Origin of the sequence: Oceanimonas smirnovii ATCC BAA-899, assembly GCF_000381965.1 — a bacterium.
Classification (GTDB): Bacteria; Pseudomonadota; Gammaproteobacteria; order Enterobacterales; family Aeromonadaceae; genus Oceanimonas; species Oceanimonas smirnovii.
In genome coordinates, this window is sequence record NZ_KB908456.1 from 57,672 (window position 1) to 281,558 (window position 223,887).

The following is a 223,887-nucleotide window of genomic DNA, read 5'->3' on the forward strand; positions in this document are numbered from 1 at the left end:
ATGCCGCCTTTAATCCGGGACTTGGCCCCATGCAGCTGGCACTGAGCCAGTTACAACTGCAGGGCGGCCGGCCCGAACACATTACTCGCGCCGTATTGGTGGAAAGCGCCGCTGGCATCAGTCAGTACCCGGGCGCGGCTCAGCTGCTGGCCGCCAGCAGTGCCGTTACCCTGGAACACGTTTCATAGACCAATGGCTAATGGCCGGCGCCAGTATGGCCGGCCATACTCAGGCAACAACTCATTAACATCGGAGTGTAAAGGAATCATGCTCTGGCTGAAACTGGCTGAGCCGGCATTGCTGCTGGCAGGATTATTACTGGTATTGATTGGCACCTGGCGCTATGGCCGGCGCAAGAAAGACTGGCTGGCATTGCCGCGTATTGTATTTAACCGCGCCAAGGATCTGACGCTGCAGGAATATCGCTGGCTGCGCTATGGCGGCATGCTGCTGTTTGCCGGCGTGTTGGTGCGCATTGCCAGCCTGACGTTTTATCCGATATAACACCCCCACCCGGCCTTCAGTCACTAAACGCCTTACGGCCCATAAAGGAGTGGCTGAGGGTGTTGCCGTCCACCAGCTCCAGCTCGCCGCCGATGGGCACACCGTGAGCAATGCGACTGACCGACACCCCGCGGCTGCGGGCAATATCGGCAATAAAATAGGCGGTGGCTTCCCCTTCCACCGTGGGGTTGGTAGCAAGAATAAGCTCGCTGAACGGCTCGGTGTCCAGCCAGGTTTCCAGTATATTCAGGCCCAGCTCTTCCGGGCCTACTCCGTCGAGCGGCGATAAATGGCCCATCAGCACAAAATAACGCCCCTGATATTGACCGGTCTGCTCTATGGCCACCACGTCTGCCGGACTTTCTACCACGCATAACTGACCACTCACCGCCCGCTTGGGGCTGGCGCAGATGGCGCAGACGGCTTCTTCGGTAAAAGTGCGGCACTGACGGCAATGGCCGATATTATCCAGTGCCTGCTCCAGCACATGGGACAGCTTGCGGCCGCCGGCACGCTGACGCTCCAGCAGGGCAAAGGCCATGCGCTGTGCCGATTTGGGCCCCACACCGGGCAACACCTGCAGGCTTTTGATTAATTCATCCAGTAACGGGCTGAAACGCATGGAAGACTCTTGAAAGATATTTGGAAGGGGAAAGGAAAGCTAGAAGCTAGAAGCTAGAAGCTGAAAAAATAAAACAGCGTGTTGAGACATCAATGCTTTTCTTCCAGCTTCCGGCTTCAAACTTTGTTTTAGAACGGCATTTTAAAACCCGGGGGCAGCTGCATGCCGCCGGTGAGCTCGCCCATACGCGCTTTGTTCTGCTCTTCCACCCGGCGCACGGCGTCGTTTACCGCAGCTGCCAGCAGATCTTCCACCAGCTCCTTGTCGTCTTCCAGCAGGCTGTCGTCCAGCTCTACCCGGCGCACAGAGTGACTGCCGGTCATGGTGACTTTTACCAGGCCGGCACCGGCCTCACCCACCACTTCCATCTGGGCCAGCTCTTCCTGCAGCTTCTGCATTTTATCCTGCATCTGCTGCGCCTGTTTCATGATATTGCCAAGTCCGCCTTTACCAAACATAGGTTGTTACTCTTTATTGATGGTGAATACAGTCACGCTTACTGCGCCATGGGCTCAATGCTGTCTGCATCCAGCTCGGCGGCAAAGCGCGAGATAAGGAATTGTACCGCATCATCGGCTTCAATTTCATCTCTGGCGCGCGCCCGGGCCGCCTGATATAACTGCAGCTCCACATCAGACGGCGTTTGTCCTTCTCCTCCCAGACTCACGCGAACGCTGATGCTGCGATCAAGATGCTGACTGACCAGCGCTTCAAGCTCGGCGCGGGTTTTATCATTAAGCAGATGCTTATGTTCAGGTCTTAACCATAACTGCCACTGATCATCCTGCTGCTCCAGCGTGCTGTGCATGGCCAGCTGGCGTAGCAGGCCGCCCAAAGGCAGTTCAGACACCAGTCTGGCCCAGGGATCGGTTGCCTGAGAAAGCAGCTCGGAGGGCTTCAGTGGCTCAGCTGCTTCTTTCCAGCTGGCCCTGGGTACAGGTGGAGCCACCGCCTCGGGCTGAGCCGGAGCCGACGGTCTGGCGGCTGCGGGTACAGGTCTGGCCGCTGTTGCAGGCACCGGCCCTGAGACAGGCTCATGCTCATCGCTCCAGGGCGGTGCGTCGTTATCGTCCCAGCTTATGTCGTGATAGGCATCCAGCGGCGGCAGCTCATTCCGGGGCTCGGGTACCGCTTTTGCAGTCTGAGCCAGCACCGGCTTTTCTGTTGTTACCGGCGCTGGCCGCTCGGGTTTGGCCACCACTCGCGGGGCCGACTTTTGCTCCGCTGCCGCTTCGCTGCGTTCCTGGCTCAGCAGCCGGTTACGGGTTTGCAGCAGACGACGAATGCGCGCTGCCTGCTCGGCAGCTTCATCCACCAGCGGCTCGGGCTCTACTGCAGGCAGCGGTGCCGACGCTGGTATTGGAGCAGACTCAGGTTTGACCGGATCTGGCTGTGCTTGCGCAACCGGCTGGCGCTCTTGTGGTGCAGCAGGCTGTTCCACCACTGTCTCAGACTGAGTGTCGGGCTGAATGGCAACTGGGCTGGTCACCTGTCCCATTTGCTCGGCCTGTTGCCAGATTTGTGCCTGCTCCTGTTCCAGCCGGCGGCTGATGGCCTCATCTTCGCTTGCCGGCAAGGCCGCCGGCTCAGGCTTTTTTAGCGGGGCCGGCTCCGCCTGAATGCCGGCGGCATCCTTGGGCACAAAGGCAAGAGTGCGCAGCAGTGTCATTTCCAGCGCCGAACGGCCATCCGGCGCAAAGGGCAAGTCTTTGCGGCCCTGCAGGCAAATCTGATAATAGAGCTGTATTTGATCCGGACTTACCAGCGGGGCCAGCCGGTTCAGCTCATCAGCATAAGGCACCCCTTGCGCCGGCACCACCTGGGCCAGTGCCAGCTGATGCCAGAAAGCAATCAGCTCCTTGTGCACATGGTCATAATCCGGCCCCAGAGTGGCCAGCTCGGCTACTCTGGCCAGCAAAGCGGCACCGTCGCCGGCTAATAATGCCTCCACCAGCGCCAGCAGCTGCTCCCGGTTCAGGTTGCCGAGCATGCGCTCCACTTCTGCCAGCTGCAGCCGGCCGTTACTAAAGGCCAGAGCCTGATCGGTCAGGCTTAATGCATCCCGCAGGCTGCCGTCGGCGGCGCGCGCCAGCGCGGCGGTGGCTTCTGGCTCAAAGTTCAGTTGCTCCTGCTGCAGAATATGCTGCAGCTGGCCGTCTATCTGACCGGGCTCCAGACTTTTAAGATGAAACTGCAAACAGCGGGACAAAATGGTAATGGGCAGCTTTTGCGGATCCGTGGTGGCCAGCAAAAACTTCACATGAGGCGGTGGCTCTTCCAGGGTTTTCAGCAGGGCATTAAAGCTGTGCCGGGAGAGCATGTGCACCTCGTCAATCAGGTACACCTTGAACCGGCCCCGGGCAGGCTGATATTGCACATTGTCGAGCAGCTCGCGGGTGTCTTCCACCTTGGTGCGGCTGGCGGCGTCTATCTCAAGCAGGTCAACAAAGCGCCCTTCTTCTATCTCCCGGCAACTGTCACAGCGGCCACAAGGATCAGCAGACACGCCGGTTTCACAGTTAAGCGCCTTGGCCAGCAGGCGGGCAATGGAGGTTTTGCCCACGCCACGGGTGCCGCTGAACAGATAGGCATGATGCAACCGCCCCTGCTCCAGGGCATTGATCAGCGCTGTCAGCACATGCTGTTGTCCCACCACGTCGCCAAACCGGCGTGGCCGCCATTTGCGGGCCAGTACCTGATAGCTCATGGGCTTAATGACCGTCAAACTCAACCAGACTGGTCACCCGCACACCCAGCTTGTTCAGCCGCTGCATGCCGCCCAGTGCAGGCAGACCAATCACAAAGGCGGCTTCCTGTACCTCACCGCCGCAGCTGCGCACCAGCTTAACCGCCGCTTCCACTGTGCCACCGGTGGCCAACAGATCATCTATGATCAACACTTTTTCACCCGGCACAATAGAGTCAGCATGAATTTGCAGCGTGTCGGTGCCGTATTCCAGCTGATAAGACGCTTCTACGGTTTCCCGGGGCAGCTTGCCGGGCTTGCGGGCAGGAATAAAGCCCACACCCAGCGCCGCTGCCACCGGAGCGCCGAAAATAAAGCCACGGGCTTCGGTGCCCAGCACCTTGCGCACACCAGAGTGGCGGTAGTGCTCTACCAGGGTGTCTATGGTCAGGCGAAAAGCTTCGCCGTCTTCCAGCAAACCGGTTATATCACGAAATATAATGCCGGGCTTGGGGTAATCAGGAATGGAGACAATACTGTTCGCGATAAGCTTAAGGGTGTCTTGTTTCATGGCGTATGGCTGCCTCATTAAACCCGGCTAACGCGGGCATGGCATGGAATGAAGGAGTGAAATCTTAGGGCCTCGTCTGATCCATTGCAACCATGCCCGGCGCGGGCACTGCCGGCAATCGCCACATCCAGCAGGCCAGTATCAGAAAGGTGAGCACCAGCACACCCCGTACCCACCACAAGGGGACCATATACACAGAAAAGGCAAAACTGATTGCCATTAACAGCAAAGCGCGACGTTTCACCTGAGGCCGCAGCCCTCTGTGTGTCTGCCAGTCATGAATCAAGCTGCCAAACCAGGGGTGATTCACCAGCCAGGCATGCAGCCTGGGCGAAGACTTGCCAAAGCAACAGGCAGACAAAAGTACAAAAGGCGTGGTAGGCAACACCGGCAAAAAGGCACCTAATATTCCCAACCCCAGAGCAATGGTGCCAAGCAGGGCAAATAAAAATCGCATTGTGCTCTCCTGCCAGTTAAAACCCGTGTTTACTATAGCAAAAGTCGTTTTCAAACTCTCGCCTCACTGTCCGTCATGGCGCTTTTATCATGCCGGGGTTACACTGCCCGCTTTTGCCGGTAACTGAATAACATGCGTTTGATCCTGGCTCCGATGGAAGGGGTGCTCGACCATTTGATGCGGGACCTGCTCACCCGCCTTAACCCTTATGATTTATGCGTGACCGAGTTTGTGCGGGTAGTGGACATGTGTCTGCCGGCGCGGGTTTTTCATCGGTTATGCCCCGAGCTGCATCATGGCTGCAAAACACCGTCGGGCACGCCGGTGCGTATTCAGTTACTGGGCCAGGACGCCAACTGGCTGGCAGAAAACGCTGCTCAGGCGATAAATCTGGGAGCCGGCGGTATTGATCTTAACTTTGGCTGTCCCGCCAAAACCGTCAACAAGCACAGAGGCGGTGCTGCCCTGCTGGCCGACAGCGAACAGCTGTATCGCATTGGCCGGGCGGTGCGCGCCGCCGTGCCGGCCCATTTGCCGGTCAGTGCCAAAATTAGGCTGGGGCTGGAGCAGCGCGACCGTTATCTGGAAAACAGCCGGGCACTGGCAGAAGCCGGCATTACCGAGCTGGCAGTGCATGCCCGCAGCAAAAAAGACGGTTATCGCCCGCCGGCCTGGTGGCCGCTGGTGGCCCAAATAAAGCATCAGCTGACTATTCCGGTGATTGTAAACGGCGAAATCTGGAACGCTGCGCACGCTGTGCAGGCGCAGGCAGAAAGCCAATGCAGCGATATCATGCTGGGCCGGGGTGCCCTCGCCCTGCCCAACCTGGCAGACACCATTAAAACCGGCACCGTCCCCCTGCCCTGGGCTGCAGTGATTAACCTGCTGCTTGACTACTCGGCGCTGGAAGTGGAAGGCAACAAGGCCGTCTATTACCCCAACCGCATCAAACAATGGCTGAATTATCTTAAGTTACAGTACCCGGAAGCACAGGAATTATTTACCGCCATACGCACCCTCAAGCACACGGAAGAAATCCGAAGCTTGCTTCGCAAGCAGCCGTAAGCTGTCAGCTGTAAGTGGTGGTGCCTAGAGGCTTATAGTTGTGACTGATAACAAGACTCTGTTTGAAGTAAACAACCCAATTTGCAGGCACTATACAGTAACCTTCGTCTACGCCGAACTACTTACAGCTTAAAGCTGACAGCTGACAGCTCCCCGAAGGGGGTTATTGATTTGCATCATGATGTTAACAAGTAGGCAGCCATATACTGACCGGCATATTCCACTGAATGGAAATCATGATGAGCAGCAAAACACAAAACGAACTGGAGCACCGGCTGCTGGCGGTGGCGGAAGACTGCCGCCAGCGCTTTTTGCATTCGGTAAACACGCTGGATGCCACTCTGGCCGCCAGGCTGGCTACTTTGCCCCCTGATGAATGGGCCGACGACGCCGCGCTGAGCGCCTGGCCCCAGCTGCAACCTCAACTCAAAAATCTGCGCCGGGTTGATGCCGCCCTGTGCCAGTGGCAGCTGGGGCTTTATGGACTGTGCAGCGACTGCGAAGCGGAACTCACGCCGGCACAACTGATGGATGACCCCTGCCGGCAGCGCTGTGACAGCTGTGAACAGAAGTATCAGAAAGCCCAGCATACCAGCTGGACGCTGTAAACCGCTGGGGACTGGGGACTGGGGACTGGGGACTGGGGACTGGGGACTGGGGACTGGGGACTGGGGACTGGGGACTGGGGAAATGGTAGGCGCCGCTTTAGCTGGCGCAACCCCTGCAGGCCACTGTATTTCAGGCACGCTGCGCGGTCTTTTGCCGGCTAATGCGGCAGCTACAATTAGCGATCCAGCCTGGAAAACAGGCATTAAAAAAGCCGGCTTTCGCCGGCTTTTTGCTTCTTTATCAACTAGTTAGCTGATTAGAAGTTATACTGAATACCCATGCCGTAGCGATCATCACGGTTCAGATCGTCATCATTGATCTCGTATTCAGCATACAGCTTGGCCTTGGCAGTCAGGTCATACTGAACACCCAGAGTCCAGGCATCAATGCTGTCGAAGTCAGGTTTAGCGGTTTCTTCAACTTCTTCATAAGAGTACTGTGCCAGCAGGGTCCAGGCATCAACGTTATAGGTACCGGTCAGTTCGAAACCTTTGGTATCTATGTCTTTATATTCACGCTGAGTATACAGACCGGAGAAGAAGAAGCCGTCTACGGTGTAGCTGGCACCGGCAAACCAGGCATCGATAGAATCTTCATTTTTACCACGAACATCCTGCTGCTCATAAGCGGCATACACGCCCACACCTACCGGGAAAGTATAACCGGCAGACAGAGACCACTGGTTGTCCAGCTCAGAACCGTTACCTGCTTTTTCCAGCTTGTAACCGTCAGAGAAAGCATAAGCACCGCGCAGATCCAGACCGTTGGCAGCGTAAGAAACGCGAACCTGATCGTCTACCTTGTCGTTCAGCTCAAAACGGTCACCATAACCAGCACGACCACCAAAGATGTTAAAGATATCACTCAGATACAGTACCTGAGCAATCGGATCCTGGCTGCGACCAAAGGTCAGCTCGGTAGTGTCCTGAAAACGGTAACCAGCCCAGGCGTAGCGGGTAGAAAGATTGTCAGAGCCGGTAGCGTCATCACCTTCAGCAACAACCTGCCATTCCAGCTTACCAATCAGGTCGATATCGTTGTTCAGTGCATACTCAACGTTAACACCCAGGCGTGCTTCACCTTCGCCACCGAAGTTATTCGCGGTTGCATCATCTTTTTTGAAACCCATCTCACCGGCTTCATACTGAATGCGGCCGTAGATATCTACCTTGGCACCTTCGTCGGAGTAAACGGTTACAGCGCTGGCAGAGGTCGCGAACAGCGCAGGAATGGTCAGTGCAAGAATCGTTTTTTTCATGATTTTATATGCCTACTGTAATTAAACACTAAGTCCTTGTTATTCCCTGTGTTAGCAACGCTGGCGTTACTATGGGCAGCAGACTATCACTGGTATTTTGACCTTGCAACAAAATCGCGGGAACTTTTTATGACAATCACACTCTTGTGCACGTCTGAAAGTGTGATGCCAAGCACTTTTCAACAATTAACCACCATAGTCCGATATATCAGTGAAAACTGGTATATAAATACACACGCCATATAATTGCCGTTGTGTTTTATACCGGAACTTTTCATGTCCAGCGCCCAATACCGCTCTCTTGTGCGGGCTAATTACCGTCAGTTAAGCCAATCCATTCAGGGATTTAAACCAAGACGCGAGCAAAACTTTCTGGTGGCGGAAATAGGCAAGGTGCTGCTTGGCCATTACGACGCTGCCCGTCGTATTCTGGTGGCCGAGGCCGGCACCGGAATAGGCAAATCTCTTGCTTATTTACAGGCGGGCATTCCCTGGGCACGGCTCAATAATAAAACCCTGATCATTTCCACGGCGACCCTGGCCTTGCAGGAGCAACTGATCAACAAGGATCTGCCGCTTTTTCAGCCACACTGTGAGCCAGCATTTACCTTTACCCTGGCCAAGGGGCGTGCTCGTTATTGCTGCCGGCAGCGGCTGCAGGACCTGGTGCAGGGCAAAAGCCAAATCAGCATGTTTGAGGCCGCCTGCACTCTCACGCCTGCCCAGCAAACTCAGCTGGCCGGGCTGTGGCAGGCACTGCAGACGGGTGACTGGGCCGGTGACCGGGACAGCTGGCCCGAGCCCGTGGAGAGTGCGCTCTGGACCCAGATTCAGACCGAGCGCCACAGCTGCCAGCCTCAGCTGGGCCATAGCCAGTGTCCGTTTCACCTTGCGCGGGCCGAACTGGATAAAGCCGATGTCATTGTAGTGAACCATGCGCTGCTACTGGCAGACTTGTCCATGGGGGGCGGCATTATTCTGCCCGAGCCGGAAAACTGCCTTTATGTATTGGATGAAGCCCACCATATTGCTCACATTGCCCGGGAGCAGGGCTCGGCACGGCTGGGGCTGCGCAGCGCCCGGCGCAATCTGGAGCAGTTCAACAAGCAGGTGCCGCAACTGGCTGCCGCCCTTAACGACGACGGTCAGAACGCCGTTAACCGCACTCAGCAGGCGCTGCAGCAGCTTATTCCGTCGTTAACCGAGTTATATAAACAGCTGCAGTCGGCCCAGCGTGCCGGCGACTTAACCCCGGATGAACAGGGCTGCCTGCGTTTTGCCGCCGGCGAGCTGCCCGGGCTGCTGACACATGCCCTTACTGCCCTTAAGGATGAGCATAAACAACTGGCGCAGAGATTAAGCCGGCTGCAGAACGAGCTGGCCGAGGCACTTAAGCGGCAGCCCGGTAACAGTGCCGTATCTGCCGCCATGGCGGCGGTCAGCCTGCAGCAACTGCACACCGACGAGGCCGGCAGTCTGTGCGAGCTGATGCTGAAAGCCGTGGGCCCCAAACACACACCGCCGGCGCGCTGGCTGGAGCAAAGCAAGACCGACATTGTGCTGTGTGCCACCCCGCTGGCAGTGGGGCATCTGCTGGAGCAGTGGTGCTGGTCCCGGGCGGCAGCCGTGGTGATGGTCTCCGCTACCTTTACCGCACTGAACGATTTCAGCTATTTCCGCCGTTCTGTGGGCCTGCGTGCCGACGACGGCAGCCAGTATCTCAGGCTGAACTCCCCTTTTGACTACGCCGGCTCAAGGCTGATTATTCCTGCCCTTGGCTGCGAGCCGCAGGATGCAGGCTTTGATGCGTTGCTGAGTGAGGAAATTCCCCGCTGGATCAAAGGTGAAACCGCTACGCTGGTGTTGTTTTCTTCTTACCGGCAGATGAACGCGCTGGCAAAGACCCTGCGTGACAAGGGACACTCACTGCTGGTGCAGGGAGAAGCCGGCCGTCAGGCGCTGCTGGAGCTGCACCGCATGAAGTGCGATGGTGGTCAGCCCAGTGTGCTGTTTGGCACCGGCAGTTTTGCCGAAGGGCTGGACTTGCCCGGCCATTACCTGACCAATCTGATTATTACCAAGCTGCCCTTTGCGGTGCCCACCTCGCCGGTGGAAGAAGCCATGGCAGAATGGATAAGCTTAAGCGGCGGCAATGCCTTTATGCAACTCACCGTGCCCGAAGCATCCCGCAAGCTGATCCAGGCCTGCGGCCGGCTGCTGCGTACCGAAACCGACCAAGGCCGCATTATTATTCTGGACCGGCGCTTGCTTACCCGCCGTTACGGCCCGGCACTGCTGAATGCCCTGCCGCCCTTCAGCCGGGAAACGTGAAGCGGGCGGTGCTTGCCAATTGCGTCCGGTATGAATTGTTGTCACAATTTACCGGTTTACTTAAGTGAAGATTCATTGATGAAACGCCCTCGCGGGCAAAGGCTCAGGAGCCCTGATTTATGACACTGCGTATTACCCTTGCCGCCCTGGCAACCGCCAGTCTGTGTTTTGGTGCCAATGCGGCCACCTTCAAGGCTGAGCAGCCTTATCAGATTTATCTGATTAACGGTGAAAAAACCGCCAACACCATTACCAAAGATATTCATGAAGTCACTTTGGCTGAAGGTAAAAATCAGATAGCCATTGGTTATACCAATGATTATTCCAACCGCTCTGAAGTACGGGTGCTGAACGGCGATCCCGTAATTATCGAGCTGGATAATGTGGCTGCCGATGCCGAGCTGACCATCGATTTCAACAAACCGCTGAACTATCAGCTGGCCCGCCAGTTTCTGCGTGAGCAATCCGAGCAGCTGACCGTCATCGACCAGCGCACCGGCCAGCCAGTTGAAGCAGACATTTCTACTATCCCCATGCCTGCCGGCCTGGACACTGCCGGTGGCATTCAGGAGCACCTGCGCCAAACCCGCCAGGCTTTTAACGGCCGCACCGAAGCTGCCGTGGCTGCCGCTCAGCAAAAGTTCGGTGATGCCGTGGTGGATGCCGATGCCATGGAAATGCTGCAACACTGGTGGAACGCCGCCGACGCCGACACCCGTCGTGCCTTTCAAATCTGGATGATCCAGCAGCAGTAATCGTTACCCCCTCCCCGCCTTCCTCCTTGGTCTTGGCTCCCTCCCCTTTTCAAGGGGAGGGTCGGGGTGGGGTTTGCAGTTAAAACCCCGCTCTCAGCTGTTTGAGAAATTCCTGCTCTTCCGGCGTGGACTCACGCCCGAGAATGGCATTGCGGTGAGGGTATCGCCCAAAGCGCCGGGCAATTTCTTCATCCAGCATCTTGCTCTTTTGCCACCATTGGGCCGGTTTTAATTCATCGAACCAAAAATCCAGCACATTCTGATACATAAGCGCTCCTGTTCAGCCTGATGTCCGCCGGAGTATAGAGCGCTTTGTCTTCAGAATACCAAATGGGCGACCAATGCAATCACCGGCAGCGTCACCAGGGTGCGCATCAGAAAGATCACGAACAGCTCAACAATGTTGACCGGGATTTTGCTGCCCAACAGCAACGCACCCACTTCCGACATGTAGATAAGCTGAGTGACCGACAAGGCCGCAATCACAAAGCGGGTCATGTCACTTTCAATGGAGCTGGCCAGAATGGCGGGAATAAACATATCAGCAAAACCCACCACCATGGTCTGGGATGCCGCCACCGCCTCAGGAATACCCAGCAGCTCAAGCAGAGGAACAAAAGGCACACCCAGCCAGGTAAACAGCGGCGTGGTTTCGGCAATCACCAGTGCCAGGGTGCCAAATGCCATCACCACCGGCAGCACGCCCAGCAACATATCCAGCGCATTATGCACACCGGTACGGGCCACCTGGCCAAGGCTTTCTACCTTGCCGGCCCGCATCAGCGCCAGCGTGACACCATGGCCAAGGCGGGAATAGCCTTCAGGAGTGACTTCGGCATTAGCCGGACGGGGCTGGCCGTTAATAAAGGTATCTGCCTTCCAGCACAGAGGGGGCAGCCGGGGCACCACTATGGCCGCCACTATGCCGGCCAGGCACACGGCCCCGTAAAAGGGTAAAAACATATGCTCCAGCTTCACCTGGGCCAGCACCACCAGACTGAAAGTAATGGACACCGCCGAAAAAGTGGTACCAATCACGGCAGCCTCACGCTGGGTATAGTGATGGCCTTCATATTGCTTGCTGGTCAGCAAAATGCCCACACTGCCGTCACCCAGCCAGGAGGCCATGCAGTCTACTGCCGAACGGCCGGGCAGCCGGAACACAGGGCGCATAATGCCGGTCAGCAGGGTGCCCACCAGCTCCAGCAGACCAAAGTCCAGCAATAACGGCAGCAACAGGCCGGCAAAAATAAACACCGAAAACAGTACCGGCAGCAGATCGTTCAGCACCAGACCGCCGGTATCACCGCTGTAAAGCAGCTGCGGGCCCACCTGAAACTGCACCAGCAACACAAAAACAGCGCCCAGCAGCCGGCTTAGCAACCAGACCGGACGCACATTAAACAGGGTATTAAGAAAAGGACTGTTCAGCAGCCAGGCGGGCTTGGCCAGAGAGCCAAACAGGGTGACCAGTGCAGACAGCACAATCAGACCGGTGACCACAGCCGGCAACTGATCCGCCAGCGCGCCCTGCACGCTTTTGGCCAGCACCGCTATCATAATGGTGATGTCGCCCTGCCAGGCTACCGGCGTCATAAACAGCAAAATACCTGCCAGGGACGGCAGCAAAAACATCAGCCAGTTGCGCATGCCACCACTCTGGCCCGCCAGCGTTTTTTCCATGAATACTCCTTGCCATTTTGCTATGCAAACGGCAACCAATGCATAAAAAGACCAACATTTGCGCATAATACCGCACAGGATTAAGCGCGTAATGAATAGTTATTTTACAGATAAAGATTTCATGCTGAAAGCACACATCGGAATATTACACTAATAAAAACGCCAAAACGGGCTCTTAATCCCATTCTGTTAACCTGATCGCACACTGAATTAACAACTGCTTAGCGCCGAGTAAGCAAAAAACACAGTTCATCAAAATAGCTGCACTCACCTGAGGCCACCCGCCTGTGTTGCGCTCCGAGGCAGGTATGTTCCAGCAGGCTTATCTCAAAATAAGGTGCAAACAAGGCTCGCACATCCGCTTCCTTGACAGCAAACGGCGGTGTTTGATCTTCTTGAGCGTCGTGATCCACCGTTATCATCAATACACGCCCGTCACTTTCCAGCAATTCGGCCAGCTGTTTGGCATAAGCCGGGCGCATGGCCGGCGGCAGAGCAATCAGGGCGGCTCTGTCGTAGGCCAGTTTAAACTGCAGCCCAAGTTCACTGGCCTTGAAAAAATCGCCCTCATAAATGCTGAACGGCCCCTGCTGCCAGCATAAAAATGCTCCTTCTTCTTTGCAGGAAGGGGTTAAACCGGCATCGGTGAAAAAATCTTTCACCGCCAGCGGTGACAGCTCAAAACCGGCGACGGCCTGACCCTGCTCTGCCAGCCAGCACATGTCCAGGCTTTTACCGCACAGGGGCACCAATACTTCATTGCCGGCTTCGGCATCGGTATGCTCCCAGCATTGTTGCAAGTGAACATTAATGTCACTTTGATGAAAACCGATGCGGGCGGTTTGCCAGCGTTCATGCCAGAAATTTGCATCCATGGGTTTCTCCTGCAGACAAAAAACCGGACTATGTCAGTCCGGTGTCTCTAATTCAAGGCATGGTGTAACAGGTTACTTGCTCACGCCACGAAACTGGTTGCTGTGATTGTCATAACGGTAGCCGATCTGCGCCATACGCGCGGCCAGCCAGCCCCCGTCCAGCTCGTAACGCGCCAGCAGTGCATCCAGGCTGTCGCACTCTATGCGCAGCTTCTCATTGACAATGCTCAGTACCATATGAATGTCCATACGCTCCAGCTGGGTTTTATCCATAACGCCCCCTGACTGTAAATTTATACAGTTAAATATTGACCAGACCGCCCCGCCGGAATACTGTATATATAACCAGTTAAAAACAGGCAGGGGCGAACCATGATGAACCTTTCATTAATCCGTAAGCAGGCTCGGCACTCTCATACATCATCACCCAGTATCACTCACTCCACGGCTTCACAGGCTGGTGAGCTTGCTCGCCTGGCCAGCCTGAGCCGGGCCAATGCCGGCTGGATAGTCATTGCCAACACACCTGGCAGATTATGCCGCCACGCACTGGCTGCTGCTGGCCTGAATCCGGCTCGTATAATAGACGCTCACCAACTTAGCGCAGCTCAGTTACAACGCGCGCTGGCAAGCCCTGCCATTGCTGCTGTAGTGTGCTGGCAAGAGCAAGATGGCGCTTTTTTGCGCAACCGGCAAGCAAGCGGACGCCTTTTTGTGATCGGGCCGGCAGTGCCAGCCAGCCCGCTGCACTGAACCTTCGGCCCATAAAAAAACCGGCGTTGCTATTAAAGCAACGCCGGTTTTTCAGGTTTTGACCCCTGTCTGGCTTACACCAGCTCGCGGCGCACCAGATCCATCAGCATGCGAATATGGGCAGGATTGTCGTTCAGAGCGGGAATGTAGTGATATTGCTCTCCGCCCGCCTCGAGAAAGATTTCCTTATTTTCACCGGCAATCTCCTCCAGGGTTTCCAGACAGTCAGCAGAAAATGCCGGGCAGATCACATCCAGCTTTTTAATGCCTTCTTTCGGCAGCTTTTCCATGGTTTTGTCAGTGTAAGGCTGCAGCCATTCTTCCCGGCCAAAGCGGGACTGAAAGGTAGTACGCCACTGGTGGGGCTCCAGCCCCAGCTCTGCGGCCAGCAGCTCTGACGTGCGATGACACTGCTGCCCGTAAGGGTCACCTTCGTTTTCAAAGCGCTTGGGAATACCATGGTAAGACAACAGCAGCATGTCGCCGCGGCCATGTTGCTCCCAGTGACTGCGCACCGAATCAGCCAGCGCCGAGATATAACCACTGAAATCATGGTAGTCGTGCACAAAACGCAGCGCAGGCACCAGCCGCTCTTTTTTCATCAGTTTGGCCCAGCTGTCAAACACAGAGGCCGTGGTACTGACTGAATATTGCGGATACAGGGGCAAGACTATCACTTTGCCTACGCCCTGCTCTTTCAGCTGTTGCCAGGCCGACTCAATGGACGGCTCGCCGTAGCTCATGCCCAGCGCCACCGGCATGTCGATCCCTTCATCTTGCAGTGCCTGTTGCAAACCCGCCTGCTGACGCTTGCTCACCACCATCAGTGGTGAGCCTTCCGGCCACCAGATACCCTGATACAATTTGGCAACCTTGGGCGAGCGGAACGGCAGAATAATGCCATGCAATAACGGGCACCAGAGTGAACGGGGTAAATCCACTACCCGGTAATCGTGCAGAAACTCACTGAGAAAGGCCTTTACCGCCGCCGAGGTTGGCGCGGAAGGCGTGCCCAGATTCACCAGTAAAACGCCTGTTTTCACCTTGTTACCTGCCTTTTATCAACAACAAAAAGCCGGACCCTAACAGGTCCGGCTTACATCATAAAAGCGTTATGCCAGAATATCAGTCAGCTCGCGGCTTACCGCTTCAACAGACTGGGTACCGTCAACCTTGTGGTGTTGGGTACGGCCGGCGTCGGCTTCTTGTTTGTAATAATCAATCAGCGGTGCTGTTTGCTCATGGTAAACCGCCAGGCGCTTGCGTACTGTGGCTTCTTCGTCGTCGGCACGAATCACCAGCTCCTCACCGGTCACATCGTCTTTGCCTTCCACTTTGGGTGGGTTATATACCAGGTGGTAAACCCGGCCGGAGCCCGGATGCACACGACGGCCACTCATACGCTTGACGATTTCTTCATCAGGCACGGCAAATTCGAGTACGTGATCCACAGCAACACCGGCTTCCTTCATGGCATCGGCCTGAGGAATGGTACGAGGGAAACCATCCAGCAAAAAGCCCTTGGCACAATCGTCCTGGCTGATACGCTCTTTTACCAGGCCAATAATGATGTCATCAGACACCAGCTGACCATTATCCATGACTTCCTTGGCCTTCAGGCCCAGCGGGGTGCCGGCCTTGATAGCGGCACGCAGCATGTCGCCGGTCGAAATTTGCGGAATACCGAACTTTTCCATGATGAACTGAGCTTGCGTTCCCTTACCCGCGCCCGGAGCACCCAGCAAAACGATGCGCATAACAGCGTCCTCTTTTTGATTAGTCATTCATAAATTGCGCCTGATTGTGGCATGACACCGCCATGGGAACAAGTAACTGCCTGAACAGTTAGACCTATTGATTATATAAGCAGCAAAAAAAAGAGACCGGTATCGCATTGATGCGATACCGGTCTTTCGAAAAGGCTTGCTTTGTCGGTTAACCCAGCAGCAGGCGGTTTACCCGTGCCACAAAGGCGGCGGGGTCTTTCAGGCCGCCCTGCTCGGCAAGCTGAGCCTGCTCCAGCAGCAGCCGAGACCATTCGTTGAACTGCTCGCCCTGCTCCAGACCTTCCAGCTTTTTCACCAGGCTGTGCTCGGGGTTCAGCTCCAGAATGTATTTCTGCTCCGGCACCGGCTGGCCGGCGGCGCGCATCAGCTTGATCATCTGGGTGCTCATGTCATGCTCACCGGCCACCACACAAGACGGTGTGCTGGTCAGACGATGGGTCAGACGTACTTCCTTCACCTCATTACCAAGGGCGGTCTGCACCCGCTCCAGCAGCGGCTTCAGCGCCTCTTTGGCTTCTTCCTGCGCCTTCTTGGTTTCTTCGTCGTCCAGCTCACCCAGGTCCAGTTCACCCTTGGTGACAGACACAAACTGCTTGTCCTGGAAGTCGCTCAGGTGGTTCATCAGCCACTCGTCTACCCGCTCCCACATCAGCAGCACTTCGATGCCCTTCTTCTTGAAGATTTCAAGGTGCGGGCTGTTGCTGGCGGCGGCGTAGCTGTCGGCTGTGATGTAGTAGATCTTGTCCTGACCTTCTTTCATGCGCTCAATGTAGTCAGCCAGTGACACTGTCTGCGCATCGGAGTCGTTATGGGTGCTGGCAAAGCGCAGCAGGCCGGCAATCTGTTCGCGGTTGCCATAGTCTTCCGCCGGACCTTCTTTAAGGACATTGCCGAATTCTTTCCAGAAACCCTGGTATTTTTCAGCATCGTTCTTTGCCATCTGCTCCAGCATGCCCAGCACCCGTTTAGTGCAGGCCTTGCGCAACTGAGCGGTCACCTTGTTGTCCTGCAGAATTTCGCGGGACACGTTCAGGGGCAGATCGTTGGAATCGAGCACGCCCTTCACAAAGCGCAGGTAGGTGGGCATAAACTGCTCGGCATCGTCCATAATGAACACCCGCTGCACATACAGCTTGAGGCCGTGGCTCTGATCGCGGTTATACAGGTCGAACGGGGCCTTGGCGGGCACATACAGCAGGCTGGTGTATTCCTGATTGCCTTCTACCTTGTTATGGCTCCAGGCCAGGGCATCCTGCCAGTCGTGAGAAATATGCTTGTAGAACTCCTGATATTCCTCATCGCTGATGTCGCCTTTGGCACGGGTCCACAGGGCAGTAGCCTTGTTCACCTGCTCCCACTCGCCGTCAGTGGCGGCGGCAGTGATATTGCCGTCTTCGTCGGTCTGCTCGGGCTCGCCGTCCTTCCACATTTCCACGGCAATGCTGATGTGATCGGAATATTTACCCACTATGCTGCGCAGACGCCAGTCATCGAGGAACTCCAGCTCTTCTTCCCGCAGATGCAGGATCACGTCGGTACCACGGCCGGGCTTGTTGATATCGGCAACGGTAAAGCTGCCGTCACCGTCGGACTCCCAGCGCACACCACGATCGCTGCTGTCACCGGCGGCACGGGTTTCCACGGTGACCTTGTCGGCCACAATAAAGGCGGAGTAAAAGCCCACACCAAACTGACCGATCAGCTGAGAGTCCTTGGCCTGATCACCGGACAGCTGGCTGAAAAACGCCTTGGTGCCCGACTTGGCAATGGTGCCCAGGTGTTCAATCACCTCGTCCCGGCTCATGCCGATGCCGTTATCGGAAATGGTCAGAGTTTTGTTGTCTTTATCGATGACCAGACGCACCCGCAGGTTGCCGTCATTCTCGAATAAATCACTGTTGGACAGCGCCTTGAAACGCAGCTTGTCCGCAGCGTCAGCGGCGTTGGACACCAGCTCACGCAGAAAAACCTCTTTGTTGGAGTAGAGGCTGTGCGCCATCAGGCTGAGCAGCTGTTTAACTTCGGTTTGAAAACCATGAGTTTCGGTATGCACGGCTTCGGTCATGTTGATGTTCCTTGCTTGGTTTAACCTACAGCGAGAAAGATGGGGCCGGCAAAAAGGTTTTCAAGAGGGGAAACATAAAAACCCCCTCCCGACCTCCCCCTTAAACAAGGGGGAGGAGAAAAAGAGAAGGCAAAGTAATTAATTCCCTCCCCTTGTTAAGGGGAGAGTCAGGGTGGGGTTAGCTTATACCCCAAAGGCGAACTTGAGCGCAAACAGCATGGCCAGAGCCCATACCACCGGACTGACTTCACCGGCGCGGCCGGACAATACCTTCACACCCACATAGCTGATAAAGCCAAACGCAATGCCGTTGGCAATGGAAAAGGTAAAGGGCATCATCACCAGCACCACCACAGCGGGCACGGCTTCGGTAATGTCATCCCAGTGCAGAAGAGCCAGCTGGGCCATCATCAGTACGGCCACGTAGACAAGAGCGCCGGCAGTGGCATAAGCCGGCACCATTCCTGCCAGCGGCGAGAACAGCAGTGCAGCAATAAACAGCAGACCGGTCACCACGGCGGTAAGGCCGCTGCGTCCGCCCACGGCCACACCGGCTGTGCTTTCCACGTAGGAAGTCGTGGTAGAGGTACCCAGTACCGAGCCGGCAATGGAGGCGGTGCTGTCTGCCAGCAGAGCACGGCTCAGGCGCGGCAGCCGGCCTTGCTCATCCAGCAGTTTGGCCCGCTGGGCCACCGCAATCAGAGTGCCGGAGGTATCGAACAAGTCTACAAACAGAAAAGCAAAAATCACTGACAGCATGCCCACATTCAAGGCTCCGGCCAGATCCAGCTGCATAAAAGTGGGCATAATGGAAGGCGGTGCCGAAACGATGCCCTGATATTCCACATCGCCAAAGGCCAGCCCCAGACCAGTGATCACCAGAATGCCGATCATAACAGCGCCGCGCATGCCCCGCGCAGCCATGCCGATAATCAGAAAAAAGCCCAGCACCGCCAGGCCCGCCTGCAGTCCGGTAATATCACCCAGGCCCACCAGGGTAGCCGGGTTATCCACAATAATGCCGGCACTTTTCAGCCCCACCAGCGCCAGAAACAAGCCGATGCCCGCAGCAATACCCAGTTTGAGTGGCTGTGGAATGGCATTAATAATCCACTCCCGCACCTTAAATAAACTAAGCAGTACAAAAATACAGCCCGAAAAGAATACGGCGCCCAGGGCACTCTGCCAGCTGTAACCTTCCGTCAGCACCACCGTATAGGTAAAAAAGGCGTTCAGGCCCATGCCCGGTGCCAGTGCAATGGGGTAGTTGGCCGCCAGCCCCATAATAAAGCAGCCAATGGCCGCAGCCAGACAGGTCGCCACGAACACGGCCCCATAGTCCATTCCCGCTTCCGACAAAATGGCCGGATTAACAAAAATGATATAAGCCATGGTCAAAAAGGTAGTAATACCTGCCACCACTTCCTGGCGCACATTGGTATTCAGCTCTTTGAGCTTAAAATATTGTTCAAGCATGGGGGAGTAACTCTGAAAGGTGTTTAAACCGGAATTATCGGCTCAAACGGCACTTTTGGCAACGGCAGTGCCAACGTAAAGTACGCCTCATTGTGGCAGCGTTAAAGCATGATTCTCATACAGCGGCTTCAATTGAACTTGTCGTGAAAACACCAACAGACAACAGTTTTGACAGGGATCAACGCGGCTGACAGATGAGTGACTATAATCGGTAAAGGCATACAAACATGCATGCTCCCCGTCGCTCAGGCTTACGCAATTAGGGACCCACCATGACTAAAAATACTTTCGCTCAGGAGTCCACCAAAAAACGGGAATGGGTGTCTTTGCTCTTTATCACCCTGGTGTTCTTTCCCGTGCTCAGCATTATCTGTGTTGGCGGCTATGGTTTCGCCGTCTGGATGCTGCAGCTGATTTTTGGCCCCCCCGGCCACGGATAAACCTGCACTGATTTTGATTTCGACTCTGTCAAGCGAGCAGCACCATGAAAAAACTTATTTGCAAACTCTGGAATACCCTCAGGCGGCCCGCCGTGCATCTCAGCCTGGGCGCTGTCACCCTGGTCAGCTTTGTGGCCGGCATTATCTTCTGGGGTGGCTTTAACACCGCACTGGAAGCCACCAACACCGAAGAGTTCTGCATCAGCTGCCACGAAATGCAGAATAACGTCTATCAGGAGCTGCAGGGCACTGTGCACTGGTCCAATCGCTCCGGTGTGCGCGCCACCTGTCCCGATTGCCATGTACCTCACGACTGGACTGACAAAATTGCCCGCAAAATGCAGGCCAGTAAAGAGGTCTGGGGCAAGGTATTCGGCACCATAGACACTCGTGAAAAATTTCTGGAAAAACGCCTGGAGCTGGCTCAGCACGAATGGGCACGGTTTTCTGCCAATGGATCGCTGGAATGCCGCAACTGTCATGACTACAACAGCATGAACTGGGATGTTATGTCGGATAAAGCCAAACGCTTTATGAAACCGGCTGCAGAGCGTAATCAGAGCTGCATCGACTGTCACAAGGGTATTGCTCACCATCTGCCGGAGCAGATGGTATTCAAGGATCCGGCACTGGATCAACTGGAGCAGCGGGCGCAGGGCTTGGGTCTGAATAAGGGCGAGAGTTATTACACCGTCAAGGCCATTACGCTGTATCTCGACCAAGAGCGTACTAAACCTGCCGGTGAGCTGGAAGCGGCAAGTCCGGTAAGGCTACAGGAAGAAAGTGGCGACAGCGTACAGCTGCTGATTCCCGCCTGGCGCAAGACCCGGGGCTTTGGCCGCGTGCTGTATGAAGACTTTGGCATGAACATCACCAGTCTGGTACTGGAAAAAGAAGTGGCCCAGAACAATGAGCTGGTGAAAGTGCAGGCTGAGGCCAAAGTGGACGAGCTGACCGGCCTGCCCTGGGAGCCAGTGGAGATAGCACTGTGGGCAGAAAAAGGTGCGCTGCTGCCGGAGGCGGAAGATCTCTGGGGCTATGCCCGGGATACTTACCGCACCGCCTGCAGCGTCTGCCACTCCCAGCCGGCCGAAGCCCACTTTGATGCCAACACCTGGCCGGGCATGTTTGCCGGCATGGTGGGCTTTACCAATATGGACGCCGACACTCAGGCCCTGGTACTGAAATATCTGCAAAAGCATTCGTCCGACTACGCCGACGGCGCGCATTAAGGAGAGAGCAGTAATGGCAATTTCAAGAAGACGTTTTCTTCAGGGGCTGGCGGCGGGCTCGGCTGCTGCCCTGATTGGCCCGGGTTTGCTGGTACGCAGTGCAGAGGCTGCGGTCACCGCCGAGGGAAGCTGGAAAATGGCCGGCTCCCACTGGGGAGCCTTCAAGGCGCTGGTCAAAGGCGGTGTGGTGACCGAGGTCAAACCCTTTGAACTGGACCAGCACCCCACCGATATGCTCAACGGTATTAAAGGACTTATTTATAATCCGTCACGCATTCGCTACCCCATGGTCCGCCTGGACTGGCTTAAAAACCGCCATAACAGCGATACCAGCCAGCGGGGAGATAACCGTTTTGTGCGGGTAACCTGGGATGAAGCGCTCGATCTGTTTTATGAAGAGCTGGAGCGCATTCAAACCCAATATGGGCCCTGGGCGCTGTACGCCGGCGCTACCGGCTGGCGTCAGACCGGCCAGTTCCACAGCTGTGGCAGCCATATGCAGCGGGGCGTCAACCTGCACGGTAACTTTGTCAACAAGGTAGGTGACTACTCCACCGGTGCCGGTCAGGTTATCATGCCCTATGTCCTTGGCTCTACCGAGGTATACGATCAGGGTACTTCCTGGCCGCTTATTCTGGAGCACACCAACACCCTGGTGCTGTGGGCCAATGATCCCTTCAAAAACCTGCAGGTAGGCTGGAACTGTGAAACTCATCAGTCATACGGCTATCTGGCCCAGCTGAAAGAAAAAGTCACCAGCGGTGATATCAAGGTTATTTGTGTGGATCCGGTACGCTCCAAAACCCAGCAATATCTGGGTTGTGAGCATCAGTATATTCATCCGCAGACCGATGTGGCCTTTATGCTGGGACTGGCGCATACCCTCTACGCCGAAAAGCTGCATGACGAGCAATTCCTCGGCACCTATACGCTCGGCTTTGAGCCCTTTATGGATTATGTGCTGGGCAAAACCGAAGACAAAGTAGAAAAAACGCCGGAGTGGGCCGCTGACATCTGCGGTATAGAAGCAGACGCCATTCGCGACTTTGCCCGCCTGCTGGCATCCGGCCGAACTCAGCTGATGTTTGGCTGGGCCATTCAGCGTCAGCAGCATGGCGAGCAGCCCTATTGGGCCGGTGCCGTGCTGGCCGCCATGCTGGGCCAGATTGGCCTGCCCGGAGGCGGCATCAGCTACGCCCATCACTACAGCTCCATTGGCGTGCCCGGCACTAATGCCAGCGCACCGGGTGGTTTTCCGCGCAACCTGGATCCCGGCAAAAAGCCGGTGCACGATAACGAAGACTTTAACGGTGCCAGCCGCATTATTCCGGTAGCCCGCTGGATTGACTGCCTGCTGGAGCCGGGCGGCAAGATTCAGTACAACGGCAGCGAAGTCACCTATCCGGACATCAAAATGTGCGTATTCAGCGGCTGTAACCCCTGGCATCACCATCAGGATCACAACCGCATGAAGCAGGCGTTTCGCAAGCTGGAAACCGTGGTCACCATCGATTATTCCTGGAACGCCACCTGCCGTTTCTCGGATCTGGTGCTGCCTGCCTGCACCCAGTTTGAACGCAACGATATCGATATTTACGGCTCCTATGTCAAACGCGGCCTGCTGGCCATGCACAAGCTGGTGGATCCTTTATTTCATTCGCGCAGTGACTTCGATATTTTCACCGATTTGTGCCGCCGCTATGGCCGCCATGAGGAATATACCCAGGGCAAAGACGAGCGCCAGTGGCTGGAGCAGCTTTATAACGAGTGTAAGGATGCCAATAAAGACACTTATCCCATGCCGGAATTTAACGAGTTCTGGGAGAACGGCTATGTAGATTTTGGCGAAGGAGAAAACTGGGTGCGTCATGCTGACTTTCGCAAAGATCCGGAAGTCAACGCCGTGGGCACTCCTTCAGGCTTTATCGAGATAAGCAGCCGTAAAATTGGTAACTATGGCTATGACGACTGCAAGTCTCACCCGGTATGGATGGAAAAAGCCGAGCGCTCTCATGGTGGCCCCGGCTCCGATAAACACCCGCTGTGGCTGCAGTCGGTCCATCCTGATCAGCGTTTGCACTCACAAATGTGCGAATCCGACGAATACCGCACCACTTATGCGGTGCAGGGCCGGGAGCCTGTTTATATCAATCCTGATGACGCCGCCGCACGCGGCATTCAGGACGGCGACCTGGTGCGAGTATTCAACGATCGCGGCCAGCTGCTGGCCGGAGCCCGGATTTCTGACCTTTATCCCACAGGAGTGGTGCGTATTCATGAAGGTGCCTGGTATGGTCCTGTTGATGCCAGCATAGGGGCACTTGATACCTATGGCGATCCTAATACGCTGACCCTGGATGTGGGCTCTTCCAAGCTGGCTCAGGCACCCAGTGCCAACACCTGCCTGGTAGACATCGAGAAATTTACCGGTGACGTGCCCGCCGTCACTTCCTTTGGCGGCCCGCAAATGGTGGAGATTTAATGACACACTCTGTTGAGGCAGGCACTGTCCTGCCCTTTTTTTCCAGTGAACACTGGCAACGGCAGGCAGTGCTGTGCCAGTGGTTTTCAACTCTGATGTTCAAAGAGCCGGATGATGCCACACTGGCCGCCTATCAGGCCGGAGATGCCACTCCTCTGCTGAACTGGCTGAGTGAAGACGGCCTGCAGACAGAAACCGGAGCCCTGCGCTCGGCCATTGCCGGCCTGAGTGTGTTTGAACACCCCAGACTGGAGCTGGCAGCAGACTTTGCCACCCTGTTTTTAAGTGACGCCCGCCACAGTGCCGCGCCTTATGCCTCTTGCTATCTTACCGAACGCGGCGGCTTTATGGCTGAGCCAGCCCGGCGCATGGCCGCGCGCCTGGAAAATGCCGGTGTTATGCTGCCAGCGGAAGTCAAGGAGCCGGCAGATCACCTGGCGGTGATGCTGGACTACCTGGCTGGCGGCTATCGTCAGCTGGCAGAGCAGGACGCCAGTGCCGGGGGTGACACACTGAAAGGGATAGGTCAGTTTCTGGAACAGGAGCTGTGCAGCTGGCTGCCGGCATTTTATCAGCGTTGCCGGCAAGCCCGGGTTGCCAGTACCTTCTACCCTGCACTGGCCGGACTGATAACCGCATTTTGCCAAAACCGGCAACAGGAAACACGCACCTGAATTCAGCCGGCAGGAGTGTAGCGCTGCTGCCGGTTTTCCTGTAACCATACCGCCACTTTTTCTGCCGGCATGGGTCGTGCCAGCAAATAGCCCTGACCATGGGCACAGCCCAGCTGCTCAAGCCTGTCTCTTTGTCCTGCCAGTTCAATACCTTCGGCGGTGACCGCCATATTCAGGCTGTCGGCCAGCCGAATAATGGCATCCACCATATCCGCCGCACGCTGATCCGTGGTCACGTCTGCTACAAAAGACTTGTCTATTTTCAGCTTGTTTACCGGCAGCTGACGCAAATGGCTGAAAGAAGAATAACCGGTGCCAAAGTCGTCCATTGCAATTTCCACGCCCAGCTTGCGCAGTGCAGTCAGATTATCCACCGAGCTGGCGGTATCCCACAGGCTGGTGTCTTCGGTAATTTCCAGCACCAGTGCTGACGCCGGCAACCCTACCCGCTGCAAAATGATATTAACGGTACTGGCCAGCTCACCGCTCATAAAAATTTCCGGACTGATATTTACATTTACTTTCAGGTAAGTGTGTCCCTGGCGATGCCACTCCCGCAGCTGCTGACAGGCCGTTAACAGCACCCACTGGTTCAGCACATGGGCCAGACCATGATGTTCGGCAACTGCAATCACTTCCAGCGGACTGATTTGGCCATGTTCGGCAGAATGCCAGCGCAGCAGCGCCTCAAAAGACTCGATGCTGCCACCTTTCAGACAAAATATGGGCTGGTATAACAGTGTTAACTCGTCATTCTCAATGGCCAGCTGTAACGCCACTGCCAGCTTCTGACTACGCAGCCGCCGTTCATCCATGCCCTGCTCAAACAACTGAAACGATAATCGGGGGTTATGCTTGGCATAATACATGGCGGTATCGGCATGACTTAACAGGTCCGCCATGGAGACACCGTGCTCGGGATAAAGGCTGGAGCCAATACTGGCTCTGGGCGACAAACAACCGTCGGGCAGACGAATGTCTGCCGACAGTGCTTTCAGCATGGCCTGTGCAAAGCGCTCGGCTTGTTCTCGCCTGGTATAGGGCTGTATCACCACAAATTCGTCGCCACCAAGGCGGGCCACATGGCCCTGCCCTTTCAGCGCCAGCCTCAAACGAGATGCCACCACCTTAAGCACCCTATCGCCCACATCATGACCCAGGCTGTCATTAATGGCCTTGAACCCGTTCAAATCCACCATATGCACCGCCAGCGTAGTGCCTTTGCGCTCGGCCTGTGCCAGCGCGCGGTTCATCATCTGATAAAAGTTAATGCGGTTGGGCAGACCGGTCAGCATATCATGATAGGCCATGTAGCGATTGCGCCGGTTTTCCCGAATCACCAGCCACAGCAGCAGAGCACCACTGACCAGCAATCCTCCCAGATAAATGGTAGAACGCAGTCGGATATCGCCGATAATATCCAGCTGTTGCTGTACATTGGCCCCGGAAAAGCTGTCCACATTAATTTCCCTGACCAGGTGACGATATGGCTCCAGCTCCTGCCTTAGTGCCAAAGCAGTCTGACGGTCATTATCAGCAAGCTGATACACACCGGGTTCCCATTGCTTTAACTGCTCAAAAAGCGCCGTCAGCACTGCCATGACGCCCGGCTGCTCACGCATGGGCCGGCTTTCTTCTCCCTCAATAAGGGTGTTCAGGCGGCTCCACAGCAACTCGAAACGCAGTTGCACATGATCAGCGCCTTTGGTGCCTGCGGCTAATGCGGTTAATGCGTGATCGAACTTCAGCACTTCCATTTCCAGCTCGGAACTGGCCCAGCCCACCGCCTTGATAGTAGACGAAACATAACCGACTACATCCAGATCCCGGTTGTAGCTGTAAATGGAGCTGACGGTAAACAACAGTGCGGCAACTGTCAGTACCACCATTTTGATTGAGTTTGAAATCACTGAATATCCAGCTGCTTTACCTGCCACACGAGCATTTCGTGATAGCGCTTGGTGTCATATTCAGAATGCTCCGACAGGGGTAACATCACCCAGAGCGGACCTTTATCCCGGACTTTTATGATTTCTCCGTCAAGCCGGGTGCTCAGCAGAAAGGGATGCTTGCGCACCATATTCATGCTGAGATCATTATGATAGTCATTCAAGGCAATAACGCGGACATTTTCTCCTTCAGCCCCGAGATAATTCAGCAAATCGCTCAACAGCACACCACTGAAGTGATGTTTTTGCCCGGTCCAGGGAGTACCGGTAAAAAAACCATGCTGTGACAGCTGGTCCAGCATCTCGCGGTCGAATATTGCCTTTCCGTTGCTATTGGTGCGCTCAATATTACCGGTCACTGTCAGTATGACCGCCTGTTCAGGCCTGACCAATGGCTGTGCGGCCCACGCGGGCAATGCAGCGCAAAAAACCAGTAATAAAACACGGCTAAAACTGAAAAGCGGATTGGTTTGCATAGTGTCATCCCTGTCGACTGTGCTGATGTTGTTATTATATCAAAGACTCAAAAGACTATAGTGCAGCACTGAGGATTCGAACATAAACAACAAGCAGCTTGCGGCCAGTACCACGTCCGGATCAGGCCTGGAATAGGCACCTAGCGCATACTTTTATCGCTGTCTGCTGTGTCAGCACCTGACGCAGCAGAGCGCTGCCGGCGACAGCGCTCTGAACAATATTTAACCTGCTCCCAATCTCTGGCCCATTTTTTTCGCCAGCTGAACGGCCGGCCGCACACCAAACAGGTTTTTTGCGGTAAATAGGGTTTCTTGTGCATGATTACAGCCGGTTCAGTGTTACTCCGGTTTCACGCAGCGGTGTCAGCAGTGGCTGCTGATCACGCACATATTCTACAAAGGCGCTGGCATCAGTATTGCATTTTACGCCCTGAGCCCGGCAATTCAGGGGCTGATTAATATAGTGCACTTGAATTGCTCCTCCCGCGGCTTTATCCAGGCGGGCAACCGGAAAGGCGGTTAACTGGCCATTAACCCAGGCCAGATCCGTTCTGTCAGTCAGTACCCGCTGGGCTTCATAGAGTGTATTCCAGCCGTCATTACCCGACGCACTGTAGCCGTTCATCACCACAGTATAACTGGCATTGGGATCCAGCCGTTGCCAGCCCGCGTCGGTCTTTACTTCCAATGAACGCAAAAAACCGGCGTCTTTACGGGTTTCATTAAACTCGTAACGTAGACCCGCCACATAGGGGAAGCGGCCGGTATGAGCGCCTTGCGGCAAAGAGGCATTAATGGTTTCCAGCAGCAGCGCTGCTATTTGCCTGCCGGTGAGCGACACCACACTCAGCGGATTGGCAAAAGGCAGCAGCTCCAGAGAGACATTGCCTTCTTTCAGCTCACCGGGTTCAAGACTGGTGCGTACCGAGCCGGCATTGACCAGTGCAATATCCGCCTTGCGGCCGGTTACCGCCTGCACCTGAGGCGTGTTGATCCAGTACAGCTGGCTGGCTGCCACCAGAGGAGCAACCTGAGACTGAGTACCATCTCGGGCTGGCAAGCGGCGGTGAGTTAACGTGGCCGGCACATGACCAATGACCTTACCGTAAGCCGCCATCAATGCTGGCCGGTATTGAGCATCAATATGCTCACGCAGTGCTTTATCTTCCTGCACTACGGCCAGACGCGGATCGTTGGCAATCCGCCCGTTAAGCGCGGCTTGTTCGTCATCATTCAGCCGGCTGGCGTCAGTTCGACGAATATCCGTATAAAAAAGACCATCGGTAAGCAGGGTATTGTTACCTTCACAGCGGCTGACCCGGCCGTCTTTGGTAAAAGTGACCGTTACCCGGCCCATGGCCTGAGCATATTGGCCTGCCTGCACCACACAGGTTTTAGCGCGGCCATCGGGGTTGGTAACCAGCTGGGCATAGTCAGGTTGCTTGCCCATGCCCAGATCGGAAAAATCTCCCAGCAGACTGTGGGAATGACCACCTACAATCACATCGATGCCATTCACACCGGCAGCCAGACGCTGATCCCGCTCCAGTCCAAGATGGGTAACCGCAACAATGTGCTTAACCCCCTGAGCACGCAGCGCATTCACCGTGCTCTGTGCTGCCTTGAGCTCCTGTTCAAACACCAGCTTGCCCGTGTTTGGGGCAATGTCCGGCATGTTTTCAAGGGTCAGTCCGATAATGGCAACCACAGGATCCCGGCCTGCATCCTCCATACTCTCAAGGCGCTCTTTATCGTTACCATCAAGGGAGTAAAGCACATAGGGCAGCAGCCCGGCATCTTTCAGTGCCGGGTCTGTACTGGTATCTATATTGGTGGCCAGCACCGGAAAGTTAACGCTCTGAATAAACTGCGCCAGTCGCTGGTTGCTGATATCAAACTCATGATTACCCAGCACCATGGCATCCAGCCCCAGCCGGCTCAGAATATCCGCATTCATGGCCCCCTGGTTCAGTTTGAAATAGCCAGTACCCTGCCAGGCATCGCCGCCATGAACAAACAGCAGCGGCTGCTGTTGCTGTTTCGCCTGCTCCCGCAGCGTATTAGCCTGTGTCAACAGCCGCGGATGACCGCCCAGACGAGTATAAAGCGGACGGCCGTCCAGGGTGATGGGCGCATCACTGGCATCAAAGTGAGCATGAGTGTCGTTAATATGTGCCAGTGTCAGTGTAAATGGCAGATCCGGCTGCTGACTGGCACAGCCGGACACCAACAGCGCCAGCGCGCCGGTCAGCAACCGTTTGTTCATTAATAAGCTCCCTGAATAAATAATGAGCGCAAGCGCGATCAGCTGGTAAACACCACGGTTTTACCCTGATGCAGAAACACCCTTTGTTCTATGTGATATTGCACCGCCCGGGACAGGGTAATGCATTCTATGTCTTTACCCTTGGCAATCAGCTGCTCGGGATAATGGCTATGATCCACCACTTCCACGCCCTGAGTAATAATCGGGCCTTCATCCAGCTCATTATTGATATAATGGGCCGTGGCTCCCACCAGTTTAACACCCTTATCATAAGCCTGATGATAAGGGCTGGCCCCTTTAAAGCCCGGCAGCAGTGAATGGTGAATATTAATGGCACGGCCGGTCAGCTCGGCGCTCATGGCCGGGCTCAGCATTTGCATATAACGGGCCAGCACCACCAGATCTGCTTCGCATTCCCGTACTATGCTCATTACCTGGGCTTCCTGCTCGGTGCGGTTATCATCATTTACCGGCAGGTGATAATAGGGAATATGGTGCCAGTCGGCCAGCCGCTGTAAGTCGGAATGATTGGAGATAATGGCAGGAATTTCCATCGCCAGCTGCCCGGTGCGATAACGATACAGCAGATCATTCAGACAGTGATCCAGCCGTGACACCATCACCACCACATTGGGCCGGTATTGGCGGGCAGTAAGTTGCCATTGCATATCAAACCCTTCAGCCCGGGGCGCAAAGCCCGCCCTGAACGCGACTTCATCAAAAGCGTGCTCCGTGGGCGGACGAAATTCAACACGAATAAAAAAGTGGCGGCTCAGCACATCGTCAAAGGTCTGCATCTCCACCACATAGCAGCCCTGCTCGCGCAGATAGCGGGTGACTACATCCACGGTGCCCAGGTTGCCCGGGCAGTGAGCGGTAAGATAGTAGGTGTCTTTTGGCATGGCCACTGAAGGTTCTCCCGGTTTATAAATAACAAGCCGCCTGACGGCGGCGTTATTGTGCGGCAAAGCCGGGCGTTTCGCCAGCCGGGCAAGGGGCGTTCAGCCCAGCTTTTTTTCCATAATAAAGCGGGTAAAGGTCAGCCCGGCTTTGCACACTTGCTGCTGGTCTATCAACACAAATCCCCGCTGCTCAAACATGGGCCGCGACAATACGCTGGCATCCGTCGTGAGACAATCCACGCCGCGACGACGGGCTTCCTGCTCAATTTCGCCGCACAAACGGCTTGCAAGCCCCCTGCCCGAGTGCTGCTCAAGCACATAAACCAGTGCCAGATAGTTATCGGGATTCAGGGTAGCAAAGGCCACGGGAATATTATGCAGCGTCATCACTCGAGTATAGCCACTGCGAATAAGGCGGCTGAAGTTATCCCGATAGAGGTAAGGAAACGCCGCCCACACCTGTACCTGCTCATCGCTGTATCCGCGTCGCCCCTGCCCCATCACGGCATCGTGATAAATCAGCTCCAGGCTGCTGAAGTCGGTTTCCTGATAGTCTCTGCTTAAATACATGACAACTCCGAATACAAGCCCATTCACTCTTGGTGCGCAAATATCATAACAAAGCTGTGTCAGCGGATCTGCGCCTGACCACGGATTTGCGCTATTCTAGCCACTTTCAAATATTTATCGATTCGATAAGCTGTTGTTCATCAGTTTCACGGGAATAAATCATGCTAAAAACCACTCTTGCAGCCAGCCTGGTTGCCGCTGCTTTGCTGGGTGGCTGCGCCAGCCATGCCAGCCCTTCACCACAACCAGCGTCTGACTTGCCCAACACCGCCGCTGCCACTCCCGCCGAGCAGCAGAATTTTGTTGCCTGGCGCGACGACTTTCGCCGCCGGGCCCTGGCAAAGGGGATTGAGCCATCCCTGTTTGATGCCGCTTTTAACAATATCGACCTGAATCAGCAGGTAATTAAACTGGATCGGGGTCAGGCGGAGTTTACCCGCCAGATCTGGGAATATCTTGATACTGCCGTCTCTGATACCCGTATCAGTACCGGTAAAAGCAAACATCAGACGCTGGCCCCGGTGCTGGCACAAATAGAGCAACGCTATGGCGTAGAAGCTGAAGTGGTGCTGGCGATCTGGGGCATGGAAACCAACTATGGCAGCTATCGCGGCAATACGCCCACCATTGAAGGTCTGGCCACGCTCGCCTTTGAAGGTCGCCGCCGGGACTTTGCCGAAGCGCAGCTGATCGCCGCTCTGCAAATTCTGCAGGCCGGTGATGTGAGCGTAAAAGACATGCGCGGCTCCTGGGCCGGTGCCATGGGCCACACCCAGTTTATGCCCACCAGTTATCTGGAATACGCCCAGGACTTTGACGGTGACGGCAAGCGTAACATCTGGAGTGATGATCCTACTGACGCCCTGGCCTCTGCAGCCTATTATCTGTCCCGCTTCGGCTGGCAGGCAGGCATGCCCTGGGGACTGGAAGTCATACTGCCGGATAACTTTGACTATACCCGGGCAGATCAGCAAAACCGCCGGCCGGTATCCTACTGGCAACAGCAAGGCATTAAGCAGGCAAACGGCCAGGCCCTGCCAGACATTGGCAAGGCGGCAGTACTGGTACCCGCCGGTGCCAAAGGCCCCGCCTTTGTGGTATTTAACAACTTCTATGTGATCAAGCGTTACAACAATGCCACCTCTTACGCCATGGGCGTAGGACATCTTGCTGACAGAATTGCCGGCAGCAGTGGTTTTAAACAACACTGGCCCCGCCACGAACGTGCCCTCAGCCGTACCGAAAAGCGCGAGCTGCAGCAGCGCCTTACCGAGCAGGGATTTAATACCAAAGGGACTGACGGTGTCATTGGCCCCAACACCATGGCCGCGATTCGGGCCTGGCAACAAGCCAAAGGCATGACCGCCGATGGTTATGCCAGTGCCAGCCTGCTGGAGCGTTTGCGTTAACTGCTATTAGCGGAGTCTGACACCAGACCCCGCTTTACCAATGGTTATAAATTCTGCAAAAATACCCTTGTTACGCTATTTTTCATAAGCCATAACCAAACGGATTAACAGCACAGTGAATTGTGCTGTTAGCATTACTTGGTTCCCTATATTTTTCTGACATTTGGAGTCTTCATGCTGACCCTGCTCGTCAATCTGACGATCTTTGTGTTGCTGATGCTGGTTCTGGGCAAGCTGGCCCGCCGGGGTCAGTCCCTTTCCCGCCAGGTGCTTACCGGCCTGGTGTTTGGTGTGGCCGCCGGTTTTGCCATGCAGTTGCTGTACAGCGCCGATACCATCACCCGCACCCTGGAGTGGGTAAACGTGGTAGGTGCCGGCTATGTGCGACTGCTGCAGATGATCGTCATTCCGCTGGTGCTGGTGTCCATTCTGGGTGCCGTGGCCCGGCTGCATAATGCCACCTCGCTGGGCAAAATCAGTGTAATGACCCTGGGCATATTGCTGTTTACCACTGCCATTTCGGCGCTGGTGGGCGTGTTCGTCACCTATTCCTTTGGTTTGAGTGCCGCCGATCTGGTGCAGGGAGCCCGTGAACTGGCCCGTGCCGAGCATCTGGAAGCCACCGTGGCCAGTGTGGCGGATTTGTCTGTGCCGCAACTGCTGGTGTCTTTTATTCCGCGCAACCCCTTTGCCGACATGACAGGTGCCAGCCCCACTTCCATTATTGGCGTGGTGATTTTTGCGGTGTTCCTGGGACTGGCCGTACTGACCCTGCTGAAAGACGAGCCGGACTTGGGCAAACGTGTGGTGGGCGGCATTGAAGCCCTGCAAGCCTTGATTATGCGGCTGGTGCGGCTGGTGATGAAACTGACCCCCTTTGGCGTAATGGCGCTGATGACCAAGGTGATTGCCGGCTCCAACCTGCAGGATGTGGTCAGTCTGGCCGGCTTTTTGGTGGCGTCTTACCTGGCCATTGCCATTATGTTTGTGGTGCACGGTGTGTTGCTGAGCATCGCAGGTGTCAATGCCAAGCGCTTTTTTACCAAGGTATGGCCGGTACTGGCGTTTGCCTTTACCAGCCGCTCCAGTGCCGCCACCATTCCGCTGAACGTGCAGGCGCAAACCCAGAAACTGGGCGTGCCCGAGAGCATTGCCAACTTTTCAGCCTCTTTTGGTGCCACCATTGGTCAGAACGGCTGCGCCGGCATTTATCCGGCCATGCTGGCGGTGATGATAGCCCCCACCATGGGCATTGATGTGCTGGATCCCTTGTGGCTGGCCACCCTGGTGGGCGTGATCACCCTGGCGTCTTTCGGTGTGGCCGGTGTGGGCGGCGGTGCTACCTTTGCGGCCCTGATAGTGCTGCCCATTATGGGCATGCCGGTGGCGCTGGCGGCCCTGCTGATCTCCATTGAACCGCTGATCGACATGGCCCGCACCGCCCTCAATGTGAACGGCTCCATGACCGCCGGCACCATCAGCAGCAAGCTGCTGGGGCAAACCGACGAAGCCGTGTTTGCTGCCGATAACGACAGCGAGCGGGCACCGGCCACGGCCTGATAACAGGGTTAATAAAAAAGCGCCTGACGGCGCTTTTTTTAGGTCTGATGACGGGCACTTTGACGGAACGGATAGCGGCGAAAGGCCAGCATTTTGCGCACCCCTTCCAGGATCAGCAGCCCCACAGCAACCCAGATGGCAATAAAGGTCACCCACTCTTCATCGGCAATGGTTTCTCCCAGCACCAAAGACACCACCACCAACAGCACCGGCTCCACATAGCCTAACAGGCCAAACAGACTGAATGGCAGCTGACGGCTAGCAAGAATATAACAAGCCAGTGCCAGGGCGCTGATCATACCCAGACCCAGCACCAGAATATACAGCACCGGTCTGTCGGCAAAGGTGGCAAAAGGCGAGCCGGATGCCATCACAAACCAGGCCGCCACCGGCAACATCAGCAGCATATCGCACCAGAGGCCGCCCAGATTGTCGTTTCCGAGCCAGCGCCGCCAGACAAAATAGAGCGGATAACCAATAGCAACGACCATGGTTTCCCATGACACGCCGCCTGCATGCCAGAGCTCATTCCCAACCCCGAAGGCGGCACAGGCCACCGCCAGCCACTGCAGCCGGCTGGGCCGCTCCTGATATAAAAACCGGCCAACCAGTACCAGCACCAGTGGCATCATAAAATAGCCGAGCGACACTGCCAGCCCCCGGCCATTAATGGGTGCCCACATAAAAATCCACAGTTGTACTCCCACCAGCGCTGAGGAGAGCGGCAGGCCAACCCAGATTACCGGACGGGTTTTCAGCTGAGCAAGCAGCGCAGTTACCAGTCGCCAGTCTCCGCTGTACAGCAGAAACAGCCCCAGGCAGGGCATGGTCAGCAGCATGCGCCAGCCAAATACTACCTCTCCGCTCATGGGTGTCATCAGGCTGGCATAGTAATAAAGCAGCGCAAATAACACCGACGAAAACACCGATAATGCAACCCCTTTGGCCACTCACTCACCTCCTTTATTCATATAAGGATAAAAAATACGCGCGCAGCTTATCAGCTTTACGATGAAAGAATGACCTGATTTAAAAAATAAAAGCAGACATATTTATTGCTTATAATGCTTATTAACAGCAGGCCTTATTGATTAACAGTGCCTTTACAGAAACTTTGAAAGCCATCACTTTTTCAGGCAGGAGCCACATCATGCAGCGCATCATCATTACTATGTGTTTATTACTGCTGACCGCCTGTGCCGGAGCCGGTGACCGGCGCTTGATGCTGATGCCGGTAGCCGGCTTTCCGTCTGACCTGCAGGAAAGCTCCGGCCTGGTGGCCCTGAACGGCGGTTTTGTCAGCCATAACGACAGCGGCAATACGGCCGAGCTGTTTATGCTTGACGACAAGGGCCGGCTGCTCAGCCGTATGCCGGTGGCCGCCAGCAACCGTGACTGGGAAGACATTACTCAGAATAACAATATCCTTTATATTGCCGATACCGGCAACAATGGCGGCAAGCGCCGGGATCTGCGCGTGCTGGCGGTGCCGGTAAACGGCGGTGATCTCACAGAGCTGCCGGTACGCTACCAGGAGCAGCACAACTTTCAGCCCCCTTCCCATCAGCATAATTTTGATGCTGAAGCCCTGGCCATGGTCAATGGCGAGCTCTGGCTGCTGACCAAACGCTGGCTGGATCAGCACAGCGCCATTTATCGTCTGATACCAGATTCACGGGCCACCGAAATCACCGAATGGCAGCGGCTGAATACGCAAATGCTGGTTACCGGTGCCGACTTTGATACCGCCAGCCAAACTCTGCTGCTGGTGGGATACAGCCGCAACCTGTGGGACAGACGTGCCTTTGCCTGGGTCTATCCGGTGCGTGATAACAGAGTGGCTGAAGCAGAAGGAGTCCGTTTTCGGCTAAACGAAACCGGCCAGTTTGAAGCCATCGCCCTGGGCAAAGACGGTCATCTGTATTTCACCCGGGAAGGCACAGGGCCACAGCTTTATAAAAGCCGGCAACCTCTGCAGGCACTGATATCTTACTGACCCATAAACAGGGCACTGTCATATCAGAGTCATAACAGTGCCATAGAGTGTGCTTATCAACAGCCACACTTCCATTAACGTTATGCTCACTCTTTCCGCCCCTGGCAGTCCTATCAACGAGCTGATTGCTGAACAGCGCCTGCGCCCCGTGTTTCAGCCCATTATTGACGTGCGGGCCCGGCGTATTTTGGGTCATGAGGCCCTGATCCGCGGCCCCGAAGGCCACGCCCTGGAAATGCCGACGGCGCTGTTTGCCGAGGCACGTCAGTCTAATCTGCTGTCGGAGCTGGATCTGGCCTGCCGCCGGGCCGCATTACTGCAATATCACCGGCTGGGCATGAGCGGCAGCCTGTTTGTGAATGTGAACCCCAATGTGCTGCTTGATCATCGCCATCCCAAAGGCTCTACCCGCCGTCTGGCTGAGGCGCTGAAAATCGCGCCCGAGCACATTGTGATTGAGCTGTCCGAGCAGGATGCGGTGCATGACACCGACGGCCTGAAAGCCGCGCTGACACATTATCGTCAGCTGGGCTTTCGTGTGGCCATTGATGATCTGGGTGCCGGTTATTCCGGGCTGAAACTATGGTCCGAGCTGCAACCCGACTTTGTAAAAATTGACCGGCATTTTATTCAGCGGCTGGATCAGGATCCCGTGAAGCGGGAATTTGTACAGAGCATAGTGGCGCTGGCGCGCAGCATGGGCTCAAAAGTGATAGCCGAGGGCATTGAAACCCGGGCCGAGCTGGAGCAATTGCAGGCCATGGGCATATATTATTGCCAGGGGTTCTGGCTGGGCCGGCCCGCGGCCGAGCCCATCAGCGAGGTGCCCGGTTATGTGCCCAAAAGCACCGGTCAGTTGCTTTCGCATAGTCAGGAAACCATAGAGTGTCTGATCCGTGATGCCGTCGCCATGGATATTAATGACCCGCTGGAAAAGGCCTTTGAACGGCTGCGGGCTGATGACAGACTGCACTCCATTCCGGTACTGGCGCAGGGCATGCCGGCAGGCATGTTACACCGCGCCCGGGTAATGGAGCTGTATTCCACTCCTTTTGGCCGGGCACTGTATGCCAATAAACCGGTGGCGTGGGCCATGGACAAACACCCGATCATCGTTGACCGGCATACGCCTCTGGAGCAGGTGAGTTACCTTATTACTGACGATGACAACATGGGCACCCATCAGCATTTTATTGTGACCAGCAACGGCCATTACCATGGCCTGGGGTCGGTGCGCGGTCTGTTACGCACCATGACCGAACAGCGTTTAATGCAGGCCCGCTATGCCAATCCGCTTACCCAGCTGCCGGGTAACGTGCCCATCTACCGAAAGATTGATCAGGCATGATAGCCAGCGCCAGGGCGCAGTTTGCGGCCTCAATAAAAAAGCCGGGCCAACAGCCCGGCAAACAGTTTGCTAAACGCTTCTTCAGAACGCGGCTTTAAAAATACCCACCACTTCTTCATGAGTGGGCTGCACCGGATTGGTAAGACCACAGGCGTCTTTCATGGCATTGCTGGCAAGCTCGGCAAAATCTTCTTCTTTCACCTTGAGGTCACGCAGACCGGCAGGAATGCCCACCTGGCGGGCCAGACGCTCAATGGCTGCAATGCAGCGGTCTGCGCCCTGCTCCGGCGACAGCCCCTGCACTTCTTCGCCCAGGGCAGCGGCTACCTCGGTCAGGCGCACCGCGGCTACCCGGCTGTTAAAGCGTTGCACATGAGGCAACAGCACGGCATTGCACACGCCATGGGGCAGATCGTAGAAGCCGCCCAGCTGATGCGCCATGGCATGCACATAGCCCAGTGAGGCGTTGTTAAAGGCCATGCCCGCCAGCAACTGGGCGTAAGCCATGTTGTTGCGGGCTTCCATATTACTGCCGTTTTCTACGGCATTGGCCAGGTTGTCGCTGATCAGATTAATGGCCTTGATGGCGCAGGCATCGGTGATGGGGTTGGCTGCGGTAGACACATAGGCTTCCACCGCATGGGTGAGCGCGTCCATACCGGTGGCAGCGGTCAGCGAAGCCGGCATGTTTTTCATCAGGAAGGGATCATTTACCGACAGCACAGGGGTGACATGCTTATCAACAATGGCCATTTTAATATGAGTATTTTCATCGGTAATAATGCAGAAGCGGGTAATTTCCGAGGCAGTGCCGGCAGTGGTGTTAATGGACACCAGCGGCAGCTGGGGCCTGGCCGACTTGTCTACCCCTTCATAATCGCGAATATCACCACCGTTACTGGCCACCAGCGCAATGGCCTTGGCACAGTCGTGAGGCGAGCCGCCCCCCAGAGAAATAACAAAGTCGCACTGGTTCTTGTTCAGAATGGCCAGACCCGCTTCCACATTGCCGGTAGTAGGGTTGGCCTGTACGCCATCAAAAATACTGGCGTTAATATCTTTGGCAGCCAGCGCCTGCTGCAGCTGACCGGCATATCCCAGCTCAACCAGCGGTTTGTCGGTCACAATCAAGGCATGACTAAACCCCGACTCACTGACATGATTAACGGCCTGCCCCAGAGCGCCGTCACCAATCAGGTTGACCGAGGGCATAAAGAAAGTTGCTGTGCTCATATTATTGCTCCTTGCCTGAGGCCTAGGCCTCTATCATTGTTGCTGTTTAACAAACCATGGCGGCACCGGCCTTGCGGTGCCGCATCATGGTTTAGAAGAATCCCAGGGGGTTGCTGCTGTAGCTGACCAGCATGCACTTGGTGAGCTGATAGTGATCCAGCATCATTTTGTGGGTTTCCCGGCCGATGCCCGATTTCTTGTAGCCGCCAAAGGCGGCGTGGGCAGGATAGGCGTGATAACAGTTCATCCATACCCGCCCTGCCTGAATGCCCCGGGCCATACGATAGGCGCGGTTCACATCCCGGGTCCAGACACCGGCACCCAGGCCAAATTCGGTATCGTTGGCAATGGCCAGCGCGTCGGCTTCGTCTTTGAAGGTGGTAACTCCCACCGCCGGACCAAAGATTTCTTCCTGAAACACCCGCATGTTATTGCGGCCCTGGAAAATGGTGGGCTGAATATAAAAACCGTTTTCCAGCCCGCTGATGGAGTTGGCCTGTCCCCCCAGCAGCATTTGTGCCCCTTCCGAACGGCCAATTTCCATATAGCCAAGAATTTTGTCGAACTGCTCCCGTGAAGCCTGCGCCCCTACCTGCGTCTCGGTGTCGAGCGGGTTGCCCTGCTTGATTTCACGGCCCCGGGCCAGCACCCGCTCCATAAATTCGTCATAAATACTTTCCTGCACCAGCGCCCGGGACGGACAGGTACACACTTCCCCCTGGTTAAAGAAGGTAAGCAGCATGCCCTCAATGCATTTGTCCACAAACTCGGGCTCATGGCGCAGCACATCTTCAAAAAAGATGTTAGGAGACTTGCCGCCCAGTTCCACGGTGGACGGAATAAGCCGCTCGGCTGCCGCCTTGAGAATGTGCTGACCCACAGGGGTAGAACCGGTAAAGGCGAGCTTGGCAATGCCGGGGTGGCGCAAAATGGCTTCACCTGCTTCCGGCCCCAGACCGTTGACCACGTTGATCACGCCGGGGGGCAACAGGTCGCCAATCAGCTCCATTAATACCAGAATGGAGGCCGGGGTCTGCTCGGCGGGCTTGAGCACGGTGCAGCAACCTGCCGCCAGCACCGGGGCCAGCTTCCAGGCTGCCATCAGCAGCGGAAAGTTCCAGGGAATAATCTGCCCTACTACTCCCACCGGCTCACGAAAGTGATACACAGCCGTGGTGCCGTCCAGCTCGGCGGCGCTGCCTTCCTGTGCACGAATGGCGCCGGCAAAATAACGGAAATGATCCACCACAAGGGGAATATCAGCGGCCAGGGTTTCGCGCACCGCCTTGCCGTTATCCCAGGTCTCGGCCACGGCCAGCATCTCTTTGTTCTGCTCAATGCGATCGGCAATGCGCAGCATCAGGTTGGCCCGCTCCGCCGGCGGTGTGCTGCCCCAGCTGGCAAACGCCTGTGTGGCTGCCTTGACTGCCAGATCCACATCGGCCTCGTCAGAGCGGGGCACTTCACAAAATACGGCACCATTAACCGGTGAGGTATTTTCCATATAACGGCCTTTCACCGGGGCCGTCCATTCGCCACCGATAAAGTTCTGATAACGGGGCTTGAAATTAACAATGGCACCGGCTTGGCCAGGTTGCTGATAAATCATATTGCTCTCCTTGCTGATAGTGTTCAGTCGTTATTTGTATTGCAAAGCCAATGCCAAATTTACATTTTAATAACAAAAGCAACGGCAAGCCTTATCCTTGAAGGCATTGCGGGTTACACTGATTATCACTGCCAGCCGGTTTAATGCCGGCACACTGTGGTAAAAGTGTACGGGTGTTCAGTGCAAGTGTTCAGTTTCCGGACAGGCGAAAATCATGACCATGCAATATCTGACTTTTGGCGAGCAGCCCACGGCGCTGCTGACCCGCTCCTGGCAACGCAGTCAGGGCTTTGGCTTGCAGCCACACTTTCAGGCAGATCCTGACTGCCTTACTCCCGCAGATTTGCGCCAGCAACAGCAGCGCCACCGGCATCTGTTAAGTCTGGTACAAAAGGCCATGCCCTTATTTGAACAATGGCAACAGGGCCGCGACTGCCGGTTGCTGTTTGCCGATGCCGACGGCACCATTTTGCTGAGCACCGGTGACAACCGCTTTTCTGCCCGAGCCCGCCGGCTGGCGCTGGCTACCGGTGCCCGCTGGCACGAGCAGACCATGGGCACCAATGCCATTGGTACTGCACTCACGGAGCAGCAGGAAGTATCCATTCTGGGTGAGCAACACTATATGCAGGCCAACCACAGCATCAGCTGCAGTGCCAGTCCGGTGTTTTCACCTACCGGCGAGCTGCTGGGTGTGATTGATATTTCCAGTGAAGCAAGCAAACACAGCGGTGATATGCTGATGACCGCACGCCTGATGGCCCTGACCATGGAAAATGCCCTGGTCAGTGAGCAGCAGGATGCTTGCTGGCTGCTGAACCTGGCCAATGATGCCGCCGGCCTGCAGCAACCCTGGTCAGCACTGATTGCCCTGCGGGAAGACGGCCGCCTGCTGGGGGCCAATCGCCGCGCCCGCCAGTGGTTACCCCGCCTTGATCCTGCCGCCCTGCTCAGTCAGCTGCGCCAGGGTGAGCTTACCCCCTGGGGTGATGGCATGGCACTGCTCAGCAGACGCAGCAGCCCGGGCCGCCCCCGCCCGGTGACACCGCCTTCCGCCGACCATGCCGCTCTTAAGTTGCTGAACCATGGCGTGCCCTTGTTGCTACAAGGTGAAACCGGCACCGGCAAGGATCATCTGGTGCGCCGGCTGCACCAGCAAAGCCAGCGCGCCAAGGGCCCGCTGATTGCCGTTAACTGTGGTGCCCTGCCCACCGATTTGATTGAAGCCGAACTGTTCGGGCACACCGCCGGTGCTTTTACCGGCAGCCACAAAGAAGGCCGCCCGGGCTACATCAGAGCAGCACATCAGGGTATTTTATTTCTGGATGAAATTGGCGAGCTGCCGCTGCCGGCACAAACCCGGCTGTTACGGGTATTACAGGAAAAAACCGTGGTGCCGCTGGGCTGCCATCAGCCGGTGCCGGTAGACTTTTGCGTGATTGCCGCCAGCCATAAAAACCTTGAGGTCATGGTCGCCGACGGGAGTTTCAGGGAAGATTTGTACTTTAGGTTAAACGGCTACAAGCATACCCTAACGCCGCTGCGCGAGTATACCAGAGCCGATTTCGAGGCGCTGACCGCACAGCTGTTGCGAGAGCTGCACGGCCCTGACATCAGGCTGGCTGAGGGCATAATGGACAAGCTCCATGCCTGCCCCTGGCCGGGAAACATTCGCCAGCTCAGGCAGGTGCTGGAGGTAGCGGGGATCCTCGCTGATGGCAGGCAGATTGAAACATATCACCTGCCTGAGTTGCCGGTTGTCAACGTCACGGGCCAAACGGCCGGCCAGGATCTGAAAACCACCACCGAGCAGCGCATTCAGCAGGTGCTGAACGCCTGCAACGGCAACATCAGCGAGGCTGCCCGACAACTCAATATCAGCCGCACCACGCTTTACGCCCGGCTCAAAAAGCGCTGATCACTTCAGCACCCAGCGTTTCCAGTCTGCGGGTCACCAGCAGGCTGGCAGATTCCATTTCCTGCAGGCAAGCCAGACCCTCTTCAACATTGCCTGCGGCAAACGCCTGCAGGGCCTGCGCCCCCTGCTGATGCACCTGCTGATGGCTGCTTTCCAGGCTGCGGAAAGATGACAGGTGGCTGTAAAGGCGCGCTCCCCGTCCTTCGTAATACCATTTGCCCAGCCGGCATTCATGATGCGTGGACACCGGATCATCAAACTGATGTTGCTCAATACGCTGATAAATATCACTTTTCCAGACTGCATGATCGAGTTTAACCGCCTCCAGAAATGCCACTGCAGCATTGCGCTGAATGACCTGCCGCATGGCTTCGGCCTGAGTGACGACTTCCCGGGTAACATCATCAATTTGCTGTGCTGAAGAAGCAATTTCGTTTGTACTGGTAACAGATTCATTGACCGACACATGAATAGCCCGGCTTTGTTCCAGCACTTTTTGCACCAGTGTATTGATGTTGCCGCTTGCCTCATGAGCCTTACTGGCCAGGTTGCGCACTTCATCCGCGACTACCGCAAACCCCCGGCCCTGCTCGCCGGCCCGGGCCGCTTCAATGGCAGCATTCAGCGCCAGCAGATTGGTTTGTTCGGAAATTTCCTGAATGACGGAGACAAAGTTACTGATCTGACCAGCCGTATCGGTAAGAATGGCGGCACTTTCCGCACTGTGTGACACCTCACTGTGGATCACAGCTGAACGCTGTTTCAATACATCCGTTGCCTGATAAGTTTGTTCAAAGACGCCTTCCATGGCCGTCAGTTTTTCACGCTCCTCCAGCAGGCTTTCCGCATTGGTGACCATGCCGGCACGAATAGCCTGCAGCATATCACTGCCTTTCAGCGCCGCCTGTGTCAGACCACGGCAGCTGCGTTGCTCTCTCTGTACCTGAGCCAGCTCTTCACGCAGTCCGGCCAGCTCGCTTTCCCGTGCGGCAATACGGGTTTCATACTCTGCAACCTGGGCAGCCAGCTGCTGTTCCAGATCCTGCACCCGTTTTTTTATTTTTGATGCAAACATTCTGTCTCCTGAGTCCTTTTGCCCGCATATTAAGCAATAGCAGGCAGGTGCTTACCAGCATGCACATGCCATTAAGCAAATTATTTTAGTCACCTGTGTGATAGCCGAAAGCTTAGCACCTGAAATCAGATATCCTGATTACGCGGAAAACGGGCAAACTCTTTGGAAATATTCGCATACAGCTCCACCGCCCAGCGAGGCAGATTGGCCGCAAAGCCATTTAATGGCTCCCGGCGCGGATCGTGAGGCGCAATCACCACTGAGGTGTTTTCCACGCCAATCTGATTGACCAGCACAAACAGCTCTTCAATGGCAATATCACCCACAGCCAGACACCCCACCGACTCGGCTTTGCCGTGAATATAAATATCACCACCCGGATCGGTTCGCCCTTCCTTAGCGGCGCGCATTAGATCGTAAGAATTGGGATAATTAAGCCGCATCGACAGATGAAAACGGCTGTTGGGGTTAAGATGGGTAATACGATAAATACCCTCGGGCACCTGTTTGTCACCTTCACGCAGCTTGGGACCGGGGCCGCCACTGGCCTTGCGCACCGGGTAGCTGCGAATAAAAGTAAAATTTTCACCCTCATTGCGGGCCCACAGCTCCAGGGCTTTTTCTTCCTTGGTGGCCAGCAGAACTATGTCTTTGGGCGGATAGCTGACTTCGGCACGCATGAAGTAGGGCCTCATGCGAACCTCAGCCAGCGCCCCATATGACGCAACCACATTTTCTATTGATCCGTGGTTATAGCTGAAAGCGGTACCAGACATAAGTAAAGTGGTTAAAAAAAGGCTTGGCGCGACAAAAGCGGACATAAAGCGCATAAATAACAGTTAACTCTTGGTGACTTCCTGCTTCAATAATAGCCTGAGCCGCTGCCGCTTGTAACCATGTGAGCACAATTTTACAGCATAATTTGTTTCACTACGTCGCCGGGGCCACACTTATTCAGCAAACTTGGGTTATGGTGCCCGCTCACTCAGAGGTTAAACATGCAACCATTACTTCGGATCTGGCCCCTGCTGCTGCTTACCGGCTGCGCTCAAATGCCCTCTCTGCTGCAAGACGCCTCCGCACCGATAAACGAAAACAGCCCGGGTGTCAGCATTACTCAGAGCAAGCCACCCAGGCTGGCCGCCCTCACCTTTTATGCAAAAACGCCTTATAGCCAGGCTCAGGCAATGCAGTGTGCAGAGCAACTGATGCAACCTCAGCGTAGTGACGAGGCGGTAATTCGCTATGCTGGCCGCGACATGCTTAACGCCAGCGGCATGATAAGCAACAACACCCGGCTTTATGGCGTGCTGCCGGTGCAGGACTATATACGCTATGAGCTGACCTTACTGGAAAAGGTATCCGGCACCACCTACCATTTTCGCCGCTTTGCGCTGTCCCGCTTTGATCCCATGGGCATTAACAGCCAGCACTACGCCGCCCTGCCACCCAGCGGCAGCAAAACCGAGCTGGTGCATCAGCAGCTAGAGGCGCTGTTTAAGGAAATGGATGCGTGTATTGCCGGGAGTAATAAATCTCCACTCAGTTAACCGTTTTCTGCCAGCCATTCTTCAAATGCTTCCATTACATGGCTGCTCAAAAGATGGGAGAAGGCTTCTTTATCACCCAGATAAAGACAATGTCTGATCATTGTGTATGGGTTTAACGTTTCACCTGTGTTTTTATTTTCAAAGAACTCTTTGTACTTTTTGACTGTGGCTATGTTTTCCCTTAAGTAGAAATTAAACTTGCCACGGGTAATGCCTTTCTTTAGTGAAACAATTTCTTCAGTAAACCCGTCTACCTTGTGTGGTTCAAAGTAGAAATCCGGGAAAAAGTGGTTAGCAATTTTCAGGAAACTGAACGCATTCAGAATGTAGGTTTTGGTTTTAGAGTTTGATTCACCCACCTGAACAAGGTCAGTTTCTTTGGCAATTTGTTCTTGAGTTAAATCTTCAGCCTGCAGTATCGCTTCTGTTGCGTTACGAATTTCACGAAACTCCCGATCTGCCACTTCAAACAATGCTGCCAGCGAATTAATTCTTCTTTTCAGAGAGTTGGGAATGGATTTCTTATACTTAATCTTATGATCAAGCACGCTCCATGAATCCTGAATTATTGTCCTGATTTGGATCTCAAAACCAAAGTCAAAAAATTTGGAATACTCGGGGAGTGTTCTTCTCTGCTCGTTCAACTTCAGATCAAGGTGCAGACCTTTATACCCAAAGTAATTTTCAGTGCTTTCAATCTGGGCTATCTTGTCTGTAATATCAACTACTTCAAAGTGCGCGCACAGCAGATCTTTTATCTTCTCAATATCATCTTCATACAAGCAGACTACTCGAACTCCTATCAAGTCTGATATATGGTCAATGATTCTGTACTCATGATCTTTTTCTTCCAGTGCAGCTCTGTACTTACTGCTGAACTTCTTTATAGATTCATTTCTTTCTTTAACGCGACCTTCTATTTTAGATATCGTTATGTCGCTAGAGTTTCTTATCAGTGAATTAATCAAGGTAACAAATGAATTCATGGCTCCATCTAACAAATCATAGTTTTCGTTGTAGTAATCACGAAACTCTTGCTTTGCATTTTCAAAATTTAAAGATGGCATTTATTTACCTCGAACTGCTAACACACTAACACTACATATCCATTGTTTATTTGAACTTAAAAAAACAAATACTCCTTTTGTTGCTTCGTTATTCATACGAAGCGATAAAACATGTAAAAAAGCACGCTACCCGTTAATGACGGCATTCTTCTTCTGCCCTTACAGTCACACATAGTAATGAGTAACATCAAACAGGGTACTGCTCCAATTGCCACCTAGTATGACTCAAACAGATGAGGTTTTCGAGTGCAGGGAAGCTGTTTGCCCTGCTGAAGAGAAGATGCCGATTTTACAGGCTCTGCCGCTGAAGTGGTAACTGCAGGAGTGCTGAGTACGTATATCGCTGAAAGCGATAAAAAGAGGAAGAATGGTGCCCGGAGCCGGACTTGAACCGGCACGCCCTTACGAGCGAGGGATTTTAAATCCTTTCAGCCTCATTTTAAATCAAACACTTACAATAAAATCAACAACTTATAAATTCAACAAGGCACAAAAAATGGCAGTAAACTAAAAATTTGCTGCCATTTTGCTGCCACTTTTCAGAGCTGGTGCAGGGTAAGCGGATTGAGCTTTACCGCGTCTTCCAGGTGATTTGGCGCGAAATGGGCATAACGCATGGTCATGGTGATCGTCGAGTGCCCTAGTATGCGCTGCAGCACCAGAATATTGCCGCCGTTCATCATGAAGTGGCTGGCAAAGGTGTGCCGCAACACGTGGGAGCACTGCCCGTCCGGCAGCTCCAGTTTGGCACGGGTCACGGCATCCCGAAATGCCTCGTAGCAATCCTTGAACAACCGGCCCCGCCGCCGAGGCAGCGAGGCGAACAGCTCGGGGGAAATGGGAATGGTGCGGTTGCGCTTGCCCTTGGTCTTGATAAACGACACCCGGTAGGGCGAGAGCTGCGACTGGGTAAGCGTTTCCGCCTCCGACCAGCGGGCGCCGGTGGCCAGACAAATGCGCACCACATGGTAAAGGTCCGGGTTCTGGCTCTCCTTGCAGGCATCCAGCAGCCGGACAATCTCTTCCTGGTACAGGAACGCCAGCTCCGACTCGCTCACCTTGTAGGTGCGAATGCCGTCCAGCGGGTTGGCGCCGTCCCACTCCCCCAGCCGCTTCAGCTCATTGAATACCGCCCGCAGGTAAGCGTGCTCCCGGTTCACCGTGGTGGGCGTAACCGGCCGGGTGTTCTCGTCGCCGGCCAGCCGGCGCTCCCGGTAGCTGGCGAAGTCTTTCGCCGTGAATTCGGTGGCCACCGGATCACCCAGGGCATTCACCAGATGATTGAGCTTGGAGAGACGGCTGCTGCCATCGGTCAGGCTCTGGCCATGCAGGCCATACCAGCGGTCTACCAGGTCGCTCAGCCGCCGTTCTTCCTGCTCCTCGGCCTCGTTCTGCCAGGGCTTGTCTGCCGATAGCAGGTGCCGTTCAAAGGCCATGGCCTCGCCCTTGGTAGTGAACAGCCGGCGGATCCGCCGGCCGTCCCGCCCTTCCGGGAACACCTGGGCCTGCCACTTGCCTGAAGATAACTTTTTAACTGCCATATCATGTGCTGGCTATTGCAAATAACTGTAATTATATACAGCAAACTGGACAGATGGGTGTATAATTTATAGTCAAATAAAGAGGCGTGGTCCTTTCTATACTCTTACGACATCTTCCCGTCTTTGCAGACTAACGCCTGTGTAATTAAGTCGGCATAGCATATGCCGATATATATTAAATCCCAGCAAACACTAATAAATAATACAGGTACTTGTTATGACCACGTTTCACTGGGGGAGTTTAAACTTACAAAGAATACTTGGCATCAAATTGACAAAATCATTTATGACATCATTTAGTTTCACCTCCCCTTCATTAGGGAAATCTCTATATTGATGAAAAATAAAATTCCTTATTTTATAAAAATAACCTTCAAAATTTTCAGATGTATCCCTCCCTAACTCCTGCAACAAAATATTGCATGAATACTTAAGATCATTAAGTTCGCCTTGAATTCCTGCATATTGATTAACCAGCAAGGAAATACGATTTTTTTCCGACATGAACTTTTGCATTTTTTCTAAGACTTCTTTTGTTTTCCCTGTATCTCCCTTGGTACCCACCAATTCATCAATTAATTTATCTTGTTCATTTTGATAAACACTATCTATTAGAAGCTCAATGATTTGGTAAAGGAAAAAAAATTTAAAAACAGATTTCACTTCATATGAAAAAGAGTGGTTTAATAGCCCTCCTATTAAAGAGAAACTATCAATATCCTTAGAAACCTGTTCAAGATACAACCTACTATTCATACTGGAATTTACTTCGTGCTGTATTTCATCAGGACTTCTGACACTTAAGCTGACATATCCATTCCTTATTAAGCTTGGTATTGCACGATCAATATTGAAATCATAACCATCTTTATATGTAGCTCTACTTACAATTAAAAGAACAGTCTCTTCGTGGAATATATCAGAGTATAAAACTTCATTAACATCTTCTGGCAAACAGTTTGTAAAGATTTTTGAATCTATTTTCTTTAAAGACTCTCTTATTCCTATGTAAGCATATTTCAAGAAGTGTTCATTGTCTGCGTAATCATGGAGAGAAGAACTTAGTGAAATCGTAGGTATGATCCAACCTATGCGGAAATCTTTCTCCCGGCAATAGACTTGAAATATATCATTCTCTTTTATGTTCTTCTTAGCTAAGAAGTGAACTTCGAAATCTCCTTTTTCGAAGGATTTATCTAAGTTAATTGGTGTTTCAATAGTGATTGAACGACCTGAATTATGCTTTAAGATGAACTCGGAGTTTTCACCCTCAACCATCTTAAACCATGTTTCGCTGCCAAGGTGATTTACTTTAACAGGCACAATAGTTTACCTCACATATTCTGAGCCTGGTATTTTCTTAAAGCACTTTTGCTAGAAGCATAGGGATTCTGGTATGTATCACTTTCTTTGTTCATCAAGTCTCTAAAGAAGAAAGCAAAATAATTCCTCTGCGCATTACCTATTTTTTTACTGTTACTTTTCAGCCAAAACAATGAATTATTAACTTCTTCTAAAAACTCATTTACATCATCAACCTCTATCCCTGCTATAATTTCTGGAACGTCATCGATTGAATTTAACAATTCAAAATCTAACATTTTTCCTATTGCGGCACCAAACCCTGATATAGACTGAGGCTTTTTGATTATTTGAGTTACATTTTTCCCAAATGGCGTGCCGTTCTCTTCTATATATTCTTTCGCAACTTCTACATCACCACATAAATCATTTAGCTTATTTACTAGTAAGTTAAGGCAGGAAAGATAACTCTCGAACAATTCAGTATTCTGGTTTTCTTTTGATAACTTTTCAAGGCTACTAATATTCTCCAGAATGTTAGCCTTGTCGATAGGTAATTCGTCTCTATCTAAGTATGCATTAAAGCCTTCCACTACATCTTTAAAGTTATATTGATTAAGCTGATTCGCTACTCTCCTGTCTGACTCTCTAATAAGCTCGATTCCATCCAAATCTTTACTTAAATAATCAAGGTATAGCATTTCTATCTGCTGACGCAAAGACATTGGGGTCTGCCCTGTATTCAGCGTCAACATTCGATATAAGATACCAATACGGTTTAAACCAACGTATATTTCAATTCTCAACTTACCTTCAAGCACCGTCTCTAATGCTTGTCTATCATCTGACAATCTTAAATCTGCAAGGAGTTCGAGTATTGTATAAGTCCGCTGCAATCCATCAAGAATCACTAAATGATCTTTGTTTTCGAATATGCTTTTTTGGAACGTAGCATCATCGCCTTTTAAGTAATCGATTTCATTTGTAAGGGCGAGTACAATTGGAGGGATGATACATTGCTTGAGTAAATCCTCTCTCAACAAGGCATACACTGTTTTAGAGGATCTTACTTTTTTCCTTTGGAATTCATTTTTCTTAACAATATCAACCACTAATTCCTCATACTCAGCAACAGATATTTCAACCAGGACATTGCTAGCATTTATCCTCGAATCAAATAAGTCAGAAGCAATTTTCATTTTACTATTTCCTTATTTTTTATTTTAACATTTTTGTAATTATGCTGTCATAGCACTTTAAATACGGTGTATATCGTCGGGCTTATCACTATGACTCAGGAAGCGTTTTCGGTTTCTGGAATGCAGACAGACTTCACCCAATCTTGAAGGTGCAACCGCTTCATACCTTCAGATTTAAGCATGGTTTCAATCTTCTTCTCGAAGTACCGATAAGACTTTTGCTTGCCTTCTTGGGCGCCGGTAATGCAATAGATCCCGTCAATACGGTGTCGTTCAATCTTGCCGGGGATAATCTTCACTCGCTCTCGGTCATCAGCATGGCGGTAAGTAAACTCAGTAGACGGGCCTTCTCCTTCCCAGAGGGTTTCAAAGGTTGTTTTATCATAACCAACAGTGAGTGAATGCAGAATAGAGGTATCACATTTTAGCGCCCGTTCAGCCCAGGGCCAGAAGGTGTCGGCAGCATACCCTTTCGACTTGAGCTGAGAAGATATATCATCTTTGCAATAGATTTTTTCCACTTCATTTGGTAATTCAAGACCATAAATGTAACGCTTACCATCAAACCCAATCATCAGTTTAGTGGGGATGATAGTGACTCTGCTTTTTCTGTTAAGGGAAAACTCGGTTTCCGGCCCTCTACCTTGCCAGCCGATGAAAAAATTACGTCCGTCATCAGAAGTATAGATCTGCCTCTGTTCCCAAGGCATGGGCGGTACGTCATACCAATCGTCGGTTAGCTCCGCTCCATAAGTTGGAGCTTGTGGAGATGAAGTTTTCACTTCGATGGTGAATTCTGACTTCGATGCAGACTGGCTATGAAGCGGGATAACACCGCTACCGTACTTTCGCTGTATTTTATCTTGTTCTTCAGGCGTGGCTTTGGACTTAGTCACCCATTCTTGCCATAGCTTGGGGTCATTCGCTACCTTTGTCAGCGTATTGCGATAGTAACTTTTTAGCCAGACTATCAATGCTATGGCAAGCATTATCAGAAAGAAAGAAACGAATACTCCAACCATACTTTTATCCTTTTTATCTTCTGTACTTCCTGTGCTCAACAATAGTGCCAATGATCACCGCATCACACTTACTCAAGCGAGCTATCAAATTTTTTTCCCCGTCCACCTGGCGATGATGCGTATGTCGTCGGGTTTGTTGCTTTGGGTCAGGTGGATCTCCCGGTAGGCCGGGTTGTCGCTTTTGATGTAGAGGCCGCCCATCAGGTCGGACTGCAGGCGCTTGATCAACAGCTGGCCGTTAAGGCGGAGCACGTACACGCTGTCGGGCAGGTTTTCTACTGCGTCTTCGGGCAGCATTTCTACCAGCGGGGTGTCGCCGTCTTCCAGGGTCGGGCTCATGGAGTCGCCCTGCACTTTGAGCACAGCCAGGCGTTTGCCAGAAAGGCCCTGGTCTTCCAACCAGGCGGTGGAGAACGGTACCCGGGCTTCCAGATGATCCCATTCATTATGAGCACCATTGCCGGCAGAGACAAAAACGTCGTAGCTATCTACCCAGAGCACTTTTGTTTGTGACTCGGTATCACTGCTATCTGCAGAACGACTACCTTGACCAGTAGCCAGCCACTTAACATCTACACCTGCGGCATTTGCGATAGCAATCAGCCGCTCCACATTGGGAGTTGACGCTCCTGAACGATACTTTTTGATAGCTGTATCGCTCAAACCACACCTAGCTCCGAACGAACGAGCCGATTCATCCCCCAGGATCAGTTCCATTCGTTCTGTAAAACCCTTCAGATCGAATGTGTCCATGCCTGCAGCAGCCTCTTTTGAACCCTCAAAGTTTGACATAGATCACACTTAGCGCCTTTCTGGTGACTATTGCGGTTTAAATGGTCTTGATGATCAAACCAAATGATCTAATAATCACTTCAAGCAAACGAATGAACCGCCAATTCAGTTCAAACAAGACCAACAAAGCGCAATAACAAGCAATAGGTGTCAATTATGACTCAAATAGCTATCCATTTCGACACACCCGTGGTCAGTGTTGACCGCTTTTGTGAGCTTTCGGGCATGACCAAAGCCACGGTGCAACGCCGTATTGAAGAAGGCCGCATTCCGGTCATGCCCAAACAAGGCAAGCGGGAGGTGGTAATGGTCAACCTGATGGCTCTGGCCATGCTGGGTGCCGAGCACTTCAAAGAGCACGTAGCCCCGCGCAAGCCGGGCCCCAGGTCGCGCCGGCCACAACCTTAACCCCTCACGCTTATTCAACCACGCCAAGGATGCCAACGAATGTTTAAGCCTCATTTGGATAAATACGGCACCGAGTTCCCCCACTGGGAATCCGCCGTGGCCCGCTTCAAGGCAGCGCACAACCAGAGTGAAGTTGCCCGCAGCATCGGAACACAGCCGCAATTGTGGATTAACAAGCTCTCCCCTGAGCAGAACGGCGAGCCCACGATAAAAAACGTGATTGCCGCCGCGCGGGTAACCGGGGATCACACCCTGGTGCACGGCCTGCTGCTGGAGCTGGATATGGCCGGCATTGCTCTGCCCAAGAGCAACCACAAAGGCAACGAACAGCCACTTACCAGCCAGGCACTGGAGATCACCGCCACCGCCGGCGAACTGGCACGGGATGCCATCGGCGCCCAGCAAGCCGGCCGGGTGTGCCAGCAGCGCCGCGACAACGCCGTGAGCAAGGCCACCGCCATGATGGGTGCTCTTGCCCTGTTTGTGCACAACGTAGAGAGCCGCTTTCACGCCATTCCCGGCATGACGGTCGCCATGGACACACTCACCACCAGTGCCGTGCCCGGAATTTCTTGAGGAACCACGCCATGACCATGATTAACACCGCCCGCCTGCTGCGGGTACACGCCCCGCTTTGCACCCCGGCACTGCGCCCGGAGGTGATCACCCATCGCAGCCGCCCCGGCTTTATTGAATGCCAGGATGGCAGCTGGATTGTGTTGCCTGTTCAGCACAACAGAAAGCAGCGCATTAACCGCCGTCGCCGCCTGTGGGACTGGATAAAACAAGTGCTGGGTAACGAAGCCACTACCGGAGGTGCCGCATGACTGCTTTTCACCCTATCACTCAGCCAGCCGGTGAACTGGCCATTAACCATATGCGCCACTTGCTGAAGCGCTGCCGCATTGCCAGCTGGTGGAGCAAGCAACCCAGAGCCGTGCGTGAAGGGCTGTGCCGTGCCGCTGCGCTTAAGCCGGCAGCGTATTGGAGCAAGCCACTGGAATCTATGAACGATGCCGAGCGCGAAGCCATCCGCCGCGCCGTAGTTGAGCTGAAAAATGCCCTGGGCAGCTTTACCGCAACCAACAGAAGCGAATGGCTGCATGTGGCGGATTACAAACACCCGGAGAGCGACGAAGAAAAGATGGAAGCAAAACAGGAAGCCGAGCGGCGACATGCCCTGCAGCAGCAGGCGCTGATGATTCAGCAACGGGCAGAAATGGTAAAGGCCGCCCAGCGGTAACTGAAGCGGCCTTAAAGGTGTGTATCCACGCCAATGAATAACACGGAGTAACTATGACACAGCTTAATGCCATTAGCCAGGTAGCCAACGGCTACCTAAACGAATTCAACCGCTTGGCCCGTCAGAACCAGGCCGCCGGCATGGAACTTCAAACCGAATGTGCACTGGAAGCACTGGCCGAAGTGGCGCACCGCTGCGGATATGACGCCCTGTATGAAGAAATTGCAGAGCGCAAAAATTCCCTCTGGCTGCATGCCCCCATGGCCACTATCACCGCAGGAGGTGCCGCATGACCCGCCACATGACCCGCTCAGAAATGGACGGCCTGCTTATCTTGATGCTGTTTTATGAGGCCCAGCGTATAGCCGCCATTAAAGATGCCCAGTTCTGGCAGCGCCGTGCCGACGAAAGCCGCCGCGCCTGGCTGCTGGATCAGGCCTTTGTAGAGCGTGAGGAAGCCGGCCTGTGGATGCAGGACGCTGAAAAATGGCAGCAGCACATTAACGATATCAAAGCCCGTTTGCTGGAGACCTGCCATGACTGAGCGTGAATTGTTCCGCCGCTTTTATCGTGCTGCTCGCCTTGATGCTCAAACCGGCATTGCAGACATAGAGCTGCGCCACGTCATTACCGAAGACGCCATTGACAGCGGGTTCAGCCCCGCAACTGTTCTTCAGATCCGTGCCGCCGCCCTTAATGCCAGCATTAACGCCATGCTGCCCGTGCGTGAACCCAGTAAGCAGAGCGTGGCCATTCAGACCATGGTGTTCACCTTTGGCCGAGTGACCAAGGGGGTGAATGCATGAAAGTGAAAGACCGCAAGCTGAACGCCACCGACCACCTTCGCGCCCATTGGCGGCACTGGCGGGAGTGCTTTGAGAAGAAGGCCGACCGGGCCCGGCTGCTGCTGGACCTGGGCACCATTCGCTCCATTTACTGGCAGGCACTGGGCCAGGGCATTTTGCCGGTGGCACGTGCCATCAGCGCCTGGTGGCGCAAAACCGCCAAACTTCACCAACTGGGCAACACCGTAATCTGATGACCTTTGCTTTTGCTAACCATGCGGCCGATGTGGCCGCTCTTTTTGCGCCTACCTCAAACGCCCACCGGGTGGCCGGCATTGATGTAGACAGCCAGCTGTACCAGGAGCACTTCCAGCAAGAGAACCTGAAGTGGGTTGAAGGCTTTCTGAGCCAGGTGGAAGATTACGCCGCTGGTGCTCTGTTCGCGCATTACCAGTACCGCCTGAAAAAGGGGCACAAACCCTCGGGCGTGAACACCTGGCTGCGCCATGCCGTGACCAAAATTAACGAACACGCCGCCCGCTTTCCCCTGCCCCTGCGCATGATCGCCAACGAACTTAACCGGGCCAGCATTGCCCGGCAGTGGGCCAACAGTGTGGCCATGATCATTCAGGAACAAACCCTCAACTTTACTCAGCAGGTATCGGCCCGGGAGTTGCTGAAAGCCGCCATGGAGCCGGCCAACCGCTGGGGCATTTCTCCGGTGCTGCCGGTATTCAAAGGCGAAGCCACCGATGCCCAGCTGGACATGGCCGCCAGCGCCCTCGCCCGCCTGCAAGATCCGGAATGGTGGAAACGCCAGATCACCAAAGCCTGGCGGCGCTATACCGAACATGTGGCCATTCTGGTGGGCAAGGTGCGCCGGGGCGTGAGCGCCTATGTATCGCGCCGCGCCCTGCAGGATCACCAGGAGCGCAAACGCGCCGGTGCCGCCTGGCTGCAAACCATGTATGCCATTAACGAAGAGCTGGAGCTGGAAATCCCCCTGGCCGAGGCGGTGAAGTCCAGCGTGTCCAACCCCGAGATCCGGCGCGTGGAGCTGATGGTGCGCATGCGCGGCTTTGAAGATTTAGCCGAAGAACAAGGTCTGGTGGGTGAGTTTTACACCTGGACCGCGCCCAGCAAATACCACGCCTGGACGGTGGTGGATAACCGCAAAAAGGCCAAGAACGGCGAGAAGCTGGAGAACTGGGTAAAGACCATTTCCAACAGCAAATATCAGGGCTACACCCCGCGCGAAACGCAGGCCTATCTTTCCGCCCAGTGGAACAAAGCCCGCGCCAAGCTCGACCGGCTGGGCGTGCGCCGCTTTGGCTTTCGGGTGGTAGAACCGCACCACGACGGCACCCCGCACTGGCACCTGCTTATTTTTGTGCATCCCAGCCAGCGCCGGCTGTTGCGCTCGGTGCTGCGCCAATACGCCATTGAGCACGACCGTGAAGAGCTGGGCAAAAAGGGCTACCGCGCCCGCTTCGACTGGAAAGAAATCAAAAGCGAGCTGGGCAGCGCCACCGGCTACATTGCCAAGTACATCAGCAAGAACATAGACGGCTTCAAAATGGACTGGGACGAAGAATCCCAGGAAGACGCCGCCACTTCAGCCACCGCCGTGGGTGCCTGGGCCAGCCTGTGGAACATTCGCCAGTTTCAGCAAATTGGCGGCCCCAGCGTGGAAGTATGGCGGCAGCTGCGCCGGCTGCGCAGTGCTACCCAAAACCCCATTATGGAGCCGGCCCGCCAGGCCGCCGACCGGGCCCGCTGGGCCGAGTTCGTCACCGCCATGGGTGGCATTGATGCCCAGCGCAAAGACCACCTGATCAAGCTTGCCCACATTATTCAGCCTGCCGCCAGTAAATACGGCGAAGACGTAGCCCGGTTGTTTGGCCTGCGCACCGCCGACGTCACCATCAGCGTGAATGGTGTTACCACTGGGGTAATGGTGGGTGTGTCCGAGCTCCAAACACGGCACCAGGGCTGGACCTTGTCACGGACGGGTTTGGGCGAGCGCAGCGAGCTGCCCTCAAGCGGCGGCAGCCGCGCCCCTTGGAGTTCTGACAATAACTGTACGGAGGATCAAAAACCGGCAGGAAACGATCCGCTCAGCCGCGAGCTGGCCATGCTCGGCCTGGACGAGCGAGACAAAAAACTCCTGCTGACCGGTGCAGTTATCGAAATTGATGGTTTATTCATCAGCATTCGCAACGGCAGCCTGAACACCAGCCGCCAACGCCCAGGGCTTTGGCGACCGGAAGACCCCGTTGCCATAGCGGAGGCCAACGAGTTCGCCGAACTGGAGCACGAACGCACCCGGGAACTGGCCGCTCAATACCGGCTGCAGGTTGCTCAGCTACTGGATGACGGCGGCAGCCTTAAAGACTGGATGGCCGGCATTCCCGAGCAGCACCTGCCGCTTGCCCTGGAACAGGCCGACGCCCTGCTCGACAAGATTGAAAGAGAAGCCCGCCGCACGCAGCGCCCAGAGCCCATGTGCCACGAAGACGACTTTGAAGACTGGATGAACGAACTTTGCTAAAGCCCGTCACTACAACCCATCCGTACAATACCCGTACAAAGTCGTTGATCTTGAGTGCTCTCATAGCTATAGTTTGTGTACGGTTATCAGACGGACAGCTCACACCCCTGACTCAGTTAGTGGCAGTGGCTAGTCCCCTGAAAGCTGTGTTTACAATGGAGTAACTTTTTCTACATTGAGAAGTAACTACAACCAGCACAAAAAGTGCTTTTTTCAAGGAGCAAAACATGGAACTCAACTTTTCGTTTGCAAGGATAAAATTATTTTTAATCTTATTTGAACCCAACAAATGGATTCTAAATAGATCCTAAAAATAGAAGGAGATTATCAGACCAATATACGAGGTATTTATTATGGCAACTGTTGCACTGAGAAGAAGTAGTTCTACTCCTGCACTGCCTAAAGCTAAAGATAGCAGGATAGAGCTAAAAACCAACCAGATGGTCAAAGAGACTCTTAAAACTGCGGCTGCATTCAGTGGTGTTGATTTAACAGCTTTCATTATTCAAGCAGCGTCCGAGAAAGCCCGTCGATTGCTGCTGGAAAGTCAGATTACAATGCTTTCAGCTGAGGAATTTGAAAAAGTGAACGCTCTTAATCAAGCTAACGATGCTCCAACAGAAGGGTTGATTGACCTCATGTCCGGAGAACTTTTTAATGAGCGTAAAGAGTGATGTAAGTCAGGAAAAAGAAGTAAATTTCGAGATCAAGGCCTTCTCGAATGAAAAAAAGAAAGACCTTAATGGTTTTGACTGTGGTGATAAAATCCTTAATAACTGCCTGATCAATGGTAAGATTAAGGAATTGACAAATCAGAACATTATCACTTGCATGTTACTGATGGACCTTAGTAACTCCAAGGTTGTTGGTTTTTATACTCTTAAAAACCACTCATTAGCTCGCGGTGACTTTGAAATTACGGGTAAATATCAAAGTATTCCTGTGACTAAACTTGATATGCTTGCTGTAGATAAAATTTATCAAGGTCAGGGATTAGGCATCAAGCTACTGAGGCAGGCCATTTCCAATGCTTTGGAAGCATCAAAACATGTGGGCTCTAATGGCATTTATCTTGAAGCCGTAGAAGATAAAGTCGAGTTCTATAGCAGGTTGGGTTTTACTGTGATAGGCGAGGCAAAAACTCATAGTAGTGGTAATAGCCTCGTGCCTATGTATCTGTCTATGCTGAAAGTAAGGGCAGCTGTGAGCCACAACAAAAAAGAAAATGTGGCTTAATTGATGAGGGGCGCACCAGGCCCCCTTTTTACCATCGCCCAAGGGTATGAAATGGCCAAATCAATCAGACTGAGTGACGACCTGCTCGTTTCGATAGAACATACGGCATCATCAACTGGTCGTTCGCCATCAGAGCAGCTCAAATATTGGGTGGCCATAGGCAGGACTGCCGAAGATAACCCCGATCTCCCCTTCAGCTTTATCAAAGATGCCATTGCAGGCCAGCCAGGAAATGTAGGTCGGAATGATTAAAAATCACTCTAGACGTACATTAAAGCTGCAATAAACTTAAAGCCTGTCGATTTCAGAGAACGACTATAACCAAGAACTCAAGGTGAATTATATTTCGACAAAAATGGCGGGGGCCTTGCTGCCTTCCTTAACCTTTTTCATGGACTGCTCGGCAAGGGCGTCAAGGTCTTGCTCAGATACCCGGGAAACAAACACAGGGATACGCTTAGCCTTCCGCTGCTGCGGAGCTTTTAAGCATTTCACATGGGCTTTGTGGGTCTTAAGCATTATACACCTATAAAAATCATAAACTTAGGCTCACTAGAACCGATGTACTAATTTTATCACAAGCCCCTGTTCACTGCCAATAAGCGGCAATAATGACCAATAAGTCCAGCGGCCACACCATATGGAGAGAGCTGATCATGAGTAATAAATCACAAGATACAATGACGCCGGATCTCGACCTGCAATGGGAAACAGGAGCACTTGGGCAAGACGAGGAGTTCGCCAAGGTATCCAGCCAGTCAACAGACCAAAGCATCAACGAAGCACTGGGCCTGGAGCTGGTCTCAATCCGTCTCGAAAAGGAATTAACTGAAGACCTGAAGAAGATCGCTGAGCAGAACGGCATCAGCTATCAGCCGCTGATCCGGCAAGCCATCACCCGTTTCATAGAAGCAGAGAAAAAACGCCCAGAACAGGCTTAATTCCACCGTTATTTCACACCAATGATAAAGGGGCGCTTATCGCGCCCCTTCCAGTTCCCTTAATAAATCTTGTTGTGCCCCCGGTGGCAGTGCCCTAGCTAGGTGAAATGCCATCTGGCTGGTCGTTTTGGCGCTGGGGCTAAGCGAGTGCCGGTAGCCAAAGCTGGCCACCCAGGTGTGGCCGCATTCGGCATCATTGCACTGACAATACAGCTCGGTGTAATCACGGCTCAAGCGGTTGGTTTTGGTGATCCGCCCCTTGCTGTCACACTCTCTGCAGTAAACGCGCATGTGTAATTATCCCCTGATTAAACATGCACTTATTATACGTTATCTGGTATCGCCCGGCATCATACCACTGGCTGTTTATCCAGTTATTCCAGCACAAATTCCAAGGCCAGCCGGGCCGGAATATCCGGATCCGAGTTCACTTCATCAGCAATCAGCTCACACAGCGGCAGCACCTCGTTACGGGTGTAGACGGTATCGGTTTTTTCCGGGTCGCCCAGGCCGGCGGCGTTGCTGGGAATAATGCCCGCCTGCCCCGGCGGAAACCGGTGTGCGGTAAGCACGTCCTGAGCTGAAATGTTCTTGATGCGGTCAAAGTCGTCCTTGGTGGCAATGTCTCCCACCGGGATCAGCTTCACCCCGTCCGGGTTACCGTTGGGAATATTGATAAACAGGCTGCGGAAGTTGCCCACCCCTTTGGAGCTTTGAATTTTGCTTTTCAGATCTTCTTCCTGGCTTTCGCTCAGGTTCGGGTCGGTGGCGTAGAAAATAAAGCCCATGTGCGCCCCGTTCTGGTAATAGCGCCTCCGGAACAGGGTAGCGTCCCGGTTCAGCAGCGCCGACTGAATGCCACCCAGGTAATCCGGCAGGCCGTAAATCTGCTGCCGTGGATCATACTGCGACAGGTAAATCACATCTTCCTGCCGGTAATGCAGTTGCTCATTATTGGCCCGCAACAGCCGAAAGTCGCCGCTCTGGTGCCGGCGCAGATACATGGACGGCAGCGGATGCAGCCGCACCACCCGGCCCAGGCCGTTACGTATCTTCAAAAAGGCTGCGTCACCGAACTGGATCAGGTCATGCACAAAGGCCTGCATTTGCCGGCGCTTCAGCCCGGCTCCGCCCTTGAAGCGGCCGGCCACCATATTGCGGCGGGCGTAAATCAGCGCGCCGTGGTGGGCGTTGGTGTTGGCGATCTGGGCCAGTCCCTGCCGGCTGATGGGCGTGCTCCAGTAGTCGGCATAATGGTCATAAAACAGTTCGGTGTAATCGGTCAGCCAGCGGTTGGGCTCTATCGCTTCCGGCTCGCCAAAACTAAAGGCGATCAGATCTTTGGATTGGTTGGGTTCGCTCATTTTTGAATAGCCCAGGTTGAAGTGCGTTTGTTCGTATGGTCCAGCGGCTCATTGATCACCGCATGAGAAATGGCAAAGAAGTCGTCAGCGTGGCCGGTGGTGGCATCCCGCCCGGCCTTAAAGGTCATGGCATTGCCGCTGCCGGTGGTGGTGCGCTTGATGGCCATAAAGGCAAGCGGAATATCTTTCAGCAGCCGGTCCCAGCTGATGCGCCCCGCCTCCACCACGTCGATCATCTTCAGCACCAGGCGGTTTTTGCTCTCTACCGAGTAGTGAATGGCATGGGCCTCGCGGGGGAACTTGGTCTTAAGCAGGTCAAACACGCCGGCACCGATGCCGGTAATGTCCACGCCAATGTAAGTCACCCGATAGCGTTTAAAAATCTTGGCGATTTCCGCCACATGGTGCTGAAAGTTCAGGCCTCGCCAGCGGTGCCGCTCCAGCACCCGGAACGGCTCACCGCTAAGCAGCGGCGGAGCCACCACCACCAAAGTGGCGTTGTCGCGTGTGCGGCTGGGGTCATAGCCCAGCCACACTTCCCGGGTGCCGAACGGCCGGGCCGCCCGTGGGTCGAAGTCTTCCCACAGTTCGGTGTCAACGCCGCACCCTTCCAGCTGGCCAAACTTGAACACGCTGGCTTCGTCGTCCACGAACTCGCACATGAATAGGTTACGGAATACCTCGTCGGCGTATTCGTCCCGCAGCTCGTCCACATCAATCAGATTGCAACCACTGGCCACGGCATCCTCCACCGTAATGGCATAGCGCCATTGCCGGTCCGGACACACCCGGCCGCCGTCGCGGTAGTCATCCAGTGTGGGGAATTCCACGTCTTTGCGGCTGTCTTTGCCGTTCTTCCAGTCGTCCCCGGTCCAGAAGCCATAGCCCGGATGGGCCTTGGCCGAGGGCGTGGAGAAATAGGTTTTACGCCAGCGGGTTTGCGTGGCCATGGCCGACGCCACGTTGGAAAGTTTGGTAAAGCCCGGGATCCAGAAGTATTCGTCTATATAGACGTTGCCGCTGCGCGACTGGGCGCTGTTGGAGTTGGTGGAAAGAAAGTGCAGCTCAGCGCCGTTGCTCAGGATTATCGGGTTGCCCGACAGCTCTACGTTCAGGAACTCCCGGGCAATATTAATGATGTAGGAGCGGAACACCTCGGCTTGGGCACGGGTGGCCGACAGAAATATCTGGTTGCCGCCGGTCAGGGCAGCGTCTTCCAGCGCCTCGCCGGCAAAGTAATACGTCATGCCAATCTGGCGCGACTTCAGAATATTGCGGGTGCGCGGCACCTCCGGATCGTGCATGGCCTCGCGGCAGCGTAGCTGATAGCCAAACAGGGTATCCAGAAACGGCTGAAAGTCTTCCGGCAGCAGCTCGCCCACGTTGTTTTTGGGTGTTTTGCCTTTTTTACCCTTGCCGCCCTTGCTCTGGCCACCGCTCTTGCGGCCTCGCCGTGGCTCCGGTGGTTCATCGCCGGCAGCAATGGCCGCTTCCCGCTCTTTCAGCCCCACTTCCTTTTCGCGCAGCTGCAGCAGCTCTTTCTTCAGCCGCACATGCTGGCTGATCAGCCGGTCCAGTTCGTCCAGCTCGGCCTGGCTCTTTTTCTCCCGGTTCAGCAGCAGCTGCACCCGCAAGGCAATGGCATCCTCCAGCTGAATTTCCGACAGCAGCGAATCCCAGGCGTATTTTTCCACCCACTGATACACCACCCGCACCGAGTTCAGGCTGAGTTCCTGGGCAATTTCCCGGGGCAACCAGCGCTTTAAATACAGCCCTTTGGCGGCGTTGCGGATTTCTTCTGAGTAAGCCATTGCGTTCCGTGGTCATGATGAATGCGGCCATCATACCCACCCGGACACCCCTTCTATGCCCCTGAAATTCCTAGAAATTCCGATAATTCAAAAATCGGAATTGAGCGGAACCGCGGCAGATGAAATTGCCGCCGCAAGGCCCTAGCCTGTCGCCATTACAGAACACGAGCAGGCAAATGAAACCCGATTCACGGTTACGCACAGGCTGGATTTGTATTGCCACCGAAGGCAACAGCATTGACGGGCGTTATATCTCCCGCGAATGGCTCACCGATATGGCCGAGACCTACGATCCCGACCACTACACCGCCGTTATCTGGCCGGACCATTATCGCTGGTCAGCCATGGGCAGTGTTGAAAGCCTCAAGGCCGAGGAAGTAGACGGCAAGATGAAGCTGTTCGCCGTGCTGCGCCCGAACCGGGATCTCATCTATTACAACCAGATCGGCCAGTACCAGTTCTGCAGCATTGAACCCAAGGAGCAATTCGCCGGCGGCGATAAAACCTATCTGATAGGTATGGGCGTGACCAGCGAGCCGGCAAGCACCGGCACCACCCGCATGCAGTTCAGTGCCAATGGCAAAGAGCACAACAAGCTGATTGGCCAGAGCGAGCCGTTCAACCTGAAAGAGCTGGCCGACCGTGAGCAAGAAGTGGGTATGTTCAAAAAGTTTACCGCCTGGCTAAAAGGCCAGGAGCAAGAGCCCCCTGCCCCCACCGATAACACCCCTGAGGATCCAGAAATGGACAAAGAACAGTTCAACAAGATGCTGAGCGCAATTGAAGGCATCGCCACCAAACAGGGCGAGCTGGAGACCAAGATTGAAGCCTTCAGCAAAAAAGAAGATCCGGCTCCGGCCAATGAGCCTGAGCAAAAGCCTGAGCCCGAGCAACCCGCCACCAACGGCATCACCACCGAGCAGTTCACCAAACTGCTGAATGCCGTAGAAGGCGTGGCCAGCAAGCAGGGCGAGCTGGAAACCCAGTTCTCCAGCCTGCTGAAAGAGCAGCCCGGCCAAATCCCCGGCGGCGCCCCCGCTGGCGGCGACATTTATCACCTGGTTTAAGGAGCAAGCATGAGCCAGATCCTCACTGCCCAGGCCGCCGCCATGCTGAAGCAATATTGCTCCCGGCTGGCACAGGGCTATGGCATCGATCCCCAGAGCCTGAGCCAGCAGTTTTCTGTCACCGGCCCGCAGGAAACCCGGTTACGACAGGCGCTGCTGGAATCCGTCGACTTCTTGAACCGCATCACTATCGCCGACGTGGACCAGATCAAAGGTCAGGTGGTGGACATGGGCATCAGCAGCATCCACTCGGGCCGCAAGGCCTCAGGCCGCTTCTTCAAGGAAGTGGGCGTGGGTGGCCACAGCTATGAGCTGACCGAAACCGACTCCGGTGCCCTGTTGCCCTGGTCTACGCTGGCCGTCTGGGCCAACGCCGGCAATGAAGGCGAGTTTCTGCGCCTGGTTAACGAGTTCATTAACCGCACCTTTGCTCTGGATATGCTACGCGTCGGTTTCAACGGTAACTCCATTGCCGCCAATACCGACCCGGCCAAAAACCCGCTGGGCCAAGACGTAAACAAGGGCTGGCAGCAACTGGTGAAGGAGTGGAACGGTGGCTCCCAGATTATCGGCTCTGCCCAGGACAAGGTGTATTTCGACCCCGATGGCGGCGGCGACTACAAAACTCTGGACGCCATGGCCTCTGACCTGATTAACAGCACCCTTGATCCGGCGTTTCGCAGCGATCCGCGCCTGACCGTAATGGTAGGTGCCGACCTGGTGGCCGCCGCTCAGGGCCGGCTGTATCAACAGGCCGACAAGCCCAGCGAACAGGTGACCGCGCAACAACTGGCCACCAGCATCGCCGGCCGCCCGGCTATCACGCCGCCCTTCTTCCCGGGCTCCCGAATGGTAGTGACCATTCCGGCCAACCTGCACCTGTACACCCAGCGCGGCACCCGCCAACGCAGTGCGGCTCACAACCAGGATCGCAAGGGCTTTGAAAGCCAGTACTGGCGCATGGAAGGCTACGCCGTGGGCGAATACCGCGCTTATGCCTCTTTTGATGAGTCAGGTATGGAGATTGGCGCAGCTCCGGCCACAGATCCGGCACCGGCAGGCTAACTGAATGAGCACTCCGGCCCAGCGTCATCGTGACCGGCACCGCGCCCGGCAGGCGGCAGAAAAAGCCGCTACCACCGGCCAGGCCACCGGCGACATTGCTCATAGTCTGCACCTGCAGCTGCTGGCACTGGAGCAGGACGAAAAGCGACTGAAGACGCTGGATCGCATCAGCGACAAGGTGGCCCTGAAACGCGAGCTGCTGCCCAAGTACCGCCCCTATGTGGAGCAGTACCTGGCTGCGGAAAAGAGCCACCAGAACCCGCTGTTCGCCACGCTGATCGTCTGGCTGTTTGACCTGGAAGAGTTCGAGCAGGCACTGGACTGGGCCGAAGTGGCCATTGCACAAGGCCAGCACACGCCCACCCGTATGAAGCGCGACTTCCCCCACTTTGTGGCGGACACCGTGCTGGAGTGGGCCGAGCAGCAGGCCGCCGAGGGCCAGGCCGTAGAGCCCTATTTCAGCCGGGTGTTTGCTCATGTGGCCAAAGACTGGCGGCTGAACGAAAAGCTCACCGCCAAATACTTCAAGTTTGCCGGGCTGCTGCTGTTGCGCGACGCCACCGGCGAGCCCAGAGCCAGCGCCGTGAGTGACCCGGATGTGCTCGATAAAGCCGACGCCCTGCTGGCCAAGGCACACGAATGGGATCCGGTGGGTGCCCAGGTAAAAACCCACCGGGCCAGAATTGCCATGCGCCTGCGGGCGCTTGAGCAAGACTAGCTCCACGCCGCCGCGCCCCGGCGGTGCGGGAACAGCCAAGGCCATGCCTTAAACGCTGTTGCCCAACACCGTGGCCAGGGGCGCACCTATTAACCAAGAGGGCTGCCATGTTCAGCGGAAACAGCACCGATTATCAGCAGAGCACCATCACCAACGATGGCTTCTGGCCCGACATTGAAGTGGGCGACTTTGAGCGCGACCGCGCTATGCCCGCCGATCTGCAGCCTGCCACGGTGGCTGCTGCGGTGCTGTCTGCGGTGGCCCAGGTAAACCTTGAGCTGGTGTTTACCAAATCAAGGCTGCTGGCCGAGGGGCACGGCAATGCCGCCGCCGTGCCCGGCCCTTCCGTGGGCACACAGAACATGCTCACGGCGCTTTATCGCCAGGCGGTGTTTGCCCGTGCCAAGGCCGATTTGGTTACCGAGGCCGGCAGCCTGAGCCAACGCGACACTGGCAATAATCAGGCCACCCAGAGCGGTGATGTGCGTGCCGCCCTGCTGGCCGAAAGCCAGCAGCACATTCGGGCCATCAAGGGCACTCACCGCTGCGGGATTGAATTGCTATGAGCCGGGGCTACTACCTGCATCAGCTGAGCACCGCCATCAAGGACGTGCTGCCGGCCAAGTGCCGCAAGGGCTTTGATGCCTGGATGCAGAACGGCACCCTGCAGCTCACTCCCGACGATGGCGGCACCGGTGTGGAGCTGGCCCGGCTCAACTACCAGGCGGTATTTATGGTGGAAGACCTGCCGTTCCGCGAACTGGATCCGGCCGTGGTGCTGGCCACCGTGGCCGCATGGCTGCAGGACCACGACACAGATCGCGAACGGCTGGAGCTGCCCGACCCCGATTACGACGTGGAGCCCATAGACGAGCACAGCGCCGACCTCACCATCAGCGTGCTGTTTTCCGAGCCCCTGCTGATGGTGCCCGACGCTGCTGGCCCCATCCGCTACGGCGGCGAACGCTACCGCCTGGCCCCCTATGAGATCTGGGTGGCGGAGTACGGCAAGTTGTGGGTGAACGAAAACGGCCCCTGGCCGCTGGCAGGTGATGTGTGATCCGGTTCGACCTTGATGTGTTGCCCATTACCGACCGGCTCAAGCTGGCCACCATGCCCGCCAAAAAGCGCACCCGCTTTTTGTGGCGCTTGGGCAACGAGCTGAAAAAAGCCTCTGCCCGTAACGTGCGACAGCAACGCACCCCGGAAGGAAAGGTCTGGGCACCGCGCAAACGCAAGCCACGCAAGGGCGGCAAGAAAAAGATGCTCACCGGATTGCCGGGATTGCTGGCCATCGACAACACCGCCATCGACATGACCCTGCGTTTTCGTAAGGGAAAAATGCCGGTACATGCCGGTGTGGTAGGCAGAACGCACAACGACGGCATGAGCCAGCGCCGTACTGCCGAGCAGGCCTCACGCAACAAGCCGCGGCAAGAGCCGGATACTGCCACCAAGGCCCAGGCCAAGCGGCTGCGTCTCTTGGGCTACCAGCGTCGGGGCAAGCGCGGCAAGTACATCAATGCATCCAGCAAATGGATTCAGGAAAACCTCAGTTATCGCCAGGCCGGGATGCTGATTAAAAAGCTCAGGGATGAGCCGGTAAAACGCAGCTGGGACATTGAACTGCCTGCACGTCAGTTTATGGGAGCCAATGAAGCCGAGCGCGCCAAAATCATCCGCCGGGTAATGCAGGGCATTGGCTACGGCTGGAACGTGAAGAAACAACAAACCAAAGGGGCTAGTTCATGATCCCAACTATCCAGATTAACAACCTGAACCAGATGCAGGGCCCCACCGAAGAGGTGGAGCGACATTTCCTGTTTGTGGGCCAGGCCACCAAGAACAACGGCAAGTTGCTGTCCATTAACACCCAGTCAGACCTGGACGATCTGCTGGGCGTTAACGCCAGCCAGCTGAAAACCAACATCAAGGCCGCCATGCAGAACGCCGGCCAGAACTGGAGCGCCCATGCCCATGCGCTGGCTCTGGGGGAAGACTGGACCGACGCCGTGCTGGCCGCACAAAAGGTCGCATCCTTTGAGGCGGTAGTGCTGCTGGAGCCGGTGACCACCGCCGAGCAGATTAATGCCGCTCAGGCCTTGCGCAACCAGCTGATTGCCACCTGGGGCCGCTGGCAATTCATGATCCTGGCCACCAACGGCATTGTGACCGATGGTGTGGATGCCCAAGACTGGCCCGCCTATGAAGCGGCCATGGTGACGCTGGCCGATGGCATTGCCGCCGACGGCGTGATGCTGGTGCCCCAGTTGCACGGCAACAATGCCGGCGTAATGGCCGGACGCCTGTGCAACCGCGCGGTGACCGTGGCCGACACCCCCATGCGGGTGAAGACCGGGGCTGTGGTCGGTTTGGGCCCGGCACCGGTCGACAGCAACGGCACCGGGCTGTCTCTGGCTACCCTGCAGACCCTGGAAGCGGCCCGCTACTCCGTGCCCTGGTGGTTCCCGGATTATGACGGCGTGTACTGGGCCGACGGCAACATGCTGGACGTGTCCGGTGGTGACTACCAGGTGGTGGAAAACCGTCGGGTGGCCGACAAGGTAGCCCGCAAACTGCGCATTCGCGCCATTGGCCGCATTGGTGATCGCCAGCTCAACAGCACCCCGGGCAGCATTGCCGCCGCCAAGCTTTATTTCATGCGCGATCTGCGTGTTATGAGCAAGTCGGTCACCATTGCCGGTGTCACCTTCCCCGGCGAAGTCATGCCCCCCGACGATGGCGATATCGCCATTGAATGGCTGAGCAAGTACGAAGTGGCCATCTACGCCATGGTGCGCCCCTACGACTGCCCCAAGAAAATCACCATCAACATCATCCTTGATCTCAGCAACCCGGGAGACAACCAATGAGCCGCCGCATTTCCGGTATGAACTTTGACGTGGAAATCCTGGGCACCATGATCCACGTCGAGAAAGCCACCGTTACCATCAACGACAGCACCGCCGCTGCCCAGACCCGGGGCATTACCGACGGTTACGTGGATGGCGACGTCACCGCCGACGTGGAATATGAACTGGATACCAAGAACTTTAACCTGCTCAGCGACGCGGCCGCCGGCGCCGGTTCGTGGCGGGGCATTGATCCCCACGATGCGCTGTTCTACGCCAAGGCCGACAAAGAAGAATTCCGCATTGAAGCCTTCGGCATCAAGCTGCAGATCTCCGACCTGCTCGATATAGACGGCAAGGGCGGCAGCAAGCAGGTGCACAAGATTAAGGGCTTTGTCACCGATCCCGAGTTCGTGCGCATCAACGGCGTGCCCTACCTCTCCGCTGACGATACCCGTCACCTGATTGGATAACCGCCATGGATGCCATTGACCGCGCCAATGACATGAGCGACTGGCTGCTGGCCCAGCAGCTGGCCGCCCAGACCGGCCACCACTGTACCGCACCCAGCCGCCACCAGTGCGAAGAGTGCGACGACCCCATCCCCGAGGCCCGCCGGGCAGCCCTGCCCGGCGTGACCCTGTGCGTGGGCTGCCAGACCCTGCTGGAGAAAAGACGCTGAAGCGCCATGGAAATAAACCCTATGCCCTATAAAGACCCGACTATCTGGACCCTTCTGCTGGCCTGGCTGGCAGATAACTGGCCCACACTTTACGGCTTTATCCTGGCCGTGCTTACCGCCTGGCTGCGAGTGACCTACAACGGCGGAACTGGCCGGCGGCGCTGGCTGGAAGCGTCGCTGGTGGGCGCTATTACCCTGGCCTTTATCAGCGGTTTTGGCTGGTTCGGCATTCCCAGCGAAGCCGCCGGCTTTATCGGCGGCATGTTCGGCCTGTTCGGAGTAGAGAAAATCCGCGAACTGGCAGAACGCATGATGGGAGGAAAACTCAATGGCCCGCATTAACTGCAGTCGTAACCTGTCCGCTTTTCTGGATGTTCTCGCCTATGCCGAAGGCACCATTGGGCGGGGTGATGATGGCTACAACAAACTGGTAAACCCGGCCGGCTTCTTCGCCAGCTACGCCACCCATCCTAACCAACGGGTGCAAGTACGGCCCGGCCTGGTAAGTACCGCCGCCGGTCGCTACCAGCACCTGTCTCGCCACTGGCAGCACTATCGCCAGCTGTTACAACTGCCCGACTTCGGACCCGAATCCCAGGACCGCTGGGCCATCCAACTCATCCGTGAACGCCGTGCTCTGGAAGACATCGAAGCCGGTCGCATTGAGCTGGCCATTGCCAAATGCCGAAATATTTGGGCCAGTTTGCCGGGAGCCAATTATCCGGGCCAGCCCATGCGCCGATTGCCGGTGCTACTGGCCAAGTTCACCGAATTCGGTGGGGTGCCAGCATGAACAAGCTAACAAAGTTCCTGCTGATCATGGTTGCCGTATTGCTGTTCGTAGCATGGCAGCAACAAGCCATGGTGGAACGACTGACTGAACGATTGGGCAAGTCCGAAGCCCGGGCCGAACTGCAAACCAGCCTCACCCAAGAGCTGCAGCTGTCCCTGAACAAAGCACAGCAAGAGCGGCAGCAGGCACACCGCCTGCTGAAGGAACAACAGGGCCGGCTGCAGCAAGCAGATACCAGCACCAGGAGCAAACGAAATGCCGTGCAACAACACCTTGCCACTCTGCCGCCAAGCCGCCCGGACTGTAGTCGCGAGCCTTTGCCTGCTGCTGTTATCGGCCTGCTCAGCACCGCCGCCACAGGTGATCATCAAGCCGGTACCGGTACTGCCGCCACCGGGCCTGATGCCGGAGTGCCCTGAGCCCGTTTTTACCGGCACCACCTACGGCGAGGCGGTGGCCTTTATTCCCGATCTGCAGGGTGCTCTGCGCCGCTGCCAAATACAAATCGACACCCTGGAGCAATGGCTCCTTACCCAAGAAGGAATCGCACAATGAGCAAGCAAATCATCACCCTGACCGTTAACGGCACTGATCTGGCGTTTGAGCCCACCACTCAAGCGTACAACAAGTACATCAACGAACTGACCATGGATGACAAGGTCGCTCCGGCACACAACTACCTGAACCGGGTGGTCACCGCCGACAGCAAGGACGCCCTGGCCAAGCTGCTGAACCTCACCGGTGCCGGCCTCAAGATCGCCGCCAAGGTCAACGAGGCGTTCGTACCCGAGCTTGAGATCAGCATAAAAAACTGACCCGTCGGGTTAACGCGATAGAGGGCAACCAGCTGGAGCAGGTACTGGCACTGCGCCGCCACTACCTGCCCCACGAACCCGACGATGAAGAAGCCCTGGCCCGGGCCATCTGGCTCGACAAACAGCACTGGGACAACACCGGCAACGCCATCGCAACCGGCATAGCAAAGGCATTTAACGGCACATGAAGCACCTGGAACAATTAATGCTGACGGTGAGCCTGGTCGACAAGGTCACCCGGCCCATTCAGGGCATTAACCAGCAGATCAGGGAAACCGGAGAGCTGGGCCGCCAGAGCATGGACCGCATGATCAGCGGTGCTGCCGGTCTGGCGGCGTCTGGTGTGGCGCTGCATCAGGCGCTGATGCCCGCCATTGAAATGGACCGCGCCCTGGGAGAAGTGAAATCCCTGGGCGTGGCCGAGCAGGATCTTAATAAGCTCAGCCAAACCGCTACCGACTTTTCCATTGAGTTCGGCAAGTCGGCCACCGAGTTTATTGGCGCGGCGTATGACATTAAGTCTGCCATGGGGGATCTGTCCGGTGACGAGCTGGCCGGCATTACCAAGTCGTCGGCCGTGCTGGCCGCGGCTACCAAGGCCGACACCGCCACCGTTACTGCCTACATGGGCACCATGTATGGTCTGTTCAAGCAGCAGGCCGATGCCATGGGCCGGGATAACTTCGCCGCCATGGTGGCCGGACAGACCGCGCAGGCGGTGGAGTCTTTCAAGACCACCGGCGCTGAAATGAGTGCCGCCTTTACCAGCATCGGTGCCGCCGGTACCGCCGCCGGCATTGCCATGAACGAGCAGATGGCGGTGCTCGGCACCCTGCAGGCCACCATGTCCGGCTCGGAAGCCGGTACCAAATACAAGGCGTTTCTGGCCGGCATTGCCGGTGCCCAGGACAAGCTCAATATGAGTTTTGTCGACGGCAACGGCAACATGCTGGGCATGGTGCAGATACTGCAAAAGCTGAAAGACAAATTCGGCGACACCCTGACCGTGGCGGAATCGGATGCCCTGAAAAAGGCCTTCGGCTCTGATGAAGCCGTGGCCCTGATCAAACAGATGATCCCCGACGTGGACGGCCTGGCACACAGCATCGACAACGTGGGCAAACAGACCGGCATGGACAAGGCCACTCAAATGGCCGGCACCATGACTGACCAGTGGGAACGGCTGGAACAAGTCTGGTTTGCCCTGCGTGCCGGGGCCGGGGTCAGCGTGCTGCCCACCATCAATGCGGTGGTGGGCTCCATCGTGGATGGCATGGCCGTGCTGGTGGAATGGACCGACATGTTCCCCCATCTGACCGAAGTGGTGACCTGGGCCGCCATTGGCATTGCCAGCCTGACCGCCGTGGCCGCCAGCTGGACGCTGATCAGTGGCATTAGCAGCAGCATGTCACTGTTCTTTGGTCGCAGTATCAGCCTGTTGCTCAGCCCGCTCAAGCTGGTGCGTATGGCCATGGTGGCCATGCGTCCGGCACTGATTGGCCTTAACTTTTTGATGATGGCTAACCCTGCAGGCCTGATGATTGCCGGCATTGTGGGTGTGATTGCGGTGCTGGGAGCGGCAGCCATTGCGGTTTACAAGTTCTGGGAGCCCATCAAAGCCTTTATCAGCGGCTTTATTTCCGGCTTTACCCAAGCCGCCGGACTGAGCGAACTGTTTGCTCCCTTTGTGGGACTGTTCCGGTTGTTTTCTGCTGTACTCGGCTGGATTGGCGGCTTACTGGCCGATCTGTTTGGCTGGTTCACCGCCTTGATTGCACCGGTAGAAAGCACCACTGAGCAGCTGGATGGCGTGGCTGAAGCAGGGCAAACCATCGGCAACGTCTTTGGCACCATCTTTAATGCCATCCTGTTTCCGATCCGCATGGCCGGCAAGCTGGTGCAATGGCTGCTGGAAAAACTGAACATGATCCCGGGGGTCGACATTGACCTGAGCGGAACCAACATGGATCTGCCGGATACCCCGGACATGCCCGCCGTGATGCAGCAGGTTGAGCAAACAACGGGCGAGCTTCCCAAGGAGGCAGCCACCGTTCCCGCCCTTCCACCGGCCACTCAGCAGGTAGCCCGCACCCTGCAGCCGGTACCAACGGACGTTGCCCCGGCCAGCCAGCAGGTAAACAGGAACTGGCCCGACGCCGCCAATACCGCGGTGCCGCCGGCCACCCAACAGGTAGCCCGCACCCTGCAGCCGGTACCAATGGACGTTACCCCGGCCAACCAGCAGGTAAACAGAGACTGGCCCGACGCCGCCAATACCGCGGTGCCGCCGGCCACTCAGCAGGTGGCCCGTACTCTGCAGCCGGTGCCGATGGATATTCCCCCGATCAGCCAGCAGGTAAACAGGAACTGGCCCGACGCCGCTAATACCGCCGTGCCGGCTGCCAGCCAGATGGTGAACCAGCACTGGCCCGAGGCGGCCAATGCCGACCTGCCCGCTGCCACTCAGCAGGTGGCCCGCACGCTGCAGCCGGTGCCGATGGACGTTGCCCCGGCCAGCCAGCTGGTCAACCGACACTGGCCCGACGCCGCCAATACCGACCTGCCCGCTACCACTCAGCAGGTAGACCGCGATCTGCAGCCTGTGCAGGCAGAAATAGCGCCGTTGAAACAGGATGTATTCCGGGAATATTTCGACGATCTGGACTTTGAATTTTCGCCGGCCACTCAGGAGATAGAGCAGGTTTATACAGGCGGTACCCATATGGGCGGCTCTTTCATTCATAGCAATGAAGAGCTGTTTCTGCCGTCACTGGTGCCGGAGTCACCGCTGGCAAACACGCCACTCACTCAGCCGCGCTTTGATGATGCTCCGCAAGTGAACAGCGAACAGCTGATGGCCGGCATTAATGAGCGCCTGCGCACCACCCGCGCTCCGGAGTCGATGCAATCGCCGCCATCACCACTAATGCCGCAGCTGCTGAAAGTGGCCGGCCAGAACACCGGCAAAACCGTGCACTTTGGTGATGTGCATATCAAGAACGAACAGGGCATGGACCCGCAAACCCTGGCGGAATGGGAGGAACTGCAATATGGCTTCTGAACGGCTGTATATCGATCTGCTGGTCGAAAATGGCGGGCTGGTGCTGGATGCCGGCGCACAGCCGGTGACCACCGACAACCGCCACAGCATTGGCCAGGACATTAAGCACGCCATTATGGAATCCGGGCTGGCCCGTGCGCTGATTGGTGAACGCAGCCCGACCCTGCGCGCCGACGTGCGCACCCAAATCCGTATTCTGGTAGAGCAAGACACCCGTATCGAGCCCGGCACCGCCGATGTGCGCGAAGAAACGGCCGACCGCTACCTGTTGACCGCCCGCACCTATGAATTCGGTGATCTGGAGGTGTTCCTGTGAACGTCCGTCCCAAGGTCGACTTTACCCGGCTGGTGGCCGCCGCCGGCATTCCCACCACCACAGAGGCACTGGAGCAGGAACTGGCCCGGGAAGTGGAAGCCGCCGGCTCCATCATCACCAACGACAGCCGCATGTCCCCGTTCTGGCGGCTGCAGCGGGCCATTGTTGTTAAGCCGGCCATGTGGCTGCTCAATACCCTGCTGGTAGACCATGTGCTGCCCAATAGTTTTGCGGCCACGGCACGGGGCTACTATCAGGATCTGAAAGCCTGGGACGTGGGGCTGGAGCGTAAAGCCGCCAAGGCCACCCGGGGGCTGGTGGAGTTTTTTAAAACCGATCCGGCCAGCACGGTGACCATTAAGGCGGGTACCACCATCACCACCGAGCGCATTAATGGCCGCAGCTACACCCTGGCGGTGGTGGAGACCGTCACCATTTCCGCCGGCCTGAGCAGCGGCCTGGTGGTGTGTGAAGCCACCGAGCCCGGCAACGCCTGGAACCTGCCCGCCGGCTACTACTGCATTTTGCCTGCTGCCGTGAACGGGATTGAACGGGTGGCCAACCCGGTCGACTGGATCACCGAGCCCGGCGACGACGAAGAAAACGACGATGCACTGGGCCTGCGCATTCAGAACCAGTATTCTGTTGTGGGCCGCTATCACATTGATGCGGTGTATCGCTCCATGCTCGCCGCCGTGGCCGGCATCCGCTCCGATAACATCTTTTTTGAGCACGATGCCCCGCGCGGCCCGGGCACTGCCAACGCTTTTATTTTGATGGAAGTGGGCACCACGCCCCCGGCCCTGATTGAAAAGCTGAACCGTCATGTCAGCCATGATGGCAACCACGGCCACGGCGACGATCTGCAGTGCTTTGCCCTGCCCGACACCCTGCACACCATTACCCTGGAAATCTGGCCCCGGGCCTTTTTGGGTGATCAGGAAAAAAGCCAGCTCAAGGCCCGCGCCGAGGCCATGGTGCGCGCTGCGTTTCGGGAGACCGCCGATTACCCGAACATCACCCGCACCAAGCCGCTGAGCCGCTTTTCATTCAGCCGGCTGGGGGCCGAGCTGCATGCTGCCCTGCCCGACATTGACACCCTGTCATTCGGCCAGCCCGACATCAACAGTGCCCAGAGCATTCCGCGCCTGGCTGAACTGACGGTGACCCTGCATGGATAAACACCAGCGACAGGCCCCGGAACTACCCGAGCACAAAGCCCCCTGGTGGATGGACGGCCGGGAACAACAGGAGCCGCATTTTCTGGGCAACGGCCTGAACACATTCTGGCGCAAAGCCTGGCACTGGCTGCTGTTCCCGCTGCGTCAGCTCGACCCGCTGGAATGCAGCGAAAACATTTTAAATGTGCTGGCCTGGGACAGAGGCATTCAGCGCTTTAGTAACGAGCCCCTGAGTCTGTATCGCAAGCGTGTGAAGTACGCCTTTGCCAATGCCCGGGACGCCGGCGACATTGCCGGCTTCAAGCGCATTTTTGAACGCCTGGGCATTGGCTGGGTAGAGCTGCACGAACGTCAGCCCGGTGTGCCCTGGGACGTGATCCTGATAGAGCTGGCAGACCATGAGCTAGCCCGCAACCAGCAACTGCTGCAGGTGCTGATCCAGCATTACGGCCGCACCTGCCGCCGCTATCGCTACAAGGTGGTTTACCCGCAACCCCTGCGCCTGCACGCCGCCCGATTCAGTGGCAGTTATCAAGTATTTGGAGCAAAACTAGGATGACCCAAACCGCCATCACCCTCGCCTTTGAAGCACACCTGGCAGAGCAGCAACTGGGCGGTCAGCCCGTGGTACTGGATGAAATGGTGCTGGCCCATATTCCGGGTCTTGACCTGAGCCAGCCCATTGACCGCGCTGCAGGGCTGCCGGATGCCAGCCAGATTGTGCACCGCCAGCCGGTGGATCAACGCGGCAAAATCAACGCCAACGGGGTGGCCTATTCCATCGTCATGGACACCAACCTGGGCGACTTTACCTTTAACGCCATGTACCTGACCCACAAAACCAGCGGTCTGGTGGCCATGGTGGTGCACAAGGCGGAAGAAGAAAAATTAAAGAACCTGCTGAACCGCCCCGGCAACAGCCTGGTGAAGTCGATGCTGATGGAATACCAGGGTGCCGCCGAGGCCACCCTGACCCATGTGGATGCCGGCACCTGGCAAATCGACTTTACCGCCCGCCTGATGGGACTGGATAAAGACATTCAGCAGCAAGCGCTCGACCATTACGGTGACGCTGCATTTATTGCCGACGGGTTTGCCGTGCGCCCCGGTACCGGCGTAAATGAGTTTCTGGTGACCCCGGGCCTGGGCTACATTGCCGGCTTGCGTACCGAACTGACCAGCGTGCAGTCTGTGACCGTGGCCCAGCGCCCCGCTGTGCTGTATGCCGATGTATACCACGCCGGCACCCTGCTCTCAGACTGGCACACCCTGGTCACCATTCGGGCCAGCACCACCCCGCTCAGCGACTACGTGGATGAGGCCGGTTATCCGCACTATGTTACCCCGCTGGCGTCTCTCGCCGCCAATGGGGCTGTAACCGACCTGCGCGGCCGTGGCGGCCTGTGGTGGCATGAGCACCGCCCCGCAGCCCACACCAAAGATCAGGTCGGGCTGGATAAGTTGGAAAACTGGAGCTGGTCGCACAGCTACACCGATGCCACCGGCGGAGCCACCAAATACGCCAGCGGCAAGGCCGTGGCCGATGCCTATAACAAGCTCAACAGCATCAAGCTCAACGCCGCAAACTACACCGCTGCCGATGTGCTGGGCAAAATGCTGACCGTGGACGGTGCCGGCTCGGGGCTGGATGCGGATTTGCTAGATGGTAAGCACGGCGTTTACTACCTGGACTGGCGCAACTTAACTCACACCCCAAATTTTGCCCTTCAGCAAGACGTGCTCGACAGCTACGCCCAAAGCTATACGCTGCGGGCAGCAGCCCATGTCGGCTACACTGGGGAGTCACTCAGCGGCCGGTTTGCCCACTTACGCGGTGGTACCGGTAACGCCGGCCGTACTTTTGCACAGGCACTGGCTGAAGCCGCCAGCCTGGGAGTTCGGCTACCCACTGTTGAAGAACTGGAAGACAGAATTGCGGCGGGTACTGGAGCGGGATTTGACAGCTCGCAATGCTGGACATGCACTTCCGTTCCGGGGCAACCCGGCTGTGTTTATACCGTTCGCGGTGATGGTGCATCAGGAACAAGAAAAGTAGTCCAGACCAACAGTGTGGCTACCGCCGATTGCCGCTACGTTGCTAACGTCACTGTACCTCATATCTGGCACGCTGCTAATGATGGCGCGGGGTCGGGGCTTGATGCTGATTCGGTTGACGGCATACAGGGTAATGACATAGCCAGAAGAAGTCAGGGAAATACGTTTGCCGGGTCTATTCAGGTACTAAATGGCACAAAATCGTTCTTTATCAGCACCGGCGGTATAGAACGTGGTTTTCTTGAGGGTGGGACGTATGGCATACGGCTCCGAAGCCGTGATGCCAATGGCGCTGGCTTACCGGCAACCATCACGCTTGGCTCGACTCCCTACATAGAGTTTTTAGCCAATGACATTAACGCCAATGGGAAAGTCATGTTTAACGTCCATGACGATTGGTTGCGTATAAACCAGGCTTTACATTTCAGCAACGGTGTTTATTTTGGCAACTCCGTTGTCCGAACAGAAAGTGAGTTTCAAGTCGGCTCAAACGGCACTACCTTTCTCGCGTCTAAAACAGCACTTACATACAAAGGCCATAAAATCTGGCATGCCGGCAACGACGGGGCAGGCTCTGGTATGGATGCTGACACTGTTGACGGTCTACATGCTGGGCAACTAGTTAGATCCGATGTCGATAACCAAGTAGTTCAAGATAATTTTCAGGTAAAGGGAAAGAAGTTTTACTTCGGCTTGGATATCAAAGAGCACAACCTGTTTGATAATGACGGGGCAGGCAATGCCGGTATTCAGTTCGGTATGGACAAAGACGTCCATACCGTCTCGGGTGGTGCGGTAGAGTTCCAGGCCAACATAGACAACACAACAAACCCCGGCTTTGAAATCAACGTCAGCACCGGCAATAAAAATGCAGGTGACGTGGTTTCATGGTCTTGCCAGTTAATAGGCAAATCTGACGGCACTCTCACCTGGAACAATCATAGCCTGTGGCATGCCGGCAATGACGGCTCTGGCTCAGGCATGGACGCTGACCTGCTCGACGGTCAGCACGGCAGCTATTACCTCGACTGGCGCAACTTCACCCATGTTCCCAACCTGGGCAGCCAGCTGATTATCGAAAAGCGCAGTTCAACCAAAGAGGCCTACGGCGGAAATGATGCACTCCAAACGAAGCGATCACCCTACCTGAGTCACAGATTTAAACCTGAGGCCGGTGCAACTTACCAGATTACCGCAAAGCTGTGTTTTGGTTATGCGACCAGCGTTGAGGGTGGCGTTCGTGATATTGATTTATATGCCTCAATTGAAGTGAATGGGCAGCGAAAAGACAGGACAACGGAAGATCTATTATCCGCACAAGGTGAAGGCCGGACTCTGTATGTAACCTACACCGGACCACTACACACCGATCCATACGGGTGGTCGGATATCAACATTACCTACACCATCGGTGGAGGGGACAACCCAGGCTCACCGCATACCGAAATACAGGTGTGGGGATTAAATATCACCGACCCCCATACCTGGAGCCCCACGGCATCAGGCAACCGCACCAGCACTCAATCCGTACTGACCATAGTGAAGCTGTAACATGACCTACTTCGCACAAATTGATCCGACGAACCCTGAGCCCCACCCCATTCTGTGCCGGCTGGCCGGCCAGATAGAGCCGTCGGCAGACATTCTGCCGTGCCCTCCGGAGACGGACACCGATTGGTGGTACCACCCGGCAACCGGCGAGTTCACTCCCCCGCCCGAGCTGGTGCCCGAGCTGTCAGATGTGATTGAAAAGAAGCTCTATTACATCAACGTCTGGCGCGACACCCAGGAAAAAGCAAACTTGCTGTTTGATCACGGCGGCTACACCTGGGATGCCGGCGAACGCTCAAAATCCCGCATGGAAGAAACCCTGGCACTGGCCGATGCCACCGGCAGCCTTCCCGAAGGATTTTTCTGGACGACCGCCGACAACACCGATGTGCCCATGACCACCACCGAACTGCAGGCGCTGGCCAGTGCAATGGCCGCCGCCCGTGGACAGCGCGGTTTTGAAATCCACGCCCGGCAGCGGCAAATGAAAGCCGAAGTCTCGGCATTGACAACCGTAGAAGCCGCCCAGGCATACATCATTGACTGGCCATCACAGGCCTGAAGGAGCAAACCATGAAATACACCATCACCGCCCCCGTAAAAGACGAAACCACGGTTCAGGTTGTGTTCTTTGAAGAATCAGCCCCGGATCTGGTGTTCAAGCGCGCCGTGAACGCTGTGTTTACTGAGCAAGGCCTTTACGATGAAGAAGCCACCCATGAGCGTGTTGCTCAGGTGGCAGACGGCGTAGCCAACAAGCTGCAGGTGGGTGCCATTCAGCTGACCAGCCTGACCGAGGATAAAGAAACAACCGAATGAGCTGGTCCCGCACCTCACTGACCTGGCCGGCCAGCGCCGAAGATATCGCCTCAAAAGCGGATGCCGTATTGTCCCGCGTGGCCACCACTCAACAGCAGGCCATGGCAACGCTGAGCCAGGCCGCCGGGGCCGTCAGTTTTCGCCCTCACGCCTTAAGTGAAGAAGCCGCCCAGCTGACCCAGTTGCGCGCACTTATCGAGCAGATGCTGGTTACCGGACACCGCATTACGGTGACGCCCTATGATTACGGCGTGGGCCAGGTGGAAAGCAGTGGCAGTTATCTGGCCCCCGGCAACGCCGCCAGCCGCCTGGCTGAAAAGCTGCAGGGTGACGCCGCGCCACCGGGCTCACATGTGCAGGGCCTGCTGGTTACCGCCAACTCGCTGGCTGAATTTGCTGATGCACTGTCTGCACTGACGGCCGTGCTGCCCATTCCGGAGCTGTGTGCCTGTGCCCGGCGCAGCCAGGCAGAAAGCACCAATGCTCAGGATCGCATGCAAACCCCCACCGGCAGTGCCACCCCCAAGTGGGTACCGGGCCGGCATCTGTTTGAGCCGTTGCGCTCCACCGTGGCCATTCTCGGTTCCAGCGTGGCGCAGCTGGAGTCACTGGCAGCAGATACCCAATCCCCCATCAACAAACTGCAGGCGCTGGCCAGCAAACGGGAAGCCTGGCTGGAGCAACAGAAACAGGCATTAAATGCCCTGAAAACCGGGCTGAACGGCAGCCTGTATGCCATGAATGGTTCCGGCTCTGCATCCGGCATTGCGGCCTCGTTATCATCCGGCCTGCCAAGCTACGAGCGGGCACATACCGCCGCTGTGCTGCTGGTATCCGAGCAGCCCATGACGTTTTTCAAGGAGTTGCTGCCATGATCGCGCTCGACGGCGAATTGCTGCGCCTCAAGTCTCCCCGCATCACCCTGAGCATGGAGTTCAAGGAAAAGGACACGTCCGGGCAAACATCCAATACCAGCACGGCAGAGCAGGGAGAAAAGGGCAAAGAGCTGCAGATAACCGGCTTGGTCCCGTTTAAAGACCAGGCCGCCCTGACTCGCCTGTTTGAACTTGCCCAAAGCAAAGAGGACGGTAACAACCGCAAAATCTACCGTATCGGCTGCGAACTGGCGGAAGCGGTAAAGATTTACCAGGTAAAGTTTGCCGGCCGCATTATGGCCCCTGAGCAGGAAGGGCTGCTGGCCTGGCGGGTATCTTTCACCCTGCGTGAGCACCTGTCTGTACCAGAAAAACGCGAACAACGCGCATCAAAACCAGCGGCCACAGTTGGCCAGAGCACTGCAGGCACCAGCACGGTATCACCACCGCCGGCCGCCCAAGGTGGAGAGCAACGCGAATTAAACGGATTTGAGAAAAAACTGAAGGTTTTAGACGATATCCTGGCTGGAGACTGACCATGAAACTAAATAAGCGCATCACCGTTAATGGCCAGGAGGTTCACCTGGTGAATGACAAATGGATGCTGGAGCTGTCGTCAGCCGGTCGCGGTATCGTCACCATTAAGGGCAGTGCCACACCCAAGGCACTGGTGCACTTTGATATGGGCTATGGCACCACCATGCACCGCTGGTTTACCGGCATCGTCACCCGTGCCGAGCCCGCCGATAATGGTCACACCCGGCTGCTGATTAAAGAGCTGTCCTTTGTACTTGGTACCCGTACCACCATGAGCATTCAGCATGCTACCTTCAGGCAGGTAATTACCGAGCTGGCGGAGCAAACCGGCCTCACCTTTGCCCTGCCTGAAGCGGATTATGTGGATACGGCCATCCCCAACTTCACAACCGCCGGTACCGGTGCCCAGCTGCTGGAAAACGCCAGCCGGGCGTTCCAGATCCCCGAGTTCTGCTGGTATCAGCAACCCGACGGAAATATCTATGTAGGCAGCTATCAACACTCGCGCTGGCCATCCCGGCCGCTTACGCTGGACGCCGAGCTGACAGACCATCAGGCGGCAGGCAACAGCCTGACCCTGCCTGTGATCCCCCTTATGCGGCCCGGTGCACTGGTGAACGGCCAGCGCATTACCCATCTGGAGTTTGACGGCGCAGACATGACCCTGCGCTGGCAGGGTAAGCAGAAGACCGCGCAACAGCGGCAAATGGAGCAGGACTTTCCCGAACTGGCCGCCGGCTTTCACCTGCCGGTATTTGGCGTGGTCACCGCGGCAACAGATGCCGCCAGCGCCGGGCAAGTGAATGACCCCTTTCGCCCTCGCTACGCCGTGGACGTACAGCAGCTGGATGAGAACGGCCAGCCCGACACGGCCGTGCCCGTGTTTAAGGCGGTTCCCGTTCCCGTGCTCTTCGGTGGCCCCGAACAGGGGCATTTTCAGTACCCGGTGGAAGGCACCCTGGTCGAAATGGGCTGGGCCTTCGGCCGACCGGACAAACCCTTTATCCGGACTATCCTTGGCACCGGCTGGCACCTGCCCGATATACAACCCGGAGAGCAGCTGCAGCAGCAGCGCGCCGAGGTGTATCAGCGTACTGACCCTGCCGGCAACCACACCCTGGAAACCGACCAGACCATAAAACACCTGGCCGCCCAGATGATTCAGCAGGCTGATGATTACCAGGGCGAGTTTGGCAGCCAGCACACCACGGTCACCCAACACAGCACCGAGGAAATTGCAGGCCGTAAACTCATTGAAGCGCTGGGAGCCATAGAGCTGCTGGCCGGCGACGACCTCACCCTGGCCAGCCTGGCTAACCTGCAGCAGGTGGCCGCCGGCGAACGGGTTGATGTTACCGGTGCCGACTACCAGCACAGCGTAGGCGGCAACAGCACCACTACCATCACCGGCAACGACCAGCGCACTACCCAGGGCAACAAGACAGTGACGGTAAACGGTGACAATGCCCAAACCGTTCAGGGGAACAGCACCACCACCGTCAGCGGTAACACCACAGAGCAAACCACGGGCACCCACAAGAGCACGGCCAGCACCCAGGTCATACAGGGCAGCAGCATTGTGCTGGGCAACGGAACCCACAACATGCTGGCCCTGATGATCAGCATGATGGCAAACGTGCAGGCAGCCCTGCAGAAGCTCGACGGGCACACACATACAGAGGCCGGCCCACCCAACGTGCAGGGCCAGGTTGCCACACACGCCAACGCTATCGGCGGCATCAAGAACAACCTGCAGAGCTTCACTGGATAACCCCGGCACACCCTCACCAGGCGGCCCACAGTGGCCGCCTTCTTGTATCCGAATCCCAGCAGCGCCTCAGGCAACCAACGCCACGTAAAGCGTCCACGCACGCGCTCGCCCCACGGAAACCGCGCTCCTCCGCGCCCGCCTTCGCGCTTTGCGTCATAAAAATTATGAAATTCTGCGGGTGTGCAAAACCAACCGCCAACCCTCGCTGTTACAGGGATCTGCGGGGGATCTGAGGATCTGCAACCAATGAAGGAAATTGCACGAAAATGAAGGAATTAGAGCGCTGGCAGATCACCGGCAGGATCAGCAAACCCGCTCACCGCCTGACGTTCGCGCCGTTTACGTGGAGAAAAAGAAAATGGTAATTAATGCAGAGCAAAATCAGTTTTTGCTGCAATGTCAGTCACAGAAAGGGGTTCAGACCAAACTCGCATCACAGAAAAATTTCAATCAACTTCAATCAAGTTATGAAGCTGAAAAGACACGAAAAGAAAATTGCTGGAAAAATTCTGCTGCCACTTTGCTGCCATTTAATGCAAGTTGGTGCAGTTTGAAATCTGGGGGAAAGTGCTTAAATCGTTGCTAAGTGCTTGATTTATAATGGTGCCCGGAGCCGGACTTGAACCGGCACGCCCTTACGAGCGAGGGATTTTAAATCCCTTGTGTCTACCGATTTCACCACCCGGGCGTAGACGTTTTTGAGATGGAATATGGAGGCGCGTTCCGGAATCGAACCGGACTAAACGGATTTGCAATCCGCTGCATAACCACTTTGCTAACGCGCCATGCATGTCTTTGATATGGGCAGCATTTTAATGCTCGCTGCCGCCCAGTCAACTGGTTTTACACTTTTTGCAGCTGTTCGCATACTTTTTATGCGCAAATGCAGTTTTACCGGCAATTAGTCGCTACTCGCTGCGGGTCAGGTCGTTCCAGGCAGCTTTAAAATAATCATAGGCAGAGAACAGAGTCAGACCGGTGGCCACATACAGCAGCACATAGCTGGCCCACACCATATAAATGCTCTGTTGCCAGATAAGGCCAATCAGTGCCAGCATCTGAATGGTCGTTTTCCATTTGCCAATCCAGCTTACCGCCACCCGTGAGCGTTCACCAATGCCAGCCATCCACTCCCTCAGCGCTGAGATAATAATCTCGCGGCTGATCATCAGCATGGCCGGAATGGTTACCAGAATACTGCTGTAGTCATCCACTATCAGCACCAGGGCAGCCGCTACCATTACCTTGTCGGCAACCGGGTCGAGAAAGGCACCAAAAGGCGTGCTTTGCTTGAGCTGGCGGGCCAGAAAGCCGTCCAGCCAGTCGGTCGCGGCAGCCACGGTAAACACCACTGCTGCCCAGAAGTATCCCCACTCAACGGGCAGATAAAACAGCACAATGAAGATGGGGATCAGCAAAATGCGAAAGAACGTCAGAGAATTAGGGACATTTATCATTGTTATTCAAACCAAGGGAGATGCAGCTACATGGTGCATGATGAGACTCAGTGATGCAACGCATCGTGTATCTTTTCTGCCAGTGCTTTGCTGATGCCGGGCACTTTGGCCAGCTCTTCCACACTGGCCCGTTTTACTTCCTGCAAGCCACCCATGTATTTCAGTAGTGCCTGCCGGCGTTTGGCCCCTATACCGGGAATGGTTTCCAGGCTGCTGGTGACTCTGGCCTTGCCCCGCTGGGCACGGTGACCGGTAATGGCAAAGCGGTGAGATTCATCCCGAATATGCTGAATAAGGTGCAGCGCCGGCAAGTCGGCCGGCAAATGCCGCTCTTCATGCGTCTGCCCCATGATCAGGGTTTCCAGCCCGGGCTTGCGGGTAACGCCCTTGGCAACCCCAATCAGTACCGGCTTTCTGGGGCTGTCGGCCAGGACATCAGCAATCACACTTTCTGCCTTGCTGAGCTGGCCCAGGCCGCCGTCAATAAAGAGCACATCGGGCAGCGTGTCGGGATCCGCCCCGTCAAAGCGTTTATACAGGGCCTGCTCCATGGCGGCATAGTCATCGCCGGGCGTAATGCCGGTAATGTTAAAGCGGCGATAATCGCTTTTGCACGGGCCGTCTTTGTCAAATACTACACAGGACGCCACGGTTTTTTCACCCATGGTATGAGAGATATCGAAACACTCCATGCGGGCAATATCGGGCATGGCCAGCACGTCCTGCAGCTGCGCCAGACGCTGACGCTGAGTGCTGCGGTGAGCCAGCCGGCTGGCCAGGGCCGTCTCTGCATTGGTGCAGGCCAGCTTGACAAAGCGGGCCCGTTCACTGCGCACGGCACTGCGCAAACGCACCCGGCGGCCATAGTGCTGAGTCAGGGTATCGCTGAGCACGGTTTCATCGGGCAAGGTGCGGTCCAGCAGTACTTCTGACGGTGCTTCCCGGCCGTTGATGCCGGAAAGATAAAATTGCAACACAAAGCTTTGCAGGATTTCCTCGGCGTCGGTATCCGGGGCCATGCGCGGAAAATAACTGCGCCCGCCCAGCACCTTGCCCTGACGAATAAACAGCACCTGCACACAGGCCTGGCTACGCTCCACAGCAAGGCCAATGACATCGAGATCGTCAAGCACATTGCCACTGACAAACTGCTGCTCCTGCACCCGGCGCAGCGCCTGCAGCTGATCGCGAAAGCGGGCCGCATCTTCAAAACGCAGTTCAATGCTGGCCTGCTCCATACTGTCGGCCAGATCCGTCAGTACCTGCTGGTTTTTACCCTGCAAAAATAACCGGGCCAGCTGCACCTGATGAGCATATTCTTCATCACTCACCAGCCCTGTTACACAGGGGCCGGCACAGCGCTTGAGCTGATAAAGCAGACAGGGCCGGCTGCGATTGGCATACATGGTGTCTTCACACTGGCGCACCGGAAACAGCTTTTGCATCAGATGCAGGCTTTCCCGTACGGCAGCACCGTTAGGGTAAGGGCCAAAGTATTCGCCGCGCTTCTTGCGGGCACCGCGATGAATGCTGATGCGCGGATGGGCATGATCGGAGATCAGAATATAGGGGTAAGACTTGTCGTCGCGCAGCAGCACATTGTATTTGGGCAGATACTGTTTGATCAGGTTGTGCTCAAGGATCAGCGCTTCGGTTTCGGTGTGGGTCACCGTCACCTGCACATCACAAATCTGGCGTACCAGAGCACGGGTTTTCTCGCCACTCACATTGGTGCGAAAATAGGATGACAGCCGCTTTTTCAGGTTTTTGGCCTTGCCCACATAGATCACCACACCGCCGGCGTCATACATGATGTAAACACCGGGCTGATCAGTGACTACCTTAAGAAAGGCTTTGGCATCAAAGGGCTGACTCATAAACCTAGATTTTCTCGGCGTCGAGCATACCGTAGCGAATGGCCAGGTGGGTCAGCTCCACATCACCATTAATATTAAGTTTACTGAACAACCGGTAACGATAGCTGTTCACGGTTTTGGGGCTCAGGTTCAACTGCTCGGAAATATCCGTTACTCGCTGGCCGCGGGTGATCATCAGCATGATCTGCAGCTCCCGCTCCGACAGTTCCTTGAACGGGTTTTCCTCATTGGAGAACTGACTCAGGGCCATGCGCTGGGCAATTTCCGGTGACAGATAACGCTGGCCGCTGTTCACCAGCCGAATGGCATTGATCATTTCTTCCGGCCCGGCACCCTTGGTCAGATAGCCGGCGGCACCTGCCTGCATGACCTTGGTGGGGAACGGGTTTTCGGTGTGAATGGTCAGAACAATGATTTTGATGTCCGGATTAAAACGCAGAATTTTGCGGGTGGCTTCCAGGCCGCCAATACCGGGCATATTCATGTCCATTAAAATCACGTCAGGATGATGCTCGCGACACCACTGCACGGCTTCTTCGCCGCTTTTGGCCTCGCCGGTCACCTTCATTCCCTTGACGTCTTCTAAAATGCGTCGGATCCCTGTGCGCACTAACTCATGGTCATCAACCAGGAATACGTTTATCAAAGCTGTTCTCCGACTGCTTGTGGCCTGCTTAGCATATATCAATTGGCTATGCTTCGCATTATAACGAAAAAACGCAGGCATTGGCCTGCTGGAATATCTTAAGTATCAAATCGGCGCGAACTTGGCAACTCACCGGCTCACAAAGCAAATAAAGTATGGCCGCAGTAAAAACAAAAACAGACGCCGAAGCGTCTGTTTTCAGTCATGGATATTGGCTGGCTCAGAAGAAACTGTCGTCTTCGCTGTCCAGCTGGCGATACTCAATGTCGGCTGCCGCTTTGAGGGCATTGATAAGGCTCAGGTAGTCACGCTGTCCTTGTACCCTGCTCTGTCCCTGGCGCACCAGTGCCAGCTCGTCAGAAGGGGTTTCAGGCGTATTTACCTCGTCCAGACGCAGCACCGCAATGTCACCGCCAACCAGAGACACTGTGCTCAGGCTGGGCTCTTCATCAGGTGCCGGCATGGCAAACAGGGCATTGAGCAGTGCCGGATCCTGGGCGCTCTCACGGGTAACCTGCTCAAGCCGGGTGCTGTTCAGCTCACGCTCACTCAGCCAGTTGTCGGCACTGCCTTCACGCCAGGCCTGCTCCAGCTCGGCTGCCGCCTGCTGCGCCAGTTCGCCGGCCTTGTCCTGCAACGCAAGCTCGGTGGCCTCGGCTTTCACTTCTGCAAAGTCACGCACCGCTGCCGGCCGGTAGTCGAGCACTCGAATAACGACCGCCTGATTGGTATCCAGCTCAATAATATCGGAGTTCATACGCTGCTCACGCAGCTCAACAGAGAAGGCTTTGTTGATCACCCGGGTGTCATTCAGCTCTTCCGGCAGCTCACCGGCAGCCACAAAGTCGGTAGACGCTATGGTCAGGCCCAGTTCTTCAGCCGCAATATCCAGCGAGTCGGGGAATTCAAAGGCCAGCTCCGCCAGACGCTGTTCACGCTGATAGAAGTCGTCACCAGCCTGCTCCTGAGCCAAACGCTCGGCAATGCTGTTTCGCACTTCGTCCAGGGGTTTTACCTGAGCCGGGCGAACTTCAAGCAGCTTGATAATGTGCAGGCCAAAGTCCGTTTCTACCACACCGGAAACATCGCCTGTTTCTGCCAGAGCAAAAGCGGCATTATCAAAGGCCGGATCCAGAGTGCCCGCTTCCATCCAGTCCAGCTCGCCGCCTTTTTCACCGGTAAAAGTGTCATCAGACTCAGTTTCAGCCAGCTCGGCAAAGTCTTCACCGGCGTTCAGGCGGGACAGGATGCCGTCGATTTTTTCAGCGACATCATCACCTTTATTGACCATAATATGGGCCACGCGGCGCTGTTCCGGCTGAGTGTAACTGGCCTGGTTAGCAGCGTAATAATCTTCAATCGCCTGCTCGTCAATATCCGCCGCCGTCACTGTGCCTGCATCCAGCAGCACATAGTTCAGCTTCACTTGCTCAGGACGCTGAAAACGCTCTGGGTGAGCCTCATACCAGGCTTTTGCTTCTTCTTCACTGACGGCAGCACTGGCCTCGAATTGTTCAAGCGGTAAACGGACCAGGGTAGCGCTGCGCTGCTGGTGAGTCAGACGGTCCAGCAGACCGGCTTCGCTTTCCAGCGAAAAGGCAGAGCCTACCACCGCATTCAATAACATCTGGCGGTTCAGATCCTGGCGAATGCTGTCACGCAGCTGCTCCGGGCTCAGATTATTACGGCTTAGCAGCTGCAGATAACGCTCGTTGTCAAACTGGCCGTCTACCTGAAACTCGGGCAAAGAGCGAATGGCATTGCGCACCTGCTCATCGCTGGCACGCAGCTGCAAATCATCAATTTTCTGGTCAATCAGGCGCTGCTCAATCAACTGCTCCAGCACAGAGCGGCGAATTTGCGCCACATAGGCAGGATCGGCCAGCAGCTGGCTGAACTGCTCGCCCAGCTGACTCTGCAAACGAGCGCGCTCGTTGCTATAGGCATTTTCCAGTGCCTGAGCAGAAATCTCATCGCCGTTAACCACAGCCGCTATCTGTCTGGCAGGCTGAGTCACATAGCTGCCCACCCCCGCCAGGGCAAAAGACAGTATGATGGCACCCAGAATGATCTTGGAGGTAGTGCCCTGAGCACCTTCTCGCAGTTTGTCAAAAAACATAAGTTGTTATTGCTCCCGATGGCGGCAGGCCGCCAGTACCGAAAAAAAAGCGCACCACCGGATGCGCCTTGTTCGGAGTCAGTGTGGCCGGCAGTATTGCCGGCGTGCTGATATCAGTTAACGGCGTCTTTCAGGGCCTTTCCGGCTTTGAATGCAGGTGTTTTGGCCGCGGCAATCTGAATGGTGGCACCGGTTTGCGGGTTGCGGCCGGTACGGGCGGCGCGCTCACGCACTTCAAAAGTACCAAAGCCAACCAGAGAGACAGACTCACCATCTTTCAGAGTTTCGGTGATCGCTTCCACGAAAGCATCCAGTGCACGGCCGGCAGACGCCTTGGTGATGTCGGCGCCATCGGCGATTCTGTCAATCAGTTGAGATTTATTCACGGTCATTCCCCTTCATTTTATATTTGGCGTTGGTCGGATGACACAACCCTGTTATTTGAGTCTGATGACAGGGCTTCATCCCGACCCTGTCATCACAAGCTTTCCAAGGCTACTGCGACTCTCGGCTACTGACAAGCCTCAAACCGCAGCCGAGAGCGAAAAACCTCAGGCAGATGCCACGGTAAAGCCTTCCGGCGGCTGTTCCAGGGCCAGTTCCAGCACTTCATCCACCCAGCGCACCGGATAAATGTCCAGATCGCCTTTGACGTTATCGGGAATTTCTTCCAGGTCACGCTCATTTTCGGCCGGGATCACCACCCGCTTGATGCCACCACGGTGGGCCGCCAGCAGTTTTTCCTTAAGGCCACCAATGGGCAGCACTTCGCCGCGCAGGGTGATCTCGCCGGTCATGGCCACATCGGCGCGCACCGGGTTGCCGGTGAGGCTGGACACCAGAGCGGTACACATGGCAATGCCGGCACTGGGGCCATCTTTGGGCGTGGCACCTTCGGGCACGTGCACATGAATATCCCGCTTCTCGTAAAAGTCGGCGTTAATGCGCCACTTTTCGGCGCGGGAGCGTACCACCGTCAGGGCCGCCTGAATGGACTCCTGCATCACATCGCCCAGGGAGCCGGTGTAAGACAGCTTGCCCTTGCCCGGCACGTTGGCCACTTCAATGGTCAGCAGGTCGCCACCCACTTCGGTCCAGGCCAGTCCGGTTACCTGACCTATCTGATTGCTTTCTTCTGCCTTGCCATAGTCAAAGCGAATAACGCCCAGATAATTTTTCAGGTTGTCACCATTAATCACGACCTGTTTGATATCTTTATTAAGCAGAATTTCCTTCACCGCCTTGCGGCACAGCTTGGAAATTTCACGCTCCAGACTACGCACCCCGGCTTCCCGGGTATAGTAGCGAATAATGCCGATAATGGCAGAATCTTCCACTACCAGCTCATTTTCTTTCAGGCCATTTCGGCTGATCTGCTTGGACAGCAAATGTCGTTTGGCAATATTGAGCTTTTCGTCTTCGGTGTAGCCGGACAGCCGAATCACTTCCATTCGGTCCAGCAGCGGCCCGGGAATGTTCATGGAGTTGGAGGTGGCCACAAACATCACATCGGAAAGGTCATAATCCACTTCCAGATAATGATCGTTAAAGCTGTGATTCTGCTCCGGATCCAGTACCTCCAGGAGGGCGGAAGACGGGTCACCACGCATGTCCGACGACATTTTGTCGATTTCGTCGAGCAGGAACAGCGGGTTGCGCACGCCCACCTTGGCCATTTTCTGAATCAGCTTGCCGGGCATGGAGCCGATATAGGTACGGCGGTGACCGCGGATTTCCGCCTCGTCACGCACGCCGCCCAGCGCCATGCGCACATATTTACGACCGGTGGATTTGGCAATGGACTGCCCCAGCGAGGTTTTACCCACACCGGGCGGACCCACCAGGCACAAAATGGGGCCTTTAATCTTGTTGGTCCGGCTCTGTACCGCCAGATATTCAATAATGCGCTCTTTGACCTTTTCCAGGCCATAGTGATCCGCGTCGAGCACTTCCTCGGCCTTGGCCAGATCTTTTTTCACCTTGGACTTTTTCTTCCAGGGTACCGACACCATCCAGTCGATATAACCACGCACAACCGTGGCTTCTGCCGACATGGGTGACATCATTTTCAGCTTGGCAAGCTCGGCCTCGGTCTTTTGTCTGGCCTCGTCGGTCATGCCGGCGTCTTCAATTTTCTGCTGCAGCGCTTCAAATTCGTCGGGCACATCATCCAGCTCGCCCAGCTCTTTCTGAATGGCCTTCATCTGCTCATTCAGGTAATACTCACGCTGGCTCTTTTCCATCTGCTTTTTCACGCGGGCGCGAATGCGGCGCTCCACCTGCAGCAGATCCATCTCCGACTCCATCATTGCCATCAGGTACTCGAGGCGTTCACTGACCTCAACAATTTCCAGTACCTTCTGCTTGTCTTCCAGCTTCAGCGGCATGTGGGCTGCCATGGTGTCCGCCAGACGGGCAGCATCTTCAATGGCCGACAGCGAGGTCAGCACCTCGGGCGGAATTTTCTTGTTAAGCTTGATGTAGCCTTCAAACTGGGTGATGGCAGAGCGCACCAGCACTTCCTGCTCGCGCTCGTCCAGGGCCTGGGTGGCCAGATACTGGGCTTCAGCTACAAAGTAGCCGTCTTCTTCCCGCAGCTGATCGAGCTGAGCCCGCTGGGCCCCTTCTACCAGTACCTTGACGGTACCATCGGGCAACTTGAGCATTTGCAGTACGTTGGCCACAGTGCCCACCTGATAGACATCATCCGAACCCGGATCGTCGGTGGACGCATCTTTCTGAGCAACCAGCAGTACCTTCTTGTCCTGCTCCATGGCTGCTTCCAGGCAGCGAATGGATTTTTCCCGTCCTACGAACAGCGGGATCACCATATGAGGGTAAACCACCACGTCACGGAGAGGCAGGACGGGAGTTTCGATGCGTTCGGAACGCTCTAGGGTCATAATGTCCTCTCGGCTTGAATGCAAAGTATTAGCGCTTGGATGAGTATATGGGGGCAGGATCGCAAGATTCAATCACAACACCCGCAAAAACGAAAAAAGGGGCAAAAAGCCCCTTTTTCAGCTCAAAAAAGCCGCATTCAGTCGCCGGAAGCAGCCTGGCTGTCGCCTTTCTCATAAATGAGAATGGGATCAGACTCACCTTTGATCACGGTTTCGTCAATCACCACCTTGGACACGTCGTCCATGGACGGCAGATCATACATGGTGTCGAGCAGTACAGCCTCTACAATGGAGCGCAGGCCCCGTGCCCCGGTCTTGCGTTCCATGGCCTTACGGGCAATCGCACGCAGGGCGTCGTCACGAAACTCAAGCTCGACATCCTCCAGAGAGAACAAGGCACCATACTGCTTGGTAAGGGCGTTTTTAGGCTCAGACAGGATCTGCACCAAAGCCTCTTCGTCCAGCTCAGTGAGGGTTGCCACCACCGGCAGACGCCCGATGAACTCGGGGATCAGGCCATACTTCACCAGATCTTCCGGCTCTACCCGGGTGAAGATATCACTCAGGCTGGATTTCTGATCCCGGGATTTCACCTCAGCACCAAAACCAATGCCGGTGCCCTTGTCCATGCGCTGCTCAATGACCTTGTCGAGACCGGCAAAAGCACCACCACACACAAACAGGATTTTGGAAGTATCTACCTGCAAAAATTCCTGCTGCGGATGTTTGCGTCCGCCCTGGGGCGGCACCGAGGCTACCGTGCCTTCAATCAGTTTCAGCAATGCCTGCTGCACGCCCTCGCCCGACACGTCCCGGGTAATGGACGGGTTATCGGACTTACGGGAAATCTTGTCGATTTCATCGATGTAAACAATGCCACGCTGGGCTTTTTCCACATCGTAGTCGCACTTTTGCAGCAGCTTCTGAATAATGTTCTCGACATCTTCGCCCACATAACCGGCTTCGGTCAGGGTGGTGGCATCGGCCATGGTAAAGGGCACGTCCAGCAGACGGGCCAGGGTTTCCGCCAGCAGGGTTTTGCCCGAGCCGGTAGGACCAATCAGCAGAATGTTGGACTTGCCCAGTTCAACGCCGTCGGCACCAGTGGCATTGCGCAGCCGCTTGTAGTGGTTGTATACCGCTACCGCCAGCACTTTTTTGGCATGATCCTGACCAATGACATAATCGTCCAGATGAGCACGGATTTCATGAGGCGTGGGCAGGGCATCGCCCTCACGCTTGGGTGAAATATCCTTGATCTCTTCCCGAATGATGTCTTCGCACAGTTCGACACATTCGTCACAAATATAGACAGAAGGGCCGGCGATCAGCTTGCGCACTTCATGTTGGCTTTTACCGCAAAAGGAACAGTACAGCAATTTGCCGCCGTCCCCTTCGCCCTTGCGTTTGTCTGTCATTCAGTCACCTCGTGTGGATGCAGCGCGGGGTGTCACCCTGTTCGGGCCTCTACTGCACAGTGTACAGCACCCCGCCCCGCTTTGCTCAGTCGCGCTTGAGAAGCACCTCGTCAACCAGGCCGTATTCTTTGGCCTGTTCCGCTGACATAAAGTTGTCGCGGTCGGTATCGCGCTCGACCACCGACAGATCCTGGCCGGTATGCTCGGCCAGCAGCCGGTTGAGCTTTTCCTTGATATAGAGAATTTCCTTGGCGTGGATCTGAATGTCCGACGCCTGCCCCTGAAAGCCACCCAGGGGCTGGTGAATCATCACCCGGCTGTTGGGCAGGGCAAAGCGCTTGCCCGGTGCACCGCCGGCCAGCAAAAACGCTCCCATGGAGCAGGCCTGTCCCATGCACACAGTGCTGACGTTAGGCTTGATAAACTGCATGGTATCGTAGATGGACATGCCCGCAGTCACGGAGCCACCCGGCGAATTGATATACAGATAAATGTCTTTTTCCGGATTTTCTGATTCCAGAAACAGCAGCTGGGCGCAGATCAGGTTGGCCATGTGATCTTCAACCTGACCGGTCAGAAATATCACCCGCTCCTTCAGCAGCCGCGAGTAAATATCGTAGGAACGCTCACCCTTGGCTGTCTGCTCCACCACCATGGGGATCAGGGCGGCCAGAGGGCCGTCCGTCATCGGATTCTGGTTGTTCGACATAAAATTTGTGTCCCTAAAACAAAATGGCCCGAGTGCACTTACACTGGGGCCATTATACGCAAGAGCTTGATGCTTAAGTCAAATGATCTTAAGCGCCCATACCCGGCTTGTTCATCACTTCGTCAAAGGAAACCTGCTTGTCGGTCACCTTGGCCTGAGACAGCACAAACTCGATAGCCTGATCTTCTACCGCCAGGCTGCGCACGTTTTCCAGCAGCTGGGGGTTATCGTTGTAGTAAGCCACCACTTCAGACGGATCTTCATAGGCAGACGCCATGGAGGTGATGATTTCCTGTACCTTGGCGTCGTCAGCCTTGATCTCATTGGTCTTGATCAGCTCGCCCAGCACCAGACCCACGCGCACGCGACGCTCGGCCTGATCCTTGAACAGTTCAGCAGGCAGCTCAGGCGCATTTTTTGCGTCCAGACCACCAAACCGCTGCATGGCCTGCTTGCGCAGCGTGTCTACTTCACTGTTGATCAGAGACTGGGGCACTTCTACCTGGTTCTGCTCCAGCAGACCGTCAATCACCTGCTCTTTCACGGACGCTTTCAGGGCCTGAGCCAGTTCGCGCTCCATGTTTTTGCGTACTTCGGCTTTCAGGCCGTCAACGCTGCCGTCGGCAATGCCAAAGCGCTTCACGAACTCTTCGGTCAGTTCGGGCAGCTGCTGGGCTTCTACCTTGGTCAGGGTGATGGCGAAGCTGGCCGGCTTGCCCTTCAGGTTTTCGGCGTGATATTCCTCGGGGAAGGTCACTTCAATGGTGAACTCGTCGCCGGCTTTCTTGCCCAGCAGACCGTCTTCAAAGCCCGGGATCATGCGGCCGGAGCCCAGTACCAGCACGAAGTCATCGGCCTTGCCGCCTTCAAACTCTTCACCGTCTACAGCGCCCACAAAGTTCATGGTCACGCGGTCGCCGTCTTCGGCGGCGCGGTCGGCTTCGGTCCAGTCGGCGTGCTGCTTGCGCAGGGTGTCGATCATATTGTCCAGATCGGCATCGGTCACTTCGGCCTGTGGCTTCTCAACGGCTACGGCGTCCAGACCTTTTACTTCCACTTCCGGATACACTTCAAAGGTAGCGGTAAAGGTGAAGTCTTCGCCGGTCTTGATCGGCGTCGGCTCCATGGTGGGCATGCCCGCCGGGTTGAGCTTTTCGCTCATTACGGCTTCAAAGAAGTTGCGCTGCATCAGCTCGCCGGCCACGTCGGCTTCAACGGACGGACCAAACATTTTCTTGATAACGGTCAGCGGGGCTTTACCGGGACGGAAGCCGTCAATACGACGGGTTTTGGCCAGCTGACGCAGACGGCTGTTCACTTCACCGCTTACCTGATCGGCGGGAACAGTAATGGTCAGGCGGCGCTCCAGGCCCTGGGTCGTCTCTACAGAAACTTGCATTCTTTTACCTCAATGTTCTTCAGCACAGCGGTGCTGACCCTGTGATATGTGAAACAGCCCGGGCTGCTCCTTGGATCCTGATGAAGACTCGGTCTTCGCTAAAAACAGACGCGGCATTATAACGGTGCTGTTTGCCAGCGTCGAGTAACGAAAACGCTCCCTGGCCAAGGAATATGGGGCTAAAATGGTGCTTTTCAAGGCGTTTGCATGTTTTTTACCATCAAGTCGCCTTAAAACAGGCCACCTTGTGTTCGGCCGCTCCCATCAGGCGAGGCATGGACTGCCCGCATGCTTCATCTGCCAGCGGACAACGGGTGCGGAACACACAACCCGACGGCGGACTGAGTGGTGAGGGCAATTCCCCTTCCAGCAACGGTACCGACTTGGCCCTTTCTGCATCGGGATCCGGCACCGGCACGGCGCTGAGCAGTGCCTGCGTATAAGGATGCTTTGGAGCCTTATAAAGGGCGTGCTTGTCGGCCAGCTCAACGCCATGGCCCAGATACATCACCAGCACTCTGGTCGAGATATGGCGCACCACCGACAGATCGTGAGCAATAAAGATCAGCGCCAGCCCCATTTCCCGTTGCAGATCCTTCAGCAGGTTGATCACCTGGGCCTGCACCGACACATCCAGTGCCGAAACCGGCTCGTCACAGATAATCAGTTTGGGCTTTAATATCAGCGCCCGGGCAATGCCAATGCGCTGACACTGGCCGCCGGAAAACTCATGGGGATAGCGGTTAATCAGGTTGGGCAGCAGCCCCACCCGCGCCATCATGGCTTCTACTCGCTGGCGCACTTCGGCCTTGCCAAGTTTGGGATAATAGGTATTCAGCGGCTCGGCAATAATGTCGCCCACCGTCATGCGCGGATTAAGCGAGGCCAGCGGATCCTGAAAGATCATCTGCATGTCCCGGCGCACTTCACGCCACTGACTGTCAGACATACCGTTCAGCTCCCGCCCCAGCCAGCTCACACTGCCGCCTGTGCTGTGCACCAGACCAATAATGGCCCGGGCAAGGGTAGACTTGCCACAGCCCGACTCTCCCACTATCCCTAAGGTTTCGCCGGGAGCCACCTCCAGGCTGACGCTGTCCACCGCTTTTAATTGCTGTGGTGCCTGCCAGGGCCAGGATTTGTTGGCACGCACGGCAAAGTGCACCTTCAGATCATTCACTTGCAGCAAGGGCTCAGTCATGGCTCACCTCCAGAAAACAGGCGCAGCGGCGGCCGGCGGCGGTATTGACCAGGGGCGGTGTCTGCTCACGGCAGCGTGCAAACACATGGGGGCAACGCTGCTGAAACGGGCAGCCTGGCGGCAGCCGCAGCAGGTTGGGCGGATTGCCGGCAATGGTATGCAATGTCTCACTGTTACTATCCAGCCGGGGAATGGCCTGCAGCAGCCCCTGAGTGTAAGGGTGCTCCGGCTGATAAAAGAGCTCCCGCACCGCTCCGGTTTCCATGGTGCGCCCTGCATACATCACCAGTACTCGATCACAACTGCCCGCCACCACGCCCAGGTCGTGAGTAATCAGAATAATGGCGGTGTTGAACTCGGTTTTCAGCTCATTGAGCAGACTCATGATCTGGGCCTGCACCGTCACGTCCAGCGCCGTGGTGGGTTCATCGGCAATCAGTAGTTTTGGCCGGCACAAGAGTGCCATGGCAATCATCACCCGCTGGCGCATGCCGCCGGAAAACTCATGAGGATAACGGCCCATGCGATCCCGCGCTTCGGGTATTTTTACCGCCTCCAGCATGCGCACCGACTCGTTAAAAGCCTGCTGCCGGCTTATCCCCTTGTGCAGCACCAGCACTTCCATCAGCTGCTCGCCCACTTTCATGTAGGGATTGAGCGAGGTCATGGGGTCCTGAAAAATCATGGCAATTTCTTCGGCACGAATGCGGTTCAGTGCCCGCTGAGACAACCCCAGCAACTCTTTACCCTGATAGCGCAGGCTGCCACTGGTGCGGCCGTTTTTGGCCAGCAACCCCATAATGGCAAAGGCAGTCTGACTTTTGCCTGAGCCCGATTCCCCTACAATTCCCAGGGTCTCGCCGGCGTTGAGTGAAAAACTCAGATCATTCACCGCGACCACCTGCCCTTCCGGAGTAGCAAACTCCACCCTCAGAGCATCGACATTAAGCAGTTCCATACCAGCCTCCGTCAGCGGTCGCGGGGATCCAGGGCATCACGCAGGCCATCCCCCAGAAAGTTAAAACAAAACAGGGTCACCACCATAAAACCGGCAGGGAACAGCAGCTGCCAGGGGGCCACTTCCATCGACTTGGCGCCTTCATCCAGCAGAGCCCCCCAGCTGGTCATGGGCTCCTGTACTCCCAGCCCCAGAAAGCTGAGAAACGACTCAAACAAAATCATGCCCGGCACCAGCAGGGTGGCGTAGACCACCACTATGCCCAGCACGTTGGGCACAATATGGCGCACAATAATGCGAAACCGGCTCACGCCGCACACTTCGGCGGCCTCGATAAACTCCCGGCGTTTCAGGCTCAGGGTCTGGCCGCGCACAATCCGCGCCATATCGAGCCAGCTGACCGCACCAATGGCAAAGAAAATAAGCCCGATATTACGGCCAAAAAAGGTCACCAGCAGGATCACAAAGAACATAAAGGGAAAGGAGTACAGAATTTCCAGTATGCGCATCATCACCCTGTCGGTGCGCCCGCCCACAAAGCCGGCGGTGGCCCCGTAAAGAGTGCCGATCACCACTGCCACCAGGGCACCGAGCAGGCCCACCATCAGCGAGATGCGCCCGCCCACCAGGGTACGCACAAATAAATCCCGCCCCAGGGAGTCGGTCCCGAAATAGTGACCACTGGCCAGCTCAGGGGCCGCCATCATGGCTCCCCAGTCGGTGTCGTCATAGGCATAATCAGAAAAAGCCGGCCCGGCAATTACCAGTACCGTCATCAGCAATAGCATAAGCAGGCTGGCCAGCGCCGCCCGGTTTTGCAAAAAGCGACGGCGGGCATCGGCCCACAGCGAGCGGCCCTTGACCTCCAGCTCATCGGCAAACTGGAGCACGGCCACGGTTTTATCCTTGGTGGTAACCATGAATACCTCAGTAACGGATTTTGGGATCGATCAGGGCGTAAAGAATATCGACCACCGCATTAAAGGTGATGGTAAGCGCCCCCACCAGAATGGTGAGTCCCAGCACCATGGAGTAGTCCCGGTTCAGTGCGCCGTTCACAAACAGCTGACCGATACCGGGCAGACCAAAGATAGTTTCTATCACTACCGAGCCGGTAATGATGCCCACAAAGGCCGGCCCCAGATAGGACACCACCGGCAGCAGCGCCGGCCGCAGGGCATGGCGAAGCAGAATGCGCGACATGGGCAGCCCTTTTGCCCTGGCGGTACGAATAAAGGGCGCGTTCATCACTTCTATCATGGCACCGCGCATAATGCGGGCAATGGCGGCTATGTAGTGCATCATCATGGCAGTCACCGGCAGCACCAGATATTGCCAGCCACCGCCCTGCCAGCCACCCGCGGGCAGCCACTTAAGCGCGATGGAAAAGGCCAGAATAAGCAGCGGTGCCAGCACAAAGGAAGGAATCACCACCCCCAGCATGGCACCGGACATCACCATATAATCCACCCAGCTGTTTTGCCGGAGCGCCGCTGTCATGCCGGCTGCCACACCAAATAGCACGGCCCCGGCAAAGGCAAACAGACCAATGCGGGCCGATACCGGCAGCGCCTGTGCCACCAGATCGTTTACGGTAAAGTCCCGGTATTTAAAGGACGGCCCCAGATCGCCCTGCGCCAGATTGCCCAGATAAGTGAAGTACTGCTCCATCACCGGTTTGTCGAGGCCGTATTTGGCTTCGATATTGGCCATGACTTCCGGCGGCAGGGCCCGTTCCGAGCTGAACGGGTTGCCCGGCGCAAAACGCATCATAAAAAAGGAGATGGTGATCAGCACCAGCAGGGTGGGAATGGCTTCCAGCACCCGCCTGAGGATGAATTTAAACATGGGTTAACCTTTAGGGAAGCACCAGCAGCATGAAGAAAACAAGGTTGGGACGAGTCCCAACCTGATTCATCAGGGCGCGATTACTTCGCCTTGATATACATATCCTTGCTGTAGAGGTTATCCAGCGGGTTATCAGGGTAGCCACCCACTGTGGGCTGTACCAGCCGCGCTTTTACATACTGATAAACCGGCGCTATGGGCATGTCTACCGCCAGAATTTCCTCGGCCTGGGCATAAAGATCGTTGCGGGCGCTTTCATCAGTGGCCAGGCGCGAGGCCGACATCAGCTTGTCGAACGCGGGGCTGCTGTATTTGCCGTCGTTATTGCCATGGCCGCTTTGCATCAGATCCAGCATGCTGGACGCCTCGTTATAGTCGGCAATCCAGCCGGCCCGGGCCACGTCAAAGTTGCCCTGGGTTTTGGTGTCGAGGTAGGTTTTCCACTCCTGATTAACCAGCTCCACTTCCACCCCCAGATGCTTTTTCCACATGGAAGCAATGGCCACCGCCACCTTGCGGTGATTGTCGTTGGTGTTATAGAGCAATTCAAAGCGCAGCGGATTGCTCTTGCCGTAGCCGGCGGCTTCGATCAGCTCACGGGCTTTTTCATCCCGTTGTTGCTGGCTCCAGCCGGCCCAGTCCAGTGCCGGCGGGGTAAAACCGTCGACTACCTCTGGGGCCAGGGTGTAGGCAGGAATTTCCCCCTGCCCCATTACCTTATGGGCAATAATGTCACGGTCGATGGCATAAGACAGCGCATTGCGCACCCGGGCATCATCAAAGGGCGGTTTCCGGGTATTGAACACATAGTAGTAAGTGCCTACATAGCCGCCCACGCGAATGGCATCGGGGTGGCTGGCCTGCAGCCGCTTGAAGTGCTCCAGCGGAATTTCATAGGTCATGTCCAGCTCGCCCGACAAAAACCGGTTCATTTCGGCGTTCTGGGACGCGATGGGCAAAAAGGTGACTTCTTCCACCACGGTGGCGTTGTTATTCCAGTAATGAGGGTTGCGCTTCAGCTCTATGCGCTCGTTCACCACCCAGTTTTTCAGCTGGTAGGCACCGTTGGATACCATATTGCCCACCCGGGTCCATTCATCACCGTATTTTTCTACTGTGGCCCTGTGCACCGGATAGGTGGAAGTGTGAGACAGCATGGACACAAAATAAGGCACCGGACTGGCCAGGGTGATTTGCAGCGTGTGCTCATCCAGGGCTTTTACGCCCAGCTCACTGGCGGGCTTGTCGCCGTTGACCACCTCAGTGGCGTTAACAATGGTGGCTTTTTCCAGATACCAGGAATAAGGGGACGCGGTATTGGGATCCACTGCCCGCTTGAAGGCATATTCAAAGTCGGCGGCGGTCACGGCATCACCGTTGGACCATCTGGCATCCTTGCGCAAATGGAACAGATATACCAGGTTGTCGTCGGTTTCCCAGCGCTCGGCTACGCCGGGCACCACTTCGCCGTTGGGGCCGGAATTGACCAATGCTTCAAACAGGTCTCTCAGTACATTGGCCTCGGGTACGCCTTCCACTTTATGCGGATCAAGGGATGCAGGCTCGGAGCCATTGCCTCGTACCAGTTGCTGAATATCGGCAAGCTGAGTGCCTTCGGGCACAACGGCAGCATAAGCAGGCAATGCCGGCAGGGTGGCAAGCGACAGGGCAAGCAGGGATGTTTTCAGCGTCATGATTCTCTCCTTGAGTGAGCGCAACAGGCTCAGTGGTCCTGATTTCAATTCGGTTATAGCATGACAAAATTCCAAAATAAACGAAACAACTGGTTTACATCACCAATATGCTGGCCATATCCAGAATGAATAAGAGCCAAAGGTAAACAAAAAAGGCATGCCGAAGCATGCCTTTTCACCGTTATTCAATATAAGCCGGCGTGATCAGAAAGAAACGCGGCGATACTGGCGGTATTCCGGAGTCCAGTAGTTGAACTCAATGGCCTTATCCAGCTGCTCATCGGAAATCTGCAGCGCATGGCCCTGCAACTGAGCGGTTTTGGCAACCATTTTGGCAATCTGGCGGCTTACCTGCTGAATCTCGCCCAGCGGCGGCAGCAAGGCACCTTCACCATTTTTCGCCAGCGGCGAGCAGGCGGCCAGAGCACGGCTGGATGCCATCAGCATGGCATCGGTCACCCGCTTGGCACCACAGGCCAGTACCCCCAGACCAATGCCGGGGAAGATGTAGGAGTTATTGCACTGGGCAATCTCGTACAGAGTCCCTTTGTACTCTACCGGTGCAAAGGGACTGCCGGTGGCGACCAGCGCCTTGCCGTCGGTCCAGTTAATGATCTCTTCCGGCGTGGCTTCAACCCGGGAAGTGGGGTTGGACAACGGGAAGATAATGGGACGTTCACAGTGGGCGTGCATGGTCTGCACCACTTCCTTGGTAAACAGACCCGGCTGTCCGGAAACACCGATAAGAATATCGGGCTTGGCGTTCTGCATCACTTCCAGCAGCGAGATATTGTCACCGGCCACGGTCCAGTCCTGCAAGTTCTCCGCAGACTGGGCCAGCGGGCGCTGAAAGTCCACCAGGTTAGGCATATTGTCGGTGAGCAGACCAAAACGATCTACCATGTAGACCCGCTCACGGGCCTTGGCATCAGACAGGCCTTCGGCCTTCATCTGCGCCACTATCTGCTCGGCAATACCACAACCGGCGGAGCCGGCACCCAGGAAAGCAACCTTTTTATCGGACAGTTTGCTGCCGCTGGCCTGACAGGCAGCAATCAGTGAACCCAGGGTCACGGCGGCGGTGCCCTGAATGTCATCATTAAAGCAGCACAGCTCGTCTTTATAACGGTTCAGCACCGGCATGGCGTTCTTCTGGGCAAAGTCTTCAAACTGCAGCAGTACGTTCGGCCAGCGACGTTTCACTGCCTGAATAAAGGCATCGACAAATTCTTCGTATTCCTCGCCGGTGACCCGCGGGTTGCGCCAGCCCATGTACATGGGATCTTTCAGCAGCTGCGGGTTATTGGTACCCGGATCCAGCACCACCGGCAGAGTATAAGCCGGAGAAATGCCGCCACAGGCCACATACAAAGACAGCTTGCCAATGGGAATGCCCATGCCGCCAATGCCCTGGTCACCCAGGCCCAGAATGCGCTCGCCATCGGTAACCACAATCACCTTAACGTTACGCTTGGTGGCGTTTTGCAGAATGTCGTCGATATGGTCTTTATCGGCATAAGAGATAAACAGACCCCGGGCGCGACGATAGATATTGGAGAACTCCTCACAGGCCTGCCCCACAGTCGGGGTATAGATGATGGGCATCATCTCGGTGAGGTGATCTTCTACCAGACGATAAAACAGGGTTTCGTTGGTATCCTGAATGTTGCGCAGATAGATGTGTTTATCGAGATTATTCTGAAACCCGCAGTACTGCTTGTAGGCCCGCTCGACCTGCTCTTCGATGGTTTCAATATTATTAGGAAGAAGACCGTCCAGGTTAAATGCCAGCCGTTCTTCCTTGGTGAACGCACTGCCCTTGTTCAGCAAGGGAGTTTCAAGCAGCGCAGGGCCAGCATAGGGGATGTAAAGGGCACGTTTGTCCTGATGGTCTTGGGGCATAGACATCTCGCTTAGTTATTTTTCCGCAGGAAAGTCATGAGTGGTAATTACAGTACGGGGGCTTGGCAAGCAGTATAAGCCAAGCCTCGTATACAAACCACCACTCAAAGGGCTTATTAATCACGCCGCCGCTTGTATACAGTTACGACCACTGCGTTTAGCCTCATACAACGCCTCATCGGCCCGGTTCAGCAACTGCTGCAGTTCACTGTGATGATCGCCCTGCACCACACCGGCACTGAGAGTCACGGTAATTTCTTCCTCACCCAGCGGATTTTCTACCGGCTGGGATTCGACTGCCAGGCGTAATGTTTCGGCCTGGCGTAATCCTTGCTCCAGCGGTGTATCGGGCAGCAGCACCATAAACTCTTCCCCGCCATAGCGGGCCATGATGGCCTCTGAGCCAAAAATATCTCCCAGGGTGGTGGCTACTCTTACCAGCACTTCATCACCCATCAGGTGGCCATATTCATCGTTGATGCGCTTGAATTTATCCAGATCGAACAGAATAAGCGTAAATGGCTTGCCCGGCTGCTCCTGCTGAACCTGCTCCAGCTGACGAAGAAACAGCCGCCGGTTCATTAAGCGGGTCAGCGGATCCCGGGTAGACTCCCGGTATAAATCCAGCAACATGCGTAACTGGCCGGCCTGCACCCAGATCATGGCCAGACTGAAACAAATCAGCAGCCATAATCGATCCAGTAGTGCACCGTTATTCAGACTGCGGGAATCCAGCCAGTAATCCGTTGCCAGTACACAGACAATCACCATCAGTGCCACTCTCAGACCGGATTTGACCGGCAGCGGCAGCACACTCAGCAGTGCCAGCAGAAAATAAGGAAAAGCAATATAACCGATGGGAATGGGCGTGCCGTCGCGAAAGCTCCACAAGCTGACAAAGTTAAAAATCAGCAACACGCCCAGCAGAAAATAAAGGGAAGCAAACATCCAGCGCCGGTTCAGCTTGCATAAATAGCTGAGGGGCAGCAAAGGGGTCAGCATGGCACCGGTGATCAGCCTGATTTTCCAGATCAGCTGAAAGTGTGCCGAATCCAGTACCCACCAGTCCACCGCAATCCAGCCGGCAATGCCACCAATCAATAACATCACCAGCCAGCGAAAACGAATGGCCACAAAGCCGATGCGCGTCAGTTTAAAATCACCGGAGTGATAGCTGTCGCTCCAGTATTCCTTGAGTTCCAAGCCTTTCCCCTCTTTTGTTAAGGCAAAGCGAATGAAAAGCCATGCAAGACAATATCAGCCTTACTGATATTGCAGCGGCGGTGACGGAATTCGAAAAAACGCTAACACTACCCAAAGCAGCCGCCATGCGCCAGCGGATTTTCACCATTATCCGGCCCGGTTGCAGCCTTGGGTGTTAAGTGACAAAATTCCGTTCACCCTTTCAGGAAGACAACATCATGACCGTGATTCTTTACGGCATCAAAAACTGCGATACCGTCAAAAAAGCTCGCAAGTGGCTGGAACAGGCCGGCGTAGACTACCACTTTAAAGACCATCGTGCTGACGGGCTGGATCCGGCACAACTGGACCACTGGCTGAGTGTGCTGGGTCATGAGGCGCTGGTCAACAAGCGCGGCACCACCTGGCGGGCGCTGAGCGATGAACAAAAAGCCACGCTTGGCCCAGATACCGCAGCCGCCCTGCTGCTGGCCAAGCCTGCCATGATCAAACGCCCGCTGCTGAACATTGACGGCGAGCTTCATCTTGGTTTTAAACCTGAGCTGTATGCCAGCTTGTTCAACCAATAATACGTTAAGGAAAAACATGACTGACTCTGCCGTGCTGGCACTCACCAAAGATCTGATTAATCGCCCTTCGGTCACGCCTGAAGACGAAGGCTGCCAGGAACTGATGGGAGAGCGCCTGGCCAAGCTTGGCTTTAATCTGGAAACCATGGTGTTTGAAGACACCACCAACCTGTGGGCCCGCCGCGGCACCGAAGGCCCGCTGTTCTGCTTTGCCGGCCACACCGATGTGGTGCCGCCGGGACCGCTGGATCAGTGGCACACGCCTCCCTTTGACGCCACTGAAATTGAAGGCTATCTGCATGGCCGGGGTGCCGCCGACATGAAAGGCTCACTGGCCGCCATGGTGGTGGCTACCGAGCGCTTTGTGGCCCGCTTTCCCGATCACAAGGGCTCTATTGCCTTTTTGATCACCAGTGATGAAGAAGGCCCTTTTATTAACGGCACCACCCGGGTGGTAGACACCCTGGAAGCCCGTAACGAAAAAATTACCTGGTGTCTGGTGGGCGAGCCTTCCTCCACTCATGAAGTGGGTGATGTGGTGAAAAACGGCCGCCGCGGCTCCCTGACCGGCGATCTGACCATTAAAGGGGTGCAGGGTCATGTGGCCTACCCGCACCTGGCCGACAACCCGGTGCACAAAGGCTCACCGGCGCTGGCTGAACTGGCTGCCATTGAGTGGGACAAAGGCAACGATTACTTTCCGCCCACCAGCTTTCAGATTGCCAACATTCACGCCGGCACCGGGGCGTCAAATGTGATTCCGGGCGAGATGAAGGTACAGTTCAACTTCCGCTTCAGCACCGAGCTCGACGAAGACAAGATCAAGGCGCGGGTGCACAGCATTCTGGACGCTCATGGCCTGAATTATCACATTGACTGGTTGCTGAACGGCAAGCCGTTCCTGACCGACACCGGCGATCTGCTCACCGCCACCGTGGGTGCCGTGCAGGCAGTGCGCCATCAGGCACCGGCACTGCTGACCACAGGCGGCACCTCAGACGGCCGCTTTATTGCTCAAACCGGCGCGCAGGTGATTGAGCTGGGTCCGGTCAATGCCACCATTCACAAGCTCAACGAATGCGTGAAAATTGCCGATCTGGAGCAGCTCACCGATATGTATGAAGGCATTCTGGAGCGCCTGCTGGCATGATCAGCGACTGCCTGCTGGGCCTGAATGAAAGCCATCTGGTGCCCCTTGCCGAGCCGGGCCACCGGCTGCAACCGCAAGCCAGAGACGCCTTTGTGGCCATGCAGGCAGCGGCGGCCGGTGCCGGCTTTACCCTGGTGCCGGCGTCCAGCTTTCGTGGCTTTGCGCGCCAGCTTGCCATCTGGAACGGCAAGTTTGACGGCAGCCGGCCACTGCTGGATGAAGACAGCCGCCCGCTCAATGCCCTTGCGTTATCAGAGCCTGAGCGTATTCATGCTATCTTACGCTGGAGTGCCCTGCCCGGCACCAGCCGGCATCATTGGGGCACGGATCTGGATATTTACGATCCGACCCTGTTGCCTGCCGGCGGTAAACTGCAACTGGAGCCCTGGGAATATGCGCCGAATGGCTATTTTTATCCCCTCAGCCAATGGCTGAATGCCAATATGTACCGTTTTGGCTTTTATCTGCCTTATGCAGTGGCCGGCAGTATCGGGGCCGAGCCCTGGCACTTAAGCTATCAACCGTTGTCTAAGCGTTATCAGCAACAGCTGACTCCTGCTCTGCTGGCACCGGCATTAGCGGCTCAGCCCATCAAGGGCAAGCCGCATATTCTTAATATGCTGGACGAACTTTTCGCCCGTTACATTTATCAATGAGGAATTCACCATGAGCACCTGGCTCTGGATTACCCTGCCCCTGCTATTCGTGGTGGGCCTGTTTGTCAGCGCCCTCAAGGACACCAAACAGGTAGAGAAAAGCGTGCAGAAAAACCGCGACAAAATGAAACTGCGCGAATGGAAAGACGAAGACGAAAAAGAGGATGACTGGGGCGTGCCTCCGGGGGAATATCATCCTGAAGATAAAAAAGACAGGGACTAGGGACTGGGGACTAATCCCTGCACGTTCAGAACAGCCCCAGCTGGCGGCCGGTAATGCCTTCAAAACTAAGGCCCACAAAAGGCAGAATGGCATCGGCTACCGGCTTGAGTTGTTTGTCCACATAGTGCTGATAATCAATGGCCGACTGCCGGTATTCTGCCGGCTCCGGGCCATTAACCGTGATCACATAAGCCACCACACCCGTACGCTGATAGCGTAACGGCCTTCCCAGCCTGGCATTATGCTCGTCTGCCAGCCGGGCGGCGCGTACCTGAGGCGGCTGGGATTTCACATACTGCGCCAGGGGCCGGCGCAGCCGCTTGCGATACACCAGCTCTTCGTCACGCTCTCCGCTCAGTATCTCGCTCAGAGTGCGTTGTACAAGATCGCCCGGGTTTTCATCATTGAATACCAGCCGGAATAGTTCGGTCTGAAACGCCCGTGCAAGTGGCGTCCAGTCGGAGCGCACTGTTTCCAGCCCCTTGAACACCAGTCCCGCTGCACCTTGTTGCAGCCGCAGCCCGGCATAACGCTTTTTGGAACCTTCTTCCCGCCCGCGAATGGTGGGCATAAAAAAGCGGGAAAAATAACTTTCAAACTGCAGCTCCAGATAACTGTCCAGCTGCAGCTCCTGTTGCAGCCAGCCCTGCCAGTGCGCATTCACCAGCGCCGCCAGACGTGTTCCTTCACGACTGGCCGAGGCTTCATCATGGTCCCCCTGCAGCCACACAAACACAGAGTCAGTATCTCCATATATAACCTTATGGCCTTGCTGCTCAATGCAGTGAGCACTTTGCTGCATAATCTCATGGCCGCGCAAGGTAATGGATGAGGCCAGCCGGGTATCATAAAAACGGCAGCCACCGGAGCCAAGCACGCCGTAAAAGGAGTTCATCAATATTTTAATAGCCTGGGAGCGGGGCTCATCTTTACTGCGTTTGGCCTGATCACGCTCATGCCAGAGACCGGCAATAATGTCGGGCAAAAAATGATGAGTACGGGAAAAGCGTGCTCCCCGAAAACCCGGAATGGCATCGTGTTCGGTCAGACCGGTGATCAGCCCCAGCGGATCAATACGAAAGGTACGAATAATGGACGGATACAGGCTTTTAAAGTCGAGCACCAGCACATGACGATAAAGTCCGGGGTGTGAGTCCATCACATAACCGCCGGGGCTGGCCAGCCCGCCGCCTGCCGGCAGGTTGGGGGCGGCAAAACCGGCCCGGTGCAAGTGGGGCAGATACACCTGCACAAAGGCCGCCACCGAGCCGCCGACGCGGTCCAGCTCAAGGCCGGTCAGCCAGCTGCGCAGGCGCAAGAAGTCGAGCACTTGCGTGTGTTCAAAAATATCCCACACCAGGCGGCAGTCTTCCAGGTTGTAGGCGGCAAGTTTGGGCTTGTTGTGGCGAAAGTCACGCATTATGGTGCCAAGGCGGTCGGCCACATTCTCGGTTTGCTTGCCACGACCCAGCAGGGCTTGCGCTACCGACTCCAGACTGAAGCTGTCAAACTGATAACAGGCGGTTTTAAGGGCTTCTATGCCGTCGATGGCCACCCTGCCCGGCAGAGTGATAAATACCTGACCGGTATGGGCGCGCTCCCGCACAAAGGCGGTTTCTCCGCCCCGCCCCAGCCTGAGCCGAAGTCCATGCAGAGCCGCCCGCTTTAACAGCAGCCGAAGATCAAAGGCGACCAGGTTCCAGCCGATGAGAATATCGGGATCGTAACGATTCAGCTCCTCTTCAAGGGCCTGCAGCAGTGTCCGCTCATCCTGTACCCAGCGTATATCGGTTCCGGTATCGGTTGTGGCGGGCTCGGACGCACCAATCATGATCACACGGGCAAGCCCGCCGCCATACAGGCCCACGGAATAGAGTTCTCCCTTACCCGAGCACTCCACATCCAGCGATAACACCCGAAAACGCGGTTGCCAGCTGCCGGTGCGAAGCCGGGCATTATCCACCTGCTGTATGCCCTGATGCTGACGGACCTGGCCGGTAAATTCCACACTGCCGCGAATAAACCGGCTGAAAAGGTAGCGCTCATGAGGCCTGAAATCGTACTCCAGCACCTCTGTGCCGGCGGCCTGCAGCCGTTGCACAGCCTGAGCCTGACTGCTTATGGTATTGAAATAAAGGACTGCCAGCGGCTGGTGGGCAAAGTTTTTCAGACCGGGTTCAGCCCATTCATACTCAACCCCTGCCAGTGCCGTTTCTGCTTGATTCCGTTCCGCTACCGGCACCATCAGCAACGCCCGCTCGCCACGCACCGTCAGCCGTGCCGGCCCGTCTGGTGTGCACAGCCAGTAGTAAAGTTCGGTATGGCCATGACGATCCCGGCTGTGGCGGGTCAGCACAAAGCCTTGCTTAATGGGGTTCATTCTGTTGAGGGATTGGGGAATAGTGACTGGGGAATGGGAGAACAGCGGCATCACATTCAACACCGCTGCCCGTTTTTTAAGCCTTGGCTTTCAGGCAACACCACTTACAGCTGACAGCTTACGGCTGACAGCTCCCCGAAGGGGTTATCGTGCCAGATCCGCCCGTTCAAAGGCGGGCGTCAGCGTGGCAGCCAGCTCGCTCAGCACCTCGGCAGCGACCGGCTCGCGATCTTTGTTACTCAGGCTCAGGCTGGTGCGGTTACCCAGATCCCCCAGCTGAATGCGGTATTCCTGTTCAGGAATATTCAGGGCCGGCAGGTTAAGATCCTGCCAGTCTCCCTTGCTCAGACCGTCAAACTCCACATCCACATAACCCAGCGCCTGCTGGCGGTTACTGATATCAAAACCCAGCTTGGGCAGCAGTACTATCAGTCGCTTCCAGGTACGGTCGTAGCTCTGCACCGACACCAGACGCTGCTGCTCACTGTCCAGAGTCAGGCTGATGGGGCTTTGATCCAGCAGCTCCTGCTGGCGGCTCAATGACTGCTGATAAGACAGCGAGAAGGCATTGAGCATGGAGGCCTCGGCACGCTGACGGTCTTGTAACAACGCATCGGCACCCTCGGTGGCCTGCACCTGCACGGCCACGGCCCGGCGCACCGGGTCCGGCATCAGCTGCCAGCTGAATTGCTGCTCGGGTGCACCTATCACCTTACCACTGCTGGTAAAGCCATTGTTCACGCGGCTGTGTTTGGCATCGGTGGCATCAAAAAAGTCGGCCAGCGCCTGACTGAGCTGCTGCTCCAGCGGCTGATCCAGCTGCTGCTGATAAAACCAGAGGCCTGTGCCGTCTGCCATGATTTCAGAACCTCTCACCAGCGGCAGCACCTGAGTGGGGGGACGTATATCCAGGCTCTTGCCGGTGGCGCCGGAGGTGCCGTTTTCGGGAATCACATATTCGGTATTGAAGCGTGGCGCTTCCAGCCCCTGAGGAATCATTAACGGAGCACTGCGTAAGGTCTCGCTTTCATAATCAAAGTCACGGTTAGCCTGGCTGCGGGTTTCCGGGTTACTGCAGCCGGCCAGCACGGTTACGGCCAGCAGGCTTATCATCATTGTTGGTGCTTTCACGCTTGATCCATGCCCTTAAGTTTACTTGGTTCGGCCCTACCCTAATACAAGACGGGCACTGGAGCCAACCGGCTTTTATGCTAACATGCCGAATCTTACCATTCTCATGATTCCCGGACAGCCGATGACCCATCATCTTGTGGTGACCGCCATAGGCGAAAACAGAGCAGGCATTGTTAATGAAGTGGCCCGCCATGTTTCCGATTGTGGCTGTAATATCGTAGACAGCCGGCTGGGTATCTTCGGCAATGAATTTACCTTTATTCTGCTGCTGTCGGGCAGCTGGAATGAGATCACCCGGCTGGAAACCACATTGCCGCTGTTTGGGCAGAGCCAGCAGCTGATCACCATGATGAAACGTACTCAGGTGCTGAGCCAGCCCAGTTATGTACTGAGCGCCGATGCTGAAATCATGCTGGCCGATCGTCCGGGCATAGTGAATCGCTGTACTCAGTTTTTCAGTGATATCGGCTGGGATATTCAGGCCATGCAGAACCGAACGCTTACCGGAGAGCTAAGCGGCCTGTTTCAGGCCCATTTTCAGCTCAACCTGCCAGAGCAGCTGAATGATGAACAGGCCACCACGACTTTCAACTCGCTGTGCACAGAGCTGGAATGCAAGCAGCACAGCTTTCGTTTAAAACGCAAACCAACCACAGGAAGCAGCAAATGACTTATCTGCAGGAAGGCTCGCAGGCACCGGCCTTTACCCTTTGTGATCAAAACGGCCAGAACGTAAGCCTGAGCGATTTCAGTGGCAAGAAAGTTCTGGTGTATTTTTATCCTAAAGCCATGACGCCGGGCTGCAAGGTGCAGGCTTGCGGCCTGCGCGACAGCCGTGCAGAGCTTGAGAAGCTCGGCGTAGTCGTGCTCGGGATCAGCCCGGATCCGGTGGCCCGGCTGAAAAAGTTTGAAGAAAAGGATGAGCTGAATTTCACCCTGCTGTCTGATGAAGACCATGCTGTGGCCGACGCCTTTGGCGTCTGGGGGCCCAAAAAGTTTATGGGCAAGGAATATGACGGCATTCACCGCATCAGCTTTCTGATTGACGAAGCCGGCACCGTTGCCAGGGTATTCAACAAGTTCAAGACCAAGGATCACCACGAAGTGGTGCTGGAGCACCTGAAACAACTTTAAAGCTCGAAGCGAGCGCAATACGAAGCAACAGCGCGGTTGCGCTTCACGCCACGCTTCGGTAAAGGCCACTCACTAAAAAAGCCTGCTGCGAACATAACTAATGTTCGGTCAGGCTTTTTTAATTCGTCATGGCGAGCAAAGCTCGCCCCATGCCGTCCATGGCATGTGACGGTCGGCTTCGGCAATCCCCACTGCTGCTTCGTGCAATATCGGCGTTGCCTGATTGCTGCCTGTCAGCAGGGTTGGCAATGAGCGTCGCGAATCCCAACCTAGCAATTGAATTTTATGCTCTTTGCAGCCGGCCAACGAGAAAGAACCCCGCAATCATGGCGGCGACAAACAGACCGGCTTGCCATTGCAGACTGCCGAGCATGCCCATTGCAGGCCCCGGACAAATGCCGGCCAGGCCCCAGCCAATACCAAACAAGAGTGCGCCCAGCACCAGCTTATAATCAAAACGCGCCGGCGGCACCTTGGGCAGTGGCTCGCCCAATACACACTGAGTACGGCCCTGCTTTTTCCACCACCAGTAACCGGGCGCAAACACGGCAAGGGCACCGCCCATCACCAATGCCAGACTGGGATCCCACTGGCCGAATACATTCAGAAAGCCCAGTACCTTATCCGGGTTCATCATACCTGAGAGCAGCAAACCCGCGCCAAACAAAGCACCCGACAGCAATGCAACCAAATGCAACATGATTAACCTCCCAGGCCCAGCAGCGTAACAGTGGCAATGCCCGCTGCCATAAACATCAAAGTGGCAATAATGGAGCGGGGTGATAACCGGCCCATGCCACAAATGCCATGACCGCTGGTGCAGCCATTACCCAGCCGGGTGCCAATACCCACCAGCAGGCCCGCCAGCAGCAGTCGCCAGGGCGAGTATTCCTGCAGTGAATAGGCTTCGGCCAGATCCAGGCCAAATATCAGCATAGGCACAGCCACCAGACCGGCCACAAAAGCCAGCCGCCAGCCTTTATCAGGCTGAGAACCGATGCCGGCCACTATGCCGCTGATGCCGGCAATACGTCCGCCTACCAGCAGTAATATCAGTGCAGCCGAACCAATTAACAACCCGCCACCCAGGGCACTGAGCGGCGTAAAATTAACGATGGTCATCACAATTTCCCGATTATCGACGTACTCACAATAATACAAGACCAAATTAAATTAGCAAAATCTTATTTAACAAGAAAGCTGCCGTCTTTGGTAATGCTTTACAATTACTTCCATCAGTTACACCATAAGGTCTCCAGCCGGCTTATCAGTACAAGGACGCAATAATAATGTCACTGCCTGCGCTACCTCAGGCCAAGCACAATTCGTGCTTTTTCAGACTGGACTCCCGCTGCCATCTTTACCCCCTTACGCCACTGCCGGCCGGACTTGTCTTTCGTGGTGCTGAGCTGCAACCAGCCCTTGGCCAGCAAGATGCACAGCGTCTGGAACAAGTACTGGCTCAGGGACAGGCCAGCTACTTATTACTGACCGTAGCGGGTCAGCGCTGGCAATGTCATCTGGCACCAGTGGATGCCGGCCACTGGTTACTGAGTGTTCGTCTTGGTGCCCGCGAGCAGACTGACCGGCTCGGGATCCTGGAATGGCAGCTGCAGCATCAGTGGCACACTTCCTCCCAGGACGCCATCGCACAACTGCCCGAGCTGCTGGATCTGCTTACCAGCGAACTTCAGCCTGACCGCATTATTTTATGGCGTCATTACGACACAGAAGAGCTGCTGCGCCCGCTCTACAGCCAGGGCCTGCCCTTTGCTCTGCAGCCGGTGCGGGCCGATCGCCGTTACTGGCGCACCCTGCACCAGCGTGGAGGACTCAGCTTCAGCAACTGCGCCGAGCAGCCGCTGCTGGGGGCCTTTGATTACCTGGCCGGTGACGGTATTCGTCATCGGCTGGATGTTCCCCTCCCCTTCAGTACAGGACCGGGCGGCCTGCTCAGTCTGGAATATACCCAGCCTCACACCGCCATACCCGCCGCCACCATGCAATTTGTGGCCGCGCTGGCCGGAAAAATTGCCGGCGTGCTGGAGCAGACGCCGGTTCTGCCTTCATCCCGGCTGTGTGCCGACGACATGATGACCCGGCTGATGCCACTGCTGTGTCAGTACACCGGACAGGATTTTTTTAACCAGCTGATGCTGCAGCTGGCCAGCCTCACCGGTGCCAGCATGGTACTGGCCGGCTTGCAGCACCCTGCTGCCGAGCGGGTCCATGCCATTGCCTGTTATCGCCAGGAACAGCTGCAACCGGCCTTTCATTATCATCTTGAGGGGACTCCCTGCGCTTTCAGCCGGCAGCAAGGGCATGATATCTGTATTTATACGCGGGACCTGGCGTCTCGTTTTCCTGAAGACAAGATGCTGACCGAGCTGGGCTTTGAAGCCTATGCAGGATTATCAGTCAGCGATCAACAGGATCAGCCTCTCGGCATTCTGGTGCTGTTGTTTGCACAGCCTCTGGAAAATACCAACTGGCTCAATAACCTGCTTACCCGGCTCAAGCCTCGTATTACTGCCGAGTTTCGCCATCGCAGAGATCAGGAAAACCTGATGGTGGCTGCGGCCGCTTTTGAAACCCGGGAAGGTATCTTTATTGCCAGTGCCAATATGCTGGTACAACAAGCCAACCAGGCGTTTGGCCGTATGTGCGGCACCGAGCCGGAAACCTTGGTGGGTACTCCCGTACAGTCTTTACGTCATAACGCGCCGGGCATGACAGATACCAGCACCATCATGGAGACACTTCGCAGCCAGGGCTGGTGGCAGGGTGAACAGTGCCTGGCCCGTACCGATGGCCGTGCGCTGCCGGTTATTCTGCGGATTTGTCAGATGCAGGATGGCCTGGGCATTACCCATTATGTCTGTCATATCGAGGATATTTCCGAGCACAAGACCAACCGCGACCGCATTGAAAAAATGGCCTATTTCGATGAGCTGACGGGCCTGCATAACCGCCGTTTTATGGTGGAGCATATCAGCCATACGGTGGCGCTGGCCGAGCATGAGTCCAGCCGGGGGGCCCTGCTGCTGCTTGATATTGACGACTTCAAGAACATCAATGACTCCCTTGGCTATATGATTGGCGATGAACTGCTGATCAAGGTGGCCGAGCGCCTTCAGCGTTTCAGCGAAAAATATGACGATGTGAGTCTGGCGCGCATGGCCAGCGACGAATTTGTGCTGCTGCTGCCCCGGCTGGGTCATGGCTTCTCTGCCACCAAAACCCGGGCCGAGCAGCTGGCCAATGCCCTGCAGGAGCTGTTTTCCATTCCCTTTGAACTGAACGGGCTGCGCCTGCATGTGAGCATCAGTGCCGGCATCAGCCTGTTTCCCGCTACCGGGGTAAACCTTGACGAATATCTGCGCCAGGCCGATACCGCCACCCACATGGCCAAACGCATTGCTCAGGGCAGCCATGTGTTCTTCAGCCAGGAGATGGCAGAAGAAGTGCGGGAACGGCTGCAGCTGACCAATGATCTGCAGCTGGCCCTGGCCAATAACGAGCTGGAGCTGCATTTTCAGCCGCAGGCACAACTGGCGGATCAAACCGTTGTGGGGGCCGAGGCTCTGCTGCGCTGGCAGCCGCCGGGCAAGCCGCCGGTGCCCCCCGGGCACTTTATTCCGGTGGCGGAAGAAACCTCGCTGATTTGCGACATCGGCAACTGGGTGCTGCAGCAGGCCTGTGAACGGCTGCAGCACTGGCATGACACCAGCACAGGGCCGGCCCGCTTATCCGTTAATATCAGTGCCCGGCACTTTCACAGCGCCAACTTTGTCGCCCGGCTGGAAAGCCTGCTGCAGCAATACCCCGCCTGCCGCAACCGGCTGACGCTGGAAATGACCGAAGGAGTGATTCTGGAAAGCCTTACCGAAAGCCGCACCCGCATGATGCGCCTGAAACGGCTGGGGCTTAATCTGTCCATTGATGACTTTGGCACCGGTTATTCGTCTTTTGCCTATCTGAAAGAGCTGCCGGTGGACGAACTGAAACTGGACAGATCCTTTATTCGCAATGTAGACAGCAACCCGCGTGACAAGGCCATTATTGCCTGCATTCTGCAGCTGGCCCGTGAGCTCAATATGTCTGTCATTGCCGAAGGGGTAGAGACCGAATCCCAGCACAACCAGCTGCTGGCCATGAATTGCCCGGCCTGCCAGGGCTTTTTGCTGGCCCGGCCCATGCCGGAAGATGCCCTGATGAACTGGCTGGCGCAATAACAAGCATAAAAAAACCGGCTTGCGCCGGTTTTTTATTGATGTGTCTTTACGCTTAACCCAGCAGGGCCTCGGCCTTTTCCACCACGTTCTCGGTGGTAAAGCCGAACAGCTTGAACAGATCACCGGCCGGGGCCGACTCACCAAAGCTGGTCATGCCGATGATGTCGCCACCAAAGCCCACATACTTGAACCAGAAGTCGCGAATGCCGGCTTCCACCGCCAGACGCTTGGTCACGGCGGCAGGCAGCACGCTTTCACGGTAGTCGGCGCTTTGGGCGTCAAACACGTCGGTGGACGGCATGGACACCACGCGTACGGCGCGGCCCTTGGCAGTCAGTTGCTCGGCGGCAGCCATGGCCAGCTCCACTTCCGAGCCGGTGGCAATCAGAATCAGCTCCGGCGTGCCGGCGCAGTCGCGCAGCACATAGCCACCCTTGGCCACGTCGGCCAGCTGGGCCTCGGTACGCTCCATCTGACCCAGACCCTGACGGGAGAAGATCAGCGAGGTGGGGCCGTTTTTACGCTCGATGGCGTGTTTCCAGGCCACCGCAGACTCCACCTGATCACAAGGACGCCAGGTGCTCATGTTGGGGGTCAGGCGCAGAGAGGCGATTTGCTCTACCGGCTGGTGAGTGGGGCCGTCTTCACCCAGACCTATGCTGTCGTGGGTATAAACAAAGATGGAACGCTGCTTCATCAGGGCAGCCATGCGCACGGCGTTGCGGGCGTATTCCACAAACATCAGGAAGGTACCGCCGTAGGGCACAAAACCGCCATGCAGGGCGATGCCGTTCATGATGGCGCTCATGCCGAACTCACGCACACCATAGTGCAGGTAGTTGCCGGCGGCGTCTTCGGCGCTGATGGCCTTGGAACCCTTGTGCATGGTCAGGTTGGAAGGCGCCAGATCGGCACTGCCGCCCAGCAGCTCGGGCAAAATGGCACCAAAAGCATCCAGGGCGTTCTGAGAGGCTTTACGGGTAGCAATTTTGGCCGGCGCGGCCTGCAGACCCTTGATAAAGTCGGCGCTCTGCTGGGCCCAGTCGGCGGGCAGCTCACCGTTCAGACGACGCTTGAGCTCGGCGGCCAGCTCGGGGAATTCGGCGGCGTAGGCGGCAAACTTGGCGTTCCAGCCCGCTTCCTGCTCGGCACCTTTGGCCTTGGCATCCCACTCGCCGTACACCTCGGCGGGGATCTCAAAGGGAGCATGGGTCCAGCCCAGCTGCTCGCGGGTGGCGGCAATTTCATCTTCACCCAGGGGGGCACCATGGCAGTCGTGGCTGCCGCCCTTGTTGGGAGAGCCAAAGCCGATCACGGTGCGGCAGCAGATCAGGGTCGGACGAGAAGTATCGGCACGAGCAGCCTCAATGGCAGCGGCCACGGCAGCGCTGTCGTGGCCGTCCACCGCGGGAATCACCTGCCAGCCGTAGGCTTCAAAGCGCTTGGGGGTGTCGTCGCTGAACCAGCCGTCCACGTCACCGTCGATGGAGATACCGTTGTCATCCCAGAAGGCAATCAGCTTGCCCAATCCTAAGGTACCCGCCAGAGAGCAGGCTTCGTGAGAGATGCCTTCCATCAGGCAGCCGTCGCCCAGGAAGGTATAGGTGAAGTGATCCACCACCTCGTGGCCGGGCTTGTTGAACTGAGCCGCCAGTGCTTTTTCAGCAATGGCCATGCCCACGGCGTTGGTAATACCCTGACCGAGCGGACCGGTAGTGGTTTCCACGCCCGGCGCATAACCATACTCGGGGTGACCGGGGGTCTTGGAGTGCAGCTGACGGAACTGCTTGAGATCGTCGATGGACAGCTCGTAGCCGGACAGGTGCAGCAGGGAATACAGCAGCATGGAGCCGTGGCCGTTGGACAGAATAAAGCGATCGCGGTCGGCCCAGTTAGGGTTGGCCGGGTTGTGCTTCAGATAATCACGCCACAACACTTCGGCGATATCCGCCATGCCCATGGGGGCACCGGGGTGACCGGAATTGGCTTTTTGTACCGCATCCATACTGAGCGCGCGCACGGCATTGGCCAGCACTTGACGAGAAGGCATCGACATCTCCTGAGAAATTCTTGATTGGAAGGGTGAATAAAACGGCGGCCATTGTCCCAAAGTCGGCGAAGGGGCGCAAATTATTCTCCCTCGCCACAAGCGGTACGCGCAGAGCCGGTCACATTTTTCTGGCAATCATGCCCTCGCCTATCTAGAATAGCCGTCCAGATGTTAATACCGCCATTTGTGCGGCTATTGGCAACGCCAAATTCATTACATTTTCAGGAAGCGAAGTAACATGGCCAGACTGTTTACCTCCGAGTCCGTGTCCGAAGGTCATCCCGACAAGATTGCCGACCAGATCTCCGATGCGGTCCTCGATGCCATTATCAAGCAGGATCCCAAGGCCCGGGTGGCCTGCGAAAGTTTCGTCAAAACCGGCATGGTGATTGTAGGTGGTGAAATTTCCACCAGCGCCTGGGTCGATATTGAAGATCTGGTACGCCGCACCGTGCGCGACATTGGCTACACCAGCTCGGAAATGGGCTTTGACGGCGAAAGCTGTGCCGTGCTTAACGCCATTGGCAAGCAGTCTCCCGATATCGCCATGGGCGTGGATCGGGAAGACAAGGACCCCTACGCTCAGGGTGCCGGCGACCAGGGCCTGATGTTTGGCTACGCTTCCAACGAAACCGATGTGCTGATGCCCGCCCCGGTGACCTACGCTCACCGTCTGGTCAAGCGCCAGGCCCATGTGCGCAAGGCCAAGGAGCTGCCCTGGCTGCGCCCTGACGCCAAGTCTCAGGTCACCTTCGTTTACGACGACGGCAAGCCCGTAGGCATAGACACAGTGGTGCTGTCTACCCAGCACAGCCCGGATATTGATCAGGCCACCCTGCGCGAAGCCGTGATGGAGCTGATCATCAAACCGGTGCTGCCCGCCGAGTGGCTGAGCAAGGACACCAAGTACCACATCAACCCCACCGGCCAGTTCATTATCGGCGGCCCCATGGGTGACTGTGGTCTGACCGGCCGCAAGATCATCGTGGATACCTACGGCGGCATGGCCCGTCACGGTGGCGGTGCCTTCTCCGGCAAGGATCCGTCCAAGGTGGACCGCTCCGCCGCCTACGCCGCCCGCTATGTGGCCAAGAACATCGTCGCCGCCGGCCTGGCCGACCGCTGTGAAATTCAGGTGTCCTACGCCATCGGTGTGGCCGAGCCCACTTCCATCAGCGTGGAAACCTTTGGCACCGGCAAAGTATCGGAAGAAATGCTCGACGCTCTGGTGCGCGAGCACTTCGACCTGCGCCCCTATGGCCTTATTCAGATGCTGGACCTGAACCGTCCCATCTACCAGGCCACCGCCGCCTACGGTCACTTCGGCCGGGACGAGTTCCCCTGGGAAGCCACCGACAAGGCCGCCCTGCTGCGCGACGCCGCCGGCCTCAAGTAAGCATCAAGGGGAAGCATTCGCTTCCCCTTTTTTATTCGCTTGCAGAGCCATGCACCATCGTCGGTCAAAGCGCACTGCTTCGCCGGCACGCCGTGATGAAGGGCATGGCGAAGCAGACACCCTTTGCCCTCCTATATTCACTCGGAGCTGACTGACTGCAAACAGACAGCGCCGATGTTGCACGAAGCAGCAGTGGGGATTGCCGTAGCCGACCATAAAATGCCAGGGATGGCATTTTCGAGCGTTACATGGAGGTACTTGAAGCGTGTCGGCGGAGCGCAACCTCGCTGAGGTTTCGCAGTGCGATCCCTTTTGGCAACGTGTGTAAGCTCGGAGCCAATTTATGGCTTACCGTTATACAAATATGAAACTCGACGATTCTCTTTTTCAGCAAGTTCAAGACAAAGTCACCGAGTGCCTGACCCTGGCCGCCCGCCACACCGGCCGGGAATTTGATCCGCCACAGGTGAGATTCAATCAGCGCGGCCGTATTGCCGGATCCGCCTGGCTGGAGCGCTGGGAGCTGCGTTTTAATCCGGTATTGCTGGCCGATAACGCCGAGGCGTTTCTCACGGAAATCGTGCCTCACGAGGTGGCTCACCTGGTGGCCTTTGCCCTCCATGGCAAGGTGAAGCCCCATGGCCGGGAATGGCAGGCCATCATGCTCAATGTGTTCGGCCTCGAGCCCCGCACCCGGCACCAGCTCAACACCGAAAAAGCCTCACCGGTTTTTACCTACCGGTGCAATTGCCGTATTCACAAGCTCAGTCTGCGCCGGCACAACAGCGTGCTGCGCGGCCAAAAACGCTATCAGTGCATTCACTGCAACCAGCCACTGATGCGGGATTAATTTCTGTCGCTCTTGTCCCCTTTTCCCGGCCCCGCCGCCGGTGGTAAGCTTGCGCGCACAAACAACATAACAATACTGAGTCGTGCGCTATTTTATTCTGTTTCTGAGCCTGTGCTCCTCACTGGCTTATGGCGAAGCCTTGTCGTTTCGCCAGGCCAAAAAAGTGGCACCGGAAATATACAAGGATCACCCCACCACCTTTTACTGCGGGTGCAACATTCAAACACAAGGCAAAAAACTGGTGCCGGATCTGGCAAGCTGCGGCTATAAGGTACGTAAACAGGAGCGCCGGGCCAACCGCATTGAGTGGGAGCATGTGGTGCCCGCCTGGGAGTTTGGCCATCAGCGTCAGTGCTGGCAGCAGGGCGGTCGCAAAAACTGCACCAGTAAGGACACGCTGTTCAAGCAAATGGAAGGCGACCTGCATAACCTGGTGCCGGCCATCGGTGAAGTGAACGGTGATCGCTCCAACTACCGCTTTTCTGAATGGAACGGCAAGCCGGTGCAATATGGCCGTTGCCAAATGCTGGTAGACTTCAAGGGGCGCAAAGTACAACCGCCGCCCGGTGAAAGCCGCGGTGCCATTGCCCGCACCTATCTCTATATGCAGCAGCAATACCGGCTGAAAATTGCTTCGCAGCAGCTTAAGCTGTTTGAAGCCTGGAACCGGCAATATCCCGCCAGCAACTGGGAATGTGAACGGGATCACCGTATTAACCGGGTTCAGGGTAACCATAACCCCTTTGTTCAGGAGCAATGCAAACACTATGCGTATACCCCGAATCCATGAGCCGGGTGAGCTTGTCAGCGGACGAGAGCTGAGCCTGTCTGAAGACGGTGCCAACCATGTGGGCCGGGTACTGCGCATGCAGGCCGGCCAGGCACTGGTGCTGTTCAACGGGCAAGGTGGCCAGTATGCCGCCGAGATTATCGAGGCCGGTAAAAAAACCGTGCGAGTGCGTATTGGTGAGTTCAGCGCCGATGACGTGGAATCGCCGCTGCATTTTCATCTGGGTCAGGTGATCAGCCGCGGTGACAAAATGGAATTCACCATTCAGAAGTCAGTGGAGCTGGGCGTGAATGTGATCACGCCGCTGTTTTCCAGCCGCTGTGGTGTCAAACTGGGCGGCGAACGTCTTGAAAAGAAAATTCAGCAATGGCAAAAAATCGCCATTGCTGCCTGCGAACAGTGCGGCCGCAACCGCATTCCCGAAATACGCCCGGCCATGGCACTGGAACACTGGCTGGCAGAAAATACTGATGAGCTCAAGCTCAACCTGCATCCGCGCGCCGAATACAGCGTCAACACCCTCCCCGCTCCCGAGCACGGCGTGCGCCTGCTGATTGGCCCAGAAGGCGGGCTGTCGGACGAAGAAATTGTCGCCGCCCGCGATCACCACTTTATTGATATACTCCTTGGCCCCCGGGTGCTGCGCACCGAAACTGCCGCACTCACTGCCATTACTGCCCTGCAATGCCGATTTGGAGATCTCGCATGACCATTAAACTGGGAATCGTGATGGACCCTATCCAGTCCATTACCATCAAAAAAGACACCAGCTTTGCCATGTTACTGGAGGCCCAGCGCCGGGGCTATGAACTCTGGTATATGGAAATGAGCGATCTCAGTCTGCGCGACGGCGAAGCCTATGGCCGTATGGCACCGCTTACCGTAAAAGAAGATGCCAGTCAGTGGTACACCCTGGAAGCGCCCACACTGGCCCCGCTGCACAGCCTGGATGTGATCCTGATGCGCAAGGATCCGCCCTTTGATACCGAGTTTATCTACGCCACCTATCTGCTGGAGCGGGCAGAAAGCGAAGGAACGCTTATCGTCAACAAGCCCCAGAGCCTGCGTGACGCCAATGAAAAGCTCTACACCGCCTGGTTTGCCGAGCACACGCCCAGCACCCTGGTCACCCGCAGTGCTGCCGACATTCGCGCCTTTCACGCCGAGCACAAAGACATCATCATGAAGCCCCTCGACGGCATGGGCGGTGCCTCCATCTTTCGCGTAAAACAAGACGATCCCAACCTGGGCGTGATCATTGAAACCCTCACCGAGCACGGCAGCCGCTATTGCATGGTGCAGACCTACCTGCCCGCCATTAAAGACGGCGACAAACGGGTACTGGTGGTGGATGGCGAGCCGGTGCCCTATTGCCTGGCGCGCATTCCGCAGGGCGGCGAGACCCGTGGCAATCTGGCCGCTGGCGGCCGGGGCGAAGCCCGCCCCTTAAGTGACAGCGACCGTCGCATTGCCGAGGCCCTGGGCCCGGTACTCAAGGCCAAAGGGCTTATCTTTGTGGGGCTTGATATTATCGGCGACAAGCTCACCGAGGTGAACGTCACCAGCCCCACCTGTGTACGGGAGATAGAGGCCGCTTATCCGGTCAACATTACCGGCATGCTGATGGACGCCATTGAAAAACGGCTATCCTGACAGTAACACTCACTGCGCCGAGGCAGGTAACCGCTTCGGCCTGAACCAAACAGAGAGATCATGGATTCACTGGAACACCATTTTCTGATTGCCATGCCCAGCCTCAGGGATCCTTTTTTTGCCGGCTCGGTCACTTATGTTTGCGAGCACAATGAAGAAGGTGCCATGGGGCTGGTGATAAATATTCCGGTTGATATGCAGCTGCACGAGTTGCTGCATCAGCTGGAGCTGACGCCCGAGGATATACCCGAACTGGATCAGCCTGTATTGCAGGGCGGTCCTGTGGCTGCTGACCGGGGCTTTGTGCTGCATACGCCGGTGGAAGGGTTTAATTCCAGTCAAATGCTGGCCGACGACCTGATGGTCACCACGTCACGGGATGTACTGGAAACCCTGGGCACCGACGACGCGCCGGAGAAATATCTGGTCACGCTGGGTTACGCCGGCTGGACCCCGGGCCAGCTGGAGCAGGAGCTGGTGGAAAACAGCTGGCTGACGGTGCCCGCCGACAGCAGCCTGATTTTCGATACCCCCATCGGTCAGCGCTGGCATCAGGCCATTGGCCGCCTCGGCATCGACTCGCGCCAGCTGTCTTCCCAGGTAGGTCATGCATGAGCCGGACTCTGCTGGGCTTTGACTATGGCCTGAAAAGCATCGGCGTGGCGGTGGGCCAGGAGCTCACCGCCACCGCCCGGCCGCTGCTGGCACTCAAGGCCAGTGATGGTGTACCCAACTGGCAGCAGATTGAAAACCTGCTGAAAGAATGGCAACCGGCACTGCTGGTGGTGGGGCTGCCGCTGAACATGGACGGCACCGAGCAGGACATCAGCCGGCGCGCGCGCAAGTTCGCCAACCGGCTGCATGGCCGCTTCGGCCTGCCGGTGGAATTACAGGACGAGCGCCTGACCACCGCCGACGCCCGTGCCCGCCTGTTTGAAGCCGGTGGCTACAAGGCCCTGGGCAAGGACGCCGTGGATGCGGTCTCGGCGCAATTAATTCTGGAGTCCTGGATGACAGAAAAGCTGTAAGCCATAAGCTTTCAGCTGTAATTTGCCGCGTATAAAACGCGGCCTACCACTCCCTGCTCCCTAATCACTATTCCCGGCCTTGCGCCAGCTGCCAGCAGTAGAGCAGCTCGGCCATGTTGGCGGCTTCCAGCTTGGCCATGGCGGCGGCACGGTGAACCTCAACCGTGCGCACGGCCACGCACAGGCTTTCAGCAATGGCTTTGTTGGTCAGCCCCTGGGCCACCAGACTCACCACCTCATGCTCCCGGGCCGACAATCGCGCCACCCGTTGCCGGGCGTCAGCCTCGGCCCTCAGATCGGCGGCGCACTTGCTGGCCCGGGCCAATACATCTGCCAGCCGGCGGGCATCCACCGGTTTTTCCAGAAAATCCACCGCGCCCAGCTTCATGGCTTTCACCGCCTGAGGCACATCACCGTGACCGGTAAGTAAAATCACCGCCACCGGACAACGACGACGGTTCAGCTCAGCCAGCACCTCCAGCCCGTCCATCTCCGGCATGGCCAGATCCAGCAACAACACTGCTTCCGCATTATCGTCCAGCTCTTTCAGAAAACGGGCAGGCTCGGTCCAGCCCTGGCTGTCATGGCCCATGGCCTTTAATAAAAAGCCGTTGGCGGCCAGCACCTTGGGGTCATCATCCAGCAGATATATGCGCATTATTGCTCCTTTGGCAAAAACAGTTCGGCCCTTGTGCCCTTTCCCTGATTGGCCAGCATCAGTCTGCCGCCCAGCCGGCGGGCCAGCCGGTAACTCACCATCAGGCCAATGCCCATGCCATGAACACGACTGGCGGGCAACGTATGACCCAGCGCTTCAATCACCACGGGTGAAACACCACCGGCGTTATCCTGCACCACAAACTGCCAGCCCTCTTCTTCAGCGCTGGCCTGCAGCCGTAGCCAGCCGCCCTGTTGCCGACGTTCAAAGGCATCCAGGCTGTTACCCAGCAGGTTGGACAATATCTGCTCCACCGCCGGCTGTACGCTCAGCAGCTGTCCGGGCTCTGCGCTGATGTCAATGCGAACGCCGGCGGCACCGGCTCTGGGAGTAATACGCTCGGCCAGCTCCCGGCACAGTGCATCGGGCGCAAAGGCTTCCGGCCCGGGCAACGGCTGACTGGCCCACTGACGAAAACGCCGAATGATATCGGCTCCGCGCTCGGTTTCTTCAACAATATGGTTAAATACCTCCCGGCTGTTTTGCTCGGCGGTCATCAGCTCCCCTGCCTGGGCGTAGGCCTGAATGGCCGACAGCGGCTGATTCAGCTCATGGGCCAGCCCCGTGGCCATTTCTCCCAGCAAGGTGGCCTGGCGGGCCCGGGCCAGCTCCTGCTCTCTGCTCTGAATAAGACGGTGCAGCCGGTCTCGCTCATCAGTGCGTTTGATCAGCAAGCGGGTTACCCGCACATGGTGCAGCGCAATCACCAGCAATATCAGCATCAGCCCCGCCAGCCATTGCCAGTAGCCCAGAAGCACATGGCGCAGCGTGTGCCAGGGCGGCTCGCTGCTTTGCCCCAGCTGCCAGCCGCGCAGCAATTGTTCTACCTCGTCCAGCCGAATGGGGGCTCCCCACAGGGCCTGCTGGTTGTGCTGCAAACTCAGCAGTGTCTGCGTTATATCACGCAGCAGCTGCTCGTCGGTCACATTCACAGCAGCAAAGCTCCAGCCCGGATACAGCGGCGTGGAGCGCGCGCAGGGCGAGCTTGCCTGTAACATCAGGACGCGAAAATCGCCAGTATTCACTAATCCTTCTTCTGCCATTTGCTCCAGCGTGCAGGACGGTACCATGGCCGCATCCAGAGCACCATCACGCAGCAAGTATATAAGCGCATCCACGGGATAGCCGCGAAACTGCAGGTTCAGTGCCGACAGCGCCACCCCCTGACGGCGCAGCTGCTCGGCCGCCAGCAAATAGCCGCCAAAGGCCTGCTCATGCACCGCACCCACGCGTTGCCCGGCCAGCTGATGCACAGTGCTGATATCACTGCCAGCGCGCACCAGCAGGGCAGACGCCACGCTTTCCCGGGCCGAGCCAAAGCGCGGATCCAGATAAGACGCCAGCCAGTTCAGCCCCTGGCTGCGATTCAGCACATAATGAGCCGGGTTGGTCACCACAAAATCAAGTGCTCCTTGTATCAGCTCATCATTCAGCTGCTGCTGGGTCAGAAACACGCCGGTAAAACGGTGCGCCGGCAGAGCCCGGTTCAGACTGTCAAGCACAGGCTGCCATTCTGCGGCCGCTCTGGCTTCACCCCGGTAGGCCAGAAAGCCGATACGATAATCGTCTGCCCTGAGCGGAAAACACAGCACAAGTCCGGCCAGCAACAGACTGACTCCCTGAAAAAAATGTCTCATTCGGGCCATTACCTGGTTTGGTATCAAATATAACTTGTCCTGGATCAAGACCATGCCGTTATTGTGGAAAACCACAATAGAGCCATTGCCCCCCTCAGCAAGACAATAGCCTTAATTCCTGATTCAAGGGAGTCTGTGATGGACGCCAGCAAACGACAGTTTCTTAAACAGTTAACCGGCCTCACCGCCGGTGCCAGTCTTATTCCTGTTACTCTGGTACAGGCGGCACCGGCTGGCAATGGCAAACGCTATGGCATGGTCATTGACCTGCGCAAATGTATTGGCTGCCAGGCCTGTACCGTCAGTTGCAGTATGGAGAACCTGCCGCCGGTGGGCCAGTTTCGTACCACGGTACAGCAATACGAGGTGGAGATCGAAAACCGCGATACTCCCACTCAGGTGATGCTGCCTAGGCTCTGCAACCACTGCGCCAATCCGCCCTGCATTCCGGTGTGCCCCACCCAGGCTACTTATCAGCGCGACGACGGCATTGTAGTGGTAGACAACCAGCAATGCGTGGGCTGCGCCTACTGTGTGCAGGCTTGCCCCTACGACGCCCGCTTTATTAACCACGATACCCAGACCGCCGACAAATGCACCTTTTGCGTGCACCGGCTGGAAGTGGGTCTGCTGCCCGCCTGTGTGGAGTCCTGTGTGGGCGGTGCCCGGGTGATTGGTGATCTGAACAACCCGCACAGTCAGGCCCGCCGGCTGATGGCCGGGCACGCAGACGATATCAAGGTGCTCAAGCCCGAGCAGGGCACCAGCCCGCAGGTGTATTACATCGGCCTGGGTGACGAGTTTCTGGAACGCATCGACGGTCAGCCGGGGCTCTGGTCTCCGGCTCACGCCTGACCATAAGGGGCTCACCATGATTGAACTGTTAACCACCCATGCCGAAGCGCCCTGGCTGCCCTGGGCCGTGCAGTATTTCTTTTTTATCGGTATTGCCGCCAGTGCCGCCCTGCTGCTGCCGCTGGCCATGAACCCCCACAGCGTCTGGCACCCCTGGCGCGACCGGCTGGCACTGGTGCTGGGCATCAGTGCGCTCACAGGGCCGGTGGCGCTGCTGGCCGACTTGCACCAGCCCGCCCGTTTCTGGCACTTTTACACGCAACTGACTCCCAGCTCCTGGATGTGGCTGGGCGCGCTGATTTTGCCGGTGTTTGTCACGCTCGCACTGGTGATCACCGCCAGCCTGCTGCGAACGCATCTTGAGTTTAAACAGGCCTGGATCAACCGCTGGCTGAACCTGCCTCTCTGGCCAAAAGGCCGGGTGCTGAGCGCACTGGCCTGGCTGTGTGCCATCTCGGCGCTGGGCATTTTGCTCTACACCGGCATGGAGATCATGGTGGTGCGCTCCCGGGCGCTGTGGCATACCGCCTGGCTGCCGGTGAACCTGCTGCTGACCGCGCTGCTGGCGCTCACCGGCCTGCTGATGCTGCTAGAGTGTCTGTTTCCGCGCGGGCAAGACGCTGCCCTGTTGCGCCGGACTCTGATCGCCGTGCTGGCCGCCCTCACTGCAACCGTATTGCTGTGGGCCCTCACCGGTCAGTGGCAAAACGGCGACTCCTGGCGTGAAGCGCAGCGGCTGTTTACCCACTTTCCGTTCTGGCGGCATCTGATGCTGCTGTCGGTGGCCGGCGGCATGGTGCTTTGGGGGCTTGCCGCCCTGCGCCTGAACCGCCCGCTGTCTGTTTTTGACCTGCTGCCCGCAAGTCTGGCCATGCTCTGTGCCTGGGGCTTTCGCTGGGTGGTGCTGATGAACGTGCAGACGGTACCCAAATACGGGGCCGGCCTGTATCACCTCGACCCTCAGATGCTTTCTTCCGCCGGCGTGATTGTGGCCGGCACTCTGGGCCTGTGGCTGGCGCTGGCCGGCGCAGTCTGGGCCCTGCTGGATAATTCAGGAGTCCGCCATGGATAAAAAACGACGCGCCCTGTTACAGGCGGGCATGATTGCCGGTGGTACCGGTGCCTTTGCCCTGGGCTACGCCACTCCGGTGAGCAAGGCGGTAAAGGGGCTGGTTAACGGCACCAGCGGTGTGCCCACCAACGACCGGATTGCCGGCAACGCCCTGGCCCCGGAATTTATGATCGACCCCGCCGGCGAGCTGGTGATGGCGGATGATCAGGTGGTGAGCCCGGTGCAGTGCTTTGGCTGCTGGACCCAATGCGGCCTGCGGGCCCGGGTCGATACCGCCAATAACCGCGTACTGCGCATTGCCGGCAACCCCTATCATCCGCTGTCCAACCCCAGACCGCCGGCTCAGGAAACGCCAGTGCGTGAGGTGTATACCGGCCTTGCCGGAGAAGCGGGCATTGAGCAGCGCTCCACCGCCTGCGCCCGGGGCGCGGCCCTGGCCGAGCAGCTGCAAAGCCCCTACCGGGTCACCCAAATACTGAAACGGGCCGGCAAGCGCGGCGAAGGCAAATGGCAGACCATTTCCTTTGAGCAGCTGCTGCAGGAAGTCACGCAGGGCGGCGATCTCTTTGGTGAAGGCCATGTCGACGGCCTGAACGCCATTCGCGATCTCGACACGCCGGTGGATGCCGCCAATCCCGAGTTTGGCCCCAAGGCCAACCAGCTGCTGGTGACCAACGCCGGCGACGAAGGCCGGGACAGCTTTCTCAAGCGTTTTGCCTTTAACAGCTTTGGCACCCGCAACTTTGGCCACCACGGCGGCTACTGCGGCTTTGGCTATCGTGCCGGCGCCGGTGCCGTGTTTAACGATCTGAAAAAGTTCGCCCACGGCAAGCCCGACTGGGATCACACCGACTTTGTGCTGTGCATCGGCACCTCGCCGGCCCAGGCGGGCAACCCCTTTAAACGCCAGGGCCGGCAGCTGGCCGCCGCCCGCAGCGACGGCGGGCTGGACTATGTGGTGGTGGCCCCGACTCTGCCCAACAGCATCAGCCGGCTGAATGATGGCCGGGGCCGCTGGGTGCCCATCAAGCCCGCCACCGACGATGCCCTGGCACTGGCGCTGATGCGCTGGCTGATGGAAAACAACGGTATAAATATTGACTATCTGGCGCAGCCCGGTCCCGAAGCCCAGGCTAGAGCCGGTCAACCCAGCCACAGCAATGCCACCCATCTGGTGCTGCAGGCACCTCACCCACAGGCCGGTCGCTTTCTCACCGCCGCCGACCTGAACATGGGTGATGCCGAGACTTTGCTGGTTGTAAATGCCGAAAACGGTGAGCTGATGGCTCATTCCAGCGGTCGTCCTGCCACCCTCTGGGTAGACCATGAAATACAGATTAATGGCGAGCCGGTGCGGGTGAAATCGGCGCTGCAGTGCCTGAAAGAATCCGCCTTTGCCCATTCCATAGAAGACTACAGCACCCGCTGCGGCGTGCCGGTCAACATCATTGAAGGGCTGGGCCGGGAGCTGAAACGCCATGGCCCCAAGGCGGTGATTGATGCTCATGGCGGCATGATGAGCGGCAACGCCTTTTATACTGCCATGGCGGTGATGACCCTGAACACCCTGCTGGGCAATGTGAACGCCAAAGGCGGGCTGGCGCTGGGGGCCGGCGGTGTGGCGGCAGTGGAAAACGGCCCCCGCTATAACCTGGCCGAGTTTGACGGCATGGTGGCCCCCAAAGGGCTGTTTTTGTCCCGCAACCGCTTTGCCTATGAAAACAGCAGCGAATATCAGCGCAAGCTGGCCGCCGGTGAGGCCCCTTATCCGTCCAGAGCGCCCTGGTTTTCGTTTTCATCGCCCCTGCTCACCGAGCATCTGGCGGCAGCCTTTGCGGGCTACCCTTATAAGCTCAAGGCCTGGATCAGCCACATGACCAACCCGCTCTATGGCATCGGCGGCGGCCAGGCATTTTTGGGTGAAAAACTGAAAGACCCGAAAAACCTGCCGCTGTTTATTGCCGTGGACGGTTTTATTAACGAAACAACGGCGCTGGCAGATTACATAGTGCCCGACACCCTCACCTATGAGAGCTGGGGCTTTACCAAACCCTGGAGCGGTGTACCCCAGGCCGCCACCACGGCACGCTGGCCGGTGGTAACCCCGGCCACGCCGCGTCTTACCAACGGCGACTACCTGGGGCTGGAAGCCTTTATTATTAATCTCGGCAAAACCATGGAGCTGCCTGGCTATGGTGACAATGCCATTCGCGATCATAAGGGTGAGCTGCACGGCCTGCATACCGGTGCGGATTTTTACCTGCGCGCCGCCGCCAACCTGGCCTTTGCCGGCACGCCGGTGCCCGATGCCAGTGCCGACGATCTGGTGCTGACCAACGCCGCCCGGTTAATGCCGCTGATAGACAGCACACTGGCACCGGAAGAGCGGCGCAAGGTGGGCTTTGTGTTCAGCCGGGGCGGCCGTTTTGCCCCCTTTGAGTCGGGCTGGCAGGGCGAGCTGATGAACAAGCGCACCAAAGACAGTTTGTGCATCTGGAACCCCACCATCGGCACCAGCATTCATTCAATGACCGGCGAACGGCTGTCGGGCTGTGCCGCCCTGTATGAGCCGCGCTTTGCCGACGGCAGCCCCATGCGGGAACACTATTCCGAAGCCGAGTGGCCGCTACTGGTGACGTCTTACAAGTCGCACCTGATGAGTTCGTCCAGCATAGGAGCCGAGCGGCTGCGCATGATCCATCCGGAAAACCCCATCAGCATTCATCGCAAGGATGCCGAACGTGCCGGCATTGAGCATGGTCAGGCGGTGCGGGTGAGCACGCCGGGGGGCAGTGTGGAAGGCATTGCCCTGGTACGCGACGGCATTATGGAAGGGGCCATCGCCATTGAGCACGGCTATGGCCACACCGAGCTGGGTGCCCGGGCCCATGTGATTGACGGCGAGGCCACGCCGGTTAATCCACGGCTGGGTGCCGGCGTCAACCAGAACGCCCTGGGGCTGATGGATCCCACCCGCAAGGACGTAGCCAACGTCTGGCTCGACTGGACCAGCGGTGCCGCCGTACGCCAGGGCCTGCCGGCGAAAATAGAAGCGATTTAAACCCTACGGGAGCTGGAAGCTGGAAGCAATGCTAGGGGCAAACGGCATAACATAACGCACGGTTTGCCCCAATAAATTGGGGCCTACAGACAACACCACCAGTCCCTATTCCCCAATCCCTTAAAAAGAAGGCACCGGCAGCCAGAGCGGAGTGTGCCCGGTCTGCTCGGTAAAACGCAGTAAATCGCTGCGGCTCAACAGCACGGTGACGGTGTTGCGCAGCGGATGGCAGTGAAAGTCGTCGCCGTCTCGCAAGTCTTCATCCAGCCACAGCTCCACCTGCTGCTGCGCATCGTTCACCAGCGCCAGCACAGACACATGACCCGGGGCCACGCCCAGATAACGGTCCAGCCGCTCGGCCGAGGCAAACCCCAGACGCGACCAGCCCTGCTGGCGAGACAGCGCCTTGAGATCCACCTGCTTGTCAGGCGGGGTCAGCAGAAGCGCGTGTTTACGGCCATAATTGTCCCGCAGAAACAGGTTTTTAAGCCGGGTTCCGGGCCGGTTCACCAGCAGGCGGTCGGCATCGTCACAGGTGTGCAGTGGCGGGTGTTCAATCAGCGGCGGGGTAATGTGCCAGTCCGCCAGCCGGGCCATTATATCCATGCACTTAACGCTCCGGGTTCACCGCCAGCACGTCGGCACGGATCACCGACTGCTCGGCAATCAGATCGGTCACTACGGCGCGGCTGGCCTTGTAGTGCGGGGTTTCCTTGTGGGCCGCCAGGGCCGCTTCGTCCTGATAGATTTCATAGAGCCAGAACAGCTCAGGATCGGCTCTGTCCTGCAGCACATCAAAGGTATGGCAGCCGGGCTCGTCGCGCACGGACGCAGCGGCGTTGGGCAGCATGGCGTCAAGAAAAGCCTGAGTGGTGCCCGGTTTCAGCTTGGTTTTGACAATAATTGAATACATTGTAAACTCCAATTGTTTAAGTAAATTCAACAAATAGTACACAAATATCAGTACGAGTTCCAAGGAGCCCAGCAATGGAAAGACCCGGTCGTTTTAACGGCATGCGCCATATCGCTTTTACCATGCCCAATCTGGAAGAGTGCGTCCAGTTCTACACCGAGATCATGGGCATGGAGATCCTCAACCGCGCCAGCGATAACCTGGTGTACCTCACCTGCGGCAACGACAACCTGTCTCTCGGCCGTTCCGATCTGCCTGCCAGCGGCGTGCAGAGCATGGATCACTTTGGCTTTATCGTGGATACCAAGGAAGAGCTGGAAGAGTGGTTCAAGTTCTTCAAGGCCAAGGGCGTGACCATGCTGGATCAGCCCCACGATCACAGAGACGGTGCCCGCAGCTTTCATATTACCGATCCTGCCGGCAATGTGATCCAGCCTATTTATCATCCGGCTATCTCAGGTCAGCGTTTCAGCTAAGCCTGAAAGTCAGTTAATGGCATAAAATTTTAAAGCCGTGGTTTTCCCTGCCACGGCTTTTGGTTATGTTAAGGGCATTGTGCTGTTGCACGCTATTATTCAAGCAGGCCCTACCATGCCCACCCCCACCGACGAACTGCGCAGCCGCCCGCTGTCCACGCTAATCACTCCGCACCAGCTGAGCGAACGCTACCCGCTGACCGATGCCATGGCCAATACGGTCACTCAAGCCCGCGCCGAGATTGAAGCCATTCTCACCGGCCAAAGCCACAAACTGCTGGTGATTGTCGGCCCCTGCTCCATTCACGACCCGGCGGCGGCGCTGGCTTACGCCGAGCGGCTGGCCGTGCTTAACGCCCGCTACGCCGACAAACTGTGTATTGTGATGCGTACTTATTTTGAAAAACCGCGCACCATAGTGGGCTGGAAAGGGCTGATTAACGACCCGCACCTTGACGGCAGCTTTGATGTGAACACCGGCCTGGCGCTGGCGCGCAAGCTGCTGTGCGACATTAACGCCCTGGGCCTGCCCACCGCCACCGAGTTTCTGGATATGGTGACCGGCCAGTATATTGCCGACTTGATCAGCTGGGGAGCCATAGGCGCGCGCACCACAGAGTCTCAGGTGCACCGGGAAATGGCCTCGGCGCTGTCCTGCCCGGTGGGGTTCAAAAACGGCACAGACGGTAATATTCAGATTGCCCTGGATGCGGTGCGTGCCGCCGCCCACGGCCATATTTTCGGCTCTCCCGACAAGCACGGCCAAATGAGCATCTACCAGACCGACGGCAACCCCTACGGCCATGTGATTTTGCGGGGCGGCAAAACGCCCAACTATGATGCCCGGAGCATCAGTGACGCCGCAAGCCAGCTCAGTGCTCTGGGTCTGCCCCCCAGACTGGTGGTGGACTTGAGCCATGGCAACAGCCAGAAACAGCACCAGCGCCAGATAGAGGTTGCAGAAGACATCGCCCGCCAGCTGGAAAACGGCAGCCGCCATATTGCCGGTGTCATGATTGAAAGCTTTATTGAAGCAGGCAAGCAGAACGCAGCGCCAGGCCAGGCGCTGGTATTCGGCCAAAGCATTACCGATGCCTGCCTCGGCTGGAACGACAGCGAGCAAGTGCTGGAGCGGCTGTATCAGGCGACCCCTGCGGAGAGCTGAAAGCTGGAAGCTGGAAGTAAAACAAAAACGTGGTTTTGTAGGCCGGACTTTTGTCGCGGATGCAATCCGGCAAATATCGCCGCATGCAGCGAAAATGTCGGGATTCGCTGCGCTCATCGCCAACCTGTATTACTTCCGGCTTCTCGCTTCAGGCTTCCAGCTTTATTCGGGCAGCAGCAACCGCTGCCCGTCCTGCTCCAGCAAGCTGACTTTTACCTCAAACACTTCGGCTACCAGCGTTGGCGTGAGCACCTCGGGGCCGCCGCTGGCGACCAGTTGGCCCTTGTGCAGGCACCAGATATCGTCGCCAAACTGGGCGGCCAGGTTGATATCGTGAATGGAAGCCACCACCGTCAGGCCCTGCTCCGCATAGTGGCGCAACAGCCGCAGGGTGGCCAGCTGGTGCTGCCAGTCCAGGCCCGCCAGCGGCTCATCCAGCAATAACAACTGCGCCTCCTGGTTCAGCGCCGGCGATACCTGCAGCAGGGTTTTGGCGATCAGCAGGCGTTGCTGCTCACCGCCGGACAGTGCCAACAAAGAACGACCATACAGAGTGTCCAGCTTGAGATAAGCACTCAGCCGCGCCATTTCTTCACAGGCGGCTTCGCTCACTTCGCCCTGCACCCCCAGCGCCAGCAGCTCATAACCTTTTAATCCTGCCGGCAGCACAGAGTGCTGCACCAGCATGGCCCGCCGCCGCGCCAGCTCCGCCAGATCCAGTGTGTCCAGCAGTTCGCCATTCAGCCGCACATGACCTTCAGCGGTAACAAGGCCGGCGGCGGCCAGCAACAGGCTGGACTTGCCGCTGCCATTGGGCCCCACCAGCAAGGTCAGGCGACCGGCCGCCAGCCGTCCGCTCACCGGCCCGACTCTGTGTTCAACGGTTAATTTATCAAGCGTCAGCATGGCGTTTTACCAGTAACCAGACAAAGACAGGTGCTCCCAGCGTGGAGGTCACGGCCCCGATGGGCAGCTCACCGGTGATCAGCGTCTGGCGCGCCAGCACATCCGCCAGCACCAGCAGGGCCGCGCCGGCCAGGGCCGAGGCCGGCAGCAAAAAGCGCTGGCGGCCACCGGCCAGCAAGCGCAGCAAATGCGGCACCACCAGCCCCACAAAGCCAATCACCCCCGCCATGGCCACACTGAAGGCGGTGAGCAGGCACACCGCCAGTACCAGTTTTGGCCGCAGCGCATGGGCATTCAGCCCCAGCAAGCGGGCCTGCTGTTCACCCAGCGCCAGCAGATCCAGCCGCCGGCCCTGACGCACCAGCCACAGCAGCGCCACAATAGCCGGGATCCACCAGCCCCAGGACAGCCGCTGGCCATAACCCAGGCTGCCCATCATCCAGAACAGAAAAGTACGCATGGAAGCGTCGTCGGCCAGATACAGAAGCCAGGTGAGAATGGCATTGGCAAAAATGCCCACCGCCACACCAAACAGCAACAGGCCGCTCTGGCCCAGCCGGCGGCGGGCCAGCAGCAACAGCAGCACAGTCACCACCAGAGCCCCGGCAAAGGCCGCCAGCGATACCCCCCAGTGGGGCAGCTGCCAGCCCAGCCAGCCCGCCAGCGACAGGGTTAACACTGCCGCCAGACTGGCACCGCTGGAAATGCCAATCAGGCCCGGCTCCGCCAGCGGGTTATGCAGCAACACCTGCAGCACGGCACCGCACAGCGCCAGACTGGCCCCTACCAGCACCGCCAGCAGGGTGCGCGGCAGGCGCAACTGCCAGAACACCTGCTGCTCCAGCGCCGACACCGGCCGCCACAGCACATCCAGCCCCACGCCCACGGCGCCGGACTGCAAACTGAGCAACACGGCTCCCAGCAACACCAGCACCAGAGCCAGCAGCCAGCGCCGGTAGCGAAGGTGCTGGCGGCCCAGCAGGCCCTGCAGCGCTTTGCTCACCTCAGCCCACCCAGCTGAACAGCTGCGGATATTGCTGCCACAGCAGCCGCGCCGACATGATCAGCGACACCGTCACCAGCATGGGGCGAATAATGCGGGTGCCTTTGGTCACCACCATATTGGAGCCAAGACGGGCACCCAGAAACTGACCGCCGGCCATGGCCAGACCGGCAACCCACACCACCTGGCCGCCCAGTATAAAAAACAGCAGCGAGGCAATATTGGAGGTGAAGTTCAGCACCTTGGTGTGCGCCGTGGCCTTGCCCATGCTGTAGCCCGCCAGAGCGATAAAGCCCAGTGCAAAAAAGGAGCCGGTGCCAGGACCAAAAAAGCCGTCATAAAAGCCCACGCCTGTGCCCACTATCAGCGCAAAGGGAATAATGCCCAGGCGGCGGCTTCGGTCTTCATCGCCGACGCTGGGTGAAAACAGAAAATACAGGGCAAAGGCCGCCAGCAAAAACGGCAGCACCTTTTCCAGTATGGAAGCATCAATGCGCTGCACCAGCAGGGTGCCCAGCATGCTGCCCACAAAGGTACAGCCAATGGCCCACTTTATATTGCCCCAGTCAATCAGGCCGCGGCGAAAATAGTAAAACGAGGCCGAAAAGGAGCCAAAGCAGCTCTGCAGCTTGTTGGTGGCCAGTGCCATGGTGGGCGGCATGCCGGTGGCCAGCAGCGCCGGCACGGTAATCAGGCCGCCACCACCGGCAATAGCATCAATAAAGCCTGCCAGCAGCGCTGCCAGCGCCAGCAGTCCCAGGGTCAGTAAATCCAGTTCCATGATATGCAGGACTCAAAACAATAAAGGTGCCAAGATTAACAGGATGCGCGCTCACGCAACAGTGAGCCTTGCCCCGACCTTTGGCTATGGTAACGTAGACGACAGTTCAACAAGGAGAACCCCATGAGTAACGAGGTTCTGGGTCTGCTGCCCAGCGATTTTCCCGATATTGACGACAGCGCCTTTCGCAACACCGGCGAGCGCAGCATTACTCTGGCCGGCGGCTGTTTCTGGTGCACAGAAGCGGTTTACCGCCAGCTCGACGGCGTGATTGATGTGATCTCCGGCTATGCCGGCGGTGAAGCACAAGACGCCAACTATGACGCTGTCTGCACCGGCACCACCAAACATGCCGAAGCCATTAAAATCAGCTACGACAGCGCCCTTATCGGTCCGGGCACCCTGCTGAAGGTATTCTTTGGCATCGCCCACGACCCCACCCAGCTTAACCGCCAGGGCAACGACACCGGCACTCAGTATCGTTCGGCCATTTTCTGGCAGGACGAGCAGGAGCGGGATCTGGCAGAAGACTATATTGCGCAGCTGGAGCAGGCGGGCGCTTTTAACCAGCCCATTGTCACCAGCCTGGAGCCATTGGATATTTTCTATCCGGCAGAAGACTATCATCAGGACTATGCTGCCCGTAACCCGAATCAGCCCTACATTGCCGCCGTGGCTCAGCCCAAGGTGGCCAAGGTGCATCATTACTACAAACACAGGTTGAAAAAGGACATCTGACCATGGCCCAGACTCCCAGCCCTTATGATCTTTCTCCGCCGAGCGAAACCCAGCTGCAGGCGCTGGCGGAGCAGCTCAGCCCTGAAGAGCGCCGCATTCTGCTGAGCCAGGGCACAGAGCCGCCCTTTTGCGGCGGCCTGCTCGATAATCATGAAGAAGGCAGCTATTTCTGCCGGCTGTGTGCCCTGCCGCTGTTTTCTTCCGCCTGCAAGTTCGAGTCGGGATCCGGCTGGCCCAGCTTTTATGCCCCCTACCATCCGGATCATATTCGCGAGCTGGCCGACATGAGCCACGGCATGCGCCGGGTAGAGATCCGCTGCGCCCGCTGCGACGGCCATCTGGGTCATGTGTTCCCCGACGGCCCGCCCCCCACCGGGCTGCGCTATTGCCTGAACTCCGCCTCACTGGACTTTAGTGCCAACGGTGAGCCCAAGCCGGATCCGCTCAAGCGGGGCGAAACCGGCTTTTTATAAGCCTAGCGGCCGTCGCGCCGGCCTTTTCTGAGCGCGACGGCCTCTCTGTCTTTGTCGAACCGGCGCACAAAATCTTCTATTACCATGTCGTAGAGCCGGTCTTTCAGAAACACGTCTTCCACCCCATGGTCAATATTGGGGTTGTCGTTTACCTCTATCACCGCCACCCGGCCCTTGCCTTCCTTGATGTCCACGCCATAAAGGCCATCGCCGATGGGTTTGACCGCCTTGAGGGCGGCGTTAATTACCATGGGCGGTGCCTCATGGGTGGGCAGAGTGACAAAGCCGCCGGAGTCGGCCTCCTTGCCGTCGTTATGACGGTAGATTTGCCAGTGCCCTTTCACCATAAAATACTTGCAGGCAAAAATGGGCTGATGGTTAAGAACGCCAATGCGCCAGTCAAACTCGGTAAAGAAATACTCCTGAGCCAGCACCAGCGCAGAAGCATTACGCAGCTTGGTCAGGGTTTCGGTCAGTTGCTCCCGATCCGCCACCCGGTACACGCCCCGTGAAAACGCCCCGTCGGGAATTTTCAGTACCAAAGGATACCCCAGCTCACTTTCAAGCCACTGGGCGGCGTCTTTCTGCTTCGGGTTTACCATCAGGGTTTTGGGCGTGGGCACCCCGTGCTTGGCAAAGCTTTCCGCCAGAAAAATCTTGTTGGCACAGCGCAATATGGAGGTAGGCGAGTCAATCACCACCAGACCTTCGTGCTCCGCCTTCTGGGCAAAGCGAAAGGTATGATGATCGATGGCGGTGGTCTCGCGAATAAAGAGGCCGTCATATTCCGCCAGCCGCTGATAGTCTTTGCGGGTGATCAGCTCCACATTCACACCGGCCCGCTCGCCGGCCCGCTCAAAGCGCTTGAGTGCGCCGGCATCGGAGGGCGGCAGGGCTTCATTGGGGTTCACCAGCACCGCCAGATCATAGCGATAGCGTTTGGCAGAGCGGGGCTTGCGCCAGATAATGCGGGAGTACTTGTCGAGGGCATCGGCAAACTGATCTTCTTCCTGCCCGCTCAGCTCTGCCGGTGACAGGGTCGCCAGACCGCTCAGCTCCCAGCGGCTGCGACGCTTGAAGGTCAGCTCAAGCACAGGGCACGGCAGCCGCTCAAACAGCTCCCGGCACAGGCCTTCCAGCCCGGGCACGGCGCTTTGACCAAAACAGCTTTTTACCTTTATTTTTGTGCCGGTGTCGGGCTCACCATAATGCGCATCCAGCGCTTCCGACACACCGTTAAAGCCAAAGGCAAACAGCCCCTTGTTACGCAGGTTATTCAGGGTAGACACAGAAGGGATCACATGCTGCCCCCGGGCTTCCGCCAGCAACGAGCAGTAATACCCGTTGGACAGATACTTGCCGGTGCGGCACAGATTAATTACCCGGGTTCGCGGCGCATTTTTTACCGGCGGCTGTTTCAGGTAGGTCTGAAAGTCCACCAGGTTTTCACTGGGAAAATAAGGTGCCCAGGCGCTCAGTTCATCCACTACCAGAACCAGTTGTGTCATTGAAAATTCCCTTGCTCTACAAACCGTTGTTATGCGTCCTACTCTAAGTTCAATCGGCCGTGAATGCAGTGAAATTTTCTCGCCGCGAGCCAAAAATTATCGTATGTTGAAGCACGCCTCTCCTGCTCCGAGTGCCTTATGTCTGCGCCTGTTATCCGCTCTGCCCTGCGTTCCGATCTCACCGCTCTGCTGGCTCTTGAATCCCGTTGTTTTGAGCAGGACAAAGTGAGCCGGCGCAGCTTTTTACGCTTTATCGACCACCCGCAAGATGTGCTGCTGGTCGCCGAGCAAGACACTGCCCTGCTGGGCTATGTACTGGTGCTGTTCCGCCGCAACACTCAGCTGGCGCGCATCTACTCCATTGCTGTCTCTCCCGATGCCAGAGGCCTGGGGCTGGGCCGTGCCCTGCTTGACGCTGCCGAAGTTGCTGCCCGTGAACACAGGGCCGTCTTTATGCGGCTGGAAGTGCGTACCGACAACACAGCAGCGCAGAACCTCTATCAGCAGCTGGGCTACCGGCAGTTCGGCATTTATCACGACTATTACGAAGATCATGAAAGCGCTCTGCGTTACCAGAAGCGCATTCACCATTACCACCCGCTGGCGGGCAGCCGCACCGTGCCCTATTACCGCCAGACCACGGAATTCACCTGCGGGCCCGCCTCCCTGATGATGGCACTGAGCAGTCTGGATCCGGACCATAGGGCAGAGCCGGATCTGGAGTTACAACTGTGGCGCGAGGCCACCACCATTTTCATGACTCAGGGTCACGGCGGCTGCGGCCCTCACGGTCTGGCGCTGGCGGCCCACAAACGTGGCTTTGCGGTGGAGCTGATGCTGAACCAGGACGGCCCACTGTTTGTAAACAGTGTGCGCAGCCTCGAGAAAAAACAGGTGCTGGAGCGGGTGCACCGGCAGTTTCTGGCCAATCTGGCCGAAGCAGGCATTGCGCCCCGCTATGAGCACTTTACTATTGAGCAGCTGGAGCAGGGTCTGAGTGAGGGCCGGCTGCCGCTGGTGCTGATCAGCACCTATCATCTGGACGGGCGCAAGGCACCGCACTGGGTGCTGGTGTGCGCCATGGACAAAGAGTTTGTTTATATTCACGACCCGGATATTGACGAATCCGCCGGCGAAAGCCCGGTAGACAAACAATATCTGCCCATTGCCCGCACCCGCTTTGACAGGCTGGCCCGCTACGGTCAGAACGCCCTGCGCGCCCTGGTGTGGGTGGCCAACCCCTGAGCATGGGTCAGGACCTGTCGGTCAGCTTTGGTCGCCACCCCGACAGAAAAAAACCAAAATACCCTACCAATACAATCACTTACATATAAACAAAACTCAAACGATACCATCTCTGGCCTTGCCGGCTCCCCTTCCCTTCCTTAAAAAAGCCGCTATCTTGCTTATCAGTTTTAACTGCTGAGTGAGACAGCCATGCTTAAAAAGACCTGTGCAATTCTGATGCTGCCGATGCTGATGGGCATCAATACGGCCACGGCCGGCGAGTCGCTCAACACCATTATTGGTGGTGGTGCCGGCGGCGTGGCCGGTGCCCTGCTGGGCAAACAGATGGGTGGCGACACCGGTGCCCTGGTGGGTGCTGCATTGGGTGGTGCCGCCGGTGGTGCCGCTACCGCCAACCGGGGCAACAAGAACGAAGCTGCCCTGGGCGGTGCCGTGGGTGCCCTCGGTGGTGCCGCTCTTGGTAAAAATGTAGGTGGTGACAGCGGCCAGCTGATTGGTGCCGGTGTGGGCGGTGCGGCCGGCTCGGCCCTGGGGGCGCGCTCTGGTGACGGCCACCGCGAGGTGCATCATCACTATCATGGCAAGCGCAAGCACTACTATAAGCACAAGCGCAAGCATCGTTATGACTGGGATGACGACGACTGGGACGATTAAGCACACATAAGGGCAGCCACTCGGCTGCCCTTTTTGGCATGGCTGTCACCTTACTGTCATATTATTGATATCACACTGTCATTCCGGCTCGGCAGCATACTCGGCAAATATTATTAACCTGCTGTGAGCAAAGGAAAAATACAATGTCGAGTCACTCCCGTGAGCAAACACCCGAATTTACTCAACTGGTAGAAAAAAGCCTGAGCCGCCGTCGCTTTCTGGGCGGTGCCGCCGCCCTGAGTGCCGCAGCCTTCTTTACCGTCTCGCCCTTGTCCCGGGCGGTCGCCGCCGCCACTCAAAGCAGCCCCCTGATGGGCTTTGAGCCGGTTGCCGCCAGCACCGAAGACGCCTTTATTGTGCCCAAAGGCTATAAGGCCGAGCGGCTGATCTCCTGGGGTGATACCCTGTTTGGCTCTGTGCCCGAGTTCAGCGATAGCGATAATAACGCTCAGGCCCAGGCCGGTCAGTTTGGTGACAACAACGACGGCATGAGCTTCTTTGCCATCGACGATAACAACGCCATTCTGGCGGTAAATAACGAATACTGTAATTACGAAATCATGTTCCCCCATCAGGGCGACAACATGAGCGCCGAAGATGTTAAGTATGCTCAGGCGGCCCATGGCGTGTCTGTGCTGACCCTGAAAAAAGAAGACGGCCGCTGGCAGCTGGTAAAAGACGGCAAATACAACCGCCGTATTGATGCCAACACGCCCATGGCCATCAGTGGCCCCGCCAGCGGCCACGCGCTGCTGAAAACCGCCGCCGATGCCAAGGGCGAACAGGCGCTGGGCACCTTTAACAACTGTGCCAACGGCATGACCCCCTGGGGCACCTACCTCACCTGTGAAGAAAACTTTCACGGCTATTTCGGCCATACCGGCAACGGCGAGATTCCGGCCGCCATGGCCCGCTACGGCATCAGTGCCGAGGGTGGCCGCTGGCAGTGGCATCAGCACGATGCCCGCTTTGATCTGGCCGAAAATCCCAATGAGCCCAACCGCTTTGGCTGGATAGTGGAAATTGATCCGCACAATCCCGAATCCATGCCGGTGAAGCGCACCGCCCTGGGCCGTTTCAAGCACGAAAACGCCGAGCTGGTGGTGGCCGACAGCGGCCACCTGGTGGTGTATATGGGCGATGATGAGCGCGGCGAGCACCTGTACCGTTTTGTCAGCAAAGGCAAATATAACCCTGACGATATGGCGGCCAACCGCAATCTGCTGGATGAAGGCACCCTGTATGTGGCCAAATTTCATGAAGGTGAAGGCGGTGAGCTCAAGGGCAAAGGCGAGTGGCTTGAGCTGAGCTTTGGCAAAAACGGTCTGACGCCGGAAAACGGCTTTGCCAGCCAGGCCGAGGTGCTGATCCATGCCCGCCTGGCTGCCACTCAGGTGGGTGGCACCACCATGGACAGACCCGAGTGGGTGGCTGCTCACCCCAGCGAGCCGGTGGTGTTCTGTACTCTGACCAACAACAAGAACCGCGGTATCAAAGACAATCAGCCGGTTGACGGCCCCAACCCCCGTGCCGAAAACCACTATGGCCAGATAGTGCGCTGGCGTCCGGAAAACGGCCAGCACACCGCTGCCGGCTTTGACTGGGATCTGTTTGTGCTGGCGGGCAATCCCACAGTACACCAGGGCAACCTCTATGCCGGCTCGGCCAATATTACCGCCGACAATATGTTCAACAGCCCAGACGGCATCGGCTTTGATAAAGGCGGCCGGCTGTGGATCCAGACAGACGGCAACTACTCCAACAGCGGTGATTTTGCCGGTCAGGGCAATAACCAGATGCTGTGCGCCGACCCCGACACCGGCGAAATCCGGCGCTTTCTTACCGGCCCGGTGGCCTGCGAGATCACCGGCCTGGCCTTTACTCCGGATCAGCGCACCCTGTTTGTGGGCGTGCAGCACCCGGGTGAAAAGCTGGCCAAATCGCACTTCCCCTTTGGCGGCAACCGCACTCCCCGCTCCAGCGTGATGGTCATCACCCGCGAAGACGGCGGTGTTATTGGGGCTTAAGAGCAAGGGAATAGGGAGTGGGAAGCAGGAAGCATCAGTGCGGTTGCACTCCGCCGACACGCTTCAAGCACATCCATGTGACGCTCGGCAAATGTCATCCATGACATTTGACGGTCGGCTCCGGCAATCCCCACTGCTGCTTCGAGCAACACTGGTACCGTCTGAAAGCAGGTAGTTTGCAGGCCCGGGTTTATCCCGGGCAATTTAGCCACTGTTCGTATATTCATCAAGACGATCCCTCACCCCGCCGGAACCGTTAAAGGCCTCCCGTCAACACCACTTACAGCTGAAAGCTGACAGCTTACCGCTCCCCGAAGGGGGGCCGTGATCTTCCGCACATTTTGCTGGTATGCTGTTGCCAAAACAGAAGCAAACTGTGGGGAGCGCAATGCAGTACAGAAAACTGGGTAACACCGATATTGATGTCAGCCTGATTGGCCTGGGCACCATGACCTGGGGCGAGCAGAACGATGAGCCCGAGGCGCATGCCCAGCTCGATATGGCGCTGGATCATGGCGTCAATCTTATCGACACCGCCGAGCTCTATCCCATTCCGCCCCGTGAACACACTCAGGGTGCCACCGAAACCATGATAGGCAACTGGCTGGCCGCCCGGGGCAACCGCGACAAGGTGGTGCTGGCCACCAAGGTAGTAGGCCGGGCGCACGATCCCAAGCGCCCTTCCTATTTTCGTGACGGCAAGCCCATGCTGGACCGGGCCAATATTGTCAGTGCCCTGGACGACAGCCTGCGCCGGCTGCAAACCGATTATATCGACTTCTATCAGCTGCACTGGCCCGACCGTCAGACCAATATGTTTGGTCAGCTCGGCTTTGAGCAGCTGAGTGAAAGTGATGCCGATACCGTGCCCATTGCCGAGACTCTGGCGGTGCTGGATGAGCTGGTAAAAGCGGGCAAAATCCGCCATATCGGCCTCTCTAACGAAACGCCCTGGGGCGTGCATCGGTTTCTGCTGGAAGCCGAGCGCCACGGTTATCCGCGCATTCAGGGCATTCAGAATCCCTACAACCTGCTTAACCGCACCTATGAAGTGGGCCTGTCGGAGTTTTCATTGCGTGAGCAGGTGGGCTTACTGGCCTACTCGCCGCTGGCCTTTGGCATGCTCACCGGCAAATATGAAAACGGTGCTCAGCCCGAAGGAGCCCGGCTGACCCGTTACAGCCGCTTTCAGCGCTACAACGGTGCCGGCGCACGGGCCGCCACCAGTGCCTATGTGGCCCTGGCCAAAGAACATGGCCTTACCCCCACACAGCTGGCTCAGGCTTTTGTGAATACCCGGCCCTTTGTTACCAGCAATCTGATTGGTGCCACCAGCCTGGAGCAGCTCAAGGAAAATATCGACAGCGTTCACGTCGGGCTTACCGATGAGTTGCGACAGGGCATTGCCGATATTCATCAGCAATACCCCAATCCGGCCCCCTGAGCCATCAGACCGGCAGGTAACCTGAGGCCACCTGCCGGCATAAAATTATTACGCCCGCCCTGCGCCTCTTTTGCTGCCGCTTGCTAATCTTTAGAAACATTCATAAATCAATCACCAGCAGCGGCCATGTCACGACTCAGCACCTTTGCACTGCATTCCCTTTCATGGCTTGTACTGGCCGCAGGGCTGGCTTTTACCTCTGTCGTGGCCCTTAACCTGAAACAACATCAGGATGAAAATACCAGACAGGCATTTTCCGCACTGGCCGGTCACATTACCCTGGAGCTGCAAAAACGCATAGAAAGCGTTGCTGTCGTAACCCGCAGCAGCGCGGCTCTGTTTCACGCCTCAACCAGGGTAACACCTGCAGACTGGCAGCAATTTACCAGCCGGTTACAGTCTGGCAAGTCACTTGATGGCATCAACACACTGGGGTTTGCACGCTTTATTCAGGATAAAGATCCTGATATTACCAACGTCTCCATCACACCCGCAGGCAGGCGAAATCACTATGGCTATGTGCTCTATCAACGTCAGCTGGATAACCTGCAGCAGTTCAGGGCAGGCCAGGATCTGCTGACTAAGGTGCCGCTGCGGCTGGCCATGGAGCGGGCAGCAGATACGGGAAAAACCATTCTTTCCAGCCCGTTTGGCAACAATGCCGCCATTATGCTGACCGATGCGGTTTTTAATAAAGCATCCTCTCCCGCTGCAGGTTTGTATGGCTGGGCTTTTGCGACCATTAATATCAGTAGTTTGATCAGCAATATCATGGCTTCCCTGCCAGCTGAAGACACCCGATGGTTAAGGCTGCAGCTGTATGATGGCAACTCGGCATCCCCTGCATCGCTGATTTATCAGCAAGGTGAAGCATCAGCACCTGAGGCTTTGTTACAGCAACAGCGCGTTATCGACCTGTACGGACATCAGTGGCTGTTGGTACTGGAGCAGCAAGGGCCAGTGGCTGCCGGCAACTATCTTGCAGCCATCATCACACTGGCTGCCGGCCTGACATTAACCCTGCTACTGGTTCTGTTGCTGCGCTCTTCGCTCAACAGCCGCTTGCAGGCCACCGAGCTGGCAGAGCAGCTGTCAAAGGATATTCGGCATCGCGAAGTCAGGTTCAGCAAACTGGAAAACCGCCTTAACACCATTGCCAGCCGTGTTCCCGGCATGATCTTTGAGTTCAGCCTGCACAACGGCCATACCCGTTTTCCCTATGCCAGCGATGGTATTCGCGAGCTCTTCGGGGTGCACCCTGAACAGGCAGAAAAGAATGCCGGCCCTGTCTTTGATGCCATTCACCCTGATGATGTTGAAAAAATGGCCAGCAGCATGCATGCGTCTGCCAGCACACTCACTCCCTGGCGTCACGAATTCAGAATTAAAAACAAGGACGGACGCATCCGCTGGTTGCAGGGTGACGCCCTGCCCCAGCGTGAAGCAAACGGTGGCACCAGCTGGTGTGGCGTGATCACCGATATCAGTTATCGCAAAGAAGCAGAGCTGGCACTTAAGGCTGCTAACAATCAAAGCCGCCACTTTCGTGAGGCGCTGGATCATGTGTCTTCGTTTATCTATATGAAAGACAGCCGTTTTCGCTATATTTATGCCAACCGGGCGGCACTGGAACAATTTGGCTGCAACAGCACCACGCTGGTTGGTGGCCAGGATGAGCAATTCTTCTCAACTGAAGTAGCACAGCGGCTGCGCGAATCCGACAACCGGGTACTGGCGGGCGAGTCCATGTCAGAAGAAGTGGCAGTGCTGGGCAAAGATGGCCGGCAGATTGTCTACATGGATGTGAAAACGCCGATTTATGATGATATTGAAAATAAGGAAATCATTGGCCTTATTGGTATACGTACTGATATTACCCTGCTGAAAAACAATGAGCAGCAACTGCGACAGCTTGCCCACTTCGATCCACTTACCAAACTGCATAACCGTACACTGCTGTCCGACAGACTTAACCAGGCGATGAGCCAGGCGCGCCGGCATCAGCAGTGTCTGGCCATTGCCTACCTTGACCTGGACGGCTTCAAGGCCATTAACGACACCCACGGCCACGAGGCCGGAGACTATCTGCTGATGACAGTGGCAGCCCGCATGAAAGACGTGATCCGGGAAGGGGATACGCTGGCCCGGGTTGGAGGTGATGAGTTTGTGGCCATTCTGCTCGATCTCAAGGACTCTCACCACTGCAAGCCCCAGCTTAACCGCCTGCTGCAGGCGGCAGCCACACCCGTCAACATGAACGGGCTGGAGCTGAACGTCACCGCCAGTCTGGGGGTCACTTTTTATCCACAACCTGAGGAGCTGGAACCAGAGCAACTGTTACGTCAGGCTGATCAGGCCATGTATCAGGCCAAGCTGTCAGGTAAAAACCGCTATTATCTCTTTGATACCGAACAAGACAGAGACATGCGCACCCATCACGAAAACCTGGATCATGTGCGCCATGCACTTCACCATGGCGAGTTTGTGCTCTATTACCAGCCCAAGGTCAACATGCGCAATGGTACCGTAGTGGGCGTTGAAGCCCTGATTCGCTGGCAGCATCCTGCCAGAGGGCTCTTGTCTCCGGCACACTTTTTGCCAGCCATTGAAGAACATCCGCTGGCCATTGAACTGGGCAACTGGGTCATTGATGCCGCGTTGCAGCAAATCAGGGAATGGATTAATCAGGGTCTGACGCTGCCTGTCAGTGTTAATATCAGCGCCCGTCAGCTGCGACAAAGCCACTTTGTAGAGCAACTGCAAAATCTGCTGGGACACTATCCCGATATAAATCCGGCCTTGCTGGAGCTGGAGATACTGGAAACCAGTGCCCTGGGCGATCTGGCACAGATATCGGAACGGCTGCATCAGTGCCGCCGGCTTGGCATTGGTATATCACTGGATGACTTTGGGACCGGTTACTCTTCACTGACCTACCTCAAACAGCTGCCGGCGGGCATGGTCAAAATAGATCAGAGTTTTGTACGTGATATTCTTGAAGATCCGGAAGACCTGACCATTCTCGATGGTGTTATCAGTCTGGCCCGGGCCTTTAATCGCGACGTGATTGCCGAGGGCGTGGAAACCATACAACATGGCGACATGTTATTGCGCATTGGCTGTGATCTGGCACAGGGCTATGGTATTGCCCGTCCCATGCCTGCCGCCGGACTTGCCGCCTGGGTAAACAGCTGGCAGCCGCCTTCACACTGGGCTCACCTTCCCGGAACCGACAGAAACCGGCTGCCTCTGCTCTACGCCAGCATTGAACACACCGCATGGATTGAAAATATTCGTATCGCATTACAGCAGCCAGGTACTCCATGGCCAACGCTGTCAGCAGAGCAATGTCGTTTTGCAGCCTGGTACCGGCAATGCTCAGCGGCAGAGCAGCAGCCGCTGGGTTACCTTGAGGAGCTGCACCAACAAGTGCACGAACTGGCCGGCCGGCTGCATGCAACTCATCAGGCCGGTCAGACGCAGCAGGCATCAGACCAGCTTCAGCAACTGTGTCAGTTGTGCCAGCAGCTGAACACTGAGCTGGAGCAGGCATTAACACCTGCAAACCACACCCGGCACCCGGCAGGCACACGCCCCAGATTAAGAACCGTCTGAGCTGCTGCCTCAGGGAGCAAGAAAACGGCTGTCGGTACGCACCTGATACCGCTCAGTGGAAGCCACAAACACCAGAGTGCGTGCAGGTATACCCGGCACAGGTGCCGCCAGAGACAGGGTGATCGGGATTTCCATGACGTTTCCCGGAACCAGAGTCACCCGCTGGGGGCCGTGCCAGACCGGATTATTCAGCCCTTCCACCGCCAGTACCACCTGCTGCTCATACTGACTCTTGTTGGCAAGTTTCAGCGTAAAGGTATTTTCAATACGGCCATCCAGTGCTTCACGATAGAGCTGCTGCCGGTCCCGGACTACCTCCAGAGCCAGGGGCGTGCGGCTGGCCACTGTCAGTACCAGCAGCGCCAGTAATGCCACCGTAAACGCACCATATCCCAGTATTTTGAGCCGGGAGCGTGCGGCTTTGCGTCCTGCCAGCTCATTCTCGCTGGCATATCCGACCAGTCCGGGTTCATACCCCATTCTGGTCATGGTCTGATCGCAGGCATCAATACAGGCACCGCAATTAATACACTCATATTGCAGGCCGTCACGAATATCGATACCGGCCGGACACACCTGCACACACAAGCCGCAATCAATGCAGTCACCCAGCCCCTGCGCCCGGTGATCACTTTTGCGCGCACGGGGTCCCCGCTGCTCTCCCCGCGCAGCGTGATAGCTTGCCGTCAGCGTATCGGCATCGAACATGGCAGACTGAAAGCGCGAATAAGGGCACATATGAGTGCACATTATGGTTCGCATCCACCCTGCATTAAGGTAAGTACAGAGCGCAAACAAGGTCACCCAGAATACCGGCCAGGGCGCGGCTGACAGCGTCAGCAGCCCTTTTGCGAGTTCACCGGCAGGCGTGAAGTACGCCACAAAGGTAAAACCACTCAGAAATGCAATCAGCAGCCAGACAAGATGTTTGCTGCCTTTACGCAAACATGAATCAAGCGTGGCCGGCTGCTGATCCCGGTGCCGGCGCTGATTGGCACTGCCTTCCAGTTTTTCTTCCACCCATATAAACCAGAACGTCCAGACCGTTTGCGGGCACAAAAAACCACACCACACCCGGCCCAGCCAGGCCGTCACAAAAAATAAGGCAAAGGCTGCCACCATCAGCAGCAGCGCCAGCAATGTCAGATCCTGTGGCCAGATGGTCATGGCAAACAGATAAAACCGCTGAGCCTCCCAGTCCAGTAATATCGCCTGCTGACCATTCCATTGTAACCAGGGGCCGATCAAAAACAGTAACATCAGGCCCCAGCCAAGCCGACGCCGCAATCGTTGCCAGCGGCCCTGCTGCGCGCGCACATAAATATGGCCCTGATCACGAGGACGAGGCGTTTCGGTACATACTCTGACATCAATGCGGGAAGAGGAAGTGTCGTTCATAAAGCTCACTTGCGTTGTGGTTTACGGCCCTGATGCGGCCGGTCAATAACGCAGTAAAACATGGCTGACAGATGCCTGACATAAACAGTCACAGCCACAAAAACGATAACAGTTCATGCCGGGCAACCGGCCAAAACCATAACAGTATGCGGTCAGCAGCCTGAAATAAGCGCTCTGATCAAGACAGACAAACGGCCAACGGCCGCTTCTGTACGGGAGTTCCAGGGCAGCGACACATTCAGCCTGAAACAATGCCGGAACTGCTCACCGGCGGCGAACATACGGCCGGGAGCAATGGTAATCCCTTCCGCCAGGGCAAGGTGATAAAGACGGGTTGCATCCATACTCTCCGGCAGACTCAGCCATAAAAAGTAGCCGCCAGTGCCGGGATCTACTCTGACCTGCGCCGGCAGCAGCTGACACAGGGCCTCATAAAACCGTTGCTTACGCTGTTGCAGCACTCTGCGTAACGTACGCAGATGCCGGTCGTAATGGTGGGATGCAAGATAGTCAGCCAGAGCCAGCTGCATGGGCGCGCTGGTAGACAGGGTACTCATCAGTTGCAGCCGCTGAATATCCGGAGCCCGTTTTCCTGCCGATACCCAGCCAATACGCAGCCCCGTGGCAAGGGTCTTGGAAAACGAAGAGCAGTGCAGCACACCCGGGTCCTGCGCCCGCAGGGGTAATGGTGCTCGCTCGCCATCATAGAGCTCCATATATACATCATCTTCAATCAGCGGCACCTGATGCTCACGCAGCAGTGCCAGCAGCCGGGAGCGGGATTGTACCCCCAGACTGACACCCAGCGGATTCTGACAATGGCTCATCAGCCAGCAGGCTTTTACCGGATAACGGCCAAGGGCATCGGCAAGGGCATCAAGATCCAGGCCGGCAGTCACGTCTGCCGGCACCGCCAGCGCCTTTAGCTGCAAACGCTCAATGGCCTGCAGAGCACCATAAAAGGCCGGTGCTTCTACCACCACCCAGTCTCCCGGCCGGGTGAGTGTCTGCAGGCTGAGGTTCAGCGCTTCCAGCGCACCGGACGTAATCACTATCTCTTCCGGCGTTACCTCCATGCCACGGGCGGCATAGCGGCGCGCAATGGCCCGGCGCAGTTCAGCACAACCCGGCGGCAGCACCAATTGCTGATCCGGTGTCAGATGCCGGGCAACCCGGCCTAGGGAGCGGGCCAGCTGCTCCTGAGGAAACAGTGACGCATCGGGAAACGCCGAACCAAAGGCCACACAGTCCGGTTGTTGGCCGGATTGTAAGACATTGAAAATGAAAGCATTAACATCCACCGCCTCGGCGGCATGCAGCGCCGGACGGGCCAGGTTGGCAGGGCTGTGCTGGCACGGAGCAACCCGGTAACCGGACTGGGGCTGCGCCAGGATCCAGCCCTGACTTTCCAGCAGCTGATACGCATTTAATACCGTCATCAGACTGAAGCCGGATTGCTTCACTGTCTCCCTGAGCGACGGCAGCTTATCACCAGGCTGCCAGACACCGTTTTCAATCTGTCCCTGCAACTGCCGGGCAAGACGGCGGTACTTGCTGGTCACTTCACAGCGCCAGCCGGCAGTTTTCACCTTCCAGCTCAGCCATTTCCTGATCCAGACTTAGCGACTGGCGCAAATCAGCCACTTCCTGCTGATGGGCACGGCGCAGTTTTTTACGCAGTTTACCCATCACAAAGCGACGTATTTCCTGCTCGTCTTCCAGCACCAGGCCCGGCACAGCACTGGGCTTGCGGGTCTTTTCATCCAGCGCCACCATGGTGAAATAAGAGGTGTTGGTATGCTTGACGATACCCTGCTTAAAGTCTTCCGATACGACCTTGATGCCCACTTCCATCGAGCTTTTGCCCACATAGTTAACCGAGGCATACAGCGTCAGTAACTCGCCCACTTCCACCGGATTTAAAAAGTCCACCGAGTCGACCGAGGCCGTCACGCAATAGCCCTTGGCATGGCTGGCAGCACAGGTGTAGGCGATTTTGTCCATCAGTGACAGAATGATGCCTCCGTGAACCTTGCCGCCAAAGTTGGCGTAAGAAGGCACCATCAACTCCTTGAGGATCACCTGGGACGACTTGACCGTAGAAAAAACCGCTTCACTCATTACTTCACCTGACATACTGACTGTTTTTTATTAAGAATACGTGCCACCGGCGCGCAGGATGGCAAGCATGGACGAGCCAGCCCCTCAGGTAAACCACACAAGCCGCTAAAAAACGGATTAATCACGTTTTACTACGACTTTAGTCGCTTGCAACAACAAGTGTAAGGTATTATTTACACCTATTGCCTCTTTACCGGTATAACGCATGCGCCTGAAAGTAAACTGTGAAGACCGCCTGGGCCTGACCCGGGAGCTGCTGAATATTCTGGTGGAGCACCGCATTGATTTGCGCGGCATCGAAATAGACATCAGTGGCATCATCTATCTTAACTTTCCCGCTCTCGACTTTGCCGAGCTGCAACATTTGATGCCGGCCATTCGGCGTCTGCCCGGGGTGCACGATGTGCAGACCATTACCTGCATGCCTTCAGAGCAGGAGCACAATGCCATTTCTGCCCTGCTTAAAGTGCTGCCCGATGCCGTGGTGGCGGTGGATATCAAGGGGCGTATTACCCTGGCCAACGACGCCGCCTGCACTTTGCTCAACGCCCCCCAGGCCGAGCTGTTGCAGCAACCCCTGGGGCCGCGTCTGAAAGGCGTTTTTGTCAGCCGCTGGCTGGAGCAGGACAAGCCTCTGCCCCTGAGTGAGCGGGTCACCATTGACGGTGAACCCTGGCTGGCAGATTTTCTGCCTATTTGGGTGAAGGAAGAATCTGGCGGGCAAAGTCTGGCCGGTGCTGTGGTGGTGTTCAAATCTGCCTGGCGCATCGGTCAGCACTTCAAGGCCATGCGCCACCGTGAAACCGGTCACTTTGACGATTTTATTGCGCACAGCCCGGCCATGAGTGAACTGTTAAACGAAGCCCGCCGGCTGGCGGTGCTGGACGCCCCCCTGCTGATCCTGGGGGAAACCGGCACCGGCAAGGAGCAGCTGGCCCGCGCCTGCCACAAGGCCAGCCTGCGCGGCGAGGGCCCCTTTATTTTGCTCAACTGTGCTGCCATTCCCGATGACGCTGCCGAAAACGAGCTGTTCGGTTATGCGCCCGGTGCCTTTGGCAATAACACCAAAGGCAAGCGTGGTGTGCTGGAGCAGGCCAACGGCGGTACTCTGCTGCTGGATGAGATTGGTGAAATGTCACCGTTACAGCAACGCAAGCTGCTGCGTGTGCTGCAGGACGGCGTATTCCGGCGGCTGGGCGATGAGCAGGAAGTGAAGGTGGATATTCGAGTGATCTGCACCAGCCAGCAGGACCTGGCGGCTCTGGTGGAAAACGGTCAGTTCCGTCAGGATCTGTTCTACCGGCTCAACGTGCTCAACCTGCGGGTGCCCTCACTGCGGGAGCGGCAAAAAGACATATTGCCCATGGCCCGGCACCTGTGCACCCGCTATGCCGCCGCACTGGAGCGTTCTCAGCCCAGAATAACCCCAAAGCTGGCCGACTATCTGCAGCACTATCCCTGGCCCGGCAACGTGCGTCAGCTGGGTAACTGTTTGTACCGGGCCATTTGCCTGCTGGAAGGAGACGAGCTGGATGTGGGCGACTTGTCCCTGCCCGAGCATAACAGCCTGCCGGAGCTGCATGCCCTTTGTGACGGCTCCCTGGATGACGCCATGAAAGGGTTTGAGCGCCTGCTGCTGGAGCGGCTGTATCCGGAATATCCGTCCAGCAGGCTGCTGGCCAAACGCCTGGGCATCTCCCATACTGCAGTGGCCAACAAGCTCAGAGACTATGGAATAGGCAAGCATAAAAAATAACGGTTCACGGAGTCATGATGAAATTCATTTTATTACTACTGGCGATACCGGCACTGTCGGCCTGCGCCCAGCAGGCAGCCCGGCCTGCAGCCCCCTTGTGCTCGCCCGAATGGGCTCAATGGGTGGAGCAACGAGTGCAGACCAGCGACGGTCAGGGCCATGGCCCGGATATCGGCTCCGATGAATGGAAGTCGGTGGTGGAATTCCGGCTGAATATTCGTGGCAAGGCCAGTGTGCCCGGGCGCGATACTCAGGCCTGGTGTGAATATATTGACGGCATAGTTAAACAAAGACCGTCCTTCTCCTGTGAGGCGGTTACGCCCGGCAGCACGGAAGAAATGATCTGCAACGACGCCGGCCTGGCAACGCAGGACCGGCAGCTGGCAGAGGTCTATGAGCAGGCGCAGGCCAAGGCGGCCGATGAACACCCGCCTACCCTGAAAGCCAGCCAGCGCGGCTGGATCAAGGGCCGCAATGAATGCTGGAAAAGTGCAGACCAGCGTACCTGTGTGCGGGAGCAATATCAGCTGCGCACTGCTGAGCTGCAGGCCCGCTACCGGCTGGTACCGGCCCGCGGGCCTTTTGCCTTCAGTTGCAACGGCAATCCGGCCAATGAAGTGGTTATCACCCATTTTGACACCGAGCCCGCGACACTCATCGCAGAATACGGCGACAGCGTATCACTCATGTATGTGCAGCCCAGCGCCAGCGGCAGCCGCTATGAAGGCCGTAACGAAAGCTTCTGGGAGCATCAGGGGGAAGCCACCGTCCGCTGGGGATACAAGGCTCCGGAAATGAAGTGTGTAATAGCACAATAAGCAAACCGGCCTGCTGATGCAGGCCGGTTAGTGTCAGCTGCCCAGTACCACCGTTTTGCCCTGGTACATAAACACTCGCTTTTCAATGTGGTATTCAATGGCCCGGGCCAGGGTCACGCATTCTATGTCGCGGCCCTTGGCTACCAGCTCTTCCGGATAATGGCTGTGATCCACCGCCTGCACCCCCTGAGTAATAATGGGGCCTTCATCCAGCTCGTTATTGATGTAATGGGCCGTGGCCCCCACCAGCTTCACCCCCTTGGCATAGGCCTGATGATAAGGCTGAGCGCCCTTGAATCCGGGCAGCAGGGAGTGATGAATATTGATGGCACGGCCCGCCAGCTTGTTACACAAATCCGGGCTTAATACCTGCATGTAGCGCGCCAGCACCACCAGCTCGGCATGGGACTCCTGCACTATGTTCCACAGCTGCGCTTCCTGCTCAGCCTTGGTGTCGGGGGTAATGGGCAGGTGGTAATAGGGAATATGGTGCCAGTCGGCCAGCCGCTGCAGATCCGGATGGTTGGAAATAATCGCCGGAATTTCGATGGCCAGCTGCCCGGTGCGGTAGCGATACAGCAGATCATTCAGGCAATGATCAAACTTCGACACCATGATCACCACATTGGGCCTGTGGCTGCGTTCGCTCAGCTCCCACTCCATGGCATACTTTTGTGCCCGGACGGCAAAGCCATCGCGAAAGGCGGCTTCATTAAACTCGCCCTGCTCGGGCTTGCGAAACTCCACACGAATAAAAAAGTAACCGGCGCGGGCATCGTCAAAGGTCTGCATGTCCGCCACATAGCATTGTTGCTCATACAGATAACCGGTCACCGCATCCACTGTGCCCAGCCGGCTTTCACAACTGGCAGTAAGAATAAAGGTGTCGTGCTGATCCATGCTCTGCCTCCCATGGCGATGCGTGTTCCTTGCAATCAGGCCCGGCGTGAACCGGGCCCTGGTTTACCTTACTTCTCGATCACCAGGCCGTATTCCCGGCTGGCATCCTGCAACCACATCCACAGGTAGTCGGCAAAGCTGCGGCGGATCACCAGCTCAAAGCTGTCAGCCCCGGTGCGGCGCAGCAGCGCCGAGCTTTTGGCAAATACCGTGCCCACACACTTGCCGGTGGGGAACCTGGACGGATGAATGTCGTAGGGACACGACTTGCGAATCACCATTTCCGCCTTGGGGCCGGACAGTGCTATCACGGTCTGGCCGCCGCTCACGTCTGTGATGGCATAGTGGCCCGATAGCTGCTCACGCAGGGTCTGCTGCAACGGGCCTTCCTCACCACCCTCGGTAATGATCAGCCACTCATCGGGCGACAGCCACTGTACCAGCGCCTTGCTGCTCTCGGCCGAGCTACAGGCCTGAGTGGGCAGCGCCACGCCCAGCACTTTTTCTACGGTGCGGGCAAACAGCTCGTTGCCCGCATTGCCCCGCAATACCAGGTGGCCCATAAAGGCCTTTTCGCGCAGCACCACCTCTCCTTGCTGATCCTGACTGGCCAGGGCGTCGAGGTTGGCATGATACAGCGGGGACTCTACCCGCACCTGCTGTTGGGTATCGGTTACTTTGGCGGTGTTATTCAACATGCTGACGCTCTCCTTTGGGATCATAGAAAACAGTGCTGGTGATTTCGGCTTCCAGCACGCGGCCGTCCGCCAGCGGGCAATATACGGTTTCGCCCATTCTGTTCAGGCCATCCTTGACCACGCCCATGGCAATGTTGTGGCCCAGATTGGCACTGTAATAACTGGATGACACATGGCCCACCATCGGCATCGGAATGGCATGGTTGGGGTCCAGCACTATCTGGGCACCTTCCGGAATCACGGTTTTGGCTTCCTTGCACTTCAGGCCCACCAGCTGCTTGCGATCGGTGCGCGCCGTGTCTTCCCGCGCCCAGGAACGCTGACCAATGTAGGGGAACGGCTTGTTCTTGCCCACGCACCAGTCCATGTTCAGATCCTGCGGGGTCACAGAACCGTCGGTATCCTGGCCCACAATGATGAAGCCCTTCTCGGCCCGCAGCACGTGCATGGTTTCGGTGCCATAGGGGGTAATATTGAACTCGGCCCCCGCCTCCATCAGCGCCTCCCACACATGCATGCCGTAGTTGGCCTGCACGTTCACCTCAAAGCTCAGCTCACCGGTAAAGGAGATACGGAAGATGCGTCCCTTCACGCCGGCAATGGTGGCATCGCGCCAGGTCATAAAGGGAAAGGCATCGCGGCTCAGATCCACGTCTTCACAGACCTTTTCCAGCACTCTGCGGCTGTTGGGGCCGGATACCGTCATGGTGGCCCAGTGGTCGGTCACGGAAGTGAAATACACTTCCAGCTCCGGCCATTCGGTCTGGTGCCACAGCTCCAGCCACTGCAGCACGCCGGCGGCGCCGCCGGTGGTGGTGGTCATCACAAAGTGCTCGTCACTGATGCAGGAAGTCACACCATCATCAAACACCATGCCGTCTTCTTTACACATCAGGCCATAGCGGCAGAAACCGGGGTTGAGCTTGGCCCAGGCGTTGGTGTAAATGCGCTGCAGAAATTCCCGCGCGTCCTTGCCCTGAATGTCGATCTTGCCCAGGGTTGAAGCGTCGAGAATGCCCACGCTGGTGCGCGCCGCCACACACTCGCGGTTCACCGCCTGGTGCATGTCTTCGCCCGCCTTGGGGAAGTACCAGGGGCGCTTCCACTGGCCCACGTCCTCAAACTCGGCGCCGTTCTTCACATGCCAGGCATGCATGGCGCTGAAGCGGGCCGGGTCGAACAGGTGACCCGCATTGCGTCCGGCAAAGGCCCCCATGGTGATCGGGGTGTAGTTGGGGCGGAATACGGTGGTGCCGGTTTCCGGAATGCTCTTGCCCATGGCATTAGCAGCAATGGCCATGCCGTTGATATTGCCCAGCTTGCCCTGATCGGTACCAAAACCCATGGCGGTATAGCGCTTGATATGCTCGATGGACTCAAAGCCTTCGCGCACGGCCAGCTCAATGCCGGCGGCGGTCACGTCGTTCTGATAATCCACAAACTGCTTGGGCGCGCGGCTGTTGGCACGGCTGTGGGGCACCAGGAACAGCGCCTGAGCCCTGTCTTCCTGCGGATCCGTGGTCTTGACATCGGCATCCGTCACCTTGGCAGAAATCTCACCGTAACCGGTGGCCACGGCGGCCTCACGGCCGGCCTTCAGGCCCTCGGCCAGCACGGCAGACAAACCATAAGTGCCCTGCACGCCCCCGGCCAGCAGTTGCTTCTGCACGGTTTCGCCGGGTACAAAACCAATAATATCGGCGTTCCAGACCGGACGGGATCCGGTGTGAGCCGTCAGGTGCACCACCGGGCTCCAGCCGCCGGAGCTGGCAATGGTGTCACAGCCAAGCTGTACGGCGCTGCCGGTGACGCGGCTGCCGTCGCTGGTGATGGGGGCGACTTTGGCCCCGTTCACCCGCTTTTTGCCGGTGGCTTCAATCAGACCATGGCCGGTATAAATGTTTACACCCCGTGCCTTGAGCTGCTGATAGCGGTCACCGCTGGGGTTGGCGCGGCTGTCTACCACCGCCACCACTTCGCGGCCGGCATCCAGCCAGTCGAGGGCGGCCTGATAGCCGTAATCGTTACACGTCATCAGTACCAGGCGCTTGCCCGGGGCCACGCCGTAGCGGTTAACGTAGGTAGACAGCGCGCTGGCCACATAGCAGCCGGGCAGGTCGTTGTTGGCAAACACCAGCGGCCGCTCCTGGGCACCGGTGGCCAGAATAACGCGGCCGGCACGAATGCGGTGCAGTCGCTGGCGGCTCTTGCCGGACACCCGCTCACCCAGATGATCGGTGCGCCGCTCCATCACGCTCACAAAGTTCTGATCGTAATAACCGGCAGCGGTGCTGCGGGGCAGCAGGGTCACGTCGGGCAGATTTTCCAGCTCCTTTACCGCCGCTTCTGCCCAGGCCGCCGGAGCCTGACCGTTAATTTGCTGCGTGCTGTGCAGCAGGTGGCCGCCGAATTCGTTCTGCTCGTCCACCAGAATGACCCGCGCGCCCCGGCGACCGGCTGCCAGCGCCGCGGTCAGGCCGGCGGCACCACCGCCCACCACCAGCACATCGCAGTGATGATTGAGCTTGTCGTAGGTGTCCGGATCCCGCTCTTTCGGCACCCGGCCCAGGCCAGCGGCCTTGCGGATCAGGTGCTCATATTTGGGCCACATGGACTGGGGATACATAAAGGTTTTGTAATAGAAGCCGGGGGGCATCATGCTGCCGCCGAGCTTGCCCACCATGCCCATCAGATCCTTTTCCACATTGGGCCAGCCGTTGGTGCTGGCCGCGGTCAGGCCGTCGTAGAGTTCAGCCTGAGTGCCACGCACGTTGGGGATCATGGTGGCTTCACTGCTGCCCACCTGCAAAATGCAGTTCGGCTCGTCGGAGCCGGCCGCCATAATGCCCCGCGGGCGGGAATATTTGAACGAACGGCCTACCACGTCAACGCCGTTGGCCAGCAGGGCCGAGGCAATGGTGTCTCCGGCCAGGCCTTCATAGCGCTTGCCGTTGAAAATAAAGTTGAACGGCTTGCCGGCGTCTACCCGGCCTCTGCCCTGAATGCGGTTTTGCTGGCTCATGACTGGCCTCCTTGCTCACCTATCTTGTAGGTTTCCTTGAATTCATAGGTCACGGTATGCCGGCTGGCGTTAAAGAATTTGCGGCAACCGGCGGCGTGGTACCACATCTCCTGATGCAGGCCACGGGGGTTCTTGCGCAAAAACAGATATTCGGCCCATTCCTTGTCATTCAGCGCATTGGGATCCGCGGGGCGGGCAAGGTGCGCCTCGCCGCCGTAGTTGAATTCTTCTTCTTCCCGGTGTTCGCCGCAGTGCGGACAATAAATGTAAAACATTGTCTCTCTCCTTGGTTCGGCAACTAGTGGGCAACGCCGGCTGCGCCGTGCTCGTCAATCAGATGGCCGGTGGTAAAGCGGTCCACGTTAAAGGGTTTGGCCAGTTCGTGGGGCTCGTCATTGGCAATGGTGTGAGCAAACACATTGCCTGAGCCCGGGGTGGCCTTAAAGCCGCCCGTGCCCCAGCCGCAGTTGAAATAGAGGCCCTTGATATGGGTCTTGGAAATAATCGGACAGGCATCGGGGCAGGTGTCCACAATGCCGCCCCAGGTGCGGTTCAGACGTACCCGGCTGAAAATCGGGAACATTTCCACAATGGCCGCCATGGTCTCTTCCACCACCGGGAAGGAGCCGCGCTGGCCATAACCCAGGTAGCTGTCGATGCCGGCACCGATCACCAGATCCCCCTTGTCGGACTGAGACACATAGCCGTGCACATGATTGGACATCACCACAGTGTCGAGAATGGGCTTCACCGGCTCGGACACCATGGCCTGCAGCGGGTGAGACTCCAGCGGCAGCTTCATGCCCACCATATTGGCCATGACGCCTGAGTTGCCGGCGGTCACGCAGGCCACCTTGGGGGCCCGAATAAAGCCGCGGCTGGTATCTACGCCGGTGACAGCACCGTTTTCACGGCGAATGCCGGTAACTTCGGTCTGCTGGATCAGGTGCACGCCCATGGCGTCGGCGGCGCGGGCAAAGCCCCAGGCCACGGCGTCGTGCCGGGCGGTGCCGCCACGGGGCTGCCAGGACGCACCCAGCACCGGGTAACGGGCATTTTTGGAGCAGTCCAGAATCGGCACCAGCTCCTGCACGTCCTTGGTGTAGAGCACTTCACTGTCGATGCCGTTCAGGCGATTGGCGTTCACCCGGCGCTCGATGTCGCGCATATCCTGCAGGGTATGCCCCAGATTAAGCACGCCCCGCTGGCTGAACATCAGGTTGTAGTTCAGCTCCTGAGCCAGTCCTTCCCACAGCTTCATGGAGTGCTCATAGAGCCAGGACGCTTCGTCCCACAAATAGTTGGAACGCACTATGGTGGTGTTACGGGCGGTGTTGCCGCCGCCCAGATAGCCCTTTTCAATCACCGCCACATTGGTAATGCCGTGCTCCTTGGCCAGGTAATAGGCCGTGGCCAGACCATGGCCGCCGCCGCCCACAATAATCACATCGTAGCCTTCGTGCCTGGGCGTGGGGTTCTGCCATACCTTCTGCCAGTTCTCGTGGTGCGTGAGGGCGTGCTTGAGCAGACCAAATCCTGAATATGGTTGGCTGAACATGTTAAAACCTCCGTGTATATGCAGCTGTTGCGTTAAGGGCATACTACTGCCCTCCCACCAGCAGCAGCTGCCTGCCTGCGGCGCAAAGCTGCGTATTTGCGACAAAAAATCACATTTGCGCAACAAGTGTGAAACGGGCGTTGCTTTGCTGCTGCGGCACGGCCAAAGAGTGCAATGGTGGCTCCGGCGGGGTAATATTCAGCGAATACGCAGTTACCAATAGTCAGTCGCTTGTCACCGAAGCGCGCAATCACATAAAAACATGTCTCAAGCCAGTGAAAAACGTCACTTCAGCCACCGGCTGCGTGACACCAACAGCGCCTTTCTGCCGGCTCGTTCGCCGGGCAGCGCACCGGTGCGGGTGGGTTTTGTGTTGCAGCCACATTTTTCCATGATGGCCTTTACTGCCGCCGTGGATGCACTGGTTACTGCCAACCTGGTGCAGTCCACCCCCCTGTTCAGCGTATCCAGCTATGGCCTGCATGGCACCGCCGTTACCAGTGATCTGGCCATTGATATTGCCACCAGCCACGCCCTGGCCGATCTGCCTCTGGACGGTGACGAGGCGCTGGACGTGCTGGTGGTATGTGGCGGTTTTCGTTGCGACCTGTCGGAACAACTGCTGCTGACCCGCAAGCTGAAGCTGGCCAACCGGCGGGAAAAAGTACTGGCAGGCCTGTGGAACGGTGCCGTGGCCCTGGCCCATGCCGGCACCCTTAATCAGCACAGCTGCGCCATTCACCCGGACAACCACAGCTACGCCAGAGAACGCTTTCCGCAGGTGGAGGTATCCAGTCAGGCCATGGTGGTGGATGAACGCATTCTGACCAGCGCCGGCCCCAGCAGCGCCCTGGAAATGATGCTGATGCTGATAGAGCGGCTGCATGGCCGGGATACGGTGCGTGCCATTCGTGAAATATTAAGCAGTGACCGCCTTGCAGACAGCAGTGAAACCCGGCTGGCGCTGGCCGAGCATGACACTGCCCTGCCCGAGGTATTACGTAATTTGCTGCGACTGATGAACAGCAACATAGAAGAGCCACTTGGCATAGCGGAGCTGGCAGGCTATGTGCAGCTGTCGCGCCGGCGGGTGGAGCGGCTGTTTCAGACCCACCTGCAAACCACCCCGTCCCGTTATTATCTGGAGCTGCGCATCACTCAGGCGCGGCGGTTGCTGCTGCAAAGCGATGCCAGCATTGCCAACATAGCGGTGGCCTGCGGCTTTGTCAGCTCCACTCACTTCAGCCATTGCTTCAAGGACTTTTTTGGCGTGTCGCCCAGCCAGGCCAGACAATTACGCCATCGGGCCTGCCCCCTGTCATCACCACGGAAAGATAAATGAATATCAGTATGCAAAACAGGAAAGGATATGACGTGAACGGCTGTGTCAGAGCGGTATTGTGATGTTGATGTTTTTCTCGCTGTTACTGTTTATTCCGGCACTGGCCCTTGCCCAACCCGCGGTGATCACCGCCTGCGGCCACCCGGAAACACCACCCGTTTCCTGGGAGCAAGACAACGAGCTGACCGGCATTGCTCCTCACCTGGTTCGCAAGCTGCTCTCAGAGCAGGGCTATCACCTTAATATGCGTGTATTTGGCAACTGGAAGCGCTGCCAGCTGGCAGCCCGCCGGGGCCAGGTAGACCTGCTGGTTGCTGCCTATAAAACGCACGCCCGGGAGCGCAACTTTGTCTTCAGCCACACCCCCATAGTGGCGGATCCTGTGGTACTGTTTACTCATTTCGGCAACGGCAGCCGCAGCCCCTGGGATCTCGGCAGCAACACCCTGGGCATGTTATTCGGTGACAGCTTTGGCGACGACTTTGATCAAAAAGTCCGCCGTCATCCTCATGTGGAACGGGTGTCTACCGGCAAGCAAAATTTTCACAAGCTGGCGATGGGCCGTATCGACTACATGCCCATTGGCCTGATTACCGGCCGGTTGCAGGCACAAAAGCTGGCGCTGGCAGATAGAGTGCAGCCCCTGCCGACGTTGCTCACACTGGAGTATTATCATCTGGCCGTGCCCAAAGGCTCAGTGCTTGAGCCCTTGCTACCGGTGCTGTCGGCCCGGCTGCAGGAACTGGCCGAAGAACACTATATAGCGCGTATTACGCCTTTTTATGAACGCAAATACCTGGATGCCCCCTGATGAGTACCTTGCTGAGCATGCTGCCCCGCTCCCGCCGGCGCACCTTGAGTTTTCGCCTGTTCTGGCTGGTGATAGGAGTGAGCCTGTGCTTTACCCTGCTCTCCACCACGGTTCAGGTATGGCTGGATCACCGTAAAATCAGCCAGGACATGAACGAGCGCCTGGCACTGATTGAAGACAGCTATCTGGAAGGACTGTCTCAGAGCCTGTGGGATCTCAATTTGCCTCAGGCCATGCTGCAGCTCGACAGTATGCTCGACATGCCTCATATGGCCAGCCTTACCGTGACCGGAGATGGTCTGGCGCAGCCGCTTACGCTTGGCCAGCGCCTGAGTAATGACAGTGTTAACCGCCACCGCTTTGAGCTGATTTATCCCAGCCCGGCCCTTGGGCCGCAGCAGGTGGGCCAGCTGGAAGTGGCATTCAGCAAGCAAAGCATTCGTCATCAGCTGTTTTTGCGGGCCCGTACCATTTTGCTGGGTCAGTCGTTAACCGTGCTGCTGATTGCACTGAGCCTGATGCTGGTATTTCGCCGGCGGGTCACCCGTCATCTGGAGCGCATGGCCCGCTATGTGGAGCAGATTGGTGAGGGCCGCCCCGATGCCGCGCCCCTTAACCTGGCCCGCAGCCGGGGGGAGCTGCCCGATGAACTCGACACCCTGGTCGGTGCCATCAACACCATGCGCCAGTCGGTGGAGCGTCGCCAGAGCGAGCTGCAACACGACAAGAAAAAACTCGAAGCCCTGGTCGACAAACGCACACAGAACCTGCGTCAGGCCAAGGAAGAGGCAGAAGCCGCCGACAGTGCCAAATCCCGCTTTATTGCCAATATGACTCACGAGCTGCGCACTCCCATGAACGGCATTCTGGGCACCCTTACCCTGCTTAAGCCGGCCATGGAACACCGCGCCGAAAAAGGCCTGATAGATACGCTGCAACACTCGGCAGATCACCTGCTGATGCTGCTGAACGACGTGCTCGACTATGCCGCACTGGAACAAGGCCCGCTGCCGGAAGATCCTGCGCCCTTTGCCCTGAGCGAGCTGCTGGAAAGTACCATTGCCATGATGCAGGGCTATGCCGGTGCCAAACAAATTCGGCTGCGGCTCAATGCCCCCGATTCCTTGCCCTGGCTCCTGGGCCATGCCGGCCGGGTGCGTCAGGTGCTGATTAACCTGCTCTCCAACGCCATCAAGTTTACCGAAGAAGGCGGCCAGGTACGGCTGGCGGTGCGCCCGGTAGGCAAGGGCTGGCAGTTTGTGGTGGAAGACAACGGCATTGGCATTGCCAGCGAACAGCAACATCGCATTTTTGACCGCTTTACTCAGGCCGATGAGAGCATTAGCCGGCGCTATGGCGGCACTGGCTTGGGGCTGGCCATTTCCCGCCGGCTGATTGAAGCCATGGGCGGCACTCTGAACCTGGACAGCGCGCCCGGTCAGGGCAGCCGGTTCAGCTTTACCCTGCCGCTCACCAGGGTGGCTCCCCTGTCACAAGCCCAGCACACCGAGCTGGCTGCCCTGCCCAGCCTCAGCCTGCTGCTGGTGGAAGACGTGGCCATTAACAGAGGCATTCTCACTGCGCTGCTGGAGCAGCATCACCATATTGTCAGCCAGGCAGAAAGCGGCGAGCAGGCGCTGGAAATGGCGCGCATGCAGGCCTTTGATGCCATTTTAATGGACATGCACCTGCCGGGCATGGATGGCCTGGAAACCAGCCGTCAGCTGCGGGAACAAATTACCGGCCTGAATCAGGACACGCCCGTAATTGCCCTCACCGCCAGCGTGACTCCGGAAGACATACGCCGCTATCTGGATGCGGGCCTGAAAGCCGTGGTGGCCAAGCCGGTACAATGGCCACGGCTCACTCAGGCGCTGGCCAGGGCCATGGACATAAAACTGCAGCCGGAGCTGGCGCTGGATCAGCCCCTGCTGCAGGAGCACCTGCGGGTGCTGGGCCGAAGCCGGCTGCTGGCCATGGTAAAAAGCTTTGCCAGTGAGCTGCCCGCCAGAACCGCCGAGCTGCAGCGTGCCATGGAAGACGAAGACCATCACGAGCTGGCCCGGCTGGCTCATCGTTTGGGCGGCACTGCCGGCATGCTGGCTCAAGATCGGCTGGCACAGGCCCTGAACGAGCTGGAGCAGGCAGCCAATGCGCAAACGCCGTTTCAGCAGCTGCCAATAGCAGCGCTGGAGCGCATTATTCGGGACACCCGCAAAACCCTGGTGGTGCTGTGCCAGCGGCTGGAGCGTAAATAACCCTGATATCTGCCATGAATATGGTAACCACAGCGCCGGTTTCAGGCGCTGGCCATGGCCCGGGCGTAGTAGCGTGGATTAAAGCGCAGCGTGGTGAGCAGCACCACGCTCACCAGCCCCAGATGCATAAGCCAGCCGGCGGCAAAAGTGCCGGTGCTTTCCAGCAACAGCGATACCGCCAGCGGCCCCAGCGCCGCCAGCAAAAAACCGCCGCCCTGCATCAGTGCAGTCAGCACGCCTGCCTGCTGGGGCACCGGCAGATGATCCAGTGCCGTAACCAATGACATGGAAAAATTGCCGCCCAGCCCCATGCCACATACCGCTACCCACAGCCAGGGGGCCAGCTCGGGCAGCAGCAGCAAACCGGCAAAGCCGGTGAGTTGCAGCAGCAGGGTAAGCCACAGCCAGGGGCGACGGTCCTGCCCCCGGGCCAGCAGGGTAATGCCCACCGCCGACACGGCCTGAGCCACCGCCATCACTGACACCAGACCGGCGCTGCTGGTTGCACTCCAGCCCAGCTGCTGGTAGTAAGGCGCAAGCCAGGTCACCATGGTGGAATAACCCGCGTTCACAAAACCAAAACACAGCATCAGTTGCCAGGTGCGGGGCCGCGCCAGCAGCTGCTTCGCCAGCCCCGGCGCAGGCCGGTTTCCTTTCTGCTCTGCCAGCACATAGCGGGCACACAGCCAGGCCAGCGCCACCGGTACGGCCAGCCAGGCCAGCGCCTGCTGCCAGTGGTTTTCAGTGCCGGCCAGCCAGGGAGTAAGCTGAGCGCCAATGGCACCGCCGCCCATAATCATGGCTGAATAAAGGCCGGTGACCATGGCCATGCGTCCGGCAAACTGCTGTTTAATAATGCCGGGAAACACCGACTGCACAAAAGCCACGCCCATGCCACAAAGCAAGGCAGTAAACAGCAGCACCAGGCCATTGTCGGCAATGCCACGCAAGGCCGAACCCAGCATCAGCAGCACCAGGGCAGTGAGCAGACCACGACGAGTGCCCCAGCGGGCCTGTAACTGCGGAGAAATAAACGCCCCCACTCCCATCAGCAGAAACGGCAGCAGGGTAATGAGAGAAACCCCGACATAGCTGAGGCCGGTGCTGGTGCGGATCATTTCCATTACCGGGCCAGGCCCGGTAATAAAGGGCCGTAAATTCAGACCCACCAGTACCACCAGCAGCAGCATGGCCCCCTGTTCGGTAACCAAAGCACGGGATTGAGCAGTCATCTTGATTCCGGTTAAAAACAAATGTTGATATCAGCGGCCGCCGGCCTGTTCCAGCAGCTGCACCATTGTGGTGTAGCCCCGCTGGCGGGCGTGCTGCAGCGGAGTAATGCCATCGGCATCGGCAATGTTGGGATCAGCCCCCGCCTCCAGCAGCAATGCCACAATTTGTGTATGCGCCGGGCCACCCTGCCCCAGCACTATGGCTTCCATTAAGGCGGTCCAGTGCAGCCGGTTAATGTGGTTTACGTTCACGCCGGCGGCGATCAGCATGCTCACCGTATCCACATGGCCCCGTTCCGCAGCAGGAATAAGCGCAGTACCGCCGTAGCGGTTGGTGCTGGCCAGATCGGCCCCGTGAGCCAGAGTAAGTGCCAGGATCTCGTTATGCCCCCGGGCACCGGCATAAAGGTAAGGGCTGTCGTTAATATCATCTTTGGCGTTCACATCGGCACCGGCTTCAATCAGCACCCGGGCGGCATTCACCCGGTTATGCCGGGTTGCCAGCATCAGCGCGGTGCGCCCCTTATCATCCCGGCTTTCGATCTTTGCGCCATTGTTCAACAGCTCAACAATAGCGGCAGTGTCACCGGCAATGGCCGCCGCTCTCAGTTGTTGTGCCGGCTCACCGGCCATGGTAACCACAGACATCAGCAACGCTCCCGACAAAACCAGATAGATTGATAAACGTGACACTATCACCAGCAACTCCTTAGCTATCTGCATTAAACAAGACGCCCACATTGCATGGTAAAAGCCCACCGGGCCATTGAAAAATTAAATATTCAAATGACTTTTATTGACCGAGCAAATAATCAGTCCGTCTTCAGGCACACGCGGCGGCTGCCTACTGGCGCAAAATACGGTATATTCCAGCCTCGATTTTTTGACTGTAGCAACACTACAGAGGAACTCATATGCAATTTTCATCTCTGGATCTGGCCCCCGAGCTGCAACAGGCACTCGCAGAGTGTGGCTACAGCGAAATGACCCCGGTACAAATGCAGGCCATTGTGCCCGCCCGCCGCGGCAAGGATTTGCAGGTAACCGCGCAAACCGGCACCGGCAAAACCGCCGCTTTTGCCCTGCCCGTGCTGCAGCGCATGACAGACAACCCCAGGGCCACAGTGGAGCGCCGCCCCCGCGCGCTGATCCTCACTCCCACCCGGGAGCTGGCCGAGCAGCTGGCAGACAACATTACCGCCTATGCCAAATATCTGCCCATCAGCGTGACTGCGCTGTATGGCGGCGTAAAAATGGGCGGCCAGGCCAACAAGCTGCGCGCCGGCACCGATGTGGTGATCTCCACCCCCGGCCGGCTGATGGAGCACATTACTCTTGGGAACGTGGCCCTGACCGACGTGGAGTTTGTGGTGCTGGACGAAGCCGACCGCATGCTCGACATGGGCTTTATTACCGATGTGCTCAAGCTGATGCAGCTGACCGCACCCAAGCGCCAGACACTGCTGTTTTCCGCCACTACCTCACCGGCAGTGAACGAGCTGGCCCACAAGGTGCTGCACAACCACCAGCAAATTCGCGTAACCCGGGTAAACAGCACCGCCGATACCGTGCGCCATGCGGTGTATCCGGTGGAAGAAAACCGCAAAATTGAGCTGTTTGAACAGCTGCTGGATGAACAGAACTGGTTTCAGGTGCTGGTGTTTACCAGTACCCGGGAGCAGGCCGACCGCTTGCAGGCCGGCCTGAAAAAACGCAAGGTGGAAGCCGCCGTATGCCATGGCGACAAAAGTCAGGGCAGCCGCCGCCGCGCCATTGCCGACTTTAAATCCGGCAAGCTGCAGGTGCTGATTGCCACCGAAGTGGCCGCCCGCGGCCTGGACATTCAAGGCCTGGAGCAGGTAGTAAACTTTAACCTGCCCTACCTGCCGGAAGACTATGTGCACCGCATTGGCCGCACCGGCCGTGCCGGCGCACCGGGCAAAGCCATTTCCTTTGTAAGCCGGGAAGAAGAACAAACCCTGGCCCGCATTGAAAAACTCATTGGCGCGCCCATCAAGCGCATTAACAAAGCCGGCTATGAAGTCTCCAACCGGGACGTGCTGCTGAAAAAGATCTCCCGCAAAGTACTCTCCGGCCGCGCCAACAAAAGCACCGCCACTACCATAGAGCTGGAAGGCAGTAACGACGGCCACAACACGCCCAAAAGCAACCGCACCGACAGCAGCAAAAAACGCAACCCCAGCCAGGTGCTGCTGAAAAAAACCGGCCAGCAAAAAGCCGGCCCCAAGAAAAAGAAACTGCGCGGCAAACGCGCCGAGCGGTTCTCGCGGTAACGTGCATTTCGAAGCCGGCCACCATGGCCGGCTTTTTGTTTTCGGTGTCATTCCCACTCCTTCCTTGTCATTCCCACGAAGGCGGGAACCCAGTGTAGACCCCCCCAAACCACCCAGCCCTAACCACCGCCCATCAACAAAAACCGCCCACAAACCCACCAAACTCACACACTAGCCTCGCAAAACGCACTTTTCAGATTGCATTTTCAGACTCATACGACAAAATATGACCTTTCAACAAGGAATTCAGGCATGCGCTTACGCCTCAGCACAGCGAAGGGCGGTAGCTTAAAGAATATAAAAATAAAGTAAAACCTATCCCCAAACAAAAGAAACTTTCTTATAAAACAAGAAGATTACATTTAGGTTCATATGAAAAAAGTAAATCTTGATTCAGTTAACCACCAAAATAAAATTTCTATATTTATTGGTGAGAATGGTGATGAAAAAAGCTCAGCACTCCATCAGATAGCAGAATTTCACATCAGTAAAGGAACGAACGTAATCGCAATTTCGAACTGCCTTCATGATAAATTCATGCCCACATCAAAGAAGTTACACTATACATCTGCAAAATACGGCTCAACAACATATAATGAAGTATTGTGTGGACTATTAAGGAAAATGGATATTGAGTGTATTGCACCACTATCAAGAACACTTCAATATTGTGGGTACTTAAATAAAGTTGGGATTAATATATCCTGAAATAAAAAAATAAACACCAACCATATAGATGAAAACTTAATCCCACTCTACAATGCAACAAAAAATAATGCAATATTTTGGGTGACTTTGGATAACACTATACCAAATCAGTTACACACACCTCTTATACAAAACTTTTTTAAGGAATACAATGAACTCAAAAAAAACAACACCGTAAAAGATGTAAATTTTAACCTCCAAAAAGAAAGTAATGAAACAATCTTATTTAATGAAATAAGCTCCGGTGAAGCCAGTCAAATCTCAACACTTTCTTTTATCAGTCAGCATATAAGTAAAGCCTCAATCGTACTAATTGACGAACCGGAAAATAGCCTGCACCCCAAATGGCAACGAGAGTACATTAACAACCTGATAAATAATTTCAGTTATTACGACGCTTCCTTCTTTTTATCAACTCACTCACCATTCATAATAAATAAGAGTTCATCAGCATATGAAATAAGGGACTTCAAGGTATTTAGAAAAGAAGTTGACATAAACAACATAGAGGAATTACTGTGGAATTACTTTGACATAATAACTCCTGAGAATGAATTTTTATCAAGGCACTTGACTGATATTTTAGAGAGATATAGGAGAAATGTCGCCAGTCAACAGCAAGCACTTGATGAGCTTAAGATCATCAAGAGATTATGTTTAGATAATATTCAAAAGAATGTCATCAATGATCTTTGTAGTATGATTCAGAATAGAGAGATATATTAACACATGGCCAGCAATTATGACTTGGAAATAAAACGAGCCATGCTTTCCTACAACTCATGGTCTTCACGTCATGCATCAGGGTTTAAAAAATACATTAAATCACTTATTCAGAAGGAGCAAGAATATTATTGCTGCCACTGTCTGAGAGACATAAGAAGTGAAAATGAAAGAGTGAAACACATTGAGCATATTCTACCGAAATCTAAATTCCCAGCGTATACATTCGATATAAAAAATCTAGCTATTTCCTGTGTAAGATGCAACTCAGACATCAAGCTAGATGACACTGAATTTTTAACATGCAATTTAGACATTTACAAGGAACGATGGAGTAACACAGTTTATAAGTCGACAAATTATAGATTCATACATCCTAAGCTAGACGAAATAAAAGAGCACCTCCATCGAGAAACTCGTGTGAAGGAGGATCGTGTCTATTATTTTTACAAAACGTTATCAGAAAAAGGTGAGTATCACTACGAATATTTCAAATTAAGCTATTACTCGAAAGAATATATTAGTGAAGTTCAGGGGGTCAAGACTGAAAGCAACGCATCAGAGTCAAGAATAATCATTAACAACTTATTCAAAAAAAACAAAGAAACCAATTGTCATTAAATATTTTATTATAAACCATTAAACACACAGCATAACCATGCCTGAGTAAAATCGAAAAATAAACATCCACAATGGTTTTCCATGTCAAAGAAAAAGAAAGTATGTATAGTTTTAGGAAATGGATTTACAATAGACTTCATAAACTTCATTTCAAAAAAAACGTCAGGGATTTGGGAGGATATAGATGTATCCAATCTGTTTTCACATGGCGCATTCGTAAAATGGCCATCAAATAATCAACCTGGATTTTTATCCAAAAAGTACACCCCCCACCTATGGGATCTGGGAGCTCGACCATATTTAAACAAAACGGAGTCAATGGGACTGATTGAAAAGATCGTTACCAGCGCCAATGTTTATGCACTTAAGGGCTCAAATGACATAAGTAAAGATCAGAAATACTTGTTAGCTTATAAAGAATTGACTTCCTACCTTAAGTATTTATTTGTTTACTTTAATGGAAAAAAGAAAGAAATACCAGATGAAATTTCAGATTGGTCGTGGGCAAAATTCTTTTCGGAACTTAATAATTCTGATGATATAGAAGAAGTAGTTGTTATCACATACAACTACGACATATGGTTAGAAAGAGTTTTAAGCAAACTAGCCATTAACTTTGACCTTCCATCTATAAGCACAGGAACTGACAAATGCAAATTCAGAATTTTCAAACCACACGGTTCGATTAGTTTTAAGTATAAGAACGATGTACCTCTGTCTAGTTTTAATATCAACTACCAAGAGCTCAAAGCTGAATGTTCTACAATAGACATTAAGATAGAATACGATAACCTATACACTAACAATCCAATAATTTTTCTAATCCCACCAGCTGGTGATGTTAACCGAACGAAGGATGGATGGAATGCCACTGTACGTCAAATATATGAACCAAAACTTAAACAGCTAGGAAAAAACGATCTAACAATCATATCTGGAATTTCTTATTGGCATGTTGACCGAGCAGAAATAGATAGTATATTAGTATCTTTATCTAGCGAGATTGATCTGATAAACATTAACCCATCAATGGATCAGTACTTTGAATCTGTCATTAATAGCCTTTTCAATAACTACATCCACTTTGATAGCAGCGAAGCATTGAAGGAGTTATCCTTATGAGCATAAGGTTAAAAAGAAAATCAAACACAATGACCATCTCATCATTAAATGAATGGCGAATATTAGATAAATTCAATATGAGTCCGAAATATCAAAGACATAGTGTATGGAGTACTGAACAACAGTCTTTGTTAATAGATAGCATATTGAAGAATATACCTATACCTCCTATTTTCTTAAGAGAAAAAATCGATAAGAAAGGTAAAACAACATTTGAAGTAATTGATGGGAAGCAACGATTAACCTCAATATTCAGATTCATTGACAACGAGATTTCAACAGCAGATGATGATAATGACGCTCTGCATGTTGATGAACTTGCTGGCATAAAAATTTCAGACTTGGAAAATAATGAAACATTTGAAGATGTTCTTGGTGATTTTTGGGCTTACCCACTACCAATTGAGTATATTTATACAAAAGACGACAATACAGTTGAGAAGATATTTGATCGACTTAACAGAAATGGAGAAAAGCTTACTGGCCAAGAATTAAGAAACTCCAGTTATTATGATTCAGAGCTTGTGAAATTGGCATACAAAATATCTAACTCAGCGTTTTGGAAAAATGAGCTTGACATAACCAATAAAAACAGAATGGAAGACATTGAGTTACTATCTGAGTTCATATTCCTTCTTATTGAAGGGAAAGAGCTATCAGCAACTCCAGCTGAAATAGATAGACTTTATAAAGAATATGCCAGATCAGAAAGTATAAGCTGGGGTGACATCGAAGATGAATTCAATAAGGTCTCTGGTTTCTTTCAAAGCTTAATGTTAGATTTTTCCGCATACAATGTATCTGGAGTGAGTCATTTATATGGTGTCTGGGCATTCTCTTACTACTGTGTAAAAAACAACATAACTAAAGATATAAAAGAAAAAATCCATGATTTTTATAGTAATTATAAGAATTATGAATATTCTAAAGATGAGGCTTTATCTAACTACAAATCTAGCATGATGAATGCAACAAAAGGAAAGAGTCAACGTAAAAAACGTCGAATGGCACTAGTGTCATATTGTTGTTAAAATGTATTCCACATGAATTAATGGAGCGCTACCGATATGCTTTATAAAGCGCTCCAATTTCATAAATTGTAGTATGTAAACTTCATATACAGTCCTAGAAGGGGAGAGAGGTTCTATATTACAACCCAGAATAGCATTTATTACCTTTACTTAAACTCAAAATGACTCCTCAAGAAAACCAAAAAGCATTATTTACTTAATCAATTATTAACCCCACATCCTCAAAATAAACAAATTATATATTTTCAATTCAGCTAACATTAAGACAAAATGACTCATCCCAAACGTCCAATCAACAACCATAACGCCTACCATGCCCACATCTATTTCGATGCCAACACACTGGCGTTTGCCACTGTGCTGTGCCGGCGCATTGCCAAGGAGTTTTCACTGGAGGTAGGGCGCATTCATCAGAAGCCGGTGGGGCCGCATACCAGGTGGAGTTGTCAGGTGAAGTTCACTCATGCCGACTTTGAGCGGTTTATTCCCTGGCTGGATCATCAGCGTGGCAATCTGAGTGTGCTGGTACATGCGGATACCGGTGATGATCTGGCGGATCATACGACTCATGCCTACTGGCTGGGTGATGCGGTTGAACTGGATTTACGCATGTTCAGGACATGATTTTAACTACCACCGTCATCATTAAAAAACGGGCCGTTTGGCTCGTTTTTTGTTTAAACCGTTATTTATTCAACAGCCAGCAGCGGTATGTTAGCTCTGATGCCAACAGCACTGGATTCCCGCCTTCGCAGGAAGGACTGAGTAAAAAATATCACCAACTGACCGGAGGCCGCCGGACAAAACGAGCCATCGCTTGTCACCCGACAGATGAAAAGAAAAATAATGCATAAAAAAGCCTTCTAAAACCCGCAAATCCGAGTGTTCAGTTTTCTTAAAAATAGCCGACAAAATAATTGATTAGTCACTGTTTTATTTTATAAAAACAGCTATTAAATGCCGCTTAAGATGATGTACTATCCATTTGATGACTCAGACAAAAAACTTTAAACATAGCGAGCACATTATGGGTAAAAACAGACTTCCTGAATTAGCCAAAACTCAGCTTTCAGACTTACTGAACCAGCCTGGTTGCATTCTGTACAGCAGTCATAAAACGCTGAAGCCAGGCGATATCTATCTGATGGGGTTTAATCCAGGTGGAGCGGGAGGAAAACCTCTCTCACATCATATAGATGGTATGCTTGATTATGATAAAAATGCATATATTGATGAGTCCTGGAGCAACCTGAAAGGTGAGTCAAAAAAAGGGGCGTCACCTCTTCAAAAACGTGTTTGCTGGATTATTCAGAGTCTGGGATACAATCCCAAAGATGTATGTGCAAGTAACCTGATATTTTTTCAGAGCAGAGCCGCTGTTGATATTGATTATTCACTTGCCGAAACGTGCTGGCCTGTACATGAAGCCATTATCGATATAGTTCAACCCAAAATAATACTCACCTTTGGCAACTCGGCAATATCTCCATACGGATATTTGAAATCTGTTTATGGTGGAGAAGAAGATGTAGCTCCGTCCGGCCATGGCAACTGGATGATAAAAGGGTTTAAAACCAAAATTAATGGCAGGCCTGTATATGTAGCAGGGCTGCCACATTTAAGCCGTTACTCTCCAATAGGTAAAGAAGACGTAACACACTGGATTTCAGGGAAATTTTAAAAACAATGTCTTGCACCAAGGCGGCTTTAGGCCGCCTTTTTATTATATTCTTATTTTTTCTCGGGAATAAAAAACCAGCGACGCAACCTGTCGCAACAAGGTATAAAAATACCACTAACGGCCCTAACGCCTCCCTCCCCTGTTGCTTTATTTTTTTGATTAATTAACACTGAACTCATAAAAAACAATAAAGCACGGAGATATAGATATAAATGGATAACCTCGACATTCAGCACTGGATTGCCATTGCTGCTTTTGCCCTTGTTTTGATCGCTGCATTAAGATACAGCAACGAACCGAATGTGCAAAAAAAGATCAAGATGCGCAAGCGGTTTTACATAACCATGGGCGTGCTTGCGCCTTTTGTTATGCTGGGTTCGCCCTTTGAGATTGAACTTAAGGCTGCACTTATTGTGTTTTCACCCTTTGTGCTTCTTCTCAACTACCTTGTTACCCGCAATTGCACAAATTGTGGTGGTGAGTTCAAACCTAAGAATAATGAAGATACAGTAACCATTTGTAAATACTGTCGTTAACAGCAACTGAGTTAACGGGTTGCTTGAGAAAAGCTGCTTGGTTTGGAGTAATCAGCGGTTTTCTGACCTGCTATTACTTTCATTTTTCAAAGCCTGCCCACAACGATTCAGAAAAAGAGTAATGTGCGCAAGCTATTGAGCCAGCTGAGGGCTGCCGTTAGCCGGCAGACTCAAAATACTTATTCATCAGCCGCACATTACGCTTGTTAGCTTTAAAGGCAAAGTCGAACAGGTCGCCCAGTATGGGAATGCTGCCGATCACCAGCTCCAGCAAAATGTTGAAGCCCATGCGGGCCAACAGGGTGAAAGGCAGCTTCATGCGGGCAGCCTGCAGCAGTATGTAACCGGAGAAAACCGCACCGGTCAGGTCCCCTACCCCGGGCACCAGGCCGATAATGCCGTCCAGGCCAATACGAAAGCCGCCGGGCAGGCGGATAGCGCTGTCCAGCAGCCAGGCCATACGCTCCAGCTTTTCGCGGGTTTTCTGTCTGTTTCCGTCCATTACTTTTTGGCAATGACCCACACCGCATGCACTATGCCGGGAATGTAGCCGAGCAGGGTCAGCAAAATGTTGATCCAGAAGTGCTTGCCCAGCCCCACCTGCAGAAACACGCCCAGTGGCGGCAGCAAAATGGCAATAAGAATTCGAATAAGATCCATGTGGCCTCCTTTGGTCAGCGTTTCAAGTTAAGCCCTATGGCAGCCATTAAGCAACTGCACACCCGCTGTTTGCCCTGTAAAACGGTTTCATACGGACATCTGGTGTCGCAGCCGCTATGTTGGGATTCGTTCCAACCTTATGCTTCGCTTTTCACTCCCTGAAGACGTGCGCCTAACCGGCCAGCAGGCCGGCCTGTTGCAGGCATTGGCGAATGGCATCCAGGGCACCCGGGTTGGCCAGGGCGTCGCGGTTGTCGCTGCTGCTGCCGCCGTTGAGCATGCGGGCCACTGCCAGCTCTACTTTTTTGCCGCTGCGGGTGTAAGGAATGTCCGGCACCTGCACTATGTGGCGGGGCATATGCCTGGGGCTGGCACCGGTGCGAATGCGCTGGCGCAGCAGTTTGCATTCTTCTTCCGAGAGCCTGTGATCCGCTACCACCAGCAGCACCACTTCCACGTCACCGTTTATCTGCCGGCCCGCCACCAGGCTGTCTTTTATATTGGCATCCAGCTCTGTCTGACGGTAAATTTCGGCGGTGCCGATGCGCACGCCGCCCGGGTTCAGGGTGGCATCGGAGCGGCCATAAATCACAGCCCCGCCCTCTTCGGTAAAGGCCACAAAGTCACCGTGTGCCCATACTCCGGGAAAGGTGTCAAAATAGGCGGCGCGGTAGCGCTCGTTGTTGTTATCCTGCCAGAAGCCTACCGGCATGCAGGGCAGCGGCTGGCGGCATACCAGCTCGCCCCGGCCGTCGGTCACCTCGCCCTGCTCATTCATGGCCACCACATCTACTCCCAGAAAGCGGCACTGAATTTCTCCCCGGCGCAACGGCAACAGAGGGCAGCAGCCCACAAAGCAGCCGCAAATATCGGTGCCGCCGGCAATGGAGCCCAGCAGCACCTGACCGGGCAGTGTGCTGTACACCCAGTCGTAGTCTTCCGGCAGCAGCGGCGAGCCGGTGGAAAACAACACTCGCATTGCCGTTAAATCAAAACGCTCACCGGGTTGCAGCTGCGCCTTGCGGCATTCCGCCAGAAAGCGCGCACTGGTGCCGAAGTGAGTGACCCGCTCCTGCTCTGCCAGCGCCCACAGCCGGTTCATGTCCGGGTGGGCGGCGGCTCCGTCCACGGTAACAAGCGTGACCCCGGCCAGCAGCGCCGAGGCCTGCCAGTTCCACATCATCCAGCCGCAGGTGGTGTAATACATCAGCCGGTCGCCGGCACTCATGTCGCCGTGCAGTACCAGCTCCTTGGCGTGGTTTACCAGCATGCCCGCCGCGCCGTGCACTATGCATTTGGGTTTGCCGGTGGTGCCCGAGGAATAAAGAATATAAACAGGATGATCCGCCGGCAGCGGCGTGAAAGAAGGCTCACTGCCCTGCCCTTCGGCCAGCGCCACAGACCAGTCGGCCAGGTTGGGCACATTCAGGCTGCCGGTGTTCGGCAGGCTGTTAATGCCAAGCACCGCCTTTACACTGGGCAGCCCCTGCACCACACGGGCAAATTCGTCCCGCCGGTCATACTGCTTGCCGTTGTAGTGATAGCCGTTTACCAGCAGCAGCACCGCCGGCTCTATCTGACCAAAGCGGTCGATAATGGCATCGGCACCAAAGTCCGGCGAGGCCGAGCTCCATATTGCTCCCATGCTGGTAGCTGCCAGCATGGCCACCAGTGCCTCGTAACCGTGAGTGACCACGCCGGCCACTCTGTCGCCGGGCTTTACGCCCCGGACCCGCAGCCAGGCTTCCAGTGCGCCCGTGTCACGGCGCAAATCGGCAAAGCGATAACGCTGCGGCGGGCCGTGTTCGCGGTGGCATACCACGGCCTCTTCATTAGCCAGCGCCCCCGTACCATGGCGCAGCAGATTGCCGGCAAAGTTCATGCGCATGCCCGCAAACCATTCGGCCCCGGGCATGCTGCGCCGGCCCAGCACCCGCTCGGGCGGCTGATCATAACGCAGGCCGCAAAAGTCCCACACCGACTGCCAGAAGGCCTCGGGCTCGCGCACCGACCAGGCATGCAGGGCCTGATAGTCAGTAAATTTGCCCAGCCCCCGGCCGCTCAGCCAGCGCATGTATTTGGCTATCTGGCTGTGCTGCAGCAGCGATGCCGGCGGTGTCCATAATATCTGGTTCTGCTCCATTAACGACTCCTGCTCAGTCAGCATACTCCTTTCAGTGTATGCGCTGGCTGTGTGGGCGCATCAACAATACAAGCGCTCCGCTTTCTTATACAATATGCGGCAATCATGCCGGCCGCCTGCCGGACACTTCTTTTTCCGAACTTTTCCCGAACTTTGCGGAGCAGCTACTTGGCGCAACATAACGACACTTTTCGTGATTTTGGACTGGATATTCGACTGATCCGGGCACTGGACCATCAGGGGCTGGAACACCCCACCGACATTCAGCAAGAGGCCATGCCGGTGGTAATGGCCGGATTTGATCTGCTGGCCTCTTCCAAAACCGGCTCGGGCAAAACCCTGGCCTATTTGCTGCCGGCACTGCAGCGGCTGATGAAAAGCCGGGCTCTGAGCAAGCGCGATCCGCGCGCACTTATTCTGGCACCCACCCGGGAGCTGGCCCGTCAGGTATATGTGCAGCTGCGCTCCCTGTGCGGCAGCCATTTCAATATTGCCCTGCTGCTGGGCGGTGAAAACTTCAATGATCAGCTCAAGGCACTGCGCCGCCAGCCCGATGTGATTGTGGCCACCCCGGGGCGGCTGGCCAATCATCTGAACGCCCGCTCGCTGATGCTGAACGGCCTGGAGCTGCTGATCCTGGACGAAGCCGACCGCATGCTGGATCTGGGCTTTGCGCCTGAACTGGAGCGTATTCATCAGGCCGCGGATCACCGCCGCCGCCAGACCCTGATGTTTTCCGCCACCCTGGACCATGCCGAGACCAACGCCATGGCTGCCAAGCTGCTGAACGCGCCCAAACGGGTGGCCATTGGTGAGGCTCATGCCGAACACAAAGACATAGAGCAGCGTTTTATGCTGGGCGATCATCTTGATCACAAGCAGGCACTGCTGGATCACCTGCTGGCCAACGAAACGTATCAGCAGGCCATTATCTTTACCGCCACCCGGGCCGATACCGAGCGTCTGGCCGAACGCCTGCAACAACAGGAGCTGGCCACGGCAGCGCTGCACGGTGACATGAGCCAGGCCGAGCGCAACCGCATTATGGATGCCTTTGCCAAGGGCCAGTACAAGCTGCTGATCACCACAGACGTGGCCTCTCGCGGACTGGACTTGCTGCAGGTGTCGCTGGTGATTAACTTCGATATGCCCAAGCAGCCGGAAGAATATGTGCACCGCATCGGCCGCACCGGCCGGGCCGGTGCCAGCGGCGTTGCCATCTCGCTGGTGGGCCCCCGCGACTGGGACGCCTTTAAACGGGTAGAAGCCTTTTTGCAGCGGAATATCAGCTTCAGCTACATTGAAGGCCTGCAAGGCAAGTTCAAGGGGCTGCGGCCGGTACGCAAGGCACAGAGCAAGCCCGGCAATAAAACGCCGGCTCCCTATAAAGGTAAAAAAGGTAAAGGACCGGCCAAGCCGGCTACCCCCAAGCGCCCGGCCGGCTTTATTGGTGGCGAAGGCCTGGGATCTGCTGATGGCACAGCACCGCTCAAGCGCAAGAAAGCAAAACCTGAACAGGAATAACTCAGGCTAACAGCTAAACGGGCCGGTACGTTAACAAGTGCCGGCCCTTTTTTATTTATTAAATAAATGTTAAAAACAGCGTTATTAGTTTTCTTAATCGCGTAACTTCAAGCATGAAGAACCTGCCAACGGATTTGCTGCGCACCTTTGTTACCATTAATCAGCTGGGCGGTTTTACTCCCGCCGGTGAACGGCTGGGCCGCTCTCAGCCGGCAGTCAGTCTGCAGATGAAGAGGCTGGAAGAGCTGCTGGGCGTAAAACTGTTCAACCGTGGTCAGGGCCTGCAACTGACCGAAGAAGGCCAACTGCTGCTGACCTGTGCTCAGCGTATGCTGGATCTGAACGATACGTTGATTTCCCGCCTGAGCACGCCCAGAGTCAGTGGTGCCGTGCGCCTTGGCATTCCCAATGATTTTGAGGTGTCGTTTCTGGCTACCACCCTTGGGCGCTTTGCGCAGTCTTATCCGGGGGTAACGCTGGATGTAAGCAGTGATATCAGTGCCAACCTGCTCAGTGATTATAAAAAAGGGGCCTATGACCTGGTCATGGCCATTGAAGAAAGCCGGCCCGAGCAGCATCAGCTGACCGACTACATTACCGAGCCGCTGGTATGGGTGCGCAACAGCAATATACTGCTCTCGGCTGACCAGCCACTGCCCCTTATTCTTTACCCAAAGGGGTGTTTGTACCGGCGTACCATTATTAATGCGCTGAACAAAGCCAACCTGCCCTGGCGGGTGGTATACAGCTCGTCCAGCTTGCTGGGCATTCAGTCAGCCATAAAGGCAGGTCTTGGCATTAGTGTGCTGTCTAAAAGTACCGTGCCCGAGGGGCTGGAAGCCTCATCCCGCTTTGCTCACTGCCCGGATCTGGGCACGGTTTCCATCGGTTTTTGCTATAACAACAGCAGCCTCAGCCCGGCGGGCCAAATGCTGCTGGATTATCTTAAGCAGGGGCTGAACACCTTGTAGGCCGGGAATAACCCCGGCCTGCAAACCACTCAGCAGCTGCGGGCCATGGCTCCTGCCGGGGCAGACTGGGTCAGCTTGCTCACTGTGATATAGATGACAGAAGACGCCAGACAACCATAAAGCGGCCCTTCCACCCAGCCCACCTCGGTAAACAGCAAAAAGCTGCCGCTGGTGACCAGGCCGGTGAACATGGCCGCCAGGGCACCATAGCCGTTACCCTGCCAGAAGGACGAGATAAACACTGGGCCTATCATCACCGCCAGCAGGGTGCCGGAGCCGAGAATGCCCAGCCAGGACAGCATAAAGGGCGGTGCATACAGCATCATTAAAAAGCCCACCAAGCCCAGAATGGCCACCCAGATGCGGTTTATCCACAAAATACGGGCACCGGAGGCCTTGCTCTCGGGAAACAGCGCAGTGCGCAGATCGTGAGACGCCGCACTCGATACGGTGTGCAGCAGCGAGTTGGCGGTGGACTTCATGGCAAACAGAATAAACAGGGTAATAATGCCCGCCAGCGCCGGATGCAGAAACTTGGCCAGATACACCGGCATGGCCTGATCCGCTTCCGCCAGCTCAGGATGCGCCACCCGCACATACATGCCCACTATGGGCACCAGACTCAGCAAGCAACCCATGGGTGCCACCCAAATGGCCACATGGTGCATTTTTACCGTCGGCTTGAACGCCAGAAAACGCACCGCCATGTAAGGCAGCACGGCGGTAAACAGGAAGGCATAGGGCAGCACCAGAAATACCGAGCCCTTGCTGTCGCCGTAGGGATCCGAGGTGGTGGGGTTGAGCAGCTCCGGATCAATGGCATTGAGCCTGTCTATCATGTCGGTAAGGCTGATGTCGGTAAAAATCTGCACCATCATCACCAGAGCGCCTATGCCCATGCCCGCCACCATCAGGGTGTCGGTCCAGGCCACGGCAGCCAGGCCACCGAGCATGGTGTAAAGGATGATCACCGAGATCATCAGCAATGCGCTTTCGGTCAGGGTAATGCCCAGCCAGGACGCCCCCAGCAGCCCCACCGCCTTGATCTGACTGGTAAGAAACACCAGCAGCAGCACTATGGTGATCACCGCAGCCACACCTTTTACCAGCCGCTCCAGTTTCTGGCCGCCGCCATGCACCTGAGACACATATTCCGGAATGGTGCAGCTGCCCAGCTCATCGGCGCGCCGGCGCAGAAAATGAGCAAAATAGAGCACGGCAATCACCATGGCCGGCGCAAAAAAGAAATTGCCCAGCACTTCCACCGAGCCAAACTCATAGGCCACGCCGGGCGATCCCATAAAGCCCCAGCCACTGAAGCCGGTGGCCACTATGGTGCCCGCCCCCACAAAGGGGCCCAGGCTGCGGCCAGCCACCAGAAAGCCGGTTTCATCGCTGTCTTTAACTACCCGGCTGGACAGCCAGCCGATCAGGATCAGAACGCCGAAGGAGCCCAGCAACAGGGCCCAGTTCAGAAATGAATAATTTTCCATCACAAATTCCCTTTGGTCGTTTGGTTATGGTGCAGATCAGCGGCAGGGCTTGCGCACGTATTCCCGGTAGACATAGGCCAGGGCGGCCCAGGCAAGAATGATGGCGTTAAGAAAGGCAAACCACTCCATGGTCCAGGATTCAATTAACATAACTTCTACCTCCTAAAACAAAGCAGGCCCACCCTGGAGAGTGAGCCTGCTGTTCATCAGCCCTTGATAATGTTGTGCTCGGGGCCGAAGGGGAAGCGGGTGATGTTTTCCACACCGCTTTCGCTGATCACCAGAATATCGTGTTCACGATAGCCACCGGCACCGGGCAGGCCTTCCGGCAGCATGATCATCGGCTCCATGGAGACCACATGCCCCGGCTCCAGCACGGTTTCAATGTCTTCGCGCAGCTCCAGGCCCGCTTCGCGGCCGTAGTAGTGACTCAGGGTGCCAAAAGAGTGGCCGTAACCAAAGGTGCGGTACTGCAGCACATCGTGCTCGGCAAAGATTTCGTTCAGCTCGGCGGCAATGTCGCAGCAGCGGTTGCCGGCCTTGATCAGCTCTAACCCGCGACGGTGCACCTTGCAGTTGATTTCCCACAGCTCCAGATGACGGTCGGAGACGTGCTCGCTGAACAGGGTCCGCTCCAGCGCCGTGTAGTAGCCACCGATCATGGGAAAGGTGTTCAGGCTGAGAATGTCGCCGGCTTCAATTCTGCGGCTGGTCACCGGGTTGTGAGCACCGTCTGTATTAATACCTGACTGGAACCACACCCAGGTGTCCATCAGCTCGGCATGAGGGAAGGTGCGGGCAATTTCGCGCACCATGGCCTGAGTGCCGGCCAGCGCCACTTCGTATTCCGGCACGCCCACGCCAATGGCGTCACGAATGGCGGCACCACCCACATCCGCCACCCGGGCACCCTGCTTGATAAGTGCAATTTCTTCCGCCGACTTGATCATGCGCATCTTCATGGTGGGCAGGCCAATGTCCACGAACTCGGCGTCCGGCATAGCGGCCTTGAGCTTGTCGAGGTTCTGCAGGCTCAGGTGGTCAAATTCCACCCCCACCCGGCGGGCACCGCCAATCAATTGTTGCACACCACGAAAGAAGTTGTCTTTCTGCCAGTCGGTATATACCAGGTTGTCACCCAGGGCGTTGCGCCGGTAAGGCTGACCGCCGTCTATGTTAGCGGTAATGGTGGTGTGAATGTCCTGGGTCACCGCCAGACCATAGTCCCGGCCAAACCGGCAGTACACAAAATCACTGAAATAGTTGATGTTGTGATAAGAGGTGAACAGTACGGCGTCTACATCGTTGCCAGCCATGTACTGGCGCAACTTTTGCTGGCGGGAACGCATTTCCGCCTCGGAAAACATGCCGCGGACTTTTTCACCGTTGGGAATGGTCAGGGTGTTGGGCATCTGCATGATAAGGTTCCTTCCTTCTGGCTTGGTAACAGAGTGGTTAACTGCGCACCGAAACTGGCTGATGAGCGCATGACCCTGATGCTAGAAAGAAAGCGGCCATAACAGAAATGAATAGTTCAAATCCGGCCATTTTCTTTGTTAATGCTTTGTTTAAATGAAACTAAAACCGCCATCACTTATTGACAAAAACCTATCAAGCGTCACATTTAAACAACTTTTAACTCAGTATGAACTTGATAATTAGCTTCTTTTGAAGCCTTTTTTTTGGCGCGCTGCATTTCTTTATATTTTCTTTATATCTGCTTCCTTATTCTAAACACCCTTTTGACAGGGCTCGTAATAGGCTTGAGTTATGGCTTACGGAGACTTCAACCATGGCAAAAAAACGTATTGCGGTGATCGGCCTGGGCCGCTTCGGCTCCGCCTTCTGCCGGGCGGCGCGGGGCGCCGGTCTGGAGGTAATGGCAATAGACTCGGCTCAGGAGCGGGTGCATGCCATCGCCGATGATGTGGCCGAGGCCATTATCGCCGACGGCACCGATCCCAAGGTGATCGCCAGCATCGACTGGCGACAATTTTTCGCGGTGGTGGTGGCCATCGGCACCGATCTGCAGAGCAGTCTGATCACCATCCTCAACCTGAAGGAGGCCGGGGTCGAGGCAATCTGGTGCAAAACTCGCGACAGTTATCACCACAAGCTGGCACAGAAGATGGGCGTGAGCCGGGCCATTAACCCGGAGCAGGCCATGGGCGAGATGGTGGCGGCCTGGCTGGGCCATCCCGAGCTGCTGACCCGCCAGGGGTTGTCCACCGGCCAGGTGGTGGCGGAGCTGGAAGTCAATGCCAGTCACCTTGAGCGCAACCTGGTGGGCCTGCTCGGCCGTCACCATGTCCAGCTGCTGGGCATGACCCGCTACAAGGATTACCAGCCCGAGCAGATGATCCAGAGTGCCCGCCTGCAACCGGGTGACAAGCTGCTGCTGCTGGCCGAAACGGAGTCACTGGAAGCATGTCTGCGCGCCTTGTCCTGACCCACAAACGGCTGAGTTCGCCGGCACTGCTGCTGTTGCAGGGCTACCTGGCGCTGGCCTTGGCCGGCAGCCTGTTGCTGTTGTTGCCCGCAGCCCGAATTAACCCGGTGAGCTGGCTCGACACCCTGTTTACCTCGGTATCGGCGGTTACCGTCACCGGCCTGGTGGTGGTGGATACCGGCAGCGACTATTCGGCCCTGGGCCAGACCATCATCGGCCTGCTGATCCAGCTCGGCGGCCTGGGCTACATGACCCTGGGGGCGGCTGCCATGCTGTCGTTCAACGCCAGCGTGGGATTGCGCAACCAGGCCATGCTCAGCTCCTTCTGGCAGCTGGGGCCGGATCTGCGGCTGCCGGATGTGCTCCGTTTCTCCCTGCTGTTCAGCCTGGGGGTAGAATCGGTACTGACGGTGCTATTCGCCCTGCACTGGGTGCCACTGCTGGGCTGGCCGCAGGGCCTGGGCATCAGCCTGTTTCATGCGGTGTCGGCCTTTAATAACGCCGGTTTCGCCCTGTTCGGCGACTCGCTGATGTCGGTGTCGCCGGGCTGGATGGTGCTGGCCCACGCGGCGGGCTTTATCGTCGGCGGCCTGGGCTTTGCGGTGCTGTTCGAGCTGCTGGTGCTGCACCGCTGCCGCAGCGTCCATACCCGGCTGGTGCTGTGGGCCACCCTGACCCTGCTGGCGGTGGGCACCCTGCTGTTGCTGCTGTTCGAACACAATCACAGCCTGGCCGGGCTGGGCTGGCGGGAGCGCCTGCTGCACGCCTTTTTTCAGAATGCCTCCGCCCGCACCGCCGGCTTCAACAGTCTGGACATTGCCGCCATGAGCCCGGCGGGCCAGAGCTGGCTGATGCTCAACATGGTGATCGGTGCCGGCCCCGGCTCCACCGCCGGTGGCATACGTGTTACCACCTTTGTGTTGCTGATCACCGGGGTAGTGGCGGCCCTGCAGGGCCGCACCGAAACCCGCATGCTGGGGCGCATGCTGGGGGTGGAGTACATGCTGCGGGCCGCCGGCATTCTGGTGATCACCCTGAGCCTGCTGCTGCTGGTGACCCTGCTGGCCTTCTACCTGATGCCCGGGGCAGATCCCTTCTCGATGATCTTCGAGCTGATCTCAGCACTGGGCACTGTGGGGCTGTCGACGGGCATGACCGGGGAGTTGAGTCCGGGGGGCAAAGTGCTCATCATGGCGGTCATGATGATTGGCAAGCTGAGCCCGGTGTATCTGTTTACCGCCCTGGCGGGCAACCCGGAGCGTCCGCTGCGCTACGCGGGAGGCCGTATTGCTCTGGGATAATCCACGCCTGCCGCCCTGGCTGCCGAGCCTGGGCGGGCCTCTGCTGGCGGTGGTGCTGTTGCTGCCGCTACGGGGCTGGCTTACCACCACCGACATCGCCATGGCGCTGCTGCTGGTGGTGGCAATCATAGCGGTGCGCCAGGGCAGCCGCCGCGCCAGCCTGGCCACGGTGCTGAGCGTGCTGCTGTTCGATGTGCTCTTCGTCGAGCCCTACTACACCCTGCACGTGCACAACCTGGATTACCTGCTTACCTTCGCCGTGATGCTGGCGGTGGGCCTGCTGATCAGCCGGCTCAGCGGCCAGTTACGCGGCCGGCTGGAGCGGGTGCGCCAGTTGCTGCGCCAGCTCAGGGGCATGTTTCTGCTGGCCCGGGGCCTGCCCGGGCACGGCCGGCCCGAGGCCATGTACGGGTTCGTGACCCAGTTGCTGACCCGCCGGCTGGGGAGCCCGGTCAGCATTGCCCTCAAGCCGCCGGCAGCAGGCGAGGCACTGCCGGTATCCGATAAACAGCAGGTGGTCGCCTACCTGTGCTGTGCCAGCGCTCCTTACCGAGCCAACCGCACCCTGCTGCGGGTGGCGGCCTCGCTGCTGGGCCAGGCCCTGACCCGGGCCCGGCTGGCCGGGGCCGAGCAGCAGGCCCGGCTGGAGGCGGAGCTGGCCAGCGGCCGAAACGCCCTGCTGCGTTCCCTGTCCCACGATCTGCGTACTCCGCTGGCCAGCATCATGGGCAACGCCAGCATGCTGGCAGATCCCAAGGTACGTCTTGAAGAGCAGGAATACCGGGAAATTGCCGAAGCCATCTATCAGCAGAGCCGGGTACTCAGCAGTCACTTCGACAAGGTGATGGAGCTCAATCGGGTGCAGCGTCAGGATATGGTTGTCGCCCAGGCGCTGATGCCGGAAGAAGTGGTCAGCGCCGCCCTGCGCCGGCGCGGCAACCTGTTCGACCCCGTGCATTTCGACATAGATATCGACAACAAGGTGCCCATCCACGGTGACGATACCCTGCTCGAAATCGCCCTGGCCAACATGCTGGAAAACGCGGTGCGCCACGGCCTGCCTCCCTACCGGCTGGAAGGACGCTGGCACGGCGAGCTTTACGATTTCATCCTGACCAACGGCAAACCGGTCCGGCCGGCCAAGCCCAGGGGCGATGGCGGCGCCGGCCTGGGCCTGCCCATCTGCCGGGCGGTGGCCGACTGGCACCAGGGTTCCTTTTATCTGACCGAGGATGACGACGCCCGGGTGACCGTCAGCCACCTGGTCTGGCCCGCCTGGAGAACGCAGTCATGACAGCCCCTCTGCCCCATATTCTGATCATTGAAGACGATGTCTCCATGACCCGTTTCCTGCAGACCCTGCTGCGCAGCCACGGCTACGGGGTCACGGCAGCGGCCGGCGGCGCCGAGGGATTGCGCTGCCTGAGTGGTCGCTCCCCGGATCTGGTGCTGCTCGACCTGGGCCTGGGTGACATGGACGGAGTGGCGTTGCTGCGCGAGCTGAGGGCCTGGTCCGCCATGCCGGTGATCGTGATCTCGGCCCGGGAGCGGGAAGCAGAAAAAGTGGAGGCGCTGGACGCCGGTGCCGACGACTACCTGACCAAGCCCTTCGGTGCCCAGGAGTTACTGGCGCGGATCCGGGTGGCCCTGCGCCGCCCGGGGCGGGATGCCGAGCTGCCCCTGCAACTGGGGGAAATTACCGTGGATCCGGCAGCACGGCGGGTGTGCAAAGAAGGCGAGCCGCTGCACCTGACCCCCACCGAATACAAGCTGTTGCTGTTTTTGCTGCGCCACGCGGAAAAGGTGGTGACCCACCGCCAGATCCTGAGCGCGGTCTGGGGGCCGGCCCATGTGGAGCACCACGAATACGTGCGGGTACACATGTCCCAGCTGCGCCAGAAGCTGGAAGCCCAGCCCGCCCATCCCCGCATTCTGCTCACCGAGCCGGGCATCGGCTACCGGCTGGTGGTGCCCTGAGCGCCGCGGTCAGCGACCCCGCCGTATTCAAAAGACATGCTCGGCCAGCACCATGACCCAGACAAAGATCGCCAGCAGCAGGGTCAGCAGCACCGCCGCCGAGGCGGTGTCCTTGGCCCGGCCCGCCAGCTCGTGATGCTCGGGACCGATTCTGTCAACCACTGCCTCAATGGCAGAGTTAAGCAGCTCCACTACCAATACCATGGCAAGGCTTGCCACCAGCCAGAGGGTATGAGCCAGCGGCAGCTCCAGCCAGAAGGCAAAGGGCACCAGCACCAGCGCCAGCCACACTTCCTGACGAAAAGCCGCCTCGTTTTTATAAGCACTCACCAGCCCCTGGCGGGAATAGCCCAGGGCCGCAATCATTCGCCGTATTCCTGTTTTGCCCGGTTTCATAAAGACTCCTCAGGTGTCTTGGTTGCCGGATGACATACTTGCTCATGATGTATTCGAGCGGTAGGCGCCGCTTTAGCCGGCGCAAATCTGCAGGTCACCCTATATCCTGGCCTGTTGCACAGGCCCTGCCAGCTAAAGCGGCAGCTACAACTGCCGCGTACAAAGCTCGGCACGCTCGGGGGTTACCCGTAGCACGCTGCCCTGGGTATACCAGTCGCCCAGCACAATACGCCGGGCCGGCCGGCCGTCCAGCTCAAGATCGTGAATGGCGGGTCTGTGAGTATGACCGTGGATCAGCCGCTGCACCCCGGCCTTGCGCATTTGCCGCTCCACCTCGCCCTGGTTCACATCCATGATGGTAATGCTTTTATCCTGCTTGGCCTCGGCACTTTTGCCGCGAATGCCGTCAGCAATGCCCAGTCGCTTTGTCAGCGGCAGACGCAGAAACAGCCATTGCAGCCAGCGAAGCCGGGTAATGCGGCGGTAACGCTGATAGCCGGCGTCATCAATGCACAGGGTGTCGCCGTGCATAATCAGGGTGGGCGTGCCGTAGAGATCAATTACCTTGTGCTCGGGCAGCAGCGTCATGTTGGCCTCGGCGGCAAAGCGCCGGCCTATCATAAAGTCCCGGTTGCCGTGAATGTAATACACAGGAGCACGGCAGGCCCTGAACGCCGCCGCCACTTGCCGGTTCAGCTCGCTGGGTTCGTCGTCGCCCACCCAGAATTCAAACAGATCCCCCAGCACATAAAGGGCATCGGCCTTCGATGCTTCCGTTTCCATAAAGGCCAGAAAGGCCGCCGTAATATCAGGGCGGCCGGGGCTTAAATGCAGATCGGCAATAAACAGGGTATGAGGCATAAAAAATCCGGATTCAGACACAACAATGCCCGCCGTAGCGGGCATTGCAACACAGTGCGATATGACTTATTCGCTCACGGTCACGCCGGTGATCAGCACATCATCTACCGGCACGTCCTGATGCATGTAACCGCGGGTGCCGGTAGCCACGCCCTTGATCTTGTTCACCACGTCCATGCCTTCGCTCACTTCACCGAACACACAGTAGCCAAAGCCCTGAGTGGTGGCGGACTTAAAGTTCAGAAAGTCGTTGTCGTTCACGTTAATAAAGAACTGAGCAGTGGCGGAGTGCGGCTCCATGGTGCGGGCCATGGCGATGGCGCCTACCTTGTTGGTCAGTCCGTTGTCGGCTTCGTTCTTGATGGCCGCGCGGGTTTCTTTTTCTTCAAAGCCCGGGCCGTAACCGCCGCCCTGAATCATGAAACCGTCAATCACCCGGTGGAACAGGGTGTTGTCGTAGTGACCATCGCGGCAGTATTGCAGAAAGTTGGCAACGGTTTCCGGTGCCTTGTCGGCAAACAGCTGAAGAGTAATATCGCCGTAGGTAGTGTGCAGTGTAACCATGTTCATATTTCCGAGTGTTAAAGTTCAGATGCCGAGTTTAGCGCAAGCGACGGCGTTAGCGAACCCCCGGCGGACTCTTGGCTGCAAGTACGGGATGCGAAGCATCAGTGCGGTTGCACTCCGCCGACACACTTCGAAGAAGGCCACTCACTAAAAATACCTGCTGCGAACATACTCAATGTTCGGTCAGGCATTTTTACTTCGTCACGGCGAGCAAGCTCGCCCCATGGACGCTCGTCAAATGCATCTGACCGCCATGGATGGCGGAAATGCCGAAAATGCAGGAGCAATTTTTCGGCCATGGCATTTGACGGTCGGCTTCGGCAATCCCCACTGCTGCTTTGGGCGATATCGGCGCTGTCTGCAGTCAGGCGTGGAGGGCAAGGGGCAGCTGCTTCGCCGTGCCCTTTGCGCCATGGATGGCGCAACGGAGCCTACAGGGAGGTATTCACGGCGTGCCGGAGAAGTAGTGCGCCTTGCCCGACGTGAGCGCACTGCTCTGCAAACGATACCAACATCACAACCGCACTGATGCTTCGCATTGCAGCACCACAGCCGCACTTGCACCCGCTGGCCATAAACGGTTCAATACGGCAGACTTTATTGACCATTCACCACCACCAAGACACTGAAACATGCTGAAAATATATAACTCGCTTACCCGTCAAAAAGAAGAATTCAAACCCCTGGTGCCCGGCAAGGTCGGCATGTATGTGTGTGGTGTCACCATTTACGATCTCTGTCATATCGGCCATGGCCGTACCTTTGTGGCCTTTGATGTGGTTACCCGCTATCTGCGCCATGCCGGTTACGACCTGACTTTTGTGCGCAATATCACCGACATTGACGACAAAATCATTAAACGCGCCGCCGAAAACGGCGAAGACTGGCAGGCGCTGACCGAGCGCCTGACCGGCGAAATGTATAAAGACTTTGACGCTCTCAACATTGCCCGGCCCGATATCGAGCCCAGGGCCACCGGCCATATTCCTGAAATCATTAATATGGTGGAAACCCTGATCAAAGACGGTCATGCCTATGTGGCCGACAACGGCGATGTGCTGTTTGAAGTGAACAGCTTTGCCGAGTACGGCCAGCTCTCGGGCCAGAACCTGGAGCAACTGCAGGCGGGTGCCCGGGTGGAAGTGGAGCAGACCAAGCGCAATCCCCTCGACTTTGTGCTGTGGAAGCAGTCCAAGCCCGGCGAGCCGAGCTGGGAGTCGCCCTGGGGGCCGGGTCGTCCGGGCTGGCACATTGAATGCTCGGCCATGAACGGCAAGCATCTGGGCAAACACTTCGACATTCACGGCGGCGGCTCGGATCTGCAGTTCCCCCACCACGAGAACGAAATCGCCCAGAGCTGCTGCGCCAATCACAGCCCCTACGTCAACACCTGGATGCACTCAGGCATGGTGATGGTGGATCAGGAGAAAATGTCCAAGTCGCTGGGCAACTTCTTTACCATTCGTGATGTGCTGGAGCATTACGACGGCGAGACCATTCGTTACTTTTTGCTGTCGGGCCACTACCGCAGCCAGCTCAACTACTCGGACGAAAACCTGAAGCAGGCGCGCACCGCCCTGGAACGGCTCTATACCGCACTCAGGGATCTGCCCGAAGCGCCTGCTGCCGGTGGTGAAGAGTTTATTACCCGCTTTAATGCCGCCATGAACGACGACTTCAACACCCCCGAAGCCTACTCGGTACTGTTTGATCTGGCCCGTGAAATCAACCGCCAGAAAGGCAAGGACGACGCAGTAGCCGCCGGCCTGGGTGGCCGCCTGCGCGAACTGGCCGGCGTGCTGGGCCTGCTTGCTCAGGAGCCCGAGGCCTTTTTGCGCGGTGACAGCGGGGCTGACGACGAGGTGGCCGAGATTGAGCGCCTGATCCAGGCCCGGCTCGACGCCCGCCAGAGCAAGGACTGGGCCGCCGCCGATGCCGCCCGGGACCAGCTCACCGCCATGGGCATAGTGCTGGAAGACGGCCCGGAAGGCACCCGCTGGCGCAGAAAATAACCATTGACGGTTGAAATTAATTTTAAAGGCACCCATGTGGTGCCTTTATAGGTTTAATAAATACAACTGGAGTCTGCGATGAAAAAATTAACCTTGTGTGTATTTGGTGTGTTTTTGGGCCTGCTGTCCGGTTGTGATACGCAGGGCCCCGGACCTGCTGCCGATGTGGGCGATCATATTGATGAAGTGGTAGAAAACGGATTTCATTCCGAGGCAGCTCCTGTCCTGCCTGCAGAAGCCCAACCCGAGCCTGAGGTTATTGAGCAGCAGAAAAAACATCATCAAGAGGTTGTGGAGCAGGCATCTCAAGAGGCAGAGAATAAGCTCAACGCCATTCTCGACGCCACTGCCGAACCAAAATAACTCACTTAAAGACAGACTTCGTCATATGATGAACGGGCGTAGTTAATTTTATTGCGTCAGTCTATTTCGCTTTTTCCTGTTAACTTTTGATTTAAAAAGAGTTTTAATGGAAAGCGGCAGCATTAATGGAATTGCATGGCTATTGCTGTTGTCGGTCATGAGCTATTACTGTTTATGTCAACACCAAGCGGATGTTCCGCACCTTGCAAAAAGAACAGGGAGAAAAATATGAACAAGTCACTGCTGAATGTTTTACTGTTTACCTCCGTTGCCACCTTTGGCCTTGCCGCCTGTGATAACCAGGGCCCCGCCGAGCAAGCCGGCGAAAAAGTGGATAATGCCGTAGAGCAGGTTCAGGAGCAGGCCGAGCAAACCGCTGACGACGCTCAGGAAGCCCTGGGTATGGAAGAACAAGGCACACTGGAAGAGCTGGGTGAGTCTGCGGATGAAACCCTGGACAACGCCGCTGCTGCCGCTGAAGAGCAGGCCGACGCTGCCGGTGACGCCCTGAGCAACGCCGCTGACGCCGCTGAAGAGCAGGCCGATGCCGCCGCCGATGCCATGGCTGAAGCCGCCGACGAAGCCGAGCGCAAAGTAAATGAACTGATGGAAGACAGCGAGCAGTAAGCACAACGCTGCATCGAAAACCAAAAGGGAGCCCATGGCTCCCTTTTTTATATTCACTTTCATGCTTCACTGACACTCTGCGGCTCCAGCTCGGCCCCGCAATGATTGCAGAACTTCGCATCCCGTTCATGGCCGCTGCGATCGCACTGCGGGCAGTGCCGGCGTGAGTACTCCTTGCGCATTTCCCGGCCAAGCTCGGCGGTAATAATACCGGTAGGCACGGCGATAATGGCGTAGCCCATCAGCATGGTCACGGCGGCAATGCCGCGGCCCAGCCAGGTTTGCGGCGTAATGTCGCCAAAGCCGACCGTGGTAATGGTGACAATAGCCCAGTAGATGCTGGTGGGAATGCTGGTAAAGCCATTCTCCGGCCCTTCCACCACATAGAGCAGCGAGCCGAACAGAGTCACCAGAATAAACAGAGTGCTGAAAAATACCAGTATCTTGCGCCGGCTCTGATTCAGCGAACGCAGCAGCAAATTGGCTTCATCTACATAACGCAGCAACTTGAGCACGCGAAATACTCTGAGAACCCTGAGCAGACGCACCATCAGCAAAAAGCTGGCACCGGGCATTAAAATGGCAAGATAGGTAGGCAACACCGCCAACAGGTCGATAATGCCGTAGAAGCTGCGCAAATATCCCAGCCGGCTCTGGGCGCAATAAACCCTCAGCGCAAATTCCAGCGTAAACAGCAGGGTAAAGGCCCATTCCAGCCAATAAAGCACAGGGCCATATTGCGCCCGTATGCTGCCGATGGAATCCAGCAACAGCACCACCATAGACAGCAATATGGCCAGGATCAGAGCGAGATCAAAGCGTCGCCCGGCAGGAGTTTCAGTGCCAAAAATAACGGTATAAAGAACGTCCTTGTTCAACCATTTCATTCAGGCACTCCTGCATTAATTGTCGTGATAGCGCTCGCAGGCGATGAGAGTATTTTCAATCAGTGACGCTACCGTCATCGGGCCCACACCACCGGGCACAGGAGTGATGTAGCCGGCGCGCTCGGCCGCCACGGCATATTCCACATCGCCCACCAGGCGGCCGTCTTCCAGCCGGTTAATACCCACATCAATCACAACGGCACCGGGCTTGATCCAGTCACCGGGAATGAAGTTGGGCTTGCCCACGGCCACCACCAGCAGATCGGCCCGGGAAACCTGAGCCTGCAGATCGTCGGTAAAACGATGACAGGTAGTGGTAGTGCAGCCCGCCAGCAGCAGCTCCAGGGTCATGGGGCGGCCTACTATATTGGAGGCCCCCACCACAACGGCATTCAGGCCGTGGGTTTTAATGTGGCTGCGCTCAAGCAGGGTCATGATGCCCTTGGGCGTGCAGGGGCGCAGGGCCGGAATGCGCTGGGCCAGACGGCCTACGTTGTAGGGGTGAAAGCCGTCTACATCCTTGTGCGGATGAATCCGCTCCACCACCAGCGTAGAATCAATGTGTGCCGGCAACGGCAGTTGTACCAGAATACCGTCTATGGCCGAGTCTTCATTCAGCTCGTCAATCAGCTCAAGCAATTGCTGCTCTGTGGTTTCGCTGGGCAAGTCGTACGACTTGGAGATAAAGCCCACTTCTTCACAGGCACGGCGTTTGCTGCCCACATATACCTGAGAGGCAGGGTTGGCTCCCACCAGTATTACTGCCAGGCCCGGGGCCCGTTTTCCGGCGCTTTTGCGGGCGGCCACGCGCTCGGCCACCTGATTGCGCACCGCCTGTGCAATCGCTTTTCCATCGATTATTTGAGCTGACATCTGCGTTATTTCTCACCTTTATAAACCTGCGGCAATTGTCGCATTTTTTCAGGGGTTTGATAAGCAACCCCCAGTGCGATAAAGCCGTTGACCATGGGGTCTCAAGCCGGTATTATGCCGCCCCGTTGCCTGCCATGCAGACAACATGCGCCCTTAGCTCAGCTGGATAGAGCATCCGCCTTCTAAGCGGATGGTCGCAGGTTCGAGTCCTGCAGGGCGCGCCATTTTGTGGTGACCGTAGCTCAGTTGGTAGAGTCCCGGATTGTGATTCCGGTTGTCGCGGGTTCGAGCCCCGTCGGTCACCCCAGTTCCTGTTTTGCCTGCTGCTCCAGATGTGCCACCAAATCACCCGGTAACTGCAACCTGTGCGCCAGCGCTTCCAGCCATACCCGCTCCGATGCTTCATCGGGATCCATCACCAGCCGTGATGCCAGATACAGCTCTGCCGCCTGCTCAGGCCCTTTTGCCGAAGCGACAATGTCATTAATACTGATCTCTGCCGAGAGCATATCGAACACCAGTGCCTTTTCATCGGCGGCCAGCCCCAGTTGCTCTACCTGCTCAAAAATCCGTTGCTGCTCGGTGGCATCCACATGACCATCCGCCTTGGCTGCCCCTATCATGGCGCGCATCAGCGACAACTGGAACGGCTCACCGCCGGCGGCCGGGGCCGTGGGTGAAAAGCGCGGATCCACTCGCTGAAAATCCTCCCGCTGCACCGGTGCCGCCTGCTCGGGCTGTTTGCCCTGCTGCCAGCTCTGGTAGGCTTTCCAGGCCATCACGCCCGCTGCCGCCAGACCGGCATATTTAATGCCACTGCCGGCCATTTTACGGCCCTTTTTACTGCCCAGCACGGCCCCGAGAATGCCACCGGTGGCCGCTCCCTTGCCAAAGCCGGACGAGCCGCCCAGAAACTTTTTCATCAGTTTTTCTGCATCCATTAATGGTTCTCCTGTTTTTTACTGACATGTTGGGATTTGCTTCGCTCATCCCAACTACGTGACTACAACTCCCTATTCACTGTTTTTACTCAGCAGTTTAGCCACCTTATCTACCAGCGCACGGCGTATGCCGCCCAGCTGTTTTTTCTCGTCCCCCTGCCAGGGCACAGGACGGCACAGGTCCATGGTTTGCAGGCCAAGGCGGGCGGTCAGCAAACCGGCCCCCACGCCCTGCCCGGCCCGGGCCGACAGCCGGCCGGCCAGCTCCAGCCCCAGCAAGTCCATGCCGGCGTCCATGGCTGCTTCCGATACGCCTACATAGAGCATATGATGCAGCACGCTTTTCAGCAGCCGCAGCCGGCTCAGTGCGCCCAGGCGAATGCCGTAGCACTGAGTAATGTCTTCAATCATTTTCAGGTTGCGCCACAGCACCAGTAACATATCTACCGCTGCCAGGGGGCTGGCCGCCACCATCACCGCCGCCTCACCGGACCACTTCAGTACCCTGGCTCTGGCCTGCCGGTCCTGTGTGGCCAGCACCTGCCGGCTGTAAAGGCTCAGCACCTCGTTGTTCTGCTCGTCACCGGTCAGCCCTGCCTGCCATTTGGCAAAGGCATCGCTGTGCTCCAGGCCGCTGGCCCGGGCCATCTGCTCACAGAAACCCTTGGCCTGACCATGGCCGTCTGTGCTTAACAACTGCTCGGCCTGCAACCGTTGTTTGGATACCCGCTCCAGCTGGCGCACCCGCACCAGCTCGCGCCACAGGCTGCCACCGGCGGCCAGCGCCAGCAGCAAGAGTGCCACACTCCAGGCCGCCCCCAGCCACTGGCTTTCCTGCCAGGTCTGCCACAAGGAAATGCCCGAATGCACCAGCAACAGAGTGATGATCAGACTGACCGCGGTCCACCACAGCCGGTGCCGGCGTTTGGGTTGCAGCACCACGGCCGGGCCCTCGAGTGGCGCATCGGCTTCCAGAAAATCGTCATCGTTAAGTGTCTGGCTGCCCCGCAGCGGCTCGCTTTGGTTGATATGCAGGGGCTGGTCAAGAATCACTTTGCTCTTCAGGCTCACGCGAGTTTGTCTCCCAGTAAAAAGGCCAGCGCCCGATCCAGGCGCAAATGAGGCAGCGGTTGCTCCGGCTGCCAGGGCGGCGGCGCAAAACCGGTAAAGTCAAAGCCCTGATGTTGCCAAAAGGCTGCGTCGGGTACAGTGTCTGGCACCTCGCCCGGATACAGGGTCACCGGCTCGCCGTTATCCAGCCGGTGGCCCTGCAGGGCGGGAATGGCCTCACCGTTATGGCTTACTTCTCCGCTGGTGGTGGCCTTGATGGAGGCCAGCGCCAGGGTTTCTATATCGATGCCGGACAAGCGGGCATGACGGTGGCCGCCGCGCACCAGTGTGGCCAGCAACCGGGTTAAACGGCCATGCTGATCCGGCGTGAGATGATCCGCCTTGGTAGCGGCAAACAGCAGCTTGTCGATGCGCGGCGCAAACAGCCGCCGCCACCAGCCGGTTTTGCCGTAATCAAAGCTCTGCACAATAGCGTTTATCGCCCGGCTCAGATCGGCAAAGCTGTCGGGGCCGCGGTTCAGGGCGCTCAGGCAGTCCACCAGCACTATCTGGCGATCGAAACCGGCAAAATGATCCCGGTAAAAGCCGGCCACCAGATGTTTTTTATAATGTTCAAAACGGGTTTCCATCATGCCGTAGTGATGCTGCTCGTTCAGCCCTGCGGGCACCTCACCCCACACCCAGGGCACAAACTGCAGCATGGGCGCGCCCTGATATTCACCGGGCAGAATAAAGCGGCCGGGCTGTACCAGATAAGCACCGCATTCGCGCTTGATGTCGTGCAGCCACTGAGTATAGGCCGCCGCCAGCGGGCCCAGCACGGCATCATCAGCGGGGCTGTCGGGAGTAATGGCCTCACCGGCACTCAGCCAGGGGTGAGCCAGGTTGGCCAGCGCCGGCGTTTGCAATAATTCACGCTGCTGGGCGCTCCACTGGGCGTAGTTCATGGACAGCAAGGGCAAATCAAGCAGCCATTCACCGGGGTAATCCACCAGCTCAAGATACAGGGTAGCGGTATCCTGCAGCCGGCGTTTAATACGGTTTTTGGGGCAATAACGAATGGCCAGGGTCATTTCACTGATGCCGCGGGTGGGCTCGGGCCACACCGGCGGCGTTTGCGCCAGCTGGCCAAGCGCTGCCTCATAACCAAAGGCCGGCACATGATGATGCCGGCCCGGCACCCGCTGGCTGCCCAGCACCCGGCCCTCTGCCGCCGGCGGCCAGTGCGGCAGACGGGCATCCAGCCCGGCGTGCTCAAGCTGATTTACCAGGCTGGTAATAAAAGCGGTTTTACCACTGCGGCTGAGCCCGGTCACGGCAAGCCGCAGGCGCTTGTCCAGCCCCCGCTGCACCCAGGACTCCGCCTTGTTGCGCCACTGGCGCAGGGCTGTATTGCTCATTTATCCTCGCGCAAGTCGTTAAATTGTCGTCGCAGACGAAACTCACCGGAAGTAATTAACCGCTCCATGGTGGCCACCCGGCCATTCAGCCGCTCCAGCCGCTGCTCCAGCCGGGTCAGCGCCTCCTGGGGAGCCAGCCCCGAGCGCCAGCCGGCGGCTTTGACATGCTCTCTGCCGGTATCGGGCTGCTGCTCATGAGGCATATCATCCAGCAGCAGCCAGGCGGCAATATAAAGTACCAGTGTCATAAAGCTGGTAAACAGCAAACCGGTAATGGCCAGCACGCGAATCAGCCAGGGCTCCACTTCCAGCCGGCGGGCAATGCCGGCGCACACGCCTCCCAGCTTGCCGTTACGCTTGTCGCGGTACAGATTAATTAACGTCGACGCCATTCGGGCACCTCCTGATCCAGCAACCGTTCCAGGGTTTCTACCCGCTCGGCCAGCTGTTCGGACTGTTGCAGCGCCTTGTCGAGGCGCTGACGGGCATTGTCGTCCAGCCCTTCATCGAGCCGGCGCTTGCTGCGATAGTGCAGCACCAGCCACACCGGCACCACCAGAAACAAAAAGATATTTAACGGGGCCACCAGGGCCCAGGCCAGTTCGCTCATCACTGCTCCTTGGTGTTATTCATTTTCGCCTTGAGCCGTTCCAGCTCCTTGCTGATGGTGTCGTCCACTTCCAGTTCGGCAAACTCCTGCTCCAGCCCCTTGCTCTGACTATAAAGGTCGGCGCGGGCTTCCAGCTCGTCAATTTTGCGCTCCATGCGATTAAATTTGTCGATTGCTTCCGAGTTTTCGCTGCGACGCACCCGCTCTTGCACATTAATGCGGCTTTGGGCACTTTGCTGGCGCAGCTGCATGGCCTGCTGACGCGCACGGGCATCACCCAGTTTGGCTTCCAGCCGGCTGATGGCATCGGTCAGTTTGGCCATGCTTTCTTCCACCAGGCCGCATTCCTGCTCCAGAGCGGTGAGCAGCTCGCTCTGCTTTTTCTTTTCCAACAGCGCGGCCCGGGCCAGATCTTCCCGCTGCTTGGTCAGCGCCAGCTCGGCCTTGCCCTGCCACTCTTCCACCCGCTCGCGATGGCGCTCAATCTGGCGCTGCAAGTCCTTTTTCTCGGCCAGCATGCGGGCCAGGCTGGAGCGCTCGCGCACCAGCTCGTCTTCCATCTCCTGAATGATCAGCCGCACCATTTTTTCCGGGTCTTCTGCCTTGTCGAGCAGCGAGTTGAGGTTGGCATTAATAATATCGGCCATTCTTGAAAAGATGCTCATTGCCTGTCTCCTGTGGAGTATTGATAACAGACTTTACCTATCAAGTTCCGTGCCAGCCATCAAAACGAGAGTAACACCCTGTTTTTAAACATAAATTATTTTCCACACAAATGTGACACCTGGCAGAAAATGGTTAAAAAGGCTATTATTTGGCAAATTTCGCCGCGTGTATATTAAGTGGCCTCTGCAGATCCGGCTTTTGGCTTGCCCCAATAAATTGGGGCCTACAGTGGGCCGTCATTCCGGCCTTCGCCGGAATGACGGCATAAAGGCAGTATAAATATGGATACCGAACTGATTGGTCAGTCCAACGCCCTGCTGGGGGTACTGGATGAAGTGTCCCGGCTGGCACCGTTAAACCGGCCGGTACTGGTGGTGGGCGAGCGCGGCACCGGCAAGGAGCTGGTGGCGCACCGGCTGCACTATTTGTCTTCACGCTGGCAGCAGCCCTTTGTGTCCATCAACTGCGCCACCCTGGCAGAAAGCCTGCTGGAAACCGAGCTGTTCGGCCATGAGGCCGGTGCTTTTACCGGCGCACAAAAGCGCCATGCGGGCCGCTTTGAGCGGGCCGACGGCGGCACCCTGTTTCTGGACGAGCTGGCCACCACCAGTCCTCGCGTGCAGGAAAAGCTGCTGAGAGTGATTGAATACGGCGAATTTGAGCGGGTGGGCGGCAGCCAGCCGGTGCGGGTCAATGTGCGCCTGCTGTGCGCCACCAATCAGGACTTGCCCGCCCTGGTCAAAAAAGGCGAATTTCGGGCCGATCTGCTTGATAGACTGGCCTTTGATGTGATTACATTGCCGCCCCTGCGGGCCCGTGATGGTGATCTGCTGCATCTGGCCGAGCACTTTGCGGTAACATGGTGCGCCGAGCTGGGCCACAGCCTGTTTGCAGGTTTTGGTCCCCTTGCCCGCCGGCAGCTGCTGGAGCACGACTGGCCGGGCAATGTGCGCGAGCTGAAAAGCGCGGTAGAGCGCAGCCTGTGTCGCCAGCGCCAGCCTGAACAGCCGCTGGAGCAATTATGTCTGGACCCCTTTGCCTCGCCCTGGCAGCCAAAGGCTGAGCCGGAACCGGATCCCGCTTCGACGCGCCGGTCGCCGCTGGATCTGAAAGCGCACCTGGCCGCCGAAGAGCGCAGCCTGGTGGAAGAGGCACTAAAACAGGCCCGTTATCATCAGCGCGAAGCCGCCAGTCTGCTGGGGCTGAGTTATCATCAGTTGCGTGGCCTGCTGCGCAAACATGCCGTGGTCACAACGGCCTCACAAAAGGACTGAACATGCGTTACTGGCTATGCTGGCTGATTGCCCTGCTGCTGGCAGGATGTGATGACAGTGACCAACAACTGGTAAAGGAAAGCCTGCTTTACTGTGCAGAAGGTGCGCCTTTTACCTTTAACCCGCAACTGGCCGCGTCCACTCAGACTCTGGATGCCACCGCTCATCAGCTTTACGACCGCCTGCTTGATATCAACCCCGACAACCTGCAACCCATGCCGGCCCTGGCCACTCACTGGGAACGAAGCGAAGACGGCCTGCGCTATCGCTTTACCCTGCGCCCGGGGGTTCAGTTCCATACCACGCGCTGGTTCACCCCCACGCGGCCACTGAATGCCGACGATGTGGTGTTCAGCTATCAGCGGCTGATCAATAACAATCATCCTTTTCACAGCCTCAGCGGCGGCCATTACCCGTTTTTCGACAGCATAGGCCTGAGTGAACTGGTCACCGACGTGCGGGCCCTTGGCCCGCGGCAAGTTGAGTTTGTGCTGAGCCGGCCCAATGCCTCTTTTATTACCAGTCTGGCTACCGACTATGGCGTAATTTTGTCGGCAGAATATGCCGCTCAGCTGCTTGAAGCCGGCACGCCCGAGCTGATAGATCAGAAGCCCGTGGGCACAGGGCCTTTTTATCTGGCCCAGTACCGCATTGACGACTTTATTCGTTATTACCGCCATTCAGGCTACTGGCGGGGCAATGTGGCGCTGAATCAGCTGGTGTTTGATATCACACCCAAATCGTCCAAACGGCTGGCCAAGCTGCTTACCGGCGAGTGCGATGTGATGGCGCATCCGGGGGCCAGTCAGATATCAGTGATTAAGCAGCACAAAGAGCTGGTGCTGGATCAGGCCACCGGTATGAATGTGTCTGTGCTGGCGCTGAACACCCAAAAAGCCCCCTTTAATGATGTGCGGGTGCGCAAGGCGCTGGCCCTGGCGCTGTCGCGCGATGATATTTTGCAGGCGGTATATTTTGGTATCGGCTCTCAGGCCGAGTCGGTGCTGCCACCGGTATCCTGGGGTTATGATCCCAATATTTTAATGCCTCTGCCCGATGCAGAGCGCGCCCGCTGGCTGCTGGAACAGGCAGGCCTGCAAAACGGCTTTACCATGACGCTGCTGGTGCCGGCCGGCAGTCGCAGCTATAACCCCGACGGCCTGAAAACCGGCCAGCTTATTCAGCGCCGGCTGGGGGAGCTGGGCATTACCGTGCGGCTGCAAAACCTGGAAGAGCAAATTTTGCGCCGGGAGCTGCAGACCGGTGAGCAGGATGCGGTGCTCACCGGCTGGTCGGCGGATAACCCGGATCCCGACAATATGCTGCATAACCTGCTCAGCTGTCAGGCCATTGCCGGTGGCACCAATGCCAGCCGCTGGTGTAACCCGCTGTTTGAACATCAGTTGTCGGCCGCGCTTACTGCCCCCACCTTAAGCCAGCGCATCGGCTTTTATCACAACGCTCAGGAAATTGTGTATCAGGATATGCCGCTTATTCCCCTTAATCACACCCTCAAGCTGCAGGCTCACCGGCACAATGTAAAAGGCCTGCAACTGCAGCCCTATGGCGGCGTGGTGCTTTACCGGGCATACAAGGAGTAGCCATGCTGATTTACTTGCTGCGACGTTTAAACCTGCTGATAAGCACACTGGTGTTGCTGACGCTGATTGCCTACGGGCTGGAGTTCCGGCTGCTGCAGCAGGGCAACAGCGATTTCTGGCACGGCTACTGGCGTTTTTTACAGGCACTGATGGCAGGTGATTTCGGCATTTCCAGTGCCACCGGCCTGCCGGTGCTGGGGGCCCTGGGGCAGTATTTTCCCGCCACCCTGGAGCTGTGTCTGGCCGCCTTTATTATCTCGCTGGCAGTGGGAGTCCCCCTGGGCACACTGGCGGCCATTCGTCAGGGCTGCTGGCAGGATACCCTGATCATGACAGGTACTTTGGTGGGCTATTCGGTACCGGTGTTCTGGCTGGGGCTGCTGCTGGTCATGCTGTTTTCCCTGCATCTGGGCTGGTTGCCGGTATCGGGTCAGCTCAGCCTGCTGTATGAAATTCGCCCGGTCACCGGCATCATGACCATAGACACACTGCTCACCGAGCATCCTCACCGCTGGGAGTCGTTTCTCAATGCCCTGCGCCACCTTGTGCTGCCGGCACTGGTGCTGTCCATCGTGCCCACCACCGAAGTGATTCGCCAAATTCGCAGCGCCCTGCTGGAAGTGCTGAAGCAAAACTATATTCGTGCCGCCCTGACCAAGGGCTTCAGTGATACTCATGTGGTGCTGCGTCACGGCCTGCGCAATGCCTTTCCCATGGCCATTCCCACCCTGGGGCTGCAGTTCGGTACTGTGCTGACCTCAGCCATGATGACCGAAATTGTATTTGACTGGCCCGGACTGGGACGCTGGCTGGTTACCAGTATTTCCCTGCAGGACTATGCCGCCATCAAGGGCGGCACCCTGGCCATTGCTACCTTTACCATAGTGGCCAGTGTGGGCATGGATATTCTCTCAACCCTGATCTACCCCAGCAGAAGGAAAGCCATTTATGCCAGCCAGGGCTAACATCTATCCCGAGCTGCAGGTGCGCTCCCCCCGGGAGCGGGCCTGGCAGCTGTTTCGCCAGAACACTCTGGCCATGATCGGCCTGTGGGGGTTGGGTATTTTATGCGTCTTTACTCTTATCGGCCCCTGGCTGGCACCCTATGCCCCTTATGAGCAGTTCAGTCAGGCACTGCTGCTGCCACCGTCCTGGTCTGACCATGGCAATGTAGACTTTTTTCTCGGCACCGACGATCTGGGCCGGGACATGCTGTCACGGCTGATCAATGGTGCCCGGCTGACCTTTGGCAATGCGGTATTGATTGTTGCCGTGGCCATGCTATTCGGTACTGCCATCGGTATTCTCGGCGGCATGAGCCGGGGCCTGAAGGCCAGCATTCTCAATCATCTGCTCGATACCCTTTTGTCCATTCCGTCTTTGCTGCTGGCCATTATTTTTGTGGCCATTCTGGGGCCGGGTCTGTTCAACACGCTTATCGCCATTACCCTGGCCCTGATCCCGCAATATATTCGCGCCACCTACAATGCGGTGTCGGAAGAAATGCAAAAGGAATATATCACCGCCATTCGACTCGACGGAGCCAACGCCTGGCGCATTCTGCGCTTTGGCATAGTGCCCAACTTAAGCGATACCCTGATAAGCCAGACCACCCGGGCGCTGTCGGCGGCCATTCTGGATATTACCGCCGTGGGCTTTCTTGGGCTGGGTGCCCAGCCGCCAAGGCCGGAGTGGGGGGCCATGTTGTCGGATGCCATGGATCTGGTGTTTCTGGCCCCCTGGACCGTGACATTGCCGGGACTGGCCATACTGTTCAGTGTGCTGGTGGTGAACATGGTGGGAGAAGGCCTGCGCCAGGCCATTAATGAGGTAATGGACTGATGCCGCTGCTGGATATTCGCAATCTTACCATTGAAATTGATACACCTCAGGGCATGGTCAAGGCGGTAGATAAATTCAGCCTCACCCTGGCCCATGGCGAAATTCGTGGTCTGGTGGGCGAGTCGGGCTCAGGCAAGAGCCTGGTGGCCCAGACCATCGCCGGTATCGACAGAGACACCTGGCGGGTGACCGCCGATCGCATGTATCTGGATAACGTGGATCTGCAGAGTCTGTCGTCCAAAGAGCGGCGGCTGCTGATGGGCCGGGACATGGCCATGATTTTTCAGGAGCCGGCCGCCAGCCTGGATCCGTCCGAGAAAATTGGTGCCCAGCTGGTGGAAGCCATTCCGTCCCGCAGTTTTCGCGGAAAATGGTGGCAGCGCTGGCACTGGCGGCGCAATCAGGCCATTGGCCTGCTGCACCGGGTGGGCATTCGGGATCATAAGATGATTATGAACGCCTATCCGTTTCAGCTCTCCGACGGCGAATGCCAGAAAGTGATGATTGCCATGGCCATTGCCAACGAGCCCAAGCTGCTGGTGGCCGACGAGCCCACCAACGCCATGGAGGCCACCAATCAGGCGCAGATTTTCCGGCTGCTGGAGCGGGTTAACAAGCTGTCGGGCACCACCATTTTGCTGATTGGCAACGACATCACCAGCTTTGCCCGGCTCACTCACAATATTACCGTTATGTATTGCGGTCAGGCGGTGGAGTCGGGCCCGCGGGACCAGTTATTGTCCCGGCCTCATCATCCTTACACCGATGCCCTGCTGCGCATGATGCCGGATCTGGATGGCACCCTGCCCCACAAGTCACGGCTTAATACCCTGCCCGGCGTGATTCCGCCACTGCAGAGCCTGCCCATTGGCTGCCGGCTGGGGCCCCGCTGCCCCCGGGCCCAGCGCCACTGCGTGGTAGCCCCGCCCCTGTCGCGCTATAAGGGACAAAGCTATTACTGCCACTTTCCTCTTAATATGCCAGAGGATAAAAAGAAATGAGTCAGGCACCGTTGCTGAAAGTGGATAATCTGAGCAAGGTTTACGTGAACCATACCGGACTGTTTCGCAAGACAGTAAAAACTGCTTTCTATCCGTTGTCATTCACGCTGGAGCGGGGCCAGACCCTGGCGCTGATGGGCGATGCCGGCTCGGGTAAAAGCAGCCTGGCCAAGGTGCTGGCGGGGGTACTGCCGCCCACCCAGGGCAGCATTTTTATCAACGGCGAAAAAATTGAAGCCCATGACTATAAAAAGCGCTGTCAGCTTATTCGTATGATTTTTCAGGATCCCAACACGGCGCTTAACCCCCGCAGCCGCATTGGTCAGATCCTGGAAGCCCCGCTGTTACTGAACACAGCGCTTGATGCCGAGCAACGGGAAGCGCTGATCATAGACACACTGCGCATGGTGGGCCTGCTGGCAGAGCACACTCACTTTTATCCGCAAATGTTTTCTACCGGACAAAAACAGCGGGTGGCCCTGGCCCGGGCGCTGATCCTCTCCCCCAATATTATTGTGGCGGACGAGGCCATCTCCAACCTGGATATTTCGGTACGCTCGCAGATCATCAACCTGCTGCTGAGCCTGCAGGACGAGCTAGCGCTGTCTTATGTGCTGGTGGCCAACGATCTGGGGGTGGTACGCCATATCAGTGATCAGGTGATCCTGATGCACGAAGGCAATGTGGTGGAAGCGGGCCCCAGCCACAAGGTGCTGAACAACCCGCAAAGCGAGCAGGCAGAGCGCCTGCTGCAGAGTTATAACAACGAATACCGCTGGCAGCCAGCCACCGGTTAATCCAGGGTCTGCACCCCGCCGCCGTTTACAAACAAAGTCTGGCCGCTCACCCAGCGAGAAATGGGTGCCGCAAAGTAGAGCACGGCACCGGCAATGTCTTCCGCCTCGCCCAGCCGCTTGAGCGGCGTGTGTGCCAGCATGCTGGCCTCAATTTCCGGGGTCAGCACCGAGGCCAGTGCATCGGTACGCACAGCTCCCGGGCCCACGGCGTTCACGCGAATGCCCGCTGGTCCGTAGTCAAAGGCCAGGTTGGCGGTCATATGGTTAATGGCAGCCTTGGACGAGGCATAGGCACTGATGGCCGGACTTTTGTTGATGGAGCTCATGGACGACATATTAATGATGGAGCCGTAGCCGGCGTTTTCCATGTGCGGCGCACACAGCTGGGCCAGCCGCCAGTTGCTGAACACATTCAGCTCAAAAGTGCGGGCAAACTGCTCCACCGTAAGGGTGGCAGGGCTTTCACGGCCGGCACCGCCGCCGCCCACATTGTTCACCAAAATATTAATTTGGCCGTATTCCGCCAGCGTCTTATCCACCAGGGCGACCAGCTCTTCGTCTTTGGTGACGTTGCAGGCCAGCGCCAGCGCCTTACCACCTTCCTTGCGAATTTCTTCTGCAGTGGCTTCAGCCGCTTCCAGCTTGAGATCCGCCACCACCACGCTGGCACCAAACGCCGCCAGCATTTTGCTGCAGCCCTTGCCAATGCCGTTGGCACCGCCGGTAATAATGGCCACTTTGCCGCTCAGATCAAATAATTCAGCAGGTTTCATATGTGCTCCTGTTATTGAGTTTTAACCGACATCAGATGATCGGCCACCGCCTGATAGGCCGGAAGTGAATAGGGATCGTTTGCCCCGTTGGCCGCCACCGGATGGGACGCAAAGCGCACCAGCACCATTTCCGCGGCGGGGTCGATATAAATGGTCTGACCATGTACGCCCCGGGCAGCAAAGGCACCATTATCGTTGTGGGTTATCCACCACATATTGCGATAGGACCAGTCTTTCAGCTTATCAAAACCGGCTTTGGCAAAGGCTGCCTGACTGCCCCCCCGTTCAATATCTTCAATAGCGGCAGCCGGAATAATCTGCTCTCCCTGCCAGCGCCCCTTATTGCGCACCAGCTCACCAAAGCGAGCCATATCCCGCAGGCCGGCACTCAGGCCACCGCCGGCAAAGGGCGTGCCCAGCTCATCTACCTGATAATAAGCGCTCTGCTCCATACCCAGCCGTTGCCAGATACGCTGAGACAATTGTTCGGCCACCGACTGACCCGCTACCCGGGCAATTACCCAGCCGAGGGCGTCGCTGTTCACGGTTTTATAGCCAAAGGCATCACCATGCTCACCCTGCTTTTGTACGCCGGTCAGGTATTCAAAGTAGCCTACCGGGCCGGTATAGCCATCCGGCTTGGGCCAGGGGCTGCCGGCGGCAGAGTATTGCCATACTTCCGCATTGGGATCAGCATAGTCCTCGCTGTATTGCAGCCCTGTGGTCATGTCCATTAACTGGCGCACTGTGGCATCACCAAAGGCCGACTCCGTCAGCTCCGGCACATAATCTGCGACCCGCTTGTTCTCATCCAGCTTGCCTTCCGCCACCAGAATCGCCGCCAGCAAACCGGTAAACGACTTGGTCACCGACATGGCGGCATGCTGGCCATCTTCTTTCAGGGCACCAGCGTAGCGCTCATACACCACATCACCTCTGTGCAGAATAATGAGGCCATCGGTGTAGTTATGATCAAAGGCCTCGGCAAAGGTCATGGACCGGTCACTGCCCCATGGCATAAAGCGCAGGGTGTCGATAACCGGATCCGGACGATAATTCAGCGCCACCGGCGCTTCCAGCCCGCGCGACACATTCACTGTGGGTGAAAACTCGCGCATGTGCGCCACACTGTAACGCAGCGCCGGAAACTCGAAAAAAGAGCCGTCGGCAGCCCGCAGCCGCTTATCCGCAGGTGGCGGAAAACCCTGCATCCAGCCCAGCTTGCCGGGGTCGCTGTCTTCTGCCGACAGCGGTGTTTCTGCCGCCACTGCGGGCAAGACCAGTGCGGCACATAAAAGCCCCGCTGAATAAATGTGTCCGGTCATTATGTCTCTCCGAAAATACAAGCTTGTTCGGGTCAGTATAGACACAGCCACCATTGAAACAGAACGCAAAGCGCTCATTTTGGGCAGGACGGAGAACGGAGGTAAATGGCGGGAATGGGTGAAGAGCCCGGCCTTATCGCCGGCTCTTTTCATCTTGGCGGCAAGCTGTCACAATACGCTCAATCTTGAGGGAGTAATCGTTCGGCACCCAGCCGAAACGGCTGTCAACAATCTCTGAGCAACAAGCTTATGGCAGTCGTGTCCGTTTTGGATTGATGAGACTCGAGACGCAACCACTCACCGGGCGGGGAGTGTTTACGTCTCGTGTGAATCGGTCCCGCCCTGAAGAGCCCCTTTATGAATGTGTTTAGCCCGTCAGTTTTTCTGTTTACCCCTGCCGATAGGGGGAGCTTGCCATGCTGATGTCTGTTGCAGCCATTGTATTAGGCCTTGCCGTGCTGGTGTGGAGTGCCGATCGTTTTGTGGACGGTGCCTCGGCCACGGCTCGTTATGCGGGTATGCCGCCGTTGCTGATTGGCATGGTGATAGTGGGTTTTGGTACCTCAGCACCGGAAATTGTGGTGTCGGTTATTTCCTCGCTGGAAGGTAATCCCGGGCTGGCACTGGGCAATGCTTATGGCTCCAATATTGCCAATATTGGTCTTATTCTGGGGATAACAGCACTGATCAGCCCTATTGCCGTGCATTCTCAGGTGCTGCGCAAGGAGCTGCCCATTTTGCTGCTGATCACCCTGCTGTCGCTCAGTTTACTGTGGAACGGTATGCTGGCGCGCACTGACGCCATGATGTTGCTGGTGGTATTTGTGTTGCTGATGGCCTGGAGTATTCGCCAGGGGCTGCAAAGCGGTAAAGACAGCCTGGCCGCAGAGCATGAAAAGGAGCTGGACGAAAATCTGATGAGCCTGAAAATGGCAATTTTCTGGCTGGTAGCCGGCCTGATACTGCTGATTGTGAGCTCCCGCTTTCTGGTATGGGGTGCAGTGAATGTGGCACAGGCCTTTGGGGTGAGTGATTTGATCATTGGCCTGACCATTGTTGCCATTGGGACGTCACTTCCCGAGCTGGCATCGTCCATTGCCGCCATTCGCAAAAATGAGCACGATCTGGCACTGGGTAACGTGATTGGCTCCAACCTGTTCAATACTCTGGCAGTCGTGGGCCTGGCAGGCGTCATTCATCCGCTGGAAGTGATGCCGGAAGTGATCACCCGTGACTTTGTGGTAATGATAGTGCTGACACTGTCGGTATTTGTGCTTGGGTTCGGTCTCAAGGGCCGGCAGGGCAGGATTAACCGGCTGGAAGGGGCCTTTTTGCTGGCCGTGTATGTGGCTTATTCCGGCTGGCTGGCCAGCAGTGTGATAAGCGCGTAAAAATAGGTAAAGCAGCCTTAACGTCATTCCGGTACTGAATCCAGTTCAGCATGACGGAGCCGGAATCCACTCTGCATGAAATTGAGTATGACGCAGAAAAACAGGCTCTATGTGATAGACTCCGGGGCAAGCCCGGAGTGACTTGACACTTATATTGCGCGCCATTCCCCACTCCCTGCTCGTCAGAGACTGGGAAAAGTAAAGTCGGAGGCCTGATGGCTGGCCCGCTCAGGCCACTTTTGGGTAATGGTTTTGCGCCGGGTATAAAAGCGCACCGCATCCGGGCCATAGGCGGCCAGGTCACCAAACAAAGAGCGTTTCCAGCCGCCAAAGCTGTGGTAAGCAACCGGCACCGGCAGGGGCACATTAATGCCCACCATGCCCACTTCAATCTGATCCCCAAACAGCCGCGCCGCTTCACCGTCGCGCGTAAACAAACAGGTGCCGTTGCCATATTCATGGGCATTAACCAGTGCTATGGCTTCTTCCAGGCTGTTAACCCGTACCACACACAGCACAGGGCCAAAAATTTCTTCCCTGTAAATGCGCATCTCGGGGGTGACCCGGTCAAACAGACAGCCACCGATAAAATAACCATTTTCATGGCCCGCCACGGTCACCCCCCGGCCGTCCACTGCCAGCTCTGCCCCAGCCTGAATGCCGTCTTCTATATAGCCGGTGATTTTATCGAGATGCTCTTTGCTTATTACCGGCCCCATATCGTGCCCCCGCTCTGTGCCCGGGCCTATATTCAGCGCTTTAATCTTGTGGCTCAGCTTTTCGGTGAGCGCATCCGCCACCGCATCGCCCACACACACCGCCACCGAAATGGCCATACAGCGCTCACCGCAAGAGCCGTAGGCTGCTCCCATCAGAGCATTGACCGCATTATCCAGATCCGCATCCGGCAGCAGCACCGCATGATTTTTGGCCCCGCCCAGCGCCTGCACCCGCTTGCCGTTGGCGGTGCCCTTGGCATAAATATGCTCCGCCACCGGGGTGGAGCCAACAAAGCTGATGGCTTTAACATCTTTGTGCTCCAGCAGCGCATTTACCGCATCACGACCGCCCTGCACCACGTTAATCACGCCTTTGGGCAGGCCGGCCTCTTCCAGCAGCCCGGCAATCAGCAACGAAGAAGAGGGATCTTTTTCCGAGGGTTTCAGCACAAAGCAGTTACCGCAAGCAATGGCCATGGGAAACATCCACAGCGGCACCATGGCCGGAAAGTTAAACGGCGTAATGCCCGCCACCACACCCAGCGGCTGAAAATCGGACCAGGCGTCAATGTCCGGCCCCACATTACGGGTGTATTCCCCTTTTAGAAGGCCGGGCACACCACAGGCATATTCCACGTTTTCCATGCCCCGCTGCAGCTCGCCACGGGCATCTTCCAGGGTTTTGCCGTGCTCCTCGGCAATCAGCCGGCAAATATCATCCGCCCGTTCTTCCAGCAGTTGCAAATAACGAAACATGACTCTGGCACGCCTGGCCGGCGGTGTGTCACGCCAGGCCGGAAACGCCGCCTTCGCTGCTGCCACCGCCTGGCTCACCGTATTGGCATCGGCCATGGCCAGCTGTGCACACACCTCTCCCGTGGCCGGATTGAAAACCTCAAGAGTGTTATTGCCGTGATATTGTTCGCCGTTGATCAGATGAGGAATGGTGTTCATGGAAAATCCTTGTTTTGAGTTCGATTCAAATCAATACGCCCGCTACCGCATTAAACAGCTGCTCCAGCTCGTCGGGGGTGGAGATAAAGGGCGGGCCAAATTGTAGGGTGTCGCCGCCAAAGCGCACGTAATAACCCGCCTGCCACAGCTGTATTGCCAGCTCCATGGGCCGGCGCGCCGGTTCGCCCGGGTAAGGTGCCAGCTGCACCGCACCAGCCAGGCCGCAGTTACGAATATCAACCACATGAGGCAGCCCCCTGAGCCTGTGTATCTGCTCCTCAAATGTGGGCATAAGCTGTTTAACCCGGGCGGGTATGTCTTCTTCAGTCAGCACATTTAAAGAAGCCATAGCTGCGGCACAGGCCACCGGATGGCCGGAATAGGTATAACCGTGGGCAAACTCCACCATGTAGTCCGGCCCTGGCTGCTCCATAAAGGCCTGATAAATATGTTCTTTGGCAATGACGGCTCCCATGGGCACCACGCCGTTGGTTAACTGTTTGGCCAGGTTCATGATATCGGGCACCACGCCAAAGAAGTCGGCACCAAACATCTCGCCCATGCGGCCAAAACCGGTGATCACTTCATCAAATATCAGCAAAATGTCGTGTTCATCACAGAGTGTGCGCAGCCGCTGCAAATAGCCCACCGGCGGCACTATGACTCCCGCCGAGCCCGACATGGGCTCTACGATGACGGCGGCAATGTTTGAGGCATCGTTCAGTTCAATCAGTTGCAGCAGCGTATCGGCAAGCTCAGCCCCCTGCTCCGGCTGGCCACGGCTGAAGGCGTTTTCCTTCAGCAGGGTATGAGGCAGATGATCCGCATCCAGCAGCTGGCCATAATGTTTGCGGTTGGGGCCCATACCGCCCACGCTGGTGCCGCCCATATTCACGCCATGATAGCCCTTGGCGCGGCCAATCAGCCGGGTTTTCTCCGGCTTGCCTTTGGCCCGCCAGTAGGCGCGTGCCATTTTCAGGGCGGTGTCGGCACATTCCGAGCCGGAGTTGGTAAAAAACACGCGGCTCAAGTCTGCCGGTGCCATGGATGCCAGTTTTTCCGCCAGCTCAAAGGCCAGCAGATGGCCGGTCTGAAAGCCGGGGGCATAATCCAGGGTATGCAGCTGCTGATGAATGGCCTCAATGATTTTGGGGTGCTTGTGGCCAAGGCCGGTGCACCACAGTCCCGAGAGGCTGTCGAACAAGCGGCGGCCATCCACATCGGTAAAATAAGCACCCTCGGCCCCGGCCACCAGCCGGGGTGCTGCCTTAAAGGCCCGGTTACCGGTAAAAGGCATCCAGAATGCATCCAGGTTCAGCTGCTCACTCAGCTGCGGTTTGCTGACGATATTTGCCATGGTATTCATCACCACCTCATCCATTCATTCTGAACGTTGTCCTTTGGCCACCTGATTAACACGCAAAGCATCAGTGCGGTTGCACTCCGCCGACACACTTCGAGCCCATCCATGGGACGTTCTGCACATGCCTTCCATGGCATGTGACGGTCGGCTACGGCAATCCCCACTGTTGCTTCGCACTCAGACCTGAGCCCTTATCTTGGTTGCAGTTACACACTTGTTAAATATAAACTTTGTGAACCTCAGTTAAGGGAATGCTGAACCAATGGCAAATATAAAAACACTGGGTCAAATCAGCGATTTTGAGCTCAAACTGCTTCGGGTGTTTCGCACTGTGGCGGCCTGTGGCGGCTTTGCTGCCGCCGAGGTGGCGCTGGGCATCAGCCGGGCGGCCATCAGCATGCAAATGGCGGATCTGGAAAAGCGGCTGCAGGTAAAGCTGTGTCAACGCGGGCGCGCCGGCTTTGCCCTGACCGATGAAGGAAAACGGGTGCTGGAAGCCAGCGACCGGCTGTTTGGCGCGGTGGAGTACTTCAGGGCCGAGCTGAACGATCTGCACCGGCACTTGCGGGGCACTCTGATCATTGGCATTACCGACAACCTGGTGTCTCATCCGGGCATGAAAATTACCCATGGCCTGGCCGCCCTCAAGGCCAAAGGCCCGGAGGTGCACATTGATCTGCGTATGCAACCGTCCGACGACATAGAAATGGGCGTGCTCGACGGCCGGCTTAATGTGGGTGTGATCCCTCAGGTCAGGGAGCTGCCGGGGCTGCATTACTCCCCGCTTTATAAAGAAAGCAACTGGCTTTATTGCGCCGACTCACATCCCTTGTTCAATGCTCAAAACATCAATACCGAAGGTCATGAAGTGGTGCAGCCGCGCTTTCAGCAGGCAGCCGAGGCCGCAGCCCTCTATGCAGGGCACACCACGGGTGCCCATGCCAACGATCGGGAAGGTATTTTATTTCTGGTGCTGACCGGTTGTTATCTGGGCTATCTGCCCGAGCACTATGCCGCCCCCTGGGTGGCCGCCGGCCGGCTGAGACCCTTGCAACCGGGCTTTACCACCCGCTTTTGCGTCATTACCGCCCGCAGCCGGCGCAGCAACCTGGTAGTCGATACCTTTCTTGATACGCTGTAACGATGAACAAGGTGCCTACTGTTTCAGCAAAGCGGCCTGCGCGATGGCCCCGAAGGCGTTATTAACGAATTAAAACGGTAAGTCAGATGCTGCCGGTTTTATACCTTGAACCGGCTCAGCAACTGATCCTGACGCTGCATTTGATCCAGCATGCCCTGACATTTTCTCAACTGCTCCAGCGCTCCGCCGGCAACGCCCTGACTGATATCCCGAATATTGGTGGTATTCTGGTTAATCTCTTCACTGGTGGCGCTTTGCTCTTCCGCTGCTGTGGCAATCTGCAGGTTCATATCATTAATACGGGCAATGGCTTCACGAATACGCACCAGAACTTCATTTGCTTCTGCTGCATCAGTGGTGGTCTCTGCAGCCAGTGCCTGACTTTGCTGCATTTTGTGCTCGGTTTGCTGTACTCCCTGCTGCAGCTGCTCGATCATCTCGCTGATTTCACGGGTAGACTGCTGAGTACGAGAAGCCAGTGAACGAACCTCATCCGCCACCACTGCAAAGCCCCTGCCCGTCTCACCTGCCCGGGCCGCCTCAATGGCCGCATTCAAGGCCAGTAAATTAGTCTGCTCGGCAATGTCAGTGATCACAGACAAAATAGATTCTATATTGCGACTAAGCTGAGCCAGCTCATTAACTGATGTCATGGTTTCATCCATATCAGCAGACAGCCGTTCTATGGCCTGTGTAGAACGCGCCACCACAGCAACGCCCTGCTCGGTTTCATGACTGGCGGCGTTCGCCGCCTCAGCAGCCTGCTGTGCATGGCGGGCTACATCATTGGCTGTGGCAGCCATTTCATGCATGGCAGTGGCAAGCTGATCAAGCTCCTGAAGTTGTCGCTGTAATTCCTGTTCAGCCTGTTCCGACTGCTCCGATGTTTCATTAATGCTCGATTTAAGCGACCGGGCACTGGTCATGACATTTCCAATAAGCTGCTGTAAATGAGCAAGAAACCCATTGAACTCGCCGGCAACCAGCGCAAATTCATCTTTTCTGGTAACAGGCAGACGCTTGGTCAGATCACCTTCACCACTGTTAATATCGGTAAGAGAACGATACAGACCTCCCAGCGGCTTCAGCTGACGGGTCATCAGCAGCACCAGTATTGCCAGACTGACCGTCACTCCAAAACCGGCAATTGTCATTGACTGCCACTGCAGTCTGTCAGCCCGGGCCATCACAATATTTTCATTCAGTGCTACACCAATGTACCAGTCTGCCCCCTGCAGATCGTGGAGGGGCGTAAACGCCACCCAGTGGGGCTGCCCATCAAGCTCAAAGGTATGCAGCTCATTGCTCAGCGCCGGCATTTCACCATTAAACAATTCACTTAATTGACGGCCGTTGAGAGCACTGTCCGGGTGAGAAATAATATTACCGTTACCGGCCACCAGAAAAGCATGACCAGCCCCGTTAAAATCAATCACATTGACAGACTCAGACACGCTTTTCAGACTGAGATCACCGCCAAAAGCGCCCAGAAAGGTGCCGTTATCAGTAAGTTTGGCTACTGCAGAAATCAGAATTTCACCGGTGCTGGCATCAGCATAGGGCTCGGTTAATATGGCGCTGTCAGCTTGCCGTGCCAGCTGATACCAGCCCCGCTGACGGGCATCCCAGCCCGGAGGGTTCCAGCTGGGTGTATTACTGATGGCTCGTCCGTATTCGCTCTCCAGACCACCAAATACAAGCATGAATTCTTCGGCCAGCAAAGGCAGATCAAATGTCTGCTGTACCTGCTCACGGCTGAAATCACTGCTGATTTGCTGAGCAGCCATATCGATAAGAGCAAGCTTGCCATTAAGCCAGCTTTCAATCTGACGAGCCAGGGTGGCACTGGTTTCATGAACAGACGCCGCAGTCTGCTCTCGCAGGCTTTCCCGTACCTGCGAAAGCTGCAACCAGGACAGCAAACCAACGGTGAGCAACAATACGGCAGCAGCAGTCAGCCCCACCTTATGCGTCAGTTTCATCAAACATTCCTTGTCATATACTGATGATATGGTACTTAAGTGGTATTGAACTGCCGAAAAGAATCAAAAGCAACCGCTTGCTGTCACATTTCTGCACACTCCTGTTACAACTTCGCCTCCAGCTCTTTAATCCGTGCCTTTAATCTTTCCACCTCAGCTTCCAGCTCTTGAATACGGGCTGCGCTGTTTTCGACAGCCGATACTGCAGCAGCCGGTGCGCCGGCATCAGCCACAGGAACATCGCCAAATAAATGAGCATAGCGGGCTTCCCGCTTGCCGGGCAGGCGCGCCAGTTTTACGACATAAGGGCCTTTTTCCATCAGGCTGTGCAGGCAGGCATCCACTTCACTGACGTCACCAAACTGATGCAGCCGGGCACAGCGGCTGCGCAGCTCTCCCGGAGTTTGCGGACCACGCAGCAGCAGCTCGCAGATGATGGCCAGCTCACCGTCATTGAAGTGCAGCTCGCCAAACTCGGTATTGCAAAAACGGTGCTGATACTTTGCCGCCCGGGCATTAAAGCCCGCCACATTGTTCACCAGCCGCCGTGCACCCAGGTTATTCAGTACCGACTGCACATCGCCTTCACTCAGGCTCATCACAGGATCTCGGTTGCTTTTCTGGTTGCAGGCGTTAATCAGAGAGTTCAGCGTCAGCGGATATACATCGGGCGTAGATACCTGCTTTTCAATCAGGCAGCCAACAACACGTTGCTCCAGGGCAGAGAGTTTTTCCATAACCGGGCTCCTTGTGTTTGTCTGCTGTCCAAATTACCTGACTATTAAAAAAACACCAATGTTTTCCGCCACTAAGCTGCAACCAGTGGTGGCTCCAGCGGTGGCAGGCCGTGGGCAGCTCTGGCCCGGTTGCAGGCACCTTCGGCATCAAAGGCCTCAAAGTCCCGGCAGGGCCCGGGCCGGTTTTCATAAATACTACAGGACACACAGCCTCCCACTTCGCCTTGCAGCGCCACACAACGCGGTGAAGGCTGATTGGTGCCTTTCATGGCCAGACGCGCAAACGATACCGGCTCGGTCAGTGCTTCGGGCACGGCAAAGTCGCTGTGCACTTCGCCCCAATAAAATGACACGCGAAAAAACGCACAACAAGCACCACAATTCAAACAAGGATTGCCACCACTCATCAACGCCTTACCTCCCGGCAAAACAACACAGTGACGAAAACAAAAAATTGAGCACAACAAAAAGAAGCCAGCGAACAGAGCGAACGCTCAACGCAGCGGCAATATAAATAAATCGAAAATCGGTGCCAGGCAAGACATTGCGTGCGCCAACAGGCTTTTTATTCCGGCTGATTCCGGCATACTTTACGCAGTTGTTACAAAAAGGAGGCATTCATGCTGATGCAACCCGAAAAGGCCGCTTTGCTGGTCGTTGATATTCAGGAAAAACTGGTCCCTGCCATTCATCAGGGTGACCAGCTGGCCGCCCGTGCCAGCTGGCTGATACAGGCCTGTCAAATACTGAATATTCCCACCCTGTTCACCGAACAATACCCCCGTGGCCTGGGCCATACTCTGCCCACGCTCACCAGTCTGGTCGAGCGCCCAGCGGTTTCCACCAAAGTGCATTTTTCTGCGGTGGCCGGCGGCTGTCTGCCCAGAGAATGGCAAAGCCGCAGTCAGATCATTGTGTGCGGCATGGAAACCCATGTGTGCGTGCTGCAAACCGTGCTCGATCTGCTGCAAAATGGCAAAAACGTCTTTGTAGTAGCCGATGTGGTAGGCAGCCGTACTGAAGAAAATCGTCAGCTGGGTCTGGAGCGTATGCGCAACGCCGGTGCCCAGATTGTCAGCCGTGAAATGGTGGTGTTCGAACTGATGCAACAAGCCGGCACCGACACCTTTAAAACCATCAGCAAACAGTTTTTGGTCGGCGACCAGCCCTGACCCCTTCGGGGAGCCATAAGCTGTCAGCTGTAAGTGGCAAAAATTGCAGGTTCTGAGCTGTACCTGTAAACAGTGTATGGCTGCTGGATGGCTCCGGCCCGGAGGCCGGAGCACATGGGAAGGCCGTAGCAACATTCCGCAGCCGGCTTCATGTTGAAATTCGCTGCGCTCATTGCCAACCTTCCCCAATATTACCTCTTGTCCCAGATCCCTTCTTCCAGCTGGCTTTTCAGCTCGGGATATTTGGTCACATCAAAGGTGGGCAGCCGGCCCAGCTTGCGCTGGTTGTTATAATCTTTGGCAAGTTTCACTACCACACCCGACAGCAGCAAGATAGCCACCAGGTTAATCAGTGCCATCATGCCCATGGAGGTATCGGCCATGGCCCAGATAATAGGCAGCTCACCCACAGAGCCAAACATCACCATGCCCAGCACAAACAGCCGGAACACCAGCAGGCCGCCTTCGTGGTTGTGCTCCAGAAACACCAGGTTGTTCTCGGCGTAGGCATAGTTGGCCACTATGCTGGTAAAGGCAAAAAACAAAATGGCAATGGCAATAAAGATATTGCCCCACTCACCCACCTCGCTCGACAGCGCTTTCTGTGTCAGCTCAATGCCGGTCACACCAGAGCCTGGTTCAAACTGACCCGACAGCAGAATAATAGACGCGGTACAGGTACAGATCACAAGAGTATCAGCAAACACACCAAGCATTTGCACATAGCCCTGAGACGCCGGATGGGGCGGATAAGGGGTAGCCGAGGCTGCCGCGTTGGGTGCCGAGCCCATGCCTGCCTCGTTAGAGAACAGACCGCGCTTAATGCCATTAATCAGTGCCTGAGAAATGGCATAACCCATGGCACCACCACCGGCCTGCTCCAGACCAAAAGCTGATTTCACTATTAACGACAGCACACCGGGCAGCTCAGTTATGTTCATGGCCACCACCACCAGCGCAATCAGCAAATATGCCAGCGCCATCACCGGCACCACCAGTTCTGCAAAGCGCGCTATGGTGCGCAAGCCACCAAAAATAATCAGCCCTGCCAGCACCACCAGCACCATACCGGAAGCCCATTCGGGCACATTAAAGGCCACCTGCATGGCAGCACTGATAGAATTGGCCTGCACCGCGTTGAATACCAGACCAAACGCAATAATCAGAAAAATGGCAAACAACACCCCCATCCAGCGCATGCCCAGGCCGCGCTCCATGTAATAGGCCGGCCCGCCACGATAGTTGCCCTCATCGTCTTTTACCTTGTAAAGCTGGGCCAGCGCGCTTTCGGCAAACGCAGTAGCCATACCAATCAGAGCAATCAGCCACATCCAGAAAATAGCGCCCGGTCCGCCCAGATAGAGCGCCACCGCTACCCCGGCCAGATTGCCGGTGCCCACCCGGGCCGCCAGACTGGTGCATAACGCCTGAAACGATGAAATGCCCGCCGCATCAGCTTTACGGCTGTTTTTCAGCACTGAAAACATATGGCCAAAATGGCGGAATTGAATAAAACCTAATCGAAAGGTAAAAAATACGCCCACACCCAGCAGCAGGTAGATCAGTACGGATCCCCACAGCAGATTGTTGATAAAGGCAATAACAGAATCCATGAACACCTCTGCGTTAGTCCTGTATGAAGCGGGGCAATGTACCACAAGCGCCCGCATGGCGATAAATGACTTTTGTGCCGGATAAAATTAGAATATAGCGCTAACACACACCCACAGGACCCGTTCATGGCCAATTCACTTACTCAACTGCGCAAGCTCACTACAGTGGTAGCCGACACCGGCGACATTGAAGCCATTCGCAAATATCAGCCCGAAGACGCCACCACCAACCCCTCACTCATTCTGAAAGCGGCACAAATTACGGAATATCGCCCGCTGCTGGAAGACGCCGTTAGCTGGGCCAAAGCACAAAGCCAGAATGCAGAGCAGCAGCTGATCGACGCTTCCGACAAGCTGGCCGTGAACATTGGCTGTGAAATCCTGAAAATTATTCCCGGACGCATCTCTACCGAGGTAGATGCTCGTTTATCGTTTGACACTGAAGCCAGCATTGCCAAGGCCCGCCGCCTTGTCGCCCTGTATGCCGATGCCGGTGTGTCCAAAGAGCGTATTCTGATCAAACTGGCGTCGACCTGGGAAGGCATTCGTGCTGCTGAAGTGCTTGAAAAAGAAGGTATTAACTGTAACCTGACGCTGCTGTTCAGCTTTGCTCAGGCCCGTGCCTGTGCCGAAGCCGGCGCGTACCTGATCTCTCCTTTTGTGGGTCGTATTCTCGACTGGTATAAAAACAACACCGACAAGAAAGACTACACTGCAGAGGAAGATCCCGGCGTACAGTCTGTTACCCGCATTTATAACTACTACAAAACCCACGGCTATAGCACAGTCGTCATGGGAGCCAGCTTCCGTAATACCGGCGAAATCATTGAGCTGGCCGGCTGCGATCGCCTCACCATTGGCCCTGACCTGCTGGAAGAGCTGAACAATGCCAGCGTAACAGTGACAGCCAAGCTGAAAGACACCGGAGCTAATGAAGACCGCCCCGCTCCCATGACCGAAGCCGAGTTCCGCTGGGAGCAAAACCAGGACGCCATGGCTACCGAGAAGCTGGCCGAAGGCATTCGTAACTTCGCGGTAGATCAGGGCAAGCTGGAAGACATGCTGAAGGCGATGATCTGACCTCCGTCCACGATTTAACAGAATAAAAAAGGCGTCTTGCGACGCCTTGATTATTTTGTGCTCTTAAAGCTCCAGCTCTTCGGGCAGCGCCTCAAGTTCGAGGGTGCAATCCAGATCCTGAAGCTCTTCCTGCAAACGCTTTTTATCCATAATGGCTTCAATTTCCCGCCACTTGCGCTTTTTTGCCGGTTCCCGTGGTGTACGGGGTGCCCGTTCAACTACAAAGTCCTGATCGAAGCTTGACCTCTCCATGTGAGCTCCCTCCTGTTGGTTATCAGTTGCAGTCGGCTATTGATATATCACAAGAGGTTATAAAGTAGAACTTTGTTATTGCAAAATTATTAAGCTGCAACGCAAAAAAGAAAAAACACCTGCATATATTAATCAAGTTGCCAGTTAACAGGCGTTTTGCCGTCGTTTTGCAGCAACTGGTTGGCTTGCGAAAAATGCCGGCAGCCAAAAAAACCACGGTAGGCAGACAAGGGGCTGGGATGCGGGCCGCTTAATACATGATGACGCTCCCGGTTAATATGCCGGCCCTTTTTCTGGGCATGACTGCCCCACAGCAAAAACACCACTCCCTCACAATGCTCATTGACTGCCTGAATCACTTTGTCAGTAAAGATCTCCCAGCCAAAACCAGCATGAGAATGTGCCTTGCCCTGCTCTACGGTCAATACCGTATTCAGCATTAGCACCCCCTGCTGCGCCCACGGCTCAAGAAAACCATGATCGGGCGCGACAAAGCCGGGAATATCCGTTTCCAGCTCTTTATACATATTGCGCAAAGAAGGCGGTACCTTAACACCGGGGCGCACCGAAAAACACAAACCATGAGCCTGGCCCGGCCCGTGATAGGGATCCTGCCCCAGCATCACTACTTTCACATGCTCCAGCGGTGTCAGCTCAAGCGCCCGGAACATATCCTTTCTGGGCGGAAACACCTGCTTACCGGCAGCCCGGGCCGCATCTACTGCATTTATGGCCTCAATAAAATAAGGCTGTTGCTTTTCCGGGCCAAGCACATCATGCCAGGAAACAGCCATCACTGACCTCCCCGCGGACGAATAAGCCCTTCCTGCATGGCCGTGGCCACCAGACGACCATCGCGGCTGTAAAAGTGCCCCTGTACCAGGCCTCGACCGGCAATGCTGCGCGGGCTTTCCATGACATACAAGATCCAGTCATCAAACCGAAAGTTGTCATGAAACCACATGGAATGGTCAATGGTGGCCACCTGCAGCTGCGGCTCCCAGAACGAATGACCATGGGGCATCAGTGCCGTGGGCAAAAAGTTAAAATCAGCGGCATAGGTCAGCAGATATTTATGAATGCGGGGATCGTCGGGTAACTCGCCATTGGCCTTCAGCCAGATATAGCGCAGCGGCTCGGCTTTTTCCGGCTTCATCGGATCCACATAGTTCACCTGACGCATATCGATAGGATTTTCTGCCAGCAGCTTTTTACGCAGCTTGGCCGGCACCTTGTCGGCCAGCGCCGCCAGCCGTTCGCTTTCAGGGGTTAACTCTTCCGGCCCCGGCACCTCAGGCATAAGCGACTGATGCTCAAACCCGGCTGCCGGCTGCTGAAACGAGGCCGTCATATAAAAAATAGGCTTACCATATTGCAGCGCCTGCACCCGGCGGGTGGAGGTAGTTTTGCCATCACGGATGTTTTCTACATCGTAGATAATGGGCTTGTTAACATCGCCCGGGCGTAAAAAATAAGAGTGGAAAGAGTGCACCGGTCGCTCCGGCTGCAGCGTATATTTAGCCGCTGCCAGCGCCTGCCCCATGACCTGGCCGCCAAACACGGCACCAAAGCCAAGATCTGTGCTCTGGCCGCGGTAAAGGCCATCATCCAGCGGCTCCAGGGCCAGCAAGGTTAATAAATCATCCAGTGCTTTGCTCATATTGTTATCCCGTTGAATATAACCCCGTCACTTCGGCGCAGGCCGGCGTTTGTTCTGTCAGCAACGCAAATGTTGGAAGTCGCTTCGCTCATTCGCAAAATCTTACCATTAAAAAAGGGGCTTTCGCCCCTTTATGATAACCGGATATGCCGGCAATTAATGCAGAATACGGGCACGAATGGTGCCATCAATGGCCTTCAGCTTGGCCAGAGCCTGCTCGCTTTGGGCGGTTTCCACATCAATCACCACATAACCGATTTTCGGCGACGTTTGCAGATATTGTGCGGCAATATTGATGTCATCACCCGCAAAGGCCTGCGCAATCTGGCTCAGAATGCCCGGCTTGTTATGGTGAATGTGCAGCAAACGGCTGGTTCCGGCATGGCTGGGCAGAGACACTTCAGGGAAGTTCACAGCAGACAGCGTAGAGCCGTTATCGGAATATTTAATCAGCTTGCCGGCTACTTCATAACCAATGTTTTCCTGCGCTTCCTGAGTAGAGCCGCCAATATGCGGCGTCAGGATCACGTTATCAAACTCTCGTAGCGGAGACACAAACTCTTCGTCATTAGACTTGGGTTCAACCGGGAATACATCAATGGCGGCACCGGCAATGTGCCCGGAAGCCAGCGCAGAAGCCAGCGCATCAATGTCGACCACTGTGCCTCGTGAGGCATTAATCAGAATGGTTCCCGGTTTCATCATCGCAATTTCTTCAGCACCAAGCATGTTCTTGGTTTGCGCGGTTTCCGGCACATGCAAGGACACCACATCCGCCATGCCAAGCAGCTCTTTCAGGCTGCCAACCTGAATGGCATTACCCAGCGACAGCTTGTTTTCAATGTCGTAGTAATACACCTGCATGCCGATGCCTTCGGCAATAATGCCAAGCTGAGTCCCAATGTGGCCATAACCGATAATGCCCAGCTTTTTGCCACGCGCCTCAAAAGAGCCGGTCGCGGTTTTTTGCCACTCACCACGATGGGCCTTGGCGTTGCGCTCCGGAATACCCCGCAGCAGCAACAACAGCTCGCCCAGCACCAGTTCAGCCACACTGCGGGTGTTGGAGAAAGGCGCATTAAACACGGGAATGCCGCGCACCTGGGCCGCATCCAGGTTCACCTGGTTAGTGCCAATGCAAAAACACCCAATGGCAACCAGCTTCTCAGCGGCATCCAGCACAGACTCAGTCAGTTGAGTGCGGGAGCGCAGGCCCACAAAATGCGCATCCTTAATGCGCTCTTTCAGCTCATCTTCGGCCAGAGACGTTTTCAGATAATCAATATTGTTGTATCCAGCGGCTTTAAAAGAATCCACTGTGCCCTGGTGCACACCTTCGAGCAACAAAATTTTGATTTTATCTTTATCTAGAGAATAGTTGGCCATTACTGGGTCCTTTATGACTACTGCGTTAGGGTTTTTCATAAAGTACCAAAAACATCGACTTTAGGGAATTTTTGCCATCAAAGTCACGTTTTTTTAACTTATAAATTTTTTTTTAAGAATTACTTAAGGGTATAAACCACCTGAACTCTGTCGGTAAACTCTATCTCGTTTTGCTGATAGCTCTCGACAGGCGCATCTGCGGCCATCATTTTAGCCATGCCCAGAGGACGCGGATGCACAGGCGACGACTCGGTGTATTCAATGGCATAAATATCGCCCAGGCTCTCATCAAAGCCGGTAGCAAGCTCGGTGGCAAGCTCGGTAGCACGCTTGATGGCTGCTTGCCGGGCTTTTTGCTGATAGCCGTCAGCTTCACGCACACCATAAGCAATATTCTGAACATTTTGTATGCCCTGCTTCAGTACAGTATCAATTACCTGACTGAGGGTATCCAGCTGATACAACCTTACCGTGACATGACGCTCAGCAACGTAACCGTTCAGCTCACGTTTGCCGTTTTCAGGATAGTGATAATCGGGCCGGGTAAGCAGATTGCCGCTGTCAATATCGGCTTTTTTGATACCCAGACCGTTCAGACCACTGAACAAGGCAGCCACACGAGTGTCTGCTTCGGTTTTGGCCTCACTGCTGTCGTCCTTTAATGCGGTTACTTTAAACGTCAGGGTGGCCATGTCCGGTACCACACTGATGCTGGCCTGACCTTCCGTAACCAAATGCGGCGCATCGGGCACGGCAATGGCAAAACTGGCTGAGCTGAATAACAAAGGCAAGCTATAGAAGGCAGGACGTACAAATTTACGCATAATCACTCTCCGCAGATGGTTACTCGTAGCCACTATACACCGAGAGCCAATTGATCACATCGTCAAGCAACTCTGCATCTGGCATGCCTGTGTCAGGGATGGTCGCACCATCCAGGTGGCCGGCAAGTTCGCTGCCAAGCAAAATATCATCCAGGCTAACCGGTAAAGGAGCCTCCGGATCAGATAATAAAGCGGCCAGCGCCGCTCCGCTGTCGTCTACCAGCGTCACGGCATCAGCCATATTATCTCCTTGCAGCCACCAGCTTTGTTGCTCGAAGTTAATACTGAACTCACCGGAAACGTCGCCATCCTCGTTGTAAAGCTCCACCTGTTCCAGTGCCGGCCCAGCCAAAGACCACGGCAACCCTACACCGTCATCCACCAGAATATCTTCACCATTCCAGTGATAACGCACTCCCTGCAGCATTACCGTGGTTACTTTGAACATGGTTGTCTCCCGTCAGGTTTTATCAACCTGCAGCGTATTATCATCTACCATCGACGTAATCAGCTCAGCACTGGTCATGGAGCCCATCAGATCTACGCTTTCAAAACGTATCTCCTGCGTATCACTGCTACCTGCGCCCAACGGCGTGACGGTGAGTACAGTGTCTGTGCCATCAAAAGCAAACTCTAGATAATCATTAAGGTTGGTATTATCAGCACCAGTTAACAGATCACTGATATCAATTACATCCTGCTCAGAAACACTAAAGTCCGTTATCTTATTTTCCGAGTTAATGTCTACCTCAGTGAACATAAAGGTGTCGATCCCTTCTCCACCAGTCAAAATATTATTGCCCAATCCGCCATCAAGTATGTCGTCTCCGGCACCACCAAGCAGAGTGTCATTGCCGGCACCGCCAGACAAAATATCATTCCCGTTCCCACCTGTCAGGGCATCATCACCAGCAGTACCATAAACAGTCCCACTTTCATCTCCACTCTGAATATCGTAAATACCGCTTTCATCAGTCGTTTTTACACTTACACTGAAGTTATCACTATCGGTATCAAGGTCGGCATCTGTTGCAGTTACTGTAAAGTTGAGCTGGTAGTCATCGGGATATTCTGTGGTGGTATAATCCACACCTACTGACACAATTTTAAAGGCGGCTTGACTACTGACAGATGCATCTGCCTCCAACTCAATATAATCGACTTGTTTATTAATATCAGTTTGAATAGCAAGCTGGAAACTCGCATTATTACCTGTTCCTATTTTCTCTCCCCAGTCAAGATTGAGTACGGAAAACGTTCCATCCTCATAATAAACCCAGGCATTAACTAGATCATTATCCTTGATGCCACCACTTGCTGATGCAGTAATCAACAAGGTAGAGATAGTGACGTTAGAGCTTATGCCAGAAGGCGTTTGACGCACATCAAATTTGAGTCTGTCCCCCTTATGCATAGTGTTATCATCAACACCAAGATCAGTATTAGAAATCGTCAATGTTGCAGGCGCACCATTGCTGGTACCGGTAAGACGTATATCAAATAGTTCATTGAATACCGATGAGTCTATGACATACTCAACTAACTGAGACCCCCCATCCACTCCAGAGAGTACATTAGGAATACTTTTTTCTGTCACTGGCGCTGGTTCAATCAGGTTAAACTCATAGGTACCATCATCATTCAGTGTTATCTTAAAGAAGTCTGCACCTTCACTATTCTCAGCAAGATAAGTCACTGAACCTGCATTCACTTCATCAATAATAAATGCATATCCTGTGGGTTTATTATTCCAGTCCAGTTGTAAACCAGCAGCAAAGGTATCATTAGTGTCCGCACCTATCTGCAGCTGATAATCACCTTCGTAATTACCTGCAATATTGGCAATAGTCAGATTCTGTGCATCCACAGTAGGTGTGTCATCGATAATGGTGATCACCACGGTGTTGCTCACGGTATTGCCGACGCTGTCGGTCGCGGTGTAGCTGAAGCTGTCGGTCTCGGCCACGCCATCCACGTCCGTGGTGGCGCTGGTCAGGGTGTAATTGAAGGTGCCGTCAGGGCTCACCGACCAGCTGCCCAGGCTGGTGCTGCCGCTTTGGGCCCCGTCCACACTCCAGCCGCTTTGCAGGTTGAGG

The 223,887-nt window shown here is 56.2% G+C and carries 220 protein-coding genes, 4 tRNA genes and 2 pseudogenes (1 of these 226 cut by a window edge); 118 read left to right on the forward strand and 108 right to left on the reverse strand.

The window, feature by feature from the left end:
• Together cdd and G364_RS0104505 are read left to right on the forward strand one after the other, a co-directional pair.
• Positions 1 to 188 carry the end of a cytidine deaminase gene (cdd, locus tag G364_RS16355; RefSeq protein ID WP_019933963.1) on the forward strand. 631 nt of this gene lie to the left of the window's left edge, so the window shows 188 of its 819 coding nt (coding positions 632-819); the start codon falls outside the window, past its left edge; its stop codon occupies positions 186 to 188.
• A 79-nt stretch (positions 189 to 267) separates the two neighbouring features.
• Entirely contained in the window at positions 268 to 504 is a 237-nt protein-coding gene (locus G364_RS0104505; protein ID WP_019933964.1) for a hypothetical protein, read from the forward strand.
• Positions 505 to 520: 16 nt separating this feature from the next.
• Here the strand turns inward: G364_RS0104505 and recR are convergent, their stop codons facing one another.
• From recR to G364_RS0104530, 5 genes are all read right to left on the reverse strand, one after another.
• Complete coding sequence (gene recR, locus G364_RS0104510) at positions 521 to 1,126, reverse strand: recombination mediator RecR (RefSeq protein WP_019933965.1); 606 nt, start codon at positions 1,124 to 1,126, stop codon at positions 521 to 523.
• Between the two features lie 128 nt (positions 1,127 to 1,254).
• On the reverse strand, positions 1,255 to 1,584 hold the full coding sequence (locus G364_RS0104515; protein WP_019933966.1) for a YbaB/EbfC family nucleoid-associated protein: 330 nt from the start codon (positions 1,582 to 1,584) through the stop codon (positions 1,255 to 1,257).
• Positions 1,585 to 1,622: 38 nt separating this feature from the next.
• Complete coding sequence (gene dnaX / locus G364_RS0104520) at positions 1,623 to 3,833, reverse strand: DNA polymerase III subunit gamma/tau (RefSeq protein WP_019933967.1); 2,211 nt, start codon at positions 3,831 to 3,833, stop codon at positions 1,623 to 1,625.
• 4 nt (positions 3,834 to 3,837) lie between these two features.
• A complete protein-coding gene (gene apt / locus G364_RS0104525; RefSeq protein ID WP_019933968.1) occupies positions 3,838 to 4,383 on the reverse strand; it encodes an adenine phosphoribosyltransferase in 546 nt (181 codons plus the stop codon).
• A 64-nt stretch (positions 4,384 to 4,447) separates the two neighbouring features.
• Complete coding sequence (locus G364_RS0104530) at positions 4,448 to 4,840, reverse strand: YbaN family protein (RefSeq protein WP_019933969.1); 393 nt, start codon at positions 4,838 to 4,840, stop codon at positions 4,448 to 4,450.
• A gap of 132 nt (positions 4,841 to 4,972) precedes the next feature.
• Here G364_RS0104530 and G364_RS0104535 point away from each other — a divergent pair, with 132 nt between their 5' ends.
• Positions 4,973 to 5,905 carry a tRNA-dihydrouridine synthase gene (locus tag G364_RS0104535; protein WP_019933970.1) on the forward strand — a complete coding sequence of 311 codons (933 nt, stop codon included), beginning with the start codon at positions 4,973 to 4,975 and terminating at the stop codon, positions 5,903 to 5,905.
• 236 nt (positions 5,906 to 6,141) lie between these two features.
• Positions 6,142 to 6,513, forward strand: coding sequence for a hypothetical protein (locus G364_RS0104540; RefSeq protein WP_026344691.1), 372 nt, complete (start codon positions 6,142 to 6,144; stop codon positions 6,511 to 6,513).
• A 257-nt stretch (positions 6,514 to 6,770) separates the two neighbouring features.
• On the opposite strand, the gene G364_RS0104545 is transcribed toward G364_RS0104540, so the two are convergent.
• Positions 6,771 to 7,772 (reverse strand): porin, encoded by a 1,002-nt coding sequence (locus G364_RS0104545; RefSeq protein ID WP_019933972.1) that lies wholly within the window; start codon positions 7,770 to 7,772, stop codon positions 6,771 to 6,773.
• 276 nt (positions 7,773 to 8,048) lie between these two features.
• On the opposite strand from G364_RS0104545, the gene dinG reads away from it, so the two are divergent.
• Positions 8,049 to 10,103, forward strand: coding sequence for an ATP-dependent DNA helicase DinG (gene dinG, locus G364_RS0104550; RefSeq protein ID WP_019933973.1), 2,055 nt, complete (start codon positions 8,049 to 8,051; stop codon positions 10,101 to 10,103).
• A 119-nt stretch (positions 10,104 to 10,222) separates the two neighbouring features.
• The gene (locus G364_RS0104555; protein ID WP_019933974.1) at positions 10,223 to 10,858 is read left to right on the forward strand and encodes a YccT family protein; all 636 of its coding nucleotides are present in this window, start codon (positions 10,223 to 10,225) and stop codon (positions 10,856 to 10,858) included.
• A gap of 79 nt (positions 10,859 to 10,937) precedes the next feature.
• On the opposite strand, the pseudogene G364_RS17415 reads toward G364_RS0104555, so the two are convergent.
• The 4 genes and pseudogenes from G364_RS17415 to G364_RS0104575 all read right to left on the reverse strand — a co-directional run.
• Positions 10,938 to 11,042 (reverse strand): annotated as a pseudogene (locus G364_RS17415) (DUF924 family protein); the annotation flags it as partial.
• Positions 11,043 to 11,176: 134 nt separating this feature from the next.
• A complete protein-coding gene (locus tag G364_RS0104565; protein ID WP_019933976.1) occupies positions 11,177 to 12,541 on the reverse strand; it encodes a YjiH family protein in 1,365 nt (454 codons plus the stop codon).
• A 221-nt stretch (positions 12,542 to 12,762) separates the two neighbouring features.
• The gene (locus tag G364_RS0104570; RefSeq protein WP_019933977.1) at positions 12,763 to 13,416 is read right to left on the reverse strand and encodes a thiopurine S-methyltransferase; all 654 of its coding nucleotides are present in this window, start codon (positions 13,414 to 13,416) and stop codon (positions 12,763 to 12,765) included.
• 72 nt (positions 13,417 to 13,488) lie between these two features.
• On the reverse strand, positions 13,489 to 13,689 hold the full coding sequence (locus G364_RS0104575) for a DUF4250 domain-containing protein (RefSeq protein ID WP_019933978.1): 201 nt from the start codon (positions 13,687 to 13,689) through the stop codon (positions 13,489 to 13,491).
• Between the two features lie 99 nt (positions 13,690 to 13,788).
• On the opposite strand from G364_RS0104575, the gene G364_RS0104580 reads away from it, so the two are divergent.
• The gene (locus tag G364_RS0104580; protein WP_019933979.1) at positions 13,789 to 14,169 is read left to right on the forward strand and encodes a hypothetical protein; all 381 of its coding nucleotides are present in this window, start codon (positions 13,789 to 13,791) and stop codon (positions 14,167 to 14,169) included.
• A gap of 74 nt (positions 14,170 to 14,243) precedes the next feature.
• Here G364_RS0104580 and hemH read toward each other — a convergent pair whose 3' ends face one another.
• The 4 genes from hemH to G364_RS0104605 all read right to left on the reverse strand — a co-directional run bounded on the left by hemH (position 14,244) and on the right by G364_RS0104605 (position 19,497).
• On the reverse strand, positions 14,244 to 15,212 hold the full coding sequence (gene hemH / locus G364_RS0104585; RefSeq protein WP_019933980.1) for a ferrochelatase: 969 nt from the start codon (positions 15,210 to 15,212) through the stop codon (positions 14,244 to 14,246).
• Between the two features lie 69 nt (positions 15,213 to 15,281).
• Positions 15,282 to 15,926, reverse strand: a complete 645-nt coding sequence (gene adk / locus G364_RS0104590) for an adenylate kinase (protein ID WP_019933981.1) — start codon at positions 15,924 to 15,926, stop codon at positions 15,282 to 15,284.
• 178 nt (positions 15,927 to 16,104) lie between these two features.
• Positions 16,105 to 18,021: a molecular chaperone HtpG gene (htpG, locus tag G364_RS0104595; protein WP_019933982.1), complete on the reverse strand. Its 1,917-nt coding sequence runs from the start codon at positions 18,019 to 18,021 to the stop codon at positions 16,105 to 16,107.
• Positions 18,022 to 18,204: 183 nt separating this feature from the next.
• Positions 18,205 to 19,497: an NCS2 family permease gene (locus tag G364_RS0104605; RefSeq protein WP_019933984.1), complete on the reverse strand. Its 1,293-nt coding sequence runs from the start codon at positions 19,495 to 19,497 to the stop codon at positions 18,205 to 18,207.
• Between the two features lie 272 nt (positions 19,498 to 19,769).
• On the opposite strand from G364_RS0104605, the gene G364_RS0104610 reads away from it, so the two are divergent.
• Genes G364_RS0104610 through torD form a run of 4 tightly spaced genes read left to right on the forward strand, consistent with a single transcriptional unit; the run spans position 19,770 to position 24,325 of the window.
• Positions 19,770 to 19,937, forward strand: coding sequence for a periplasmic nitrate reductase, NapE protein (locus G364_RS0104610; RefSeq protein ID WP_019933985.1), 168 nt, complete (start codon positions 19,770 to 19,772; stop codon positions 19,935 to 19,937).
• A gap of 44 nt (positions 19,938 to 19,981) precedes the next feature.
• Positions 19,982 to 21,169 (forward strand): pentaheme c-type cytochrome TorC, encoded by a 1,188-nt coding sequence (torC, locus tag G364_RS0104615; protein ID WP_026344692.1) that lies wholly within the window; start codon positions 19,982 to 19,984, stop codon positions 21,167 to 21,169.
• Between the two features lie 13 nt (positions 21,170 to 21,182).
• The gene (torA, locus tag G364_RS0104620; protein ID WP_019933987.1) at positions 21,183 to 23,651 is read left to right on the forward strand and encodes a trimethylamine-N-oxide reductase TorA; all 2,469 of its coding nucleotides are present in this window, start codon (positions 21,183 to 21,185) and stop codon (positions 23,649 to 23,651) included.
• Positions 23,651 to 24,325: a molecular chaperone TorD gene (torD, locus tag G364_RS0104625; protein WP_019933988.1), complete on the forward strand. Its 675-nt coding sequence runs from the start codon at positions 23,651 to 23,653 to the stop codon at positions 24,323 to 24,325. The genes torA and torD overlap by 1 nt, the downstream gene beginning before the upstream one ends.
• Before the next feature lie 2 nt (positions 24,326 to 24,327).
• On the opposite strand, the gene G364_RS0104630 is transcribed toward torD, so the two are convergent.
• From G364_RS0104630 to G364_RS0104650, 6 genes are all read right to left on the reverse strand, one after another.
• The gene (locus G364_RS0104630) at positions 24,328 to 26,235 is read right to left on the reverse strand and encodes a putative bifunctional diguanylate cyclase/phosphodiesterase (protein ID WP_245541380.1); all 1,908 of its coding nucleotides are present in this window, start codon (positions 26,233 to 26,235) and stop codon (positions 24,328 to 24,330) included.
• A complete protein-coding gene (locus G364_RS0104635) occupies positions 26,232 to 26,633 on the reverse strand; it encodes a putative pterin-binding protein (RefSeq protein WP_156816443.1) in 402 nt (133 codons plus the stop codon). The genes G364_RS0104630 and G364_RS0104635 overlap by 4 nt, the downstream gene beginning before the upstream one ends.
• 257 nt (positions 26,634 to 26,890) lie before the next feature.
• Positions 26,891 to 27,070, reverse strand: a complete 180-nt coding sequence (locus G364_RS16990) for a DUF2256 domain-containing protein (RefSeq protein ID WP_083928696.1) — start codon at positions 27,068 to 27,070, stop codon at positions 26,891 to 26,893.
• Between the two features lie 2 nt (positions 27,071 to 27,072).
• Positions 27,073 to 29,016, reverse strand: a complete 1,944-nt coding sequence (locus tag G364_RS0104640; RefSeq protein ID WP_019933991.1) for a bifunctional metallophosphatase/5'-nucleotidase — start codon at positions 29,014 to 29,016, stop codon at positions 27,073 to 27,075.
• A gap of 38 nt (positions 29,017 to 29,054) precedes the next feature.
• A complete protein-coding gene (gene purU, locus G364_RS0104645) occupies positions 29,055 to 29,918 on the reverse strand; it encodes a formyltetrahydrofolate deformylase (RefSeq protein WP_245541389.1) in 864 nt (287 codons plus the stop codon).
• Positions 29,919 to 30,017: 99 nt separating this feature from the next.
• Positions 30,018 to 30,488, reverse strand: coding sequence for a GNAT family N-acetyltransferase (locus tag G364_RS0104650; RefSeq protein WP_019933993.1), 471 nt, complete (start codon positions 30,486 to 30,488; stop codon positions 30,018 to 30,020).
• A 161-nt stretch (positions 30,489 to 30,649) separates the two neighbouring features.
• Between G364_RS0104650 and G364_RS0104655 the strand changes: the two genes are divergently transcribed.
• Entirely contained in the window at positions 30,650 to 31,897 is a 1,248-nt protein-coding gene (locus G364_RS0104655; protein ID WP_019933994.1) for a lytic murein transglycosylase, read from the forward strand.
• 174 nt (positions 31,898 to 32,071) lie between these two features.
• Entirely contained in the window at positions 32,072 to 33,457 is a 1,386-nt protein-coding gene (locus tag G364_RS0104660; protein WP_019933995.1) for an L-cystine transporter, read from the forward strand.
• 38 nt (positions 33,458 to 33,495) lie between these two features.
• Here G364_RS0104660 and rarD read toward each other — a convergent pair whose 3' ends face one another.
• Positions 33,496 to 34,407: an EamA family transporter RarD gene (gene rarD / locus G364_RS0104665; protein ID WP_019933996.1), complete on the reverse strand. Its 912-nt coding sequence runs from the start codon at positions 34,405 to 34,407 to the stop codon at positions 33,496 to 33,498.
• Between the two features lie 200 nt (positions 34,408 to 34,607).
• On the opposite strand from rarD, the gene G364_RS0104675 reads away from it, so the two are divergent.
• Positions 34,608 to 35,453 carry a hypothetical protein gene (locus tag G364_RS0104675; RefSeq protein WP_019933997.1) on the forward strand — a complete coding sequence of 282 codons (846 nt, stop codon included), beginning with the start codon at positions 34,608 to 34,610 and terminating at the stop codon, positions 35,451 to 35,453.
• Between the two features lie 49 nt (positions 35,454 to 35,502).
• Positions 35,503 to 36,801, forward strand: a complete 1,299-nt coding sequence (locus G364_RS16360) for an EAL domain-containing protein (protein WP_245541381.1) — start codon at positions 35,503 to 35,505, stop codon at positions 36,799 to 36,801.
• Between the two features lie 81 nt (positions 36,802 to 36,882).
• Here the strand turns inward: G364_RS16360 and yiaY are convergent, their stop codons facing one another.
• Positions 36,883 to 38,034, reverse strand: a complete 1,152-nt coding sequence (gene yiaY, locus G364_RS0104685; protein WP_019933999.1) for an L-threonine dehydrogenase — start codon at positions 38,032 to 38,034, stop codon at positions 36,883 to 36,885.
• Positions 38,035 to 38,125: 91 nt separating this feature from the next.
• Entirely contained in the window at positions 38,126 to 39,643 is a 1,518-nt protein-coding gene (exaC, locus tag G364_RS0104690) for an acetaldehyde dehydrogenase ExaC (protein ID WP_019934000.1), read from the reverse strand.
• A 214-nt stretch (positions 39,644 to 39,857) separates the two neighbouring features.
• Between exaC and G364_RS0104695 the strand changes: the two genes are divergently transcribed.
• The gene (locus tag G364_RS0104695; RefSeq protein WP_019934001.1) at positions 39,858 to 41,561 is read left to right on the forward strand and encodes a sigma-54-dependent Fis family transcriptional regulator; all 1,704 of its coding nucleotides are present in this window, start codon (positions 39,858 to 39,860) and stop codon (positions 41,559 to 41,561) included.
• On the opposite strand, the gene G364_RS17545 is transcribed toward G364_RS0104695, so the two are convergent.
• The 3 genes and pseudogenes from G364_RS17545 to G364_RS0104705 form a co-directional block, all read right to left on the reverse strand.
• The gene (locus G364_RS17545; protein WP_245541390.1) at positions 41,548 to 41,928 is read right to left on the reverse strand and encodes a CZB domain-containing protein; all 381 of its coding nucleotides are present in this window, start codon (positions 41,926 to 41,928) and stop codon (positions 41,548 to 41,550) included. The genes G364_RS0104695 and G364_RS17545 overlap by 14 nt on opposite strands.
• 36 nt (positions 41,929 to 41,964) lie before the next feature.
• A pseudogene (locus G364_RS17550) lies at positions 41,965 to 42,636 on the reverse strand (methyl-accepting chemotaxis protein); the annotation flags it as partial.
• Positions 42,637 to 42,761: 125 nt separating this feature from the next.
• Entirely contained in the window at positions 42,762 to 43,331 is a 570-nt protein-coding gene (locus G364_RS0104705) for a L,D-transpeptidase family protein (protein ID WP_245541382.1), read from the reverse strand.
• Positions 43,332 to 43,634: 303 nt separating this feature from the next.
• Between G364_RS0104705 and G364_RS0104710 the strand changes: the two genes are divergently transcribed.
• Complete coding sequence (locus G364_RS0104710; protein ID WP_019934004.1) at positions 43,635 to 44,186, forward strand: hypothetical protein; 552 nt, start codon at positions 43,635 to 43,637, stop codon at positions 44,184 to 44,186.
• On the opposite strand, the gene G364_RS0104715 is transcribed toward G364_RS0104710, so the two are convergent.
• The 6 genes from G364_RS0104715 to G364_RS0104740 form a co-directional block, all read right to left on the reverse strand.
• The gene (locus G364_RS0104715) at positions 44,183 to 45,253 is read right to left on the reverse strand and encodes a GTP pyrophosphokinase (protein ID WP_019934005.1); all 1,071 of its coding nucleotides are present in this window, start codon (positions 45,251 to 45,253) and stop codon (positions 44,183 to 44,185) included. The genes G364_RS0104710 and G364_RS0104715 overlap by 4 nt on opposite strands.
• A gap of 539 nt (positions 45,254 to 45,792) precedes the next feature.
• The gene (locus tag G364_RS0104720) at positions 45,793 to 46,794 is read right to left on the reverse strand and encodes a site-specific integrase (protein ID WP_019934006.1); all 1,002 of its coding nucleotides are present in this window, start codon (positions 46,792 to 46,794) and stop codon (positions 45,793 to 45,795) included.
• 228 nt (positions 46,795 to 47,022) lie between these two features.
• Positions 47,023 to 48,117: a hypothetical protein gene (locus tag G364_RS0104725; protein WP_040614490.1), complete on the reverse strand. Its 1,095-nt coding sequence runs from the start codon at positions 48,115 to 48,117 to the stop codon at positions 47,023 to 47,025.
• Between the two features lie 11 nt (positions 48,118 to 48,128).
• On the reverse strand, positions 48,129 to 49,295 hold the full coding sequence (locus G364_RS0104730; RefSeq protein ID WP_019934008.1) for a hypothetical protein: 1,167 nt from the start codon (positions 49,293 to 49,295) through the stop codon (positions 48,129 to 48,131).
• Between the two features lie 95 nt (positions 49,296 to 49,390).
• Positions 49,391 to 50,317, reverse strand: coding sequence for a hypothetical protein (locus G364_RS0104735; RefSeq protein WP_019934009.1), 927 nt, complete (start codon positions 50,315 to 50,317; stop codon positions 49,391 to 49,393).
• Positions 50,318 to 50,401: 84 nt separating this feature from the next.
• Entirely contained in the window at positions 50,402 to 51,109 is a 708-nt protein-coding gene (locus G364_RS0104740; RefSeq protein ID WP_156816444.1) for an XRE family transcriptional regulator, read from the reverse strand.
• A gap of 156 nt (positions 51,110 to 51,265) precedes the next feature.
• On the opposite strand from G364_RS0104740, the gene G364_RS0104745 reads away from it, so the two are divergent.
• The 12 genes from G364_RS0104745 to G364_RS16995 all read left to right on the forward strand — a co-directional run bounded on the left by G364_RS0104745 (position 51,266) and on the right by G364_RS16995 (position 57,584).
• Positions 51,266 to 51,517 carry a hypothetical protein gene (locus G364_RS0104745; RefSeq protein WP_019934011.1) on the forward strand — a complete coding sequence of 84 codons (252 nt, stop codon included), beginning with the start codon at positions 51,266 to 51,268 and terminating at the stop codon, positions 51,515 to 51,517.
• 39 nt (positions 51,518 to 51,556) lie between these two features.
• Entirely contained in the window at positions 51,557 to 52,093 is a 537-nt protein-coding gene (locus G364_RS0104750; RefSeq protein ID WP_019934012.1) for a phage regulatory CII family protein, read from the forward strand.
• An 11-nt stretch (positions 52,094 to 52,104) separates the two neighbouring features.
• Positions 52,105 to 52,344: a hypothetical protein gene (locus G364_RS0104755; protein ID WP_019934013.1), complete on the forward strand. Its 240-nt coding sequence runs from the start codon at positions 52,105 to 52,107 to the stop codon at positions 52,342 to 52,344.
• The gene (locus tag G364_RS0104760) at positions 52,341 to 52,760 is read left to right on the forward strand and encodes a hypothetical protein (RefSeq protein WP_019934014.1); all 420 of its coding nucleotides are present in this window, start codon (positions 52,341 to 52,343) and stop codon (positions 52,758 to 52,760) included. Before G364_RS0104755 ends, G364_RS0104760 begins: the two co-directional genes overlap by 4 nt.
• Positions 52,761 to 52,813: 53 nt before the next feature.
• Positions 52,814 to 53,053: a hypothetical protein gene (locus G364_RS0104765; protein WP_019934015.1), complete on the forward strand. Its 240-nt coding sequence runs from the start codon at positions 52,814 to 52,816 to the stop codon at positions 53,051 to 53,053.
• A complete protein-coding gene (locus G364_RS0104770; RefSeq protein WP_019934016.1) occupies positions 53,050 to 53,304 on the forward strand; it encodes a hypothetical protein in 255 nt (84 codons plus the stop codon). Before G364_RS0104765 ends, G364_RS0104770 begins: the two co-directional genes overlap by 4 nt.
• Positions 53,297 to 53,566: a hypothetical protein gene (locus tag G364_RS0104775; RefSeq protein WP_019934017.1), complete on the forward strand. Its 270-nt coding sequence runs from the start codon at positions 53,297 to 53,299 to the stop codon at positions 53,564 to 53,566. The genes G364_RS0104770 and G364_RS0104775 overlap by 8 nt, the downstream gene beginning before the upstream one ends.
• Positions 53,563 to 53,799 carry a hypothetical protein gene (locus G364_RS0104780; RefSeq protein WP_019934018.1) on the forward strand — a complete coding sequence of 79 codons (237 nt, stop codon included), beginning with the start codon at positions 53,563 to 53,565 and terminating at the stop codon, positions 53,797 to 53,799. Before G364_RS0104775 ends, G364_RS0104780 begins: the two co-directional genes overlap by 4 nt.
• Positions 53,799 to 56,096, forward strand: a complete 2,298-nt coding sequence (locus tag G364_RS0104785) for a replication endonuclease (RefSeq protein ID WP_019934019.1) — start codon at positions 53,799 to 53,801, stop codon at positions 56,094 to 56,096. The genes G364_RS0104780 and G364_RS0104785 overlap by 1 nt, the downstream gene beginning before the upstream one ends.
• Before the next feature lie 353 nt (positions 56,097 to 56,449).
• Entirely contained in the window at positions 56,450 to 56,770 is a 321-nt protein-coding gene (locus G364_RS0104790; RefSeq protein ID WP_019934020.1) for a type II toxin-antitoxin system TacA family antitoxin, read from the forward strand.
• The gene (locus G364_RS16835) at positions 56,754 to 57,332 is read left to right on the forward strand and encodes a GNAT family N-acetyltransferase (RefSeq protein ID WP_019934021.1); all 579 of its coding nucleotides are present in this window, start codon (positions 56,754 to 56,756) and stop codon (positions 57,330 to 57,332) included. Before G364_RS0104790 ends, G364_RS16835 begins: the two co-directional genes overlap by 17 nt.
• A 51-nt stretch (positions 57,333 to 57,383) precedes the next feature.
• A complete protein-coding gene (locus G364_RS16995; protein WP_169336648.1) occupies positions 57,384 to 57,584 on the forward strand; it encodes a TA system antitoxin ParD family protein in 201 nt (66 codons plus the stop codon).
• A gap of 87 nt (positions 57,585 to 57,671) precedes the next feature.
• Here G364_RS16995 and G364_RS0104800 read toward each other — a convergent pair whose 3' ends face one another.
• Positions 57,672 to 57,851, reverse strand: coding sequence for a hypothetical protein (locus G364_RS0104800; protein WP_019934022.1), 180 nt, complete (start codon positions 57,849 to 57,851; stop codon positions 57,672 to 57,674).
• Positions 57,852 to 57,988: 137 nt separating this feature from the next.
• On the opposite strand from G364_RS0104800, the gene G364_RS16370 reads away from it, so the two are divergent.
• On the forward strand, positions 57,989 to 58,273 hold the full coding sequence (locus tag G364_RS16370) for a ribbon-helix-helix domain-containing protein (protein WP_211212428.1): 285 nt from the start codon (positions 57,989 to 57,991) through the stop codon (positions 58,271 to 58,273).
• Positions 58,274 to 58,309: 36 nt separating this feature from the next.
• On the opposite strand, the gene G364_RS17000 is transcribed toward G364_RS16370, so the two are convergent.
• The 3 genes from G364_RS17000 to G364_RS0104825 form a co-directional block, all read right to left on the reverse strand.
• Positions 58,310 to 58,564: an ogr/Delta-like zinc finger family protein gene (locus tag G364_RS17000; protein ID WP_019934024.1), complete on the reverse strand. Its 255-nt coding sequence runs from the start codon at positions 58,562 to 58,564 to the stop codon at positions 58,310 to 58,312.
• Between the two features lie 83 nt (positions 58,565 to 58,647).
• Complete coding sequence (locus G364_RS16375) at positions 58,648 to 59,637, reverse strand: phage portal protein (RefSeq protein WP_019934025.1); 990 nt, start codon at positions 59,635 to 59,637, stop codon at positions 58,648 to 58,650.
• Positions 59,634 to 61,448: a terminase large subunit domain-containing protein gene (locus tag G364_RS0104825; protein WP_019934026.1), complete on the reverse strand. Its 1,815-nt coding sequence runs from the start codon at positions 61,446 to 61,448 to the stop codon at positions 59,634 to 59,636. The genes G364_RS16375 and G364_RS0104825 overlap by 4 nt, the downstream gene beginning before the upstream one ends.
• Positions 61,449 to 61,624: 176 nt before the next feature.
• On the opposite strand from G364_RS0104825, the gene G364_RS0104830 reads away from it, so the two are divergent.
• The 26 genes from G364_RS0104830 to G364_RS17160 all read left to right on the forward strand — a co-directional run bounded on the left by G364_RS0104830 (position 61,625) and on the right by G364_RS17160 (position 82,192).
• A complete protein-coding gene (locus tag G364_RS0104830; protein ID WP_019934027.1) occupies positions 61,625 to 62,515 on the forward strand; it encodes a GPO family capsid scaffolding protein in 891 nt (296 codons plus the stop codon).
• A 9-nt stretch (positions 62,516 to 62,524) separates the two neighbouring features.
• Complete coding sequence (locus tag G364_RS0104835) at positions 62,525 to 63,580, forward strand: phage major capsid protein, P2 family (protein WP_026344699.1); 1,056 nt, start codon at positions 62,525 to 62,527, stop codon at positions 63,578 to 63,580.
• A 4-nt stretch (positions 63,581 to 63,584) separates the two neighbouring features.
• The gene (gpM, locus tag G364_RS0104840; protein ID WP_019934028.1) at positions 63,585 to 64,298 is read left to right on the forward strand and encodes a phage terminase small subunit; all 714 of its coding nucleotides are present in this window, start codon (positions 63,585 to 63,587) and stop codon (positions 64,296 to 64,298) included.
• Between the two features lie 107 nt (positions 64,299 to 64,405).
• Positions 64,406 to 64,864: a head completion/stabilization protein gene (locus G364_RS0104845; RefSeq protein ID WP_019934029.1), complete on the forward strand. Its 459-nt coding sequence runs from the start codon at positions 64,406 to 64,408 to the stop codon at positions 64,862 to 64,864.
• The gene (locus G364_RS0104850; RefSeq protein WP_019934030.1) at positions 64,861 to 65,358 is read left to right on the forward strand and encodes a phage tail protein; all 498 of its coding nucleotides are present in this window, start codon (positions 64,861 to 64,863) and stop codon (positions 65,356 to 65,358) included. The genes G364_RS0104845 and G364_RS0104850 overlap by 4 nt, the downstream gene beginning before the upstream one ends.
• Positions 65,355 to 66,050 carry a phage virion morphogenesis family protein gene (locus tag G364_RS0104855; RefSeq protein WP_019934031.1) on the forward strand — a complete coding sequence of 232 codons (696 nt, stop codon included), beginning with the start codon at positions 65,355 to 65,357 and terminating at the stop codon, positions 66,048 to 66,050. The genes G364_RS0104850 and G364_RS0104855 overlap by 4 nt, the downstream gene beginning before the upstream one ends.
• Positions 66,047 to 67,171 (forward strand): DUF2586 domain-containing protein, encoded by a 1,125-nt coding sequence (locus tag G364_RS0104860; protein WP_019934032.1) that lies wholly within the window; start codon positions 66,047 to 66,049, stop codon positions 67,169 to 67,171. The genes G364_RS0104855 and G364_RS0104860 overlap by 4 nt, the downstream gene beginning before the upstream one ends.
• Entirely contained in the window at positions 67,168 to 67,623 is a 456-nt protein-coding gene (locus tag G364_RS0104865; RefSeq protein WP_019934033.1) for a DUF2597 family protein, read from the forward strand. Before G364_RS0104860 ends, G364_RS0104865 begins: the two co-directional genes overlap by 4 nt.
• Positions 67,624 to 67,628: 5 nt before the next feature.
• Positions 67,629 to 67,832, forward strand: coding sequence for a TraR/DksA family transcriptional regulator (locus tag G364_RS0104870; RefSeq protein ID WP_019934034.1), 204 nt, complete (start codon positions 67,629 to 67,631; stop codon positions 67,830 to 67,832).
• A 6-nt stretch (positions 67,833 to 67,838) separates the two neighbouring features.
• Positions 67,839 to 68,174 (forward strand): phage holin, lambda family, encoded by a 336-nt coding sequence (locus tag G364_RS0104875; protein WP_245541383.1) that lies wholly within the window; start codon positions 67,839 to 67,841, stop codon positions 68,172 to 68,174.
• Positions 68,161 to 68,625 carry a glycoside hydrolase family 24 protein gene (locus G364_RS0104880; protein ID WP_019934036.1) on the forward strand — a complete coding sequence of 155 codons (465 nt, stop codon included), beginning with the start codon at positions 68,161 to 68,163 and terminating at the stop codon, positions 68,623 to 68,625. The genes G364_RS0104875 and G364_RS0104880 overlap by 14 nt, the downstream gene beginning before the upstream one ends.
• A complete protein-coding gene (locus G364_RS0104885; protein WP_019934037.1) occupies positions 68,622 to 69,044 on the forward strand; it encodes a hypothetical protein in 423 nt (140 codons plus the stop codon). Before G364_RS0104880 ends, G364_RS0104885 begins: the two co-directional genes overlap by 4 nt.
• Complete coding sequence (gene lysC, locus G364_RS17285; RefSeq protein WP_425411218.1) at positions 68,986 to 69,180, forward strand: Rz1-like lysis system protein LysC; 195 nt, start codon at positions 68,986 to 68,988, stop codon at positions 69,178 to 69,180. The genes G364_RS0104885 and lysC overlap by 59 nt, the downstream gene beginning before the upstream one ends.
• Complete coding sequence (locus G364_RS0104895) at positions 69,177 to 69,440, forward strand: putative phage tail assembly chaperone (protein WP_019934039.1); 264 nt, start codon at positions 69,177 to 69,179, stop codon at positions 69,438 to 69,440. Before lysC ends, G364_RS0104895 begins: the two co-directional genes overlap by 4 nt.
• Positions 69,441 to 69,490: 50 nt before the next feature.
• A complete protein-coding gene (locus tag G364_RS17555; RefSeq protein ID WP_425411219.1) occupies positions 69,491 to 69,628 on the forward strand; it encodes a DUF6890 family protein in 138 nt (45 codons plus the stop codon).
• On the forward strand, positions 69,625 to 72,501 hold the full coding sequence (locus G364_RS16840) for a phage tail tape measure protein (protein ID WP_019934040.1): 2,877 nt from the start codon (positions 69,625 to 69,627) through the stop codon (positions 72,499 to 72,501). Before G364_RS17555 ends, G364_RS16840 begins: the two co-directional genes overlap by 4 nt.
• Positions 72,491 to 72,817, forward strand: a complete 327-nt coding sequence (locus G364_RS0104905) for a DUF2590 family protein (protein WP_019934041.1) — start codon at positions 72,491 to 72,493, stop codon at positions 72,815 to 72,817. The genes G364_RS16840 and G364_RS0104905 overlap by 11 nt, the downstream gene beginning before the upstream one ends.
• Positions 72,814 to 73,998: a baseplate J/gp47 family protein gene (locus G364_RS0104910; protein WP_019934042.1), complete on the forward strand. Its 1,185-nt coding sequence runs from the start codon at positions 72,814 to 72,816 to the stop codon at positions 73,996 to 73,998. Before G364_RS0104905 ends, G364_RS0104910 begins: the two co-directional genes overlap by 4 nt.
• Positions 73,991 to 74,557, forward strand: a complete 567-nt coding sequence (locus tag G364_RS0104915) for a phage tail protein (protein ID WP_019934043.1) — start codon at positions 73,991 to 73,993, stop codon at positions 74,555 to 74,557. Before G364_RS0104910 ends, G364_RS0104915 begins: the two co-directional genes overlap by 8 nt.
• Entirely contained in the window at positions 74,554 to 77,604 is a 3,051-nt protein-coding gene (locus tag G364_RS16845) for a phage tail-collar fiber domain-containing protein (protein WP_019934044.1), read from the forward strand. The genes G364_RS0104915 and G364_RS16845 overlap by 4 nt, the downstream gene beginning before the upstream one ends.
• A 1-nt stretch (position 77,605) precedes the next feature.
• Positions 77,606 to 78,166 carry a DUF4376 domain-containing protein gene (locus G364_RS17290; protein ID WP_019934045.1) on the forward strand — a complete coding sequence of 187 codons (561 nt, stop codon included), beginning with the start codon at positions 77,606 to 77,608 and terminating at the stop codon, positions 78,164 to 78,166.
• A gap of 11 nt (positions 78,167 to 78,177) precedes the next feature.
• Positions 78,178 to 78,423 (forward strand): hypothetical protein, encoded by a 246-nt coding sequence (locus tag G364_RS0104935; protein WP_019934046.1) that lies wholly within the window; start codon positions 78,178 to 78,180, stop codon positions 78,421 to 78,423.
• A complete protein-coding gene (locus tag G364_RS0104940; protein ID WP_019934047.1) occupies positions 78,420 to 79,298 on the forward strand; it encodes a hypothetical protein in 879 nt (292 codons plus the stop codon). Before G364_RS0104935 ends, G364_RS0104940 begins: the two co-directional genes overlap by 4 nt.
• On the forward strand, positions 79,295 to 79,834 hold the full coding sequence (locus G364_RS0104945; RefSeq protein WP_019934048.1) for a baseplate complex protein: 540 nt from the start codon (positions 79,295 to 79,297) through the stop codon (positions 79,832 to 79,834). Before G364_RS0104940 ends, G364_RS0104945 begins: the two co-directional genes overlap by 4 nt.
• 2 nt (positions 79,835 to 79,836) lie before the next feature.
• A complete protein-coding gene (locus tag G364_RS0104950; RefSeq protein ID WP_019934049.1) occupies positions 79,837 to 81,606 on the forward strand; it encodes a hypothetical protein in 1,770 nt (589 codons plus the stop codon).
• Between the two features lie 256 nt (positions 81,607 to 81,862).
• A complete protein-coding gene (locus G364_RS17160) occupies positions 81,863 to 82,192 on the forward strand; it encodes a hypothetical protein (protein WP_156816445.1) in 330 nt (109 codons plus the stop codon).
• Positions 82,193 to 82,207: 15 nt separating this feature from the next.
• Here G364_RS17160 and G364_RS0104955 read toward each other — a convergent pair.
• The 18 genes from G364_RS0104955 to G364_RS0105040 form a co-directional block, all read right to left on the reverse strand.
• A tRNA-Leu gene (locus G364_RS0104955) sits at positions 82,208 to 82,294 on the reverse strand.
• Between the two features lie 23 nt (positions 82,295 to 82,317).
• Positions 82,318 to 82,391: transfer RNA gene (locus G364_RS0104960), tRNA-Cys, on the reverse strand.
• Between the two features lie 123 nt (positions 82,392 to 82,514).
• A complete protein-coding gene (gene pgsA / locus G364_RS0104965) occupies positions 82,515 to 83,063 on the reverse strand; it encodes a CDP-diacylglycerol--glycerol-3-phosphate 3-phosphatidyltransferase (RefSeq protein ID WP_026344700.1) in 549 nt (182 codons plus the stop codon).
• Positions 83,064 to 83,110: 47 nt separating this feature from the next.
• Positions 83,111 to 84,940: an excinuclease ABC subunit UvrC gene (gene uvrC, locus G364_RS0104970; protein WP_019934052.1), complete on the reverse strand. Its 1,830-nt coding sequence runs from the start codon at positions 84,938 to 84,940 to the stop codon at positions 83,111 to 83,113.
• Positions 84,941 to 84,944: 4 nt separating this feature from the next.
• Positions 84,945 to 85,586 carry a UvrY/SirA/GacA family response regulator transcription factor gene (gene uvrY / locus G364_RS0104975; protein WP_026344701.1) on the reverse strand — a complete coding sequence of 214 codons (642 nt, stop codon included), beginning with the start codon at positions 85,584 to 85,586 and terminating at the stop codon, positions 84,945 to 84,947.
• Between the two features lie 220 nt (positions 85,587 to 85,806).
• Entirely contained in the window at positions 85,807 to 87,705 is a 1,899-nt protein-coding gene (locus G364_RS0104980) for a SurA N-terminal domain-containing protein (RefSeq protein ID WP_019934054.1), read from the reverse strand.
• Positions 87,706 to 87,818: 113 nt separating this feature from the next.
• On the reverse strand, positions 87,819 to 88,091 hold the full coding sequence (locus G364_RS0104985; RefSeq protein WP_026344702.1) for an HU family DNA-binding protein: 273 nt from the start codon (positions 88,089 to 88,091) through the stop codon (positions 87,819 to 87,821).
• A 165-nt stretch (positions 88,092 to 88,256) separates the two neighbouring features.
• Entirely contained in the window at positions 88,257 to 90,608 is a 2,352-nt protein-coding gene (lon, locus tag G364_RS0104990; RefSeq protein ID WP_019934056.1) for an endopeptidase La, read from the reverse strand.
• Positions 90,609 to 90,745: 137 nt separating this feature from the next.
• Positions 90,746 to 92,026 (reverse strand): ATP-dependent protease ATP-binding subunit ClpX, encoded by a 1,281-nt coding sequence (gene clpX / locus G364_RS0104995; protein ID WP_019934057.1) that lies wholly within the window; start codon positions 92,024 to 92,026, stop codon positions 90,746 to 90,748.
• Positions 92,027 to 92,111: 85 nt separating this feature from the next.
• On the reverse strand, positions 92,112 to 92,735 hold the full coding sequence (gene clpP / locus G364_RS0105000) for an ATP-dependent Clp endopeptidase proteolytic subunit ClpP (protein WP_051089261.1): 624 nt from the start codon (positions 92,733 to 92,735) through the stop codon (positions 92,112 to 92,114).
• An 88-nt stretch (positions 92,736 to 92,823) separates the two neighbouring features.
• Positions 92,824 to 94,134, reverse strand: a complete 1,311-nt coding sequence (gene tig / locus G364_RS0105005) for a trigger factor (protein WP_019934059.1) — start codon at positions 94,132 to 94,134, stop codon at positions 92,824 to 92,826.
• A 220-nt stretch (positions 94,135 to 94,354) separates the two neighbouring features.
• Positions 94,355 to 95,335 (reverse strand): murein tripeptide/oligopeptide ABC transporter ATP binding protein OppF, encoded by a 981-nt coding sequence (gene oppF / locus G364_RS0105010; protein WP_019934060.1) that lies wholly within the window; start codon positions 95,333 to 95,335, stop codon positions 94,355 to 94,357.
• Positions 95,328 to 96,293 (reverse strand): oligopeptide ABC transporter ATP-binding protein OppD, encoded by a 966-nt coding sequence (gene oppD, locus G364_RS0105015; RefSeq protein WP_019934061.1) that lies wholly within the window; start codon positions 96,291 to 96,293, stop codon positions 95,328 to 95,330. The genes oppF and oppD overlap by 8 nt, the downstream gene beginning before the upstream one ends.
• Before the next feature lie 11 nt (positions 96,294 to 96,304).
• Entirely contained in the window at positions 96,305 to 97,213 is a 909-nt protein-coding gene (gene oppC / locus G364_RS0105020; RefSeq protein ID WP_019934062.1) for an oligopeptide ABC transporter permease OppC, read from the reverse strand.
• Between the two features lie 7 nt (positions 97,214 to 97,220).
• Entirely contained in the window at positions 97,221 to 98,141 is a 921-nt protein-coding gene (gene oppB / locus G364_RS0105025) for an oligopeptide ABC transporter permease OppB (protein ID WP_019934063.1), read from the reverse strand.
• A gap of 80 nt (positions 98,142 to 98,221) precedes the next feature.
• On the reverse strand, positions 98,222 to 99,835 hold the full coding sequence (locus G364_RS0105030) for an ABC transporter substrate-binding protein (RefSeq protein ID WP_019934064.1): 1,614 nt from the start codon (positions 99,833 to 99,835) through the stop codon (positions 98,222 to 98,224).
• Between the two features lie 204 nt (positions 99,836 to 100,039).
• Complete coding sequence (locus tag G364_RS0105035; protein ID WP_019934065.1) at positions 100,040 to 101,737, reverse strand: NAD-dependent malic enzyme; 1,698 nt, start codon at positions 101,735 to 101,737, stop codon at positions 100,040 to 100,042.
• Positions 101,738 to 101,857: 120 nt separating this feature from the next.
• On the reverse strand, positions 101,858 to 102,940 hold the full coding sequence (locus G364_RS0105040) for a GGDEF domain-containing protein (protein ID WP_019934066.1): 1,083 nt from the start codon (positions 102,938 to 102,940) through the stop codon (positions 101,858 to 101,860).
• A 41-nt stretch (positions 102,941 to 102,981) separates the two neighbouring features.
• Here G364_RS0105040 and G364_RS17165 point away from each other — a divergent pair, with 41 nt between their 5' ends.
• The 5 genes from G364_RS17165 to G364_RS0105065 are packed head-to-tail and all read left to right on the forward strand — an operon-like array spanning position 102,982 to position 105,538.
• Complete coding sequence (locus G364_RS17165; RefSeq protein WP_019934067.1) at positions 102,982 to 103,119, forward strand: hypothetical protein; 138 nt, start codon at positions 102,982 to 102,984, stop codon at positions 103,117 to 103,119.
• A 39-nt stretch (positions 103,120 to 103,158) separates the two neighbouring features.
• A complete protein-coding gene (locus tag G364_RS0105050) occupies positions 103,159 to 103,509 on the forward strand; it encodes an ArsC family reductase (protein WP_019934068.1) in 351 nt (116 codons plus the stop codon).
• Positions 103,510 to 103,525: 16 nt separating this feature from the next.
• The gene (gene dapE, locus G364_RS0105055) at positions 103,526 to 104,659 is read left to right on the forward strand and encodes a succinyl-diaminopimelate desuccinylase (RefSeq protein ID WP_019934069.1); all 1,134 of its coding nucleotides are present in this window, start codon (positions 103,526 to 103,528) and stop codon (positions 104,657 to 104,659) included.
• Positions 104,656 to 105,315: a M15 family metallopeptidase gene (locus tag G364_RS0105060; protein WP_019934070.1), complete on the forward strand. Its 660-nt coding sequence runs from the start codon at positions 104,656 to 104,658 to the stop codon at positions 105,313 to 105,315. The genes dapE and G364_RS0105060 overlap by 4 nt, the downstream gene beginning before the upstream one ends.
• A 10-nt stretch (positions 105,316 to 105,325) precedes the next feature.
• Positions 105,326 to 105,538 carry a hypothetical protein gene (locus tag G364_RS0105065; protein WP_019934071.1) on the forward strand — a complete coding sequence of 71 codons (213 nt, stop codon included), beginning with the start codon at positions 105,326 to 105,328 and terminating at the stop codon, positions 105,536 to 105,538.
• Positions 105,539 to 105,563: 25 nt separating this feature from the next.
• Here the strand turns inward: G364_RS0105065 and G364_RS0105070 are convergent, their stop codons facing one another.
• On the reverse strand, positions 105,564 to 107,918 hold the full coding sequence (locus G364_RS0105070; protein ID WP_019934072.1) for a DNA polymerase II: 2,355 nt from the start codon (positions 107,916 to 107,918) through the stop codon (positions 105,564 to 105,566).
• Between the two features lie 144 nt (positions 107,919 to 108,062).
• Entirely contained in the window at positions 108,063 to 109,049 is a 987-nt protein-coding gene (gene bamC, locus G364_RS0105075) for an outer membrane protein assembly factor BamC (protein WP_245541384.1), read from the reverse strand.
• 124 nt (positions 109,050 to 109,173) lie between these two features.
• On the opposite strand from bamC, the gene G364_RS0105080 reads away from it, so the two are divergent.
• Positions 109,174 to 109,722, forward strand: coding sequence for a glycine cleavage system transcriptional repressor (locus tag G364_RS0105080; RefSeq protein WP_019934074.1), 549 nt, complete (start codon positions 109,174 to 109,176; stop codon positions 109,720 to 109,722).
• Positions 109,719 to 110,186 (forward strand): thioredoxin-dependent thiol peroxidase, encoded by a 468-nt coding sequence (gene bcp, locus G364_RS0105085; RefSeq protein WP_019934075.1) that lies wholly within the window; start codon positions 109,719 to 109,721, stop codon positions 110,184 to 110,186. The genes G364_RS0105080 and bcp overlap by 4 nt, the downstream gene beginning before the upstream one ends.
• A 283-nt stretch (positions 110,187 to 110,469) precedes the next feature.
• Here bcp and G364_RS0105090 read toward each other — a convergent pair whose 3' ends face one another.
• Complete coding sequence (locus G364_RS0105090; RefSeq protein WP_019934076.1) at positions 110,470 to 110,886, reverse strand: DUF6691 family protein; 417 nt, start codon at positions 110,884 to 110,886, stop codon at positions 110,470 to 110,472.
• Between the two features lie 2 nt (positions 110,887 to 110,888).
• Positions 110,889 to 111,308 (reverse strand): YeeE/YedE family protein, encoded by a 420-nt coding sequence (locus tag G364_RS0105095; protein WP_019934077.1) that lies wholly within the window; start codon positions 111,306 to 111,308, stop codon positions 110,889 to 110,891.
• A gap of 167 nt (positions 111,309 to 111,475) precedes the next feature.
• Here G364_RS0105095 and G364_RS0105100 point away from each other — a divergent pair, with 167 nt between their 5' ends.
• Positions 111,476 to 114,421, forward strand: a complete 2,946-nt coding sequence (locus tag G364_RS0105100) for a putative bifunctional diguanylate cyclase/phosphodiesterase (RefSeq protein ID WP_019934078.1) — start codon at positions 111,476 to 111,478, stop codon at positions 114,419 to 114,421.
• 52 nt (positions 114,422 to 114,473) lie between these two features.
• On the opposite strand, the gene tkt is transcribed toward G364_RS0105100, so the two are convergent.
• Entirely contained in the window at positions 114,474 to 116,471 is a 1,998-nt protein-coding gene (gene tkt / locus G364_RS0105105) for a transketolase (RefSeq protein WP_019934079.1), read from the reverse strand.
• Between the two features lie 238 nt (positions 116,472 to 116,709).
• Between tkt and metK the strand changes: the two genes are divergently transcribed.
• From metK to ruvX, 7 genes are all read left to right on the forward strand, one after another.
• The gene (gene metK, locus G364_RS0105110; protein WP_019934080.1) at positions 116,710 to 117,867 is read left to right on the forward strand and encodes a methionine adenosyltransferase; all 1,158 of its coding nucleotides are present in this window, start codon (positions 116,710 to 116,712) and stop codon (positions 117,865 to 117,867) included.
• Positions 117,868 to 118,210: 343 nt separating this feature from the next.
• Entirely contained in the window at positions 118,211 to 118,717 is a 507-nt protein-coding gene (locus G364_RS0105115) for a SprT family zinc-dependent metalloprotease (protein ID WP_019934081.1), read from the forward strand.
• Between the two features lie 82 nt (positions 118,718 to 118,799).
• The gene (locus G364_RS0105120; RefSeq protein WP_019934082.1) at positions 118,800 to 119,507 is read left to right on the forward strand and encodes an endonuclease; all 708 of its coding nucleotides are present in this window, start codon (positions 118,800 to 118,802) and stop codon (positions 119,505 to 119,507) included.
• Positions 119,485 to 120,216, forward strand: a complete 732-nt coding sequence (rsmE, locus tag G364_RS0105125; RefSeq protein ID WP_019934083.1) for a 16S rRNA (uracil(1498)-N(3))-methyltransferase — start codon at positions 119,485 to 119,487, stop codon at positions 120,214 to 120,216. The genes G364_RS0105120 and rsmE overlap by 23 nt, the downstream gene beginning before the upstream one ends.
• Positions 120,213 to 121,160, forward strand: coding sequence for a glutathione synthase (gshB, locus tag G364_RS0105130; RefSeq protein ID WP_019934084.1), 948 nt, complete (start codon positions 120,213 to 120,215; stop codon positions 121,158 to 121,160). Before rsmE ends, gshB begins: the two co-directional genes overlap by 4 nt.
• 60 nt (positions 121,161 to 121,220) lie before the next feature.
• The gene (locus G364_RS0105135; RefSeq protein WP_019934085.1) at positions 121,221 to 121,775 is read left to right on the forward strand and encodes a YqgE/AlgH family protein; all 555 of its coding nucleotides are present in this window, start codon (positions 121,221 to 121,223) and stop codon (positions 121,773 to 121,775) included.
• The gene (ruvX, locus tag G364_RS0105140; RefSeq protein ID WP_019934086.1) at positions 121,772 to 122,188 is read left to right on the forward strand and encodes a Holliday junction resolvase RuvX; all 417 of its coding nucleotides are present in this window, start codon (positions 121,772 to 121,774) and stop codon (positions 122,186 to 122,188) included. The genes G364_RS0105135 and ruvX overlap by 4 nt, the downstream gene beginning before the upstream one ends.
• 67 nt (positions 122,189 to 122,255) lie before the next feature.
• Here ruvX and G364_RS0105145 read toward each other — a convergent pair whose 3' ends face one another.
• Entirely contained in the window at positions 122,256 to 122,846 is a 591-nt protein-coding gene (locus tag G364_RS0105145; protein WP_019934087.1) for a response regulator transcription factor, read from the reverse strand.
• Positions 122,846 to 124,543 carry a PhnD/SsuA/transferrin family substrate-binding protein gene (locus G364_RS0105150; protein WP_019934088.1) on the reverse strand — a complete coding sequence of 566 codons (1,698 nt, stop codon included), beginning with the start codon at positions 124,541 to 124,543 and terminating at the stop codon, positions 122,846 to 122,848. Before G364_RS0105150 ends, G364_RS0105145 begins: the two co-directional genes overlap by 1 nt.
• A gap of 138 nt (positions 124,544 to 124,681) precedes the next feature.
• Here G364_RS0105150 and dsrO point away from each other — a divergent pair, with 138 nt between their 5' ends.
• Genes dsrO through G364_RS0105165 form a run of 3 tightly spaced genes read left to right on the forward strand, consistent with a single transcriptional unit; the run spans position 124,682 to position 129,531 of the window.
• The gene (gene dsrO / locus G364_RS0105155; protein WP_019934089.1) at positions 124,682 to 125,398 is read left to right on the forward strand and encodes a sulfate reduction electron transfer complex DsrMKJOP subunit DsrO; all 717 of its coding nucleotides are present in this window, start codon (positions 124,682 to 124,684) and stop codon (positions 125,396 to 125,398) included.
• A 16-nt stretch (positions 125,399 to 125,414) separates the two neighbouring features.
• Positions 125,415 to 126,470, forward strand: coding sequence for an NrfD/PsrC family molybdoenzyme membrane anchor subunit (nrfD, locus tag G364_RS0105160; protein WP_019934090.1), 1,056 nt, complete (start codon positions 125,415 to 125,417; stop codon positions 126,468 to 126,470).
• Complete coding sequence (locus G364_RS0105165) at positions 126,463 to 129,531, forward strand: molybdopterin dinucleotide binding domain-containing protein (RefSeq protein ID WP_019934091.1); 3,069 nt, start codon at positions 126,463 to 126,465, stop codon at positions 129,529 to 129,531. Before nrfD ends, G364_RS0105165 begins: the two co-directional genes overlap by 8 nt.
• A 120-nt stretch (positions 129,532 to 129,651) precedes the next feature.
• Here G364_RS0105165 and G364_RS0105170 read toward each other — a convergent pair whose 3' ends face one another.
• Both G364_RS0105170 and G364_RS0105175 read right to left on the reverse strand, forming a co-directional pair.
• Positions 129,652 to 130,137 carry a prolyl-tRNA synthetase associated domain-containing protein gene (locus G364_RS0105170; RefSeq protein WP_019934092.1) on the reverse strand — a complete coding sequence of 162 codons (486 nt, stop codon included), beginning with the start codon at positions 130,135 to 130,137 and terminating at the stop codon, positions 129,652 to 129,654.
• A gap of 4 nt (positions 130,138 to 130,141) precedes the next feature.
• Positions 130,142 to 130,444, reverse strand: a complete 303-nt coding sequence (locus G364_RS0105175; RefSeq protein WP_019934093.1) for a putative quinol monooxygenase — start codon at positions 130,442 to 130,444, stop codon at positions 130,142 to 130,144.
• A 74-nt stretch (positions 130,445 to 130,518) separates the two neighbouring features.
• Between G364_RS0105175 and G364_RS0105180 the strand changes: the two genes are divergently transcribed.
• On the forward strand, positions 130,519 to 130,920 hold the full coding sequence (locus G364_RS0105180) for a VOC family protein (RefSeq protein ID WP_019934094.1): 402 nt from the start codon (positions 130,519 to 130,521) through the stop codon (positions 130,918 to 130,920).
• Positions 130,921 to 131,035: 115 nt separating this feature from the next.
• The gene (locus tag G364_RS0105185) at positions 131,036 to 132,085 is read left to right on the forward strand and encodes a 3-deoxy-7-phosphoheptulonate synthase (protein WP_019934095.1); all 1,050 of its coding nucleotides are present in this window, start codon (positions 131,036 to 131,038) and stop codon (positions 132,083 to 132,085) included.
• Between the two features lie 162 nt (positions 132,086 to 132,247).
• On the opposite strand, the gene G364_RS0105190 is transcribed toward G364_RS0105185, so the two are convergent.
• From G364_RS0105190 to G364_RS0105200, 3 genes are read right to left on the reverse strand one after another with little or no spacing between them, the layout of a single operon-like run.
• On the reverse strand, positions 132,248 to 132,991 hold the full coding sequence (locus G364_RS0105190) for an ATP-binding cassette domain-containing protein (RefSeq protein ID WP_019934096.1): 744 nt from the start codon (positions 132,989 to 132,991) through the stop codon (positions 132,248 to 132,250).
• Positions 132,978 to 133,994 (reverse strand): vitamin B12 ABC transporter permease BtuC, encoded by a 1,017-nt coding sequence (btuC, locus tag G364_RS0105195; protein ID WP_019934097.1) that lies wholly within the window; start codon positions 133,992 to 133,994, stop codon positions 132,978 to 132,980. Before btuC ends, G364_RS0105190 begins: the two co-directional genes overlap by 14 nt.
• A 1-nt stretch (position 133,995) precedes the next feature.
• A complete protein-coding gene (locus G364_RS0105200; protein WP_019934098.1) occupies positions 133,996 to 134,775 on the reverse strand; it encodes a TSUP family transporter in 780 nt (259 codons plus the stop codon).
• Positions 134,776 to 134,898: 123 nt separating this feature from the next.
• Here G364_RS0105200 and msrA point away from each other — a divergent pair, with 123 nt between their 5' ends.
• Entirely contained in the window at positions 134,899 to 135,513 is a 615-nt protein-coding gene (gene msrA, locus G364_RS0105205) for a peptide-methionine (S)-S-oxide reductase MsrA (protein WP_019934099.1), read from the forward strand.
• Positions 135,514 to 135,515: 2 nt separating this feature from the next.
• Positions 135,516 to 135,986, forward strand: coding sequence for a peptide-methionine (R)-S-oxide reductase MsrB (gene msrB / locus G364_RS0105210; RefSeq protein WP_019934100.1), 471 nt, complete (start codon positions 135,516 to 135,518; stop codon positions 135,984 to 135,986).
• A gap of 2 nt (positions 135,987 to 135,988) precedes the next feature.
• Here msrB and G364_RS0105215 read toward each other — a convergent pair whose 3' ends face one another.
• Entirely contained in the window at positions 135,989 to 137,494 is a 1,506-nt protein-coding gene (locus G364_RS0105215; RefSeq protein ID WP_019934101.1) for a RimK family protein, read from the reverse strand.
• A 138-nt stretch (positions 137,495 to 137,632) separates the two neighbouring features.
• On the opposite strand from G364_RS0105215, the gene G364_RS0105220 reads away from it, so the two are divergent.
• The 5 genes from G364_RS0105220 (at position 137,633) to G364_RS0105240 (ending at position 146,482) form a co-directional block, all read left to right on the forward strand.
• Positions 137,633 to 138,739: a GNAT family N-acetyltransferase/peptidase C39 family protein gene (locus G364_RS0105220; protein ID WP_019934102.1), complete on the forward strand. Its 1,107-nt coding sequence runs from the start codon at positions 137,633 to 137,635 to the stop codon at positions 138,737 to 138,739.
• Between the two features lie 192 nt (positions 138,740 to 138,931).
• Positions 138,932 to 139,396, forward strand: a complete 465-nt coding sequence (locus G364_RS0105225; protein ID WP_019934103.1) for a hypothetical protein — start codon at positions 138,932 to 138,934, stop codon at positions 139,394 to 139,396.
• Positions 139,397 to 139,539: 143 nt separating this feature from the next.
• Positions 139,540 to 141,423 (forward strand): PhoX family protein, encoded by a 1,884-nt coding sequence (locus G364_RS0105230; protein WP_019934104.1) that lies wholly within the window; start codon positions 139,540 to 139,542, stop codon positions 141,421 to 141,423.
• Between the two features lie 388 nt (positions 141,424 to 141,811).
• Positions 141,812 to 142,867, forward strand: a complete 1,056-nt coding sequence (locus G364_RS0105235; protein WP_019934105.1) for an NADP(H)-dependent aldo-keto reductase — start codon at positions 141,812 to 141,814, stop codon at positions 142,865 to 142,867.
• 126 nt (positions 142,868 to 142,993) lie between these two features.
• Positions 142,994 to 146,482, forward strand: coding sequence for an EAL domain-containing protein (locus tag G364_RS0105240; protein ID WP_019934106.1), 3,489 nt, complete (start codon positions 142,994 to 142,996; stop codon positions 146,480 to 146,482).
• A gap of 9 nt (positions 146,483 to 146,491) precedes the next feature.
• Here G364_RS0105240 and ccoG read toward each other — a convergent pair whose 3' ends face one another.
• From ccoG to G364_RS0105255, 3 genes are all read right to left on the reverse strand, one after another.
• Entirely contained in the window at positions 146,492 to 147,880 is a 1,389-nt protein-coding gene (ccoG, locus tag G364_RS0105245) for a cytochrome c oxidase accessory protein CcoG (RefSeq protein ID WP_019934107.1), read from the reverse strand.
• Positions 147,881 to 148,032: 152 nt separating this feature from the next.
• Entirely contained in the window at positions 148,033 to 149,469 is a 1,437-nt protein-coding gene (locus G364_RS0105250) for an aminotransferase-like domain-containing protein (RefSeq protein ID WP_019934108.1), read from the reverse strand.
• On the reverse strand, positions 149,444 to 150,001 hold the full coding sequence (locus G364_RS0105255) for an acyl-CoA thioesterase (RefSeq protein ID WP_026344709.1): 558 nt from the start codon (positions 149,999 to 150,001) through the stop codon (positions 149,444 to 149,446). The genes G364_RS0105250 and G364_RS0105255 overlap by 26 nt, the downstream gene beginning before the upstream one ends.
• A gap of 205 nt (positions 150,002 to 150,206) precedes the next feature.
• Here G364_RS0105255 and tyrR point away from each other — a divergent pair, with 205 nt between their 5' ends.
• On the forward strand, positions 150,207 to 151,757 hold the full coding sequence (tyrR, locus tag G364_RS0105260) for a transcriptional regulator TyrR (RefSeq protein WP_019934110.1): 1,551 nt from the start codon (positions 150,207 to 150,209) through the stop codon (positions 151,755 to 151,757).
• Positions 151,758 to 151,771: 14 nt separating this feature from the next.
• Positions 151,772 to 152,575, forward strand: coding sequence for an MliC family protein (locus G364_RS0105265; RefSeq protein ID WP_245541385.1), 804 nt, complete (start codon positions 151,772 to 151,774; stop codon positions 152,573 to 152,575).
• 33 nt (positions 152,576 to 152,608) lie between these two features.
• Here the strand turns inward: G364_RS0105265 and purU (G364_RS0105270) are convergent, their stop codons facing one another.
• The 5 genes from purU (G364_RS0105270) to G364_RS0105290 all read right to left on the reverse strand — a co-directional run bounded on the left by purU (G364_RS0105270) (position 152,609) and on the right by G364_RS0105290 (position 158,753).
• Complete coding sequence (gene purU, locus G364_RS0105270; protein ID WP_019934112.1) at positions 152,609 to 153,475, reverse strand: formyltetrahydrofolate deformylase; 867 nt, start codon at positions 153,473 to 153,475, stop codon at positions 152,609 to 152,611.
• Positions 153,476 to 153,543: 68 nt separating this feature from the next.
• Positions 153,544 to 154,173: a sarcosine oxidase subunit gamma gene (locus G364_RS0105275; protein WP_019934113.1), complete on the reverse strand. Its 630-nt coding sequence runs from the start codon at positions 154,171 to 154,173 to the stop codon at positions 153,544 to 153,546.
• Positions 154,163 to 157,195, reverse strand: coding sequence for a sarcosine oxidase subunit alpha family protein (locus G364_RS0105280; protein ID WP_019934114.1), 3,033 nt, complete (start codon positions 157,193 to 157,195; stop codon positions 154,163 to 154,165). The genes G364_RS0105275 and G364_RS0105280 overlap by 11 nt, the downstream gene beginning before the upstream one ends.
• Positions 157,192 to 157,470: a sarcosine oxidase subunit delta gene (locus tag G364_RS0105285; RefSeq protein ID WP_019934115.1), complete on the reverse strand. Its 279-nt coding sequence runs from the start codon at positions 157,468 to 157,470 to the stop codon at positions 157,192 to 157,194. The genes G364_RS0105280 and G364_RS0105285 overlap by 4 nt, the downstream gene beginning before the upstream one ends.
• Positions 157,471 to 157,493: 23 nt before the next feature.
• Positions 157,494 to 158,753: a sarcosine oxidase subunit beta family protein gene (locus G364_RS0105290; RefSeq protein ID WP_019934116.1), complete on the reverse strand. Its 1,260-nt coding sequence runs from the start codon at positions 158,751 to 158,753 to the stop codon at positions 157,494 to 157,496.
• Between the two features lie 262 nt (positions 158,754 to 159,015).
• Between G364_RS0105290 and G364_RS0105295 the strand changes: the two genes are divergently transcribed.
• From G364_RS0105295 to G364_RS0105305, 3 genes are all read left to right on the forward strand, one after another.
• Positions 159,016 to 160,095 (forward strand): GlxA family transcriptional regulator, encoded by a 1,080-nt coding sequence (locus G364_RS0105295; protein ID WP_019934117.1) that lies wholly within the window; start codon positions 159,016 to 159,018, stop codon positions 160,093 to 160,095.
• 61 nt (positions 160,096 to 160,156) lie between these two features.
• Positions 160,157 to 160,906, forward strand: coding sequence for a substrate-binding periplasmic protein (locus G364_RS0105300; RefSeq protein WP_019934118.1), 750 nt, complete (start codon positions 160,157 to 160,159; stop codon positions 160,904 to 160,906).
• On the forward strand, positions 160,906 to 163,164 hold the full coding sequence (locus G364_RS0105305; RefSeq protein ID WP_019934119.1) for a hybrid sensor histidine kinase/response regulator: 2,259 nt from the start codon (positions 160,906 to 160,908) through the stop codon (positions 163,162 to 163,164). The genes G364_RS0105300 and G364_RS0105305 overlap by 1 nt, the downstream gene beginning before the upstream one ends.
• A gap of 41 nt (positions 163,165 to 163,205) precedes the next feature.
• On the opposite strand, the gene G364_RS0105310 is transcribed toward G364_RS0105305, so the two are convergent.
• On the reverse strand, positions 163,206 to 164,396 hold the full coding sequence (locus G364_RS0105310) for a cyanate transporter (RefSeq protein ID WP_019934120.1): 1,191 nt from the start codon (positions 164,394 to 164,396) through the stop codon (positions 163,206 to 163,208).
• A 30-nt stretch (positions 164,397 to 164,426) separates the two neighbouring features.
• The gene (locus tag G364_RS0105315) at positions 164,427 to 165,044 is read right to left on the reverse strand and encodes an ankyrin repeat domain-containing protein (RefSeq protein WP_019934121.1); all 618 of its coding nucleotides are present in this window, start codon (positions 165,042 to 165,044) and stop codon (positions 164,427 to 164,429) included.
• A gap of 266 nt (positions 165,045 to 165,310) precedes the next feature.
• Between G364_RS0105315 and G364_RS0105320 the strand changes: the two genes are divergently transcribed.
• The 9 genes from G364_RS0105320 to G364_RS0105355 all read left to right on the forward strand — a co-directional run bounded on the left by G364_RS0105320 (position 165,311) and on the right by G364_RS0105355 (position 173,112).
• Entirely contained in the window at positions 165,311 to 166,690 is a 1,380-nt protein-coding gene (locus G364_RS0105320) for a DEAD/DEAH box helicase (protein ID WP_019934122.1), read from the forward strand.
• Positions 166,691 to 167,062: 372 nt separating this feature from the next.
• On the forward strand, positions 167,063 to 167,398 hold the full coding sequence (locus G364_RS17170; protein ID WP_156816447.1) for a hypothetical protein: 336 nt from the start codon (positions 167,063 to 167,065) through the stop codon (positions 167,396 to 167,398).
• Between the two features lie 81 nt (positions 167,399 to 167,479).
• The gene (locus G364_RS0105325) at positions 167,480 to 168,124 is read left to right on the forward strand and encodes an AAA family ATPase (protein WP_019934123.1); all 645 of its coding nucleotides are present in this window, start codon (positions 167,480 to 167,482) and stop codon (positions 168,122 to 168,124) included.
• 699 nt (positions 168,125 to 168,823) lie between these two features.
• Complete coding sequence (locus G364_RS0105335) at positions 168,824 to 169,864, forward strand: hypothetical protein (protein WP_026344713.1); 1,041 nt, start codon at positions 168,824 to 168,826, stop codon at positions 169,862 to 169,864.
• Complete coding sequence (locus G364_RS0105340; RefSeq protein WP_019934126.1) at positions 169,861 to 170,895, forward strand: GmrSD restriction endonuclease domain-containing protein; 1,035 nt, start codon at positions 169,861 to 169,863, stop codon at positions 170,893 to 170,895. The genes G364_RS0105335 and G364_RS0105340 overlap by 4 nt, the downstream gene beginning before the upstream one ends.
• 270 nt (positions 170,896 to 171,165) lie before the next feature.
• Complete coding sequence (locus G364_RS0105345; protein ID WP_019934127.1) at positions 171,166 to 171,519, forward strand: DOPA 4,5-dioxygenase family protein; 354 nt, start codon at positions 171,166 to 171,168, stop codon at positions 171,517 to 171,519.
• On the forward strand, positions 171,516 to 171,749 hold the full coding sequence (locus G364_RS17175; RefSeq protein ID WP_156816448.1) for a hypothetical protein: 234 nt from the start codon (positions 171,516 to 171,518) through the stop codon (positions 171,747 to 171,749). Before G364_RS0105345 ends, G364_RS17175 begins: the two co-directional genes overlap by 4 nt.
• 173 nt (positions 171,750 to 171,922) lie before the next feature.
• Entirely contained in the window at positions 171,923 to 172,576 is a 654-nt protein-coding gene (locus G364_RS0105350) for a uracil-DNA glycosylase family protein (protein WP_026344714.1), read from the forward strand.
• A gap of 212 nt (positions 172,577 to 172,788) precedes the next feature.
• Entirely contained in the window at positions 172,789 to 173,112 is a 324-nt protein-coding gene (locus G364_RS0105355) for a hypothetical protein (RefSeq protein ID WP_019934129.1), read from the forward strand.
• Positions 173,113 to 173,269: 157 nt separating this feature from the next.
• Here G364_RS0105355 and G364_RS0105360 read toward each other — a convergent pair whose 3' ends face one another.
• The 3 genes from G364_RS0105360 to G364_RS0105370 form a co-directional block, all read right to left on the reverse strand.
• Positions 173,270 to 173,614 carry a DUF4112 domain-containing protein gene (locus tag G364_RS0105360; protein ID WP_019934130.1) on the reverse strand — a complete coding sequence of 115 codons (345 nt, stop codon included), beginning with the start codon at positions 173,612 to 173,614 and terminating at the stop codon, positions 173,270 to 173,272.
• Entirely contained in the window at positions 173,614 to 173,772 is a 159-nt protein-coding gene (locus G364_RS17010; RefSeq protein WP_019934131.1) for a YqaE/Pmp3 family membrane protein, read from the reverse strand. Before G364_RS17010 ends, G364_RS0105360 begins: the two co-directional genes overlap by 1 nt.
• A gap of 172 nt (positions 173,773 to 173,944) precedes the next feature.
• Entirely contained in the window at positions 173,945 to 175,939 is a 1,995-nt protein-coding gene (locus G364_RS0105370; RefSeq protein ID WP_211212429.1) for an acetoacetate--CoA ligase, read from the reverse strand.
• Between the two features lie 144 nt (positions 175,940 to 176,083).
• On the opposite strand from G364_RS0105370, the gene G364_RS0105375 reads away from it, so the two are divergent.
• Positions 176,084 to 177,439 (forward strand): DEAD/DEAH box helicase, encoded by a 1,356-nt coding sequence (locus G364_RS0105375; RefSeq protein WP_019934133.1) that lies wholly within the window; start codon positions 176,084 to 176,086, stop codon positions 177,437 to 177,439.
• A 113-nt stretch (positions 177,440 to 177,552) separates the two neighbouring features.
• On the forward strand, positions 177,553 to 178,410 hold the full coding sequence (locus G364_RS0105380) for a LysR substrate-binding domain-containing protein (RefSeq protein WP_019934134.1): 858 nt from the start codon (positions 177,553 to 177,555) through the stop codon (positions 178,408 to 178,410).
• A 29-nt stretch (positions 178,411 to 178,439) separates the two neighbouring features.
• Here G364_RS0105380 and G364_RS0105385 read toward each other — a convergent pair whose 3' ends face one another.
• Positions 178,440 to 179,903, reverse strand: coding sequence for a sodium:solute symporter family protein (locus G364_RS0105385; RefSeq protein ID WP_019934135.1), 1,464 nt, complete (start codon positions 179,901 to 179,903; stop codon positions 178,440 to 178,442).
• Positions 179,904 to 180,109: 206 nt separating this feature from the next.
• Complete coding sequence (locus G364_RS0105395) at positions 180,110 to 181,321, reverse strand: M24 family metallopeptidase (protein ID WP_019934137.1); 1,212 nt, start codon at positions 181,319 to 181,321, stop codon at positions 180,110 to 180,112.
• Between the two features lie 374 nt (positions 181,322 to 181,695).
• On the opposite strand from G364_RS0105395, the gene G364_RS0105400 reads away from it, so the two are divergent.
• Genes G364_RS0105400 through G364_RS0105415 form a run of 4 tightly spaced genes read left to right on the forward strand, consistent with a single transcriptional unit; the run spans position 181,696 to position 185,630 of the window.
• The gene (locus tag G364_RS0105400; RefSeq protein ID WP_014292015.1) at positions 181,696 to 182,352 is read left to right on the forward strand and encodes a potassium channel family protein; all 657 of its coding nucleotides are present in this window, start codon (positions 181,696 to 181,698) and stop codon (positions 182,350 to 182,352) included.
• Positions 182,331 to 183,653: a TrkH family potassium uptake protein gene (locus tag G364_RS0105405; RefSeq protein WP_019934138.1), complete on the forward strand. Its 1,323-nt coding sequence runs from the start codon at positions 182,331 to 182,333 to the stop codon at positions 183,651 to 183,653. The genes G364_RS0105400 and G364_RS0105405 overlap by 22 nt, the downstream gene beginning before the upstream one ends.
• Positions 183,640 to 184,947 carry a DUF4118 domain-containing protein gene (locus G364_RS0105410; RefSeq protein WP_019934139.1) on the forward strand — a complete coding sequence of 436 codons (1,308 nt, stop codon included), beginning with the start codon at positions 183,640 to 183,642 and terminating at the stop codon, positions 184,945 to 184,947. The genes G364_RS0105405 and G364_RS0105410 overlap by 14 nt, the downstream gene beginning before the upstream one ends.
• Positions 184,944 to 185,630: a response regulator gene (locus G364_RS0105415; RefSeq protein WP_019934140.1), complete on the forward strand. Its 687-nt coding sequence runs from the start codon at positions 184,944 to 184,946 to the stop codon at positions 185,628 to 185,630. Before G364_RS0105410 ends, G364_RS0105415 begins: the two co-directional genes overlap by 4 nt.
• Before the next feature lie 27 nt (positions 185,631 to 185,657).
• On the opposite strand, the gene G364_RS0105420 is transcribed toward G364_RS0105415, so the two are convergent.
• From G364_RS0105420 to G364_RS0105430, 3 genes are all read right to left on the reverse strand, one after another.
• Positions 185,658 to 185,996: a diacylglycerol kinase gene (locus G364_RS0105420; protein ID WP_019934141.1), complete on the reverse strand. Its 339-nt coding sequence runs from the start codon at positions 185,994 to 185,996 to the stop codon at positions 185,658 to 185,660.
• A 174-nt stretch (positions 185,997 to 186,170) separates the two neighbouring features.
• Positions 186,171 to 186,887, reverse strand: coding sequence for a UDP-2,3-diacylglucosamine diphosphatase (lpxH, locus tag G364_RS0105425; RefSeq protein ID WP_019934142.1), 717 nt, complete (start codon positions 186,885 to 186,887; stop codon positions 186,171 to 186,173).
• Positions 186,888 to 186,953: 66 nt separating this feature from the next.
• Positions 186,954 to 187,451, reverse strand: coding sequence for a peptidylprolyl isomerase (locus G364_RS0105430; protein WP_019934143.1), 498 nt, complete (start codon positions 187,449 to 187,451; stop codon positions 186,954 to 186,956).
• 635 nt (positions 187,452 to 188,086) lie between these two features.
• On the opposite strand from G364_RS0105430, the gene cysS reads away from it, so the two are divergent.
• From cysS to G364_RS0105445, 3 genes are all read left to right on the forward strand, one after another.
• The gene (gene cysS, locus G364_RS0105435) at positions 188,087 to 189,466 is read left to right on the forward strand and encodes a cysteine--tRNA ligase (RefSeq protein ID WP_019934144.1); all 1,380 of its coding nucleotides are present in this window, start codon (positions 188,087 to 188,089) and stop codon (positions 189,464 to 189,466) included.
• A gap of 78 nt (positions 189,467 to 189,544) precedes the next feature.
• Entirely contained in the window at positions 189,545 to 189,829 is a 285-nt protein-coding gene (locus tag G364_RS0105440; RefSeq protein WP_019934145.1) for a hypothetical protein, read from the forward strand.
• A 228-nt stretch (positions 189,830 to 190,057) separates the two neighbouring features.
• The gene (locus G364_RS0105445) at positions 190,058 to 190,456 is read left to right on the forward strand and encodes a hypothetical protein (protein ID WP_019934146.1); all 399 of its coding nucleotides are present in this window, start codon (positions 190,058 to 190,060) and stop codon (positions 190,454 to 190,456) included.
• Between the two features lie 59 nt (positions 190,457 to 190,515).
• Here G364_RS0105445 and G364_RS0105450 read toward each other — a convergent pair whose 3' ends face one another.
• Positions 190,516 to 191,343: an ion transporter gene (locus G364_RS0105450; protein ID WP_019934147.1), complete on the reverse strand. Its 828-nt coding sequence runs from the start codon at positions 191,341 to 191,343 to the stop codon at positions 190,516 to 190,518.
• A gap of 15 nt (positions 191,344 to 191,358) precedes the next feature.
• A complete protein-coding gene (folD, locus tag G364_RS0105455; RefSeq protein WP_019934148.1) occupies positions 191,359 to 192,216 on the reverse strand; it encodes a bifunctional methylenetetrahydrofolate dehydrogenase/methenyltetrahydrofolate cyclohydrolase FolD in 858 nt (285 codons plus the stop codon).
• A gap of 147 nt (positions 192,217 to 192,363) precedes the next feature.
• Between folD and G364_RS0105460 the strand changes: the two genes are divergently transcribed.
• Both G364_RS0105460 and G364_RS0105465 read left to right on the forward strand, forming a co-directional pair.
• Positions 192,364 to 192,440 (forward strand) — tRNA-Arg (locus tag G364_RS0105460).
• A gap of 7 nt (positions 192,441 to 192,447) precedes the next feature.
• A tRNA-His gene (locus G364_RS0105465) sits at positions 192,448 to 192,523 on the forward strand.
• Here the strand turns inward: G364_RS0105465 and G364_RS16855 are convergent.
• The 6 genes from G364_RS16855 to pspA form a co-directional block, all read right to left on the reverse strand.
• Positions 192,516 to 193,157 (reverse strand): tellurite resistance TerB family protein, encoded by a 642-nt coding sequence (locus G364_RS16855; protein ID WP_026344717.1) that lies wholly within the window; start codon positions 193,155 to 193,157, stop codon positions 192,516 to 192,518. The two genes, G364_RS0105465 and G364_RS16855, sit on opposite strands and share 8 nt — an antisense overlap.
• Positions 193,158 to 193,229: 72 nt before the next feature.
• Positions 193,230 to 194,228, reverse strand: coding sequence for a YcjF family protein (locus G364_RS0105475; protein WP_019934149.1), 999 nt, complete (start codon positions 194,226 to 194,228; stop codon positions 193,230 to 193,232).
• Positions 194,225 to 195,628: a YcjX family GTP-binding protein gene (locus tag G364_RS0105480; RefSeq protein ID WP_019934150.1), complete on the reverse strand. Its 1,404-nt coding sequence runs from the start codon at positions 195,626 to 195,628 to the stop codon at positions 194,225 to 194,227. The genes G364_RS0105475 and G364_RS0105480 overlap by 4 nt, the downstream gene beginning before the upstream one ends.
• A complete protein-coding gene (pspC, locus tag G364_RS0105485; protein WP_019934151.1) occupies positions 195,625 to 196,020 on the reverse strand; it encodes an envelope stress response membrane protein PspC in 396 nt (131 codons plus the stop codon). Before pspC ends, G364_RS0105480 begins: the two co-directional genes overlap by 4 nt.
• Positions 196,005 to 196,238 carry an envelope stress response membrane protein PspB gene (gene pspB / locus G364_RS0105490; protein ID WP_019934152.1) on the reverse strand — a complete coding sequence of 78 codons (234 nt, stop codon included), beginning with the start codon at positions 196,236 to 196,238 and terminating at the stop codon, positions 196,005 to 196,007. The genes pspC and pspB overlap by 16 nt, the downstream gene beginning before the upstream one ends.
• On the reverse strand, positions 196,238 to 196,903 hold the full coding sequence (pspA, locus tag G364_RS0105495) for a phage shock protein PspA (RefSeq protein ID WP_019934153.1): 666 nt from the start codon (positions 196,901 to 196,903) through the stop codon (positions 196,238 to 196,240). Before pspA ends, pspB begins: the two co-directional genes overlap by 1 nt.
• Before the next feature lie 276 nt (positions 196,904 to 197,179).
• On the opposite strand from pspA, the gene pspF reads away from it, so the two are divergent.
• Genes pspF through G364_RS0105525 form a run of 6 tightly spaced genes read left to right on the forward strand, consistent with a single transcriptional unit; the run spans position 197,180 to position 203,419 of the window.
• Positions 197,180 to 198,178, forward strand: coding sequence for a phage shock protein operon transcriptional activator (gene pspF / locus G364_RS0105500; protein WP_026344718.1), 999 nt, complete (start codon positions 197,180 to 197,182; stop codon positions 198,176 to 198,178).
• A 2-nt stretch (positions 198,179 to 198,180) separates the two neighbouring features.
• On the forward strand, positions 198,181 to 199,779 hold the full coding sequence (locus tag G364_RS0105505; RefSeq protein ID WP_019934155.1) for an ABC transporter substrate-binding protein: 1,599 nt from the start codon (positions 198,181 to 198,183) through the stop codon (positions 199,777 to 199,779).
• A gap of 2 nt (positions 199,780 to 199,781) precedes the next feature.
• Positions 199,782 to 200,744 (forward strand): ABC transporter permease, encoded by a 963-nt coding sequence (locus G364_RS0105510; RefSeq protein WP_019934156.1) that lies wholly within the window; start codon positions 199,782 to 199,784, stop codon positions 200,742 to 200,744.
• Entirely contained in the window at positions 200,728 to 201,621 is an 894-nt protein-coding gene (sapC, locus tag G364_RS0105515; protein WP_019934157.1) for a putrescine export ABC transporter permease SapC, read from the forward strand. The genes G364_RS0105510 and sapC overlap by 17 nt, the downstream gene beginning before the upstream one ends.
• Positions 201,621 to 202,622, forward strand: a complete 1,002-nt coding sequence (locus G364_RS0105520; RefSeq protein WP_019934158.1) for a peptide ABC transporter ATP-binding protein — start codon at positions 201,621 to 201,623, stop codon at positions 202,620 to 202,622. Before sapC ends, G364_RS0105520 begins: the two co-directional genes overlap by 1 nt.
• Positions 202,619 to 203,419 (forward strand): peptide ABC transporter ATP-binding protein, encoded by an 801-nt coding sequence (locus G364_RS0105525; protein WP_019934159.1) that lies wholly within the window; start codon positions 202,619 to 202,621, stop codon positions 203,417 to 203,419. Before G364_RS0105520 ends, G364_RS0105525 begins: the two co-directional genes overlap by 4 nt.
• Here the strand turns inward: G364_RS0105525 and G364_RS0105530 are convergent.
• Entirely contained in the window at positions 203,416 to 204,192 is a 777-nt protein-coding gene (locus G364_RS0105530; protein WP_019934160.1) for a glucose 1-dehydrogenase, read from the reverse strand. The genes G364_RS0105525 and G364_RS0105530 overlap by 4 nt on opposite strands.
• An 11-nt stretch (positions 204,193 to 204,203) precedes the next feature.
• Entirely contained in the window at positions 204,204 to 205,517 is a 1,314-nt protein-coding gene (locus G364_RS0105535) for a serine hydrolase domain-containing protein (RefSeq protein ID WP_019934161.1), read from the reverse strand.
• 416 nt (positions 205,518 to 205,933) lie between these two features.
• Here G364_RS0105535 and G364_RS0105545 point away from each other — a divergent pair, with 416 nt between their 5' ends.
• Positions 205,934 to 206,908, forward strand: a complete 975-nt coding sequence (locus G364_RS0105545; RefSeq protein WP_019934162.1) for a calcium/sodium antiporter — start codon at positions 205,934 to 205,936, stop codon at positions 206,906 to 206,908.
• Between the two features lie 182 nt (positions 206,909 to 207,090).
• Here G364_RS0105545 and G364_RS0105550 read toward each other — a convergent pair whose 3' ends face one another.
• Both G364_RS0105550 and aptA read right to left on the reverse strand, forming a co-directional pair.
• A complete protein-coding gene (locus G364_RS0105550) occupies positions 207,091 to 208,581 on the reverse strand; it encodes a CoA-acylating methylmalonate-semialdehyde dehydrogenase (protein WP_019934163.1) in 1,491 nt (496 codons plus the stop codon).
• Between the two features lie 25 nt (positions 208,582 to 208,606).
• A complete protein-coding gene (gene aptA, locus G364_RS0105555; protein WP_040614518.1) occupies positions 208,607 to 209,947 on the reverse strand; it encodes an omega-aminotransferase AptA in 1,341 nt (446 codons plus the stop codon).
• A 259-nt stretch (positions 209,948 to 210,206) separates the two neighbouring features.
• Here aptA and G364_RS0105560 point away from each other — a divergent pair, with 259 nt between their 5' ends.
• Positions 210,207 to 211,085 carry a LysR family transcriptional regulator gene (locus tag G364_RS0105560; protein ID WP_019934165.1) on the forward strand — a complete coding sequence of 293 codons (879 nt, stop codon included), beginning with the start codon at positions 210,207 to 210,209 and terminating at the stop codon, positions 211,083 to 211,085.
• Between the two features lie 98 nt (positions 211,086 to 211,183).
• On the opposite strand, the gene G364_RS0105565 is transcribed toward G364_RS0105560, so the two are convergent.
• The 3 genes from G364_RS0105565 to G364_RS0105575 all read right to left on the reverse strand — a co-directional run bounded on the left by G364_RS0105565 (position 211,184) and on the right by G364_RS0105575 (position 214,211).
• Entirely contained in the window at positions 211,184 to 213,067 is a 1,884-nt protein-coding gene (locus G364_RS0105565; protein ID WP_019934166.1) for a methyl-accepting chemotaxis protein, read from the reverse strand.
• Positions 213,068 to 213,171: 104 nt separating this feature from the next.
• Positions 213,172 to 213,804 carry a YceH family protein gene (locus G364_RS0105570; RefSeq protein WP_019934167.1) on the reverse strand — a complete coding sequence of 211 codons (633 nt, stop codon included), beginning with the start codon at positions 213,802 to 213,804 and terminating at the stop codon, positions 213,172 to 213,174.
• A gap of 71 nt (positions 213,805 to 213,875) precedes the next feature.
• Positions 213,876 to 214,211 (reverse strand): YkgJ family cysteine cluster protein, encoded by a 336-nt coding sequence (locus G364_RS0105575; protein WP_019934168.1) that lies wholly within the window; start codon positions 214,209 to 214,211, stop codon positions 213,876 to 213,878.
• Between the two features lie 213 nt (positions 214,212 to 214,424).
• Between G364_RS0105575 and G364_RS0105580 the strand changes: the two genes are divergently transcribed.
• Positions 214,425 to 214,976, forward strand: a complete 552-nt coding sequence (locus G364_RS0105580; protein ID WP_019934169.1) for a hydrolase — start codon at positions 214,425 to 214,427, stop codon at positions 214,974 to 214,976.
• A 191-nt stretch (positions 214,977 to 215,167) separates the two neighbouring features.
• On the opposite strand, the gene G364_RS0105585 is transcribed toward G364_RS0105580, so the two are convergent.
• Positions 215,168 to 216,589 (reverse strand): alanine/glycine:cation symporter family protein, encoded by a 1,422-nt coding sequence (locus G364_RS0105585; RefSeq protein WP_019934170.1) that lies wholly within the window; start codon positions 216,587 to 216,589, stop codon positions 215,168 to 215,170.
• A 126-nt stretch (positions 216,590 to 216,715) separates the two neighbouring features.
• Here G364_RS0105585 and tal point away from each other — a divergent pair, with 126 nt between their 5' ends.
• A complete protein-coding gene (gene tal / locus G364_RS0105590; protein WP_019934171.1) occupies positions 216,716 to 217,669 on the forward strand; it encodes a transaldolase in 954 nt (317 codons plus the stop codon).
• A 63-nt stretch (positions 217,670 to 217,732) separates the two neighbouring features.
• Here the strand turns inward: tal and G364_RS0105595 are convergent, their stop codons facing one another.
• From G364_RS0105595 to G364_RS0105625, 7 genes are all read right to left on the reverse strand, one after another.
• Positions 217,733 to 217,921: a DUF3545 family protein gene (locus tag G364_RS0105595; RefSeq protein ID WP_019934172.1), complete on the reverse strand. Its 189-nt coding sequence runs from the start codon at positions 217,919 to 217,921 to the stop codon at positions 217,733 to 217,735.
• Positions 217,922 to 218,049: 128 nt separating this feature from the next.
• Positions 218,050 to 218,715, reverse strand: coding sequence for a uracil-DNA glycosylase (gene ung, locus G364_RS0105600; RefSeq protein ID WP_019934173.1), 666 nt, complete (start codon positions 218,713 to 218,715; stop codon positions 218,050 to 218,052).
• A complete protein-coding gene (gene tesB / locus G364_RS0105605) occupies positions 218,715 to 219,581 on the reverse strand; it encodes an acyl-CoA thioesterase II (protein WP_019934174.1) in 867 nt (288 codons plus the stop codon). The genes ung and tesB overlap by 1 nt, the downstream gene beginning before the upstream one ends.
• Positions 219,582 to 219,737: 156 nt before the next feature.
• Entirely contained in the window at positions 219,738 to 220,967 is a 1,230-nt protein-coding gene (serA, locus tag G364_RS0105610; RefSeq protein WP_019934175.1) for a phosphoglycerate dehydrogenase, read from the reverse strand.
• Positions 220,968 to 221,086: 119 nt separating this feature from the next.
• Positions 221,087 to 221,791, reverse strand: coding sequence for an SIMPL domain-containing protein (locus G364_RS0105615; RefSeq protein ID WP_019934176.1), 705 nt, complete (start codon positions 221,789 to 221,791; stop codon positions 221,087 to 221,089).
• 19 nt (positions 221,792 to 221,810) lie between these two features.
• Complete coding sequence (locus G364_RS0105620) at positions 221,811 to 222,239, reverse strand: hypothetical protein (RefSeq protein ID WP_019934177.1); 429 nt, start codon at positions 222,237 to 222,239, stop codon at positions 221,811 to 221,813.
• A 12-nt stretch (positions 222,240 to 222,251) separates the two neighbouring features.
• Positions 222,252 to 223,887: calcium-binding protein (locus tag G364_RS0105625; RefSeq protein ID WP_019934178.1), on the reverse strand; the 1,636-nt coding region annotated here is incomplete at its 5' end.

What these genes read in the sequence shown, in the direction of transcription:
- G364_RS0104740 (WP_156816444.1), bottom strand. Translation starts at nt 51,109, where the DNA reads ATGTCAAACTTTGAGGGTTCAAAAGAGGCTGCTGCAGGCATGGACACA.
- G364_RS0105200 (WP_019934098.1), bottom strand. Translation starts at nt 134,775, where the DNA reads ATGGAACTGGATTTACTGACCCTGGGACTGCTGGCGCTGGCAGCGCTG.
- G364_RS0105265 (WP_245541385.1), top strand. Translation starts at nt 151,772, where the DNA reads ATGATGAAATTCATTTTATTACTACTGGCGATACCGGCACTGTCGGCC.
- G364_RS0105385 (WP_019934135.1), bottom strand. Translation starts at nt 179,903, where the DNA reads ATGGAAAATTATTCATTTCTGAACTGGGCCCTGTTGCTGGGCTCCTTC.
- G364_RS0104935 (WP_019934046.1), top strand. Translation starts at nt 78,178, where the DNA reads ATGAAATACACCATCACCGCCCCCGTAAAAGACGAAACCACGGTTCAG.
- G364_RS0104745 (WP_019934011.1), top strand. Translation starts at nt 51,266, where the DNA reads ATGACTCAAATAGCTATCCATTTCGACACACCCGTGGTCAGTGTTGAC.
- G364_RS0105135 (WP_019934085.1), top strand. Translation starts at nt 121,221, where the DNA reads ATGGATTCACTGGAACACCATTTTCTGATTGCCATGCCCAGCCTCAGG.
- G364_RS0105035 (WP_019934065.1), bottom strand. Translation starts at nt 101,737, where the DNA reads ATGCCCCAAGACCATCAGGACAAACGTGCCCTTTACATCCCCTATGCT.
- G364_RS0105220 (WP_019934102.1), top strand. Translation starts at nt 137,633, where the DNA reads ATGTCTGCGCCTGTTATCCGCTCTGCCCTGCGTTCCGATCTCACCGCT.
- G364_RS0104570 (WP_019933977.1), bottom strand. Translation starts at nt 13,416, where the DNA reads ATGGATGCAAATTTCTGGCATGAACGCTGGCAAACCGCCCGCATCGGT.
- pspA (WP_019934153.1), bottom strand. Translation starts at nt 196,903, where the DNA reads ATGAGCATCTTTTCAAGAATGGCCGATATTATTAATGCCAACCTCAAC.
- G364_RS0105480 (WP_019934150.1), bottom strand. Translation starts at nt 195,628, where the DNA reads ATGAGCAATACAGCCCTGCGCCAGTGGCGCAACAAGGCGGAGTCCTGG.
- G364_RS0105235 (WP_019934105.1), top strand. Translation starts at nt 141,812, where the DNA reads ATGCAGTACAGAAAACTGGGTAACACCGATATTGATGTCAGCCTGATT.
- G364_RS17175 (WP_156816448.1), top strand. Translation starts at nt 171,516, where the DNA reads ATGATTTTAACTACCACCGTCATCATTAAAAAACGGGCCGTTTGGCTC.
- tesB (WP_019934174.1), bottom strand. Translation starts at nt 219,581, where the DNA reads ATGAGCAAAGCACTGGATGATTTATTAACCTTGCTGGCCCTGGAGCCG.
- G364_RS0104835 (WP_026344699.1), top strand. Translation starts at nt 62,525, where the DNA reads ATGAGCCAGATCCTCACTGCCCAGGCCGCCGCCATGCTGAAGCAATAT.
- aptA (WP_040614518.1), bottom strand. Translation starts at nt 209,947, where the DNA reads ATGAATACCATGGCAAATATCGTCAGCAAACCGCAGCTGAGTGAGCAG.
- G364_RS0104660 (WP_019933995.1), top strand. Translation starts at nt 32,072, where the DNA reads ATGCTGACCCTGCTCGTCAATCTGACGATCTTTGTGTTGCTGATGCTG.
- G364_RS0104545 (WP_019933972.1), bottom strand. Translation starts at nt 7,772, where the DNA reads ATGAAAAAAACGATTCTTGCACTGACCATTCCTGCGCTGTTCGCGACC.
- G364_RS0104555 (WP_019933974.1), top strand. Translation starts at nt 10,223, where the DNA reads ATGACACTGCGTATTACCCTTGCCGCCCTGGCAACCGCCAGTCTGTGT.
- G364_RS0105400 (WP_014292015.1), top strand. Translation starts at nt 181,696, where the DNA reads ATGGCAAAAAAACGTATTGCGGTGATCGGCCTGGGCCGCTTCGGCTCC.
- gpM (WP_019934028.1), top strand. Translation starts at nt 63,585, where the DNA reads ATGAGCACTCCGGCCCAGCGTCATCGTGACCGGCACCGCGCCCGGCAG.
- G364_RS0104575 (WP_019933978.1), bottom strand. Translation starts at nt 13,689, where the DNA reads ATGGATAAAACCCAGCTGGAGCGTATGGACATTCATATGGTACTGAGC.
- msrA (WP_019934099.1), top strand. Translation starts at nt 134,899, where the DNA reads ATGAGTAACGAGGTTCTGGGTCTGCTGCCCAGCGATTTTCCCGATATT.
- lpxH (WP_019934142.1), bottom strand. Translation starts at nt 186,887, where the DNA reads ATGCCTCATACCCTGTTTATTGCCGATCTGCATTTAAGCCCCGGCCGC.
- G364_RS0105350 (WP_026344714.1), top strand. Translation starts at nt 171,923, where the DNA reads ATGGGTAAAAACAGACTTCCTGAATTAGCCAAAACTCAGCTTTCAGAC.
- G364_RS0104515 (WP_019933966.1), bottom strand. Translation starts at nt 1,584, where the DNA reads ATGTTTGGTAAAGGCGGACTTGGCAATATCATGAAACAGGCGCAGCAG.
- G364_RS16845 (WP_019934044.1), top strand. Translation starts at nt 74,554, where the DNA reads ATGACCCAAACCGCCATCACCCTCGCCTTTGAAGCACACCTGGCAGAG.
- G364_RS0105570 (WP_019934167.1), bottom strand. Translation starts at nt 213,804, where the DNA reads ATGGAAAAACTCTCTGCCCTGGAGCAACGTGTTGTTGGCTGCCTGATT.
- cysS (WP_019934144.1), top strand. Translation starts at nt 188,087, where the DNA reads ATGCTGAAAATATATAACTCGCTTACCCGTCAAAAAGAAGAATTCAAA.
- G364_RS0105100 (WP_019934078.1), top strand. Translation starts at nt 111,476, where the DNA reads ATGTCACTGCCTGCGCTACCTCAGGCCAAGCACAATTCGTGCTTTTTC.
- G364_RS0105415 (WP_019934140.1), top strand. Translation starts at nt 184,944, where the DNA reads ATGACAGCCCCTCTGCCCCATATTCTGATCATTGAAGACGATGTCTCC.
- serA (WP_019934175.1), bottom strand. Translation starts at nt 220,967, where the DNA reads ATGGCCAACTATTCTCTAGATAAAGATAAAATCAAAATTTTGTTGCTC.
- ruvX (WP_019934086.1), top strand. Translation starts at nt 121,772, where the DNA reads ATGAGCCGGACTCTGCTGGGCTTTGACTATGGCCTGAAAAGCATCGGC.
- G364_RS0105335 (WP_026344713.1), top strand. Translation starts at nt 168,824, where the DNA reads ATGTCAAAGAAAAAGAAAGTATGTATAGTTTTAGGAAATGGATTTACA.
- G364_RS0104830 (WP_019934027.1), top strand. Translation starts at nt 61,625, where the DNA reads ATGAAACCCGATTCACGGTTACGCACAGGCTGGATTTGTATTGCCACC.
- dinG (WP_019933973.1), top strand. Translation starts at nt 8,049, where the DNA reads ATGTCCAGCGCCCAATACCGCTCTCTTGTGCGGGCTAATTACCGTCAG.
- G364_RS0104640 (WP_019933991.1), bottom strand. Translation starts at nt 29,016, where the DNA reads ATGAACAAACGGTTGCTGACCGGCGCGCTGGCGCTGTTGGTGTCCGGC.
- tal (WP_019934171.1), top strand. Translation starts at nt 216,716, where the DNA reads ATGGCCAATTCACTTACTCAACTGCGCAAGCTCACTACAGTGGTAGCC.
- G364_RS0105280 (WP_019934114.1), bottom strand. Translation starts at nt 157,195, where the DNA reads ATGAGCCAGCAAAACCGCATTCAGGGCAGAGGCCGGGTAGACGCCGGC.
- G364_RS0104720 (WP_019934006.1), bottom strand. Translation starts at nt 46,794, where the DNA reads ATGGCAGTTAAAAAGTTATCTTCAGGCAAGTGGCAGGCCCAGGTGTTC.
- uvrC (WP_019934052.1), bottom strand. Translation starts at nt 84,940, where the DNA reads ATGAGTCAGCCCTTTGATGCCAAAGCCTTTCTTAAGGTAGTCACTGAT.
- G364_RS0105615 (WP_019934176.1), bottom strand. Translation starts at nt 221,791, where the DNA reads ATGCGTAAATTTGTACGTCCTGCCTTCTATAGCTTGCCTTTGTTATTC.
- G364_RS0105030 (WP_019934064.1), bottom strand. Translation starts at nt 99,835, where the DNA reads ATGACGCTGAAAACATCCCTGCTTGCCCTGTCGCTTGCCACCCTGCCG.
- G364_RS0104675 (WP_019933997.1), top strand. Translation starts at nt 34,608, where the DNA reads ATGCAGCGCATCATCATTACTATGTGTTTATTACTGCTGACCGCCTGT.
- G364_RS17290 (WP_019934045.1), top strand. Translation starts at nt 77,606, where the DNA reads ATGACCTACTTCGCACAAATTGATCCGACGAACCCTGAGCCCCACCCC.
- G364_RS0104870 (WP_019934034.1), top strand. Translation starts at nt 67,629, where the DNA reads ATGGATGCCATTGACCGCGCCAATGACATGAGCGACTGGCTGCTGGCC.
- G364_RS0105255 (WP_026344709.1), bottom strand. Translation starts at nt 150,001, where the DNA reads ATGAGTGAAGCGGTTTTTTCTACGGTCAAGTCGTCCCAGGTGATCCTC.
- G364_RS0105405 (WP_019934138.1), top strand. Translation starts at nt 182,331, where the DNA reads ATGTCTGCGCGCCTTGTCCTGACCCACAAACGGCTGAGTTCGCCGGCA.
- G364_RS0104695 (WP_019934001.1), top strand. Translation starts at nt 39,858, where the DNA reads ATGACCATGCAATATCTGACTTTTGGCGAGCAGCCCACGGCGCTGCTG.
- dnaX (WP_019933967.1), bottom strand. Translation starts at nt 3,833, where the DNA reads ATGAGCTATCAGGTACTGGCCCGCAAATGGCGGCCACGCCGGTTTGGC.
- G364_RS17010 (WP_019934131.1), bottom strand. Translation starts at nt 173,772, where the DNA reads ATGGATCTTATTCGAATTCTTATTGCCATTTTGCTGCCGCCACTGGGC.
- G364_RS0105070 (WP_019934072.1), bottom strand. Translation starts at nt 107,918, where the DNA reads ATGAACCCCATTAAGCAAGGCTTTGTGCTGACCCGCCACAGCCGGGAT.
- G364_RS0104715 (WP_019934005.1), bottom strand. Translation starts at nt 45,253, where the DNA reads ATGCCATCTTTAAATTTTGAAAATGCAAAGCAAGAGTTTCGTGATTAC.
- G364_RS0104915 (WP_019934043.1), top strand. Translation starts at nt 73,991, where the DNA reads ATGGATAAACACCAGCGACAGGCCCCGGAACTACCCGAGCACAAAGCC.
- nrfD (WP_019934090.1), top strand. Translation starts at nt 125,415, where the DNA reads ATGATTGAACTGTTAACCACCCATGCCGAAGCGCCCTGGCTGCCCTGG.
- G364_RS0105420 (WP_019934141.1), bottom strand. Translation starts at nt 185,996, where the DNA reads ATGATTGCGGCCCTGGGCTATTCCCGCCAGGGGCTGGTGAGTGCTTAT.
- G364_RS0105535 (WP_019934161.1), bottom strand. Translation starts at nt 205,517, where the DNA reads ATGACCGGACACATTTATTCAGCGGGGCTTTTATGTGCCGCACTGGTC.
- G364_RS0105185 (WP_019934095.1), top strand. Translation starts at nt 131,036, where the DNA reads ATGCCCACCCCCACCGACGAACTGCGCAGCCGCCCGCTGTCCACGCTA.
- exaC (WP_019934000.1), bottom strand. Translation starts at nt 39,643, where the DNA reads ATGATTTATCAGCAACCTGGCCAAGCCGGTGCCATTGTTAATTTCAAG.
- G364_RS0104760 (WP_019934014.1), top strand. Translation starts at nt 52,341, where the DNA reads ATGACTGCTTTTCACCCTATCACTCAGCCAGCCGGTGAACTGGCCATT.
- G364_RS0105285 (WP_019934115.1), bottom strand. Translation starts at nt 157,470, where the DNA reads ATGTTTTACATTTATTGTCCGCACTGCGGCGAACACCGGGAAGAAGAA.
- G364_RS0105305 (WP_019934119.1), top strand. Translation starts at nt 160,906, where the DNA reads ATGAGTACCTTGCTGAGCATGCTGCCCCGCTCCCGCCGGCGCACCTTG.
- G364_RS0104655 (WP_019933994.1), top strand. Translation starts at nt 30,650, where the DNA reads ATGCTAAAAACCACTCTTGCAGCCAGCCTGGTTGCCGCTGCTTTGCTG.
- lon (WP_019934056.1), bottom strand. Translation starts at nt 90,608, where the DNA reads ATGACCCTAGAGCGTTCCGAACGCATCGAAACTCCCGTCCTGCCTCTC.
- G364_RS0105310 (WP_019934120.1), bottom strand. Translation starts at nt 164,396, where the DNA reads ATGACTGCTCAATCCCGTGCTTTGGTTACCGAACAGGGGGCCATGCTG.
- G364_RS0104860 (WP_019934032.1), top strand. Translation starts at nt 66,047, where the DNA reads ATGATCCCAACTATCCAGATTAACAACCTGAACCAGATGCAGGGCCCC.
- purU (WP_245541389.1), bottom strand. Translation starts at nt 29,918, where the DNA reads ATGCCAAAAGACACCTACTATCTTACCGCTCACTGCCCGGGCAACCTG.
- torC (WP_026344692.1), top strand. Translation starts at nt 19,982, where the DNA reads ATGAAAAAACTTATTTGCAAACTCTGGAATACCCTCAGGCGGCCCGCC.
- purU (WP_019934112.1), bottom strand. Translation starts at nt 153,475, where the DNA reads ATGGATCAGCACGACACCTTTATTCTTACTGCCAGTTGTGAAAGCCGG.
- sapC (WP_019934157.1), top strand. Translation starts at nt 200,728, where the DNA reads ATGCCAGCCAGGGCTAACATCTATCCCGAGCTGCAGGTGCGCTCCCCC.
- G364_RS17000 (WP_019934024.1), bottom strand. Translation starts at nt 58,564, where the DNA reads ATGCGCGTTTACTGCAGAGAGTGTGACAGCAAGGGGCGGATCACCAAA.
- dapE (WP_019934069.1), top strand. Translation starts at nt 103,526, where the DNA reads ATGACTGACTCTGCCGTGCTGGCACTCACCAAAGATCTGATTAATCGC.
- G364_RS0105505 (WP_019934155.1), top strand. Translation starts at nt 198,181, where the DNA reads ATGCGTTACTGGCTATGCTGGCTGATTGCCCTGCTGCTGGCAGGATGT.
- G364_RS0105395 (WP_019934137.1), bottom strand. Translation starts at nt 181,321, where the DNA reads ATGCAGATGCCCAACACCCTGACCATTCCCAACGGTGAAAAAGTCCGC.
- dsrO (WP_019934089.1), top strand. Translation starts at nt 124,682, where the DNA reads ATGGACGCCAGCAAACGACAGTTTCTTAAACAGTTAACCGGCCTCACC.
- G364_RS0105560 (WP_019934165.1), top strand. Translation starts at nt 210,207, where the DNA reads ATGGCAAATATAAAAACACTGGGTCAAATCAGCGATTTTGAGCTCAAA.
- G364_RS0104905 (WP_019934041.1), top strand. Translation starts at nt 72,491, where the DNA reads ATGGCTTCTGAACGGCTGTATATCGATCTGCTGGTCGAAAATGGCGGG.
- G364_RS0105315 (WP_019934121.1), bottom strand. Translation starts at nt 165,044, where the DNA reads ATGTCTGTGGTTACCATGGCCGGTGAGCCGGCACAACAACTGAGAGCG.
- G364_RS0105530 (WP_019934160.1), bottom strand. Translation starts at nt 204,192, where the DNA reads ATGAAACCTGCTGAATTATTTGATCTGAGCGGCAAAGTGGCCATTATT.
- metK (WP_019934080.1), top strand. Translation starts at nt 116,710, where the DNA reads ATGGCCAGACTGTTTACCTCCGAGTCCGTGTCCGAAGGTCATCCCGAC.
- G364_RS0105115 (WP_019934081.1), top strand. Translation starts at nt 118,211, where the DNA reads ATGGCTTACCGTTATACAAATATGAAACTCGACGATTCTCTTTTTCAG.
- G364_RS0105450 (WP_019934147.1), bottom strand. Translation starts at nt 191,343, where the DNA reads ATGAAATGGTTGAACAAGGACGTTCTTTATACCGTTATTTTTGGCACT.
- G364_RS0104945 (WP_019934048.1), top strand. Translation starts at nt 79,295, where the DNA reads ATGATCGCGCTCGACGGCGAATTGCTGCGCCTCAAGTCTCCCCGCATC.
- G364_RS0104505 (WP_019933964.1), top strand. Translation starts at nt 268, where the DNA reads ATGCTCTGGCTGAAACTGGCTGAGCCGGCATTGCTGCTGGCAGGATTA.
- G364_RS0105080 (WP_019934074.1), top strand. Translation starts at nt 109,174, where the DNA reads ATGACCCATCATCTTGTGGTGACCGCCATAGGCGAAAACAGAGCAGGC.
- torA (WP_019933987.1), top strand. Translation starts at nt 21,183, where the DNA reads ATGGCAATTTCAAGAAGACGTTTTCTTCAGGGGCTGGCGGCGGGCTCG.
- G364_RS0104710 (WP_019934004.1), top strand. Translation starts at nt 43,635, where the DNA reads ATGCAACCATTACTTCGGATCTGGCCCCTGCTGCTGCTTACCGGCTGC.
- G364_RS0104565 (WP_019933976.1), bottom strand. Translation starts at nt 12,541, where the DNA reads ATGGAAAAAACGCTGGCGGGCCAGAGTGGTGGCATGCGCAACTGGCTG.
- G364_RS0105380 (WP_019934134.1), top strand. Translation starts at nt 177,553, where the DNA reads ATGAAGAACCTGCCAACGGATTTGCTGCGCACCTTTGTTACCATTAAT.
- apt (WP_019933968.1), bottom strand. Translation starts at nt 4,383, where the DNA reads ATGAAACAAGACACCCTTAAGCTTATCGCGAACAGTATTGTCTCCATT.
- G364_RS0105165 (WP_019934091.1), top strand. Translation starts at nt 126,463, where the DNA reads ATGGATAAAAAACGACGCGCCCTGTTACAGGCGGGCATGATTGCCGGT.
- G364_RS0105585 (WP_019934170.1), bottom strand. Translation starts at nt 216,589, where the DNA reads ATGGATTCTGTTATTGCCTTTATCAACAATCTGCTGTGGGGATCCGTA.
- G364_RS16840 (WP_019934040.1), top strand. Translation starts at nt 69,625, where the DNA reads ATGAAGCACCTGGAACAATTAATGCTGACGGTGAGCCTGGTCGACAAG.
- G364_RS0104850 (WP_019934030.1), top strand. Translation starts at nt 64,861, where the DNA reads ATGAGCCGGGGCTACTACCTGCATCAGCTGAGCACCGCCATCAAGGAC.
- oppB (WP_019934063.1), bottom strand. Translation starts at nt 98,141, where the DNA reads ATGTTTAAATTCATCCTCAGGCGGGTGCTGGAAGCCATTCCCACCCTG.
- G364_RS0104865 (WP_019934033.1), top strand. Translation starts at nt 67,168, where the DNA reads ATGAGCCGCCGCATTTCCGGTATGAACTTTGACGTGGAAATCCTGGGC.
- G364_RS0105445 (WP_019934146.1), top strand. Translation starts at nt 190,058, where the DNA reads ATGAACAAGTCACTGCTGAATGTTTTACTGTTTACCTCCGTTGCCACC.
- htpG (WP_019933982.1), bottom strand. Translation starts at nt 18,021, where the DNA reads ATGACCGAAGCCGTGCATACCGAAACTCATGGTTTTCAAACCGAAGTT.
- G364_RS0104885 (WP_019934037.1), top strand. Translation starts at nt 68,622, where the DNA reads ATGAACAAGCTAACAAAGTTCCTGCTGATCATGGTTGCCGTATTGCTG.
- G364_RS0105510 (WP_019934156.1), top strand. Translation starts at nt 199,782, where the DNA reads ATGCTGATTTACTTGCTGCGACGTTTAAACCTGCTGATAAGCACACTG.
- G364_RS0104875 (WP_245541383.1), top strand. Translation starts at nt 67,839, where the DNA reads ATGGAAATAAACCCTATGCCCTATAAAGACCCGACTATCTGGACCCTT.
- G364_RS0104800 (WP_019934022.1), bottom strand. Translation starts at nt 57,851, where the DNA reads ATGCTTAAGACCCACAAAGCCCATGTGAAATGCTTAAAAGCTCCGCAG.
- G364_RS0104605 (WP_019933984.1), bottom strand. Translation starts at nt 19,497, where the DNA reads ATGCTTGAACAATATTTTAAGCTCAAAGAGCTGAATACCAATGTGCGC.
- G364_RS0104775 (WP_019934017.1), top strand. Translation starts at nt 53,297, where the DNA reads ATGACTGAGCGTGAATTGTTCCGCCGCTTTTATCGTGCTGCTCGCCTT.
- G364_RS0105345 (WP_019934127.1), top strand. Translation starts at nt 171,166, where the DNA reads ATGACTCATCCCAAACGTCCAATCAACAACCATAACGCCTACCATGCC.
- G364_RS0105170 (WP_019934092.1), bottom strand. Translation starts at nt 130,137, where the DNA reads ATGGATATAATGGCCCGGCTGGCGGACTGGCACATTACCCCGCCGCTG.
- G364_RS0105090 (WP_019934076.1), bottom strand. Translation starts at nt 110,886, where the DNA reads ATGTTGCATTTGGTTGCATTGCTGTCGGGTGCTTTGTTTGGCGCGGGT.
- G364_RS0105360 (WP_019934130.1), bottom strand. Translation starts at nt 173,614, where the DNA reads ATGGACGGAAACAGACAGAAAACCCGCGAAAAGCTGGAGCGTATGGCC.
- G364_RS16995 (WP_169336648.1), top strand. Translation starts at nt 57,384, where the DNA reads ATGGCCAAATCAATCAGACTGAGTGACGACCTGCTCGTTTCGATAGAA.
- G364_RS0104785 (WP_019934019.1), top strand. Translation starts at nt 53,799, where the DNA reads ATGACCTTTGCTTTTGCTAACCATGCGGCCGATGTGGCCGCTCTTTTT.
- rsmE (WP_019934083.1), top strand. Translation starts at nt 119,485, where the DNA reads ATGCGTATACCCCGAATCCATGAGCCGGGTGAGCTTGTCAGCGGACGA.
- G364_RS0104825 (WP_019934026.1), bottom strand. Translation starts at nt 61,448, where the DNA reads ATGGCTTACTCAGAAGAAATCCGCAACGCCGCCAAAGGGCTGTATTTA.
- bcp (WP_019934075.1), top strand. Translation starts at nt 109,719, where the DNA reads ATGACTTATCTGCAGGAAGGCTCGCAGGCACCGGCCTTTACCCTTTGT.
- G364_RS17165 (WP_019934067.1), top strand. Translation starts at nt 102,982, where the DNA reads ATGCAAGACAATATCAGCCTTACTGATATTGCAGCGGCGGTGACGGAA.
- msrB (WP_019934100.1), top strand. Translation starts at nt 135,516, where the DNA reads ATGGCCCAGACTCCCAGCCCTTATGATCTTTCTCCGCCGAGCGAAACC.
- G364_RS16990 (WP_083928696.1), bottom strand. Translation starts at nt 27,070, where the DNA reads ATGCACAAGAAACCCTATTTACCGCAAAAAACCTGTTTGGTGTGCGGC.
- G364_RS0104535 (WP_019933970.1), top strand. Translation starts at nt 4,973, where the DNA reads ATGCGTTTGATCCTGGCTCCGATGGAAGGGGTGCTCGACCATTTGATG.
- G364_RS0105145 (WP_019934087.1), bottom strand. Translation starts at nt 122,846, where the DNA reads ATGCGCATATATCTGCTGGATGATGACCCCAAGGTGCTGGCCGCCAAC.
- pspB (WP_019934152.1), bottom strand. Translation starts at nt 196,238, where the DNA reads ATGAGCGAACTGGCCTGGGCCCTGGTGGCCCCGTTAAATATCTTTTTG.
- yiaY (WP_019933999.1), bottom strand. Translation starts at nt 38,034, where the DNA reads ATGAGCACAGCAACTTTCTTTATGCCCTCGGTCAACCTGATTGGTGAC.
- ccoG (WP_019934107.1), bottom strand. Translation starts at nt 147,880, where the DNA reads ATGAACGACACTTCCTCTTCCCGCATTGATGTCAGAGTATGTACCGAA.
- tkt (WP_019934079.1), bottom strand. Translation starts at nt 116,471, where the DNA reads ATGCCTTCTCGTCAAGTGCTGGCCAATGCCGTGCGCGCGCTCAGTATG.
- G364_RS0105240 (WP_019934106.1), top strand. Translation starts at nt 142,994, where the DNA reads ATGTCACGACTCAGCACCTTTGCACTGCATTCCCTTTCATGGCTTGTA.
- G364_RS0105545 (WP_019934162.1), top strand. Translation starts at nt 205,934, where the DNA reads ATGCTGATGTCTGTTGCAGCCATTGTATTAGGCCTTGCCGTGCTGGTG.
- G364_RS0104790 (WP_019934020.1), top strand. Translation starts at nt 56,450, where the DNA reads ATGGCAACTGTTGCACTGAGAAGAAGTAGTTCTACTCCTGCACTGCCT.
- G364_RS0105295 (WP_019934117.1), top strand. Translation starts at nt 159,016, where the DNA reads ATGTCTCAAGCCAGTGAAAAACGTCACTTCAGCCACCGGCTGCGTGAC.
- G364_RS0104770 (WP_019934016.1), top strand. Translation starts at nt 53,050, where the DNA reads ATGACCCGCCACATGACCCGCTCAGAAATGGACGGCCTGCTTATCTTG.
- G364_RS0104730 (WP_019934008.1), bottom strand. Translation starts at nt 49,295, where the DNA reads ATGAAAATTGCTTCTGACTTATTTGATTCGAGGATAAATGCTAGCAAT.
- pgsA (WP_026344700.1), bottom strand. Translation starts at nt 83,063, where the DNA reads ATGATAAATGTCCCTAATTCTCTGACGTTCTTTCGCATTTTGCTGATC.
- G364_RS0105595 (WP_019934172.1), bottom strand. Translation starts at nt 217,921, where the DNA reads ATGGAGAGGTCAAGCTTCGATCAGGACTTTGTAGTTGAACGGGCACCC.
- ung (WP_019934173.1), bottom strand. Translation starts at nt 218,715, where the DNA reads ATGGCTGTTTCCTGGCATGATGTGCTTGGCCCGGAAAAGCAACAGCCT.
- G364_RS0105095 (WP_019934077.1), bottom strand. Translation starts at nt 111,308, where the DNA reads ATGACCATCGTTAATTTTACGCCGCTCAGTGCCCTGGGTGGCGGGTTG.
- G364_RS0104750 (WP_019934012.1), top strand. Translation starts at nt 51,557, where the DNA reads ATGTTTAAGCCTCATTTGGATAAATACGGCACCGAGTTCCCCCACTGG.
- G364_RS0104735 (WP_019934009.1), bottom strand. Translation starts at nt 50,317, where the DNA reads ATGGTTGGAGTATTCGTTTCTTTCTTTCTGATAATGCTTGCCATAGCA.
- G364_RS0105525 (WP_019934159.1), top strand. Translation starts at nt 202,619, where the DNA reads ATGAGTCAGGCACCGTTGCTGAAAGTGGATAATCTGAGCAAGGTTTAC.
- oppF (WP_019934060.1), bottom strand. Translation starts at nt 95,335, where the DNA reads ATGACTGAGCCCTTGCTGCAAGTGAATGATCTGAAGGTGCACTTTGCC.
- G364_RS0105575 (WP_019934168.1), bottom strand. Translation starts at nt 214,211, where the DNA reads ATGAGTGGTGGCAATCCTTGTTTGAATTGTGGTGCTTGTTGTGCGTTT.
- G364_RS0105215 (WP_019934101.1), bottom strand. Translation starts at nt 137,494, where the DNA reads ATGACACAACTGGTTCTGGTAGTGGATGAACTGAGCGCCTGGGCACCT.
- G364_RS0105520 (WP_019934158.1), top strand. Translation starts at nt 201,621, where the DNA reads ATGCCGCTGCTGGATATTCGCAATCTTACCATTGAAATTGATACACCT.
- G364_RS0104940 (WP_019934047.1), top strand. Translation starts at nt 78,420, where the DNA reads ATGAGCTGGTCCCGCACCTCACTGACCTGGCCGGCCAGCGCCGAAGAT.
- oppD (WP_019934061.1), bottom strand. Translation starts at nt 96,293, where the DNA reads ATGGAACTGCTTAATGTCGATGCTCTGAGGGTGGAGTTTGCTACTCCG.
- G364_RS16855 (WP_026344717.1), bottom strand. Translation starts at nt 193,157, where the DNA reads ATGGATGCAGAAAAACTGATGAAAAAGTTTCTGGGCGGCTCGTCCGGC.
- G364_RS0105620 (WP_019934177.1), bottom strand. Translation starts at nt 222,239, where the DNA reads ATGTTCAAAGTAACCACGGTAATGCTGCAGGGAGTGCGTTATCACTGG.
- oppC (WP_019934062.1), bottom strand. Translation starts at nt 97,213, where the DNA reads ATGGTTACCACCAAGGATAAAACCGTGGCCGTGCTCCAGTTTGCCGAT.
- G364_RS0105180 (WP_019934094.1), top strand. Translation starts at nt 130,519, where the DNA reads ATGGAAAGACCCGGTCGTTTTAACGGCATGCGCCATATCGCTTTTACC.
- G364_RS0104780 (WP_019934018.1), top strand. Translation starts at nt 53,563, where the DNA reads ATGAAAGTGAAAGACCGCAAGCTGAACGCCACCGACCACCTTCGCGCC.
- G364_RS0105300 (WP_019934118.1), top strand. Translation starts at nt 160,157, where the DNA reads ATGTTGATGTTTTTCTCGCTGTTACTGTTTATTCCGGCACTGGCCCTT.
- adk (WP_019933981.1), bottom strand. Translation starts at nt 15,926, where the DNA reads ATGCGCATCGTTTTGCTGGGTGCTCCGGGCGCGGGTAAGGGAACGCAA.
- G364_RS0104895 (WP_019934039.1), top strand. Translation starts at nt 69,177, where the DNA reads ATGAGCAAGCAAATCATCACCCTGACCGTTAACGGCACTGATCTGGCG.
- G364_RS0104755 (WP_019934013.1), top strand. Translation starts at nt 52,105, where the DNA reads ATGACCATGATTAACACCGCCCGCCTGCTGCGGGTACACGCCCCGCTT.
- G364_RS16370 (WP_211212428.1), top strand. Translation starts at nt 57,989, where the DNA reads ATGAGTAATAAATCACAAGATACAATGACGCCGGATCTCGACCTGCAA.
- G364_RS0105060 (WP_019934070.1), top strand. Translation starts at nt 104,656, where the DNA reads ATGATCAGCGACTGCCTGCTGGGCCTGAATGAAAGCCATCTGGTGCCC.
- G364_RS0104530 (WP_019933969.1), bottom strand. Translation starts at nt 4,840, where the DNA reads ATGCGATTTTTATTTGCCCTGCTTGGCACCATTGCTCTGGGGTTGGGA.
- G364_RS0105290 (WP_019934116.1), bottom strand. Translation starts at nt 158,753, where the DNA reads ATGTTCAGCCAACCATATTCAGGATTTGGTCTGCTCAAGCACGCCCTC.
- G364_RS0104610 (WP_019933985.1), top strand. Translation starts at nt 19,770, where the DNA reads ATGACTAAAAATACTTTCGCTCAGGAGTCCACCAAAAAACGGGAATGG.
- folD (WP_019934148.1), bottom strand. Translation starts at nt 192,216, where the DNA reads ATGTCAGCTCAAATAATCGATGGAAAAGCGATTGCACAGGCGGTGCGC.
- G364_RS0104540 (WP_026344691.1), top strand. Translation starts at nt 6,142, where the DNA reads ATGATGAGCAGCAAAACACAAAACGAACTGGAGCACCGGCTGCTGGCG.
- G364_RS0105440 (WP_019934145.1), top strand. Translation starts at nt 189,545, where the DNA reads ATGAAAAAATTAACCTTGTGTGTATTTGGTGTGTTTTTGGGCCTGCTG.
- G364_RS16835 (WP_019934021.1), top strand. Translation starts at nt 56,754, where the DNA reads ATGAGCGTAAAGAGTGATGTAAGTCAGGAAAAAGAAGTAAATTTCGAG.
- tig (WP_019934059.1), bottom strand. Translation starts at nt 94,134, where the DNA reads ATGCAAGTTTCTGTAGAGACGACCCAGGGCCTGGAGCGCCGCCTGACC.
- G364_RS0105565 (WP_019934166.1), bottom strand. Translation starts at nt 213,067, where the DNA reads ATGAAACTGACGCATAAGGTGGGGCTGACTGCTGCTGCCGTATTGTTG.
- G364_RS0104705 (WP_245541382.1), bottom strand. Translation starts at nt 43,331, where the DNA reads ATGAGGCCCTACTTCATGCGTGCCGAAGTCAGCTATCCGCCCAAAGAC.
- G364_RS0105065 (WP_019934071.1), top strand. Translation starts at nt 105,326, where the DNA reads ATGAGCACCTGGCTCTGGATTACCCTGCCCCTGCTATTCGTGGTGGGC.
- G364_RS16375 (WP_019934025.1), bottom strand. Translation starts at nt 59,637, where the DNA reads ATGAGCGAACCCAACCAATCCAAAGATCTGATCGCCTTTAGTTTTGGC.
- G364_RS0105340 (WP_019934126.1), top strand. Translation starts at nt 169,861, where the DNA reads ATGAGCATAAGGTTAAAAAGAAAATCAAACACAATGACCATCTCATCA.
- recR (WP_019933965.1), bottom strand. Translation starts at nt 1,126, where the DNA reads ATGCGTTTCAGCCCGTTACTGGATGAATTAATCAAAAGCCTGCAGGTG.
- clpX (WP_019934057.1), bottom strand. Translation starts at nt 92,026, where the DNA reads ATGACAGACAAACGCAAGGGCGAAGGGGACGGCGGCAAATTGCTGTAC.
- G364_RS0105190 (WP_019934096.1), bottom strand. Translation starts at nt 132,991, where the DNA reads ATGCTGACGCTTGATAAATTAACCGTTGAACACAGAGTCGGGCCGGTG.
- G364_RS0105275 (WP_019934113.1), bottom strand. Translation starts at nt 154,173, where the DNA reads ATGTTGAATAACACCGCCAAAGTAACCGATACCCAACAGCAGGTGCGG.
- G364_RS0105150 (WP_019934088.1), bottom strand. Translation starts at nt 124,543, where the DNA reads ATGAGACATTTTTTTCAGGGAGTCAGTCTGTTGCTGGCCGGACTTGTG.
- G364_RS0104650 (WP_019933993.1), bottom strand. Translation starts at nt 30,488, where the DNA reads ATGTATTTAAGCAGAGACTATCAGGAAACCGACTTCAGCAGCCTGGAG.
- G364_RS0105355 (WP_019934129.1), top strand. Translation starts at nt 172,789, where the DNA reads ATGGATAACCTCGACATTCAGCACTGGATTGCCATTGCTGCTTTTGCC.
- G364_RS0105430 (WP_019934143.1), bottom strand. Translation starts at nt 187,451, where the DNA reads ATGGTTACACTGCACACTACCTACGGCGATATTACTCTTCAGCTGTTT.
- G364_RS0104845 (WP_019934029.1), top strand. Translation starts at nt 64,406, where the DNA reads ATGTTCAGCGGAAACAGCACCGATTATCAGCAGAGCACCATCACCAAC.
- G364_RS0105225 (WP_019934103.1), top strand. Translation starts at nt 138,932, where the DNA reads ATGCTTAAAAAGACCTGTGCAATTCTGATGCTGCCGATGCTGATGGGC.
- G364_RS17170 (WP_156816447.1), top strand. Translation starts at nt 167,063, where the DNA reads ATGAAAAAAGTAAATCTTGATTCAGTTAACCACCAAAATAAAATTTCT.
- G364_RS0105580 (WP_019934169.1), top strand. Translation starts at nt 214,425, where the DNA reads ATGCTGATGCAACCCGAAAAGGCCGCTTTGCTGGTCGTTGATATTCAG.
- gshB (WP_019934084.1), top strand. Translation starts at nt 120,213, where the DNA reads ATGACCATTAAACTGGGAATCGTGATGGACCCTATCCAGTCCATTACC.
- clpP (WP_051089261.1), bottom strand. Translation starts at nt 92,735, where the DNA reads ATGTCGAACAACCAGAATCCGATGACGGACGGCCCTCTGGCCGCCCTG.
- G364_RS0104765 (WP_019934015.1), top strand. Translation starts at nt 52,814, where the DNA reads ATGACACAGCTTAATGCCATTAGCCAGGTAGCCAACGGCTACCTAAAC.
- G364_RS0104980 (WP_019934054.1), bottom strand. Translation starts at nt 87,705, where the DNA reads ATGTTTTTTGACAAACTGCGAGAAGGTGCTCAGGGCACTACCTCCAAG.
- G364_RS0105320 (WP_019934122.1), top strand. Translation starts at nt 165,311, where the DNA reads ATGCAATTTTCATCTCTGGATCTGGCCCCCGAGCTGCAACAGGCACTC.
- tyrR (WP_019934110.1), top strand. Translation starts at nt 150,207, where the DNA reads ATGCGCCTGAAAGTAAACTGTGAAGACCGCCTGGGCCTGACCCGGGAG.
- pspC (WP_019934151.1), bottom strand. Translation starts at nt 196,020, where the DNA reads ATGGCGTCGACGTTAATTAATCTGTACCGCGACAAGCGTAACGGCAAG.
- G364_RS0104580 (WP_019933979.1), top strand. Translation starts at nt 13,789, where the DNA reads ATGATGAACCTTTCATTAATCCGTAAGCAGGCTCGGCACTCTCATACA.
- G364_RS17545 (WP_245541390.1), bottom strand. Translation starts at nt 41,928, where the DNA reads ATGCGGCAGGTCATTCAGCGCAATGCTGCAGTGGCATTTCTGGAGGCG.
- G364_RS0105230 (WP_019934104.1), top strand. Translation starts at nt 139,540, where the DNA reads ATGTCGAGTCACTCCCGTGAGCAAACACCCGAATTTACTCAACTGGTA.
- G364_RS0104950 (WP_019934049.1), top strand. Translation starts at nt 79,837, where the DNA reads ATGAAACTAAATAAGCGCATCACCGTTAATGGCCAGGAGGTTCACCTG.
- G364_RS0105370 (WP_211212429.1), bottom strand. Translation starts at nt 175,939, where the DNA reads ATGCTGACTGAGCAGGAGTCGTTAATGGAGCAGAACCAGATATTATGG.
- G364_RS0105175 (WP_019934093.1), bottom strand. Translation starts at nt 130,444, where the DNA reads ATGTATTCAATTATTGTCAAAACCAAGCTGAAACCGGGCACCACTCAG.
- G364_RS0105050 (WP_019934068.1), top strand. Translation starts at nt 103,159, where the DNA reads ATGACCGTGATTCTTTACGGCATCAAAAACTGCGATACCGTCAAAAAA.
- G364_RS0104880 (WP_019934036.1), top strand. Translation starts at nt 68,161, where the DNA reads ATGGCCCGCATTAACTGCAGTCGTAACCTGTCCGCTTTTCTGGATGTT.
- torD (WP_019933988.1), top strand. Translation starts at nt 23,651, where the DNA reads ATGACACACTCTGTTGAGGCAGGCACTGTCCTGCCCTTTTTTTCCAGT.
- G364_RS0105550 (WP_019934163.1), bottom strand. Translation starts at nt 208,581, where the DNA reads ATGAACACCATTCCTCATCTGATCAACGGCGAACAATATCACGGCAAT.